The 204,742-nt window shown below is 70.8% G+C and carries 176 protein-coding genes, 1 tRNA gene and 8 pseudogenes; 68 read left to right on the plus strand and 117 right to left on the minus strand.

Annotated elements, in window-relative coordinates; translation table 11 throughout:
• Positions 1 to 160: 160 nt before the first annotated feature.
• Complete coding sequence (locus ABEA87_RS24480) at positions 161 to 1,129, minus strand: oxidoreductase (RefSeq protein WP_345633227.1); 969 nt, start codon at positions 1,127 to 1,129, stop codon at positions 161 to 163.
• A gap of 106 nt (positions 1,130 to 1,235) precedes the next feature.
• On the opposite strand from ABEA87_RS24480, the gene ABEA87_RS24485 reads away from it, so the two are divergent.
• Positions 1,236 to 1,835 carry a TetR/AcrR family transcriptional regulator gene (locus ABEA87_RS24485; protein WP_345633229.1) on the plus strand — a complete coding sequence of 200 codons (600 nt, stop codon included), beginning with the start codon at positions 1,236 to 1,238 and terminating at the stop codon, positions 1,833 to 1,835.
• Positions 1,836 to 1,854: 19 nt separating this feature from the next.
• Here ABEA87_RS24485 and ABEA87_RS24490 read toward each other — a convergent pair whose 3' ends face one another.
• Complete coding sequence (locus ABEA87_RS24490) at positions 1,855 to 2,517, minus strand: nucleoside/nucleotide kinase family protein (RefSeq protein WP_345633231.1); 663 nt, start codon at positions 2,515 to 2,517, stop codon at positions 1,855 to 1,857.
• 116 nt (positions 2,518 to 2,633) lie between these two features.
• Here ABEA87_RS24490 and ABEA87_RS24495 point away from each other — a divergent pair, with 116 nt between their 5' ends.
• On the plus strand, positions 2,634 to 2,840 hold the full coding sequence (locus ABEA87_RS24495) for a hypothetical protein (RefSeq protein ID WP_345633233.1): 207 nt from the start codon (positions 2,634 to 2,636) through the stop codon (positions 2,838 to 2,840).
• A gap of 63 nt (positions 2,841 to 2,903) precedes the next feature.
• Here the strand turns inward: ABEA87_RS24495 and ABEA87_RS24500 are convergent, their stop codons facing one another.
• Positions 2,904 to 5,933 (minus strand): P-loop NTPase fold protein, encoded by a 3,030-nt coding sequence (locus tag ABEA87_RS24500; RefSeq protein WP_345633235.1) that lies wholly within the window; start codon positions 5,931 to 5,933, stop codon positions 2,904 to 2,906.
• Positions 5,934 to 6,166: 233 nt separating this feature from the next.
• Here ABEA87_RS24500 and ABEA87_RS24505 point away from each other — a divergent pair, with 233 nt between their 5' ends.
• Positions 6,167 to 7,759, plus strand: coding sequence for an FAD-binding oxidoreductase (locus ABEA87_RS24505; protein ID WP_345633237.1), 1,593 nt, complete (start codon positions 6,167 to 6,169; stop codon positions 7,757 to 7,759).
• Between the two features lie 16 nt (positions 7,760 to 7,775).
• On the opposite strand, the gene ABEA87_RS24510 is transcribed toward ABEA87_RS24505, so the two are convergent.
• The 3 genes from ABEA87_RS24510 to ABEA87_RS24520 all read right to left on the minus strand — a co-directional run bounded on the left by ABEA87_RS24510 (position 7,776) and on the right by ABEA87_RS24520 (position 9,906).
• Complete coding sequence (locus tag ABEA87_RS24510) at positions 7,776 to 8,810, minus strand: aldose epimerase family protein (RefSeq protein WP_345633239.1); 1,035 nt, start codon at positions 8,808 to 8,810, stop codon at positions 7,776 to 7,778.
• A gap of 94 nt (positions 8,811 to 8,904) precedes the next feature.
• Positions 8,905 to 9,570 (minus strand): SMP-30/gluconolactonase/LRE family protein, encoded by a 666-nt coding sequence (locus ABEA87_RS24515; protein ID WP_345633240.1) that lies wholly within the window; start codon positions 9,568 to 9,570, stop codon positions 8,905 to 8,907.
• Between the two features lie 15 nt (positions 9,571 to 9,585).
• Entirely contained in the window at positions 9,586 to 9,906 is a 321-nt protein-coding gene (locus tag ABEA87_RS24520; RefSeq protein ID WP_345633242.1) for an SMP-30/gluconolactonase/LRE family protein, read from the minus strand.
• A gap of 349 nt (positions 9,907 to 10,255) precedes the next feature.
• On the opposite strand from ABEA87_RS24520, the gene ABEA87_RS24525 reads away from it, so the two are divergent.
• Positions 10,256 to 11,353: a hypothetical protein gene (locus tag ABEA87_RS24525; protein ID WP_345633243.1), complete on the plus strand. Its 1,098-nt coding sequence runs from the start codon at positions 10,256 to 10,258 to the stop codon at positions 11,351 to 11,353.
• 6 nt (positions 11,354 to 11,359) lie between these two features.
• On the opposite strand, the gene ABEA87_RS24530 is transcribed toward ABEA87_RS24525, so the two are convergent.
• A complete protein-coding gene (locus tag ABEA87_RS24530) occupies positions 11,360 to 12,532 on the minus strand; it encodes a low temperature requirement protein A (protein WP_345633245.1) in 1,173 nt (390 codons plus the stop codon).
• A 78-nt stretch (positions 12,533 to 12,610) separates the two neighbouring features.
• Positions 12,611 to 13,819: an FAD-dependent oxidoreductase gene (locus ABEA87_RS24535; RefSeq protein WP_345633247.1), complete on the minus strand. Its 1,209-nt coding sequence runs from the start codon at positions 13,817 to 13,819 to the stop codon at positions 12,611 to 12,613.
• Between the two features lie 1,422 nt (positions 13,820 to 15,241).
• Here ABEA87_RS24535 and ABEA87_RS24540 point away from each other — a divergent pair.
• Positions 15,242 to 16,246, plus strand: coding sequence for a phosphotransferase family protein (locus tag ABEA87_RS24540; RefSeq protein WP_345633249.1), 1,005 nt, complete (start codon positions 15,242 to 15,244; stop codon positions 16,244 to 16,246).
• 25 nt (positions 16,247 to 16,271) lie between these two features.
• On the opposite strand, the gene ABEA87_RS24545 is transcribed toward ABEA87_RS24540, so the two are convergent.
• Positions 16,272 to 16,784, minus strand: a complete 513-nt coding sequence (locus ABEA87_RS24545; protein WP_345633250.1) for a GNAT family N-acetyltransferase — start codon at positions 16,782 to 16,784, stop codon at positions 16,272 to 16,274.
• 193 nt (positions 16,785 to 16,977) lie between these two features.
• On the opposite strand from ABEA87_RS24545, the gene ABEA87_RS24550 reads away from it, so the two are divergent.
• Together ABEA87_RS24550 and ABEA87_RS24555 are read left to right on the plus strand one after the other, a co-directional pair.
• Positions 16,978 to 18,360 (plus strand): serine/threonine-protein kinase, encoded by a 1,383-nt coding sequence (locus ABEA87_RS24550; protein ID WP_345633251.1) that lies wholly within the window; start codon positions 16,978 to 16,980, stop codon positions 18,358 to 18,360.
• 248 nt (positions 18,361 to 18,608) lie between these two features.
• On the plus strand, positions 18,609 to 19,973 hold the full coding sequence (locus ABEA87_RS24555; protein ID WP_345633253.1) for a hypothetical protein: 1,365 nt from the start codon (positions 18,609 to 18,611) through the stop codon (positions 19,971 to 19,973).
• Positions 19,974 to 19,976: 3 nt separating this feature from the next.
• Here ABEA87_RS24555 and ABEA87_RS24560 read toward each other — a convergent pair whose 3' ends face one another.
• Entirely contained in the window at positions 19,977 to 20,642 is a 666-nt protein-coding gene (locus ABEA87_RS24560; RefSeq protein ID WP_345633256.1) for a response regulator transcription factor, read from the minus strand.
• Positions 20,639 to 21,751, minus strand: a complete 1,113-nt coding sequence (locus tag ABEA87_RS24565) for a sensor histidine kinase (protein ID WP_345633257.1) — start codon at positions 21,749 to 21,751, stop codon at positions 20,639 to 20,641. The genes ABEA87_RS24560 and ABEA87_RS24565 overlap by 4 nt, the downstream gene beginning before the upstream one ends.
• Positions 21,752 to 22,299: 548 nt before the next feature.
• Between ABEA87_RS24565 and ABEA87_RS24570 the strand changes: the two genes are divergently transcribed.
• The 4 genes from ABEA87_RS24570 (at position 22,300) to ABEA87_RS24585 (ending at position 25,341) form a co-directional block, all read left to right on the plus strand.
• Entirely contained in the window at positions 22,300 to 22,815 is a 516-nt protein-coding gene (locus ABEA87_RS24570; RefSeq protein WP_345633259.1) for a DUF1707 SHOCT-like domain-containing protein, read from the plus strand.
• Positions 22,812 to 23,576 (plus strand): SDR family NAD(P)-dependent oxidoreductase, encoded by a 765-nt coding sequence (locus ABEA87_RS24575; RefSeq protein WP_345633261.1) that lies wholly within the window; start codon positions 22,812 to 22,814, stop codon positions 23,574 to 23,576. The genes ABEA87_RS24570 and ABEA87_RS24575 overlap by 4 nt, the downstream gene beginning before the upstream one ends.
• 68 nt (positions 23,577 to 23,644) lie before the next feature.
• Positions 23,645 to 24,457, plus strand: coding sequence for a metal-dependent hydrolase (locus ABEA87_RS24580; protein ID WP_345633262.1), 813 nt, complete (start codon positions 23,645 to 23,647; stop codon positions 24,455 to 24,457).
• Entirely contained in the window at positions 24,454 to 25,341 is an 888-nt protein-coding gene (locus tag ABEA87_RS24585) for an amidohydrolase family protein (protein ID WP_345633264.1), read from the plus strand. Before ABEA87_RS24580 ends, ABEA87_RS24585 begins: the two co-directional genes overlap by 4 nt.
• Positions 25,342 to 25,429: 88 nt before the next feature.
• On the opposite strand, the gene ABEA87_RS24590 is transcribed toward ABEA87_RS24585, so the two are convergent.
• A complete protein-coding gene (locus ABEA87_RS24590; protein WP_345633265.1) occupies positions 25,430 to 26,065 on the minus strand; it encodes an SRPBCC family protein in 636 nt (211 codons plus the stop codon).
• 253 nt (positions 26,066 to 26,318) lie between these two features.
• On the opposite strand from ABEA87_RS24590, the gene ABEA87_RS24595 reads away from it, so the two are divergent.
• The gene (locus ABEA87_RS24595; protein WP_345633267.1) at positions 26,319 to 26,849 is read left to right on the plus strand and encodes an NUDIX domain-containing protein; all 531 of its coding nucleotides are present in this window, start codon (positions 26,319 to 26,321) and stop codon (positions 26,847 to 26,849) included.
• On the opposite strand, the gene ABEA87_RS24600 is transcribed toward ABEA87_RS24595, so the two are convergent.
• The 7 genes from ABEA87_RS24600 to ABEA87_RS24630 all read right to left on the minus strand — a co-directional run bounded on the left by ABEA87_RS24600 (position 26,831) and on the right by ABEA87_RS24630 (position 35,352).
• On the minus strand, positions 26,831 to 28,534 hold the full coding sequence (locus ABEA87_RS24600) for a bifunctional 3'-5' exonuclease/DNA polymerase (RefSeq protein ID WP_345633603.1): 1,704 nt from the start codon (positions 28,532 to 28,534) through the stop codon (positions 26,831 to 26,833). The genes ABEA87_RS24595 and ABEA87_RS24600 overlap by 19 nt on opposite strands.
• 184 nt (positions 28,535 to 28,718) lie before the next feature.
• Positions 28,719 to 29,666 (minus strand): carbohydrate ABC transporter permease, encoded by a 948-nt coding sequence (locus ABEA87_RS24605; RefSeq protein ID WP_345633268.1) that lies wholly within the window; start codon positions 29,664 to 29,666, stop codon positions 28,719 to 28,721.
• A gap of 12 nt (positions 29,667 to 29,678) precedes the next feature.
• On the minus strand, positions 29,679 to 30,593 hold the full coding sequence (locus ABEA87_RS24610) for a carbohydrate ABC transporter permease (RefSeq protein WP_345633270.1): 915 nt from the start codon (positions 30,591 to 30,593) through the stop codon (positions 29,679 to 29,681).
• A 16-nt stretch (positions 30,594 to 30,609) separates the two neighbouring features.
• Positions 30,610 to 32,064 carry an N-acetylglucosamine/diacetylchitobiose ABC transporter substrate-binding protein gene (gene ngcE / locus ABEA87_RS24615; RefSeq protein ID WP_345633272.1) on the minus strand — a complete coding sequence of 485 codons (1,455 nt, stop codon included), beginning with the start codon at positions 32,062 to 32,064 and terminating at the stop codon, positions 30,610 to 30,612.
• A gap of 22 nt (positions 32,065 to 32,086) precedes the next feature.
• Entirely contained in the window at positions 32,087 to 32,839 is a 753-nt protein-coding gene (locus ABEA87_RS24620; RefSeq protein WP_345633274.1) for an SIS domain-containing protein, read from the minus strand.
• A 31-nt stretch (positions 32,840 to 32,870) separates the two neighbouring features.
• Positions 32,871 to 33,821, minus strand: a complete 951-nt coding sequence (locus ABEA87_RS24625; protein ID WP_345633276.1) for a MurR/RpiR family transcriptional regulator — start codon at positions 33,819 to 33,821, stop codon at positions 32,871 to 32,873.
• Positions 33,822 to 34,044: 223 nt separating this feature from the next.
• Positions 34,045 to 35,352, minus strand: coding sequence for an aspartate aminotransferase family protein (locus ABEA87_RS24630; RefSeq protein ID WP_345633278.1), 1,308 nt, complete (start codon positions 35,350 to 35,352; stop codon positions 34,045 to 34,047).
• Positions 35,353 to 35,514: 162 nt separating this feature from the next.
• On the opposite strand from ABEA87_RS24630, the gene ABEA87_RS24635 reads away from it, so the two are divergent.
• Together ABEA87_RS24635 and ABEA87_RS24640 are read left to right on the plus strand one after the other, a co-directional pair.
• Positions 35,515 to 36,396: a helix-turn-helix domain-containing protein gene (locus ABEA87_RS24635; RefSeq protein ID WP_345633280.1), complete on the plus strand. Its 882-nt coding sequence runs from the start codon at positions 35,515 to 35,517 to the stop codon at positions 36,394 to 36,396.
• Between the two features lie 20 nt (positions 36,397 to 36,416).
• Positions 36,417 to 36,611 (plus strand): DUF397 domain-containing protein, encoded by a 195-nt coding sequence (locus ABEA87_RS24640; RefSeq protein WP_345633282.1) that lies wholly within the window; start codon positions 36,417 to 36,419, stop codon positions 36,609 to 36,611.
• A 155-nt stretch (positions 36,612 to 36,766) separates the two neighbouring features.
• Here the strand turns inward: ABEA87_RS24640 and ABEA87_RS24645 are convergent, their stop codons facing one another.
• The gene (locus ABEA87_RS24645) at positions 36,767 to 37,360 is read right to left on the minus strand and encodes a TetR/AcrR family transcriptional regulator (RefSeq protein ID WP_345633284.1); all 594 of its coding nucleotides are present in this window, start codon (positions 37,358 to 37,360) and stop codon (positions 36,767 to 36,769) included.
• An 89-nt stretch (positions 37,361 to 37,449) separates the two neighbouring features.
• Here ABEA87_RS24645 and ABEA87_RS24650 point away from each other — a divergent pair, with 89 nt between their 5' ends.
• Both ABEA87_RS24650 and ABEA87_RS24655 read left to right on the plus strand, forming a co-directional pair.
• Positions 37,450 to 38,154, plus strand: coding sequence for an SDR family oxidoreductase (locus ABEA87_RS24650; RefSeq protein ID WP_345633286.1), 705 nt, complete (start codon positions 37,450 to 37,452; stop codon positions 38,152 to 38,154).
• A 71-nt stretch (positions 38,155 to 38,225) separates the two neighbouring features.
• Entirely contained in the window at positions 38,226 to 38,507 is a 282-nt protein-coding gene (locus ABEA87_RS24655; protein ID WP_345633288.1) for a hypothetical protein, read from the plus strand.
• Between the two features lie 76 nt (positions 38,508 to 38,583).
• Here ABEA87_RS24655 and argG read toward each other — a convergent pair whose 3' ends face one another.
• From argG to ABEA87_RS24675, 4 genes are all read right to left on the minus strand, one after another.
• Positions 38,584 to 40,029 (minus strand): argininosuccinate synthase, encoded by a 1,446-nt coding sequence (gene argG / locus ABEA87_RS24660; RefSeq protein WP_345633290.1) that lies wholly within the window; start codon positions 40,027 to 40,029, stop codon positions 38,584 to 38,586.
• Between the two features lie 88 nt (positions 40,030 to 40,117).
• The gene (locus ABEA87_RS24665; RefSeq protein WP_345633292.1) at positions 40,118 to 40,954 is read right to left on the minus strand and encodes a TrmH family RNA methyltransferase; all 837 of its coding nucleotides are present in this window, start codon (positions 40,952 to 40,954) and stop codon (positions 40,118 to 40,120) included.
• Positions 40,955 to 41,157: 203 nt separating this feature from the next.
• Positions 41,158 to 42,276, minus strand: a complete 1,119-nt coding sequence (locus ABEA87_RS24670) for an SPFH domain-containing protein (RefSeq protein WP_345633293.1) — start codon at positions 42,274 to 42,276, stop codon at positions 41,158 to 41,160.
• Positions 42,277 to 42,278: 2 nt separating this feature from the next.
• Positions 42,279 to 42,704 (minus strand): NfeD family protein, encoded by a 426-nt coding sequence (locus ABEA87_RS24675; protein ID WP_345633295.1) that lies wholly within the window; start codon positions 42,702 to 42,704, stop codon positions 42,279 to 42,281.
• Between the two features lie 153 nt (positions 42,705 to 42,857).
• Here ABEA87_RS24675 and ABEA87_RS24680 point away from each other — a divergent pair, with 153 nt between their 5' ends.
• Complete coding sequence (locus ABEA87_RS24680; RefSeq protein ID WP_345633297.1) at positions 42,858 to 44,174, plus strand: serine hydrolase domain-containing protein; 1,317 nt, start codon at positions 42,858 to 42,860, stop codon at positions 44,172 to 44,174.
• A 109-nt stretch (positions 44,175 to 44,283) separates the two neighbouring features.
• Here ABEA87_RS24680 and ABEA87_RS24685 read toward each other — a convergent pair whose 3' ends face one another.
• Complete coding sequence (locus tag ABEA87_RS24685; protein ID WP_345633299.1) at positions 44,284 to 45,090, minus strand: DUF3097 domain-containing protein; 807 nt, start codon at positions 45,088 to 45,090, stop codon at positions 44,284 to 44,286.
• A 258-nt stretch (positions 45,091 to 45,348) separates the two neighbouring features.
• Here ABEA87_RS24685 and ABEA87_RS24690 point away from each other — a divergent pair, with 258 nt between their 5' ends.
• The gene (locus tag ABEA87_RS24690) at positions 45,349 to 46,134 is read left to right on the plus strand and encodes a hypothetical protein (RefSeq protein WP_345633301.1); all 786 of its coding nucleotides are present in this window, start codon (positions 45,349 to 45,351) and stop codon (positions 46,132 to 46,134) included.
• A 54-nt stretch (positions 46,135 to 46,188) separates the two neighbouring features.
• Here ABEA87_RS24690 and ABEA87_RS24695 read toward each other — a convergent pair whose 3' ends face one another.
• The 7 genes from ABEA87_RS24695 to ABEA87_RS24725 form a co-directional block, all read right to left on the minus strand.
• Entirely contained in the window at positions 46,189 to 46,968 is a 780-nt protein-coding gene (locus ABEA87_RS24695) for an HAD-IIA family hydrolase (RefSeq protein WP_345633302.1), read from the minus strand.
• A 77-nt stretch (positions 46,969 to 47,045) separates the two neighbouring features.
• A complete protein-coding gene (locus ABEA87_RS24700; protein WP_345633304.1) occupies positions 47,046 to 48,101 on the minus strand; it encodes a ferrochelatase in 1,056 nt (351 codons plus the stop codon).
• 63 nt (positions 48,102 to 48,164) lie between these two features.
• On the minus strand, positions 48,165 to 48,932 hold the full coding sequence (gene fabI / locus ABEA87_RS24705) for an enoyl-ACP reductase FabI (protein WP_345633305.1): 768 nt from the start codon (positions 48,930 to 48,932) through the stop codon (positions 48,165 to 48,167).
• A gap of 39 nt (positions 48,933 to 48,971) precedes the next feature.
• A complete protein-coding gene (locus tag ABEA87_RS24710) occupies positions 48,972 to 49,676 on the minus strand; it encodes a beta-ketoacyl-ACP reductase (RefSeq protein ID WP_345633306.1) in 705 nt (234 codons plus the stop codon).
• A gap of 505 nt (positions 49,677 to 50,181) precedes the next feature.
• The gene (locus ABEA87_RS24715) at positions 50,182 to 51,132 is read right to left on the minus strand and encodes a VWA domain-containing protein (protein WP_345633308.1); all 951 of its coding nucleotides are present in this window, start codon (positions 51,130 to 51,132) and stop codon (positions 50,182 to 50,184) included.
• Positions 51,129 to 52,085, minus strand: a complete 957-nt coding sequence (locus ABEA87_RS24720) for a DUF58 domain-containing protein (protein WP_425570949.1) — start codon at positions 52,083 to 52,085, stop codon at positions 51,129 to 51,131. Before ABEA87_RS24720 ends, ABEA87_RS24715 begins: the two co-directional genes overlap by 4 nt.
• Positions 52,086 to 52,155: 70 nt before the next feature.
• Positions 52,156 to 53,301, minus strand: coding sequence for an AAA family ATPase (locus tag ABEA87_RS24725; RefSeq protein WP_425570944.1), 1,146 nt, complete (start codon positions 53,299 to 53,301; stop codon positions 52,156 to 52,158).
• Between the two features lie 249 nt (positions 53,302 to 53,550).
• Between ABEA87_RS24725 and ABEA87_RS24730 the strand changes: the two genes are divergently transcribed.
• From ABEA87_RS24730 to ABEA87_RS24745, 4 genes are all read left to right on the plus strand, one after another.
• A complete protein-coding gene (locus ABEA87_RS24730; RefSeq protein ID WP_345633313.1) occupies positions 53,551 to 53,889 on the plus strand; it encodes a hypothetical protein in 339 nt (112 codons plus the stop codon).
• An 83-nt stretch (positions 53,890 to 53,972) separates the two neighbouring features.
• Positions 53,973 to 54,851: an NAD(P)-dependent oxidoreductase gene (locus ABEA87_RS24735; protein WP_345633315.1), complete on the plus strand. Its 879-nt coding sequence runs from the start codon at positions 53,973 to 53,975 to the stop codon at positions 54,849 to 54,851.
• A 56-nt stretch (positions 54,852 to 54,907) separates the two neighbouring features.
• On the plus strand, positions 54,908 to 55,288 hold the full coding sequence (locus tag ABEA87_RS24740; RefSeq protein WP_345633317.1) for a thioesterase family protein: 381 nt from the start codon (positions 54,908 to 54,910) through the stop codon (positions 55,286 to 55,288).
• On the plus strand, positions 55,288 to 56,112 hold the full coding sequence (locus tag ABEA87_RS24745) for an MBL fold metallo-hydrolase (RefSeq protein WP_345633319.1): 825 nt from the start codon (positions 55,288 to 55,290) through the stop codon (positions 56,110 to 56,112). Before ABEA87_RS24740 ends, ABEA87_RS24745 begins: the two co-directional genes overlap by 1 nt.
• Positions 56,113 to 56,205: 93 nt before the next feature.
• Here the strand turns inward: ABEA87_RS24745 and ABEA87_RS24750 are convergent, their stop codons facing one another.
• Together ABEA87_RS24750 and asnB are read right to left on the minus strand one after the other, a co-directional pair.
• Positions 56,206 to 57,885, minus strand: a complete 1,680-nt coding sequence (locus tag ABEA87_RS24750) for an alpha/beta fold hydrolase (RefSeq protein WP_345633321.1) — start codon at positions 57,883 to 57,885, stop codon at positions 56,206 to 56,208.
• Positions 57,886 to 57,985: 100 nt separating this feature from the next.
• Positions 57,986 to 59,947, minus strand: a complete 1,962-nt coding sequence (gene asnB, locus ABEA87_RS24755) for an asparagine synthase (glutamine-hydrolyzing) (protein WP_345633323.1) — start codon at positions 59,945 to 59,947, stop codon at positions 57,986 to 57,988.
• Between the two features lie 63 nt (positions 59,948 to 60,010).
• Between asnB and ABEA87_RS24760 the strand changes: the two genes are divergently transcribed.
• Complete coding sequence (locus ABEA87_RS24760; protein ID WP_345633325.1) at positions 60,011 to 61,444, plus strand: aminopeptidase P family protein; 1,434 nt, start codon at positions 60,011 to 60,013, stop codon at positions 61,442 to 61,444.
• Between the two features lie 155 nt (positions 61,445 to 61,599).
• Positions 61,600 to 62,190 carry a DUF7691 family protein gene (locus ABEA87_RS24765; protein ID WP_425570950.1) on the plus strand — a complete coding sequence of 197 codons (591 nt, stop codon included), beginning with the start codon at positions 61,600 to 61,602 and terminating at the stop codon, positions 62,188 to 62,190.
• 15 nt (positions 62,191 to 62,205) lie between these two features.
• Here the strand turns inward: ABEA87_RS24765 and ABEA87_RS24770 are convergent, their stop codons facing one another.
• Positions 62,206 to 63,438 (minus strand): right-handed parallel beta-helix repeat-containing protein, encoded by a 1,233-nt coding sequence (locus ABEA87_RS24770; protein WP_345633328.1) that lies wholly within the window; start codon positions 63,436 to 63,438, stop codon positions 62,206 to 62,208.
• Between the two features lie 238 nt (positions 63,439 to 63,676).
• On the opposite strand from ABEA87_RS24770, the gene ABEA87_RS24775 reads away from it, so the two are divergent.
• Entirely contained in the window at positions 63,677 to 64,036 is a 360-nt protein-coding gene (locus tag ABEA87_RS24775; protein WP_345633330.1) for a ribbon-helix-helix domain-containing protein, read from the plus strand.
• Between the two features lie 146 nt (positions 64,037 to 64,182).
• On the opposite strand, the gene ABEA87_RS24780 is transcribed toward ABEA87_RS24775, so the two are convergent.
• Entirely contained in the window at positions 64,183 to 64,728 is a 546-nt protein-coding gene (locus ABEA87_RS24780; RefSeq protein ID WP_345633332.1) for a hypothetical protein, read from the minus strand.
• Positions 64,729 to 64,913: 185 nt separating this feature from the next.
• Between ABEA87_RS24780 and acnA the strand changes: the two genes are divergently transcribed.
• Complete coding sequence (acnA, locus tag ABEA87_RS24785; protein ID WP_345633334.1) at positions 64,914 to 67,640, plus strand: aconitate hydratase AcnA; 2,727 nt, start codon at positions 64,914 to 64,916, stop codon at positions 67,638 to 67,640.
• A 325-nt stretch (positions 67,641 to 67,965) separates the two neighbouring features.
• Here acnA and ABEA87_RS24790 read toward each other — a convergent pair whose 3' ends face one another.
• A complete protein-coding gene (locus ABEA87_RS24790; protein WP_345633336.1) occupies positions 67,966 to 68,889 on the minus strand; it encodes a serine protein kinase RIO in 924 nt (307 codons plus the stop codon).
• A gap of 252 nt (positions 68,890 to 69,141) precedes the next feature.
• Between ABEA87_RS24790 and ABEA87_RS24795 the strand changes: the two genes are divergently transcribed.
• On the plus strand, positions 69,142 to 69,759 hold the full coding sequence (locus ABEA87_RS24795; RefSeq protein WP_345633338.1) for a TetR/AcrR family transcriptional regulator: 618 nt from the start codon (positions 69,142 to 69,144) through the stop codon (positions 69,757 to 69,759).
• A gap of 53 nt (positions 69,760 to 69,812) precedes the next feature.
• Here ABEA87_RS24795 and ABEA87_RS24800 read toward each other — a convergent pair whose 3' ends face one another.
• On the minus strand, positions 69,813 to 70,457 hold the full coding sequence (locus tag ABEA87_RS24800; RefSeq protein ID WP_345633340.1) for an HAD family hydrolase: 645 nt from the start codon (positions 70,455 to 70,457) through the stop codon (positions 69,813 to 69,815).
• 168 nt (positions 70,458 to 70,625) lie between these two features.
• Here ABEA87_RS24800 and ABEA87_RS24805 point away from each other — a divergent pair, with 168 nt between their 5' ends.
• The 3 genes from ABEA87_RS24805 (at position 70,626) to ABEA87_RS24815 (ending at position 72,696) form a co-directional block, all read left to right on the plus strand.
• The gene (locus ABEA87_RS24805; protein WP_345633341.1) at positions 70,626 to 71,198 is read left to right on the plus strand and encodes a GrpB family protein; all 573 of its coding nucleotides are present in this window, start codon (positions 70,626 to 70,628) and stop codon (positions 71,196 to 71,198) included.
• Between the two features lie 79 nt (positions 71,199 to 71,277).
• A complete protein-coding gene (locus ABEA87_RS24810; RefSeq protein ID WP_345633343.1) occupies positions 71,278 to 71,889 on the plus strand; it encodes a TetR/AcrR family transcriptional regulator in 612 nt (203 codons plus the stop codon).
• A 45-nt stretch (positions 71,890 to 71,934) separates the two neighbouring features.
• Positions 71,935 to 72,696 (plus strand): SDR family oxidoreductase, encoded by a 762-nt coding sequence (locus ABEA87_RS24815; RefSeq protein WP_345633345.1) that lies wholly within the window; start codon positions 71,935 to 71,937, stop codon positions 72,694 to 72,696.
• Between the two features lie 55 nt (positions 72,697 to 72,751).
• Here the strand turns inward: ABEA87_RS24815 and ABEA87_RS24820 are convergent, their stop codons facing one another.
• The 3 genes from ABEA87_RS24820 to ABEA87_RS24830 form a co-directional block, all read right to left on the minus strand.
• Positions 72,752 to 74,668: an ABC transporter ATP-binding protein gene (locus ABEA87_RS24820; protein WP_345633347.1), complete on the minus strand. Its 1,917-nt coding sequence runs from the start codon at positions 74,666 to 74,668 to the stop codon at positions 72,752 to 72,754.
• Positions 74,669 to 75,066: 398 nt separating this feature from the next.
• Entirely contained in the window at positions 75,067 to 75,825 is a 759-nt protein-coding gene (locus ABEA87_RS24825; RefSeq protein ID WP_425570951.1) for an enoyl-CoA hydratase/isomerase family protein, read from the minus strand.
• Between the two features lie 40 nt (positions 75,826 to 75,865).
• A complete protein-coding gene (locus ABEA87_RS24830; protein WP_203921847.1) occupies positions 75,866 to 76,093 on the minus strand; it encodes a helix-turn-helix domain-containing protein in 228 nt (75 codons plus the stop codon).
• A 267-nt stretch (positions 76,094 to 76,360) separates the two neighbouring features.
• On the opposite strand from ABEA87_RS24830, the gene ABEA87_RS24835 reads away from it, so the two are divergent.
• A complete protein-coding gene (locus tag ABEA87_RS24835) occupies positions 76,361 to 77,593 on the plus strand; it encodes a hypothetical protein (protein ID WP_345633351.1) in 1,233 nt (410 codons plus the stop codon).
• Between the two features lie 8 nt (positions 77,594 to 77,601).
• On the opposite strand, the gene ABEA87_RS24840 is transcribed toward ABEA87_RS24835, so the two are convergent.
• The 3 genes from ABEA87_RS24840 to yczE form a co-directional block, all read right to left on the minus strand.
• Positions 77,602 to 79,206 carry an ABC-F family ATP-binding cassette domain-containing protein gene (locus ABEA87_RS24840; RefSeq protein ID WP_345633352.1) on the minus strand — a complete coding sequence of 535 codons (1,605 nt, stop codon included), beginning with the start codon at positions 79,204 to 79,206 and terminating at the stop codon, positions 77,602 to 77,604.
• 160 nt (positions 79,207 to 79,366) lie between these two features.
• On the minus strand, positions 79,367 to 80,269 hold the full coding sequence (locus ABEA87_RS24845; RefSeq protein WP_345633354.1) for an LLM class flavin-dependent oxidoreductase: 903 nt from the start codon (positions 80,267 to 80,269) through the stop codon (positions 79,367 to 79,369).
• Positions 80,262 to 80,858: a membrane protein YczE gene (gene yczE, locus ABEA87_RS24850; protein ID WP_345633356.1), complete on the minus strand. Its 597-nt coding sequence runs from the start codon at positions 80,856 to 80,858 to the stop codon at positions 80,262 to 80,264. The genes ABEA87_RS24845 and yczE overlap by 8 nt, the downstream gene beginning before the upstream one ends.
• Positions 80,859 to 80,916: 58 nt before the next feature.
• Between yczE and ABEA87_RS24855 the strand changes: the two genes are divergently transcribed.
• Entirely contained in the window at positions 80,917 to 81,396 is a 480-nt protein-coding gene (locus ABEA87_RS24855; protein WP_345633358.1) for a MarR family winged helix-turn-helix transcriptional regulator, read from the plus strand.
• Positions 81,397 to 81,551: 155 nt separating this feature from the next.
• The gene (locus tag ABEA87_RS24860) at positions 81,552 to 82,109 is read left to right on the plus strand and encodes a DUF3761 domain-containing protein (RefSeq protein WP_345633360.1); all 558 of its coding nucleotides are present in this window, start codon (positions 81,552 to 81,554) and stop codon (positions 82,107 to 82,109) included.
• Here the strand turns inward: ABEA87_RS24860 and ABEA87_RS24865 are convergent.
• The 3 genes from ABEA87_RS24865 to ABEA87_RS24875 all read right to left on the minus strand — a co-directional run bounded on the left by ABEA87_RS24865 (position 82,090) and on the right by ABEA87_RS24875 (position 84,571).
• Positions 82,090 to 82,734 (minus strand): acVLRF1 family peptidyl-tRNA hydrolase, encoded by a 645-nt coding sequence (locus tag ABEA87_RS24865; RefSeq protein WP_345633361.1) that lies wholly within the window; start codon positions 82,732 to 82,734, stop codon positions 82,090 to 82,092. The genes ABEA87_RS24860 and ABEA87_RS24865 overlap by 20 nt on opposite strands.
• A gap of 20 nt (positions 82,735 to 82,754) precedes the next feature.
• A complete protein-coding gene (locus tag ABEA87_RS24870; protein ID WP_345633363.1) occupies positions 82,755 to 83,513 on the minus strand; it encodes an HAD family hydrolase in 759 nt (252 codons plus the stop codon).
• A gap of 71 nt (positions 83,514 to 83,584) precedes the next feature.
• Positions 83,585 to 84,571, minus strand: a complete 987-nt coding sequence (locus tag ABEA87_RS24875; RefSeq protein ID WP_345633365.1) for a TetR/AcrR family transcriptional regulator — start codon at positions 84,569 to 84,571, stop codon at positions 83,585 to 83,587.
• A 93-nt stretch (positions 84,572 to 84,664) separates the two neighbouring features.
• On the opposite strand from ABEA87_RS24875, the gene ABEA87_RS24880 reads away from it, so the two are divergent.
• A complete protein-coding gene (locus ABEA87_RS24880) occupies positions 84,665 to 86,560 on the plus strand; it encodes a right-handed parallel beta-helix repeat-containing protein (protein WP_345633367.1) in 1,896 nt (631 codons plus the stop codon).
• A gap of 15 nt (positions 86,561 to 86,575) precedes the next feature.
• Here ABEA87_RS24880 and ABEA87_RS24885 read toward each other — a convergent pair whose 3' ends face one another.
• The 9 genes from ABEA87_RS24885 to ABEA87_RS24925 form a co-directional block, all read right to left on the minus strand.
• A complete protein-coding gene (locus tag ABEA87_RS24885; protein WP_345633370.1) occupies positions 86,576 to 87,208 on the minus strand; it encodes a LysE family transporter in 633 nt (210 codons plus the stop codon).
• Between the two features lie 80 nt (positions 87,209 to 87,288).
• Positions 87,289 to 87,615, minus strand: a complete 327-nt coding sequence (locus ABEA87_RS24890) for a metal-sulfur cluster assembly factor (protein WP_345633372.1) — start codon at positions 87,613 to 87,615, stop codon at positions 87,289 to 87,291.
• Positions 87,612 to 88,142: a Fe-S cluster assembly sulfur transfer protein SufU gene (gene sufU, locus ABEA87_RS24895; protein ID WP_425570945.1), complete on the minus strand. Its 531-nt coding sequence runs from the start codon at positions 88,140 to 88,142 to the stop codon at positions 87,612 to 87,614. Before sufU ends, ABEA87_RS24890 begins: the two co-directional genes overlap by 4 nt.
• Positions 88,139 to 89,362: a cysteine desulfurase gene (locus ABEA87_RS24900; RefSeq protein ID WP_345633374.1), complete on the minus strand. Its 1,224-nt coding sequence runs from the start codon at positions 89,360 to 89,362 to the stop codon at positions 88,139 to 88,141. The genes sufU and ABEA87_RS24900 overlap by 4 nt, the downstream gene beginning before the upstream one ends.
• Before the next feature lie 21 nt (positions 89,363 to 89,383).
• Positions 89,384 to 90,145 carry a Fe-S cluster assembly ATPase SufC gene (gene sufC / locus ABEA87_RS24905; protein WP_345633377.1) on the minus strand — a complete coding sequence of 254 codons (762 nt, stop codon included), beginning with the start codon at positions 90,143 to 90,145 and terminating at the stop codon, positions 89,384 to 89,386.
• Entirely contained in the window at positions 90,142 to 90,468 is a 327-nt protein-coding gene (locus tag ABEA87_RS24910; RefSeq protein WP_345633380.1) for a non-heme iron oxygenase ferredoxin subunit, read from the minus strand. The genes sufC and ABEA87_RS24910 overlap by 4 nt, the downstream gene beginning before the upstream one ends.
• Complete coding sequence (gene sufD, locus ABEA87_RS24915; protein WP_425570946.1) at positions 90,465 to 91,649, minus strand: Fe-S cluster assembly protein SufD; 1,185 nt, start codon at positions 91,647 to 91,649, stop codon at positions 90,465 to 90,467. The genes ABEA87_RS24910 and sufD overlap by 4 nt, the downstream gene beginning before the upstream one ends.
• Positions 91,650 to 91,683: 34 nt before the next feature.
• A complete protein-coding gene (sufB, locus tag ABEA87_RS24920; protein ID WP_345633381.1) occupies positions 91,684 to 93,153 on the minus strand; it encodes a Fe-S cluster assembly protein SufB in 1,470 nt (489 codons plus the stop codon).
• Entirely contained in the window at positions 93,150 to 93,896 is a 747-nt protein-coding gene (locus ABEA87_RS24925) for a helix-turn-helix transcriptional regulator (RefSeq protein ID WP_425570947.1), read from the minus strand. The genes sufB and ABEA87_RS24925 overlap by 4 nt, the downstream gene beginning before the upstream one ends.
• A gap of 126 nt (positions 93,897 to 94,022) precedes the next feature.
• On the opposite strand from ABEA87_RS24925, the gene ABEA87_RS24930 reads away from it, so the two are divergent.
• Positions 94,023 to 94,940, plus strand: a complete 918-nt coding sequence (locus ABEA87_RS24930; protein ID WP_345633382.1) for a COX15/CtaA family protein — start codon at positions 94,023 to 94,025, stop codon at positions 94,938 to 94,940.
• Between the two features lie 103 nt (positions 94,941 to 95,043).
• On the opposite strand, the gene ABEA87_RS24935 is transcribed toward ABEA87_RS24930, so the two are convergent.
• From ABEA87_RS24935 to ABEA87_RS24945, 3 genes are all read right to left on the minus strand, one after another.
• The gene (locus ABEA87_RS24935) at positions 95,044 to 96,003 is read right to left on the minus strand and encodes an ATP-grasp domain-containing protein (protein ID WP_345633384.1); all 960 of its coding nucleotides are present in this window, start codon (positions 96,001 to 96,003) and stop codon (positions 95,044 to 95,046) included.
• Positions 96,000 to 96,326, minus strand: coding sequence for a hypothetical protein (locus ABEA87_RS24940; protein WP_345633385.1), 327 nt, complete (start codon positions 96,324 to 96,326; stop codon positions 96,000 to 96,002). The genes ABEA87_RS24935 and ABEA87_RS24940 overlap by 4 nt, the downstream gene beginning before the upstream one ends.
• Positions 96,327 to 96,566: 240 nt before the next feature.
• Positions 96,567 to 97,538 (minus strand): heme o synthase, encoded by a 972-nt coding sequence (locus ABEA87_RS24945; protein WP_345633387.1) that lies wholly within the window; start codon positions 97,536 to 97,538, stop codon positions 96,567 to 96,569.
• A 679-nt stretch (positions 97,539 to 98,217) separates the two neighbouring features.
• Here ABEA87_RS24945 and tkt point away from each other — a divergent pair.
• The 6 genes from tkt to pgl all read left to right on the plus strand — a co-directional run bounded on the left by tkt (position 98,218) and on the right by pgl (position 106,718).
• Positions 98,218 to 100,371 carry a transketolase gene (gene tkt, locus ABEA87_RS24950; protein WP_425570948.1) on the plus strand — a complete coding sequence of 718 codons (2,154 nt, stop codon included), beginning with the start codon at positions 98,218 to 98,220 and terminating at the stop codon, positions 100,369 to 100,371.
• A gap of 12 nt (positions 100,372 to 100,383) precedes the next feature.
• Positions 100,384 to 101,520: a transaldolase gene (gene tal / locus ABEA87_RS24955; protein ID WP_345633390.1), complete on the plus strand. Its 1,137-nt coding sequence runs from the start codon at positions 100,384 to 100,386 to the stop codon at positions 101,518 to 101,520.
• 76 nt (positions 101,521 to 101,596) lie between these two features.
• Positions 101,597 to 103,252 carry a glucose-6-phosphate isomerase gene (locus tag ABEA87_RS24960; RefSeq protein ID WP_345633392.1) on the plus strand — a complete coding sequence of 552 codons (1,656 nt, stop codon included), beginning with the start codon at positions 101,597 to 101,599 and terminating at the stop codon, positions 103,250 to 103,252.
• 64 nt (positions 103,253 to 103,316) lie between these two features.
• The gene (gene zwf / locus ABEA87_RS24965; RefSeq protein WP_345633394.1) at positions 103,317 to 104,837 is read left to right on the plus strand and encodes a glucose-6-phosphate dehydrogenase; all 1,521 of its coding nucleotides are present in this window, start codon (positions 103,317 to 103,319) and stop codon (positions 104,835 to 104,837) included.
• A 97-nt stretch (positions 104,838 to 104,934) separates the two neighbouring features.
• Positions 104,935 to 105,951, plus strand: a complete 1,017-nt coding sequence (locus tag ABEA87_RS24970) for a glucose-6-phosphate dehydrogenase assembly protein OpcA (RefSeq protein WP_345633395.1) — start codon at positions 104,935 to 104,937, stop codon at positions 105,949 to 105,951.
• Positions 105,948 to 106,718 (plus strand): 6-phosphogluconolactonase, encoded by a 771-nt coding sequence (pgl, locus tag ABEA87_RS24975; RefSeq protein WP_345633397.1) that lies wholly within the window; start codon positions 105,948 to 105,950, stop codon positions 106,716 to 106,718. Before ABEA87_RS24970 ends, pgl begins: the two co-directional genes overlap by 4 nt.
• Positions 106,719 to 106,893: 175 nt before the next feature.
• Here pgl and ABEA87_RS24980 read toward each other — a convergent pair whose 3' ends face one another.
• The 13 genes and pseudogenes from ABEA87_RS24980 to rsgA form a co-directional block, all read right to left on the minus strand.
• The gene (locus ABEA87_RS24980) at positions 106,894 to 107,646 is read right to left on the minus strand and encodes an arylamine N-acetyltransferase family protein (RefSeq protein ID WP_345633399.1); all 753 of its coding nucleotides are present in this window, start codon (positions 107,644 to 107,646) and stop codon (positions 106,894 to 106,896) included.
• Positions 107,647 to 107,716: 70 nt separating this feature from the next.
• On the minus strand, positions 107,717 to 108,061 hold the full coding sequence (locus tag ABEA87_RS24985; protein WP_345633400.1) for an RNA polymerase-binding protein RbpA: 345 nt from the start codon (positions 108,059 to 108,061) through the stop codon (positions 107,717 to 107,719).
• Positions 108,062 to 108,219: 158 nt separating this feature from the next.
• On the minus strand, positions 108,220 to 108,474 hold the full coding sequence (gene secG, locus ABEA87_RS24990; RefSeq protein WP_345633402.1) for a preprotein translocase subunit SecG: 255 nt from the start codon (positions 108,472 to 108,474) through the stop codon (positions 108,220 to 108,222).
• 95 nt (positions 108,475 to 108,569) lie between these two features.
• Positions 108,570 to 109,325: a triose-phosphate isomerase gene (gene tpiA, locus ABEA87_RS24995; RefSeq protein WP_345633609.1), complete on the minus strand. Its 756-nt coding sequence runs from the start codon at positions 109,323 to 109,325 to the stop codon at positions 108,570 to 108,572.
• Positions 109,326 to 109,357: 32 nt separating this feature from the next.
• Positions 109,358 to 110,545, minus strand: a complete 1,188-nt coding sequence (locus tag ABEA87_RS25000; RefSeq protein ID WP_345633404.1) for a phosphoglycerate kinase — start codon at positions 110,543 to 110,545, stop codon at positions 109,358 to 109,360.
• Entirely contained in the window at positions 110,542 to 111,546 is a 1,005-nt protein-coding gene (gene gap / locus ABEA87_RS25005; RefSeq protein ID WP_345633406.1) for a type I glyceraldehyde-3-phosphate dehydrogenase, read from the minus strand. Before gap ends, ABEA87_RS25000 begins: the two co-directional genes overlap by 4 nt.
• A 261-nt stretch (positions 111,547 to 111,807) precedes the next feature.
• Positions 111,808 to 112,788, minus strand: coding sequence for a DNA-binding protein WhiA (whiA, locus tag ABEA87_RS25010; RefSeq protein WP_345633408.1), 981 nt, complete (start codon positions 112,786 to 112,788; stop codon positions 111,808 to 111,810).
• Between the two features lie 34 nt (positions 112,789 to 112,822).
• Positions 112,823 to 113,749 carry a gluconeogenesis factor YvcK family protein gene (locus ABEA87_RS25015; RefSeq protein WP_345633409.1) on the minus strand — a complete coding sequence of 309 codons (927 nt, stop codon included), beginning with the start codon at positions 113,747 to 113,749 and terminating at the stop codon, positions 112,823 to 112,825.
• 58 nt (positions 113,750 to 113,807) lie between these two features.
• A complete protein-coding gene (gene rapZ / locus ABEA87_RS25020; RefSeq protein ID WP_345633410.1) occupies positions 113,808 to 114,692 on the minus strand; it encodes an RNase adapter RapZ in 885 nt (294 codons plus the stop codon).
• A gap of 350 nt (positions 114,693 to 115,042) precedes the next feature.
• Positions 115,043 to 116,929 (minus strand): annotated as a pseudogene (gene uvrC, locus ABEA87_RS25025) (excinuclease ABC subunit UvrC); the annotation flags it as partial.
• 209 nt (positions 116,930 to 117,138) lie between these two features.
• A complete protein-coding gene (locus ABEA87_RS25030; protein ID WP_345633412.1) occupies positions 117,139 to 117,624 on the minus strand; it encodes a Rieske (2Fe-2S) protein in 486 nt (161 codons plus the stop codon).
• Positions 117,625 to 118,052: 428 nt separating this feature from the next.
• A pseudogene (gene uvrA / locus ABEA87_RS25035) lies at positions 118,053 to 120,986 on the minus strand (excinuclease ABC subunit UvrA); the annotation flags it as partial.
• A 259-nt stretch (positions 120,987 to 121,245) separates the two neighbouring features.
• On the minus strand, positions 121,246 to 122,361 hold the full coding sequence (gene rsgA / locus ABEA87_RS25040) for a ribosome small subunit-dependent GTPase A (protein ID WP_345633414.1): 1,116 nt from the start codon (positions 122,359 to 122,361) through the stop codon (positions 121,246 to 121,248).
• 208 nt (positions 122,362 to 122,569) lie between these two features.
• Here rsgA and ABEA87_RS25045 point away from each other — a divergent pair, with 208 nt between their 5' ends.
• Both ABEA87_RS25045 and ABEA87_RS25050 read left to right on the plus strand, forming a co-directional pair.
• The gene (locus ABEA87_RS25045; RefSeq protein ID WP_345633416.1) at positions 122,570 to 123,265 is read left to right on the plus strand and encodes a maleylpyruvate isomerase family mycothiol-dependent enzyme; all 696 of its coding nucleotides are present in this window, start codon (positions 122,570 to 122,572) and stop codon (positions 123,263 to 123,265) included.
• A 4-nt stretch (positions 123,266 to 123,269) separates the two neighbouring features.
• Positions 123,270 to 123,920 carry an MBL fold metallo-hydrolase gene (locus ABEA87_RS25050; protein WP_345633418.1) on the plus strand — a complete coding sequence of 217 codons (651 nt, stop codon included), beginning with the start codon at positions 123,270 to 123,272 and terminating at the stop codon, positions 123,918 to 123,920.
• Between the two features lie 226 nt (positions 123,921 to 124,146).
• Here ABEA87_RS25050 and ABEA87_RS25055 read toward each other — a convergent pair whose 3' ends face one another.
• Positions 124,147 to 124,749, minus strand: a complete 603-nt coding sequence (locus tag ABEA87_RS25055) for a CGNR zinc finger domain-containing protein (protein WP_345633420.1) — start codon at positions 124,747 to 124,749, stop codon at positions 124,147 to 124,149.
• 353 nt (positions 124,750 to 125,102) lie between these two features.
• Here ABEA87_RS25055 and ABEA87_RS25060 point away from each other — a divergent pair, with 353 nt between their 5' ends.
• A complete protein-coding gene (locus tag ABEA87_RS25060) occupies positions 125,103 to 125,828 on the plus strand; it encodes an SDR family oxidoreductase (protein ID WP_345633421.1) in 726 nt (241 codons plus the stop codon).
• 155 nt (positions 125,829 to 125,983) lie between these two features.
• Here ABEA87_RS25060 and ABEA87_RS25065 read toward each other — a convergent pair whose 3' ends face one another.
• The 4 genes from ABEA87_RS25065 to ABEA87_RS25080 are packed head-to-tail and all read right to left on the minus strand — an operon-like array spanning position 125,984 to position 131,459.
• Positions 125,984 to 128,272: a beta-xylosidase/alpha-l-arabinosidase gene (locus ABEA87_RS25065; protein WP_345633422.1), complete on the minus strand. Its 2,289-nt coding sequence runs from the start codon at positions 128,270 to 128,272 to the stop codon at positions 125,984 to 125,986.
• 45 nt (positions 128,273 to 128,317) lie between these two features.
• A complete protein-coding gene (locus ABEA87_RS25070) occupies positions 128,318 to 129,181 on the minus strand; it encodes a carbohydrate ABC transporter permease (RefSeq protein ID WP_345633423.1) in 864 nt (287 codons plus the stop codon).
• Between the two features lie 2 nt (positions 129,182 to 129,183).
• On the minus strand, positions 129,184 to 130,185 hold the full coding sequence (locus tag ABEA87_RS25075) for a carbohydrate ABC transporter permease (RefSeq protein WP_345633424.1): 1,002 nt from the start codon (positions 130,183 to 130,185) through the stop codon (positions 129,184 to 129,186).
• Positions 130,182 to 131,459, minus strand: a complete 1,278-nt coding sequence (locus ABEA87_RS25080) for an extracellular solute-binding protein (RefSeq protein ID WP_345633429.1) — start codon at positions 131,457 to 131,459, stop codon at positions 130,182 to 130,184. Before ABEA87_RS25080 ends, ABEA87_RS25075 begins: the two co-directional genes overlap by 4 nt.
• Before the next feature lie 154 nt (positions 131,460 to 131,613).
• Between ABEA87_RS25080 and ABEA87_RS25085 the strand changes: the two genes are divergently transcribed.
• Entirely contained in the window at positions 131,614 to 132,615 is a 1,002-nt protein-coding gene (locus ABEA87_RS25085) for a LacI family DNA-binding transcriptional regulator (RefSeq protein WP_345633431.1), read from the plus strand.
• Between the two features lie 109 nt (positions 132,616 to 132,724).
• Positions 132,725 to 133,132, plus strand: a complete 408-nt coding sequence (locus ABEA87_RS25090; protein ID WP_345633432.1) for a DUF3224 domain-containing protein — start codon at positions 132,725 to 132,727, stop codon at positions 133,130 to 133,132.
• Positions 133,133 to 133,441: 309 nt separating this feature from the next.
• On the opposite strand, the gene ABEA87_RS25095 is transcribed toward ABEA87_RS25090, so the two are convergent.
• The 5 genes from ABEA87_RS25095 to ABEA87_RS25115 all read right to left on the minus strand — a co-directional run bounded on the left by ABEA87_RS25095 (position 133,442) and on the right by ABEA87_RS25115 (position 138,571).
• Positions 133,442 to 135,292 (minus strand): cytochrome c biogenesis protein CcdA, encoded by a 1,851-nt coding sequence (locus tag ABEA87_RS25095; RefSeq protein ID WP_345633433.1) that lies wholly within the window; start codon positions 135,290 to 135,292, stop codon positions 133,442 to 133,444.
• A gap of 211 nt (positions 135,293 to 135,503) precedes the next feature.
• Complete coding sequence (locus ABEA87_RS25100; RefSeq protein WP_345633435.1) at positions 135,504 to 135,923, minus strand: VOC family protein; 420 nt, start codon at positions 135,921 to 135,923, stop codon at positions 135,504 to 135,506.
• A 324-nt stretch (positions 135,924 to 136,247) separates the two neighbouring features.
• Positions 136,248 to 136,517 (minus strand): hypothetical protein, encoded by a 270-nt coding sequence (locus ABEA87_RS25105; protein WP_345633437.1) that lies wholly within the window; start codon positions 136,515 to 136,517, stop codon positions 136,248 to 136,250.
• Positions 136,518 to 136,719: 202 nt separating this feature from the next.
• Positions 136,720 to 137,769: an aldo/keto reductase gene (locus ABEA87_RS25110; protein ID WP_345633439.1), complete on the minus strand. Its 1,050-nt coding sequence runs from the start codon at positions 137,767 to 137,769 to the stop codon at positions 136,720 to 136,722.
• A 100-nt stretch (positions 137,770 to 137,869) separates the two neighbouring features.
• Positions 137,870 to 138,571, minus strand: a complete 702-nt coding sequence (locus ABEA87_RS25115; protein ID WP_345633441.1) for an LPXTG cell wall anchor domain-containing protein — start codon at positions 138,569 to 138,571, stop codon at positions 137,870 to 137,872.
• Between the two features lie 189 nt (positions 138,572 to 138,760).
• Here ABEA87_RS25115 and ABEA87_RS25120 point away from each other — a divergent pair, with 189 nt between their 5' ends.
• Positions 138,761 to 138,958, plus strand: a complete 198-nt coding sequence (locus tag ABEA87_RS25120) for a hypothetical protein (protein ID WP_345633443.1) — start codon at positions 138,761 to 138,763, stop codon at positions 138,956 to 138,958.
• A gap of 164 nt (positions 138,959 to 139,122) precedes the next feature.
• Here ABEA87_RS25120 and ABEA87_RS25125 read toward each other — a convergent pair whose 3' ends face one another.
• The 7 genes from ABEA87_RS25125 to ABEA87_RS25155 form a co-directional block, all read right to left on the minus strand.
• Positions 139,123 to 139,980: an FAD binding domain-containing protein gene (locus ABEA87_RS25125; RefSeq protein WP_345633445.1), complete on the minus strand. Its 858-nt coding sequence runs from the start codon at positions 139,978 to 139,980 to the stop codon at positions 139,123 to 139,125.
• Positions 139,977 to 142,361 carry a xanthine dehydrogenase family protein molybdopterin-binding subunit gene (locus ABEA87_RS25130; RefSeq protein ID WP_345633447.1) on the minus strand — a complete coding sequence of 795 codons (2,385 nt, stop codon included), beginning with the start codon at positions 142,359 to 142,361 and terminating at the stop codon, positions 139,977 to 139,979. The genes ABEA87_RS25125 and ABEA87_RS25130 overlap by 4 nt, the downstream gene beginning before the upstream one ends.
• On the minus strand, positions 142,358 to 142,906 hold the full coding sequence (locus tag ABEA87_RS25135) for a (2Fe-2S)-binding protein (protein WP_345633450.1): 549 nt from the start codon (positions 142,904 to 142,906) through the stop codon (positions 142,358 to 142,360). The genes ABEA87_RS25130 and ABEA87_RS25135 overlap by 4 nt, the downstream gene beginning before the upstream one ends.
• A 295-nt stretch (positions 142,907 to 143,201) precedes the next feature.
• Positions 143,202 to 144,311: a vWA domain-containing protein gene (locus tag ABEA87_RS25140; RefSeq protein ID WP_345633452.1), complete on the minus strand. Its 1,110-nt coding sequence runs from the start codon at positions 144,309 to 144,311 to the stop codon at positions 143,202 to 143,204.
• A gap of 3 nt (positions 144,312 to 144,314) precedes the next feature.
• Positions 144,315 to 145,223 (minus strand): AAA family ATPase, encoded by a 909-nt coding sequence (locus tag ABEA87_RS25145; protein WP_345633455.1) that lies wholly within the window; start codon positions 145,221 to 145,223, stop codon positions 144,315 to 144,317.
• 49 nt (positions 145,224 to 145,272) lie between these two features.
• On the minus strand, positions 145,273 to 146,967 hold the full coding sequence (locus tag ABEA87_RS25150; protein WP_345633457.1) for a DUF885 domain-containing protein: 1,695 nt from the start codon (positions 146,965 to 146,967) through the stop codon (positions 145,273 to 145,275).
• A 40-nt stretch (positions 146,968 to 147,007) separates the two neighbouring features.
• Positions 147,008 to 148,612: an FAD-dependent monooxygenase gene (locus ABEA87_RS25155; RefSeq protein ID WP_345633459.1), complete on the minus strand. Its 1,605-nt coding sequence runs from the start codon at positions 148,610 to 148,612 to the stop codon at positions 147,008 to 147,010.
• A gap of 99 nt (positions 148,613 to 148,711) precedes the next feature.
• On the opposite strand from ABEA87_RS25155, the gene ABEA87_RS25160 reads away from it, so the two are divergent.
• From ABEA87_RS25160 to ABEA87_RS25175, 4 genes are all read left to right on the plus strand, one after another.
• Complete coding sequence (locus tag ABEA87_RS25160) at positions 148,712 to 149,374, plus strand: TetR family transcriptional regulator (RefSeq protein ID WP_345633461.1); 663 nt, start codon at positions 148,712 to 148,714, stop codon at positions 149,372 to 149,374.
• A 65-nt stretch (positions 149,375 to 149,439) separates the two neighbouring features.
• Positions 149,440 to 150,048: a G/U mismatch-specific DNA glycosylase gene (gene mug, locus ABEA87_RS25165; protein ID WP_345633464.1), complete on the plus strand. Its 609-nt coding sequence runs from the start codon at positions 149,440 to 149,442 to the stop codon at positions 150,046 to 150,048.
• Between the two features lie 61 nt (positions 150,049 to 150,109).
• Entirely contained in the window at positions 150,110 to 150,433 is a 324-nt protein-coding gene (locus tag ABEA87_RS25170) for a hypothetical protein (RefSeq protein ID WP_345633466.1), read from the plus strand.
• 151 nt (positions 150,434 to 150,584) lie between these two features.
• Positions 150,585 to 153,359, plus strand: coding sequence for a putative bifunctional diguanylate cyclase/phosphodiesterase (locus ABEA87_RS25175; protein WP_345633468.1), 2,775 nt, complete (start codon positions 150,585 to 150,587; stop codon positions 153,357 to 153,359).
• A gap of 25 nt (positions 153,360 to 153,384) precedes the next feature.
• Here the strand turns inward: ABEA87_RS25175 and ABEA87_RS25180 are convergent, their stop codons facing one another.
• On the minus strand, positions 153,385 to 154,791 hold the full coding sequence (locus ABEA87_RS25180; RefSeq protein WP_345633471.1) for a VTT domain-containing protein: 1,407 nt from the start codon (positions 154,789 to 154,791) through the stop codon (positions 153,385 to 153,387).
• A 125-nt stretch (positions 154,792 to 154,916) separates the two neighbouring features.
• On the opposite strand from ABEA87_RS25180, the gene typA reads away from it, so the two are divergent.
• Entirely contained in the window at positions 154,917 to 156,782 is a 1,866-nt protein-coding gene (gene typA, locus ABEA87_RS25185) for a translational GTPase TypA (RefSeq protein WP_345633474.1), read from the plus strand.
• Positions 156,779 to 157,618 carry a serine hydrolase gene (locus ABEA87_RS25190; protein WP_345633477.1) on the plus strand — a complete coding sequence of 280 codons (840 nt, stop codon included), beginning with the start codon at positions 156,779 to 156,781 and terminating at the stop codon, positions 157,616 to 157,618. Before typA ends, ABEA87_RS25190 begins: the two co-directional genes overlap by 4 nt.
• 52 nt (positions 157,619 to 157,670) lie before the next feature.
• On the opposite strand, the gene ABEA87_RS25195 is transcribed toward ABEA87_RS25190, so the two are convergent.
• From ABEA87_RS25195 to ABEA87_RS25205, 3 genes are all read right to left on the minus strand, one after another.
• Positions 157,671 to 158,834, minus strand: a complete 1,164-nt coding sequence (locus tag ABEA87_RS25195) for a trans-sulfuration enzyme family protein (protein ID WP_345633480.1) — start codon at positions 158,832 to 158,834, stop codon at positions 157,671 to 157,673.
• 125 nt (positions 158,835 to 158,959) lie between these two features.
• Positions 158,960 to 159,754 carry a tyrosine-protein phosphatase gene (locus tag ABEA87_RS25200; protein WP_345633612.1) on the minus strand — a complete coding sequence of 265 codons (795 nt, stop codon included), beginning with the start codon at positions 159,752 to 159,754 and terminating at the stop codon, positions 158,960 to 158,962.
• A 137-nt stretch (positions 159,755 to 159,891) separates the two neighbouring features.
• The gene (locus tag ABEA87_RS25205) at positions 159,892 to 160,947 is read right to left on the minus strand and encodes a TerC family protein (RefSeq protein WP_345633483.1); all 1,056 of its coding nucleotides are present in this window, start codon (positions 160,945 to 160,947) and stop codon (positions 159,892 to 159,894) included.
• A gap of 303 nt (positions 160,948 to 161,250) precedes the next feature.
• Between ABEA87_RS25205 and ABEA87_RS25210 the strand changes: the two genes are divergently transcribed.
• A complete protein-coding gene (locus ABEA87_RS25210; protein ID WP_345633486.1) occupies positions 161,251 to 161,538 on the plus strand; it encodes an antibiotic biosynthesis monooxygenase family protein in 288 nt (95 codons plus the stop codon).
• A gap of 58 nt (positions 161,539 to 161,596) precedes the next feature.
• On the opposite strand, the gene uvrB is transcribed toward ABEA87_RS25210, so the two are convergent.
• The 3 genes and pseudogenes from uvrB to rpsA all read right to left on the minus strand — a co-directional run bounded on the left by uvrB (position 161,597) and on the right by rpsA (position 166,532).
• Positions 161,597 to 163,696 (minus strand): excinuclease ABC subunit UvrB, encoded by a 2,100-nt coding sequence (gene uvrB / locus ABEA87_RS25215; RefSeq protein ID WP_345633489.1) that lies wholly within the window; start codon positions 163,694 to 163,696, stop codon positions 161,597 to 161,599.
• Positions 163,697 to 164,228: 532 nt separating this feature from the next.
• Positions 164,229 to 164,816: pseudogene (gene coaE / locus ABEA87_RS25220) on the minus strand (dephospho-CoA kinase); the annotation flags it as partial.
• A gap of 231 nt (positions 164,817 to 165,047) precedes the next feature.
• Positions 165,048 to 166,532 (minus strand): 30S ribosomal protein S1, encoded by a 1,485-nt coding sequence (rpsA, locus tag ABEA87_RS25225; RefSeq protein WP_345633492.1) that lies wholly within the window; start codon positions 166,530 to 166,532, stop codon positions 165,048 to 165,050.
• A gap of 224 nt (positions 166,533 to 166,756) precedes the next feature.
• Between rpsA and ABEA87_RS25230 the strand changes: the two genes are divergently transcribed.
• A complete protein-coding gene (locus ABEA87_RS25230) occupies positions 166,757 to 167,563 on the plus strand; it encodes a class I SAM-dependent methyltransferase (RefSeq protein WP_345633495.1) in 807 nt (268 codons plus the stop codon).
• Positions 167,564 to 167,653: 90 nt separating this feature from the next.
• Here the strand turns inward: ABEA87_RS25230 and ABEA87_RS25235 are convergent, their stop codons facing one another.
• Positions 167,654 to 168,532: an SDR family oxidoreductase gene (locus tag ABEA87_RS25235; RefSeq protein WP_345633498.1), complete on the minus strand. Its 879-nt coding sequence runs from the start codon at positions 168,530 to 168,532 to the stop codon at positions 167,654 to 167,656.
• A gap of 113 nt (positions 168,533 to 168,645) precedes the next feature.
• Between ABEA87_RS25235 and ABEA87_RS25240 the strand changes: the two genes are divergently transcribed.
• On the plus strand, positions 168,646 to 169,038 hold the full coding sequence (locus tag ABEA87_RS25240) for a winged helix-turn-helix transcriptional regulator (protein WP_345633501.1): 393 nt from the start codon (positions 168,646 to 168,648) through the stop codon (positions 169,036 to 169,038).
• Positions 169,039 to 169,047: 9 nt separating this feature from the next.
• On the opposite strand, the gene ABEA87_RS25245 is transcribed toward ABEA87_RS25240, so the two are convergent.
• From ABEA87_RS25245 to ABEA87_RS25300, 12 genes are all read right to left on the minus strand, one after another.
• Positions 169,048 to 169,566: a peptide deformylase gene (locus tag ABEA87_RS25245; RefSeq protein WP_345633503.1), complete on the minus strand. Its 519-nt coding sequence runs from the start codon at positions 169,564 to 169,566 to the stop codon at positions 169,048 to 169,050.
• Positions 169,563 to 170,132 (minus strand): PadR family transcriptional regulator, encoded by a 570-nt coding sequence (locus ABEA87_RS25250; protein ID WP_345633506.1) that lies wholly within the window; start codon positions 170,130 to 170,132, stop codon positions 169,563 to 169,565. Before ABEA87_RS25250 ends, ABEA87_RS25245 begins: the two co-directional genes overlap by 4 nt.
• Positions 170,133 to 170,218: 86 nt before the next feature.
• Positions 170,219 to 172,906 (minus strand): DNA polymerase I, encoded by a 2,688-nt coding sequence (polA, locus tag ABEA87_RS25255; protein WP_345633509.1) that lies wholly within the window; start codon positions 172,904 to 172,906, stop codon positions 170,219 to 170,221.
• Positions 172,907 to 173,135: 229 nt separating this feature from the next.
• Positions 173,136 to 173,945: an amino acid ABC transporter ATP-binding protein gene (locus ABEA87_RS25260; RefSeq protein WP_345633512.1), complete on the minus strand. Its 810-nt coding sequence runs from the start codon at positions 173,943 to 173,945 to the stop codon at positions 173,136 to 173,138.
• Positions 173,942 to 174,964 (minus strand): amino acid ABC transporter permease, encoded by a 1,023-nt coding sequence (locus ABEA87_RS25265; protein WP_345633515.1) that lies wholly within the window; start codon positions 174,962 to 174,964, stop codon positions 173,942 to 173,944. The genes ABEA87_RS25260 and ABEA87_RS25265 overlap by 4 nt, the downstream gene beginning before the upstream one ends.
• Before the next feature lie 10 nt (positions 174,965 to 174,974).
• Entirely contained in the window at positions 174,975 to 175,880 is a 906-nt protein-coding gene (locus ABEA87_RS25270; protein WP_345633518.1) for an ABC transporter substrate-binding protein, read from the minus strand.
• Positions 175,881 to 175,926: 46 nt separating this feature from the next.
• Complete coding sequence (locus ABEA87_RS25275) at positions 175,927 to 176,637, minus strand: ABC transporter ATP-binding protein (RefSeq protein ID WP_345633521.1); 711 nt, start codon at positions 176,635 to 176,637, stop codon at positions 175,927 to 175,929.
• The gene (locus tag ABEA87_RS25280) at positions 176,627 to 177,517 is read right to left on the minus strand and encodes an ABC transporter ATP-binding protein (RefSeq protein ID WP_345633524.1); all 891 of its coding nucleotides are present in this window, start codon (positions 177,515 to 177,517) and stop codon (positions 176,627 to 176,629) included. The genes ABEA87_RS25275 and ABEA87_RS25280 overlap by 11 nt, the downstream gene beginning before the upstream one ends.
• Positions 177,518 to 177,545: 28 nt before the next feature.
• Positions 177,546 to 178,682, minus strand: a complete 1,137-nt coding sequence (locus ABEA87_RS25285) for a branched-chain amino acid ABC transporter permease (RefSeq protein WP_345633528.1) — start codon at positions 178,680 to 178,682, stop codon at positions 177,546 to 177,548.
• Positions 178,679 to 179,629: a branched-chain amino acid ABC transporter permease gene (locus tag ABEA87_RS25290; protein WP_345633536.1), complete on the minus strand. Its 951-nt coding sequence runs from the start codon at positions 179,627 to 179,629 to the stop codon at positions 178,679 to 178,681. Before ABEA87_RS25290 ends, ABEA87_RS25285 begins: the two co-directional genes overlap by 4 nt.
• Before the next feature lie 94 nt (positions 179,630 to 179,723).
• A complete protein-coding gene (locus tag ABEA87_RS25295) occupies positions 179,724 to 180,887 on the minus strand; it encodes a branched-chain amino acid ABC transporter substrate-binding protein (RefSeq protein ID WP_345633539.1) in 1,164 nt (387 codons plus the stop codon).
• 168 nt (positions 180,888 to 181,055) lie between these two features.
• Positions 181,056 to 181,682 (minus strand): ANTAR domain-containing response regulator, encoded by a 627-nt coding sequence (locus ABEA87_RS25300; protein ID WP_345633542.1) that lies wholly within the window; start codon positions 181,680 to 181,682, stop codon positions 181,056 to 181,058.
• 86 nt (positions 181,683 to 181,768) lie between these two features.
• Between ABEA87_RS25300 and ABEA87_RS25305 the strand changes: the two genes are divergently transcribed.
• Positions 181,769 to 181,841, plus strand: a tRNA-Leu gene (locus ABEA87_RS25305).
• Positions 181,842 to 182,590: 749 nt separating this feature from the next.
• Here the strand turns inward: ABEA87_RS25305 and ABEA87_RS25310 are convergent.
• Positions 182,591 to 182,982 (minus strand): annotated as a pseudogene (locus tag ABEA87_RS25310) (IS5 family transposase); the annotation flags it as partial.
• Positions 182,983 to 183,101: 119 nt separating this feature from the next.
• Complete coding sequence (locus tag ABEA87_RS25315; protein WP_345633545.1) at positions 183,102 to 184,796, minus strand: B12-binding domain-containing radical SAM protein; 1,695 nt, start codon at positions 184,794 to 184,796, stop codon at positions 183,102 to 183,104.
• A gap of 292 nt (positions 184,797 to 185,088) precedes the next feature.
• Between ABEA87_RS25315 and ABEA87_RS25320 the strand changes: the two genes are divergently transcribed.
• From ABEA87_RS25320 to ABEA87_RS25330, 3 genes are read left to right on the plus strand one after another with little or no spacing between them, the layout of a single operon-like run.
• Positions 185,089 to 186,456 (plus strand): cytochrome P450, encoded by a 1,368-nt coding sequence (locus ABEA87_RS25320; RefSeq protein ID WP_345633615.1) that lies wholly within the window; start codon positions 185,089 to 185,091, stop codon positions 186,454 to 186,456.
• Positions 186,453 to 187,283 (plus strand): class I SAM-dependent methyltransferase, encoded by an 831-nt coding sequence (locus tag ABEA87_RS25325; RefSeq protein ID WP_345633548.1) that lies wholly within the window; start codon positions 186,453 to 186,455, stop codon positions 187,281 to 187,283. Before ABEA87_RS25320 ends, ABEA87_RS25325 begins: the two co-directional genes overlap by 4 nt.
• Before the next feature lie 2 nt (positions 187,284 to 187,285).
• Complete coding sequence (locus ABEA87_RS25330; protein WP_345633551.1) at positions 187,286 to 187,483, plus strand: hypothetical protein; 198 nt, start codon at positions 187,286 to 187,288, stop codon at positions 187,481 to 187,483.
• Positions 187,484 to 188,273: 790 nt separating this feature from the next.
• Here ABEA87_RS25330 and ABEA87_RS25335 read toward each other — a convergent pair.
• Positions 188,274 to 191,225: an ATP-binding cassette domain-containing protein gene (locus ABEA87_RS25335; RefSeq protein ID WP_345633554.1), complete on the minus strand. Its 2,952-nt coding sequence runs from the start codon at positions 191,223 to 191,225 to the stop codon at positions 188,274 to 188,276.
• 101 nt (positions 191,226 to 191,326) lie between these two features.
• On the opposite strand from ABEA87_RS25335, the gene ABEA87_RS25340 reads away from it, so the two are divergent.
• Positions 191,327 to 191,491: a hypothetical protein gene (locus ABEA87_RS25340; RefSeq protein ID WP_345633557.1), complete on the plus strand. Its 165-nt coding sequence runs from the start codon at positions 191,327 to 191,329 to the stop codon at positions 191,489 to 191,491.
• On the opposite strand, the gene ABEA87_RS25345 is transcribed toward ABEA87_RS25340, so the two are convergent.
• The 4 genes from ABEA87_RS25345 to ABEA87_RS25360 all read right to left on the minus strand — a co-directional run bounded on the left by ABEA87_RS25345 (position 191,475) and on the right by ABEA87_RS25360 (position 198,466).
• Positions 191,475 to 193,748, minus strand: coding sequence for an NHLP family bacteriocin export ABC transporter peptidase/permease/ATPase subunit (locus ABEA87_RS25345; protein WP_345633559.1), 2,274 nt, complete (start codon positions 193,746 to 193,748; stop codon positions 191,475 to 191,477). The genes ABEA87_RS25340 and ABEA87_RS25345 overlap by 17 nt on opposite strands.
• A 223-nt stretch (positions 193,749 to 193,971) precedes the next feature.
• Complete coding sequence (locus ABEA87_RS25350) at positions 193,972 to 194,784, minus strand: HlyD family efflux transporter periplasmic adaptor subunit (RefSeq protein WP_345633562.1); 813 nt, start codon at positions 194,782 to 194,784, stop codon at positions 193,972 to 193,974.
• Positions 194,781 to 196,148, minus strand: a complete 1,368-nt coding sequence (locus tag ABEA87_RS25355) for a SagB family peptide dehydrogenase (RefSeq protein WP_345633565.1) — start codon at positions 196,146 to 196,148, stop codon at positions 194,781 to 194,783. Before ABEA87_RS25355 ends, ABEA87_RS25350 begins: the two co-directional genes overlap by 4 nt.
• Positions 196,149 to 196,189: 41 nt before the next feature.
• Complete coding sequence (locus ABEA87_RS25360) at positions 196,190 to 198,466, minus strand: TOMM precursor leader peptide-binding protein (RefSeq protein ID WP_345633568.1); 2,277 nt, start codon at positions 198,464 to 198,466, stop codon at positions 196,190 to 196,192.
• A gap of 760 nt (positions 198,467 to 199,226) precedes the next feature.
• Between ABEA87_RS25360 and ABEA87_RS25365 the strand changes: the two are divergent.
• The 7 genes and pseudogenes from ABEA87_RS25365 to ABEA87_RS25390 form a co-directional block, all read left to right on the plus strand.
• Positions 199,227 to 199,430 (plus strand): annotated as a pseudogene (locus ABEA87_RS25365) (transposase); the annotation flags it as partial.
• A pseudogene (locus tag ABEA87_RS42690) lies at positions 199,427 to 199,549 on the plus strand (integrase core domain-containing protein); the annotation flags it as partial. The pseudogenes ABEA87_RS25365 and ABEA87_RS42690, both read left to right, overlap by 4 nt.
• Before the next feature lie 637 nt (positions 199,550 to 200,186).
• Positions 200,187 to 200,435, plus strand: a pseudogene (locus ABEA87_RS25370) (IS30 family transposase); the annotation flags it as partial.
• 523 nt (positions 200,436 to 200,958) lie between these two features.
• A complete protein-coding gene (locus ABEA87_RS25375; RefSeq protein WP_345633574.1) occupies positions 200,959 to 201,333 on the plus strand; it encodes a hypothetical protein in 375 nt (124 codons plus the stop codon).
• A gap of 156 nt (positions 201,334 to 201,489) precedes the next feature.
• On the plus strand, positions 201,490 to 202,359 hold the full coding sequence (locus tag ABEA87_RS25380; RefSeq protein WP_345633576.1) for a Rieske 2Fe-2S domain-containing protein: 870 nt from the start codon (positions 201,490 to 201,492) through the stop codon (positions 202,357 to 202,359).
• A complete protein-coding gene (locus ABEA87_RS25385) occupies positions 202,356 to 203,147 on the plus strand; it encodes an alpha/beta fold hydrolase (protein WP_345633578.1) in 792 nt (263 codons plus the stop codon). The genes ABEA87_RS25380 and ABEA87_RS25385 overlap by 4 nt, the downstream gene beginning before the upstream one ends.
• Positions 203,148 to 203,293: 146 nt before the next feature.
• Positions 203,294 to 203,430: pseudogene (locus ABEA87_RS25390) on the plus strand (ISAzo13-like element transposase-related protein); the annotation flags it as partial.
• A 95-nt stretch (positions 203,431 to 203,525) separates the two neighbouring features.
• On the opposite strand, the gene ABEA87_RS25395 reads toward ABEA87_RS25390, so the two are convergent.
• Positions 203,526 to 204,742: radical SAM protein (locus ABEA87_RS25395; protein WP_345633581.1), on the minus strand; the 1,217-nt coding region annotated here is incomplete at its 5' end.

Genomic DNA, 204,742 nt, shown 5'->3' on the forward strand with positions numbered 1-204,742 from the left:
AGTTTGACGGTGTGGAAGCCCTGGAGGCTACGGGCTTGGCGGGTGCTGGCTGCGAGTACTGCCTGGGTGTCGGTCATGTGGACAATCGTCGTCGCGGACCCGGTACCGTCGGCAGTGTGAACGCCCCCGGTTAGCCCATGACATCTGTCATGCGGCGCGGCTACGAGCGGTTCTGGGGTGACAGTGACCTACCGACCGTGTAGGTGACGCCGGTGAGCCGTTCGGACTCCTGCCACAGGCGGTGTTGTGTCGTGGTGTCGTGGGAGCGCGCGGCGGATTCGACGCGGGTGGGGTACCCGGTGAATTGTGCTCGGCCGGGCGGGCCGTAGTAGTCGCCTCCGTGCGCGTCGGGGTCGACCGAGGCGCGCACCGCGGCCAGGGCACCCTTCTGCGGGCTCTGCATCAGCCACCAGGTCAGCATCGCCAGTTCGGGACGCATCCCGATTCGGACCCACACGGGCATCTCGCGGCCGAACTGGGTGCGGGCGTTGCCGGGATGGGCGGCCACCGCGATCGTCGGCGCACCGGCCGCGGCCAGTCGCCGTTGCAGCTCGTAGGTGAACATGAGGTTGGCGAGCTTGGACTGGAAGTACGCGTGCTGATAGCGGTACCCGCGCGCGAAGTGCAGGTCGTCGAGGTTGATGGTGCCCCGCCGGTGTCCGATGCTGCTGACCGTGACGATCCGGGACCCCGGTACGGTCAGCAGGCGATCCAGGATCAGTCCGGTGAACGCGAACGGGCCCAGGTGGTTGGTGGCGACGGTCGACTCGAAACCGTCCTCGGTGAGCGCGTAGCGGGGCCTCACCCCGCCGGCGTTGTTGATGAGCAGGTCGAGGCGGGGGTGGTCGGCCCGCAGTCGGTCGGCGGCGTGCCGGATCGAGGCCAGTGACCCCAGGTCCAGCCGCAGCGTGCGTACCGTCGCGTTGGGCACCGAGGCGGTGATGCGCGCCGCGGCGTGCGCCGCGTTGTCCGCGTTGCGGCAGGCCAGCACGACGGTGGCGCCGTGCTCGGCGAGCAGCTTGGCCGTCTCGAAGCCGAGCCCCCTGTTCGCGCCGGTGATCACGGCCGTGCGCCCTCGTTGGTCGGGTATGTCGGCGGGCGTCCAGCGCTGCCTGGAGTTCAGGGCCATCGGGCATCTCCCAGCTACCGGGTAGAATCGGGACAGCCGTCCCGGTTCTTGGAATATACGGGATGGCCGTCCCGTTTGTCGACGGCGAAAGGAAGAGTGACCGGGCGTGGCGAACAAGCCGACGGCGACCGATGCCCACCAGGAACCCGGCAGGCCGCTGCGCGCCGACGCCCAACGCAACCGGGCCCGGGTACTCCAGGTGGCATCCGAGGTCTTCGCGACCGAGGGGCTGTCCGTGCCGGTACACGAGATCGCCCGCCGCGCCGGCGTGGGTACCGGCACCGTCAGCCGCCACTTCCCGACGAAGGAGGACCTGTTCGCGGCGGTCCTGCTGGGCTGGATGGTGCGACTCACCGACCAGGCTGACGCGCTCGCGGAGACCCACGATGCCGAAACAGCCTTCTTCGCCTTCTTCGCCTCGGTGGTACACGAGGGCGCCACGCACCGAGGGCTGGCCGAGGCCCTGGCCGGCGCCGGCTACGACGTGGAGACCGCCGCCGTCCGCGCCGGCTGCGACGTGTCGGGCCGGCTGCGCACCATGCTCGCGTCCGCCCAGCGGGCCGGAGCGGTACGGGCCGACATCACCTACCCGGACGTGAAGGCACTGATGGCCGGCTGCCTGTCGCGCGACGGCGACGCCCCCGGGCCAGCGCTGGACCGGCTCATCACGGTCGTGTGCGAGGGGCTTCGCGCCCGGCCGGAATGAGCGGCGACCCGGCCCGCCGTCAAAGCGGGACGGGCCGGGTCAGCACCGCGTCCGCGTACCGCTTGGTGGTCTCGATGAGCGCCGCGTTCACCTCGTCGCTGCGGTGCACCCAGTCCTGGGCCGCCGCCACGGCCAGCCCCCGGGACCGCTGCCGGCGCAGCAGCGCGTCCACCCGCACCGGCGTGGCCGCGTCCAGGTACAGCACCAGGTCCAGCAGCTTGCGCACCGAGGTCCACGGCACCTCGGGCAGCAGCAGGTAGTTGCCCTCCACCACGATGATCCGGGTCGCGGCCGGCACCGGGATGGCCCCGCCGATCGACTCGTGCAGCACCCGGCTGTACTCCGGCGCGTAGACCACCTCGCCGTCGGCCGGGCTGCGTAGCCGCGCCAGCAGCGCGGCGAAGCCCCAGCCGTCGAACGTCTCCGGCGCGCCCTTGCGGTCGGTCAGGCCGAGCCGGGACAGCTGCGCGTTGGCCAGGTGAAAACCGTCCATCGGCACGGCCACCGCGGCGTCCGGCCCGAACTCGTGCTCCAGCGCCGAGGCCAGCGTGGCGGCCAGCGTCGACTTGCCGGCGGCCGGGGGCCCGGCGATGCCGACCAGGATCCTGTCGTCGCCGGACGCCAGCAGCGGTTCGATCGCCGCGCGGGCGCCGGCCAGGACGGCGGGATGGGAGTTGACCACGATCTGTACCCTCGCACAGCCGGCCGGTTTTGGGTCCCTTTCCATTGCCCCACAAACCTGGCGTACCCTACCCGCGACCCGCCGACCCGCGGGTCTGTCGACGGAAGGAATCCCTCGTGCAGGAGATCGAGAACAAGTTCGACAAGGCCTACCACGGCAAGAGCGTGCAGGAGCTGGCCGACGCGCCGGTGGCCTCGCTGGCCGGCGTCTCCGAGAGCGCCGCGGAGCTGATCAAGCAGGCCCTGGGCATCAAGACGATCCGTCAGCTCGGCACCAACCAGTACTTCCTGGCCGCGCAGGCCATCGCCCACCTGGCGGAGTAGTCCGCGCCGCCGCCGGGGTCACCGCGCCCCGGCGGCGGGCCCGGTCCGACGCCGCACCGGGGCTCACAGATAGCCGGCGGCCACGTTGCCGATCGACGGGGCGCAGGTCAGCAGGTGACACAGGTCCTCCGAGGCCAGCAGGTTGGTCCGCAACCGTTCGGGCAGCTGCGCGTCGGTCAGCACCGTTTCCAGCGCCTTGCGGCGGTCGGCCCAGGCCGCGTCCTCGGGCAGCTCCGCGATCGGCGCCTCCAGCAGCGACAGCACCGTGTCGCGCTCGGTGGCGCCGACCTGCCGGCCCAACGCCGAGCGCAGGTGGGGCCATCGCACGGCCAGCACGGCCAGCTTGGCGACCTCGGCGAGGGTGTCGGGTACCGGCAGTCCAGCCGCCTCACGCTCCTGCCGGATCACGGCGTAGAACCGGAACACGTTGACGAACCGCTTGATCTCCCGAGGATTCCTGGCCAGTCGGCCGGCGACCGCGGCGACGACGGCCTGCACCTCGGGGTTGTCCGGGCGCAACCGGCGGCGTAGCTCCCGGCGCAGGGCCACCCTCGTCTCCGCGTCGAACCCGGTCGCCGGCACGCTCGCACCGCCCACCCGCTGCTGCGCGGAGGCGGCGGCCTCGGAGAGGTTCTCGATCGACGGGCGCTGCTCGCGGATGGCCGCCTCGATCCGGCGCACCCGATCCTCGTCCGGGTCGGCGTCCCCATCCCGCCCCGCTGCCGCCGGAACAGGGCCGCCCACCAGTGAGGTACCGAGAAACCGGCCCGCCTGGTCGGAGCGCAGCGCCGGCAGGCTGATCGGCAGCTGGACGATCTTGTCCAGGAACCGCCACCCGAGGGTGTGCGCCTCGCCCCAGTAGTCGTCACCGGTCAGCGTGTCGACCAGCGGCTGGTAGGCCACCTCTATGTGCGCGGCGACCATCTCCGGCTCCATCGCCACGATGAACACGCAGTTGGGGAACTGCCCGGCCAGGAACAGGTTGATGGCCTCGATGACCTGGGCGACCGTGCCGGGCGAACAGCGGTCCAGGTCGTCGACGAACACGACGAGCGGCCGGTCCTCGGTGGCCACGAGATCCAGCACGCGCCGCATGTCGGTCTGCACCAGGTACAGGAAGCCGAGCCGCCCCTCGTAGCCCGGGTCGCCGACCAGGCGGGTGAACGCCGCCCCGGCGCCCTGCTGCCCGGCCAGCCGCTGCCAGTCGCGCAGGTAGTCGGGCGGACGGACCAGCGTGCTGAGCGTGCCGGCCACGTGTTCACGCCAGAACCCGACCGTGCGCCAGACGCCGGCCAGCACGGTACCCACCGTGCCGGCCGCCAGCAGCCCCCGGCCCGCCGCGTTCAGCGCCCCGGCGACCTCCGGCAGGAGCGATCGGCACAGCAGCGCCACGACCGCCACCACCGCCGCCACGCAGAAGCCGGCCACCAGCGGCAGCAGCCGCTCGAACAATGCCCGGTGTACCCGGCGGCGCAGCGCGTCGCCGTCCAGGCGCCGCACGTTGAGTTCGAGCCAGAAGGCCTCCCGGTCGGCGGGCCCCATCCGCTGCGTGACCTGCGCGATGATCTCGTGCGCCAGGCCGGCCCAGATCTGCTCGCCGCTCTGGTACATCCACGGGTTAAACCACACGGTCGGGCGCCAGTCGGCCAACCCCGACGCGTCGATGCGCAGCGCGTCCAGGTCCGCCTCGGCGCCCGGCGAGGATGGATCCGGCGCCTGCGCCCGCCGGGCCCGGTCGTTGAGCTTGCGCAGCAGCGCGCGGTTGGTGACCACGGGCGGCTGCTCGCCGCCAGCGGCAGACGATCGCCGGGAACGTCCCGCCAGTACCCGCCGGGCCGCGGCGGTCAACCGCACCCGCTGGCGATGCGCGCCGGGCGCCGACGCGGTGCCGGCCTTCGGCGGATCGAGGCGGTCCTGGATCATCCGCATCAGCGAGGTCTTGCCCGCGCCCCATGGCGCCTTGACGCCGATGGTCAGTGGCGGCCTGGTGTCCTCGTGCTGGATGAACTCGGCGATGGCCGTCGCGTACGGCGCGTAGTCCAGTTCATCCTCGGTCGTCCAGTAGTCGCTGCTGACGATCGGCTCTGCCGGGTAGCCCGCCTCGGCCTCTGGCGCAGGCTCGGTCCGGGTCGGCTCGGGCGCGGGATTGCGGGCCAGGACCCCGGCCGCCGCGCTGGACACCGCCTGGCTGCCGTCGGCGGCCAGCGTCGCCAGCGCGTGCCGCGCGGCCGGCACCGACACCGCGCCTCGGCGGGGACCGGTCGAACGCAGCACGTCCTCCAACTGGGAGACGACACCCATCCGCTCTTCGACGACGGGGCTGCGCATCGCCTCCAGCAGCGCCAACGGCAGGAACGAAGCGCCATCCTCGGCGCCGGCGCCGGGCGTCATCACCGGGTTGCGGGCGATGACGACGCTGCCCCCGAGCGTGCTCCGATAGGTTGGATCCTGGCTCGGGCGCGAGGTCCCAGGGTTCGCCCTCAGCTGGTCGCGCAGGTATTCGTACAGTTCTCTGTCGGTCACCTCGCCGTCCCCGTCGAGGTCGGCCGCTCCGCTGTCCAGGCCGCGAACCAGGGTCTGGGTGAGAAACGACTCCGCACCGTTCCCGGCCGCGATGACCACCCGGTCGAGGCCCTCGAAGCGGTCGCCGGGGGCCGCCGTTCGAACGGCCACCGCGTCGGGCGACGCCGCGCGGAAAAGGCAGTCGACAATCAGCACCGTGGCCCGCGAACGGCTGCGCATCACCTGTTCGTTGATGTACTCGACCGAGATCGCGGTACCGGGCAGATCCCGTAGTTCGGTGTTCCTCGCGGCGAGATAGTCCCGCCCGAACGCGTCGGCGAGGCCATGACAGATGACATAGAGCAGCAGCAGGTCGTCGCGGCCGCGATCGGCGAAGAACCGTTCGATCTGGCGATGCAGTTCTTCCCTGGTCCGCTCGGCCATGACCGCGACATCGAAACCGCCGATCATCGGATCGCCGAGCGCCCGGGCAAGGGCCTCGGCGTCGCCCAGCGCGCCGGGCAGGTCCGGCAGGTCGGAATCCGGGTAGTGGCCGTTCACGATGACCAACGCGCTGCGCACCTGTGCCATCCCGGTGCCCCTTCCGTCGTCCGCACCCGACAAGCTACCGACGGGACGCGGCGAACCGGATCAGCACATCGGGTTACGCCGATGACGGGTCGGTGGGCCGATCGCCCCCGCCGGTCTCCCCCGGGGGAGTGAGGAACGCTCACGAACCGCCGACGGCGCCCCGCCCGATGGCACCGTCAGAGGTGAGCCCGAGTCCGTTGACGAGGGAATCGCGACGGCGACAGGGGCAATCGATGGTCGACAGACGGGATACGCTGCGCCTCGCCGCGGCGGCCGGCCTCGGGTCGGCGGCCGGCCTGGTAGGCCCGCGGGCCGCCTCCGCGTCGACCGACCCGCGCCACGCCGGAGTACGCCACGCCGACTGGTCGGCGCTGCGGCGCGCCCTGTCACCCGGAGCGACCCTGTACCTGCCCGGACAGGCCAGCTACGAGGCGCTGGCCATCCCGTTCAACCATCGGTACGCCGACGTGCGCCCGGCCGGCATCCTGCTGCCCGACACCGCCCGGGACGTGGCCGCGGCGATCCGGTGGGCCCGCGCGCACGGCGTGCCGCTGGTTCCCCGCTCCAGCCTGGGGCACAACTACGCCGGCTACAGCACGACCAGCGGGCTGCTGCTGATCCTGAGCAGGATGCGCGGCATCACCCCGCACCAGGCGTCCGAGCCGGGCCCGACCGAGCGGTACGGGCCGATCGAGGTGACCCGCAACGCCGGGCTGGTCACCGTCGGGGCCGGGGTGATCAACGCCGACATGGTGCCGCTGCTGGCCGACGACGGGATCCTGGTACCCGGAGGCCGCTGCCCCACCGTCGGCCTGGCCGGGCTGGTGCTCGGCGGCGGGATGGGCTTCAGCGACAAGATGTTCGGCCTGACCTGCGACAACCTGGTCTCCACCACGGTCGCGCTGGCCGACGGCGAGCTGGTCACCTGCGATGAGCGGCACGACGCCGACCTGTTCTGGGCGCTGCGTGGCGGCGCGGGCAACAACTTCGGCGTGAACACCTCGTTCACCTTCCGGTACGAGCGGCTGCGCGGCCAGGTCGCGTTCTGGCAGTTCAGTTGGAGCCTGCACAGCGTGGTGCCGGCCCTGGTGGCGCTGCAGGAGGTCGCCGCGGCGCAGCTAGCCAATCCGCGCTTCGACTGCCGGTACGGCCTGGGTACCGACGGGCAGACCCGCGCGCAGATCCAGTCCCGCATCCGCGTCGACGCGCTCGGCGGGTTCTACGGCTCGGCTGAGGAGTTGACCCGCATCGTCGCGCCCGTACTGGACATCGGCACCCCGGACGAGCGGCGGGCCAACCGCGACAGCATCCGGCAGGTCACCCCCTCGCAGGCCGCCGCGCTGCTGGCCGCCACCACGCCGACGCAGCAGTTCGCCGAGAAATCGGCGGTGCTGACCCGGCCACTGAGCACCGCGCAACTACAGGCGGCCGTGTGCGGCTTGCAGGACTGGCCGGGCAGCCGCAATCCGCAGGGCGCCGGGTTCGCCCTGTTCGGCGAGGGTGGCCTGGTCAACCAGGTGCCGCCGGACGCGACCGCGTTCGTGCACCGCGACGGGCTGTTCATCCAGGCGCTGGAGACGACCTGGGCCGACGACGATCCGCCCGAGACGGGCCGGGCTGGGCTCGCCTGGCTGGACGGGTTCTACGACGCGATCTTCGCGGCCGGGCGGCCCCGGGGCGCGTACCAGAACTTCCCGGACCCGACCCTGGTCGACTGGCGGCGTTCCTACTACGGCGACAACTACCGGCGCCTGGTGGGCGTCAAGCACGCCTACGACCCGACCGGCTTCTTCTCCTACCCGCAGGGCATCGGGCAGCGCTCCTGAGTCCCGGGGCGGTGCCCTACTCCACCCCGAAGGTGTACACCGTGGTGCTGCGGAACTCCTGCCCCGGGCGCAGCACGGTGGACGGGAAGCTGGGCTGGTTGGGCGAGTCCGGGAAGTGCTGCGTCTCCAGCGCCAGCCCGTCACCCTGCCGGTAGGCCCGCCCGGCCGGCCCGACCAGGGCGCCGTCGAGGAAGTTGCCGGTGTAGAACTGCATGCCCGGCTCGGTGGTCTGCACCGACAGCGTGCGCCCGGAGACCGGCTCGACCACCCGTGCCGCCACCTGCGCGCCGCGCAGCACGTAATTGTGGTCGTACCCGTGTCCGCGTACCAGCTGCGGGAAGTCGTCCCGGATCCGGGCGCGCACCTCGGTCGGGGTGGTGAAGTCCAGCGGGGTACCGGCGACCGGCTCGATCACGCCGGTGGGGATCAGATCCGGCCCGACCGGGGTGTACCCGTCGGCGTTGATCTGCACCACGTGCCCGTACACGTCGCCGCTGCCCTCGCCGGCCAGATTGAAGTAGCTGTGGTTGGTCAGGTTCAGCACGGTCGGCGCGTCGCAGGTCGCCGCGTAGTCGATGCGCAGGTCGCCCCGCTCGCCCAGGGTGTAGCTGACGCTGACCGCCAGCGTGCCGGGGAAGCCCTGGTCGCCGTCGGGGCTGGTGTGGTGCAGCCGGATCGCGGCGTCGCCCGTCTCCTCGACCTTCCACACCTGCTTGTCCAGGCCGATGCCGCCGCCGTGCAGCGCGTTGGGCCCGTCGTTGAGCGGGATGTGGTACGAGCGCCCGTCCAACGTGAACCGGCCCCCGGCGATCCGGTTGGCGTACCGGCCGGTGATGCAGCCGAAGTACGGGCTGCGGTGCACGTAGTCGTCGAGGGTGGGCAGGCCCAGCACCACGTTGGCCGTGCGCCCGGCGCGGTCGGGCGCCTCGATGGCGCACAGCGCGCCGCCGTAGCTGAGCACCTGTATCCGGATCGGGCCCGCCGCTAGCGTGTAGCGGTCAACCTCCTCGCCGTCGGGCGTGGTTCCGAAGCGCTCGGCGGACACCGGCATGTGGGGGCTCCTTCGCGTCATGAGGTGCCAGCGCAGCCTATCGGAGAAATCTTTCGTCATGGCGACTGTCTGTGCGATCGGTGGGAGGAGGCTTTCAGTTCGCTGGTAGCGCCACCGAGGCCACCGAGCCCTCCACCAGGCTGCCCAGATACAGCATCCCGCCGTGCTCGCGTACCCCGGTGACCATCCGGTATCCGTGCTGGCCCTGCAGGTCGTGGACCACCCGCCCATCGGCGTCCACGGCCATCACCCAGGTGGTGTGCCGGGGCGGGGGTTGCAGCTTGTTGGGCATCGCCCAGATTGCCCGCATTACTCGCGGGTTGTGGGCGTGGCCCCAGTCCATCAGCCGGTTGCGCGGGCTCGGGATGGCGATCCAGAGCCGGCCGTCCGACCCGGTGGAGAGATTGTCCGGAAAGCCGGGAAGGTTGGTGATCAGCGGTTCGCGCCGCCCGGCCTTCGGACCCGTCAGCCACAGCCGGGTGACCTGGTAGGAGCCGGTCTCCGCGACCGCCACGAACGACTCGTCGGCCGACAGCGCCACCCCGTTGGCGAACTGCAGGTCGGCGGCGAGCACCTCGACCCGCCCGGCGGGATCCCAGCGCAGCAGCCGCCCGGTGCCCGAGTGCTCCATGAGGTCCGCCCGCCAGTGGTCGAGGGTGAAGCGGCGCGACGAGTCGCTGAAGTACACGCTGCCGTCGCAGGCCACCGCCGCGTTGTCGCACAGCAGCATCGGCTCCCCGCCGACCCGGTCGACCAGCACGGTGACCGTCCCCTGTCACGGATCCACCCGCAGCAGGCCCCGGTACGCGTCGCAGACCACCAGGTCACCGGCCGGGTCGATCTCGATGCCCAGCGGCCGCCCGCCGGTATCGGCGACCACCCGGGCCTGCCCGTCGGGCGACAGGCACAGCAGCCGCCCGTCGCGCACCCCGGTGTACACGTTGCCCTCGGCGTCCACGGCGATGTCCTCGGGTCCCCGCCCATCGATCGGGCGAAGCCGCGGCGACGGCATCGGGGGCTGGCTCTCGCTTCGCCGGGCCCGCGCGGGCGCGCTGGGCGCCCGCCAGACCACCGGTTCGATCCTCGGACGCGCCACGGCGCCTCCCTCCGTCGACCCGCCACCCATCGACGGGCATGCCCATCGGCGCGACGGGGACATCGACGCGCACCGCCGCGACCGTCCGTGCCTCGCATCGTGCCGGGACCCCCACGAAGCCGCAACCGCCGCGCCGGGCACCCCCGCCCGCACCGCTTCCTGGCCGAGCCCCCTTCCGGGCGCGCCGACCCGCCGGGCGGCCCAACTCCGAAGCGGGCCGGCAGCGCTACCGGAAGCCGCGTCCGAAACGCCCCGGATGCCGCCCCACCTGCCCGGCGACCGCGCCCCGACCGGCGCAAATGCGTACCTCGGGCGACGTGCCGGGCGGGGCGTACCGCAGGATGAGCACATGCGGGTGGGGTTCGGAGTGGTGGGCGGGCTGCTGCTGCTCGTCACCCTGGGCAGCATCCTGCGCAACATGGTGGTGCCGCGCGGGCTGGGTTCGCTGCTGACCAAGATGGTCTGGCGGGTGCTGCGCAGAGTCCTGCTGGCGGTGTCCCGGCCGTTCGACAGCTACGAGGCCCGCGACCGGCTGCTCGCCTGGCTCGCCCCGCTGGTGCTGGTCGGCGTGCTCGGGTCCTGGCTGCTGTCGATCTTCTGCGCGTACGGGCTGATGATGCACGCGGTCTCCGATCTGAACTGGCCGTCGTCGTTCCGCGAGGCCGGCTCCAGCCTGTTCACCCTGGGCTTCGCCTCCGGCGCGCGCTCGCAGCTCAACGCGCTGGACTTCCTGGCGGCCGCGACCGGCCCGGTGATCATCGCCCTACAGATCGCCTACCTGCCCACGCTCTACGACGCCTACAACCGGCGCGAGACCGAGGTGACCCTGCTGCAGGCCCGGGCCGCCGAACCTGCCTGGGGCCCGGAGCTGCTGGCCCGCCAGGCGCTGGTCGGCACCCTCGACGAGCTGCGCGGGCTGTACGAGAACTGGGAGCGGCTGGCCGCCGACATCGGCGAGAGCCACGCCAACTACCCGGTACTACTGGCCTTCCGCTCCCCCCGCCCGTACCGCAGCTGGATCATCGCCATGCTCACGGTGATGGACGCGGCCGCCATGCACATGGCGCTGGCCCCGACCACCGCGTCGATGCCGCCGGCCCGGCTGATGCTGCGCTCCAGCTTCACCGCGCTGCGCGACATCGCCCGGGTCGTCGGCGTGCGCTTCGACCCCGACCCGCATCCGGACACCCCGCTCCGGTTGACCTTCGAGGAGTTCGCCGACGCGGTGCGCCACGTCGAGGACGCCGGGCTGCGCTCGGAGCGCACCGTCGAGGATGCCTGGGCGCACTTTCGCGGTTGGCGGGTCAACTACGAACAGGTCACCTACGAGCTGGCCCGGCTGGTGGACGCGGTGCCGGCGCTGTGGAGCGGCGACCGGTCCTGGCCCACCCGGCCGATGCCCCCGGCGCGTCCCAAGGACCGCCGGCCGGGAGCCCCGGCGGAGTGAGTCCGGTCAACCGTTACCGGACCTTCGGTCATTGCGGCGCATGACGGCGTACCGGGCGGCCACGATCGCGCCCAGCACGAGATCGGTGGCCAGCACCGAGCCCGGCGGGGGCAGCCGCAGCAGCGCGGGGACCAGCGCGATCAACACCGCCAGCCCGATCAGCCCCGACCACGGCGGGCGGCGGTCGATCACGAACGCGATCAGGTTCCGGGCGACCAGGAACAGCCCGCCGCCGCCGATGGTGACCGCCACCAGGCTCGGGGCGGCCCGCCCGTACGGGTGCTCGATGGCAAGCGCGTCGCCGACCGCGGTGGCCACGACGCTGGCCATCAGGCCCAGGTGCAGGAACGCGACGTCCATCGCCAACCGGCCCGGCGCCTCGGCCGCATCGATCTTCTCGCCCAGCCGGCCCTCCCGCGGGATGAAGTAGACGATGGCCAGCAACGCCGCGTTGACGAACGCCAGGACGAAGGCCGCCGACCGGGCCGGGTCGAATCCGGAGTTGCTGTAGGCCGTTCCCACATTGATGATCAGCTCACCCAGCGTGACGATGAAGACCTGCTGGTACCGCTCGGCGAGGTGCTCGCCGATCACCCGCAGCTCCTCCCAGGTCGAACGGCCCAGCACCGGCACCGGCCAGCGCAGCCGGGTGAAGGCGTAGTCCGCGAACACCGCCAGCGCCCACAGCGGCAGCCGCACCTCGGATATCAGGGCACCCACAATCCAGGGGAATCCGGTGAAGAAGAACGCCGCGACAATGCGCGCCGAGCGCCACATTCGGGGATGGCCGCGCAGCACGAAGACGAAGGCGAACCCGCGACCGACGTGCACGGCCAGGTACGCCACCGCGAACACCAGCGCGTGCCCGTCGAAGGCCTGCGGCACGGAGGCCGCCATGAGCAGACCGCCGAACATCACGGCCACCAGAAACTCCCGGGTGACCCGGTCTCCGGTGTCGAACCAGTTCGCCGACCAGGCGGTGGTGACCCAGACCGCCCACAGGGCAGCCAGCAGCACCAGCATGCGCGCGGCGCCGATCAGGCTCAGGTCCGAAAGCAGCAGCCGCGACAGCCGCATGAGCGCGAAGATGAACGCCAGGTCGAAGAACAGTTCCAGATATGACGCCCTGCGCGGGTCCGTGGCCCGGCGCAGGAAGTGCAGCGCCCTGCTCTGCGTCATACCTCCGGCCGTGCCCCGGCACGCCGTGATCACTCCCGCCGCTACCCGCGCGCGGCCGGGCGCCCCGGCGTGTCGGGCTCAGGCGTTGATCTCGACCCGCACGAGGTCGCCGCGCCGTTGCAGGTACGAGCGGACCGCGATGAGCGCGGCGATGCCGTCGCCGACCGCCGAGCCCAGCTGCTTGGTGGCACCCGCCCGCACGTCCCCGGCGCAGAACACCCCCGGCAGCGAGGTGGCGAACGCGTCGTCGGTGACGATGAAGCCCCACCGGTCGCGCCGCAGCGTGTCGCCCAGCCAGTCGGTGTTCGGGTCCAGGCCGATGAACACGAACGCCGCCTGCGGAGTGAAGCGCAGCTCCCCGCCGGACACCCGGTCGCGGGCCAGCACCTCGGTCAGCCGGCCGCCCTCGCCGGACAACGACACGATGTCGGTGTTGGTCTGCACCGTGAACCTCGGATCCTTGTTGATCTTATCCCGGACCAGTGCCGAGGCGGTCACCTCGCCGCGGGTCACCACCCGGATCCGCTCGGCGTACTGGACCAGGTGCAGCGACTCCTCCAGCGCGGAGTTGCCGCCCCCGATGACCATGAGCTCCTCGGCTCCCCGGTAGAACGGCCCGTCGCAGATCGCGCAGAAGTGCACCCCGGCGCCGATCAGGTCCTCCTCGCCCGGCACGCCCAGCCGCCGGTACGTCGAGCCGGTCGCGATCAGCACCGCCGGGGCGCACACCTCCTGGCCCGTGCTCAGCCGCACGCACAGGCAGTCGCCGTCGGCCTGCACCTCGGTGGCCCGCACCGCCGACAGCAGTTCGACGCCGTACCCTCGGGCCTGCGCGATGAACCGGTCGGCCAGCTCGCCGCCGCCGATCCCGTCCGGGAAGCCCGGGTAGTTTTCGATCCGCTCGGTCACCCCGGCCTGCCCACCCAGGCCGGCCTTCTCCACCACCAGCGCGTCGAGTCCCTCCCGGGCGGCGTAGATGGCCGCCGCCAGCCCGGCCGGCCCGCCGCCGACGATCACCACGTCGTAGGAGTCCCGCTCGGCGGCCACGTTCAGGCCCAGCCGGCCGGCCAGCTCGTCGTCGCCCGGGTCGACCAGGTGCGTACCGTCGGGAAACACGACGGTCGGGATGGTCCGCCCGCCGTTCTGCACCCGCTCGACGTAGGCCAGCCCCTCCGGATCCTTGTCGATGTCCACGAACTCGTACGCGACCCGGTGCTCGGTGAAGAACTTCTTGGCCCGCCGGCAGTCGGGACACCACGGAGCCCCGTAGACCTTGATGTCAGTCACGCTCTTAGCGTCACACAATTCCGGCCGCGAGAGGCGCAGCCGGAGCCGGTTCGTAGCGAAGGCGAGCACCCAGGCGTTCGCCTGGCCGGGGTGGGTGGCGCGACCCCCACCCACCCCGGGTCCTTGGGGCGGTGCGGGCGGGTCGAGCCGGCTGAGGGTTTCGGTCCGTCCCGCCCGCGACGCCGGCCGTCATGCTGCGTTGGCGTCGCCGGCCGGCGTCCGCCGGCCTCAGCCGGCCGGAATGGGCAAACCGAACTCCGCGCCGGCCGCCGCGTGGTCGGGCCGCGCCCACCGCCGGTGGAACGCGCCGCGGCCGACCGGCCCGGCGTGCGTGCCGAGCCCGTCGCGGGCCTCGCGGGTGGGCCCGACGGCCAATGCGGCCGTCGCGGTGGCCCGAACGGATGCCGGGACGCGGCCAGCGGGCCGCGCATCGGCCGGTCGGCCGGCGTACGCCAGGGCGGGACCCAGCCGCCCGGCGCCGGGCAGGGTGGGATGCCACCGGTCGACGCGCCCTACCGGGCCGCAAGCGACCGGGCCGGCCGCCAACGGTCCGCGAGCCGCCGGGCCGCAAGCGATCGGACCGCAAGCGATCGGACCGCAAGCGATCGGGCGGGATCCGGCCGGCAGGCCGATCGCGCGCCGGGGGCGCCTGCGGCCGGGCACGCGCGTGCTGGCCGGTCTGACTTCGGGCGGTCTCATGCCGACGGGCTCCTTCGGCGATGCGGGTCTACCGGGGTCGCTGCTGTACAGGAGTCGCTGATGGATCGGGGGGCGCTGGTGAACCGGGCCGGCTCGACGTGCGTGCGCACATCGACGCTCGGGCGGGTCCGCGCCGGGGGGGTGTGCGGGTGCTCGACACGAACCACAGGCCTTGCCGTCACTCAACCTTCGCGTCGTCGTCCCTGATCGGGTGCCCTCGACGGCGGTACTACGAGAACTGGCTCCCCATGAGTCGCTGACATCGTGGCATGGAAACGCTCCCAAGACAACCCATCCGCGTCGCGACCGGCCCGGGGGCTCAATCTTGTCGGGGGGCTTTTACAAACTCGAAACGAGTACTACAGTCCACAACCAACATCGATGGAAGCGCTCCCATCGATGCAGGTCGAATCCGGCTGGTGTACCAGCTCAGGCTGGCTCACCGTGTCCGGTGGCGACCCGGCGGTTAGCGGCGGGCCAGCCCGGACGCCGCCGCTAACCGATCCCCCGAGCCGCTCCTTGGAGCGGTACCCGAAGGAGGTGGTCACCGGAACCACTGCGAGGCCCCGGCTCCCAAGCCGTGACACCGCCAAGACGCCAGCAAGCACTGCGGCGGATGTCATCGACAGCCGTGGGGGTGGGGATTGCCCTCCCCGCCCCCAACGGTACGCCAGCGGTACCGTCTGATCAGTCCCCTGAGTCGTTTGATCGGAATTCTGATCGATGGTTTACAGCCGAACGAAAGTCCCGGTAAGCGATGCCGACCTGGCCACCATGGTCCGGCGCGGCTTCGGCGCGCACACCGCCATCACCGAGTGCGCCGAGCTGCCCGACGGCTGCTACAACGCCGCCTACCGGCTGCGATTGGACTCCGGCGCGCGACTGGTCCTCAAGGTCGCCCCGCCGCCGCGGTTCGAGCTGCTGACCCACGAGGTCGACCTGATGCGCACCGAGGTGCATTTCTACGAGCGGGCCGCCGCGGCCGGCGTGCCGGTGCCCGCGGTCGCCTACGCCGACCTGACCCGCACCGCGTTCGAGCGCGACTACGTCTTCCTGGAATTGCTCACCACCACCGACCTGCGTCAGGCCCGCGGCCAGATGTCCACAGTGGACGCGGCAGCGGTGGATCACGAACTCGGCGCGGCGGTGGCCCGGCTGCACACCGTCACCGGCGACGCGTACGGCTACCCGTTGCGCGACTCCGCCACCTGGCGGCCGAGCTGGCGCGAGGCGTTCGGGTCGATGGTCGACGACATCCTCGCCGACGCCACCCGGTTGGGCACCGAACTGCCCGAGCCGCCCGACGCGATCGCCCGTCGGCTGGAACGCCACGCCGACGCCCTCGACGCCGTGCGGCGCCCCGCCCTGGTGCACTTCGACCTGTGGGACGGCAACGTCTTCGCCCGCCCCACCGGGCACGGCTGGCGGCTGTCCGGCCTGATCGACGGCGAGCGGGCGATGTACGCCGACCCGTACGCCGAGTTCGTCTCCCTCGCGCTGTTCCGCGACCCGCAGGAGTTGCCCGAGTTGCTGGACGGGTACGCGTCGGTGACCGGCGAGCCGGTCGAGTTCACCGAGGAGGTGCGCACCCGGCTCGCGCTCTACACCTGCTACCTGTACCTGGTGATGGTGACCGAGGGGCCCACCCGCGAGTACGAGCCGTCGTTCTACGAGCCGATGCGCAAGCAGAGCCTCGACCTGCTCGCCAACCAGTTGGCCGGCCTGTGAGCCCGGTGCCCGCCCCGCCCGCCGGTCAGCGGTCCAGGTCGGCGCGCACCACGGCGTACACCACACCGTCGCGCCACTGGCCGTCGCGGAAGCCGTAGCCGCGCAGCACACCCTCGCGGGTGAACCCGGCGCGCTCCAGGCTGCGCTGCTCGGCCAGGTTGTCGACCTCGGTGATCGCCTCCACCCGGTTGACCGGGGTGTGCGCGAACAGGTACTCGACGAGCAGTCGCTGCGCCCGCACCCCGTGGCCGTGGCCCCGGGCCTCCGGCGCCAGGGCGATGCCGATGTTCCAGTAGTGGCAGCCCGGTGTGGTCTTGACCCGGTGCCAGCCGACCATGCCGAGCGCCTGCTCGCCGAGGGCGGCGATCAGGATCGATTCGTCCTCGCCCAGCATGCCGTTCTCGGCGAACTTGCGGCGCAGACGCTGCGGATCGCGCCAGCCGTACCAGAGGAAACCCCCGTCGGGCCTCGACAGGAGGCGGTCCAGCAGCGGCAGATCGTCCTCCGTCACGGGACGCAGCGTGACATCGTCGGTCATCGACCAGACGTTACCGGCGGGCGCGCGATCCGTGGGTCCCCCACTGGTCTGGGTCGCCGCGCGACGCCAGTCGCCGAGCCAGACCGGTCGAGGCGGACGCCACGGTCGGTGGCAACGTGAACACGGGTGGTGTGGCACCCGGCGGCAAGCGGGAGGCTGGCGGGGCGCGCCGGCCTGCCGCAGACTCATCGATATGTGGTCGTTGGCTGCCGGTACCCCGCTGGCCGGGCGGTACATGCTCATCGAGCGGCTCGGCGCCGGGGGTATGTCGGTCGTGTGGCGTGGGGTCGACACCGTGCTGGCCCGGCCGGTCGCGGTCAAGGTGCTGGCCGGGCCGCTGGCCGCCGACCCGGCGTTTCGCCAGGTCATCGAGCGGGAGGCGCGAGCCGCCGCCCGGCTGACCCACCCGCATCTCACCCACGTGTACGACTACGGCGAGGCGGTACTGCCCGACGGGCACCCGGTGCCCTACGTGGTGATGGAGCTGCTGGCCGGCCGGCCGCTGGCCGATCGCCTGCGCGAGGGGCCGCTGCCCTGGCCCGACGCGGTGCGGCTGTGCGCCCAGGTCGCCGACGGGCTGGCCGCCGCGCACCGGCGCGGAATCGTGCACCGCGACATCGCCCCGGCCAACGTGATGCTCACCGGCACCGGCGCCAAGCTGCTCGACTTCGGCATCGCCACCCCGGCCGGCACGCGCGGCGAGGTCGAGGACGGCAGCCTGCTGGGTACGCCGGCCTACGTGGCACCCGAACGCCTCGATGACGCCCCGGCCGCCCCCGCCGTGGACGTGTACGGGCTGGGTGCGTTGCTGTACGAATCGCTGGCCGGCTTCCCGCCGCTGGACGCCGGTACCTGGGCCGCGCTGGCCCAGGCGCACCGTCGGGGCGTACGCGCCGCGCCCCTGCGCGTGGCCGGGCTGCCCGCCGCGGTGGAGCGGCTGTGCCACCGGTGCCTGGACCCGGATCCCGCGACCCGGCCGAGCAGCGCCGAGGTGGCCCGCACGCTGCGCGCCGCCCTGCCCGTGGGCCCCGCCGAGGTGCTGTTCACGCCCATCCCCACCCTGGCACCCGGGCCGGCGCGGGTCGGGTCACGCCGGCTGGCCCGCCCTGCCCTGGTGGCGCTGGTCGCGGTGGCGCTGGCCGGCGCCCTGGCCACGTTCGCCACCATGCACGCCCGATCGCAGCCGCTGGGTGCCCCGGCGACGCGGCCGACCGCCAGCGCCTCGGCGTCGGCCCCCGGGCCGTTGGCCGCGCCCGCGCCGTGGGTGGCCCCGGCCTCGCCCGCCCCGCCCGGCACGATCACCACTCCGGCGCCGCCCGCGGTCGTGGTGCAGGATCTGCTCGACGAGATCGAGGCAGGCCGGCGCACCGGCACGATCCGCGACGATGTGGTGATCGACCTGGACAATATCCTGCACAATCTGCAACACCAGCTGGCCGGCGGCTCACCGGTCGATCTCGACGCCCAGGTCGACTTCATCCGCACGAAGATCTCCACCCGGCTCGATGAGGGCGGCATGGACTACGCCACCGCCAGCCAACTTCTGTCCACTGTGGATGGGATGACGAGCCCCTGACCGGGCCCGGCCGGGCGGGTCGGGCGGGCGTGACGCTCATCTCAGGGCGGGCCGGGACTCCCCCGACGTAGCCTCGCTCGCAGTCGACGCGCGCCGGGGGCGGGGGACCCCGCCCGCGGGGGCCCGGGCGACCCGGGTAACCAATTCTGGGCCCTACAGCGATCATTAGAGAGGCCGCCGCTTCCCGGTTGCGGGATCGCTGCGTAAAGTCTGCGGGCGACGCGTCGCCGTGGGAGGAGTCTGTGTCCGTGCAGCAGGAGAGGGCCGAGAATCAGCCGCCGTTCGGCGGGCTGCCAGCCGGGCACTCCGAAGCAACCCAGCCGATCGCCCCGCCGGTGCCGGCCGCCGGCGTGTCACCGGCCGCGCCGTTCGGCGGTGCCCCGGCGGGTACGCCGTTCGGCGGCCCGGCCGCCGGCGCCCCCTTCCCCGGCTTCCACCCCACCGGCTCCGCCTTCCCCGGCACCCAGTCGACGGGCACCCCGTTCGGCGGGGCCCAGGCCGACGCGCCGTTCGGCGTCGGTCCGTCGACGGGCGCGCCGTTCGGCGGCGCCCAGCCCGCCGCAGCGGCCCTGCCCGGCGCCCCGGGCGGCGGCAGCCAGCCCGGCCAGCCTGACAACGCGCGGCCGGGCAATGCCCAGCCCGGCAACGCTCGGCCCGGCAGCGCCCAACCCGGCAACGGCCAGCCCGCCGGCACGTTCCCGCCCGTGCCGGGGTGGCCCAGCGCCTCGGCGCCGTCGAGCCCCGGCGTACCGCCCGGCGGCATGTCCGGCGGAGCGCCGAACCCCCCGCACATCCCCGGGCAAAGGCCGGCAAACCCGGACCATCCGGCCGGGCGCGAGCAGCCGCCCGCGGACTACGGCCGCGAGCACTTCACCGGGCCGCTACGCAGCTCCCGGGCGGCCCAGCACCGGGCCGGTGACGAGCAGAAGAGCGACCCGGACCGCACCGTCGGCCTGCCACGCCCGGCCGATCCCGGCCACCCCGCCAACGCGGAGACCATGATCCTTCCCGCCTTCGTCACCGGCAGGAAGGAACCGGAGCCGGAGCCGGCACCCAAGCCCGCCGAGCCGGCGCGCAACCAGAACGACGGCTCCCTGCCGGCCAGCGAGAAGGGCATGCTGCTGTTCGTCGCGGCGCTGCTGGGCCTGGGCGGGATAGCGGTGGTGATCATGCTCGGCGTCGGCGGCCTGGACAAGCACCGGGCCCCCGCGCCCCCCGCGGTTCACTCGACCGGCACCCCGGCGGGCGGCGCGCCCGCCGCCCCGGGGTCCAGCCCGTCCTCGGCCGGCACGCCGCCGGCGTCCCCGGCGTCGATCCCGACCTCGGCCGTGCCACCCACCGTGGCGAAGACCACCGCCAAGCGGATCGCCCCGAGCCCCACCCCGACCCTGCTGGGCCAGGCGCAGCCGCTGGCCTACTGCATAGCCAAGGACCGCGGGCTGGACAAGGCGCCCAACGGGGACAGCCCCACGTGGACCTGCACCACCAGCCACCGCGGCAAGGGCATCCCGTTCACCCCCGCCCAGGTGTGCGACTGGCAGTACGGCACCTCCTCGTACGCCGTGGTCGGCTCGCTGGCCGACCCGTCGACCTGGAACTGCTACAAGCAGTAGGCGCTAACCCAGCCAGCCGGGGCGCACCAGCCCGGCCTCGTAGGCGAAGACCACCAGCTGCGCCCGGTCCCGCGCGCCCAGCTTGACCATCGCCCGGCTCACGTGGGTCTTGGCCGTCGCCGGACTGACCACCAGTCGCTCGGCGATCTCCTCGTTGGACAGCCCCTCGCCGACCAGCGCCATGACCTCCCGCTCCCGGTCGGTGAGCCCGACCAGTTCCTTGGGCGCCCGGGGGGCCCGGGCCCGGGACGCGAACTCGCCGATCAGGCGCCGGGTCACCCCCGGGGACAGCAGGGCGTCGCCCCCGGCCACCGCCCGCACCCCGCGCAGCAGTTCGACCGGTTCGGTGTCCTTGACCAGGAAGCCGCTGGCGCCCACCCGCAGCGCCTCGAACACGTACTCATCGAGGTCGAACGTGGTCAGGATGACCACGCGTACGCAGGTCAGCGCCTGATCGGCGGCGATGCGCCGGGTCGCCTCCAGCCCGTCCAGGCCGGGCATCCGGATGTCCATCAGCAACACATCCGGCCGGTGCTGGGTGGCCAGCCGCACCGCCTGCGCGCCGTCGCCCGCCTCGCCGACCACCTCGATGTCGTCCTGCGCGTCCAGCAGCGCACGGAACCCGGCCCGTACCAGCGCCTGGTCGTCGGCCAGCAGCACCTTGATCATTCGCTCTCCCAGGGCAGGTGGGCCTCGACCCGGAAACCGCCGGACGGCCGCGCGACGGCACTCAACGTACCGCCCAGCGCGGTGGCCCTGGCCCGCATTCCGGCGATGCCGTTGCCGTCCTCGCCCGGTACCCCGCCGGCGCCGTCGTCGTCCACCCGGACGGTCAGCTCGTGCTCCCCGTACCCGATGGTGAGTACCGCCCTGGCCTGGGGCCCGGCGTGGCGACGGACGTTGGTCAGCGCCTCCTGCGCGATGCGGTACGCGGCCCGGTCCAGCTCGGCCGGCAGCGGCCGGGCGGCACCGGTGATGACCACCTCGGTGGTGGACCCCTCCACCAGCGAGGACAGGTTGTCCAGGCTGGGCGCGGGCGCGCGGGGTGCGGCCTCGTCCTCGGTACGCAGCACCCCGAGCACCGAGCGCACCTCGCGCAGGGCCTCGGCGCTGGCCTGCTTGATGGCCAGCAGCGCGGTGCGCGCCTGCTCCGGGCGCTCGTCCATCAGGTGCAGCCCGACGCCGGCCTGCACGTTGATCAGCGACAGGTGGTGGCCCAGCACGTCGTGCAGCTCCCGGGCGATGCGCAGCCGCTCCTCGCTGGCCTGGCGGCGCTGCTGCTCGGCGCGGGCACGGGCCTGCTCCGCCCGGGCGCGGGCAATCTCGGCGAACCGGATGGAACGGACCCGGATCCCCTCGGCGATCACGAACGCGAAGACCAGCCAGGCGGCCAGGCCCAGCGCCCCGCCCCAGCTCGAGGTGCGCACCGGTACCCCGCCGATGGTGTGGACCAGCTGACCGGTGGTGACGTAGATCAGGTACCCGGCCGCGCACAACACCTGGGCGGCCAGCCGGTGCCCGGCCCGTACGGCGCCCAGGAGGGCCGCCAGCGGGGCCAGGAACGCCGGCCCGAACGGGTACCCGAGCAGGTAGTAGGCGACGGTGACGGCCAGCACCACGGCCAGGGTGGCGACCCGCCAGCGCCGCCGCAGCGCCAGCGCGGCCGGGCCGATCAGCAGCAGCAGGTATCCGACATGGTTCAGCGGCCGCGGTTCCGTCCCGGGGTGATAGTGCGTGGCCGCTGTGGAGCCGACCAGTTGGATGACGGCGACGAACACCGCCAGCCGGACGCCGGAGCCCGGCCTGCTTCTCCCCCACGGCCCCTCCCCGCGCCCGGGCGCCCAAGGCGGGCCCTCGACCGGCGAGGCATCCCGCGGCGACCGGCCACGGCGACCAGGCCTGCCCGGGCCGCCAACGCCGTCAGGACCACCAGGGCCACCAAGGCCACCAGGACCACCAAGACCACCAGGACCGCCAAGACCGCCAGGGCCGCCAAGACCACGGCGCGCGCCCCACCGGGCACGGCGGCCGCCCCGCACGCCGGCCTCCGCCGGCGAGGCCGCGGGCTCGCGCCGCGGCACCGGGGGCGGGTCGGTCAGGCTGTCCACATGGCAACGGTAGGCCAAGGCGGGGCTACTCGGCGTCGTCGGTGCGTCGTCGGTGCGGAGGCGGCTCGCTACGCCCGGCGGAGTACCCGGGCCACCCGCGTACGCCCGGCGGGGCATCCCCGATGCCGCCGCCGCACCGACGACGCGGACCCCGTGCGCGGCGCAGGCTGAAACGGTGACCGGGCCGAGTCGTCCGGTACCGACCAAGGAGGATCGTCATGTCCACGCAGTCCGAAGACCCGGCACGGGTACGGACCTCCGACGCCGAGCGCGAACAGGTCGCCACCGTCCTGCGTGCCGCCGTCAGCGAGGGCCGGCTGCGCCTCGAGGAGGGCGACGAGCGGCTCGCCCGGGCCTACCAGGCCACCTACCGCGACGAACTCGACCCGCTGACCGCGGACCTGCCCGGCGGCGGCTGGGACGCGCTGCACCGCACCCCGGAGGCGCTGGCCGCCATCCGGCGCCGTATCCGCCTGCACGGCGTCGGCGTGCTGGTGGTCGCGGCCGTACTCGTCGGCCTGTGGGTGGTGTCCGGGGCGCACTTCTTCTGGCCGCTGTTCCCGGTGGCCTTCCTGACCTTCAGCTTCCTGCGCCACCGCCGGTTCGCCCGGTACGCGCGCTCCGGCTGGGGCCGGGGTCCGTGGGGTGGGCCGGGGCGTGGCCCCTGGGACGGGCCGTGGGGGCACGGTCCCTGGGGCGCGCAGGCCGGCCGCGGCCCGTGGGGCGGGCGGTGAGCCCGGTCTTCGCCGACCTCGCGGGCAGGGTGGCGGTGGTGACCGGTGGCTCCGGCAGCATCGGCGCCGCCACCTGCCGGCTGCTGGCCGCGCAGAAAATGCGCCTGGCCGTGGTGGGCCGCGACGAGGTCGCCCTGCGGCGGGTCCGCGAGCAGGTACGCGAGGACGGCGTCGAGGCGATCGCGATCGCCGCCGACTGCACCGATCCGGCCGCCATCGCGTGGCTGCGCGGCCGGGTGGCCAGCGAACTGGGCCCCGTCGACGCGCTGGTCGCCTTCGCCGGCGGCAACGGCGCGCCGCACGCCAGCGTCGAGCTGCCGGTCGAGCAGTGGCGCCGCACCATCGAGGGCAACCTGACCGCCACGTTCCTGACCGTCCAGGCGTTCCTGCCCGGGATGGTCGCGCGGGGCCGGGGCTCGGTGGTCACCATGTCCTCGTCGGCCGGGCGGGCGCCGGCGCGGGCCAACGTGGCGTACGCGGTGGCGAAGGCGGGTGTGGTGATGCTCACCCGGCATCTGGCCGCCGAGTTGGCTCCGGCGGGGGTACGGGTCAACTGCCTGGCACCCTCGGCGGTACACAACGCGAAGCTGGACCGGCAGCTGAGCCCTGATCAACTGCGTACGCTCGGTCGTTCGTTCCCGCTCGGGCGCATCGGCGAGCCGTCCGACATCGCCGCGGCAACCGCCTATCTCGCCTCCGACGCGTCCTCCTGGATCACCGGGGTCACCCTCGACGTGTCGGGCGGAAAGGTCATTCCGTAGCGACACGTGCACAGCGGACACTTCGCAGATCCGCGTTTCGGACCGGAACAACAGGCACACTGCCCCCCATGATGGGCCCCTCTCACGCTCTGTCAGGCGCGGCCGCCTGGCTCGCCGGTTCCTTCGCGCTGGCGCACTTCGGGCATTACCACCAGACGCCGGTCGAACTCGCCGTCGGCACCGTGATGTGTGCCGGCGGCGCGCTCATCCCCGACTTCGACCTGTCTGGACGGGTCACGACGAACCAGGGCGGCGCCACCGTGGCGCACACGTTCGGCGTGTTCTCGCTGTTCATCGCCGAGTGCGTGGAGAAGCTGTCGCTGGGCATCTACGACATCACCAGAATGCGCAGGGATCCACGCCTGCACAACGGCCACCGCACGTTCACCCACACGCTGCCGTTCAACATCGGGCTGGGCATCGGGGTCTTCGAACTGTGCCTGCACTTCGGCAAGTGGGCCGTGCTCTCGGTGCTGTTCCTCACCTTCGCCATGGCGCTGCGCGGGCTGTTCGAGAAGTGGGCGCACCGCGCCGGCTGGCTCATCGTCACGCTGACCGCCGTGGTCGGCACCGTTCTTACCTACACCCGGCTGCACGGCGACCGCGGGTACCCGATGCTGGGCATCGCTCTGGGCGCAGGCGGCATCGTGCATCTGCTCGGCGACATGCTCACCAGCCACGGCTGCCCGATCGGGTGGCCGATTCCCTTGGGCCGCCACCGGATGTGGAAGTGCATAGGGGTGCCCAACGCGATCGCCACCGAGGTCGGCGGGAAGGTGGAGACCATCTTCTGGCGCGGCCTGTTCGCCGTGGTCGCCGTGCTCGCCGCGGTGGGGCTGCTCGTCCCGCAGATTCTCGACAGGTACAGCATGAAGCTGTGAACGACGCCGACGTGCCCGCCTTCTGGCGGGCGCTGGGCCTGCCCGGCCTGGCCGACGTGCATGTGCACTTCATGCCGCCCCGGATGCTGCGCCGGGTCTGGGCGCACTTCGCCGAGGGCGGCCCGCTGCTGGGCCGGCCCTGGCCGGTGCGCTACCCGTGGCCCGACGAGCGGCGGGTCGCGCACCTGGACGCGCTCGGGGTGCGGCACTTCTCCGCGCTGGCCTACGCGCACCGCCCGGCCATGGCCGCCGACCTCAACGCCTGGACGCTCGACTTCGCCGAGAAGACCCCCGGCTGCCTGCCCAGCGCCACCTTCTACCCGGAGCCGGGGGTGGCCGACTACGTCGCACACGCCCTGGAGCGGGGAGCCCGGATCTTCAAGGTGCACCTGCAGGTCGGTGGGTTCGACCCCAACGACCCGCTGCTGGACCCGGTGTGGGGGCTGCTGGCCGACGCCGGGGCGGCGGTGCTCGCGCACGCCGGCTCCGGCCCGGTCGCCAACGGATACACCGGCCCGGGGCCGTTCGGCGCGACGCTGTCCCGGTACCCGGGGCTGACCGCGATCATCGCGCACCTGGGCGCGCCCGAGTACGCCGGCTTCCTCGACCTGGCCGACCGGTACCCCCGGGTGTACCTGGACACCACCATGGCGTTCACCGACTTCTTCGAGGGGCTGGCCCCCGTACCGCCCCTAGTGCTGCCCCGGATCCGGGAGTTGGGGGACTCCGGCCGGTTGTTGTTGGGGAGCGACTTCCCTAACATCCCCTATCCGTACGCCCATCAGCTCGAGGTGCTGGCCCGGCTGGGATGGGGAGACGACTGGCTGCGGGCGGTGTGCTGGCACAACCTGACGCGCCTGCTCCACCTCTGGGAAACCCGTTAGTCATCCACCGTTCGTCCACAGCGATCGGCCGGTTTTCCCCAGGCGTTATCCACAGGCTGAGGAAATTTCTCGTCCGCGAGCGGCCCGATCAGCCGAAGGCGACCATCATCGCCAGGGTGAGTAGGCCGCCGAGCGCGAACGCGCACGCGTAGGGCACGAGATCCCGTACCCGCCGCGGCCCGCGCGCCGCGCCACCGCCAACGGCCGGCCACGCGGCCACCGGCGCGCCGAGCGGCCCGGCGGTGATCTGCCCGGCGCCGAACTGCCCGGCGACCTCGCCCCGTATCGCCCGGGCGGTCAGCGCCTCGGCGAACTGGGACAGCACCTCGGCACCGGCGGCCTGGACCAGCCGCCGATTGGTCCGCACCAGGCGGCCGGTCACCGCCAGCTCGGCGGACACCTCCACCCGGGTGGTGCGGTGCGAGGTCTCGCGCAGAGTGGCGGTGGCCGTGGCGGCGGCGGTGCCCCCACCGTGCACGTCCTGCCCGGCCGCCTCCACCATCAGGCGCCGTGCGGACGGGTCCTTGACGATGTACCGGCCGCTGCCCTGGTAACACAAAGTAAACGGGCCGATCCTGACCCGCAGGGTCCCGGCGAACCGGTCCTCGACGCCGGGACTGATCGCCGCGCCCGCCAGCAGTGGCGGCCCGGCCTCGGCATCCAGCAGCGCGGCCCAGGCCCGACCGGCCGGTACCGGGACCACGAAGGTGTGATCAAGACGCATCGACGCGCGCCTCCGCCCGGCTGTCGGGCCCCCACCGCGCCGGCCCGGCGGGGCGAGCGGGGAACGGGGCGAAGCATCCGGTACACCGCATGCGCGACTCCCCCCACTCCCACCTGACCAGGACTTTCGCGTTGAGTGTCCGAGTCGATGCGATCAGCTAACCCCTCCGTGGCCGGCCGCCGCAAGGGGTCGCCAGCCGTAAATTCACTCACGCCGGTGCCGATCGCGCAGAGTAATCGCTTAGCGTGCAGGCATGCAGTCTCCGCATAGTTGGCAGCGCACCAACCTGATCCAGCACTCGCACTGCTCCTACTGCGGCACCGCGTACTCCCCCGGGGCCGGCTGGCCACGGGTGTGCCCCAACTGCGGCGAGACCACCTGGCTCAACCCGCTGCCGGTGGCGGTGATCATGCTGCCGGTACGCACCGGGCCGGACGTGGTGGGCCTGGTCGTCGTGCGGCGCGACATCGAACCGGCGCGCGGGCAGCTCGCCCTGCCCGGCGGCTTCATCGAGGTCGGCGAGTCCTGGCAGGAGGCGGCCGTGCGGGAGCTGCGCGAGGAGACCGGACTGTCCGGCGATGCCGGGCACGTCCAGCTCGTCGACACGGTCAGCACCGGTGGCACGATCAACGTCTTCGGCCGGCTGCCCATCCGGGACGCGGCCGAGCTGCCGCCCTCGGCGCCGACCGAGGAGGCGTCGGAGTGGCTGGTCATCACCGACGCGCAGGCGCTGGCCTTCCCCAGCCACACCGAGGCGGTGGCCCGCTACTTCGCCTCGGCGTAGCAGTCGACCACCGACACGTCGAGCGGGAACCGCACCGGCGTGTCGCCGAACAGCAACCGCCGGGTGCGCTCGCAGGCGGCCTGCACCGCCGCCACCACCATCGGCGCGTCGGCCACCGGGCAGTGCACGACCACCTCGTCGTGCTGGAAGAAGACCAGTTCGGCGGCGCTGCCCGACAGCGACCCGCGCAGCAGGGCCAGCAGCGCCAGCGCCCACTCCGCGGCGGTGGCCTGGATGACGAAGTTGCGGGTGAACCGGCCCCGGGCCCGGGCCGCCGCGCCGCTGACCGGCCCGTCCGGGGGCGCTTCGCCGCGCGGACCCTCGGGGTCGGCCGCGTCGGGGTCGCCCCACGCGTTGGCACCCACCGACGGGGGCGGGCAGGTGCGCCCGAGCCAGGAGCGCACCAGGCCGCCGGTCTCGCCGACCCGGGCCGCGTCCTCCACATAGGACAGGGCGGTCGGGTAGGACCCGCGCAGGGCGGCCAGCGCCGGCGCCGCCTGCCCACCGGTCTGCCCGTACATCGCGCCCAGCAGCGCCACCTTGGCCCGGGCCCGGTCGCCGCCGAACGCCTCGGTGGCCAGCGCCGCGTACATGTCGCCGGCACCGGCCGCCCGCGCCATCCGCGCATCGCTGGAGACGGCCGCCAGGATCCTGGGCTCCAACTGGCCCGCGTCGGCGACCACGAACGTCCAGCCGGGGTCGGCCTGAACCGCCCGGCGGACCACCTTGGGGATCTGCAGCGCTCCCCCGCCCCGGGTGGCCCACCGGCCGGACACCACGCCGCCGGGCACGTACTCCGGCCGGAACCGGCCCTCCCGCACCCACTGCTGGCACCACGACCAGCCGTGCGCCGTCCAGATCCGGTACAGCTCCTTGAACTCCAGCAGCAGCGGCACCGCTGGGTGGTCCACCCCGCGCAGCACCCAGGCCCTGGTCGACGGCAGCCTGATCCCCTCGCGGGCGAACGCGCGCAGCACCTCGGCCGGCGATTCGGGGTGCAGGCGCTGGTCGCCGAACGCCTCGTTGATGCGCGCGGCCAGCTCGGCCAGCCGCCGGGGCGGGCCGCCCACCGGGGACGGCTCGCCGAGCAGATCGATCAGCAGGTCACGGTGCACGTCGACGCGCCAGGGCAGGCCGTCGTGGCCCATCTCGGCGGCGATCACCGCGCCGGCGGACTCCGCCGCGACCAGCAGGCGCAGCCGGCGCCCGGCGTCGGGAACCGCGGGCGCGTCCCGCCCGGCGGCGGCCAGCCGGGCCTGCTGATCCCGGTATACCTCGACGAGCGCGGACATCGGGTCGAACCCGCCGGCCGCCGGCGGTGGCCAGGACGCCTCGAACAGGGTGCCCTGCCCGTCGCCCGGCGGGGTGGCCGCCCTCGGTGGCGGGTCGGGCGGCACCGGTGCGCCGGTCAGCCGGGCCCAGCCCGCGGCCAGCGCCTTCGGCTGGCCCCAACGCCCCGCGTGGCCGAGCAGCAGCGCCTCGGTCAGCTCGAGGTCGTGGCAGCGGGCCACCCGGACCCCGGCGCGCAGCAGCCGCGGGTAGCACTCCGCGGTCGATGCCCACAGCAGCCGCGCCTCGGGCGCCTCGCGCACGGCGGCGGCCAGGTCGGGGCTCCACCGCGCCGGGCCCAGGGGCTGCCCGGCGTCGTCCAGCGGGCGCAGCCAGGCCGCACCGGCGGGTCCGATCGGCGCCGACCGGTCGGGCCCGGCGGGGCCCGGCCCCGCCGGGGAGCCCGCCCCATCGGCCGGCGGCGGGTGGGACGGGCCCGGCCCGCCGGGCAGGGCCCCCCGTGGCCCACCCACACCGGCCTCGTCCGGCACGACCGCGATCAACACACCCGCATTCTGCGCCGCGGGTATGACATCGCGGCTACTTGACCGCCCCGGCGGTCAGGCCGGACTGGATCTGTCGTTGGAATATGCCGTACACCACGATCATCGGCAGGATCGCCAGCACCAGGGCGGCGAACAGCGCCGGCCAGTCCGACTGGTACCCCGCCTGGGTTGAAATGTCCGCGATGCCCTGGGTGAGTACCCATTTACTCTTGTCCGACGAGCCGCTCATCAGCACGACCGGGATGTTGTACTGGCTCCACTGCCCGAGGATGTTGAAGATGCCGATGCTCACCAGGCCGGGCTTGGCCATCGGGAGCATCACCCGGAAGAACAGCCGGCTGTGCGAGGCCCCGTCGATCATGGCGGCCTCGGCGACCGAGGTCGGCAGGGTCCGGAAGAACGCGGACAGGAAGAACACCGTGAACGGCAACGAGTACGCGATGTAGACCAGCACCAGCCCGCCGCGGGTGTTGGTGGTGATGAACTGGCCGATCACCGGCACTTCGCCCATGTTGCGCACCACGAAGAACAGCGGGCTCAGCGCCAGGAACACCGGGAAGGCCAACCCGGCCAGGAACACGTAGTAGATGATCCGGTTGCCCACGAACTTGTACCGAGCCAGCACGTACGCGGCCATCGCGCCGAACAGCATGGTGCCGAACGTGCTGAGCGCGACCACGACGACGCTGTTGAAGAAATACGTGCCCAGGTGCGCCTTGGTCCAGGCCCGGGCGTAGTTGCCCAGGCGCAGGTGGGCCGGCAGCGCCCAGGCGCTACCGAAGATCTCAGTGTTGGACTTGAACGAGGCGAGCAGCGTCCAAACCATCGGCCCGAGTACCAGGATGGCCCAGACCGCCAGGGCGATGTGACCGAGCACGGTCAGCACGCTGACCTCGGACCTGCGCTTCTTCGATTCCGGGCGGGAGGCCGCCGGCTCGGCGGCGGATGCCGGGGCGTTGACGTCCCGCGTATTGATTGTCATGGTCTGCCGCTCTCAGTACTCGATGCTCTCGCGCCGGGACAGGCGCAGGGTCAGCACGGCGAAGGTGAGCGTCAGGAAGAAGAGCACGACGCCCATCGCCGACGCGTATCCGAAGCGTGAATAGACAAACGCGTCGCGGTAGATCTCGTTGGCCAGCACCGTGGTGGCCCCGTCGGGGCCACCGTTGTCCACGGTGAGGATGTTGACCAGAGCGAACGCGTCGAAGGCCGCGATGCCCAGGTACACCCAGGCCACCTGGATCGTGTCGAACAGCAGCGGCAGGGTCACCCTGAAGAACAGGACGAGCCGGCTCGCACCGTCGATCTCGGCGGCCTCGTAGATGTCGCTGGGGATCGAGGCCATGCCCGCCGAGAACAGCACCACATAGAAGCCGACCGACTGCCAGACCAGCACCCCGATGATGGTCCACATGGCGACGGTCGTGTTGGTCAGGAACCCGATGTCGCCGAACCCGATGGCGTGCACTATCGAGTTGATCGCCCCGGCGTTGTCCGGCCGCAGGATCTCCTGGAACAGCACCGCGATGATGGCCAGCGACAGGACCTGGGGGAGGAAGAACACCACCCGGTAGAACTTCGACCCCCAGACCCCCTTCGTGGAGCCGGCAGAGGATCGCCCGCCCCCGACGTTGAGCATGAACGACAGGAACAGCGCGATCGCGATGGTGAACAGCGGCAGGGCAAGCAACAACATGATGTTGTGCTCCAGTGCCTTCCAGAACACCTCGTCGTGGAACAGCTTCGTGAAGTTGGCGAAGCCGATGAAGTTGAGCTTCGCCGAGATGCCGTGCCAGTCGGTGAAGGCGTAGTAGAAGGCCTGCACGTACGGGTTGATGACGTAGACCGCGTACAGCGCCACGGGGACCACGAGGAACCCGATGACGAATGGGTACTTGCCGTGCCGCATGACCGCTACTCTCCGCTCAGCGCTTGAACTTCGTGATGGACGAGTCCTTCTTGATGGCGTCGGCCTTGGCCTGCATCCGCTGGCAGAAGTGGTCCGCGGTGCCGCCCTGGAAGAACAGCTCGTTGGTGGCCGCGCGGCACTCGGTGTCGAGGTCCTTGTACCACTGGTCGAAGCGGAAGTAGAACGCGGTCTTGGCCTTGCTCAGCGCGTCGCTGGAGCTGGACAGGCCCGGCGAGAGCTGCATGCCGTCGGAGGCGTGGTTGACCGAGGTCAGCGAGCCGGTCGCCGTGGTGAAGTCCTTCGCGCCCTCCTTGGACAGCATCCGGCGCAGGTATTCCATGCCGCCCTTGGGGTTCTTGCCCTTGGCCGCCACGATGAAGCCCTCACCGGCCACCGCCATCAGCGAGGAGACGTCCAGCTTGTCCGAGGTGGTCACGCTGGGGATCGGCATCACCGCGTAGTTGAAGCTGGCCGGGGTGCTGTCCTTCATCTCGTTTTCCAGCCAGTTGCCGGAGGGGTAGACGGCCAGCTGGTCCTGGTCCTGCTTGAGCTGCACCTGGGTGTGGATCAGGCCCAGGTAGGACTTGTCGGAGAAGGTCTTGCCGACCTCCGCCCACGCCGCGGCGGCCTGCTTGACCGCGTCGTTGGTCCACGCGCCGTCCTCAAGGTTGTCGATGTTCTTGAGGATGTCCGCGCCACCGATCTTCGCCGCGCTGGTCAGCAGGGCGTAGTACTGGTAGTAGGCGGCGTTGGCACCGGCGTAGCCGTACGGGGTGATGCCGGCGGCCTTGATCTTGGTCATCAGCGCGGTGAAGTCCGCCCACGTGGTGGGGACGGTCCAGCCCTTGCTCTGGAACAGTTTTGCGTTGTACCAGAGGCCGAACACGGTGAACACGTAGTTCAGCACGTACGGCTTGTCGTTGTACGTGCCGACGTCGACGGTGCCATCGACCAGGGTGTCGCGCACCTTGGTGTTCGGGTCGTCCACCGACGGCGCGTCGAGCAGGGTGGTCAGGTCCTGCAGCTGGTCGTCGCCGACCAGGGCGCCGAAGTCCATGAACTTGGTACCCGAGTTGTCCACCACGTCCGGCGGGTTGCCGCCGGTGAAGCGCGGCTGCAGCGTGCCCTGGATGTCCTGGGTGCTGGACTCGGTGACCTTGGCCTTCGGGAACGCCTTCTCGTACAGCGGCACGTGGTACTTGGTGGCGTAGGTGTCGCCGTAGCCGCCGGAGAAGATGACGACCTCCAGCGCGGCGCTCGGGTCGACACCGAGCGGGTTGTCGGCGCTCTTGGCGCCGCCGGTGCTCTGGTCCTGCGGGGTCGAACCGCCACCGGTCGCGCAGGCCTGAAGCAGACCCACCGCCGGTACTGCCAGCAGGCCGAGCGCACTGGCCCGCTTCAGCACCGTCCGGCGGTTCAGTTCGGGCGTGGCGGTGTGCGCGGTGCCCGGGTTCTCTGGGGAAAGGGACATCCGTGTCTCCTTGGAATTCGGGTCAGGCCGTGCGCCGGATGCGACCGGCGTACCGCGACTCGAGGGTGAGGTTGTGCTCGTCCCCTCCGGGGACATTCGCGGACAGGTAGATCGGGGGTACCTCGCCCGCAGCCTGGAGCTGTCGGACCACCTCGACGCTCACCAGCTGCCCCAGCAGGGCCGAGGTGATCGAGGAGATGGCACCGACCGTGCCGCCACCGGGTAGGGGCAGCAGTGCGTCGCCGTACGGCGCGCCGTTGTCCAGCACGACGTCGGCGATCTCGGCCAGCCGGAGCCCGGACGGGTGTCGTGGCGTCACCCGTGCGGTGTGCTCGGCCGAGGTGATGGCGATGAGCAGGTGAGAATTCCGCTTGACCAGCAGCGCGAACTCGACGATGCAGCCGTTGATGCCCGAGTTCGACGCCACCACGAACACGTCCCGCGGCTGCGGGGCGGCCAGTTCGTACAGCCGCTGCGCGAGCGCCGGATCGCGTTCGAGCTTCTCGTCGTGCAGCACCTCCCGTGGCGCGTCGCCGAACAGCACGACGTCGCGCAACGAAATCTTGTTGGTGGGTACCAGCCCACCGGCCCGGCCACACAGCTCCATGGCCAGCGCCTCGGAGTGCCCGGTACCGAAGGCCTGCAGCACCCCGCCGGCGCGCAGCGCCGAGGCGATCAGCTCGGCCGCCCGGGACACCTCGCCTCCGTTGCCGACCACCACCCGATCGATGGCCTGTTTGGCGGCGGTGACGTATGCCTGCGCGTTCACGCTCATGACCGTCCCTCCACAGTGGACCCTGAATGCCTCATGCGCCCTCCCCCTTCGCCGCCCAGTGCCCGGCCACCGCCCGCGCGGTGGCCTGGAATGCCGCGTGGGACCGGTCGTGGGTCCGCTGCGCGACGGCGATGTAGAGCAAGTCGAGCACCACCAGCTGCGGGTGCCGCCCGGACAGCGCGTCGGGCCGGAACGTGGTCGCCTGCATGGCGTGCAGCAGCACGATGTCGGCGACGTCGGCCAGCGGCGAGTGCGGGAATCCGGTCAGCGCGACGGTGGTGGCGCCGTGGCTACCGGCCTCGGCGAGCACCTCGATGGTCTCCCGGGTCTGCCCGCTGTGCGACACGGCGATCGCCACGTCGCCGGCCGACAGCAGCGCCGCGCTGGCCAACCCGTTGTGCAGGTCGGTCCACGACCAGGTGGCCAGCCCGATGCGGTGCAGGCACAGCTGCATCTCGGCGCCGACCAGTCCGCTGCCACCGATGCCGTACAGGTCGATGCGGCTGGAGGCGGCCAGCGCGTCGGCGGCCCGCTCGATGGCCCGCAGGTCCAGCAGGGCCGAGGTATCGGCCAGCGCCCGGGTGTCCGCCGCGATGATCTGCTGCAACACGCGGTCCAGCGGGTCGTTCGGCTGGATCTCCCGGCCGATGTCCACGCTCCAGCCGGCCGAGCGCGCGGCGCGCCCGGTCTCGCTGGCGATGTCCAGCCGCAGATCGGCGTAGCCCTCGAAGCCCAACGCGCGGCAGAAGCGGGTCACCGTGGCCGGCGAGGTGCCGCTGCGCTCGGCCAACTCGACGATGGTCGCCCGGGCGGCGCTGGTCGGATCGGACAGCACCTGTTCGGCGACGCGCCGCAGGGCGCCGGTGAACTCCGGCAGCCGAGCCCGGACCCGCACGAGAACGCCATCGGTGACCGGCAGGGGCGGCGCGTCATGCGAGTCGACCACCGCGGTGCCCGCGACGGTGGTCTCCTGCTCGGTCATCCGCGTCGCCTTTCATCAAGGAGTGTTTACTGATAGTGGTAAAATTTCTTACTGAGGGGCTCTCCTTGTCAAGAAGATGGGCGAAGTTTTCAAAGTTGTTACCTTGCGCAGATCGGCGCACAACGCGAACGGCACCGTCGAAGGCCAGCTCAGAAGGGGTGAGCCGAAAACCTTGCGGCGGTGCCGTCATCGAACGGCGGCGACGCACCGGCGCGCGGCCGGATCAGGCCGGGGCGCCCTCTCGATCGACCGCGGCGATCGCGGTGGTAAGAATTTCCAATCCCTCGCGGGCCTCCTCGGCGCTCAGCGTCAGCGGCGGTCCGATGCGCAGCGCGTTGCCGTACAACCCGCCCTTGCCCACCAACAGGCCGCCGCGCCGGCACTCCTCGAACACGCGAGTGGTCGCGTAACCATTGGGCTCGGTACCGCCGGGCTGCACGAACTCCACGGCCAGCATCAGCCCGCGCCCGCGCACGTCACCCACGATCGGGTACCGTCGCACCGCCTCGTCCAGCCCGTCGCGCAGCAGCCGACCCACCTCGCGGGCGTTGGCCTGCAGATCGTGCGCGAGCAGGTAGTCCAACACCGCGTTGCCACCGGCGGTGGACAGCGGGTTGCCGCCGAAGGTGGAGAACGAGATGCCCTGCACCGACTCGACGATCTCCGCCCGGCCCACGACGCCGGCCAGGGCCAGCCCGTTGCCGATACCCTTGGCGAAGGTGAGCAGGTCCGGCACGATGCCGTGCGCCTGGTACCCCCAGAAGTGCTCGCCGGTGCGGCCCCAACCGGTCTGCACCTCGTCGGAGATGAACAGCACGCCGTACTCGTCGAGCACCTTGCGGTACGCCGAGAACAGCCCGTCCGGGCCGTGCACGAAGCCGCCGACGCCCTGCATCGGCTCGGCGATCAAAGCCGCCACCGTGCCGCTGGTGGTGGTCGCCACCACCTCGCGCAGGTCGGCCGCCGCCGCCTCGATGTGCCGTTCGTCGTCCAGGCCGGCCAGCAGCCCGCGCAGCCGGTCGCCGGAGTGCAGGTAGCTCACGTTCAGCGGGGACAGCCCCGAGGCCGACCAGCCCCGGTTGCCGGTGATGCCCATCGTCGCGTACGTGCGGCCGTGGTAGCTGTTGCGGATGGCGAGGATCTGGTTGGATCGCCGATAGTTGGTGGCGAACATGAGCGCGGCCTCGTTGGCCTCGCTGCCGGAGGTCGTGAAGAACACGCGCGGATCCGGGATGCCCGACAGCCGGGCGATCTTCTCGGCCAGCTCGACCTGGGCGCGGATGAGGTAGAGCGTGGAGGTGTGCACCACGCCGGTGCGCAGTTGGCGCTCGATCGCCTCGCGTACTTCGGGGATGTCGTACCCGAGCATGTTCGTCAGCACGCCGCCGAAAAAGTCCAGGTAGCTGCGTCCCTGTGCGTCGGTGACCCGCCGTCCGGACCCCGACACGATCTCGAGCGGCTCGTCGTAGTAGAGCGGCAGCCACGAGGGCAGCACTGACCTGTGCCTGGCCAACAGATCGTCAGGTGTCATGCTCGCACGCTTCCACCGTCGCGGTGCGCCCACAAGTGGCACGGCGACCGGTGCCGGCGACGACGGGACGGCGTTCGATTCGTGGGATCGGTCGCGACCTGGACAAACCCGCCGGGGCGCCAGCCTTGCTTGCTCACCGCGACGCCGAGCACACTGTCCGCCATGGTGATTGGCAGTCCCACCGTACGACGACGGCGCCTCGGCCTGATCCTGCGCGGCTTGCGCGAACGCCAGGGGCTCACCGGCGAGCAGGTAGGCGCCGCGGTGGAGCGCTCGGGCTCATGGGTCAGCCGCGTGGAGACCGGCCGGGTCGGTCTACGCAGCCGCGACCTGACCGACCTGCTGAATCTGTTCGGGGTCGACGACGGCATGGTGCGCGCCGAACTGGCCGCGCTGGCCAGGGAGGGCAAGCAGCGCGGCTGGTGGAGCAAGTACGCCGACTCGCTGTCCGGCCCGTACGCGACCTACATCGGGTTCGAGGCCGAGGCGGCCCGGCTACAGGTGTACGAGACGCTGACCGTGCATGGCCTGCTGCAGACCGAGCAGTACGCGCGGGCGCTGTTTCGGGCCGCGCTGCCGAAGCTGGACGCGGAGGCCGTGGACCGCCGGGTCAGCGTGCGGCTGGCCCGCCAGCGATCGCTGCTCACGCCCGACCCCGGGGCCGCGGCGCCGGCCGCCGGCCCGCTGGAGCTCTGGGCAATCTTCGACGAGTCGGTGCTGCATCGGCACATCGGCGGCCAGGACGTGCTGCGTGGCCAGCTCGAGCACCTGTACGGGGTGTCCGAGCTGCCCAACGTGACGGTGCAGATCCTGCCGTTCACCGCGGGAGCGCACCCGGGCATGCTCGGCTCGTTCACGGTGATCAAATTCGCCGCCGAAAGCGACCCGGACGTGGTGTACGTCGAGGGCATCACGGGCGACATTTTCGCGGAATCTGAGGACGCACGGTGGTACAACGTGGTATTTGAACATTTATTAGCCAATGCACTCAGTCCTCCCGCGTCACGCGAGCGCATCGCTCGGGCGATCAAGGAGCTGAGCTGAACGCCTGAGGAGGTGGCGCGGTGTCCGTTCTGGACGCGCGCTGGCGCAAGAGCAGCCACAGCAGCACCAATGGTTCGTGTGTGGAGGTCCGCAGGACCGCCGGCGCGGTGGAGGTCCGCGATACGAAGGATCGCAGTGGTCCGGTGCTGTCCTTCGACCAGTACTCCTGGCACAGGTTCATCGACGCGGTACGAGCCGGCAACTTCGACGACTGACGGCCGCGTTCGCGCATTTCGCATCACCCGGCCCGCTCCCTTGCTGGAGCGGGCCGGTCCGCGCGGTGGGCCCGCGCGCCCCGTCCTGGTCGACGGCTCAGGGGGCACCGCTGCGGCCTGTGCTCGCCCCCGCCACAAACCGGCTCCGGCTGCGCTCAGGGGGTAGCCAGGTCGATCAACGCGGCGGCCGCCGCCCGGGCGTACTCGGCCGGTTCGGTGGAGTTCAGCGCGGCGCCCTGGGCCGAGGCGCCGTCGTAGAGCACCGCCAGTTGGTGCCCGAGCTTGCCGGGATCGCGCGCACCCGCCTCGGTCGCCAGCGCGATCAGGGCGTCGATGAACGTCTGCTTCTGTGCGGTGCACACCGCCCGGGCGGGATGCTCGGTGTCGGCAAGCTCGGTGGCGGCGTTGACAAACGGGCACCCCCGCGGGGCGCCGACATCGAAGATGCCCAGCAGCCGGTCCCGGACCGGGCGCCCGCTGTCCCGCAGCGGCTCGGCCAGGCCCGGAAGCCGCTGCTCGCCGACCCGCCCCAGGTACTCGACGATGATCTCGTCCTTGCTGGCGAAGTGCTGGTAGAGCGTGCGCTTGGACACGTGCGCCACCTCGGCGAGCTGCTCGATGCCGGTGGCCGCGATGCCCTGCTCGTAGAACAGGTCGGTGGCCGCGCGCAGGATCCGCTCGCGGGCGCCGCGCCCGCCCTTCGTCTCGCCCCTGACCTGCTCGTCGGCCCGGGTCGTCTTCGTCGTCACACCCACCATGGTACCGATCAGTTTACATTTCGCCAGCGCCCCGCTAACCTCGAAGTACACCGAACGGTTTACTTTACGAGGAGATCATCATGCGCATCGAAGGCTCGGTTGCCCTGGTCACCGGCGCGAACCGTGGGCTCGGCCGCGTTTTCGCCCAGGCCCTGCTCGACCGGGGCGCCAGCACCGTCTACGCCGGCGCCCGTGACCCCGGCAAGGTGACGGCCGCCGCCGGCATCACGCCGGTCAAGCTGGACATCACGAACCCCGATGAGGTGGCCGAGGTCGCGCAGCGGTACCCGGACGTGACGCTGGTGATCAACAATGCCGGCGTCTCACGCGGCGGCGCGCTGCTGAACGGCTCGCTGGACGGCATCCGTGCCGACCTCGAGACGAATTTCTTCGGCACCCTGAACGTCAGCCGTGCCTTCGCCCCGATCCTGGGCGCCAACGGCGGCGGGGCGATCGTGAACATCCTGTCCGTGCTGTCGTTCGTGAGCCTGCCCGATTCGGGCTCGTACAGCGCCTCGAAGTCCGCGCAGTGGTCGCTGACCAACGCGCTGCGGTTGCAGCTGCGGGGCCAGGCCACCCAGGTGCTCGGCGTACACATGGGCTACACCGACACCGACATGGCAGCCCACATCACCGGGCCGAAGAACCGGCCGGAGGGCGTCGTCGCCCAGGCGCTCGACGCCCTCGCCGAGGGCCGGGACGAGGTGCTTGCCGACGAGCTGACCCGCGCGGTCAAGGGCGGGCTGGGCGGCGATCTGCGGGACCTCTACGCGGCGCTGGCCTGACCGCCGGATCCGCGTGGGGACCGCCCGGGCGGGCAGCGCCGGGCGGCTTCCACGCGGTAGGTTGGCCAGCCATGACCGAGCCAGTCAGCTACTCGATCTCGGTGCGCCTGCGCCGGGTCACCGCCGAAGAGGGCTACGTCAGCGTGCCGGTGACCGACGCGGTGATGAGCCCGGAACCCGACCAGGACGGCAACCTCCACCTCGACCCCGAGAAGCTGTGGGCCGAGGCGATCCGGCTGGGATCGCGGCTGGACACCTGGCGGATCGAGGAGCGCGACGTCACGCCCCACCCGATCCAGAAGGCGCCCGAGGGAGTCTTCGAATCAGGCACCGACGCGTCCACCGCGAGCTAGCGGGAGGCGGGCAGACGCGCTGCGCAATGGCCCGGCGCCTCCCTCGGGGGACGCCGGGCCGGCACTTCGGTCCCGGTCAGTCGATGCCCTCCTCGATCGCGACGTGATCGAGGAGTTCGGCGTCTGCCGGCAGGTCGCGGGAGGCGATCGCCTCGGCCCCGCCCTCGGGCATCGCGCCGATCAGTCCGGTCGAGGCCGCCTGCGCGGCACCGATCAGCATCGGCTGCGGGTTGCCGATCATGCCGAGCCGGGCGTACTGCTCGAGCTTGGCGCGGGAGTCGGCGATGTCCAGATTGCGCATGGTCAGCTGACCGATGCGGTCGACCGGCCCGAAGGCTGAGTCCTCGGTCCGCTCCATCGACAGCTTGTTCGGGTGGTAGCTGAACGCCGGCCCGGAGGTGTTCAGGATGGAGTAGTCCTCACCGCGCCGCAGCCGCAGCGTCACCTCGCCGGTGACGGCCATCCCCACCCAGCGCTGCAACGACTCGCGCAGCATCAGCGCCTGCGGGTCCAGCCAACGGCCCTCGTACAGCAGCCGGCCCAGCCGACGGCCCTCGTTGTGGTAGCTGGCCAGGGTGTCCTCGTTGTGGATGGCATTGACCAGCCGCTCGTAGGCCGCGTGCAGCAGCGCCATGCCCGGTGCCTCGTAGATGCCCCGGCTCTTGGCCTCGATGACCCGGTTTTCGATCTGGTCGGACATGCCCAGCCCGTGCCGGCCGCCGATGGAGTTGGCCTCCAGTACCAGGTCGACGGCGGAGCCAAACTCCTTGCCGTTGATCGCCACCGGCCGCCCCTGCTCGAAGGCGATCGTGACGTCCTCGGTGGGCACCTCGACCGCGGGGTCCCAGAACCGCACACCCATGATCGGTTCGACCAGCTCGATGCCCGCGTCCAGGTGCTCGAGCGCCTTGGCCTCGTGCGTGGCGCCCCAGATGTTCGCGTCCGTGGAGTAGGCCTTCTCCGAGCTGTGCCGGTAGGGCAGGCCGTGCTCCAGCAGCCACTCGGACATCTCCTTGCGCCCGCCCAGCTCGCTGACGAAGTCGGCGTCCAACCACGGCTTGTAGATGCGCAGCTGAGGGTTGGCGAGCAGGCCGAAGCGGTAGAACCGCTCGATGTCGTTGCCCTTGAAGGTGGACCCGTCTCCCCAGATCTGCACCTGGTCCTCGAGCATCGCGCGCACCAGCAGGGTGCCGGTGACGGCCCGCCCGAGCGGGGTGGTGTTGAAGTAGGCGCGGCCACCGGAGCGGATGTGGAACGCCCCGCAGGCCAGGGCCGCCAGCCCCTCCTCCACCAGGGCCGCCCGGCAGTCGACCAGTCGGGTGATTTCGGCCCCGTAGGCCGAGGCACGGCCGGGTACGGAGGCGATGTCGGGTTCGTCGTACTGGCCGATGTCGGCCGTGTACGTGCAGGGAATCGCACCCTTGTCGCGCATCCACGCGACAGCTACCGAGGTATCGAGGCCCCCAGAGAAGGCGATACCGACACGTTCACCGACAGGCAGGGAGGTGAGCACCTTGGACACGAGTAGGAGTATATGCGCACCACTGCATGATCATGCAAACCGGCTCCCGGACGGCCCGCGGCGGCCGGGCTGGCGGCGGCCGGCGGACCTACGCCTCCCGGGTCAGCTCCCAGAAGGCGACCGCCGCGGCGGCGGCCACGTTGAGCGAGTCCACGCCCCGGTGCATCGGAATGGCCACCCGCTGGTCGCTGGCGGCCATGGCCGGCTGGGACAGCCCCGCCCCCTCGGCGCCCAGCAGCAGCGCCGGCCGGCCCCGGTACGCCTCGGGCAGCAGCTGGATGGGCAACGCGTCGGCGGCCGGCGTCAGCGCGAGCACCGAATACCCCGCCCGGCGCACCGCGTCCAGCGCGTCCGGCCACGGCTCGAGCCGGGCGTACGGGATGGCGAACACCTCGCCCATGCTGACGCGCACGGATCTGCGGTAGAGGGGATCGGCGCACGAGGGCGACAGCAGCACCGCGTCCATGCCCAGCGCCGCCGCGCCCCGGAAGATGGCGCCCACGTTGGTGTGGTTGTTCACGTCTTCGAGGATCACCACCCGGCGCGCGGCCGACAGCACCGCCTCGGCCGAGGCCGGCGGCTTGCGATGGAACGAGGCCAGCACCCCACGGTGCACGTGGAAGCCGGTGGCCTTCTTCAGCACGTCCTGGGTGCCAGCGTAGAACGGCGCCTGATCACCGGCCGGCTCGCCGACGGCCGCGTCGTCGATGACAGCGCCGATCTCGTCGACCCGCTTGGCGTCGACCAGCACCGAACGCAGCCGGTACCCGGCGCGCAGCGCCCGCCGCAGCACCAGCTCGCCCTCAGCGATGAACAGCCCGTTGGGCGGCTCCCACCGGGTACGCAGCTCGACGTCGGTGAGCGCCCGGTAGTCCGCGATGCGCTCGTCCTCGGGATCGGTGATCGTGGTGACGGTCGGTGACACGTCGCCATTCTGACCCGCCGCCGGGCCGGCCCGCCGCGCGGGCCCGAGCGCACCGCACGGGCCCGAGCACACCGCACACCGCGCGGGCCTGAGCACACCGCCCACCGCGGGCGGCGCACACCGCGCGAGCCGGTGCACGCGTGGCCGCCGAAAACGGAGGCCGGGCTGCCCGCGAACGGACAGCCCGGCCGGTGGCGTGCGGATCAGGCGGACTCGCGCTGCTGCGGCGGCTCGCCGAGCAGGTCCGCGGCGTGCACCTCGGGCGCACCGGAGTCCAGCGCCTCGCGCGCGGTCAGGTGCGCAGGCGCGGGCAGCCCGCGTACCGCCTCCTGCTCGGTCTCGGCCGCGACGGCCTGCGCCTCGGCCAGCGCCTGGTCAAGCACCGACGGGTCGGCCTCGGGCAGGCTCGCCTCGGTGGTGGTCGGCCCGCCGGTGTCCTGGACCAGGCCCCCCAGGGCGCCGCCGATGCCCTCCAACGCCTTGGTCAGCTCGGCCGGCACGATCCACACCTTGTTCGACTGCCCGGCCGCGATCTGGGGCAGCGCCTGCAGGTACTGGTAGGCGAGCACCTTGGAGTCCGGGTTGGCGCTGTGCACCGCGTTGAACACGGTCTGGATCGCCTTGGCCTGGCCCTCGGCCTGGAGGATGCGGGCCTCCCGCTCACCCTGTGCCCGCAGCACCGCGGCCTGCCGGTCGCCATCGGCGGTGAGGATCTGCGATTGCTTGATGCCCTCGGCATTGAGAATCGCGGCGCGGCGGTCCCGCTCGGCGCGCATCTGCTTCTCCATCGAGTCCCGGATCGACGCCGGCGGCTCGATGGCCTTGATCTCGACCCGGGTCACCTTGATGCCCCACCGGCCGGTGGTCTCGTCCAGCACGCTGGACAGGTGCTGGTTGATCTCGTCACGGCTGGTCAGGGCCTTCTCCAGGTCCATCGAGCCGATCACGTTACGCAGCGTGGTGACGGTCAGCTGCTCGATCGCCTGGAGAAAGCTGGCGATCTCGTAGGTGGCCCGGACCGGGTCGACCACCCGGTAGTAGAGCACGGTGTCGATGGACACGACCAGGTTGTCCGAGGTGATCACCGGCTGCGGGGGGAAGCTCTGTACGGCCTCCCGCATGTCCACCTTCGAACGAACGCTGTCCAAGAACGGCATCAGCAGGTTCATCCCGGGCTTGAGGGTGCGGTGGTACTTGCCCAGCCGCTCCACGATGTCCATCCGCTGCTGAGGAACGATCCGCACCGAACGTACGACGGTCAGCACGACCCACAGCACGACCAGCGCGGCAACGATGATGAGAACGGCTTCGAGAGCGCCCATCACTACTCCCTCCAGACAAGGGCGGTAGCGCCCTTGATCTCTATGACCCGCACCCGCTCACCCTTTTCGATCACTTGGGTGGCATCGTACGGACGAGCACTCCACATCTCCCCCTCGATCTTGATCAATCCGTGATCAAGATCGACGCGCTCCAGTACCAGGCCCAGCGCGCCCTCGATGGCGGCCAGACCCATGGGCGCCCCTGGCGCGTCGGTCTGCAGGTGTCTACGGATGGCGGGACGCGCCAGTGCCAGCGCGGCCGCCGAAACCACCGAGAACACCAGGACCTGCAGATACCACGGCAGACCCAGCGCGGCGCCGGCCGCGGCGGCGAACGCCCCGGCCGCGAGCATGACTAGCACGAAGGTGGTGGTGAAGACCTCAGCGATCGCCAGCGCCACCCCTACAACGAGCCACAACCAGGCCACGCTCCGATCGTGGCACGCGGATGCACTAATGGCGATTGTCCGTGTCCCGCGGGCGGCGGCGGGGTACGGCGGGATAGGGTTTCGGCCGACCTCGACGAAGATCGACCAGCCTCGTACGGCCTCGGCGCTCGCGAGGCACGGTAAAGGAGGACCATGCTGCCCGAAACCGCGCGCCGGGTCGACGAGATCGTCGCGTCGGCGCAGGCCAACGGCCGAGTCCCCTCCCTCATCGCCGGAGTGGTACGCGACGGGACCCTCACGCACGTGTCCGGCGCCGGCGAGCTACCCAGGCCGGAACCGGACACCCAGTACCGGATCGGTTCGATCAGCAAGACCCTCACCGCCACGCTGGTACTGCAACTGCGCGACGAGGGCCGGCTGGACCTCGACGACCCGCTGCACCGGCACCTGCCCGGCACCCCGCTGGGCGACGTGCGCCTGCGCGACCTGCTGGCGCACGTCGGCGGGGTACAGCGCGAACCGGACGGGCAGTGGTGGGAGCGCTCGGCCGGGATGGACACCGACGACCTGCTGGCCGGGCTCAACGCCGGCAAGGTCGCGTACCCGCCGCACGACCGGTACCACTACTCCAACCTCGTCTACGGCGTGCTGGGCGCGCTCATCGAGCGGGTCGCCGGCCAGCCCTGGCACGCCCAGCTCGCCAAGCGGCTGCTGGAGCCGCTGGAGCTGGGCCGCACCACCTACCACGCCACCGAACCGTTCGCCCGCGGGTACGTGGTGCACCCGTGGCACGGCACCCTGCGCGAGGAGCCCCGCCACGACGCGGGCGCCATGGCGCCGGCCGGCCAGCTGTGGTCCACGGTGCGGGACCTGGCCCGGTGGGCGGCGTTCCTGGCCGACCCGGTGCCCTCGGTGCTGGACCCGGCCACCCTGGCGCAGATGTGCACCCCGGTGGTGATCAGCGACGTGGACGCCTGGACCAGCGGGCACGGGCTGGGCGTGCAGCTGTGGCGGCGGGGTGAGCGGGTGTACGTCGGGCACACCGGCTCGATGCCCGGGTACCTGGCCGTCCTGGCGGTGCACCGGCCCAGCCGCACCGGGGTGGTCGCGTTCGCCAACGCGTACACGCTGCGCCACGGCGGCATCAGCGGGCTCGGCCTGGACCTGCTCGACGCGGTGCTGGACCGGGAGCCGGCCCGCATCGCGCCGTGGCGGCCGGGCGCCGCCCCGCCGCCGGAGGTCGAGGTGCTGACCGGGCGGTGGTGGTGGATGGGCACCGAGTACGAATCCGCCTGGGACGCCGCCGGCCGGGCGCTGGTGATCTCCTCGCTGGACCGGCCGGGTGCCACGCCGTGGCGCTTCACCCAGGACGGCGTCGACCGGTGGCGCTGCCGGTCGGGCAGCAACGACGGCGAGATCATGATGGTGCGCCGCAGCGGTACCGGGGCGGTGACCGCCCTGGACATCGCCACCTTCGTGTTCACCCGGGACCCGTGGTCGGCGCCGTAGGGCCCGCCCCCGGTACCGGCGACCGGTCTGGGCCGTCGCGTGGGGTCAGCCGCGCCGGACCAGACCGGTCGGGCAGTCCCTCCCCGGCCCGCTGTGGCTACCGCGCCGGCTACTTCGCCGGCTCCGTGACGAAGTCGATCAGCCGCTCGATCGAGTTGATCAGTGGCGTCTCCACGTCGTGGTACCCGCGCACGCTGGCCAGGATCCGCCGCCACAGCTCGGCCGGCTCGGCCACGCCCAGGGCGGCGCAGACGCCCTCCTTCCACGGCCGCCCCGGCGGCACCACCGGCCACGCCCGGATGCCCAGCCGCTCGGGCTTGACCGCCTGCCAGATGTCGACGTACGGGTGGCCGGTCACCAGCACGTGCGGCGAGGTGACCGAGGCGACGATCCGGCTCTCCTTGGAGCCGGCGACCAGGTGGTCGACCAGCACCCCGAGCCGCCGGGCCGGCCCGGGCCCGAAGTCGCGTACCGCCGCGGCCAGCTCGTCCACGCCGGACAGCGGCTCCACGACCACGCCCTCGACGCGCAGGTCGTCGCCCCAGATCCGCTCCACCAGCGCGGCGTCGTGGATGCCCTCCACCCAGATCCGGCTGGCCCGCGCGACCCGGGCCGCCGCCCCCTGTACCGCTATCGAGCCGCTCGCGGTGACGCGGCGCTGCGCGGGTACCGGCGCGGCCGCCGGGCGCCGCAGCGTCACCACCGCCCCGTCCAGCAGGAACGCGGCCGGCAGCAACGGAAAGTTGCGCCGCTTGCCGAACCGGTCCTCCAGCACCACCGCGCCGGACTCGAATCCGACCACCGCGCCGCAGAACCCCGATTCGGCGTCCTCCACCACGAGATCCGGTTCGGCGTCCACCTCCGGGACCACCCGCCTGCGCCGCCAGTCGCCCTTGAGAACGTCCTGTCCATACATGGGCCCGACGGTATCGGGCGGCCCCACCAACGCGGACGACGCCGCGCCGCGACCGCGCGAGGGCGCCGCCGGCCTCCCGGCCGGGCACGGCACCACAGCCGCTCGCCCGGTCGGGCACGGCACCACAGCCGCCCGCCCGGCCGGGAGCGAGGGCGGCCGTTCGCGTCGCGGGCGGATCGCCGCCGCGGCTGGATCTCGCCGGCACCCGGCCCCGCCACGGCGAGACATCAGCCCGGCACGGCACGTACCCTTGCCTGCATGTCCCCCGCAGCCAATGCGGCGACGCTGACCGTGCGCCGCTCCACCCGCTTCGTCACCTGGGTCCGCTCCTGGCGCGCAGGACTGTCGCCGTACGACGAAGTGGCCGGTGAGATCGCCGGTGACGAGGAGCATCTCGTCGCCGACGCGCCGGACACCTGGACGGATGTGCCGCTGCCGAACGTGCTGAGCCTGTTCGCCAAGCTGAGCCCCGACGACATCCGGCTGGTTCTGCCGGTCGCCGGCGACCCGCGCGGGCTGCCCGGCCCGGGCCCGTTCACCGGGGCCGCCCTGCTGGCCGAGGAGGGCGTGATCGCCGGGCGGTACGGGCTGGTCCCGCAGGTTCAGCGGCACACGTCCGGCTCCGGGGACACCTTCGAGACCGTGCTGTGGCGGATGTTCCCGCTGGAGCAGGTGCCCGCCGCCGGCCACGAGCCCGGCCCCGCCGAGGCCGAGGGAGACCTGACCACCGCGATCGTCGAGGCCACCGGGCAGCTGACCCGGCTGGACGTGGCCCAGTGGCGGCCCGAGCTGGCCGGCGCCCTGGCCGCGCTGCGCCGCCCGGACTTCGCCGGCGACCTGCCGCCGGGCTACGACGCCCGCTGCCGGCGGCTCTACGCCCGCGCCAGCGTGCTGGACCAGGTGCTCGCGCTGGCCGGTCAGGCCGCACCGGGTGGCGCGGTGACCGGGTATGAGGCGATCCGGCGCGACGAGGCGCTGCGCCCGCTGATGACGGCCTGCCGCCGCGCGCTGGTGGCCGCCTGCAACGCCCGCCTGGCCCCCTGAGGCCGGGCGGACCCGCTCACCCCGGCCCGACCGGGCGGCCGGGCGGGTGCGTTCTCAGATCTCGTCCATGAGGTTGGCCACCGAGTCGACCACCCGGGACGGCCGGTACGGGAAGCGGTCGATCTCGTGACGGGTGCTGATGCCGGTCAGCACCAGGATCGTCTCCAGCCCGGCCTCCAGACCGCACAGGACGTCGGTGTCCATCCGGTCGCCGATCATCGCGGTGGTCTCCGAGTGCGCCCCGATCGTGTTCAGCGCCGAGCGCATCATCATCGGGTTGGGCTTGCCCACGAAGTATGGGTCGACGTTGGTGGCCTTCGAGATCAGCGCCGCCACCGAACCCACCGCCGGCAGGACGCCCTCGTTGGACGGGCCGGTCGCGTCGGGGTTGGTGCAGATGAACCGGGCTCCGGCGAGGATCAGCCGGATCGCGGTGGTGATCGCGGTGAAGCTGTACGTGCGGGTCTCGCCGAGCACGACGTAGTCGGGCTCGATGTTGCTCAGCACGTACCCGGCGCCGTGCAGGGCGGTGGTCAGCCCGGCCTCGCCGATGACGTACGCGGTGCCGTTGGGCCGCTGGTCGCTCAGGAACTGCGCGGTGGCCAGCGCCGAGGTCCAGATCGCCGACTCGGGCACGTCGAAGCCCATCCGGCTCAGCCGGGCCTGCAGATCCCGCGGGGTGTAGATCGAGTTGTTGGTGAGGATCAGGAACGACTTGCCGGAGGACCGCAACCGGTTGATGAACTCGGGGGCGCCGGGGACGGGCTGGCCCTCGTGGACGAGCACCCCGTCCATGTCGGTCAGCCAGGACTCCACGGGCTTACGCTCGGTCATGCGGCCACCCGCGTCGGGTGAGAGCGGGACGTTGCCATCGGGGGACCGCTTCCTACTGTCGTCATGACGAAATCATCTCAGCCGTTGGTTACCGGCCCGGGTCGGCGGGCCGCACAACAGCCGGCCTCACAGTAGTCCCAGGTCGGAAGCCTCCCCAGCGCCTCGCGCGGGTGGCCGGGCTCGGTGCGCTCCAGCACCAACGCTCGGATCATCTCCACGAACCGCGGGTCGGTACCGGGGGTGGCGGCCCGCACGTAGTCCAGCCCGAGCGCCTTGGCGGTCTGTGCCGCCTCGGTGTCCAGGTCCCACACCACCTCCAGGTGGTCGGAGATGAACCCGATCGGGCTGACCACCACGCCGGTGGTGCCCCCGGCCGCCAGCGCGGTGAGGTGCTCGTTGATGTCCGGGCCGAGCCATGGCACCTGAGGGGGGCCGGAACGGCTCTGCCACACCAGGTCCCATTCGAGGTCACCGGCGACCAGCCCGGCCACCTCGCGCAGTTGCGCCTCGTACCGCCGGCCGGTCGCGGTGCCGGTCAACGCCGCCATGGTGACCGCGCCCGCCGATTCCGCCATGGACACCGGAATCGAGTGCGCGGTGAACACCAGCCGGGTGCGCCCGTTCTCCCGCTCCGGCAGGGTGGCCAGGGCCGCCCGTACCGCGTCGGCGTGCGGCGCCACGTGCCCGGGGTGATCATGATAGTGGCGGATCTTGTCGATCACCGGCGCGCCGTCGCCGACCTCCGCCCGGGCCCGGTCGATGTCGTCCTGGTACTGCCGGCAGGAGGAGTACGAGCCGTACGGGCTGGTGACGAACGCCAGCGACCGGCGCACCCCGTCATCGCGCATCTGCCGCACGGTGTCGGTCAGGAACGGGTGCCAGTTCCGGTTGCCCCAGTAGATCGGCAGGTCCGGCCCGTCAACGGCGAAGCGCTCCCGGATGGCGGCCAGCAGCTCGCGGCACTGTTCGTTGATCGGCGACACGCCGCCGAAGTGCCGGTAGTGCTCCGCGACGTCGGCCAGCCGCTCCTCCGGTACGCCCCGGCCCCGGGTCACGTTACGCAGGAACGGCAGGACGTCGTCGGGCCCCTCCGGGCCGCCGAACGACACGAGTAGAAAGGCGTCGTACTCCACTCGCCCATCTCACCAGGTCGCCCGGTCGGCCCCCGCCGCGGGTGCGGCCGGGCATGCGCCCGGTCACGCCCCCAGCGCGTGATACCCGCCGTCGACGTGCACGACCTCGCCGGTGGTGGCCGGGAACCAGTCGGACAACAGGGCCGCTACCGCCCGCGCGGCCGGCTCCTGGTCGGTCAGGCTCCAGCCCAGCGGCGCCCGGGCCGTCCAGCTCTCCTCGAACTGCTCGAAGCCGGGGATCGACCTGGCCGCCATGGTGCGCAGCGGGCCGGCCGAGACCAGGTTGGACCGGATTCCCTGGTGGCCCAGGTGCAGCGCCAGGTACCGGTTGACCGACTCCAGGCTGGCCTTCGCCACGCCCATCCAGTCGTAGACCGGCCACGCCTTGGTGGCGTCGAAGGTCAGCCCCACCAGTGAGCTGCCCGACTTCATCAGCGGCATGCAGGCCATGGCCAGCGCCTTGTACGAGTACGCCGAGACCTGGATGGCGTTGGACACGTCCTCCCACGGAGCGTCCAGGAACCCGCCGCCCAGGCAGCTCTGCGGCGCGAACGCGATCGAGTGCACCACGCCGTCGAGTCCGTCCACGGTGGACTGAACCTTGCCCGCCAGCCCGGCCAGGTGCCCCGCGTTGGTCACGTCCAGCTCGATCACGGGCGCCTCGGCCGGCAGCCGCTTGGCTATCCGCTCGACCAGGGACAGCCGGCCGAAACCGGTGAGCACCACCGTCGCGCCCTGCTCCTGGGCGATCTTGGCGACCGAGAACGCGATCGACTGGTCCGTGATGACCCCGGTGACCAGCAGCCGCTTGCCCGCCAGCAGTCCAGACACGCTTTGCCTCCCTGACCTATGACTCGAGTGGCCGATGACTCAGTGGCCCATGCCGACGCCGCCGTCGACCGGGATGACCGCGCCGCTGACATAACCGGCCGAGTCGCCGGCCAGCCAGGTGACCGCGCCGGCGATCTCATCCGGCTGCGCGAAGCGGCCCGCCGGGATCTGACCCAGGTACCGCTTCTTGACATCCTCGGGAAGATTGTCGGTCATGTCCGTCTCAACGAAGCCGGGGGCGACAACGTTCGCGGTGATGTTGCGGCTGCCCAGTTCGCGGGTGATGGACCGGGCCATCCCGACCAGGCCGGCCTTGCTGGCCGCGTAGTTGACCTGGCCGGCGCCGCCGAGGTGGCCGACCACCGAAGAGATGAAGATGAGCCGCCCCCACCGGGCGCGCAGCATCTTGGTACTGGCGCGCTTCGCGCACCGCCACGCGCCGGCCAGGTTGGTGTCGATGACCTTGTTGAACTGCTCCTCAGACATCCGCATGAGCAGCGTGTCCTCGGTCACCCCGGCATTGGCCACCAGCACCTCCACCGGCCCCAGCTCACCCTCGATCGTGGTGAACGCGGCATCGACCTCGGCGGAATCGGTGATGTCGCACCGCACGCCGAACAGTCCGTCCGGCGCGCCGCTGCCCCGGTGGGTCACGGCGACCCGGTCGCCCTGCTTGGCGAATGCCTGCGCGATGGCCAGGCCGATGCCCCGGTTACCCCCGGTGACCAGCACGGTACGTGCCACGAGGTCTCCTTGCGTGCGGTGGATGATGTGCGAGATGTGCGAGATGACGCAACCAGAGCGTAGGCGCTGGCCGGGTCCGGGGGAAATCCACCCTCCGGCACGACGCCCGTCATTTGCGCTATGATGTCTGCCGGCAATTGAGAGACCCACGACCACAGGAGGTGATCGCTGTGCGAGATAGCGATCCTCCGAGTCGTGGTCCACTCCTCCGTCAGGCATCCTGACGCTCGCGCGTGTGCCCTTCCGGCCGCGCCGCTGACCACGACTCGACACGCGCTTTCCCCGCGTCACTCCTCAAGTCCGGGAGCCGTCGATGAGCCGTTACGCCGTACCGCTGACCTTTGCCCTGGTCACCATCTGGGTGGGTGTCGTCTTCATGCTGGTCAAGAACGCCAGCGGCAGGTGAGCCCGATCACGACCGGCGGCGCAACCGTGCGCCGCCCCGGCCGCGCGCCGATCAGGCCGACCCTGGCGCCCCGCCCGCCCCGCCGACACTGGCCGCCGCTCAGGGCAGCCGGGAGGTCCACAGCAGGCTCATCCCGGCCGCCGCGAAGGCGAACAGCAGCCCCACGCCCACGTACCACTGGGTGATCTCCCGCGGCACCGTCTTGAACCCGATCGAGCTGCCCATGTCCTGGTAGACCTGCTTGAGCTGGGACAGGCTGGCCGCCTCGTAGTAGTGCCCGTGCGTGGTCTGCGCCAGCTGCTGCAGCGACGGGCGGTCCACCGGTACCCGCTGGGTCTGGCCCTGGATCTGCACGGTGCCCTCGTCGGTGCCGAACGCGATGGTGGACACCGGCACATTGGCCGCCTTCGCCGCGTTGGCCGCGTCCTCGATCGGCCGGCCCGCGGTGCGGTACCCGTCGGAGAGCAGCACGATGCGGGCGGGGGGCGGCCCGGACGCGCCGTCGGCCGGCACCGACGCGATGGCCGACAGGCTGGTGAACACCGCCTCACCGGTGGCCGTGGCCTCGTTGAGCTGGAGCCCGTCGATGGCCTGGTCCACCGCCGCCTTGTCCTTGGCGGGCGAAACCAGCACGTTGGCCGTCTTCGCGAACGAGACCAGCCCGATGTTGTACGAGTCGGGCAGCTCCTTGACGAACTGCTTCGCCGCCACCTTGGCCGCCTCGATCCGGGTCGGCGCCACGTCGCTGGACTGCATCGACAGCGACACGTCGATCGCGACGATGACGGTGGCCCGCTCCAGCGGCTGCTTGGCGTCCGTGGCCGGCCGCGCCATCGCGCAGCCGAGGGTCACCAGCATCAGCAGGAACGCGCCGGCCGCAAGGTGCCGGCGGTACCCCAGGCCGCGCGGAGCCAGCTTCTCCAGCAACGACACGTTGGTGAACCGCACGGCGTAGGAGCGCCGACGCAGCTGGCGCAGCACGTAGATCCCGGCCAGCGCCAGCACCGGGATCAGGGCCAGCAGCCAGAGCGGGTCGAGGAAGCGAATCATCGGGTGGTCCCCCTGGTGCGCGCGTGTCTTTGCGCCGCGACAAACCGAACGATATCCAGTAGCCAGTCACGGTCCGTACGCAGCCGCAGGTGCGCGGCGCCGGCGGCCCGTAGCGCGGAGGTGATCTCGGCGCGCTGGGCGGCGGCCGCCGCCGCGTAGCGGGCCCGCAACTGCGCGTCACCGGTGTGCACCTCGTGCAACCGGCCGGTCTCCGGGTCGACGAACTCCATCACCCCGGCGTCGGACAGCTCCAGCTCGCGCGGGTCGACGATCTCGATGGCCAGCACGTCGTGGCGGACCCCGAGCTTGCGCATGGGCCGGGCCCACTGGCCGGGCGCCACCATGAAGTCGGAGATCACCACCGTCAGGCCGCGCCGGCGGGGCGGCCGGTTCAGCGAGTCGATCAGGCCGCCCAGGTCGGTACGCCCGGGGCGCACCGGCGTGTGCGCGAGGGCCCGCAGCAGCCCCTGGGCGTCCTTGCGCCCCGCCTTGGCGGGCATCCGGGTGATCTGCTCGCCCGTGCCGATCACCGCGCCGATCCGGTTGCCGCCGCGCACCGTGAGGTGGCTGACCGCGGCCGCGGCGGCGACCGCGAGGTCGCGCTTGAGGCAGGCGGCGGTGCCGAAGTCGAGGCTCGCCGACAGGTCGACCGCCAGCCAGGTCTCCAGCTCCCGGTCGGCGTCGGTCTGTCGCACGTGCGGGATGGTGGTACGCGCGGTGACCGGCCAGTCCATCCGGCGCACGTCGTCGCCGGGCAGGTACTCCCGCGACTCGCCCACCTCGGTGCCGGGACCGGGCAGCAGCCCCAGGTAGTCGCCCTGCAGTAGCCCGTCCAGCTTCCGGGTGACCAGCAGCTGCAGCTTGCTCAGCGCGGGCTCGGCCCGGTTGGCCGAAAGCGGCAGTTCGCCGTGCCCCGAACTGGGGCTGGGGGTACCCGTCGCGTCAGCCGCCAGGTCACCCCGCGGATCCCTGCGTAACCTGCGCAGCAGGCCGAGCATGTCCCGACTCACGCCGGCACCACCGTCATACCGGTCGCCCTGAGGTCGGCCAGGCGGCGGCCTGCGCGGCCGCCGGAGTCTGCGGGTACCCGTGGTGGTTGCCGCCAGGTGCGCCGCCCGCCGGCGTCGCGTTCTGCCGGGGCGCCACCGTGGGCAACGGGACGGCGGACAGGATCCGGTCGATGATCTGGTCGGCCGGGATGTCGTCGGCCAGCGCGTCGTAGGACAGCACGAGCCGGTGGCGCAGGATGTCCGGCGCGATGTCCTGCAGGTCCTGGGGCAGCGCGTAGTCCCGCCCACGCAGCAGGGCCAGCGCCCGGGTGGAGCGCACGATGCCCAGCGACGCGCGGGGACTGGCGCCGTACTGGATGAGCGGGGCGACATCGGGCATGCCGTGCTCGGCCGGTGCCCGGGTGGCCAGCACCAGCCGGACCGCGTAGTCCACCAGCGCGTTGTGCACGAACACCTCGTCCGCCTTGCTCTGCAGCTTCACGAGGTCGTCGGTGTTGAACACCGGTACCGGCTCGGGCGGCGCCACGCCCATCCGATAGACGATCTCCCGCTCCTCCGCGTCGGTCGGGTACCCCACCTGGATCTTCATGAGGAACCGGTCGCGCTGCGCCTCGGGCAGCGGGTACACGCCCTCCTGCTCGATCGGGTTCTGAGTGGCCATGACCAGGAACGGCAGGGGCACCTCGTGGGTCTGACCGCCGACCGACACCTGCTGCTCGGCCATCACCTCCAGCAGTGCGGACTGCACCTTGGCCGGCGCGCGGTTGATCTCGTCGGCCAGCAGGAAGTTGACGAAGACCGGGCCCAACTCGACGTCGAACTTCTCGCTGGATGCCCGGTAGATCCGGGTGCCGACGATGTCGGCCGGGACGAGGTCCGGCGTGAACTGGATGCGGGCGAACGAGCCGCCGACCACGTGGGCCAGGGTCTCCACCGCCAGCGTCTTGGCGACCCCCGGCACCCCCTCGAGCAGGCAGTGCCCGCGGGCGAGCAGCGCGACGAACATCCGCTCGATCATCCGGTCCTGACCCACGATCACGCGCTTGACCTCGAACAGCGCGCGCTCAAGCAGACCCGCGTCCTGAGCCGGGGTGCTGCTCGGTGCTGAGGTCGGCGTGGACGGGGGCGGGGTCGGTTGGGCCACCGGTCCTCCAGGCATTTCAAACGAGTATGACCAACCTAGCTTGGCACGCGGCGCCCAGCACGCGCGCACGGACCGGGACTGCTCGATCAAAATACCCGCTCGCTCCTCCCCGACGCATCCGATGATCAGGATCGGTGTTCCGCTCCGGGAAAACGCCCGATTCGGCACACGCAACGGGTAGACACCAGGGGCGTGTTCGGCGGTACGATTCACCCGTCGCCGGGCGGCTTCCCCCGTGGCCGCCCGGCGCTCAATCATTACGGAGTGAGTGACATCCTCCTCTGTTCCGCCAAGGGTTGCCGCGCGTCCGCCGAGTGGGCGCTGCGCTGGAACAATCCGAAGCTGCACCCGCCCGAGCGGCGCAAGACCTGGCTCGCCTGCGCCCAGCACCGCGACAGCCTCGGCGACTTCCTGTCCGCCCGCGGCTTCCTCCGCGAGGTGACGCCCGTCGACCCGGACGCGCCACCCGGCGACCAGCCAACCGAACCCGCCAACCAGCCGCCGCAGCCCGCCGACCAGCCGACCGCCGGGCAGCCGCCCCGGCCCATCGGGCAGCCGCCCGCGTCCGCCGATCCGGAGGCCGGATCCGGCGCGGCCGGGTAGCCGGCGTCGAGCGCGTCACGTCGGGGTTTTCGGCCGGCGTGTCCGGGTACGAAACCGCGACCCCGACGAGAGGATCACCGGCCATGCAGAACAACACCACGACACCGGCCCGGGTCACCATCCTCGGCACCGGGCACATGGGCGGCGCGATCGCGGCGAACCTCGCCGAACACGGCTACGAGGTGCGCGCCTGGAACCGCACCGCGGCGCACGCCGAGGGGCTTGCCGCGCAGGGCGTCCAGGTCGTCACCGACGCCGCCGACGCCGTCAAGGGCGCGGACCTGGTGCTGACCATGCTCACCGACGGTGACGCGACCGAGAATGTGATCGACACCGCGCGGCCGGCGGCCGGCACCACCTGGGTACAGATGGGCACGATCGGCGTGCGGGCCACCGAGAAGCTGATCGAGCTGGCGGCGGCGCGGGGGCTCGACCTGGTCGACGCGCCGGTGCTGGGCACCGACGTGCCGGCCCGCCAGGGCAAGCTGCTGATCCTGGCCTCCGGGGCGGACCAGCTGCGCGACCGGGTACAGCCGCTGTTCGACACCCTCGGCACCCGGACCCTCTGGCTCGGCGCCGCCGGCCGGGGCAGCGCCGTCAAGCTGGCCCTCAACACCTGGCTGGCCGTGATCGCGGAGGGCATCGCCGAAACCCTGGCGCTGGGCGACTGCCTGGGCATCGAGCCGGCCACGATCCTCGACGCGATGGAGGGCACGGCGGTGGCCGCGCCGTGGGCGCTGACCAAGGGGCGCAACCTGCTGGCGGGCCAACTCGAGGCCGGCTTCCCGCTCAAGCACGCCACCAAGGACATCGCCCTGGTGGTCGAGGCGGCCCGCGAGCGCGGCGTGGACCTGCCGGTCGCCGAGGCGGTCACGCCGGTGTGGCAGGCGCTGGTACAGGCCGGGTCGGGCGACCGTGACGTGGCCGCCGCCGGCGCCCGCTACCCGTTGGCGCCCCGCTGAACACGCCGTCGCCCGGCACCGCCGCCCACCGGCGCGCGGATACGTAGGCTTCGGTCATGGACTTGCGCCCCGGACTCGCCACGCGGGTACAGCTCACCGTCACCGACGCCGACACCGCGCAGTCGCTCGGCTCCGGGGACGTGCCCGTGCTGGGCACGCCCCGGGCGCTGGCTCTGGCCGAGGCGGCCACGGTCGCGCTGACCGCCGGGCGGCTGCCCGCCGGGGCCACCACGGTGGGCGTACGGGTCGAGCTGGAGCATCTGGCCGCCACGCCGGTCGGCGGCCTCGTGGTGGCCGAGGCCGTGATCTCCGAGGTGGACGGCCGGCGGCTGAGTTTCGTGGTCACCCTGCGACAGGGCGAGCAGGTGGCCGCGCGGATCCAGGTGGAGCGGGTGATCGTGGACCGCGAGACCTTCGTGGCGAAGGCGTACTCGTAATGGCGGGTCTCGCCGAAGTCGCCCCCGGCGTGTACGTGCACCGCCACCCCGTGCTCGACGTCAACGCGACGCTGATCGTCGGCGAGGACCGGGCGCTGCTGGTCGATACCCTGTCCGGCCCGGCCCAGGGCGCCGCGCTGGCGGAGGAGGTCCGCCGGGTGACCCCGGCGCCGTTGGCTTTGGTCAACACCCACCACCACTTCGACCACTGCTTCGGCAACGCCGCCTTCGGCGAGGCCGGGGGCGCGATCTGGGCGCACCGGGACGCCGTCGCCCAGCTGCGCGACCACGGGCCGCGCTGGCAGCACACCTGGTACGAGCAGTGGCTGCCGACCGAGCCGGAGCTCGCCGAGGACCTGGGCCGCGCGGTCATCGCCGTACCGAACCGGGTGGTGCACCGGGCGGCCACCCTGGACGTGGGCGGCCGGCGGGTGGAGCTGCGCCACCTCGGGCGCGGGCACACCGAGGGCGACCTGGTCGTGCTGGTGGCGGATGCCGGCGTCGTGCTGGCCGGCGACCTCGTCGAACAGGGTGCCCCGCCCGACTTCGGCGACTCGTATCCGCTGGAGTGGCCCGAGACCGTCGCCGCCCTGCTGAACCTGATCTCGACCGACGCGGTGGTGGTGCCCGGCCACGGCGCACCGGTCGACCGCGGATTCGTCGAACACCAGCACGGGCAGCTCAGCGAGTTGGACTGGTTGATCCGCTACGGGCACCGCGACCGGGCGACCGAACAGGCCGTCGCGGCCAGGTCCCCGTTCGGCCCGGACGCCTCCCTGGTGGCGGTGCGCCGGGGCTTCGCCGAGCTGACCGGCGGCGTCTGAGCCCTCCCCCGCCCGTCACTTCGGCCCTCCCCGCCGCCCCTCCCCCACCGCCGCTCCCCCGCGCTCCGCGCCGCCGCGCCCTGCCCACGAGGGTCACCCCAGCGGGCACGCGTTGACCGGGAAGCTGTGGTCGGACCTGCCCGCGACCCCCCGCCAGGCCGGGTTCCACGGCACCCGTAGCGCGGGCGCCTGCCAGGCGGCTCCCGCCCACTGCAGGGCCGCGTAGTCCCATTCCCGGTGCTGCCGCACCTGGCCGGAGTTGATGAATTCGGCCAGCCGCCGCCGGTCACCCGGCCCGTCGATCAGCAGGCCGTGCACGGCCGCCACCTCCACCACCGGGACGCGCGGACGCAGGTCGGGCGAGACCGTGATCGCGTCCCCGGTGGACAGGAACGCGACGGTCCGTACCCCCCGCTCCGGGCACAGGATCCGGTTGCCCCGGAACAGTGGCGCGTCGTCCATCAGCGACCGGACGAACGGCTCGTCGGCGCTGTTGGGCAGGCCGTCGGCCAGGCTGAGCAGCCCGAAGAGGCCGCGCAGCTCCCACCCGGTGGCCACGCCCCACCCCGTGTCGGCCCCGCGCGGCGGATAGTAGACGCGCCCGGCCCGCACCGGCGGGCTGAGCAGCGCCACCCGATCGACCGCCGGGTGCGGCATGGTCCGCAGGTAGACCTGCGCGATGAACGCGCCCTCGCTCAGGGCCACCAGCGCCACCGGCCGCCCGGTGGCGCGGTGCACCCGGTCGACCTGGTCGGCCAGCATCCGCGCGCCGGCCGGCAGCGATCGGTGGGTGTCGATCGCCAGGTAGGGACGGGGACGCCCGGCGCCGTCCGAGCCCCGGTAGGAGAAGCGCACGATGGGCAGGGCGCGCCCGCTGGGCTCGCCGCCGTACTGGGAGTCGTAGCCGGCCAGGAAGATCACCGGATGGCCGGCGTCGAGGTCCTCCAGCCGCAGGATCGGGTCCGGCTCCGTGCGCTCCTGCCGGTGCACGTCCATCACGGACACCCAGCCGAGGCCGGCCGTGAGGGCGACCACGACCGCGATCACGCCCGGCGTGACCGGTACCCGCCGCCACCGGACCGGCCGGTGCGCCACCGCCACCCGTACGGCAAAGCGCCACAGGACCCCGTTGACCCCGCCGACGAGCACCGCGATCGGCACCGTCACCGAGGGCGGGGACCACCACAGCAGCGCGCTGCCGGCCGTGAGCGTCACGACGTTGACGAACGACAGCGCGACGGCGCCGGCCGGCGGGAAGCCCCGCCACCAGCCCGGCACGATCCCACCCCGCTGCAGGAACGGCGCCATGATCAGCAGCGGTACCAGCTCGCCGGCCAGGTACCAGGAGACCGACACCTCCGAGGCGACGATGCCCAGCGCGGCCCACGGGGACAGCAGCGCCCCGAGCAGGGCGGCGAACCCGAGATTGCGCAGGACCAGCCGGCCCAGCGGTGGGCGCGCCACCCCGGGCGGCCAGGCCAGCGCGGTCTGGCCGGCACCCAGCAGCCCGCGGAACGCGATGGCGGCCAGCGATTCGAGCACGAACCCGGCCCACGACCGGTGATAGACCAGCACCCAGAGCAGATCATGGAAGGTCCCGTACGGCCAGACCGCGCTGACGTGCGGGGCCAGGCTGATCGTGGTGGTGAAGCCGCCGGCGCGCACCAGGCCGGCCTCGACCCCGGCCGGTACCGCGGAGAGGATGATCAGCAGCGCCAGGCGCGCCGGCCCGGAGCGCGCGCGCTCCCGCCAGCCCCCGGTGACCCGATCCATCCCCGCAGCCGGTACCCGCCGGTCACGCGGGTAATCGATGAGGCCGCCGGTCGGAGCCCGCCGGACGCGCTGGGCGCACCGGCCGGGCCCAGCGGGGCGCTCAGCGCACCATCGAGCCGACCACCGGCTTGGTCAGCAGCGCGGACTGGGCGCGGGTGATCCCCGGGTTCAGCGAGCGCTCCACGAAGATCGCGTGCCACACGCAGAACACCAGCACCGTCCAGACCTTGCGGGAGTAGTCCGCCTCGCCGCGCTTGTGCGCCTGCAGCAGGTTGCGGGCGTAGTTCAGGTCGAGTAGGTCACCGGCGCCGGAGCGGTCGAAGATGTGATGCGCCCAGTCGTACATCTCGCCGGCCAGCCACACCCGGGTCGGGGTGGGGAAGCCCAGCTTCTTGCGGTTGACGATGGCCGGCGGAACCACGTCGCGCAGTGCCTGGCGCATCGCGAACTTGGTGTCCGTGGAGTGCGGCGGCAGCTTCAGGTCGACCGGGATCGACGCGGCCACGTCGAAGACCGGCCGGTCCAGGAACGGCACCCGCACCTCCAGCGAGTGCGCCATGGACATCCGGTCCGCCTTGACCAGGATGTCGCCGCGCAGCCAGGTGTACAGGTCGACGTACTGCATCTTGGTCACGTCGTCCAGGCCGGCGGCGGCCGCCTCGGCGTAGACCGGCCCGGTGATGTCGGTGTAGCGCACCCGGTCGTCGTAGCGGCGCAGCAGTTCGCGCTTCTCCGCCTCGGTGAACATCCGGGCGTTGCCGTAGTAGCGCTCCTCGATCGGGGTGGTGCCCCGCTCCAGGAAGCTCTTGCCCTTGACCCCCTGGGGCATCACCTGGGCGACCTTGCGCAGCCCCTTCTGTACCGGGTTGGGCAGTCCGTTGATGGTCGACAGCGACAGCGGCTCGCGGTAGATGGTGTACCCGCCGAAGAACTCGTCGGCACCCTCGCCGGACAGCACCACGGTCACGTACTCGGACGCCTTCTTCGCCACGAAGTACAGCGGCACCAGGGCCGGGTCGGCCACCGGATCGTCCAGGTGCCAGACGATCTTCGGCAGCGCCTCCATCATGTCCTGCGGCCCGATCTTGGTCGGGATGGTGGTCACGCCGAGGTGGCGGGCGGAGTCCTGGGCCACTTCGATCTCGGAGTATCCGGGCACGTCATACCCGACGGTGAAGGTCAGGATGTTCGGATTGAACTCGCGGGCCAGCGCCACCACGGCGGTGGAGTCGATGCCGCTGGACAGGAACGCGCCGACCGGCACGTCCGAGCGCATGTGCATCCGGACGCTCTCGCGCAGGGTCTCGCGGATGCGCCGGTACAGCGACTCCGGATCGTTGGTCGGGGTGGGCCGGAACTGGGGCTGGTAGTAGCGGCGGGTGGCGAAGGGGCCACCGGCCCGGTACGTGAAGCACTCGCCGGAGCCGACCCGGCCGATACCCCGGTGCAGGGTGCCCGGCTCCGGCACGTACTGCAGCGTCAGGTAGTGCGACAGGTTGGCGGTGTCCACCGCGCCGTGGCCGTCGACGTTGCCGTAGAAGTCCTGGGGCAGGAACGGCAGCAGCGCCTTCTTCTCGCTGGCCAGGAAGAGCCCGTCGCCGGTGACCAAGTGGAACAGCGGCTTGATGCCGTACGGGTCGCGGGCGCCGAAGACCAGCTTCTGGAAGGTATCGACGATCACGAAGGCGAACATCCCGCGCAGCCGGTTGACGACCGCCTCGCCCCAGTAGTGGAACCCGGCGACGATCACCTCGCCGTCGCCCCCGGTGTCGAACCGGGCGCCGTAGTCCCGGATCAGCTCGTCGCGCAGCTCGATGTAGTTGTAGATCTCGCCGTTGAAGGTGAGCAGGTACCTGCCCCCCTCGTAGGGCAGCGGCTCGTGGCTGCCGGCCACATCGATGATGGACAGCCGCTTGTGGGCGAAGATCACATCCGAGCCGACCACCTCGACGCCGGTCTCGTCCGGGCCACGGTGATGCAGGCTCTCCAGAGCCCTGGCCACCGCGTCCCGGTAGGCCGGCGCGTTGCCGCGGGAGCTGATGAACGTCAGGAGTCCGCACATGGCGGTCATCCTTTCATGGTCGGCTCGTGGCCCTGGCCCGACTGGCACGATAGGTTCTTGAGCATGAGTGACAAGGTCTCCGGCAGCCAGACTCATGACCCCGATTTCCCGGAAAAGTTCCTGGCCTTCATGCGGAGCGGCTGGCGCGACACCCCGCTCGACGTGGCGCCCGGCCCCGAGGCCGCGAACTACGCCAGGCGACGATCCGCGCTGTCCGAGGCCTTTCCCGGCGAGACGCTGATCATACCGACCGGTCGGGAAAAGGTACGCGCGAACGACACTTCCTACCCGTTTCGGCCGGGTAGCGACTTCGTGTACCTCACGGGCGAGCACGACCCGGACGCGGTGCTCGTCCTGCGCCCCGACGGGACGGCGACACTCTACGTTCGGCCCCGCTCACCCCGCGACACCGACGAGTTCTTTCGCGACCGCGCCTACGGCGAGCTGTGGATCGGCCGCCGGCACACGCTGACCGAGAAGGCCGCCGAGCTGGGCATCGAGACCGCTCACCTCAACGACCTGCCGACCGTGCTCGACGACTGCGCCCCGGGCCGCACCCGGGTGCTGCGCGGCTTCGACCCGGCCGTGGACGCGGCGGTGCGCGGCAACCCCCGCCGCGACGCCGAGCTGGCCACGGCGCTGTCGGAGCTGAAGCTGGTCAAGGACGACTGGGAGATCGCCCAGCTGCGGGACGCCATCGACGCCACCGTGCGCGGCTTCGAGGACGTCGCCCGGGTGCTGCCCGCCGACCGGCCGGTCTCCGAGCGCCTGCTCGACGGGGTCTTCGGGCTGCGCGCGCGCCACGACGGCAACCAGGTCGGGTACGGCTCGATCGTGGGCAACGGCGCGCACGGCGCGATCCTGCACTGGGTACGCAACAACGGGCAGACCCGCCCGGGCGACCTGCTGCTGATGGACATGGGCGTGGAGAACCGGGCGCTGTACACGGCCGACGTCACCCGCACGGTTCCGGTGTCGGGCACGTTCAGCCCGGTCCAGCGCCAGATCTACGACCTGGTGTACGCCTCCCAGCAGGCCGGCATCGACGCGATCAAGCCGGGCGTCGGCTTCGACGAAATCCACCAGACCTGCATGCGCGTGCTGGCCGGTGGACTGTTCGACCTCGGCCTGCTGCCGGTCGGCGTGGACGAGGCGATGAGCAAGGAGTCGACGCTGTACCGGCGCTGGAGCCTGCACGGCTTCGGCCACATGCTCGGCCTGGACGTGCACGACTGTGCGAACGCGCGTCGCGAGCGGTACCGGGAGGGCACCATCGGCGAGGGGTATGTGCTGACCGTGGAGCCCGGCCTGTACTTCCAGCCGGACGACGAGCTGGTCCCCGAGGAGCTGCGCGGCATCGGCATCCGCATCGAGGACGACGTGCTGGTGACCTCGGCCGGCGCCCAGGTGCTCTCCGCCGGGCTGCCGCGCACCGCCGACGACGTCGAGTCCTGGCTCGCCGCGCAGCGTGAGGCCGGCCCCCGCCTGCCCGGCTGAGCAGGCCCGGCCACCGCATACACGCTGCCACCACACGCACCCGGCCACCACACGCACCCGAGACGCGCACGTTCGACCGCCCCGGGGCCGCCGACACTCGGATCGGCCCCGGCCGGCGGGCCCGGACCGGAGCCGCTTAGGTTCTCCCGGTGGCCATGATGGAGATCTACGCCCTCGACCTCGACGAACTCACGGCAGTAGTCGGCTCCGGTGATCGAACCCTGCTGCGCACGATCAGTGTGGAGTTGGAGGGCCACCTCGCGGTCGCCGACGAGGAGTTCGGCGACCGGATCGCCGAGGGCGCGCCGACCCGGCTGGACGCGATCCGCGCGGTGATCGACGGTGGGCCCTTCGACGACCGGTACGGCTACCAGTACGGATACGCCTACCACAACCTCTGCGTGTACCACGGGCTGCGCCAGAACAACCTCAACTTCGCCCCGTTCCGTCACGACTGGCTCGAGACGGTCGACGAGGGGCTGCGCCGGCTCGGGCTCACCGCCGTCACGGTGAGCACCTTCCGGCACAACCGGCCGCCGTCGCCGCTGCCGTACACGACCGAGCCGACGTACGGCGAGTGGTCTCCGGCGCAGTGCCGCGAGGCGTTCGACCAGTGGCGGGCGAGCACGATCGAGCAGCGGGCGGCGCTCGGGTACGACCTGCGGGAGGCGGTCGAGTCCTGCGCCGAGTGGCTGCGCGCCGCCACGTCGGGCAACGGCCTGGGCATCGCCGCCTTCAGCTTCTGACGCCCACGGCGGGAGTCAGCCGAAACAGCGGGGCGCCGCGGCCGGGCTGCCGGCACAGTTGGTGGGCCGGTTGCCGGTGATGGTCGACCGGACATCCACCGCCACGTTGGGGACGTCGGTGAAGATCCCGCCGGGCGCCACCGCCGAACTGTTGTCGCTGACCCGGGTGTTCGCCAGCGCCAGCGTGCCACCCTCATTGACCAGGCCGCCGCCGACACCGGAGGCATGGTTGCCAGTCACCTCGGTGTCGCGCAGGTTGACCGTGGCGTGGTCGTCGATGAGCCCGCCGGCCGGGCCGCCGCTGGTGTTGTCGGCGATGGAGCTGCCGATGATGGTGATCGTCGCCGCGGGGCCGATGTTCAGGCCGCCGCCGGCCAGCATGTTCACCCCGTCGCTGACGTTGTGGCTGATCGTGCTGTCGCTGATCGAGGCGGTGGCGCGGATGCCGAGCGCGATGCCGCCACCGACGCCGACGGCATGGTTGCCCGTGACGGTGGTGTGCTCGACGACCATGCGGGCGAAGTTCTCGATCCCTCCCCCGCCGTCGGAGGAGTTGCCGGTGACGGTCGAGTCGCTGATGCGCAGGCTGCCCCCGTTCTGGATGGCGCCGCCGAAGAAGTCGGAACGGTTGCCGGCGAGCGTGCTGCGGTTGAGCTCGGCGGTTCCGCCCCGGCGGATCACGATCGCGCCGCCGTCGCGCGCGGGGAAGGCCAGGCCATTGGTGAGCGTGACGTCGTTGAGGGTCAGGTCGCCACCCAACGAGACGTCGAAGAACCGGAACGGGTCCGCCCCGGCCGCCCGCGTGATCGTGGCGCCGTTGCCGTTGACGACGATCCGCTGCGCGATCGGCGGCAGCCCGTTCCCGCCCTGGTTGGCCGTCAGCGTGTACGTGCACCCGCTGGCCAGCGACAGCGTGTCGCCCTGGCGCCCGTTGGCCAGCGTGATCGCCCGGATCAGCGCGTCCGGGTCGCAGGCCACCGGCGTACCGGTGCCCGGACCGCCGGTGGCTCCGCTGCCCGTGGCGCCGCTGCCCGTGGCGCCCGTGCTCGCGCCGTCCGGGCCGCTCGCGGCGGCCAGTGCCGCCGGGCTCGGCTCGGGCGCACCGGCCAGGCGATCCAGGGCGGCCAACCCGCCGACGCCGGCGACCAGGCTCCCGGCCATCAGACCCCGGACCAGCGCCCACCCGACCGGGTGGCGCCGCCGCGCTCCGGGCCAGCCGCCCAAGCCGCGCCTCTCATCCTGGGACATCGGTGTCTCCGTCCTCGTCGATCAAAGTCCGGCCGGTACCGCCGGCCAGGCTGGCCGGTGCACCACCGGTTCCCTTGCTCGACGGTAGGGGTGGAAGCGGCACAAGTAGCGTGAAACACGAATAATTCGTGCATCAGGCGTAATCACGGTGAATCGTGATCCCGGGTCGGGTACCGGACCTGACATTGGCACGTCGGCACCGCGATAGTGGACGCTATCGCACGCTATCGTCGTGCCCATGGCGTCTGAGAACGGGCCCGCCGAGAAGCTGGCCGCGCTGCTGGAAACGCTCAGTCCCGCCGACCGCCAGGAGATCTCGGCCTGGCTGCTCGGTCGGGTCGTGCGCAGGAGCTGGGCACTGGGGCCCGCACTGCACCGCGACCTGCTCGATCACCGCGACCTCGCCACCGGGCTGATCACCGGGGAGGGCAATCAACTGGTGAACATCCGGCTGCCCACCGAGCAGCACGAGCGGCTGCGCGGCTGGTGCAACGAGCACAGCTTCAGCATGGCGGCGGTGATCCGGGGCCTGGTCGAACGGTTCCTGGAGGAGCAGCAGCGCGCCGCGGCCGCCGAACCGCCGACCCGCCAAAGCTGACCCGTCGCCCGACCCCACTGCTTCGACCTGCCGAGCCCCGGCGCGCCGAGCCGGACCCGCTCGCCGCGGGTAGCGCAGCGGGCGCCGGGCGGATGGCCCGACGCCCGCGGGGGTGCCTCACCCTCGGATGGAGTTCGCGATTCTGATCAGCGGGCCGCGACCTGCCAAGCCGGCCCGCCGGGCAGCTCCCAGCGCAGCGCCAGCCGGTCGCCGACCGCCACCGCGCGCCACTTGTCGTCCAGTGCGTCCAGCAGCACCAGGCAGCGGCGCAGCGTCGCCGCCTGGTACGGACAGGGGGCGGAGCGCAGGCTCCCCCACGCCTCCAGCACCTGCCGGTAGACGATGGCCGCCTTCACCTCGTGCTCCACCCCGTCGTGCACCACGCCGGAGAGCACCTCGGCGAGGCTGAGTTCGGCCGCGTACGCCTTGATAACCGCCCGTGAACGCACCTTCGCGTCGTAGCGCGGCCGGCCGCTGACCACGGCCATGTTGGCGAACATCGCTCCAGCCGCGATGCTGCCGAAGACGCCGTGGCCGAGGCGAAATTCCCGCTCGGCGACAAAATGCACCAGATCGTGAGGAACTCGCCAGGTCTGGTCGAGACCCGGCAGGCGGACGGTGAGCCCGTCATCGCGACGCATGAGCACCGCGTAGCCACCAGAACCGTCGGTACGGTGGAAATGAACCTGCATGCGCTCAGTCTGCGCTCGGCGTGCAATGGATCGAATCGAGTTATCGCAACCTGACACCTGGCAGAAGGAGTACGGTCTTGCGACCCTAGCAAGACGGACGTACGGTTTCTTTGGACCCCGACGCGCCACCGGAAGCGTGTTGCGGGAGACTGCTCCACAGCGACGACTTGTTAAGGAGTTTCGACGTGGCGAGCCTCGACACCTTCGGTGCGAAGAGCCAGCTACGCGTCGGCGACGCGAGCTACGAGATCTACCGGATCGGCCAGGTGCCCGGTCACGACCGGCTGCCCTACAGCTTGAAGATCCTCCTGGAGAACCTGCTGCGCACGGAGGACGGCGCGAACATCACCGCCGACCACATCCGGGCGCTGGGCGGCTGGGATCCGTCCGCCAACCCCGACGTGGAGATCCAGTTCACCCCGGCACGGGTGCTGATGCAGGACTTCACTGGCGTACCGTGCGTCGTCGACCTGGCCACCATGCGTGAGGCGGTGCGGGAGCTGGGCGGCGACGCCACCAAGGTGAACCCGCTGGCCCCCGCCGAGCTGGTCATCGACCACTCCGTGATCGCCGACGTGTTCGGCCGGCCCGACGCCTTCGAGCGCAACGTCGAGTTCGAGTACGGCCGCAACAAGGAGCGCTACCAGTTCCTGCGCTGGGGCCAGACCGCGTTCAACGAGTTCAAGGTCGTGCCGCCCGGTACCGGCATCGTGCACCAGGTCAACATCGAGCACCTGGCCCGGGTGGTCTTCGATCGCGACGGGGTGGCCTACCCCGACACGGTCGTGGGCACCGACTCGCACACCACGATGGTCAACGGCCTGGGCGTGCTGGGCTGGGGCGTGGGCGGCATCGAGGCCGAGGCGGCCATGCTCGGCCAGCCGGTCTCCATGCTCATCCCCCGGGTGGTCGGCTTCAAGCTCAACGGCCAGCTGCCCGAGGGCGCGACGGCCACCGACCTGGTGCTGACCATCACGCAGCTGCTGCGCAAGCACGGCGTGGTCGGCAAGTTCGTCGAGTTCTACGGCTCCGGGGTGGGCGCCGTGCCGCTGGCCAACCGGGCCACCATCGGCAACATGAGCCCCGAGTTCGGCTCCACCTGCGCCATCTTCCCGATCGACGACGAGACCGTCCGGTACCTGCGGCTGACCGGCCGCTCCGCCGAGCAGACCGCGCTGGTCGAGGCGTACGCCAAGGAGCAGGGCCTGTGGCACGACCCGGCGCGTGAGCCGGAGTACTCGGAGCGCCTGGAGCTGGACCTGTCCACGGTGGTGCCCAGCATCGCCGGGCCCAAGCGGCCGCAGGACCGCATCGCGCTGACCGACTCGAAGAGCGCCTTCCGCGCCGCGCTGCCGGACTACGTCGCCGAGGACGGGGTGGACGAGGAGAGCCGGGAGAGCTTCCCCGCCTCCGACTCCCCGGCGTCCAACGGTGGCGGCGACGGCCACCGGGCGCACGACGTGACCCCGGTGACGCTGGCCGACGGCACCACGGTCGAGCTGGACCACGGCGCGGTGGTGATCGCGTCGATCACGTCCTGCACCAACACCTCCAACCCGCAGGTCATGATCGGCGCCGCGCTGCTGGCCCGCAACGCGGTGGACAAGGGCCTGTCCCGCAAGCCGTGGGTCAAGACCACCCTGGCGCCGGGCTCCAAGGTGGTCATGGACTACTACGAGAAGGCCGGCCTGGTGCCGTACCTGGAGAAGCTGGGTTTCAACCTGGTCGGGTACGGCTGCACCACCTGCATCGGCAACTCCGGTCCGCTGCCGGAGGAGATCTCGGCGGCAGTCAACGCCGAGGACCTCACCGTGGTCAGCGTGCTGTCCGGCAACCGCAACTTCGAGGGCCGGATCAACCCGGACGTGAAGATGAACTACCTGGCGTCCCCGCCGCTGGTCGTCGCGTACGCCATCGCCGGCACCATGGACCTGGACCTCACCCGGGAGCCGCTGGGCACCGACACCGACGGCAAGCCGGTGTACCTGGCCGACATCTGGCCCTCGCCGCGCGAGGTGCAGGACGTCATCGACGTGGCCGTGTCGGCGGACATGTTCACCAAGGACTACGCCGACGTGTTCGCCGGCGACGAGCGGTGGCGCTCGCTGCCCACGCCCACCGGGGACACCTTCGCCTGGGAGACCGAGTCGACCTACGTGCGTAAGCCCCCGTACTTCGAGGGCATGGCCGCGTCGCCGGCCCCGGTGGAGGACATCGACGGGGCACGGGTGCTGGCGCTGCTGGGCGACTCGGTGACCACCGACCACATCTCGCCGGCCGGCTCCATCAAGGCCGACTCGCCGGCCGGGCGGTACCTGGCCGAGCACGGCGTGGACAAGAAGGACTTCAACTCCTACGGTTCCCGCCGCGGCAACCACGAGGTGATGATCCGGGGCACCTTCGCCAACATCCGGCTGCGCAACCAGCTGGTACGGGGCGTCGAGGGCGGGTTCACGGTCAACCAGCTGACCGGCGAGCAGACCACCATCTTCGAGGCGGCCGAGGCGTACGGGCAGGCGGGCGTGCCGCTGGTCGTGCTGGCCGGCAAGGAGTACGGCACCGGCTCCTCGCGTGACTGGGCGGCCAAGGGCACCATGCTGCTGGGCGTCCGGGCGGTCATCGCGGAGAGCTACGAGCGCATCCACCGGTCGAACCTGATCGGCATGGGCGTGCTGCCCCTGCAGTTCCCGGCCGGCCAGTCGGCCGCGTCGCTGGGCCTGACCGGTAACGAGACGTTCACCATCACCGGCATCGAGACCATCAACGACGGTGCGGCCCCGCGCAAGGTACACGTGATCGCCGACGGCATCGAGTTCGACGCCGACGTGCGCATCGACACCCCCGGCGAGGCGGACTACTACCGGCACGGCGGCATCCTGCAGTTCGTGCTGCGCCGGATGCTCAACTCCTGAGCGTTCGCTCCCGCTATCTAACGGGGCCGGCCCGGTCGTCCATAATGGACGGCCGGGCCGGCCCCTTTGCTGGGAACGTCAGCTCGCCCGAGGGTAGCGGGGCCGGGGCGGCATCGCCTCCGCCGTGGTGGACGCGACCGCACCCCAGACATCCCGGCAGGCGTACGACTGGCTCACGTGCACCCACCGTCCGTCCGGATCCCGCGTCACGGGCGCGGAACAGTGCACACACGACCGAACGGCCCTATCCCTCACGCGGAAACATCGGCGGGACCGCGGCTGGCGTTACACCCCGCCGGTGGGCTGGGGTAACGCCGTTTCAGTTTCAGCGCATGCCCGCCTCGCGCAACAGCTCCCGGGTCAGCTCGTCCCCGTCGACGCCGGGCAGACCCCGCGCGGTGAACCAGGCGGCTACGTTGCGCACATCCCGCGCCAGGTACTCCGGCCCGCGCGGGTTGCCCACCACGTCGACGACCTGCGGCAGATCGATGAGTACGAGCTGCCCGTCGTGGACCAGGATGTTGTACGGGGAGAGGTCGCCGTGCGCCAACCCGCACCGGGCCAGCACGGTCAGCCCGTCGACGGCCTGGCGCCACAGATCGGCCAGCTCGTCCCCGTCCGGGCGTACCTGGGCCAGCCGGGGTGCCGCCTCACCGTCGGGGGTGCCGAGAAACTCCAGCAGCAACTCGGTGCCCAGAATCTGCACCGGGTACGGGACGATCCGCACGCCGAACTGGTGCCCGACCTCCCAGAGGCGGCACAGCGCCGCGAACTCGGCCGCCGCCCACTGGCCCGCGATCGCCTCGCGCCCGAACCCGGTGCGCTTGGCCATCGCCCGGTTGACCCGGGACTCCCGGACCCGCCGACCCTCCAGGTAGCCGGCGTCCCGATGGAACATCCGGTGCTCGGAGGCCCGGTACCGCTTCGCCGCCAGCAGGCATTCCCGGTCGGTACCGGGTACCGCCCGCCGGACCAGATCGACGTCGGCCTCCTTGCCGGTCTTGACCACGCCGAGCTCGTAGTCGACCGCGGCCAGCTCGGTGACCAGCCAGTCCGGGTAGGGCTGCGGGCCGCGCTCACCCGCCTGGGACTGGTCCCAGGTCGACCAGCGGTCGCCGGTCTCGGGAAGTTCCTCGGGATCGATCGTCTCGGGTGCCCGGCGAGGGGGGCGCCTCAGAGTCCGCGGTTCGTCGTCGTCGAACCCGCGACGCCGGCCGCGGCCGGCGCGCACATCATCGTCATCGCGCAACGCAAGGTGTCCTTATCGGAAGTCGGAAGGGAGAGAAGCGGATTCGGGCACGCGACAGGGACAGTCATGGCCATGGGCTTTTCGCCTCCCTCCGACTCGACCGGGACAACCTCGACCGGGCAGGGGCCCGGCGTTTCTCGCAGACTGCCGCCCACCCCTCCGGGGCGCAACCGAATTAACTTCCCGGGGCCGGCGAAGTAATCTAACCCGGTCAAGAATTCAACCGAGTTTCATCGAGGGTATGATGGCGGGGTGAGCAATCCGACGGGGCTCAGGGAGCGCAAGAAGGCGCGTACCCGCGACGCCATCTCCGAGGCGGCGATCAGCCTGTTCCTCGCGCACGGCTTCGACGGGGTCTCGGTCGCCGACATCGCCGCCGCCGCCGAGATCTCCAAGCCGACCCTGTTCCGCTACTTCCCCGCCAAGGAAGATCTGGTGCTCCACCGGATCGCCGACCACGCTGGCGAGTCGGCGCGCGTCGTCCGGGAGCGGCCCGACGGCACCTCGCCGCTCAACGCGCTGCACGCGCACCAGCGGGACGGGCTCGACCGCAGGGACCCCGTCACCGGCCTCAACGACCACCCTCAGGTGCTGGCCTTCTACCGGCTGATGATCACCACTCCCAGCCTGGTGGCCCGCATGGCCCAGTACCAGTTCGACAACGAGAACGCGCTGACCGAGGCCCTGGGCGGCGACACGCCCGCCCGGCTGCGCGCGGCCGGATTCCTCGCGAGCCATCGGGTGCTCGCCGAGACCAACTGGCGCAAGCTCACCGCGGGGCGCGGCGCCGACGAGGTATACCCGGAGGCCCTCGCGGATGTCGACCTCGCCTTCGAACTGCTGCGCCACGGCTCCGGCGATCCGGCGTAGCCGCCGCCTCCGTCACCCGCGGGACGGCGGGCCGTTCGGGTCAGCCGTTCGGGTCAGCCGCTCAGGACGGCGGCCAGGGCGGCGATGGGCCCGTCGGCGGTGTAGGTCGGCGCGTACCGCTGCTCGGTCCACCGCCGACCCCGGTGCAGCCAGACGCTGCGCAGCCCCAGCCCGTTCGCCCCGCCGATGTCGGCCTCTGGGCTGTCCCCGATCATCCACGCGCCCGCCAGGCGCATCCGGGCCCGCCCCGCCCCGATCGCGAAGATGCGCGGATTGGGCTTGCTGACTCCGGCCTCCTCCGAGATCACCCAATCGGCGAGGTACTGGTCCAGACCGGTACGCCGGATCTTCGCCTCCTGCTGGCGCTCCGCGCCGTTGGTCACCACCACCGGTACCCAACCGGCGTCACCGGCTATCTTCAGCGCGCAGGCCACCATGGGGTCCAGCCGGGTATTGGCCACTATGCCGTCGTGTAGCGCCTCAACGATGTCGATCGCGGAAATCCTCAACCCGTACCGGTCGCGCAGCGCCTCCGCCACATCCCAACGGTCGGTCAGCCCGTCCGCGTCCACATCGAGCAGCCAGTCGATGTCCTCGGCCGGCGCTCCGACCTCTCGGAGAAAGTCCTCGCCCCAGGCGCGAAACGGACCGGCGCGGTCGAGCAGAGTGTTGTCGAGGTCGAGGAGCAACAGCGGCACGCCGGCACCATACGGGACAATGTCGCCGGCGAACACCCCCGAAGCACATTCGAAGGGAATTCCATAATTGACAACCCTCGGTGTCCCGGAAAACTGTCACACTCCGCGTGCCGACTGCCGCTTTCCGACCCCGACCACCCGGATACGGGCGCGGCGTAGCCTTCCCCGGTGACCTCACCGACCCTGTACATCGCGGCGTACGACCCGGCCTGGCGGAACCGAGGCGCGTTGCTGTGCGCCGAACTGCGGGAGGCGCTGGGTCCGCTCGCGCTGCGGGTGGAGCACATCGGCAGCACGGCGGTACCCGGCATGGCCGCCAAGCCGGTCTTCGACCTGCAGGTGAGCGTGCGGGATCTCGCCGAGGCCACCGAGGCGTTCGACGCTCCACTGCGCGAATTCGGGCTCGCCCGCCGGCCGTGGGAGCAGGACCACGTCCCGGCGGGCGGCGACGACGATCCGGCCAGGTGGGCCAAGCGGCTGTGGGGCACCGCGCAGCCGGGCGGCGAACGGATCAATCTGCACTGCCGTGTCGCCGGCTCCCCCAATGAGCGGCTGGCGCTGCTGTTCCGTGACTGGATGCGGGCCCACCCGCTCGCGGTGGCCGGGTACGCCAGCTTCAAGCGGGCGCTCGCAACGATCACCAACGACCTCGACGTCTACAGCGATATCAAGGACCCGGTCGTGGACGTGGTCATCGTTGCCGCCGAGGATTGGGCGCGGGCCATCGGGTGGACACCCTGAGGCGGGCACGCTCGCGACACGCATAGCAAGCCGTACGTACGGATTGCATTAGCCGGGTACCACCTGTCACGATCGAACCGTGCCCAGGATCAGCCAGGATCAGCTTGAAGCCCGTCGCCGCGAGATCCTCGCGGGTGCCCGTGCCAGCTTCGCACGGTTTGGATACGAGGGCGCCACGGTCCGCCGGATCGAGGAGCAGACCGGCCTGTCCCGCGGTGCCATCTTCCACCATTTCCGGGACAAGGACTCGCTGTTCCTCTCGGTGGCCGAGGACGACGCGGCCGACATGGTCGCCACGGTCGCCGAGCACGGCCTCGTCCAGGTCATGCGCGACCTGCGCGACCGGGCCGACTCCTCGGACCTGCCCGGCTGGCTGGGCACCCAGCTGGAGGTGTCCCGCCGGCTGCGCACCGACCCGGACTTCGCCAAGCGCTGGGCCGCCCGGTCGCAGGCGATCGGCGACGCGACCCGGGAGCGGCTGCGCCGCCAGCGCGACGCGGGCGTGCTGCGCGACGACGTGGAGATCGAGACGCTGGCCCAGTTCCTCGAACTGGCGTATGACGGCCTGGTGCTGCACCTGGCGATGGGCCGGCCGGCCGACGATTTCGGGCCGGTGCTGGACCTCGTCGAGGAGGCCGTGCGCCGCCAGCGCGCCGACCGCCGGGCCGCCGGCCGGCGCCGGCCGGTCTAGCTGGTAGCGTCCCGCGACCGCTGTCCGGCCGGCAGTATAGGCAGCATGGATCTGGGACTGGACAAGCGCGTCTACATCGTCACCGGAGGCTCCCGAGGCCTCGGCTTCGCCGCGGCGCAGTGCCTGGTGGCCGACGGCGCCCAGGTCGTGATCAGCGCGCGGGATCCCGACCGGCTCGACGATGCGGTACAGCGGCTGGGCGGTCCCCGGCGGGCGGCGGGGCTGGCCGTCGATCTGGGCGATCCGGCGGCAGCCACCCGACTCGTCGACCGGGCGGTCGACGCGTTCGGCGGCCTGGACGGCGCCCTGGTCTCGGTGGGCGGCCCGATGCGCGGCAGCACCATACAGATCAGCGACGATCAGTGGCGTGCCGCCTTCGACACCGTGTTCCTGGGGACGGTGCGGCTGGCCCGTACCGTGGCCGAGCGGCTGCCGGCCGGCGGCGCGATCGCCTTCGTGCTGGCCAGTTCGGCGCGCACCCCGCTACCCGGGGTCGGGCTGTCCAACGGGCTGCGGCCGGGGTTGGCCGCGGTGGCCAAGGAGATGGCCGACGAGTACGGGCCGCGCGGCATCCGGGTGGTCAGCCTGCTGCCGTACCGGATCGAGACCGAGCGCAACCGGGAGCTGTGGGCCGCGACCGGCGACCTCGAGGCGGCGCGGCGGCAGACCGAGGCCAGCATTCCGCTGGGCCGCGTCGGCCAGCCCGACGAGTTCGGACGGGTGGCCGCCTTCCTGCTCTCCCCCGCGGCCGGCTACCTGACCGGCCTGTCGGTGCCCATCGACGGCGGGGCGCTGCGCACGCCGTAGCGCTGGCGCGGCGCCACTCCCCCGGGCCGCCCCGCCGTGCCGTCGGCTTGGCGGGTCAACCCACCGGCTCGGGATCGGTGGCCGCGAACGACGCCGACGAGCCGGCCGCGGCGAACTGGGTGTGATACAGCTCGGCGTAGAGCCCGCCAGCAGCGACCAGCTGCTCGTGGGTGCCCCGCTCGACCACCCGGCCCCCGTCGAGTACCAGGATCTGGTCGGCGTCCCGCACGGTCGACAGCCGGTGCGCGATGACCAGCGCCGTGCGCCCGGCCAGGGCCACCGACAGCGCGCGCTGCACGGCCGCCTCGGACTCGGAGTCCAGGTGCGCGGTCGCCTCGTCGAGGATCACGATGCTCGGCGCCTTGAGCAGCAGCCGGGCGATCGCGATGCGTTGCTTCTCCCCGCCGGAGAACCGGTACCCGCGCTCACCGACCACAGTGGACAGTTGATCGGGTAGGGACCGGACCAGATCGGCGACCTGGGCCCCGGACAACGCCGCCCACAGCTGTTCGTCGGTCGCCTCCGGCCTGGCGTAGCGCAGATTCTCCGCGATGGTCTCGTGGAACAGGTGCGCGTCCTGGGTGACCACGCCGATGGTGTCATGCAACGACGTGCTCGTCGCGTCGCGCACATCCACCCCGCCGACCAGCACGGCCCCGTCGGTCACGTCGTAGACGCGGGGCACCAGCATGGCGGTGGTCGACTTGCCGGCGCCCGAGGGGCCGACCAGGGCCACCATCTGCCCGGGCTCCACGGTGAACGACACCCCGCGCAGCACCGGTTCGGTGACCGTGCGGTCCAGGGTCGCCACGTCCTCCAGCGAGGCGAGCGAGACCTCGGCCGCGCTCGGGTACCGGAAGAACACGTCCCGGAACTCCACCCGGCCCGAGCCCGCCGGCACATCCCGCGCATCCGGCCGATCGTCGATGGCCGGCGCCAGGTCGAGGATCTCGAACACCCGCTCGAAGGAGACCAGTGCGCTCATCACATCGATGCGCACATTGGACAGTGAGGTCAGCGGACCGTACAGCCGGGTCAGCAGCAGCGCGAGCGTGACCACCGTACCGGCGGAGATCCGGCCGTTGACCGCGAGCCAGCCGCCCAGCCCGTAGGTCAGCGCCTGAGCGAGCGCGGCGACCAGCAGCATCGCGACGAAGAAGACGCGGCCGTACATGGCCTGCTGGATGCCGATGTCGCGGACCCGCTCGGCCCGGCCGGCGAACCGGCGTGCCTCGGCCTCGGGCCGGCCGAACAGCTTGACCAGCAGCGCGCCGGCCACGCCGAACCGCTCGGTGATCGTGGCGTTCATCTGAGCGTTGAGCTGGTAGAACTCTCGGGTGATCGCGGCCAGCCGCCGACCGACGCGCCGGGCCGGCAGGATGAAGACCGGCAGCATGACCAACGAAATCAGGGTCACCTGCCAGGACAGCGAGAACATCACGGCCGCGGTGAGCACCAACTGGATCACGTTGCTGACCACACCGGACAGCGTCGAGGTGAACGCCTGCTGCGCGCCCAGCACGTCGTTGTTGAGCCGGCTGACCAGCGCGCCGGTCTGGGTCCGGGTGAAGAACTGCAGCGGCATCCGCTGGACGTGCTCGAAGACCCGGGTGCGCAGGGTCAGAATCATCCCCTCGCCGATGCGCGCCGAATACCACCGGTTGACCAGCGAGAGCACGGAGTCGGCGATGGCCAGCGCGGCGATGAACACGGCGATGCGGATCACCGCGACGGAGGCGCCCGGCCCGCCCCGGGTGATCGTGTTGACCACGCCGCCGGCAAGCACCGGAGTGGCCACCCCGATGACCGCGTCAAGGATCACCACTAGCAAGAAGATGAGGATGTCTCGGCGATATGGCCCGGCGAACGTGAGGATCCGTCGGGCGGTGCCCCGATCGACTTTGCGATGCTTCAGCTCATCTTCGCGGCCTATCGAGCGCAGCATGCTCCAGCCGCTCATCGGAGCGCCCATGGGTCACCTCCCACCGCTGCCCAGTCTGCACCACGCCTGTGACAACTCCCGGCAAGCGAAGGGGTCTTCCCGATCGATCCCACCGCGACCGCCCCCGCCGAATACCGGGCTTGGCCGCCGAATATCGCACCGCCGGCATCCGCGCCGGCCGAAAAAGGACCGCGCGGGAAGGCACGCGGAAAATGAGCCGCGCCCGCGTATTGCAGCCGGCCGCATTCGAGCCGCCGAGCGATCGGGCCGGCGAGCATCGGAGCAGCGAGCGATCGGAGCAGCGAGCGAGCAGACCGGCGGGCGACCAGACCGGCGGGCGATCGGGGCGGCGGGCGCGCTGGGCCCGACCGGGTCACCAGCTTGGCGGCCGGCGGGCCAACGCGACGTCCCGCGCCCGATCGGCCGCGCTATTCGCCCTGGCCGGCGAGGTCGCGGATCCGGCGCACCTGGGCCTCCCGTTCGGCGGCCTCCTGCGCCGGGTAGTCCCGCTCGCCGGCGCCGGACAGCAGCGCCTTGATCTCCACTACCGCGTCCCGGTTCGCCGACAGCACGGCTGCGGCCAGGTCGTCGACCGCCCGGTCCAGCTCGTCACCGGGTACCACCACGTTGGCCAGGCCGATCCGGTACGCCTCCGGGGCGTCGACCCGCCGGCCGGTCACGCAGATTTCCAGTGCCCGGCCGTACCCGACCAGATCCACCAGCCGCTTGGTGCCCGTGAGGTCGGGCACCAGGCCGAGTGTCACCTCGGCCATGGTGAACTTCGCGTCGTCGGTGACCACGCGCAGATCGCACGCGAGCGCCAGCTGGAAGCCGGCGCCGATCGCATGTCCCTGTACTGCGGCAATACTGACCAGATCTGGTCGGCGCAGCCACGAGAACGCCTCCTGGAAGAAGGCTATCCGATTGGCGACCTCGTCATCAGAATACGAAGTCATTTCAGCAAATGTGCGTTTGACGACCGATAGATCGATGCCCGAGGAGAAGGCACGACCTTGGGCACGCACCACCACGACCCGCACATCACCGGGCAACTGGCGACCGAATTCGCGCAGCGCGGTCCACATCTGCGGGGTCTGAGCATTGAGTACCTCGGGCCGGCACAACGTGATGGTCGCAACCGGCCCTTGGCGGTCGAACAGCACGTCGGGAGCCGCTGGAGTAGTCACGGCTCGACCCGACGCAGTGGAATACGTGCTGGTGGGCGGCTCACGCCTTCTTGCGCCGACGGGCGCCACCGCGCTGACGCAGCTGCACACCGGATTCGGTGAGCACACGGTGGACGAAACCGTAGGAACGGCCGGTAGAAGATGCGAGCGCCCGAATACTTTCGCCGGAGGTGTAGCGCTTGACGAGGTCCTTGGCCAGCGTCTGACGCTCGGCCCCGACGATCCGGCGACCTTTTTCGGCGCTGGTGGTGGTGCCGGTGGCTGCCATGTTGATTCCTCACGTCGTCTATTGAGCGGAGTTGGCGGTCCCACCTATTAGACCGCCTGCGTCGATCATGCGCTAGATATCATCACGAAGCCAACCGACACGCACAAGTGTGTCAGGTACCCGATAGCGTGTTGCCCGGTGATGGACAGAGCTGCGAGAACGCCCCCACGAATTGCGCGCGCGAATTCGACGCGCGTCGTTTCTGTCGCCAGGCGACAGTGGAGGGATCTGCTGTGGTGGCTGACGCTCATCGGGTTCGGGTTGGCAGTGACCGCCTGGGCCGTACACAGCGGCGCACGGCTGGGTACCGCGAGCGCTCCTTTCCTTGGCCGGTACCGCTTTCAGCTCGCCCCGTCCAGCGTGCTCGCTCCGGCGGTCGCGGTAGCGGTGCTCTCGCTGCAGGCCGGCGGTTGGTTTGAGCGGGCCCGGTGGGGGTTGGTATCAGCCACCGGCTACCTGGCCGGTCTGGCCTGGGCGCTGGGACTCGTGCTGGTCGACGGCGAGGCGGGGCTGACCCGCCCGCTGCGCGACCCGGACAATTTCCTATCCGAGATCGGCGCTGTCCGCAACGCCCCTTTGCACTATTTACAGCACTTTACGCAAAATACCGCCATCCACTCGGTCGCCGCTCGAGGGCACCCGCCCGGCCCGGTACTGCTGCTGTGGGCGCTGGATCGGGCCGGCCTGCACAGCGTTCTTGGGCTGGCCCTGCTGATCACCGCGGTCGGCACGTTGACCGTACCGCTGGTGCTCTCGGCGGTCCGCGGAGTCTGCGGGGAGACCCAGGCCCGCCGGTACGCCACGGTGCTGATCCTCGCGCCGTACGCGATCTGGGTGGCGGTCAGCACCGACGTGTTCACCGCGGCGCTCGGCGCGGCCATGGTCGCCGCCGGGGTACGCGCCAGCGACCGGCGCCGCACCGGGCCGCCGGCCGGCGCGTGGGCGCTGGTCTCCGGCGCCCTGCTCGGCCTCGCCTCACTGTTCTCGTACTCCGCGCCGTGGCTGGGCCTGTCCGTGGTCTGCCTGTACTTCGCCCGGCGCCGCCCGTTCCTGAACATCGGTACCGGGCTGGGCGCGCTGCTGCCCGTACTCGTGGCGGACCGGCTGGGCTTCCCCTGGCTGGCCGGGCTGGCCGTGGCGCGGGCCGACTACGCGTCCCGGATCGAGCCGTTCCGCCCGGTGCTCTGGTGGAGCGTCATCAGCATGGTGGCCCTGCTCCTGGCGTGCGGGCCGGCGCTGGTGGCGAGCATGCGCAAGATGCGCAACACCCCGGGCTGGCCGTTCCTGGTCGGCGCCGGGTGCGCCGTCGCCTTCTCGGTGCTGGCCGGCCTGGCCCGGGGCGGGGTCGAGCACGCCTGGCTCGCGTTCTTCCCCTGGCTCACGGTCGCCGCGGTGGCCCCGCGGCGGCAGGCGGGCCCGGACCTGCCGGCACCGGTCATCCTGGCCGCCTCGGGGGCGGTCGCCGCGATGGTGATCGAGGCGGTCCTGGCGACCCTGTGAGCCGGCGCTCAGGCCAGCTCGACCAGCTCCAGCAGGTCGTCGCTCCACGCGTCCTCGACGCCGTCGGGCAGCAGGATCGCCCGGTCCGGCTTGAGCGCCTGTACCGCGCCCGGGTCGTGGGTCACCAGCACGATGGCGCCCGGGTACCGGGCGATGGCGTCCAGCACCTGCTCCCGGCTGACCGGGTCCAGGTTGTTGGTCGGCTCGTCGAGCAGCAGCACGTTGGCGCCGGAGCAGACCAGCGTGGCCAGCGCCAGCCGGGTCTTCTCCCCGCCGGAGAGCACCCCGGCCGGCTTGTTCACGTCATCGCCGGTGAACAGGAACGCGCCCAGGATCTTGCGCAGCTCGGTGTCGTTCTGGTCGGGCGCCGCCGAGCGCATGTGCTCCAAGATCGTCCGGTCGACGTCGAGCGTCTCGTGCTCCTGGGCGTAATACCCGATCCGCAGCCCGTGGCCGGGCACCACCTCGCCGCTGTCCGGCGTCAGCAGGCCGCCGAGCATCCGCAGCAGGGTGGTCTTGCCGGCGCCGTTGAGCCCGAGAATGGCCACTCTCGAGCCCCGGTCAACCGCGAGGCTGACATCGAGGAAGATCTCCAGCGAGCCGTACGTCTTGGACAGCCCGTGCGCGGTCAACGGGGTCTTACCGCAGGCCACCGGGGTCGGGAAGCGCACCTTGGCCACCTTGTCGTGGGCGCGCTCCTCCTCCAGCCCCTCCAGCAGCTTGTTGGCCCGCCGGGCCATGTTCTGGGCGGCCACCGTCTTGGTCGCCTTGGCCCGCATCTTGTCGGCCTGCGCCATGAGCGCACCGGCCTTCTTCTCCGCGTTGGCCCGCTCCCGGTGCCGGCGCCGCTCGTCGGTCTCCCGCTGCTGCAGGTACGTCTTCCAGCCGACGTTGTAGACGTCCACCACCGAACGGTTGGCGTCCAGGTACCAGACCTTGTTGACCACCGCGTCGAGCAGGTTCACGTCGTGGGAGATCACGATCAGGCCACCCTTGTGGCTGGCGAGGAAGCCGCGCAGCCAGGTGATCGAGTCCGCGTCGAGGTGGTTGGTGGGCTCGTCGAGCAGCAGGATGCCGCCGTTGGCCTCGCCCGCCTCGGCGAACAGGATCCGGGCCAGCTCGATGCGGCGGCGCTGGCCGCCGGACAGGGTGCCCAGCGTCTGCGCGAGAACCCGGTCGGGCAGCCCGAGGTTGGCACAGATGCGCGCCGCGTCCGCCTCGGCCGCGTACCCGCCGAGCCCGGCGAACTGGTCCTCCAGCACCCCGTACCGCCGCACGGCCCGGTCGCTGGGGTCCTCCGCGAGTTGGACCTCCAGCTTCTTCATCTCGGCCAGGATGGTGTCCAGCCCCCGGGCGGACAGCACCCGGTCGCGGGCGGTGACGTCAAGATCGCCGGTGCGGGGGTCCTGCGGCAGGTAGCCGAGCGGCCCGCGCCGCTCGACCTGCCCGGCGAACGGCAGTCCCTCGCCGGCCAGCACCTTGAGGCTGGTGGTCTTGCCGGCCCCGTTGCGACCAACCAGGCCGATGCGGTCGCCCGGCTGCACCCGCAGCGTCGTCTCGGACAGCAGGATGCGGGCGCCGGCGCGCAGTTCCAGGCCGGTGGCTGTGATCATCGGATCGGCTCGCTCTCGTGTGGGTTCGGACTGATCAGGACAGACGCATGCACCGGCCGGGATGCCCGGTCGGTGCGGGTCTGGTCAGTCTTCGCAGAGCAGCACGTGTGCCAGTGTAGCCCGTCCGCGGCGACGCCCACCACGGGGACGACCGGCAAGATCAATCCACCCCGCCCCGGGCCGGGCGGCCCGCGACCGCCTGGCGTACCAGCGGGATCACCTCGTGGGCGATCCGGTCCACCTGCTCGTCCCGGTCCGGGCCGGCCGGCTGGAAGTTGAAGCCGGTGAAGCCCAGCTCGACGAATTCGACCAACCGCTCGGCCAGCCGCTCCGCCGATCCGGACAGCAGGGACGGGTCTGTCGACGCCCGCCCGTCCACCCGGATGCCCAGGTTGTACACGCAGGTGAGCGCGTCCGCCGGGCGTCCGGTCTGGGCCGCCGCGGCCAGGATCCGCTCCCGCATGGCCGGAATCCGCTCAGGTGCGGCGGACCCCAGCGACGGGATCCAGCCGTCGGCGGCCGCGCCGGTCAGCGACAGCGCCCGGTTACCGTAGGTGCCCAGCCAGACCGGGATCGGGCGCGGCGGCTTGGGCTCCAGGTCCGCCTCGCGCACCCGGTAGCGCCGCCCGTCGAGGCTGAACCGCGGGGTGGACCAGAGCCCGTGCGCGATCTGGATCGTCTCGGACAGCCCGTCCACCTTCTCCCGCGGAGTCGGCACGTCCAGCCCGAACGCCCGGAACTCCTCGTCGGAATAGCCCCCGCCGAGGCCGAGGATGAGCCGGCCACCGGAGAGCCGGTCCAGCGTCTCGGCCATCTTGGCGACCATCGCCGGCGCCCGGTACGGCACCCCGAGCACCCGGGTGGCGATCCGGATCCGGCTGGTGCGCGCGGCCACCCAGGACAGCATGGTCCAGGTCTCGTTCGTGGGCTGGTCGCCGCACGGGTGATCGGACGTGGACACGAAGTCGTAGCCGAGCCCCTCGGCGCGCAGCGCCGAGGCCACCGGGTCGTACCCGGGCGAGACCGCGGCGGGCAGGTCCAGCCCGAACAACAGGTCAGCCATTGAAGGACACCTTCCGGTCGATGATGTGAAAGCGGCGAATGAAGAACTGGGCCAGCGGCCCGATGCTCAGCGCGTACACGACGGTGCCCACCCCGACCGTTCCGCCCAGTAGCCAGCCCACGGCCAGGACGGACAGCTCGATGCCCATGCGGGCCCAGCGGATCTGCAGTCCCCGCGCGGCCAGGCCGGTCATCAGCCCGTCGCGTGGGCCGGGCCCCAGCCCCGCGCCGATGTACAGCCCGGTGGCGGCGCCGTTGGCGACGATGCCGAGTACGAGGAGGGCGAGGCGCACCCCGAGCGGGTGGGGATCGGGAACGACGGCCAGCGCGGCCTGGGCGGTCAGCCCCACCACCACGACGTTGCTGACCGTGCCCAGGCCGGGGCGCTGCCGCAGCGGCAGCCACGCCAGCAGCACCAGGGCGCCCACCGCGATGACTATCCAGCCCAGGCCGATACCGGTCCGCCGGGCCAGCCCCTGGTGCAGCACGTCCCACGGGTCCAGACCCAGGTCGGCGCGGACCATCAACGCCACGCTCACGCCGAACAAGATCAGGCCGAGGTACAGGGCGAACAGGCGTCTTGTTGACATGTCAAACAACGTAGCTCGGATCGAGTTGACATGTCAACAAAGGTGCTACGCTGGTCCCGTGACGAGGTGGCTGGACGACGCGCAGATGCGCGCCTGGCTGGGGTACCGGCGGATGCGGCTCCTGCTGGACCTGCAGGTCTCGCGCGATCTCGCGGAGTCCTCGGGGCTCTCGGACGCCGACTACGACGTGCTGTCCAACCTGTCCGACACCGACGGGCACCGGCTGCGGCTGACCGAGCTGTCCGCGCACATGCGCTGGTCCAGGAGCCGGCTGTCACACCACCTCACCCGGATGCAGCAGCGCGGACTGATCACCCGCGAGGAGTGCCCGTCGGACGGGCGCGGCGCCGTCATCCTGCTCACCGACGCCGGCTGGGAAGCGATCCGCGCCGCGGCCGGCCACCACGTCGAGTCGGTGCGCCGGCACTTCATCGACCGGCTCACCGATGAACAGATCCGGGTGCTCGGAGACATCGCCGACGCGGTCGTCCCGCACCTCGACGACGTGCCATCCAGGCCGGCAGCGGACAGGCGGTAGCCGTACGGGCGAAGCGGGCCCACCCATCGTCGCCCGGGAGGGCACCCACGGCGTGCGATGCCGACTTACCGGACATCCCGGCGGATCATTTTGCCGCGGGCATCCGTACCCGCGCCTGATTTGCCGGTTACGCGCGGTAACTACGATCGGTAGCCATGTCGATCACGTTGCGGATATCCGCCGTCGCGACCGGTGCCGTCGCAGCCGTCCTGCTCGCCGCCGGCTGCGGCCCCGCCGCCACCCCGCCCGCTGGCGTACCGAGCGCCGCCGTAACGAACGCCACCGCGGCGCCGCCCGTACCGAGCGCGGCCGCGCCGACTGCCACGGCGGCCGCCGCCTCGGTGGCACCCGCGCCCGCGACGACCGCGGCCGCACCCGCCAAGGACACCGCGGCCCCGGCCCGGGTCGCCCCGACCCGGGCAGCGCCGGCCGCACCCGCCGGCGGGGACAAGCAAGGCGGCGGGGACAAGCAGGCCAGCGGGGACAAGCAGGGCGGCGGGGACAAGCAGGGCGGCGACTCCGGAAGCTGCTCCGCCGACGAGTACCGCAACAGCTCAGGCGACTGTGTGGAGCGGCCGGCCCAGGCGCCCGCAGCGCCGGCCGGGGCGAGCGCTCAGTGCCAGGACGGCACCTACAGCTTCAGCGAGCACCGGCGCGGCACCTGCTCCGGCCACGGCGGCGTCAAGCAGTGGCTCAGGGATCTACCAGCCTGATCCGCACCGCGCGGGCCTGGCGCACCGCCGCCTCCAGCACGGCCAGCTTGGGCTCCGGTACGTCGAGGAACCGCTCGGCGCGCAGCGCCGCCACCGGCCCCAGCCGCGGATCGGCCAGCACCGCGTCCACCGCCCGCCGGTCACCCCCGGTCACGACCGCAACCAGCTCGCCCGCCCGGGGAAGCAGCAGCCGCGCCACCAGGTCGGAGGCGTCCCCGGCGGCGGCGCGCGCCTGGTTCTCCCGCCGCCGGGCGAACCGCTGCTGCGACCAGCCACCGGCCGCCGTGCGGCCCTGCACGTAGCGACTGTCTACCTTGGACACCGCCAGCTCGTCGCCCTCGGCCACGCCGACCGCCACCGCGCCCCGCCGGGCCAGCAGCAGCCCGAGCGGGCCGGCCACCCGCACCGCGGCCAGGAACCCGTCCACCCCGGTGAAGGCCGGCGCGCCGGGCGACGCATGACACTCGGCGCTCGCCCCGTCCTCGGCACGCAGGTCCAGCACCCCCTGCGCGCCGACCACCGTCCAATCGCCGTGGCGCTGCGCGAACCCGGACAGCCAGCGGGGCATCCGGTCGGGATCCACCTCGACCCACCGCCCGCCACCCGCCGCCGGCCTGCTGCCCATCCGAGGAACAGTACCGGCGCTCAGCAGGCGGCGAGCAGAGCGTGCAGCGCTACCGGGTCGGCCACCTCGAAGTCCGGCTCGACCGGGGTGGCCGGCTCGTACAGGGTGCGATCGGACTGCATCAACACGGCGATGCCCACACCCGCCCGGCGGCCACACCGCACGTCCCGGGACCGGGTGTCGCCGACGAACCAGGCCTCGTCGGGGCTCACCGACAGAGCCCTGGTCGTCCGCAGAATCAGCTCCGGATTGGGTTTACGCACCCCCGCCTCGTCGCTGTACAGCTGCACGGCGAAGCGATCGGCGAGCCCGGCGCGCTCCAGGAAATCGCGGTGCACGCTGCCGTAGATGGTGTTGCTGACCACCGCGAGCAGGATGCCCCGCCCCGCCGCCTCGTCCAGCAACTCGGCCATGCCCTCCCGGACCCGCCACTCGTGGCGTACCTCGCCGAGCCGGTAGGTCAGCGTGGTGGCGTGGGCGAGGACGATCTCGCGGGCGGCCGGGGACCAGTCCGCCGCGACGAAATCCGCCCAGAGCTGTTCGTGGCGCAGCTCCGTTGGGGCGAACGACCGGGACACGCCGTCGCCCCAGTACCCGTAGGAGTTGAGCCCGGCGGAGAGGTCGGCCTCGATGGCCGCCACCTCCGGCGGCCGGGCGTCGCTCGCCGCGAGCAGCGTGTATACCGTCTCGGCCAGCTCGCGTGCCCAGGTCTTGCGGCGGACGTCGTGGACGATGACGCCACCGAAGTCGAGCAGCAGTGCGCGGGGAGCGGTCGGCATCCCCCGACGGTAACCCGGCCCGGCGCGCTGGGGAGGCGTTGGGGGGTGCTCGGCCGCGCTCCCCTGTGGGCTCAGCTGGCGCCCGATCCGTCGTCGGGGCGCCGCGCGGGGTCGGACGGGGCGGGCGGGCCGGACGGGCGGCGCTGGCGGTAGGCCCGCTGGCGGCACGCGCGCGAGCAGTAGTCCCGGGGCCGACCCCGGACGGCCGGGTCCAGCGGGGTGCCGCAGACCGGGCAGTCCCGCCCGGAGCCCCGGGTCAGGTTTTCGTCACGATTTTCGTCACGCCCCTCGCCGCCCCGGGCCCGCACGAGTTGCTCGACCCCGTCCAGGGTGCGCGCGAGACCGAAGTCGAACGGGTCCTCGAATTCAGCGAAGCCACCGGCCCTCCAGAGCCGCCCCACCGCCGGGTACGGCAGCAGCCGCCCGAACAGCTCGTCCTGGCCGTGCCACCACTGCTCCTGCGAGACGCCGGAGTCCCGCTGCTCTCGCAGTATCTCCTCGGCCTGCCGCGCGGCGGTCTCCACGAACCCGGTCACCAGCGAGACCACGGCGACCACCTGGCGAGCCGGAAGCCCGGTGCGCTCGACGATGCCCAGCGCGCGGTCGTACGCCGCGGCGGCGTTCGGGCCGGGCAACCGCCGGCTCCGGGCGGTATGCACGAGCCACAGATGCCTCAGGTGCAGGGCCCAGTCCTCCCGCGCCCAGCACTCCAGGTCCGCCCGCCAGCCACCGCCCGTGCCGGGCGCGCCCGCGCCGTCGGTGTCGCCGTCGGTGTCGCCCGGCGGCGCGGCGGCCAGTTCGCCGAAGACCGCGTCCCGCATCAGCTCGACGAGCTCCGCCCGGCCCGGTACGTGCCGGTACAGCGACATGGTCGTGAAGCCCAGCCGGTCGGCGACGCGACGCATGGACAGCGCACCGAGCCCGTCCGCGTCGGCCAGTTCGACGGCGGTGGCGACGATCCGGTCCAGGCTCAGCCGCGACCTGCCATGGCCGCCCCCGCCATCGCCGGCCCCACCGCCCCACAGCAGCTCGATGGCCGGGGCGTCCCGTCCCGCCACGCTCACCCCTCCGCGCTTGACATCCGCTCGACACGAATGTTTATCGTATAAACACATCGTATACGCAATAAGCCACAGCGGGAAGGTCGGCCCATGCCCGAGAATCAGTTGTACGTCGCGCCCTGGGGCCGGGACTCCTGGCCCGGTACGCCGCAGCGGCCGCTCGCCAGCCTGCCGGCGGCCCAGCGCGCGGTCCGGGCCCGCACCGCCACCATGACGGCCGACCTCGTGGTCAACCTGCGCGCCGGCACGTACCGGCTGACCGAGCCGTTCACGCTGGACGGCGAGGCCGGCGACTCGGGCGGCAACGGGTACCGGGTGATCTACCAGTCCTTCGGCCACGGCACCGCACGGCCGGAGGAGGCGGTGCTCAGTGGTGGCCGGCCGGTCACCGGATGGCGGCCGGTACCCGGGGGCCGCGCCTGGCGGGCCGACGTCGGCGACCTGCCCACCCGCCAGCTGTACGTGAACGGGCGCCGGGCGCCGCGCGCCACCGTCCGCCCGGGCCTACCGGGAAACGTGACGAAAACCGAGACCGGTTTCGTCACAGACAGCACGCTCCCGCAGACCTGGCGCGACCCGGCGAGCATCGAACTCGTCTTCCAGGGAGTCAATCCGTGGTCGGAGGCGCGCCTCGGGGTGGCCGCGATCTCCGGCGACGAGCGGTCCACCACCATCACCATGGCCCAGCCCGGATTCGGCCGGTCCGGCGAGCTGTACGCCGCGCGGCTGGACGGCAGGCCGTCCGATCAGTGGGGCATCCTGGCCGCGCCCACCTCGGCGGAGAACAGCGTGAGCTTCCTGACCGAGCCGGGCACGTTCGCCCTCGAACGGCTGGATGCGCAGCGTCGCGGAGGCGACCGCGCCGCCGGCCAGCACGTCCTGTACTACCTGCCGCTGCCCGACGAGGATCCGGCCACGGCCGAGTTCGTCGTGCCGGTGCTGGAGCGGCTGGTCGTGGGGCGGGGTACCGGGTCGCGACCGCTGCACGACGTGACCCTGCGGGGGCTGACCCTCTGCCACGCCGGCTGGACCGAGCCGAGCGGAGCCGGTGGCTTCCTCCACTACCACGGCAACGCATACCACGACGGTGGGCCGCTCGCGCTGGTCGACCTCGCCGAGGGTCTGGCCCAGCTCGCGGTCCCGGAGAGCCCGGCCCAGGTGCCGGCCGCCGTCGCATTCACGCACACGCAGCGGATCACCTTGCGGGACAACCGGTTCACTCGGCTGGGCGCGGGCGCGGTGGCCTTCCGGGGAGCGCAGCCGGAGCCAAGTTCCGGCGCCGGCGAGCACCCTCCACGCGGTCAAGCCGGGCCGAGCGAGGACAACGCGGTGCTCGGCAACGTCATCGACGATGTCTCCGGCGGCGGGGTGGCGATCGACTCCGGAACCCGTACCCGCGTGGAACGCAACCTGATCCACGATGTCGGGCGGGAGTACCACGGCTGCCCCGCCGTGTGGGTGGCGGAGTCGCGCGAGGTGACCGTGGCGCACAACGAGATCCACGACGTGCCGTACAGCGGCATCATCGTGATGGGCGGCGACCGGGCCGGCCGGGTGCAGGTGGTGGAAAACCTCGTGTACCGCACGATGACGGTGCTCGCCGACGGCGGGGGCATCTACCTCGCCGGGCCGCAGGGTGCCTCGTACGCCAGCGGCACTCTGGTACGCGGCAACGTCATCCGCGACACCATCACCCCGTACAACTTCGGGCTCTACACCGACTTCGGGTCGGCGTGGGTGACGGTGCAGGGCAACGCCGTGTACCGCGCCGACACCCCGGCCGTGCTGCGGGTCACGCCGCCGCTGGACAATGTCGCGTTCCTCGGCAATTTCTGGGACGACGAGCCGGTCGGCCACGACACCCCGCCGCCCGGAGTCACCCTCGCCGGCAACACGGTGCTGCCCCGGGACGGCTTCGAGCAGGCGCTGGCCGCCGACCCGGCCGGCGCGGACATCCTTGCCGGGGCGGGGCGGCGCGCCGGCTGATCGGTACCGGCCGGATCAGCCGGTCACGGCCAGGCGCACCGCGAGTACCACCATCACCGCGCTGGACACCAGCGCCGTGGCCAGCCTGCCGCGCGCGCCGGCCAGCGCCCGGCCCAGCACCGATCCCCCGGCCGCCACCAGCAGTTGCCAGCTCGCCGAGGCGGCGAACGCGGCCGCCACGAACAGCACGCCGGCCGGCACCGAGCGGTCGCCGCTGACGGCCTGCCGGCCCAGCACCAGCGCGCTGAAGTAGACCACGGTGGTCGGGTTGAGCAGGGTGAGGCCGAGCAGTCCGGCGTAGGCGCGCCCCGGGGTGGACAGGGCGATCCGGGCCGGTCGCGCGGCGAGCGCGTCCCGGTGCGTGCGCCAGGCCGACCAGGCGGTGCGGGCCGCCAGCCCGACAAGTACGACCAGGGCGGTCCACCGCAGCGGCGCGGCGGCCGGCCGGATCAGCCCGGCGATGGCGGTGCCGCAGGCGACGGCCAGCAGGGCATACAGCCCGTCGGCGGTGGCCACGCCCAGCCCGGCGCCCGCGCCGACGGCCAGCGAGGTGCGCGCGGCCAGTCCCATGATGAGTACCCCGATGGCGCCCACCGGAATGGCCACGCCATACCCGGCCAGCAGCCCGGAGAGCAACGCGTCGGTCACGCCGAGATGGTGGCAAGCGAAACCGCCCGTCCGCCACCGAATTTAGTGGCGGACGGGCGGTTCGTCGTGACTCGGGCGCCTCAGACGTTGAAGCCGAGGGCGCGCAACTGCTCCCGACCGTCGTCGGTGATCTTGTCGGGACCCCACGGCGGCAGCCACACCCAGTTGATCCGGATGTCGCTGACCAGGCCGCCGCCCGGACCGGTGCACAGCGCCTGCCGCGCCTGGTCCTCGATGACGTCGGTCAGCGGGCACGCCGCCGAGGTGAGGGTCATGTCGACGGTCGCGACATTCTCCTCGTCGATGTGGATGCCGTACACCAGGCCGAGATCGACCACGTTGATGCCCAGCTCCGGGTCCACGACGTCCTTGAGCGCCTCTTCGATGTCGGGCACCGCAGTGGTCATCCTTCGCTCCCTAAATTCGCCGCCGCCGTCACTGTTCCACTGGAACCCGGCCGCTTGACCGCGGCGCCTCCTTCGTCGGCACCGCTGGCGGCCGCGCGAGCGGCGGCATCCTTGAACGCCATCCACGGTAGCAACGCGCACTTGACCCGGGCCGGGTACTTCGCGACGCCTGCGAACGCGACCGCGTCCTCCAGTAACTCTTCGTCCGGTTCGGCCTGGCCCTTGGAGCTCATCAGCGTGACGAACGCCTCCTGGCGCCGCAGCGCCTCGTCCAGCCGCCGGCCGTGGACCAGGTCGTAGAGCACACTGGCCGCCGCCTGGCTGATCGAGCAGCCCATCCCGTCGTACGACACGTCCTGCACCGCGCCGTCGTGCATGTGGACCCGCAGGGTCACCTCGTCGCCGCAGGTCGGGTTCACGTGGTGCGCCTCGGCCTCGTAGGGCTCGCGCAGGCCACGCCCGTGCGGGTGCTTGTAGTGATCCAGGATGATCTCCTGGTAGAGCTGGTCGAGCTGGGGCTGCGTCATGAGAACACCTTCCGCACCTGGTTCAGGCCTCGCACCAGGGCATCGATCTCTTCCGTGGTGGTGTAGAGGTAGAACGAGGCCCGGGTCATCGCCGGGACGCCGAAGCGCACGCAGGTCGGCCGGGCGCAGTGGTGACCCACCCGCACCTGCACACCGACGGTGTCGAGCACCTGACCCACGTCGTGCGGATGCACGCCGGCCAGGTCGAAGGAGATCGTTCCGCCGCGCCCGACCGGTACCGTCGGCCCGAAGATCCGCAGGCCCTCCACTGTGGACAGAGCGTCCAGGGCGTAGGTCGTGATCTTCCGATCGTGCTCGGCGATCGCCGGCATGCCGATCGCGGTGAGGTAGTCCACCGCCGCGCCGAGCCCGATCGCCTGCGCGATCGGCGGGGTACCCGCCTCGAACCGCGCCGGGGGGGCCATGAACGTGGTCTTCTCCATGGTGACGGTCTCGATCATCGACCCGCCGGCGAGGAACGGCGGCAGGTCGGCGAGGAGTTCGGAGCGGCCCCACAGCACGCCGATCCCCGTCGGGCCCAGCATCTTGTGCCCGGTGAAGGCGATCAGGTCCACGTCCAGCGCGGCCACGTTCACCGGCAGGTGCGGGACCGACTGGGAGCAGTCGAGCATGACCAGCGCGCCAACCTCGTGCGCCCGCCGGGTGATCTCTTCGGTCGGGTTGATCGTGCCGAGCGTGTTGGACATGTGCACCACGCTGACCAGCTTGGTGCGCTCGTTGACCAGAGTGTCCAGTGTGGACAGATCCAGCCGGCCCTCGTCGGTGACCCCGAACCAGCGCAGCGTCGCGCCCGTGCGCTCGCACAACAGCTGCCACGGCACGATGTTGGAGTGGTGCTCCATCTCGGAGATCACGATCTCGTCGCCCGGGCCCAGCCGCGCCCCGTACGAGTACGCCACCAGGTTGATCGCCTCGGTCGAGTTCTTCGTGAACACGATCTCGTCGGGCGAACCGGCGCCGATGAACGTCGCTACCTTCGCCCGTGCGCCCTCGTACGCCTCGGTCGACTCGGTGCCCAGGGTGTGCACCGAGCGGGCCACGTTGGCGTTGTGCCGCGAGTAGTGCTCGTCGAGCACGTCGAGCACCTGGCGCGGCTTCTGCGACGTGTTGGCGCTGTCCAGGTACGCCAACGGGTACCCGTTGACCTCCCGATCCAGGATCGGGAAGTCCTGGCGGATCTTCTCTACGTCGAAACTCATGATGAGGCTCCCGTTCCGCGCCTAGGCCGCCGCGCTGACGAAGCGCTCGTACCCCTCGGCCTCCAGCCGCTCGGCGAGCTCGGGCCCGCCCTCCTCGACGATCCGGCCGGCGACGAACACGTGCACGTGGTCCGGCTTCACGTAGCGCAGGATCCGGGTGTAGTGGGTGATCAGCAGCAGGCCGGTGTCGCCGGTCTCGCGCACCCGGTTGACTCCCTCGCTGACCACCCGCAGCGCGTCGATGTCCAGGCCCGAGTCGGTCTCGTCGAGGATGGCCACCTTGGGCTTGAGCAGTTCCAGCTGGACGATCTCGTGCCGCTTCTTCTCACCGCCGGAGAAGCCCTCGTTGACGTTGCGCTGGGCGAAGGCCGCGTCCATGCCGAGGCGGTCCATCGACTCCTTGAGTTCGCGGCCCCAGGTGCGCAGCTTCGGCGCCTCACCGTCGACCGCGGTCTTCGCGCTGCGCAGGAAGTTGGCCACCGAGACGCCGGGCACCTCGACCGGGTACTGCATGGCCAGGAACAGGCCGGCGCGGGCCCGCTCGTCCACGGTCATGGCCAGCACGTCCTGCCCGTCCAACAGCACGCTGCCGCCGGTGATCTGGTACTTCGGGTGGCCGGCGATGGAGTACGCCAGGGTGGACTTGCCGGAGCCGTTGGGGCCCATGATGGCGTGCGTCTCACCCGCCCGTACCGTCAGGTCGACGCCGGCCAGGATCGGCTTGAGCTGCCCCTCGGGCAGCTTCACCGACACCTGCAGGTCACGGATTTCAAGGACACTCACGGGGTAACTCCATTGCTTGGTTCCAACGTGACGAAGACAGAGCCGTCGCGGATCTCGACGGGATAGACGGGCACCGGTTCGGTGGCCGGCAGGCCGGTCGGCTCCCCGGTGCGCAGGTCGAACCGCGACCCATGCAGCCAGCACTCCAGCGTGCAGCCCTCGATCTCACCCTCGGACAGCGGCACCGCGGCGTGCGTGCACTCGTCGTAGACCGCGTACACCTCGCCGTCGTCGGTGCGCACCACGGCGACCGGGATGCCCTCCAGCTCGACGCCGATCGCGCTGCCGGGCTTGAGGTCCTCCAGCTCACAAACCTTGATCACGCCGATGCCTCCTGCAGCCGGGCCTCGATGTCGGCGCTCAACCGCTCGCGCAGCCCCTCAACAGGGATCTTGTTCAGCAGCTCGGCGAAGAAGCCACGGACCACCAGCCGGCGGGCCTCGGTCTCCGGGATGCCCCGGGCCATCAGGTAGAACAGCTGCTCGTCGTCGAACCGGCCGGTCGCGCTGGCGTGCCCGGCGCCGACCACCTCACCGGTCTCGATCTCCAGGTTGGGTACCGAGTCGGCCCGCGCGCCGTCGGACAGCACCAGGTTCCGGTTGACCTCGTACGTGTCGGTGCCGGTGGCCTCGGCACGGATCAGCACGTCGCCGACCCACACCGTGTGCGACTCGGCGCCCTGCAGCGCCCCCCGGTAGTTCACGTTGCTGCGGCAGTCCGGCACCGCGTGGTCGACCAGCAGCCGGTGCTCGAAGTGCTGCCCCGCGTCGGCGAAGTACAGCCCGTACAGCTCGGCCTCGCCGCCCCGGTCGGCGTAGTCCACGCTGGCGTACTGGCGGACCAGGTCGCCGCCCAGCGACACCTGCACGTGTACCAGCTTGGCGTCGCGGCCCAGCCGGAAGCGCAGGTGCTGCGCGTGTACCGCGTCGGAGTCCCAGTCGGCCACGGTGACCAGGGTCAGCCGGGCACCCGCGCCCACCGATACCTCGACGTTGTCGGCCAGCGTGCCGTGGCCCTCGTACCGCAGCACGAGCGTCGCCTCGGCCAGCTCGCCGACCTCGACGAAGGTGTGGCCGAACGCGGCGAGTTCGACCGGTCCGCCGGACACCTCGATGACGGCCGGTTCGGCGGGCGTGGCCCGGGCGGCGACGCTGATCAACGTGGCACTGTCGAACGAGCCGTACGCCAGCGCGCTGATCCGGTCGAACGGGGTCAGCACGCTGCCGACGCGCGGGTCGTCCCGGCCGATCCCGCTGACCGTGACGCCGGCCGGCAGCGGTCCGTCGCTGAACGCCGGCCAGTGCGCGGCATCCTCTTCGACGTCGCTGACCTTCATCCGGTCCAGGCCACGCAGCCGCTTGAGCGGGGTGAACCGCCACTCCTCCTCACGCCCGGTCAGCGTGGGGAAGTCGGCCACGTCGAACGAGCGCAGCGCCTGAGACTTGGTCTTGGGCGGAGGCGCGGCTATTGAGGCGGGCGCAGTCATGTCCTTCGGGTTCTCCATCGTGGGTTGCTCGACTCGGGGCGGTGGCGGCCGGTCAGCCGACCGCCCCCTCCATCTGAAGCTCGATCAGGCGGTTGAGCTCCAGCGCGTACTCCATCGGAAGCTCCTTGGCGATCGGCTCGATGAACCCGCGCACGATCATCGCCATCGCCTCGTCCTCGGTCAGGCCGCGGCTCATCAGGTAGAACAGCTGGTCCTCGCTGACCTTCGAGACCGTCGCCTCGTGCCCCATCGCCACGTCGTCCTCGCGGATGTCGACGTAGGGGTAGGTGTCGGACCGGGAGATCGTGTCCACCAGCAGCGCGTCGCACTTGACCGTCGAGCGGCTGTGGTGCGAGCCCTCCAGCACCTGGACCAGGCCGCGGTAGCTGGTGCGGCCGCCGGCGCGGGCGATCGACTTGCTGATGATGGTCGAGGAGGTGTTCGGCGCGGCGTGCACCATCTTGGCGCCCGCGTCCTGGTGCTGGCCCTCGCCGGCCATGGCCACCGACAGCACCTCGCCCTTGGCGTGCTCGCCGACCATGTAGACCGCCGGGTACTTCATGGTGACCTTGGAGCCGATGTTGCCGTCGATCCACTCCATGGTGCCGCCCTCGTGGCAGACGGCGCGCTTGGTGACCAGGTTGTACACGTTGTTCGACCAGTTCTGGATCGTCGTGTACCGGCAGCGGGCGTTCTTCTTGACGATGATCTCGACGACCGCGCTGTGCAGCGAGTCGGAGGAGTAGATCGGAGCGGTGCAGCCCTCGACGTAGTGCACGTAGGCGCCCTCGTCGACGATGATCAGCGTCCGCTCGAACTGGCCCATGTTCTCCGTGTTGATCCGGAAGTAGGCCTGCAGCGGGATCTCCACATGCACACCCTTCGGCACGTAGATGAACGAGCCGCCGGACCAGACCGAGGTGTTGAGCGCGGCGAACTTGTTGTCGCCGACCGGGATCACCGTGCCGAAGTACTCCTTGAAGATGTCCTCGTACTCACGCAGGCCGGTGTCGGTGTCCACGAAGATGACGCCCTGCGCCTCCAGATCCTCCTGGATCTTGTGGTACACGACCTCGGACTCGTACTGCGCGGCCACGCCGGCGACCAGCCGCTGCTTCTCGGCCTCCGGGATGCCCAGCCGGTCGTACGTGCTCTTGATGTCGTCCGGCAGGTCGTCCCAGCTTGCCGCCTGCTTCTCGGTGGAGCGGACGAAGTACTTGATGTTGTTGAAGTTGATGTCGGTGAGGTCGGCGCCCCAGGACGGCATCGGCTTGCGCTCGAACAGCCGCAGCCCCTTCAGGCGCAGGTCGAGCATCCAGGCCGGCTCGTTCTTCTTCCCCGAGATGTCCCGAACCACCGCCTCGTTCAGACCACGTTGCGCGGCCGCGCCGGCCACGTCGGAGTCGGCCCAGCCGTAGCCGTACCGGCCGAGCTCCGCCAGCTGCTGCTCCTGGGTAGCCACCCCGCCAGCAGCGCCGGAAGAGGAGGCGCCGCCGTCGAGCGGCTGGTTGATCGCGGTCATGGCATCGTCCTCACAGAGTCGTTCTTATTGATCACGGCGCGCCGCGGGTCCGGGATGTGCGTGGTGCACACTCCGTCGCCGTGTGCGATCGTTGCCAGTCGCTGTACATGCGTGCCCACGAGCTGCGATATGACCCGGGTCTCCGCCTCGCACAACTGCGGAAACTCGGCGGCGACATGCGCCACCGGGCAGTGGTGCTGGCAGAGCTGGCCGCCGGAGGCGATCGCCGTCGCCGAGGCAGCGTAGCCCTCGGCGGTGAGCACGCAGGCGAGCGCCTCCGCCCTGGCCATGGGGTCGTCGCCGGCGTCGGCCATCGCCGCGCGGCACCGCGCTTCCAGCGCGGCGACCCGCTCCGCGGCGAACTCCCCGACCGCCTCCTCGCCGCCCTGGGCGGCGATCCAGCGCAGTGCGGCCGCGGCCAGGTCGTCGTAGGTGTGCCGGCCCTGGCGCCGCCGGGCATCGTCGGTGAGCAGGAAGGTCTTGGCCGGCCGGCCACGGCCGCGCTGGCTCTGCGCGGGCTGCTCCCGGAAGATCACGCCGCCTTCGGCGATCAGGGCGTCGAGGTGCCGGCGGATGGCCGCGGGGCTGAGCCCCAGCGCCTGGCCGAGCTCCCCGGCGGTGGCGGACCCGCGCTCCAGCAGGAGCTGGATCACCCGGTCCCGGGTGCGGCGATCGGCGCCGGCGGCCTGGCCGTCGGTGGCGCCGAGGGACGGCACGTCCCTGATCTTCGCCGCGTTTTTCACAACACCAGTGTGACGTATTTCGAATGAGCTGTGCAAACCGGCCCCCCGGTGATCCACACCACCGGGCGCCCGGGCGCGGCCGGTGATTTGGCTGCTTCTAGTCTGGACAGCGTGTTGAGGAGCCCGGTGACCCTGCGTTGGGTGGCGCTGGCGTCGCTCGTCGTCAACGTCGTGCTGGTGTTCACCGGAGGCGCCGTCCGCCTCACCGGCTCCGGCCTGGGCTGTCCGACCTGGCCGAAATGTACGAATTCATCGTATGTCACCACCTCGGCCATGGGGTACCACGGCGTCATCGAGTTCAGTAACCGGATCTTCGGCGTGCTGGTCGGCATCCTGGTCGTCGTCGCGGTGCTGCTGGCCCTGCTCCAGCCGGTCCGCGACCGGCGGCAGATCGGCTGGTCGGTGGCCATGCTCATGACCATCCCGGCCCAGGCCGTGGTCGGCGGCATCACCGTGCTGACCAAGCTGAACCCCTGGGTGGTGGCCTGCCACTTCCTGTTCTCAATGGTGATCATCGTGGTCGCGTACCGGATGTGGCTGGCCACCCGGGAGCCGGGCGGGCCGGTGCGGTGGCTGATCTCGGCCCCGGTACGGGCGCTCAACTGGCTGCTGCTGGTGGTCACCGCCGTGGTACTGGCCGCCGGCACCGTGGTCACCGGCAGCGGCCCGCACGCGGGCGACGCCACGGCGCACCGCACCGGCCTGGACCCGGGCATGGTCGCGCAGCTGCACGCCGACCTGGTGATGCTGCTGATCGGGCTCTCGGTGGCCTGGTGCTTCGCGCTGTGGGCGATCGGCGCGCCCCGGCAGACCCGGCGGGCCGGGGTGGTACTGGTCGGCGTCGAGCTGGCCCAGGGCGTGATCGGCTTCGTCCAGTACTTCACCCACCTGCCGTCGCTGCTCGTGGCCGTGCACCTGATCGGCGCGTGCGCGGTCTGGCTGGCCGCCCTGCGCACGCAGTCCGCCGGCCGGGTACGCGAACCGGAGGCCGCCGCCGAGGCCGTGCCCGCGCCGACGCTTCCGGCCGCCGCGAGCGCCCGCTGAGCCAGCCGCCCGCTGAGCCAGCCGCCCGCTGAGCCAGTGCCCCGCTGAGCCAGCGACGAGTGGGTCCCGGCGGCCAGGCCGCCGGAACCCCGTCGGCGTCGAGTCAGCCGTTCGCACCGGCCAGCCGGGCCGCTATCGCCTCGGCGAACCGTCCCGCCGCACCGGGCTCGTGCGTGAGGAACAGTGACGGCTCGGTCAGCTCCAACTCGATGAGCACCGGCGTGCCGTCCGGGTCCGGAATCAGGTCGACCCTGGCGTAGAGCAGGCCGTCCGGGCCGGCACCCAGCACCGCGGAGGCGGCCTCCAGAACCCGCGTCGCCACGGCCAGTTCGCCGTCGCTGGGCCGCCGGGGGTCGATCAGCTCGGGCCGGTACAGCCCCTCCATGCCCCGGTACGGGCCGTCGAGCATCGGGCCCTTGCGGATGGCGTGGCTGAACCGCCCGCCGAAGAACATCAGGGCCGTCTCACCGTGCCGGTCCACCGCCCCCAGGTACGGCTGGACCATCACCGTCTGGCCGGCGGCGTGCAGCCGCTCGACGTGCCGCTCGGCGAGCTCGCGCTGGCCGGGGTCGGACAGGTCGTAGCGCCCCGTCTCGTAGCTGCCGGCGCTGATCGCCGGCTTGACGACGTACTCGCCCTCGGCCCCGAGGCCGGCGACTGGCGCCGGTGAGGCGTCTCGCGCCGGTGATTCGTCGGGCGCCAGCCAGCGGGTCGGTACCACCGACACGCCCGCCTCGGCGAGCCCGGCGAGGTAGCGCTTGTCGGTGTTGCGGCGCACGACCGTGGCCGGGTTGGCCAGCCGGGGCACGGTGTCCGCCCAGGCCACGAACTCGTCCCGCCGGCCGGAGTAGTCCCACGGCGAGCGCAGCACGGCCAGGTCGAAGGCGTCCCAGTCGACGGCCGGGTCGTCCCAGACCGCGGGCACCACGGTGATGCCGCGGCGGGCCAGCGGCTCGATGACCAGGCGGTCGTCCGGGTCGAGGTCGGGCAGGTCCGCGCAGGTAATGAAGGCGACCCGGGGAGCATCTCCCCGGGCCGCACTGGAAATGGATCTTCTATTCACCGGGCGAGCGTACGACGCCCCATCGACCGCCAGAGGTCGTTGCTGGGCCGCATCTGCTCGATCAGCTCCCGCTCCCACTCGTTCTCCACCTCGACACCCGCCGTCACACACGCCCTGCGGGCCACGTCGGTGCTGCTGGCGAACTGGTCATCCCAGGTGCCGTCCTCCCCCACGAGGACGATCCGGGCGCCACGCCGGCCGACGTACTCGATGACCGCCTTCGCGCCGCCGTGTCCCTCGGCGAACGACTTGATCCCGGCGATGAGATTGTCTGCCGGGGCGATCTGATCGGTAGTCAGCGTCGTATCGGAACCTTCTGCCATGACCGCAGGGTAAGCAGATTCGCGAGGTCAGCGCCGTGCTACCAATCACCCGATGTGATCACGGTTACCCGCTGGTCACGTGACGGACACCTGCGTTCTGCGCCTATTTTTCCGTCATTTCCCGCGAGATCACGCGGAGAATTCCGGCATTTCGACAACCCTTGCGAATTGGCAACAGTATGGCCACGGAATGCGGCAATAAAGCAACCAATGCGGACAGTTGCCGCTTGCCAGGGATCGCTACTGAATGAGCGCGTCCACCGCTACCGCGACGAACACCAGGGTCAGGTACGTCGTGGACCAGTGGAACAGCCGCATCGGCTTGACCGGCTGCCCCCGCCAGGCCCGGCGGGCCAGCCCGTGCGCCTCGAAGACGAACAGCGCGCCGACCACGGTGGCGGTCACCCCGTACAGCGGGGTCATGCCCAGCGGCCAGACGGCGAGCGAGGTGAGCAGGGTCAGCCAGGCGAACACCACGGTCTCCGTGCCGACCCGGCGCATCGAGGCCACCACCGGCAGCATCGGGATGCCGGCGCGCTGGTAGTCGTCGCGGAACTTGATGGCCAGCGCGTAGAAGTGCGGCATCTGCCAGAAGAACACCACGCCGAACAGCAGCCAGGCGCGCAGCGGCAGGGTGCCGGTGACCGCCGCCCAGCCGATGAGCACCGGCAGGGCGCCGCAGATCCCGCCCCAGAAGGTGCTCTGCGAGGTGCTGCGCTTGAGCCACTTGGTGTAGATCAGGTCGTAGTAGACGATCGCGGTCGCGGTCAGCGCGGTGGCCAGAACGTTGGTGAACGCGGCCATCAGCGCGATCGACACGACCCCGAGTACCAGCCCGAACACCAGCGCGTTGCGCGGCGAGACCGTGTGGGCGGGCAACGGCCGGCGCGACGTCCGCTTCATGACCTGGTCGATGTCCCGGTCGATGTAGCAGTTGAGGGCGTTGGCCGCGCCAGCGGCCAACGCGCCGCCGACCAGCACGACCAGCGTCAGCCAGAGGGGGGACACCCGGTTCCGGGCCAGGAACATCGCCGGCACGGTGGTGATCAGCAGCAGCTCGACGATCCGCGGCTTGGTCAACGCTAGGTACGAGCCGACCACGGCACGCAGGCCCGATCGCTGAGGGGCCGCGACCAGCTCCGCTACCGGAATGGGCTGGGCCGTCAGCGGCACCGAGGCTGTGGGCGTCTCGCGCTCCGCGATCGTGGTCATGCCACCTCTTCTAGCCTCGGTCGGCGATGTTCGGATCGGTAGACAGAGTACGCGTCCGGCCGGCGTGACCTGCAGGCGGCCGGCCGGATTGCCCCATCTGGCGTCACCAGCGGCAACCGGATGCTCACCGCCGGAATCCGGGGCGCGCCAAAGGGTTCGACCAACCTCGCGGCCGGACCGCCGGGCCGCCCGCCCGGTCACCGGTAACGGCGCGCCCGGTCGGTCGCGAAATGCCCGGCCGGGCGAGGGCCACGCCGGACGGGGGCCACGCCGGACGAGGGCCGTGCCGCGCCGGGTCCTGGACGGACGATCAATGTGGACGGGCAGTCAATGTGGACGGGCAGTCAATGTGGACGGGCGATCCCCTCGACGGGTCGTCACCCGCGTATCGACCGGCCATTCCGATCGGCCGACGCGGTGTGACGGATGAGACGTGCGTGGCGCCGGACACATCGCCCGAACCCGCTTTCCGATCCACGACGATGCCCTTAAATGGCCCTTCACGGGGAAATGTGGGAAAAGGCAACCAACGGAAGATGAACTTTGCCGCGCCGACCACCGTGCCACCGGCCCGCTGCATCATTCTGGGACGGCCGGAAGCGGCCGGCGATCTCCGCCCGGGCAGCGGCGGAGGGGGAGATGGCGCGCCGCGCCTTCGCCCTGGTGGGTAGGGTCGGCAATGACAGCTCTAGAGCGACACTTTATTGGGGGAACGGCCGCCGTGACCGACAGTAAACTCGACTGGTCTGACCTCGACCGCCGCGCGGTCGACACCGTCCGGGCGCTTGCCATGGATGCCGTGGAGCAGGCCGGCAACGGCCATCCCGGCACCGCCATGAGCCTGGCCCCCGCGGCCTACCTGCTGTTCCAGAAGATCATGCGACATGATCCGACCGATCCGCAGTGGCCCGGTCGGGACCGGTTCGTGCTGTCCGCCGGGCACAGCAGCCTCACCCTGTACATTCAGCTGTACCTGGCAGGCTACGGGCTCGCGATCGAGGATCTGAAGTCGCTGCGGCAGTGGGGGTCGCTGACCCCCGGCCACCCCGAGCACGGACACACCGCCGGTGTGGAGACCACCACCGGCCCGCTCGGCCAGGGCCTGGGCAACGCGGTCGGGATGGCCATGGCCGCCCGCCGGGAGCACGGCCTGTTCGCCCCCGACGAGGGTCCGCGGGACAGCCCGTTCGACCACTTCGTCTACGTCATCTGCTCCGACGGTGACATCGAAGAGGGCATCAGCCACGAGGTGAGCGCGCTGGCCGCCCACCAGAAGCTGGGCAACCTGGTCGTCATCTACGACGACAACGACATCTCGATCGAAGACGACACCAACGTGGCCAAGTCCGAGGACGTGGCCGCCCGGTACGAGGCGTACGGCTTCCACGTCCAGCACGTCGACTTCCGCACCGCGGACGGGTACCACGAGGACTTCGAGGCGCTGTACAACGCCATCGTCGCCGCGAAGGCGGAGACCGACCGGCCGTCGTTCATCAACCTGCGCACCATCATCGGCTGGCCCGCGCCGAACAAGCAGAACACCGGCAAGGCGCACGGCTCCGCGCTGGGCTCCGACGAGGTGGCCGCCACCAAGACGGTCATGGGCATGGACCCGGGCAAGACCTTCCAGGTCGACGAGGACGTGCTCGCGCACACCCGCGAGGCGGTCGCCCGCGGCGCGCAGTGGCGCGAGGAGTGGCAGGGCCGGTTCGACACCTGGGCGCAGACCAACCCGGCCGGCAAGGAGCTGTTCGACCGGCTGGCGGCCCGCTCGCTCCCGGCGGGCTGGACCGACGCGCTGCCCGTGTTCCCGGCCAGCGAGAAGGGCATGGCCACCCGCAAGGCCTCCGGCGAGGTGCTGACCGCCCTGGCGCCGGTGCTGCCGGAGCTGTGGGGCGGCTCGGCCGACCTGGCGGAGAGCAACAACACCACCATGGAGGGTGAGCCGTCGTTCCTCCCTCCGGAGCACGGGACCAAGGCGTTCCCGGGCGGCTGGTACGGGCGGACCCTGCACTTCGGCATCCGCGAGCACGGCATGGGCTCGATCCTCAACGGCATCGTGCTGCACGGAGGTACCCGCCCCTACGGCGGCACCTTCCTGGTCTTCAGCGACTACATGCGCCCGGCGGTCCGGCTGGCCGCGCTGATGAAGCTGCCGGTCGTCTACGTCTGGACGCACGACTCCATCGGCCTGGGCGAGGACGGCCCCACCCACCAGCCGATCGAGCACCTCACCGCGCTGCGCGCGATCCCGGGGCTGGACGTGGTGCGCCCGGCCGACGCCAACGAGACCGCCTGGGCCTGGCGGATGGCGCTGGAGCACACCGACCGGCCGACCGCGTTCGCGCTGACCCGGCAGAACCTGCCCACGCTGGACCGCACCAAGCTGGCCGGGGCCGACGGCGTGGCGCACGGCGGTTACATCCTGGCGGAGGCGGGTAACGGGCAACCAGAGGTGATCCTCATTGCCACCGGTTCGGAGGTTTCCCTGGCGCTGACGGCGCGGGACCGGCTGGAGGAGGCCGGCACCCCGACGCGGGTGGTCTCCATGCCCTGCCGGGAGTGGTTCGACGACCAGGACGCGGCGTACCGCGAGCAGGTGCTGCCGACGGGCGTCAAGGCCCGGGTGAGCGTGGAGGCCGGGATCGCGATGTCCTGGCGGGACCTGGTGGGCGATTGCGGCGAGTGCGTCTCGATCGAGCACTACGGTGCCAGCGCGCCCTACCAGGTGCTGTTCGAGCAGTTCGGATTCACGGCCGACCGGGTGGTAGCGGCGGCTCGCGCCGCGCTGTCTCGGGTCGGTTCACTCAAGGGTTCCACCACGGGTAACTGAGGGAGAAACACGATGACTGACCGGCTTGCCGAGCTTTCCGCCGCGGGTGTGGCGGTGTGGCTTGACGACATTTCCCGGCAGCGGCTGAGCAGCGGCGGCCTGGACGCCCTGCGCCGCCAGCAGCACGTGGTGGGCGTGACGAGTAACCCGACCATCTTCGCCAAGGCGCTGGCCGAGGCCGCCGACTACGCGGAGCAGGTCAAGGACCTGGCCCTGCGGGGAGTTACCGTCGAGGAAGCTACCCGGATGATCACCACTCGCGACGTCCGCTGGGCGTGCGACGTGATGCGCCCGGCGTTCGACGCCTCGCACGGCGTGGACGGGCGGGTCTCGATCGAGGTCGACCCCCGGCTCGCCCACGAGACGGCCAAGACGGTCGCCGAGGCCAAGCAGCTGTGGTGGCTCATTGACCGGCCCAACCTGTACATCAAGATCCCGGCCACCGAGGCCGGGCTGCCGGCGATCACCGCGACGCTGGCCGAGGGGATCAGCGTGAACGTCACGCTGATCTTCGCGCTGGAGCGCTACGACCAGGTCATGGATGCCTTCCTGGCCGGCCTGGAGCAGGCCAAGGCCAACGGCCACGACCTGTCCAAGATCGGCTCGGTGGCCAGCTTCTTCGTCTCCCGGGTGGACACCGAGGTAGACAAGCGGCTGGACAAGATCGGCACGCCGGAGGCGCAGGCGCTGCACGGCAAGGCCGCGATCGCCAACGCGCAGCTGGCCTACCAGCACTACGAGAAGGTGTTCGGCGGCGAGCGGTGGCAGGCGCTGGCCGGCGCCGGGGCGCAGCCGCAGCGGCCGCTGTGGGCCTCGACGTCCACGAAGAACCCGGAGTACCGCGACGTCATGTACGTCGAGCAGCTGATCGCCCCCGGCATCGTGAACACCATGCCGGAGTCGACCATCCACGCGTTCGCCGACCACGGCGAGGTGCCCGGCGACACCGTGACCGGCTCGTACGCGCAGGCCCAGCAGGTGCTCAACGACCTGGCGGCCATCGGCGTCGAGTACAAGGACGTGGTGGACGCGCTGGAGCGCGACGGCGTGGAGAAGTTCGAGCAGAGCTGGAACGAACTGCTCGCCTCGATGACCGAGCAGCTGAAGAGCACCAACGGCGGTTCGGCCCGTCCGGAGGACGCGCGATGAGCGAGCGTAGCGAGCGAATCACGCAGCACAGTCCGGTCGTGCCTCATCGCGCCGCCGAGCGGAGCGAGGTGGCGCGATGACCGACGCATCCAACCAGGGCGGGCTGCTCGACGGGGTCGAGGCCGCGGCCGGGATCTCGGTATCCGGCGCCGCCTCGGTGCCGGGAGCGGCCGACGACCGGGCCCAGCTGGTCCAGGCCGGAGTGCCGGGCCTGCTGGCGGCCAAGGACCCCACGCTGTGGGGCCCGGACGCCGAGTCCGAGGCGAAGATCCGGCTGGGCTGGGTGGACACCTTCCGGCGCAGCCGGGACCTGCTGCCCGAGCTGGCCCAGCTGCGCGAGGAGCTGGCCGACCTGACCCACGTGGTACTGGCCGGGATGGGCGGGTCGTCGCTGGCGCCCGAGGTCATCGCGCAGACCCTGGGTCGGCCGCTGACCGTGCTGGACACCACCGATCCGGGTCAGGTGCGCGCCGCGCTCGGCGACCGCCTGGCCCAGACCCTGATCGTCATCTCCAGCAAGTCCGGCGGGACCGTCGAGACCGACAGTCACCGGCGCGCGTACTGGCAGGCGTTCAAGGACTCCGGGCTGGACGAGGCCGAGATCGGGCGGCACTTCGTGATCGTCACCGACCCGGGCTCGCCGCTGGAGACCGTCGCCACCGAGATGGGGGCCGCGCTGCTGCTGGCCGACCCCGACGTCGGTGGCCGGTACTCGGCGCTGACCGCGTTCGGGCTGGTGCCCACCGCGCTGGCCGGGGTGGACGTCGCCGAGCTGCTCGACCAGGCCGAGGCGCTGCTTCCCGCGCTGGGCCAGGACTCGGACAACCCCGGGTTGGCGCTGGGCGTTGCGCTGGGTGCCGCGGCGAAGAACGACGGTCGGGACAAGGTGGCCCTGATCGACGACGGCACCGGCATCCAGGGGCTGGGCGACTGGGCGGAGCAGCTGCTCGCCGAGTCGACCGGCAAGCTGGGCACCGGCATCCTGCCGGTGGTGGTCGAGTCCCCGGACGCCCCCGGCGCCTCGGGCGAGGACGTGCTGAGCGTCTGCCTGGGCGGCGCGCTGGCGCCCGGCACGGTGCCCGGTGGCGGCATCCAGCCGCACGCCGCGGTCAACGGCCCGCTCGGCGCGCAGTTCCTCACCTGGGAGTACGCGACCGCGATCGCCGGACGGATCATCGGTATCAACCCGTTCGACCAGCCCAACGTCACCGAGTCCAAGGACAACACGAAGCACATCCTGGAAAGCGGCCTGCCCGACGAGGGGCCGTCGGTGACCGACGGCGCGATCCAGATCTTCGGTGACGTGGCGACCACCGTGACCGAGGCCCTGCGCGACCTGGTCAACGGCATCGACACCGCCGGGTACCTGGCCGTCATGGCCTACCTGGACCGGCATGTCGACGCCGACGCCGCGAAGCTGCGGGCGCTGCTGGCCCGGGCCGGCCAGGAACGGCCGGTCACCTTCGGGTGGGGGCCCCGGTTCCTGCACTCGACCGGCCAGTACCACAAGGGCGGCCCGCAGGTCGGCTCTTACCTTCAGATCACCGGCGTGGTCAACGAGGACCTGCCCGTACCCGGCCAGCCCTACACCTTCGGCACGCTGCAGGCCGCCCAGGCCGCCGGCGACCGGAAGGCGCTGGCCGACCGGGGTCGTCCGGTGCTCCACCTGCACCTGATCGATCGCGCGGCCGGCATCGCCCAGTTGCTGGCCGCCGCGAAGGATTTGAAGTGAGAATGCGAAGCCAGCAGACCATGACCGCGATTGCGCGGCGACCGATGACCGTACAGGAGCGGCCGTGACTGCCAATCCGTTGCGGGATGCCCAGGACCGGCGGCTGCCGAGGATCCCGGAGCCGTGTGCTCTGGTGATCTTCGGCGTCACCGGGGACCTGGCCCGCAAGAAGTTGATCCCCGCGGTGTACGACCTGGCCAACCGCGGCATGCTGCCCTCCGGCTTCGTGGTCCTGGGGTTCGCCCGCCGCGACTGGGGCGACGGCGACTTCGAGGCCCTGGCCCGCAAGGCCGCCCAGGATCACGCCCGCACCCCGTGGCGGGAGGAGGTCTGGTCGCGGCTGGCCGGCAACATCAAGTTCGTTCCGGGCTCGTTCGACGACGACGAGGCCTTCGACACCCTGGCGCGTACCCTCGATGAGCTGCGCGACAGTCACGGCATCCACGGCAACGCCGCGTTCTATCTGTCGATCCCGCCGACCGCGTTCCCCATCGTGCTCAAGCAGATGGGGCGCACCCGGATGGCCGACAACGAGGCGGCCGGCGGCTGGCGGCGCGTGGTGGTGGAGAAGCCGTTCGGCACCGACCTGCAGTCGGCCAAGCAGCTCAACGAGCTGGTCGACGAGGTCTACACCGCCGACGACGTGTTCCGTATCGACCACTACCTGGGCAAGGAGACGGTCCAGAACATCCTGGCGCTGCGCTTCGCCAACGCCCTGTTCGAGCCGACCTGGAACTCCAAGTACGTGGACTCGGTGCAGATCACCATGGCCGAGGACGTGGGCATCGGCAGCCGGGCGGGGTTCTACGACGCCACCGGTACCGCCCGCGACGTGCTGCAGAACCACCTGCTGCAGTTGCTGGCCATGGTTGCCATGGAGGAGCCGACCAGCTTCGACGCGGCCGAGATCCGCACCGAGAAGCTGAAGGTGCTGCGGGCCATCTCGTTGCCCAAGGACATCAACGCCGACACCGTGCGCGGCCAGTACCTGTCCGGCTGGGTGGCCGGCGAGCGGGCCGTGAGCTACCGCGAGGAGCAGGGCGTCCCGCAGGACTCCACCACGGAGACGTACGTGGCGGTCAAGCTGGGCATCCAGAACCGTCGCTGGGCCGGCGTGCCGTTCTACATCCGGGCCGGCAAGCGGCTGCCCCGGCGGGTCACCGAGATCGCCGTGCTGTTCAAGCAGGCCCCGCACCTGCCGTTCCACCCCGCCGACGTGGAGATGCTCGGCAACAACCAGTTGGTCATCCGGGTGCAGCCGGACGAGGGCGTGACGCTCAAGTTCGGTTCGAAGGTGCCGGGTACGGCCATGGAGGTCCGCGACATCACCATGGACTTCCAGTACGGCGAGGCGTTCACCGACTCCTCCCCCGAGGCGTACGAGCGGCTCATCCTCGACGTGCTGATCGGCGACCGCACCCTGTTCCCGGACGCCGCCGAGGTGGAGGCCAGCTGGCGGGTGGTCGACCCGCTGGAGGCGGCGTGGACCGGCACCAAGCCGGAGACCTACCGGGCCGGTGAGTGGGGCCCGAGGTTGGCAGACGACCTGCTGGCACGGGACGGTCGGCAATGGCGGCGAGCGTGAGCGGGTGGCGGCGGGCCACCGGGCACCAGGGGCCCGGGGCTCACGCCGCCGGTGAGCGCGGCACAGCGACGTCGGGGGCAGTGAAGTGGAGAGCAGCGTGATCGGTCTGTGGGACACCACCGGCAATGAGGTGGTCAAGGCGCTGGCCGCGGAGCGGCGCAGCGCTGGCGGCGTGACCAGCGGGCTGGCCCTGACCCTGGTCGCCGTGGTGGACGAGAAGCGGGTACGGGAGGCCGAGGCGGCATCGACCATCGCCGCCGCGGCCCACCCGTGCCGGCTGCTGATCGTGGTACGCAGCGACGTGACCCGCGACGTCAACCGGCTGGACGCCGAGATCGTGGTCGGCGGCCGGCTCGGCCCGTGCGAGGCCGTGGTGATGCGCATGTACGGCCGGCTCGCGCTGCACGCCGAGTCGGTGGTGATGCCGCTGCTGGCCCCGGACGTACCGGTGGTCACCTGGTGGCACGACCAGCCGCCGGAGCGCATCGCGCACGACTTCCTCGGCGTGGTGGGCGACCGGCGGGTCACCGACGCCGCCCAGGCCGTCGACCCGGTCGCCGCGCTGCGGCAGCGGGCGGTCGACTACGCCCCCGGCGACACCGACCTGGCGTGGACCCGCATCACCCCGTGGCGCACGCTCGTGGCCAGCGCGTTCGACACGGTCGACGCCCGGGTCACGGAGGCCACCGTGGTGGCGCCGCAGCACGACCCGACCGGCGCGCTGATGTGCGGCTGGCTGGCCGCGCGGCTGCGCATCCGGCCGACGCTGGAACCGACCGACCAGTACCCGCGGATGCGCGCCGTGGAGCTGAAGTGCGCCAACGGTGACACGCTGCGACTGACCCGGGAGGACAACACGGCGATCTTCAGCCGTACCGGGCAGGTCGACCGCCAGCTGCCGCTGGTGCGCCGCCCGCTCGGCGACGAGCTGGCCGAGGAACTGCGCCGGCTGGACGCCGACCAGATCTACTCCGAGGCGCTGTCCGCCCTGTCCGGCATCCCGGACCTCGACCGGCGCAGCCCGCACCGGCAGCACATCTGGCGCGACCCGGCCCTGGTTGGGCGGCAGAGCGCGGCGTCGGCGTCTCCCGAACCCGCGGGGACGCCTTCGTGAGCGAGGCCAGCGTCATCGTCCACGCCGACCCCGAGTTGCTGGCCCCCGCCGTCGCGGCGCGGCTGGTGATCCGCCTCATCGACGCCCAGGCGACCCGTGGGGTCGCCTCGGTCGTGCTGACCGGTGGCCGGATCGCCTCCGCCGTGTATTCGGCGGTGGCCACCAGCCCGGGACGCGACGCGGTGGACTGGTCGCGGGTGGACTTCTGGTGGGGTGACGAGCGGTTCCTGCCCGCCGGGGACCCGCAGCGCAACGACACCCAGGCGCGGGCGGCCCTGCTCGACTCGCTGCCGCTGGACCCGGAGCGGGTCCACGCCATGCCGGCCTCCGACGGGCCGGACGGCGACGATCCCGAGGCCGCGGCCGCCCGGTACGCGCGGGTGCTGCACGAGGTCGCGCGGCCCGGCAGCGAGGCGCTGCCGCGCTTCGACGTGCTCATGCTGGGGGTCGGCGAGGAGGGGCACGTCGCCTCGGTGTTCCCCGAGAGCCCCGCGGCCCGCGAGACCCGGCCGGTGACGGCGGTGTTGGGCAGCCCCAAGCCGCCGCCGACCCGGATCAGCCTGACCCTTCCGGCCATCAACACGGCCGAAGAGGTGTGGTTGGTGGCCACCGGAGCGGACAAGGCCGGCGCGGTCGGAATGGCGCTGTCGGAGTCCGGACCGGCGCGGGTACCGGCGGGCGGGGTACGCGGCGTCGGCCGCACGCTCTGGCTGCTCGACGGTGCCGCGGCCGCCCAGGTGCCGCAGCGGATGCGCAGTCCGCGCTGACGGCTTCCACGGCGCTGCCGGGCTGATCGCCACTGAACGACTCAGCCCGGCTGCGCCGGCAGCCGTACTTGCTGCCGGCGCGGCCGGGAGTGATTGCCACTCAATGATTCAGCCCGGCAGCGCCGGCAGCCGTACTTGCTGCCGGCGCGGCCGGGAGTGATTGCCACTCAATGACTCAGCCCGGCAGCGCCGGCAGCCGGTCCAGCTCGATGCCGAAGTACGTCCGGTAGGCGTCGCGAATCTCGGCGTCAGTCGAGAGCCTTCGCTCGTCACGCACGCCGCCGGTGGTGGTGATCAGCCGGTTCCCGGACAGCGTGACGCGCCCCGCCGGGGTCGGCAGCGAGCACGTCACGGACCTGGTGAAGTGCGAGTCCGGCGAGGTCTGCTGCCACCAGCAGGTCGGTACGAAGTCGGTCAGCGCGTAGGCCCGGGTGTCGAGCCGGTACTGGGGGACGCCGTTCATCGACACGTCGATGCCGTCCGGCCCCGACACCACCCGGAACACGCCCTCGGGGTCGTACTGCTCGGCGTCGGTGTCGAGGCGCAGCGGCTCCGCGGAGAACCGCCCGAAGCCGACGTCGACCAGCCACGGCCCATCCGCCTCGACGCGCAGCGCCAGATGGTCCAGGGGCGGTCCGTAGCCCCCGTCGCCGTGGGTCCGGGCGGACAGCAACTCGACGCGGTAGCCGAGGGCGCTGAGCCCAGCGGCGAACAGGCCGTTGAGTTCGTAGCAGAAGCCGCCCCGGCGCCGGTTCACTACCTTGTCGAACAGCGCATCCTCGCTGAGCACGACCGGCTCGCCGAGATGGATGGAGAGATTCTCGAACGGTACGGCGGCCAGATGAGCCCGTTGCAGCGCCCGCAGCGTGGCTGGGTCCGGGGTGGAGAACTCGGCCCCGATCCTCGCCAGATACCGCTTCGTGTCCACGTCGTCCCTCCGTCGCCTCGCCCCGATCCAGTCGGAGCCCCGATCCGGTCGGATCGGCGGCCGGGAGGGGCTACTCCTCGCCCCGACGCTGGCGCAGGTTGCGCAGCGCCTCCGCGAGGATCGCGGCGCCCTCGGCCTCGGTGCGCCGCTCCTTCACGTAGGCCAGGTGGCTCTTGTAGGGCTCGGCGCGCGGGGCGCCCGGCGGGTGCAGCCGATCCTGGCCGGCCGGCTGCCCGCAGCGCGGGCACTCCCAGGTTGGCGGGGCGGTCACCTCGGCGGCGAACAGGGGCGCGACACGATGCCCGTTCGCACACCAGTAGCTGACCGTCCGGCTGGGGGCCGGCTCACAGCGTTCATCGGCACGAATCGGTCCGGAACCGACCCGTATGCCCCGGATAGCGTTGCCACTTGCCACGACTGTCGGCTCCTCGTCGTTCTCGGCGCAACGTGCTTTGGCTGCAGCTGATGGTGGGCCGAACGTGGTGGTCAACCCGGTTGATCAACTGGCCGCTCTCAGCACCACCCGGCATCCGGGTCGCGCACCGTGCCCGAGTGTAGGACGAAAAGTGCTGATCAGGAACCGTTCATTGCGATTCGGAGCCAGAGGCCAATCCCGACAATGCAGGCGAACCAGATAATCCCGACGAGAATGGTGTAACGGTCGAGGTTCTTCTCGGCGACCGAGGAACCGGCCAGACTCGAGGAGACGCCACCCCCGAACATGCTCGACAGGCCACCGCCCTTACCGCGGTGCAGCAGGATCAGCAAAGTGAGCAGCACGCTGGTGATCACGAGAATAGCGATCAGCGTATACGCGAACCACGTCATGGCGGTGCTCAGTCCTCTCGGGGAGGCTGCCGGCTCTCGGCAACCCCACAACAATAGCGGGCTCCGGCTCGCGGCCGGAGCCCGCTATCGACTGTTCAGTTTTCGTTGTACCGGACGATCCTGACGAATTCCTCGGCGTCCAGGCTCGCCCCGCCGATCAGTGCGCCGTCGACGTCGGGCCCCGCCATGATCGCGGCGATATTCGACGACTTCACCGAGCCGCCGTACAACAGCCGGATCCGCTCGGCGGTCGGGCCCCCGAAGTTCTCGGCGATGCGCTGGCGGACACCGCCGACGACCTCCTGGGCGTCATCGGGCGTAGCGGTCTTGCCGGTACCGATCGCCCAGATCGGCTCGTACGCGATCACAATCTTCTCGATCTGCTCGGCGCTCAGCCCGATCAGGGCCGCGTCGAGCTGGTCGATGCAGTGGCGCATGTGGCCGCCGGCCTCGCGGACGTCGAGCCCCTCGCCCACGCACAGGATGGGCACGATGTCGTGCGCCAGGGCCGCCTTGACCTTCGCCGCCACCAGGGCATCGTCCTCGTGGTGGTACGCCCGGCGCTCCGAGTGCCCCACCACCACGTACTGGCAGCCGAGCTTGGCGAGCATCGGGCCGGACACGTCCCCGGTATACGCCCCGCTGGGGAACGGCGACAGGTCCTGCGCGCCGTAGCCGAGCAGCAGCTTGTCCCCGTCGATCAGCGTCTGCACACTGCGCAGGTCGATGAACGGCGGCAGCACCACCACCTCGACCTCGCTGAGCAGCTTCTCCGGCAGGCTGAACGCCAGCTTCTGGGTCAGCGCGATGGCCTCGAGGTGGTTGAGGTTCATCTTCCAGTTGCCGGCCATCAGCGGCCGCCGTGCCTGCTTGGCGGCCACCCTCAGCCCTCCAATGCGGCGACGCCGGGAAGGCTCTTGCCCTCCAGGTACTCCAGGGACGCACCGCCACCCGTCGAGATGTGGGTGAATCCGTCCTCGGGCAGCCCGAGGCTGCGCACCGCGGCGGCCGAGTCGCCGCCACCGACCACGGTGAAGCCGTCCACCTTGGTGATCGCCTCGGCCACCCCGCGGGTACCCGCGGCGAACGGCGCCAGCTCGAACACGCCCATCGGCCCGTTCCAGAACACCGTCCGGGCACCGGCGATCGCCTCAGCGAACGCGGTCACGCTGTCCGGGCCGATGTCCAGGCCCAGCCACCCGTCCGGAATGGCGCTGTCCTCGACCGTGCGCACCTGCGCGTCGGCGGCGAACCGGTCGGCGGCCACGATGTCCGTGGGCAGCTTGATCTTCCCGGCGAACCGCTCCAGCAGATCCCGGCAGGTCTGCACCATGTCGTCCTCGAGCAGCGACTTGCCCACCTCGTAGCCCAGGGCCTTGAGGAAGGTGAAGCACATGCCGCCGCCGATGAGCAGCTCGTCGACCTTGGGCGCGAGCGCCTCAATGACGGCCAGCTTGTCGGAGACCTTGCTGCCGCCCAGCACCACGACGTAGGGCCGCTGCGGCTCGCCGGTCAGCTTGCCGAGCACCTCCAGCTCCCGCAGCACCAGGCCGCCCGCGTAGTGCCGCAGCAGCTTCGCCACGTCGTACACGCTGGCGTGCTTGCGGTGCACCGCGCCGAACGCGTCGTCGACGTACACCTCGCCGAACGCGGCCAGCTCCCGCGCGAAGGCGGTCCGCTCGGCCTCGTCCTTGCTGGTCTCCCCCGGGTTGAACCGCAGGTTCTCCAGCAGCGCGAGCTGGCCGTCGGCCAGGCCCGCCACGATGCCCTTGGCCGAGGGGCCCACGGTGTCGTCGGCGAAGGCGACCTCGCCGCCGATCAGCTCACCCAGCCGCCGGGCCACCGGGGCCAGGCTGTACTTGGGCTCCGGCGCGCCCTTGGGACGCCCCAGGTGGGACATGACGGTGACCCGGGCGCCGGCGCCGAGCAGCGCGGAAAGCGTCGGCAGCACGGCCCGGATCCGGCCGTCGTCGGTGATCCGGTCCCCGTCGAGGGGGACGTTCAGGTCGGCGCGCACCAGGACGCGCCGGCCCGAAACTCCCTCGCTCAGCAGAGCGTCGAGCGTGTTCACAGGCTCGAACCCACCAGCGCGACCAGGTCGACCAGCCGGTTGGAGTAGCCCCACTCGTTGTCGTACCAGCCGACGACCTTGACCTGGTTGCCGATCACCTTGGTCAGGCCGGAGTCGAAGATGCACGACGCCGGGTCGGTGACGATGTCGCTGGACACGATCGGGTCCTCGGTGTAGACGAGGATGCCCTTGAGCGCGCCCTCGGCGGCGGCCCGCATGGTCGCGTTGACCTCCTCGACGCTGGTCTCCCGGCCGGCCGTGAAGGTCAGGTCGGTCGCCGAACCGGTCGGCACCGGCACCCGCAGCGCGTACCCGTCGAGCTTGCCCTTGAGGTCCGGCAGCACCAGGCCGATCGCCTTGGCGGCACCGGTCGAGGTCGGCACGATGTTCAGCGCGGCGGCGCGGGCGCGGCGCAGGTCCTTGTGCGGCCCGTCCTGCAGGTTCTGGTCCTGCGTGTACGCGTGGATCGTGGTCATCAGGCCACGCTCGATGGTGAAGGTGTCGTGGAGCACCTTGGCCATCGGGGCCAGGCAGTTGGTGGTGCACGACGCGTTGGAGATGACCGTGTGCTTGGCCGGGTCGTAGCTGCCCTCGTTGACGCCCATCACGATGGTGACGTCCTCGTTCTTGGCCGGCGCGGAGATGATCACCTTCTTGGCGCCGTTGGCCACGTGCACCTTGGCCTTCTCGGCGTCGGTGAACAGGCCGGTCGACTCGACCACGATGTCCGCGCCCAGGTCGCCCCAGGGCAGCTTGCCCGGGTCGCGCTCGGCGAGCGCCTTGAACGTGTGCCCACCGACAGTGATCTCGTCGGCGCTGGCCTTGACCTCGTGGCCCAGCCGACCAAGGATGCTGTCGTACTTCAGCAGGTGCGCGAGGGTCGCATTGTCGGTGAGGTCGTTGACACCCACCAGCTCAATGTCGGCGCCCCGCTGCAGGGCTGCCCGGAAGAAGTTACGGCCGATACGGCCAAAGCCGTTGATGCCAACCCGGATGGTCACAGGACACATCTCCTTGCCGCAGTTGTTATGGTTGGTCCGCCTTCGCGCACCCGGCGACGCTGCCGGTCCTGCCCTCGGTACGGCGCGTCGGCTCCGTCGCCGAACAAGGACGACCATACCGAATTAGCGGTGCTGGTCCGTATCCGGGGAGCGCGGCGAGGCCGGCTCGTCGCGCGGGAGAACACCCCCTGACGCCCCCGCTGGCCAGCCCTTTCTCGGAAGGTTCCCGGGCAGGCGTCGCGGGGAGCGTGGGGCGAGGGATCAGCTGGCGAGCATCTCCGGCGTGACCGCGGCCTCGGTGTCCGGTACGCCCAGATCACGGGCCCGCTTGTCGGCCAGGGCCAGCAGCCGCCGGATCCGCCCGGCGATGGCGTCCTTGGTCAGCGGCGGATCGGCCAGCGCGCCCAACTCTTCCAGCGACGCCTGGCGGTGCTCCAACCGCAGCCTGCCGGCGCTGGTCAGATGGTTGGGCGCGTCCTCGGCGAGGATCTCCAGCGCCCGGGTGACCCGGGCCGCCGCGGCCACCGCCGCGCGCGCCGAACGCCGCAGGTTCGCGTCGTCGAAGTTCGCCAGCCGGTTGGCGGTCGCCCGCACCTCGCGGCGTACCCGCCGCTCCTCCCACGCCAGCACGCTGGCGTGCGCACCGATCCGGGTCAGCATCTGGGCGATCGCGTCGCCGTCCTTGACCACTACCCGGTCGACCCCGCGCACCTCGCGGGGCTTGGCCGCGATGCCGAGGCGGCGGGCCGCGCCGACCAGCGCCAGCGCCGACTCCGGCCCCGGGCAGGTGATCTCCAGCGCGCACGACCGGCCCGGTTCGGTCAGCGATCCGTGCGCCATGAACGCACCGCGCCAGGCCGCCGCCGCGCAGCACACGTTGGCCGACACGACATGGGGCGGCAGGCCGCGCACCGGTCGGCCGCGCACGTCCAGCAGCCCGGTCTGGCGGGCCAGGGCCTCGCCGTCCTTGACCACCCGCACGATGTAGTGGCTGCCCTTGCGCAGGCCACCCGACGCGAGCACGTGAATCTCGCTCGGGTACCCGTACACCTCGGCGATCTCCCGCCGCAGCCGGCGGGCCACCGCGCCGGTGTCCAGCTCAGCCTCGACCACCACCCGCCCGGAGACGATGTGCAACCCACCCGCGAACCGCAGCAGGGCGGCCATCTCGGCCCGCCGGCAGCACGGCTTGGGAACGTCCACCCGGCTGAGTTCGTCCTTGACCGCAGCCGTCATCGCCATCGTCTGGTCACCTCACGCCCACCCCAACTTTGTTTCACCTTGCGGTCCCCAACACTGGTGACAGGGCCACCGCGAGCGCGGACGGATCATGTCGCGGGCACCCGGAATCGACCGCTACCGGAGCCAGGACAAGGCGCGCACCCAGCGATTCTGCCGCACGCTGCACTGGTTCGGGGTCACCTACAGCTTTCCCATCCGCAAGAACTACATCTGCCGTCAGGCCCGGCAGGTAACGGGTCAACGCGTGGAGATGGTCGGGTACCGGCAGGCTGGCGGTCTCCTTTTCCGCGGCGAGGTTGAGCGTCACGACCCGGCGGGCCGGGCTGGCCAGGATCGCCGCCGCCAGCTCGGGTACCAGCAGGTGCGGGATCACCGAGGTGTACCAGGATCCGGGGCCGAAGATCAGCCAGTCGGCGGCCTCGACCGCGCGCACCGCCTCGGCGCATGCCGGTGGCGAGGGAGGCAGGATCCTGACCACCTCAACGTGACCCGGTGTAATCGCCACCTCATGCTGCCCGCGCACCGACTCGACCACGCCGGACGCGTGGCGCACCTCGGCCTCGATCTCCACCGGTACCCGCGACATGGGCAGCACCCGGCCGGCCGAGTGCAGCAGGGCTGCGGCGTGGTCCAATGCCGCCACGGCGTCCCCGTGCAGCTCCATCAGCCCGCACAGCACCAGATTCCCGACCGTGTGCCCACCCAGCGGATCGGCTCCGTCGAACCGGTACTGGAACAGGTCGGCGGTGCCCGCCGACAGCGGATCGGAGCCGGCCAGCGCGGCGAGGGCCTGACGCAGGTCGCCCGGCGGCAGCACGCCCCGATCGGCGCGCAGCCGCCCGCTGGAGCCACCGTCGTCACCGACCGTGACCACCGCGGTGATTTCCAGGTCCGGTACGCGGCGCAGCGCGCGCAGTGAGACGGACAGCCCGTGACCGCCGCCGAAGGCCACCACCCTCATCGGCGCCCACATCCCGCCGCCCGGCGCCACCGGGCCGCGTCGCGGATCGCGGCCGCGCTCATTCCCGACCCAGATCCCGGTGGTGCGCGTTGGCCACCACCCGCAACTCGCGCAGCCGGCGGGCCAGCTCCTCGGCGATGGCCACGCTGCGGTGCTTACCGCCGGTGCAGCCGACCGCGACGGCCAGGTATCGCTTGCCCTCACGTTCGAAGCCGGGCGCGGTGGCATTGATCAGTCGCGCGTACGTCTCGACGAAGGTGACCGCACCGCGCTGGCCCAGCACGTACCGGCTGACCTCGGGCTCCTGCCCGGTGTGATCGCGCAGCTCCGGCACCCAGTAGGGGTTGGGGAGGAAGCGGGCGTCGAGCACGAAGTCGGCGTCGGGCGGCAGGCCGTACTTGAAGCCGAAGGACAGCACGGTGACCCGCAGCCGCCGGGCGTCCTCGCCGCCGAACAGCTCCTCCACCCGGCTGCGTAGCTGGTTGACGTTCAGGTGGCTGGTGTCGATGAGCACGTCGGCCGCCTCGCGCGCCTCGCGCAGCAGCTCCCGCTCCGCCGCGATGCCGTCGGCCAGCCGGCCGTCGCCCTGCAGCGGGTGCGAGCGCCGGACATTCTCGAAACGACGGATGAGCACCTCGTCGTCGGCGTCCACGAACACCACCCGAGGGCTGTAGCCGCGCTCCTTGAGCGCCTGGACGGCCCCGCCCAGATCCGTGGAGAACGCCCTGCTGCGCACGTCGAGGACCATCGCCGTCTGCCGAGCGGTGCCACCGGCCCGGTGGGCGAGCTCGGCCATGTCGAGCATCAGCGCCTGCGGCAGGTTGTCGACCACGTAGTAACCGACGTTCTCCAGGGCGCGGGCCACGGTGCTTCGCCCGCCGCCGGACACGCCGGTAACGATCACCAGGTCGGTATCGGAGCGCGGCTGCTCCTCCTCGATCACGCTTCCCCCCTCGCGTGGCGCGCCAACCACGGGTCGGGCGTGACGGCGCTGGCGTTCCAAATCCTAGGCGAACTGCCCAACTAGGCTTCTTCGCCCCTGCTCGGGGCCTCGATGACCTCGCCTGCCACATGATCATCGCTGCCCGGCGCGGGCCCGCCGCCCGCCGGGCCGCCCGCGATCGCCACCGCGCCGGCGCCTGGCGCCGCGTCCGCCGCAGTGCCGGCGTCCGGCGCCGCATCCACCGCCACGTCACCCTGCGGCCCCGCATCCGCGACCGCGTCGGCGTCCGACGCCGCATCCACCGCCCCGTCGGCGTTTGGCACCGCGTCCGGCGCCGTTTCATCGCCGCGCAGCGCGGCCACGATCGCGGCTGCGGTGCGCGGACCGATGCCGGGCACCGTGGCGATCTCGTCCGGGCCGGCCGCGGCCAGCCGCCGCAGCGAACCGAAGCGGGCCAGCAGCGCCTTGCGCCGGGTGTCGCCCAGGCCCGGGATGGAGTCCAGCTGCGACGCGGTCATGCGCTTCGACCGCCGCTGCCGGTGGAAGGTGATCGCGAAGCGGTGCGCCTCGTCGCGGACGCGCTGCAGCAGGTACAGGCCCTCGGAGGCGCGCGGCAGGATCAGCGGGAAGTCCTCGCCGGGCAGCCACACCTCCTCCAGCCGCTTGGCCAGCCCGCACAGCGTGATGTCGGTGATGCCGAACTCGGCGAGCACCTCGGCGGCCGCGTTGACCTGGGGGGCGCCGCCGTCGACCACCAGCAACTGGGGCGGGTAGGCGAACTTGCGCGGCTTGCCGGTCTCCGGGTCGACGCCGGGGCGGTCCGGGTCGCCGTCCCCGGCCGTCACCGCCTCCACGTACCGCGCGAACCGCCGGCGCAGCACCTCCGACAGCGCCGAGAGGTCGTCCGTGGCGCCGCGCACCGCGAACCGCCGGTACTCGGCCTTGCGGGGCAGCCCGTCCTCGAAGACGACCATGCTGGCGACCACGTCGGTGCCCTGGATCTGGGACACGTCGTAGCACTCCACCCGCAGCGGCGCCTGCTCCATGCCCAGCGCCTCGGCGATCTCCTCCAGTGCCTTGCTCCGGGTGGTGAGGTCGCCGGCCCGGCGCAGCTTGTGCTGCGCCAACGACTGGGCGGCGTTGCGCGCCACGGTCTCCAGCAGGGTGCGCTTGTCGCCGCGCTGCGGCACCCGCAGCTGCACCCGGCTGCCCCGGTGCTCCGACAGCCACTCGGTCAGCGCCTCGGCGTCCGGCGGCAGGGCCGGCACCAGCAGTTCCCGGGGCACGTCGGCCTCGCCGGTCTCGGCGCCGTAGACCTGGCTGCAGAAGTGGTGCACCAGGTCGCCGGTGTCCAGCTCCTCGGTCTTCTCCACCACCCAGCCGCGCTGCCCGCGCACCCGCCCGCCGCGCACGTGGAAGACCTGCACCGCGGCCTCGAGCGGGTCCTCGGCGAAGGCCACCACGTCGGCGTCGGTGCCGTCACCGAACACCACCGCCTGCTTCTCCATCGCCCGGCGCAGCGCGGTGAGGTCGTCCCGCAGCCGGGCGGCCTTCTCGAACTCCAGCGCGTCGGAGGCGGCGTGCATCTCCCGCTGCAGCCGGCGCTCCATGGTGTCGGTGCGCCCGGCCATGAAGTCGCAGAACTCGTCGACGATCCGCCGGTGCTCGTCCGCGTCGACCTGCCCGACGCAGGGCGCCGAGCACTTGCCGATATAGCCGAGCAGGCAGGGCCGGCCGATCTGCCCGGAGCGCTTGAACACCCCGGCCGAGCAGGTGCGCGCGGGGAACACCCGCAGCAGCAGGTCGAGGGTCTCCCGGATGGCCCAGGCGTGGGAATACGGCCCGAAGTAGCGCACACCCTTGCGCTTGGCGCCGCGCATCACCTGCAGGCGCGGGAACTCCTCGTTGAGGGTGACCGCCAGGAACGGGTACGACTTGTCGTCGCGGTATTTGACGTTGAAGCGGGGGTCGTACTCCTTGATCCAGGTGTACTCCTGCTGCAGCGCCTCGACCTCGGTGCCCACCGTGATCCAGTCGACCCGGGCGGCGGTGGTGACCATCTGCTGGGTACGCGGGTGCAGCGTCCAGGGGTCGGCGAAGTAGGAGTTGAGCCGGCTGCGCAGGCTCTTGGCCTTACCGACATAGATCACCCGGTCGGTGGGGTCGTAGAACCGGTACACACCGGGCGCATCGGGGATCGTTCCGGGCGCCGGGCGATACGTGGTCGGATCGGGCACGCAGCAAGCCTAGTCCGGTGGTCTGACATTACCGCTGGAACCATCGCGGGCAGCCGGACGACGGGTCCGGATCGTCGCTCGACGCCAGACGCGCCGAGCCAGACTGACCGGCGGCGCCATGCGGATTGCGGAGGGGTGGCCACATCGGCCTTTGGATCGGTCGGACCGGCCGCACCGCCGGCCCGACCCGCATAGCGTGAACCCGCCGATCAGCTCACGGTCAGGGTGTCGCCGGTTACGGTGACCGTCTTGCTGGCCAGCGGCCTCGGCGCCGGGCCGGCCTTGACCGAGCCGTCGGTGATCGAATACTGGCTGCCATGGCACGGACAGTCGATGGTGCCGTTCTGGACCTTGGAGACCTGGCACCCCTGGTGCGTACAGGTGGCGCTGAAGGCCTTGAAGTTGCCGGCCGTCGGCTGGGTGACCACGATGTTCTGACCCGGGAAGACCATGCCGCCGCCGGACGGGATCTCGGAGACCTTGATGGCGGGGCCGTCGGAGCCGCCGCTGGAGGAGTCGCCCCCGTCCGCCGGGCCCGCACCCGCGTCGTTGTTGGAGTTGCCGGCCGGGTTGCCCGCGCCCGTCGCCGCGCCGGAGCTTCCGCATGCGGCCAGTGCCACGACCGCACCGGCCGCGCCGACGCCGGCAAGCATCAGCTTGCGGCGCGGTAGATCCACGCTATCCGTATCGTTCATTGCCTCTCCTACAAACCGACGTGGTCAACCCTCTGCACTGGTTGACACGCCAGTTTGCCCCACATGGTTCAGCTACGGGGCGAAGTGGCCCTTCTTCTTGAGGCGGAACTCACGCTCGGCTTCGGGGCAACGCTACCCTGGCCGGCGCTCTTGGTCGATGGCTTGGCGGCGGCCTGACCGCTCTTGGCCTGGGTGGACTTCGCGGCCGAGGCACGGGCCGTCCCGTTCTTGGCCGTAGCGCCGGCGGGGGTCGGGGTGCCCTTGGCGGTCGGGCTCTTGGCCGCCGGGCTCTTCGCCGTCGCCGGACTCTTCGCCGCCGAACTCTTCGCCGACGGGCTCTTGGCCGCGGCGCTCTTCGGGGCCGGGGCGCCGTTCTTGCCGGCGGTCCCGTCCTTGCCGGCCGGACCGGTGCCGTTCTTGCCGGCCGGAGCGCGGGTCGCGGTCGGGAGGCTCTTGGCGGTCGCGCCGTTCGCCTTGCTGGCCCGCTCCAACGCCTCGTCGGAACCGTTCGGCTCGCCGGTCAGGCCCAGTGTGTGGCGCAGGAACTGCCCGGTGTGGCTCTCCGGCGTCTCCGCCAACTCCTCGGGGCTGCCCACGGCGACCACCACGCCGCCGCGGTGGCCACCCTCCGGGCCCATGTCGATCAGCCAGTCGGCAGTCTTGATCACGTCGAGGTTGTGCTCGATCACGATCACCGTGTTGCCCTTGTCGACCAGGCCCTCCAGCACCATGAGCAGCTTCCGGATGTCCTCGAAGTGCAGGCCGGTGGTCGGCTCGTCCAGCACGTACACCGTGCGGCCGGTCGAGCGCTTCTGCAGCTCGCTGGCCAGCTTGACCCGCTGCGCCTCGCCGCCGGACAGGGTGGGCGCGGGCTGGCCCAGCCGCACGTACCCGAGGCCGACGTCGACCAGCGTCTTGAGGTGCCGGTGGATCGCCGGAATCGCCTCGAAGAAGCCGGCCGCCTCCTCGATCGGCATGTCCAGCACCTCGGCGATGGTCCGGCCCTTGTAGTGCACCTCCAGGGTCTCCCGGTTGTACCGGGCCCCCTTGCACTCGTCACACGGGACGTACACGTCGGGCAGGAAGTTCATCTCGATCTTCTTGGTGCCGTCGCCCGCGCACTCCTCGCACCGGCCGCCCTTGACGTTGAACGAGAACCGCCCCGGCCCGTACCCGCGCACCTTCGCCTCGGTGGTCTCGGCGAACAGCTTGCGAACGTTGTCGAACACACCCGTGTAGGTCGCGGGGTTCGAGCGTGGCGTGCGCCCGATCGGCGACTGGTCGACGCCGACCACCTTGTCCACGTGGTGCATGCCGGTGATCCGGGTGTGCCGGCCCGGTACCAGCTTGGCGCCGTTGATCTGGTTGGCCAGCACCGCGTACAGGATGTCGTTGACCAGCGTCGACTTGCCCGAGCCGGACACACCGGTGACCGCGATGAACTGCCCCAGCGGGAAGGTGACGGTCAGGTTGCGCAGGTTGTGCTCGCGGGCACCGTGCACCACCAGCTGGCGGTCCAGGGTCTGGGGGCGGCGCACCGCCGGGACCGGGATGGAGCGCCGGCCGGACAGGTATGCCCCGGTCATCGAGCGCTCGTTGGTCAGCAGCTTGTCGAACGGACCGGCGTGCACGATGTGCCCGCCGTGCTCACCCGCGCCCGGCCCGATGTCCACGATCCAGTCGGCCGTGCGGATGGTGTCCTCGTCGTGCTCGACGACGATCAGCGTGTTGCCCAGGTTCTTCAGGCGCACCAGCGTCTCAATCAGCCGGTGGTTGTCCCGCTGGTGCAGCCCGATGCTCGGCTCGTCCAGCACATACAGCACGCCAACCAGGCCGGAACCGATCTGGGTGGCCAGCCGGATGCGCTGCGCCTCGCCGCCGGACAGCGTGCCGGCGGCCCGGTCCAGCGACAGGTAGTCCAGCCCCACGTCGAGCATGAAGTGCAGCCGCGCGTTGATCTCCTTGAGCACCCGCTCGGCGATCAGTTTCTGCCGGTCGGTCAGCTCCAACTCGGAGAGTATCTGGGCGCACTCACCGATGGACAGCCCGCAGACCTCGGCGATGTTGCGCCCGTCGATGGTGACGGCCAGGATCTCCGGCTTGAGCCGGGTGCCGCCGCAGGTGGGGCACGGGATGTCGCGCATGTACCCCTCGTACTTGTCGCGCGACCACTCCGACTCGGTATCCGCGTGCCGGCGCTCGATCCACTGCATCACGCCCTCGAAGCCGGTGTAGTACGACCGCTCCCGGCCGAACTTGTTCCGGTACCGGACGTGGACCTGGTCATCGGCGCCGTACAGGATGGTCTTCTGGGCCCGGGTGGACAGCGCCCGCCACGGGGTGTCCAGGTTGAAGCCCTCCTCCTTGCCCAGCGCTTCGAGCAGCCGGAGGAAGTAGTCCAGGGTGTGCCCGCCCGACCAGGGCTGGATGGCGCCCTCGCGCAGCGACCGCTCCGGGTCCGGGATGATCAGCTCGGGGTCGACCTCCTTCTTGGTCCCCAGGCCGGTGCATTCCGGGCAGGCGCCGTAGGGCGCGTTGAAGGAGAAGGCCCGAGGCTCCAGGTCCTCGATCGCCAACGGGTGGTCGTTCGGGCAGGCCAGGTGCTCGGAGTAGCGGCGCTCGCGGTGCGGGTCGTCCTCGGGCAGGTCGACGAAGTCGAGCACCACCAGCCCACCGGCCAGCCCCAGGGCCGACTCGATCGAGTCGGTCAGCCGCTGCTTGGCGTTCGCCTTGACGGTGAGCCGGTCGACCACCACCTCGATGGTGTGCTTTTCCTGCTTCTTCAGCTTCGGCGGCTCGGTCAGGGGGTGCACCACGCCGTCGATGCGGGCCCGCGCGTACCCCTTGGACTGCAACTCACCGAAGAGGTCCAGATATTCACCCTTACGGCCGCGCACCACCGGGGCGAGCACCTGGAACCGGGTGCCCTCCGGCATGGCCAGCACCCGGTCGACGATCTGCTGCGGGGTCTGCCGGGAGATCGGTTCGCCGCAGACCGGGCAGTGCGGCTGGCCCACCCGGGCGAACAGGAGCCGGAGGTAGTCGTAGACCTCGGTGATCGTGCCCACGGTCGAGCGCGGGTTGCGGGAGGTCGACTTCTGGTCGATCGACACCGCCGGGGACAGCCCCTCGATGAAGTCGACGTCCGGCTTGTCCATCTGGCCGAGGAACTGGCGCGCGTACGACGAGAGCGACTCGACATAGCGGCGCTGGCCCTCGGCGAAGATCGTGTCGAAGGCGAGGCTGGACTTACCGGAGCCGGATAGGCCGGTGAAAACGATCATCGCGTCGCGAGGAAGGTCGAGGTTCACGTCACGCAGGTTGTGTTCCCGCGCACCACGGATGATCAGTCGGTCGGCCACGGCCCGCCCACTCCAGAGTTTTGTCCCGTTATGTCCTGGCACGAGGATGCCGCCGCAACCATAGCTACGCCGTATGACATTTTTCGTCGACCACGACAGCAGGAGCCAACTCTCCCGCGCCGGCGACTATTCCGGCACCCGCCCCGCTGGTCGCTTCGGCATCCAGCCCGCTGATCGCACGACGGTCTCATCACGACGAGCTGACCGTCACGACAAGCGCCTCGCTCGAACAGCTGTTCGGCGACGAACATATCACGCGTCAGCCGGGCAAGTGCCCAACCCGGCCAGCCGCGCGTCCCTGCCGTTGCCGGCGCCGCCACTCGGCCCCGGACTCGACGGCCAGCCGGGCGTCACGCCGGCGCGACTGCCCGTCCAGCTCCCGGCGCAGCCTGCGCCAGCTGTCCAGGCGCCGCGCGGTCAGCTCGCCGGTGGCCAGCGCCTCGCGCACCGCGCACCCGGGCTCCAGATCATGATCACAGTCGGCGAACCGGCACCCCTCGGCAAGCCGGTCGATCTCGGCGAAGACCTGTCTGAGCCCGGGTTCGGAGTCGAACAGTCCGACCGCCCGCACGCCCGGGGTGTCCAGCACCGCACCGCCGCCGGGCAGCGGAACCAGCACCCGGTACGTGGTGGTGTGCCGCCCCCGCCCGTCCGAGCGGCGGATCGACCGGGTACCCATCACCGGCGCCCCGGCCAGCGCGTTGACCAGCGTCGATTTGCCCGATCCCGACGGGCCGAGCAGCCCGAGGGTGCGCCCCGCGGCCACCAGCGGGCGGAGCCGGTCCAGGCCCGTACCCCGTTGGGCACTGACCGTGATCACCTCCACTCCACCGGTCGCCTCGGCGACCTGCCGCGCCACCGGCTCCGGGCGGGCCAGCAGGTCGGCCTTTGTGAGCAGTACCAGCGGCCGGGCGCCAGACGAGATCGCCAGGGCGAGCAGCCGTTCGATCTGGGCCAGGTCGGGCGCCGGCGCCATCGGCTCCACGACCGCGGCCACGTCGAGATTCGCCGCCAGCACCTGGCCCCGCGAGTCCCGGCCGGCGGTGGCCCGCAGGATGCGGGTACGCCGGGGCAACACGGCCTCGATCGTGGTGCGCCGGTCGGGCCAGGTCCGCACCGCCAACCAGTCTCCGGCGCACGGCAGCCAGACCGGATCCCGGGCGCACCGGGCCAGCCAATCGCCGCCCAGGCTGGCCCGGTCGGCCCCGTCCGCGGTGAAGATGGTGCACACGCCGCGATCCACCCGGGCGACCCGGGCCGGTCGGTACCCGGACAGAGCGGCACCCGACCTCCTCGGCGGCGCCCCGTGGGTCAGCTCGGCGTACGCGGAGGCGAAATCGGCGTCCCAACCGAGGGACGCGAGGTCGAACGTCATGAGTCCCTACTTCGCGGAGAACGGGGATGAGGCGGGCAGCGCGCGACTTCGGGGCACCGGGCCCACCTCCTCTCGCCATGCCGCTGACCGCGCGGACGCGATGCGCGAGCGCCGGATCCGCGGCGCTGGCCGGTTCCGGCACGCATCGGTATCGACGGTACGGCGGGCGCTCGCGCGAGGGAAACGCATTAACGGTACGGTCGGTGGCGTGACAGCGGATCCGCTCGCACTCATCCCCGACCTCGACCGGGCCACCCAACGGGTCATCGCCACCGCCGACGCGCTGAAGGACCCGGCCGCACCGTCTCTGCTACCCGGCTGGTCCCAGGGCCACGTGCTGACCCACCTCGCCCGCAACGCCGACAGCATGGTCAACCTGCTGACCTGGGCGCGCACCGGCGTCGTTACGCCGCAGTACCCGAGCTGGGAGGTGCGGGAGTCGGACATCGAGGCGGGCGCGGGACGTCCGCTCGCGGACCAGATCGCGGACCTGCGCGACAGCTCCGCCCGATTCGCCGAGGCCGCCTCGGCGCTGCCCGCCGAGGCCTGGTCGGCGGAGCTGTCCGTGCGGACCGGCCCGATCCCGGCCGCGCTGGTGCCCTGGCGGCGGCTGCGCGAGGTCGAGATCCACCACGCGGACCTGGGCGCCGACTACGCGCCGCGGGACTGGCCGGAGGCCTTCGCGCACCGACTGCTGCACGAGGTGGCGACCGGCCGCGAGGGCATCTCCTGCACCCTGCGCGCGGCGTCGCTCGGCCACCCGGTGGTCGTCGGTACCGGCGGCCCGCCGACCATCAACGGACCGGCGTACGCCCTGGCCGCCTGGCTCACCGGCCGCTCCACGGGCGACGGACTCGTCGTCGAACCGATCGGGCCACTTCCCGCTCTCCCGGATTGGATCTGAGAATATGGCTTACACCGGCGACGTCGCACCGGGCTCGGCTCCGCAGGTTCGAGAGCTTCCCAACCTGGTGATCACCAAGGTCTCCGTCGGCCCGATGGACAACAACGCCTACCTGCTGCGCTGTGTGAGCACGGGCGACCAGGTGCTGATCGACGCCGCCAACGAGCCGGAGCGGCTGCTGTCCCTGACCGGTACGGCCGGCCTGTCCACCGTGGTCACGACCCACCGGCACGCCGACCACTGGCAGGGGCTGTCCGAGGTGGTCGGCGCGACGGGTGCCCGGTCGCTGGCGCACCGGGTGGACGCCGGTGAGCTGCCGGTCGCCTCGGAGCCGGTCGAGGACGGCGACGCCATCCCGGTCGGCGACTGCGCGTTGGAGGTCATCCACCTGGTCGGGCACACGCCGGGCTCGATCGCGCTGCTGTACCGCGACCCGTCCGGCATCCCGCACCTGTTCACCGGGGACTCGCTGTTCCCCGGCGGGCCTGGCCGGACGACGAGCCCGACCGATTTCAACTCGCTGATGGACGACCTGGAAACGAAGGTGTTCGGGCAGCTGCCGGACGAGACCTGGTTCTACCCGGGTCACGGCAAGGACAGCACGCTGGGTACCGAGCGGGCGGCCGTCCCGGAGTGGCGGGCCCGCGGCTGGTAGCTCGTGATGTCGTGGGACAGGCGTGAGCCGGACGGGCCGGCCACACACTGCTCCACGTCGACAAGGACTTCGACGTCATCACGGGCGTCACCGGACAGCCGACGGAGCGGCTCCGCACCTGACCGAACCACCAGCCTCACCCGCACCGCGCGGGCGGTCAGTAGTTCCGGTACCACCGCCGGCGAAGGAAGCGGTCGCGTCACGGGTGAGTCGGCGAACCGACCCCCTACACCGCCCGCGTGGCAGCGACCTCGGTGGCGCAGCTCTTCTTCTGCCGGTCACGGTAGGCGTGCGAGGCGGCCTGCTGGCTGCACCGCATGCTGCAGTAACGGCCCGAGGAGTTGCGGGTGCGGTCGTAGAAGCCCTGGTAGCAGGAGGAGGAACTGCACATCCTCAGCCGGGGCCACAGGTCGCGGGTGGTGAGGTCGACGGCCGCCGCGAGCAGTGTCTCGAAGACGCCGACGATTCCGGTGTGCGAGGGCTGGAAGGTACAGCCGCCGGCCTCGATGACCGGGGTCAGCGGGTAGCGCTGACCGTAGGCCCGTAGCAACTGCTCCGCTCCGCCGAGGAGCTCGGCCCCCTGTACGCAGCCGACGTGCTCGCGGAAGACGATCGTGTAGGCGCCACGGAGTTCGCGGATGGCCGCGGCGTCCGCGTCGGTGATGACCGCCTCGCCGTCGTACAGGTTCTGTGACGTGAGCCACTCCACCAGGGCCGCCCGGTCGTCGAGCAGGTCCCGGGCGCGCTTCGGCCCGGGCTGCGTGTTGACGAACTCCAGCAGCAGGTTGGCCGAGGCGAACGGCGGGGTGGCCGTGGGAGTTTCGGTCATGACCCTCCTTATGTCACTGCTAATGGTACGACGGCTAGGGCTGGCGGTTGGATCCGTCTTGGATCAACGAGCATGACATAAGCTAACGGCATAAGGATGTGACGTTGGCTTCGTCGATCCAGCTTGACGCCAAGGTTCGCGAGGTGCAAACCTGGGATGCACGCGTCGCCGGCACCCAGGTTCCAACACCCGTGTCGACCGTCACAGAGATAAGCAAAAGCCGTTCGTGTATTCAGGTTGAGAGGCCCGTGCCAGACGCCGCACGGTCTCCCCGGGCGCTGCCTGGAAATCCTCATCGGGGGTTCCCCGGCTCTCACCGTCACGGCCGGACTTCACAAGCCTTGGAGTAGCACATGTCCTCGAAGATCGTCCTCATCACCGGAGCGAGCAGCGGGATCGGTGCCGCCACCGCTCGCCGACTCGCCGCCGACGGGCACCACGTGGTGCTCGGCGCCCGCCGCGTGGACCGCCTCGAAGCCCTCACCCGGGAGCTGCGCGAGGCCGGCCACAACGCCGAGCACGCGGCGCTGGACGTCACTGACCCCGAGAGTGTCAAGGCTTTCGTCGAGGGCGCCCACACCCGGCACGGCCGAATCGATGTCCTGATCAACAACGCCGGCATCATGCCGTTGTCGCGCCTTGATGACACCCGGGTCGACGACTGGAACCAGATGATCGACGTCAACATCAAGGGGGCCCTCAACAGCATCGCGGCGGCCCTGCCGCTGATGAAGGCCCAGGGACACGGTCACTTCGTCAGCGTGTCCTCCGCCCTGGCCCACTACGTCGCCCCCGCCACGTCCGTCTACAGCGCCACCAAGTACGCGGTGCGCGCGATCTTCGACGGCCTGCGCAAGGAAGACGACCAGATCAGGGTGACCGAGATCAGCCCGTCCTTCACCGAGTCCGAGCTGCTCCAGGGCGGCGACCCCGCCACCATGGCGTGGGTGCAGTCGATGGCCGAGCGCTTCAACCTCCCCGCGTCCACCGTCGCGGGTGCCATCGCCTACGCGATCGACCAGCCGGCCGACGTCGACGTCAGCGAAATCGTCATCCGCTCGCGGGCCGAACTCGCCTAGTGATAGCGGAACGCGGGACGTCTCGGTGATCGCCTCTTCGTGACACGGGATCGCCGGGCGCGGCGGCGCCCGGCGATCCCGCCCTCGTCAGTTGACGCGATGGCTCTCGCGCGGCGCGGCGCCCCGCTCCGGACCCGGCTCCCCCGCCCCCGTCCTCATGCCAACGGCGGCAGCTCCGTCCGGGTCCATCGCGGGCAGTCCACGGTGATCGGCCAGATCGGCCCCACCAGCACCGTCCGCGCCTGGGCCTCGCGCCGCGCGCTGGTGCCGACCCACAGCTCGACCTCGCCGGGCTCGACCACCCGTGTGTACGTGCGGTCGCTGAACGCGAGCCGCGCCGTCGGGACAGTGAACCGTACGGTCACCGATCGGCCCGGCGCCAGGTGCACCCGCCGGTAACCGAGCAACTGCGCCACGGGCCGCGTCACGGACCCCACAAGGTCGTGGCCGTAGAGCTGTACCACGTCGTCGCCCGCCACGGATCCCGTGTTCGTCACCCGCACGGAGACGGTCAGCTCACCATCCGTCGGTACCTCCTCGGGCACGGTCAGGTCGCCGTAGTCGAAGGTCGTGTACGACAGCCCGAACCCGAACGGGGCCGCCGGCGTGGTGGCGAGGCTCGTCACCTCGTCGCCCTCGCCCAGGGCCACGTGCAGGTACGAGTACGGCTGCGCCCCGGCCGCGCGCGGGAGGCTGACCGGTAGCCGCCCCGAGGGGTTGATCCGGCCGGAGAGGACACCCGCGACCGCGCCGGCCCCCTCCTCGCCGGGGAAGAACGCCTGGACGACCGCCGCGCACCGCCGCATGGCCCAACCCACCGCGTACGGGCGGCCGGTGATCAGCACCAGCACGGTCGGCGTACCGGTAGCGAGCACGGCCTCGACGAGGTCGCGCTGGACCCCTGGCAGTTCGAGGTCGTCGCGGTCACAGCCCTCGCCGACCGTGCCGCGCCCGAACAGTCCGGCCTGGTCGCCCATGACGAGCACGGCGACCTCGGCCTCCGTGGCGGCGGCCACCGCCGCGTCGAACCCGGAGCGGTCGGCGTCGTCGACGCCGCACCCGGCGCTGAACGAAACCGCGCCGAGCTCGGCGCGCAGGGCGCCGAGCACCGTCGGTACGGCGATACCCGCGTCGACCCCGGGATGCTGCGCCAGCACGTGGTTGAGGAACGAGTAGCAGCCGAAAAGCGCCGCCGGCCGGTCGGCGTTCGGGCCGATGACCGCGATCCGCCGCGCCGCCGCCAAGGGCAGCACGCCATCGTTGCGCAGCAGCACGACCGACTCCTCGGCGAGCCTGCGCGCGATGGCACGGTGCTCGGGAGAGTCGAGGTCCACCCCGCCGGGCGGCTCCTCGGCGAAGGTCGCGTCGAGCAGCCCCAGCTCGAGTTTCTGGCGCAGGACCCGCAGCACGGCCCGATCGACGAGCGCCTCGTCGACACGTCCCGCGCGGACCGCCTCGGCCAGTGGCGCCAGGTACGCGTCCCCGGTGGGCAGTTCGATGTCCACCCCGGCGGTCAGCGCCTGGACGGCGGCGTCGCCCAGGTCGGCCGCGACGTGGTGCAGCTGGTGCAGGAACGCCACGCTGAAGTAGTCGCCGACGACCGGGCCCTCGAAGCCCCACAGGTCGCGCAGCACGCCGGTGAGCAGGCCGCGATCCGCGGCGACGGGCACGCCGTCGATCTCGGCGTACGAGTGCATCACCGAGCGCGCCCCGCCGTCCAGGATCGCCAGCTCGAACGGGACCAGCAGCACGTCGGCGACCTCGCGGGCGCCGGCACTCACGGGGGCGAAGTTGCGCCCGGCACGGGAGGCCGAGTAGCCGACGAAATGCTTGAGCGTGGCGTGCACTCCCTGCGACTGCAGGCCCCGTACGTAGCCGGTGCCGATCGTGCCGACGAGGTACGGGTCCTCGGCGATGCACTCCTCGACCCGTCCCCATCGGGGGTCACGGACGACGTCGAGTACGGGCGCCAGTCCCTGGTGGACACCCAGTGCCCGCATCGACTCCCCGATCCCGGCGGCCATCCGCTCCACCAGTTCGGGGTCGAAGGTGGCGCCCCACGCGAGCGGGGTGGGGAAGGTGGCCGCCTTCCACGCCGACAGGCCGGTGAGGCACTCCTCGTGCACGATCGCGGGGATGCCGAGCCTCGTGCCGGTGACCAACCCGCGCTGGAACTCCCAGAGCCAGCGGGCCCGCTCGGCGGCCTCGATCGGGCGCGTGCCGTACACGCGGGTGAGGTGCCCGAGCCCGTGGCGGGTGAACTGTGCCAGGTTGGTGGGGGCGCCGAACTCACCCTGCAGCGGCGCGACCGCCTCACCATCCTCCTTCTCCCAGAACCCGACGATCTGCGCCAGCTTCTCTTCCAGGGTCATCTGGCCCAGCAGCTCGAGGATGCGCTCCCGCCGTTCCGTACTGACGCCTGCCAAGGTCGGAACCTCGGTCATGTTGTGCTTCTCCCCAGCCCTTGTTGGTATCGGATCCCCGCGGCACTATCCCTTGACCGCGCCCTGCAGGCCCCCGACTATCTGCCGCTCGGCGAAACTGAAGAAGAGCAGGGCAGGCATCATGGCCAACGACGTGAACGCCAGGACGCCGGCGGTGTCCTGACTGTGCTCGGCGGAGAAGTTCTGCACGCCCAGCGGCAGGGTCTGCATGCTGTCGTCCTGGAGAACGAGCAGCGGCAGCAGGAACGAGTTCCAGCTCGCCACGAACGCGAGCACGGCCACGGTGACCAGCGCGGGCCGGGACAGCGGCAGCAGGATGCGCCAGAAGAAGCCGAGCTTGTCCGAGCCGTCGATCAACGCGGCGTCCTCCAGCTCGGCCGGGAAGGCGGCGAGGAAGGGGCGCAGGATCACGATGGTGATCGGCAGCTGGAAGGCGACCTGCGGGATGATCACACCGAAGTACGTGTTGGCCAGGGACAGGTCGCGCAGCAGCAGGTAGAGCGGCAGGATCGCGGCCGCCGCCGGGAAGAGCAGCCCGAGCGTGAAGTAGGTGTACAGCCCCTCGCGGCCACGGAACTGATAGCGGGCGAGCACGAAGGCGGCGCAGACCCCGAACACCATCACGCCGAGCGTGGTGACGACGGCGATGAGTAGGCTGTTGAGCAGCTCGTGCCAGAACGTGGGCTGGGTCAGCACGTTGGCGTAGGTCCCCCAGACCCACGGGTGGGGCAGCCCGGCGGGGTGCGCGGCGATCTGGCCGGTCGTGCGGAATCCGCCGAGGACGACGTAGACCACCGGAGCGATCGAGACGGCGGCGACCGCGAGCGCCAGCACGTACGTGAGCGGGTTGCTCCATTTCTTCGGTCGCCGGTTGCGGCCAAGGCTCGGCAGCGTGGCGGTCGCGGCCATGTTCACCTCACCCTTCGGGTCTGGGCGCCTTCGATGTCACGGCGCAGGACGAAGCGCTGGAACAGCAGCGCGGCGAGGAACGAAATGACGAACAGGATCACGGCCACCGCGTTGCCGTAGCCCCACTCGCGTTCGTTGAAGCCGTGATCGACCATGTAGGTGGCCATCGAGTTGGAGGCACCGAGCGAGCGAACCGCCGGCGTCGAGGCGACCCAGAGCACGTCGAACAGCTGCAGCGAACCGATTATCGACAGGAACATCCAGATCCGGATGGTGGATCCGAGCAGCGGGATCGTGATGTGCCGCTGGATCTGCCACCAGCTCGCGCCGTCGATCGCGGCGGCCTCGGTCAGCTCGGTCGGGATGTTGGCCATGCCGGCGAGGAAGAGGATGAGGGCGAAGCCGGTGTACTTCCAGGTCAGGATGAACAGCATCGTCCAGAGGACGATGTGCAGGTTGGCCAGCCAACCCGTGATCAGGCTGCCCAGTCCCAGGCTGGTCAGGAGGGTGTCCACGGTGCCGCCGCGCAGCAGGATGAGCTGCCACATGATGCCGACCGTGACCTCGGCCAGCACGTACGGGACGAAGACCAGCAGCCGGAACACGGCGCGCCCGCGGAAGCGCCGATTGAGTAGCAGCGCCATGGCCAGCGCCAGCGGCCCCTGGATCACCAACGAGCCGCCGATGATGATGGCGTTGTTGCGCAGCGCGTCGAGGAAGATGGGGTCGCGGAACGCCCCGAAGGGACCGAAGTAGTTGTCCAGCCCGCGGAACTCGGTCGGCCAGCCGTACCCGCTCCACTTGTAGAGGCTGTAGTAGACGGCGAAGCCGATCGGTGCCAGCACGAACACCGTGAAGACGATGAACGCCGGCCCGGTGAGCCCGATGATCTCGTACCACTTGCGGCGGGTACGGGCCGCACGACTGGGTCCGGTGGGCCGGAGCCTCGCCGGGCGCGCGTCCGCGCGTCCGGCGAGGCTCACAGACGGTTCGGTGGCGGTCACCGCGCCGAGGCCTTCTTCAACGCCTCGACAACACCCTGGGGCGTGCCCTTGTGCGCGAAGATGGCGACGATCGCGTCATTCATCGCGGTACCTTCGTTGGAGCCGAAGGCGGTGTCGAGCCACAGCTGCACCGAGGGTGCCTGCTGGGTGGCCTTCGCGATGATCTGGAGCACCGGGTCGGCCAGGCCGGTCTCGGCACCCTTGACGGTGGGGATCCCGGCGCCGGTCGGGGCGAAGCCCTTCTGCACCTCGGGGCTCACGATGTACTTGAGGAACTCCACGCACTCCGGCGGAGCCTTCTTCGAGCACGAGAAGCCGTCACCGCCACCCATCTGGGTGCCCTGGTCGCCCTGTGCTCCGGGTACCGACGGGAACGGGAACCAGCCGAGGAAGGTGGGCTCCTTCTGGTCTGGGGTCAGGGTCTGCATGACCCCGCCGTCCCAGGCGCCCATGAGCTCCATCGCGGCCTTACCGTTGGCGACCAGACCGGCCGAACTCGTCGCGCCGACCTGGCCGGAGGTGGCGAGGAAGTTCGGCTGGAACGGGTTGGTGCCGACAAAGCTCTGCACGTCCTGACCGGCCTTGGCGAAGCAGGGGTCGTCGAAGCTCTGCTTGGTGGACGCGTTGGCCAGCGTGGCGGCGGAGCACTCACGCACGGCGAAGTTGTACCACCAGTGCGCGGCGGGCCACTTGTCACCGGCGCCGACCGCGATCGGGGTGATGTTCTTGGCCTTGAGCTGGGCAACATCGCTGGTCAGCTCGTCCAGGGTGGTGGGCGGAGAGCTGATGCCGGCCTGGGTGAACAGGTCCTTGTTGTACCAGATCCCCTCGATGCCGAAGTCCCACGGCAGACCGTACTGCTTGCCGTCGACGGCCCAGATCTTGGACACCGGGCCCATGCTGGCGACCTCGGTCTTGGTGTCGGCCGTGAGGTCCTTGAGGTAGTCGGACTTCACCTGGTCGGCCATCTCGCCACCGCCCCAGGCCTCGAACAGGTCCGGCGGATTGCCGCTGAGCAGCGCGGCGGGGATCCGGTTGTGCTGGAGATCATTGGTCTCGATCGCCGAGATCTTGATCGTGACGGACGGGTGGAGGGCGTGGAAATCGTTCGCGACCTTCTGCCAGTAATCCCGCAGCGGGCCCGGTTGGTTCGCGTTATGCCACCAGGTAAGAGTCACCGGGTGCTTGTACAGGTCCCCCGTCGACTGGCTGCTGCTGTCGTCGCCGCTGGAACATCCGCTCGCGACAAGGGCGACCGTCGCAACCAGCGCCAAGATAGCGCCTGACCGGCGCCTCATGATCATAGGGTCTCCTAAGGTTGTCGCTGACTCGATCGACTGTGGCGAGTGTTACAGCGTGCAAACCTGATGTCAATCGATGTCGATAACGTTTGCGAAACGTGGCCGCAAGCCCTCTATCATCCCTTGCGTGGAGATCCCGCAACGCGTGAAGATGTCTGACGTCGCCCGCACGGCAGGCGTCTCGGTGGCGACCGTATCGAAAGTAGTCAATGGACGCTGGGGGGTCGCACAGTCCACTGTGGACCGCGTACAGCGGGTCATCGAGCAGCTCGGCTACGAGGCTAGCCTCGGCGCACAGAGCCTGCGTAGCCAGCGCACCAACGTGCTGGGCATCCTGGTCGCCGAGTTCGAGCCGTTCTCCACCGAACTGCTCAAGGGAGCGTCCGCCGAGGTGGAGCGGACCGACTACGAGCTGCTCGCGTACGCGGCCGGTGCGCGCGGGTCCAAGGTCGGCTGGGAGCGACGATCGCTCGCCCGCCTGTCCGGCACGCTCATCGACGGCGCCATCCTCGTCACCCCGACGGTGGTGGAGGCCAAGCAGGGCGTCCACGTGGTCGCGATCGACCCGCACACCGGGCCGTCGGGGATGCCGACCGTCGACTCCGACAACTTCGCCGGCGCCATGCTGGCGACCAATCATCTGCTGGGGCTCGGCCACCGGCGCATCGGGTTCATCGGCGGACGGCCCGACCTCGAGTCGGCCCGGTTGCGCGAGGCCGGCTTCCGCAAGGCGATGGCGCAGGCGCGAGTCGGCGTGGACGAGGCGCTGGTCCGCGTCGGCGGCTACCGGACCGAGTCCGCCGAGGGTCCGGCGCGCGAGCTGCTCAGCCGGGCCGAACGCCCCACCGCCGTGTTCGCCGCGAACGACCTCTCCGCGATCGCCACCGTGATGGCCGCGCGTGGCCTCGGCCTGACCGTCCCGGACGACCTGTCGGTCATCGGCTTCGACAACGTACCCGAGTCCGCGCTGAGCAGACCGCCGCTGACGACGATCAAGCAGCCGCTGCAGCAGATGGGCGCCGAGGCGCTGCGCCTGCTCGTTGATCTGATCGCCGGCGTCGAACGCGACACGCACGTGCGGCTGCCCACCGAGTTGGTCGTGCGCGACTCCTGCACCCCGCCGCGCTGAGCCCGCCGCCGTGCCGGGTCCGCCGCCGGGCCCGGTCCGGCCAGGACCCATTCGGCGGGTCGGAGCCGACAGCTCGGGCCGGCGGCCGGCGGCGGCATACGATCCGGGCATGCGTGCGTCAGGAACGTTCAAGGTGGCCGGCTTCACCCCGGCGCCGGTGGCCGGCCCGGCGATCGAGACGGCGCTGCCGGTCGGGGTCGCCACCATGGACAAGCTGTACGAGGGTGAGGTGGCGGGTCGCTCGGCCACCCTGTTCACCGCCGCGTTCGATCAGGCCACCAGCACCGGCACCTACGTCGCGATGGAGTCCTTCGAGGGGGAGCTGAACGGCCGCGTGGGCGCCTTCAACTTCGCGCACTCGGCGACCACCATGGGCGCGGGCGGCCAGGACGAATTCTTCATCATCGTTCCGCGCAGCGGAACGGGTGCGCTGGCCGGGATCGGTGGGACGGGCGGCATCGCCGTCGACGCGGACGGTACGCACCGGATCTGGTTCGACTACGACCTGCGGCGATAGCGCGCGTCGGGTCAGGCCAGCCGCCCGACGGCCGGCGGCTCCCCGCGCAGGTAGCCGGCCAGCGCCTCGCCCAGCCGTCGGCTGGCGGCCCGGGAATAGTCGCTGGTCAGCGCGGCCGGGTGAGCGGTCGCGACCGTGCGGGGGTGGGTGATTTCACCAGCCAGGCTCCCGGACGCATCGCCGCGAGCACGGCGCCGTCGATCCGGCTCACCCGCGCCGAGTCATCGGCAGCGGGATCCGCGATCCGGGACGGACCCCACGCCAGCCGCCCGGTGAGTCCGGGTTCGGTGCCCGACGGGGCGCCCGGGGTCAGCCGAAGGTGAAGGAGTACGCGCTCAGGCCCGGCGACAGGGTCACCCGCAGGATGCCTTGTTCCTGGCTCGTGCGGCTGAGCACCGTATAGATGTTCGGCGCGCCCGAAACCTGGTACGTGGTGGTCTTCCCATCGACCGTGGCGGTGATCGTGCCGGTACCGCCGACGTCCAGGTAGATGTCGTCGGCCAGGTAGTTGAGCGTGATGCCGGCGTTGGCCTGGGCGGTCAGCGACTCGTCGCTGGCCGACCAGGTGCCGGTGAGGGCGAACTCGTCGGCGGGTACCGAGGAGGGGTACTTGTAGGTGGCCGTACCGGGCTGCAACGGCGTGTCGCCCCCGTACGTCTGTGCGCGCGCCAACCCGAGGTACGTCTCCGGGGTCTGGCTCGCGTTGGTCGGCGTGGTGTCGGCGACGTTGGTGGCCGCGGGCAGGCTGACGTTCGGGTTGGCGGCCTGCAGCAGCTGCCGGATCAGGGACTCCGTGCCGCCGTAGTCGCCCTCGCCGATCGAGACGTTACGCACCGTGCCGGTCGAGTCGATGAGGTAGTCGGCCGGCCACGACTCGTTGTTGTAGTTGGTCCAGGTCGTGTAGTTGTTGTCCAGCGCGACCGGGTACTTGATGTGCAGCCGGTTGGCGCCGGCCTCGACGTTGCTGGCCACGTGCTCGAAGGCGTACTCCGGGGTGTGCACCCCGATCACCTCGAAGCCGTCGGCCTGGTACGCCGAGTACCACGCGGTGACATGGGTGATGGCGCGCTGGCAGTTGATGCAGGAGTACGCCCAGAAGTCGACCAGCACGACCTTGCCCTTGAGCGAGCTGAGGCTAATCGGTGCTCCCCCAGGCGTGTTCAGCCACTGGGTGATGCCCGAGATCGCCGGCGCCGCGCCGCAGTTCTCCAGGGTCGCACCGGCGCCCGCCTCCGCCGCCCCCGCGCACGCGGCCAGCGAGCCGCCGGCGCTGCCTCCGAGGGCCTTCGCGAGGCTGCCCCCGGCAGCGTGCGCCGCCGCGTTCAGGCCGGTGGTGTAGTCCGGGATCGTGCGCTGGATGGCGTCGGTGATGTTGAACGTGAGCGCCACGGCCAGCCCGATCACCACCACACCGGCGGCGATGCGGATGCGGCGCTGCCGGCGGCGGAAGGCCCGCAGGCGCTCGGCGAGCCTGCGCCCGGCCAACGCGAAGAACAGCAGCGGAACGGCGTTGCCGGCGGCGTACGCCAGGGTCAGCACGACTGTGCCGCCGCCGATCTTGCCGGTGGCCCCGGCGACCGCGATGGCCGCGAGGACGGGCCCGGCGCACGGGACGTAGACGGCGCCGAGCGCGAGCCCGAGCACGAAACCCCCGCGCTCCCCGCTCACCCCGCGCTGCGGGATCCGCGAGAACGGCAACTCCAGCAGCGCCTGCACCCGCGGCACCATCATGCCGAGGCCGAGCAGCACCAGCACCGCCAGGCCGACCCAGCGGATGATGTCCTGCGGCACCGGAAGCGCGCGCAACACCAGCGATCCCAGCAGCGTGAAGACGCTGAAGCTCAGCGTGAGCCCGGCCACGACCAGGTACGGCCGCCGGCCCGCGCGCCGCTCGCGCTCCCGCTGCTGCGCCGCGAGGCGCTTGCCGACCCGGGGCGCAGCCTTCCCGGCGCCCGGCCTGCCGCTTCCCGACTTGCCATTCGCCGGACTGTCGTCGCCCGCCGCACCCGGTGCGGTGCGAGCGCTCTGCACGCCGCCGGACAGGAAGATCACCGGGAGGACGGGCAGGATGCAGGGCGAGATGCCGGTGATCAGGCCGCCGACGAGACCGATCAGGACGAGCGTGAGCACGGGATCCTCCGGTACCTGGACGGCCTGCATCGCGATCCGGTCACGACGCCATCCGCGATGCTGGCAGGCGCCGACCCCCGGCGCACAGGCCGGGGGCCGGTGCGCATCCGCCGGCCGGCCGCCACGAACCTGCCGACAGACATGGCTCCATGATGCTCAGGCCGGACGACGGCGACCAGGACACCCCGGTACCAAGTCCTTACAGCCCTCTTACGCGGACGGACCCGGCCCCGGGCGGCGATCAGGACTCACCGATGTCCGAACCCGGCCAGTTGAACGAGCCGCCCTGGTACTCGGTGCCGTCCTCCACGATACAAAACGGATTGCCCCACGGGTCCCGGGCGAAGAAGGAGCGCTCGCCCCAGGGCTGCACCTCGATCTCGCCGCGCACCGGATCGAGCGCGGCGGACAGCGCCACGGCGCGGGAGCGGACGTCGTCCAGCGGTTCGCCGGTGGAGAAGTAAACGTGACCCGGATTCGGGCCGGTCCAATCGGGGTCGCCGTCGGCGATGGGGTCCCAGCAGGCGACCAGCACGCCCTCGCAGTCGAAGTAGTGCCGGCCGGCGGTGACCCGCTCGCCGTCCTGGCCCAGCAGCGTGGCGTAGAAATGCGCGGCGGCATCGATGTCCCCGACCGGCAGGATCACTCGAAACACACGCATGGAAGCATCGTATGCGGACAAACCGGGCCGGCGGGCCAGGTCCCGGGCGCGGGGCCGGGCGAAACCGCACCCACGATGGCCGGCGCCCGCGCAGCCACGCCCCCGAACGGGCCGCCCCCGAACGGGCCGCCCGCGGAGGGGCCGCCGCGGACGGGCCCGCCCGCGGCGGGCGGCGATCCGGGATGAAGCGGAGGCCCCGCACCGGACGGAGGCCCACGATCCGGGCCGGCCGGCACTCGAAACGTGCCCGGGTATGGCGGCGCCGGTGGCACCCGCCGTACCCGGATTGGTCGCCGAGCTGGTGATTCGGGTGGTTCGGGTAGCTCAGGTGGTGATCTTGCCGGTGCCGGCACCGGTGGTCACGATGGACTTCACCGAGGCGGCCGGGTCGACGGTGTAGGCGTACGGGATGCTGGCCACCGATCCGCCGGTCGGGATCGGACCCGAGATGACCTGGTGGGTACGGCGTGGGGTGACCCGGCCGGCGACGGCGGGCGGATCCGTTGAGTTCGCTGCCGGAGGCGGCGTCGCGCGCCGCGGCCAGGAGTTGCCGCCCGATCTGCGGCCCGGGATCGCCGCGGGCCAGCCAGCCAACTCCGGCGCCCGGAGCGGCTCAGCCGCCACCGGCGTTCGGAGCGGCCCCGTCACCACCGGCGGCCGGAACGGTCCCGGCGCGGCCGGGCGATCTCGTGGTCAGACCATTCTTTGAATATATGGTCTGAACGGGATCAGGCGTTACCCAAACGGGCGCCGGGCACCCCAACAGGAATGCCCGGCGCCAGCGGGTCGTCGATCGTTACAGGTACTGCCCGAGCAGCGTCAGGTCGGCCGGGGACAGCCGGTCCCGGGCCGTCTTCGCCTGGTGCCAGTAGGGGTACAGCAGCGGGATGGCGCTGACATCGTCCAGCCGCTTGCGCTCCTCCGCGTCCAGGACCAGGTCGGCCGCGGCGAGGTTGTCGGCGAGTTGTTCGCCGGTGCGGGCGCCGATGACGAGCGAGGTCACCGCCGGCCGGCCGAGCACGTAGGCCAGCGCCACCTGGGCGGCCGAGACGCCGTGCGCCTGACCGATCTCGATGAGCGCGTCCACGGTGTCGTAGAGCTTCTCCCGGTCGTACACCGGCGGCTCGCCCCACTCGGTCAGCTGCCGGGAACCCGCCGACGGCTGCTGGTCGCGCCGGTACCGGCCGGACAGCAGGCCGCCCGCGAGCGGGCTCCAGACGAGTACGCCGAGCCCCTGGTCGACGGCGGCGGGGATCAGCTCGTACTCGGCGTCACGGGCCTGCAGCGAGTAGTAGATCTGCTGGCTGACGAACCGGGGCAGGCCGTGGCGCTCCGCGGTGCCGAGCGCCTTCATCAGCTGCCAACCGGCATAGTTCGACGCGCCCACATAGCGCACCTTGCCGGAGCGCACCAGCAGGTCCAGTGCCTCCAGCGTCTCCTCCAGCGGGGTCACGCCGTCCCACTCGTGCACCTGGTAAAGGTCGATGTGGTCGGTGCCCAGCCGGCGCAGGCTGGCCTCGCAGCCCGAGACGATGTGGTGGCGGGACAGCCCGGCGTCGTTCGGGCCGGAGCCCATCGACATGCGCACCTTGGTGGCCAGCAGGACCTTGTCCCGGCGGCCACGCAGCACCTCCCCCACGATCTGCTCGGACAGCCCGCCCGAGTAGACGTCGGCGGTGTCTATCAGGTTCACCCCGGCCGCCAGGCACATGTCCAGCTGCCGGCGAGCCTCGTCCACATCGGTATTACCGACGTTGGCGAAGTTCCCGGTACCGCCGAACGTCATCGTGCCCATAGTCAACACGGATACCTGCAGGCCGGATCGGCCCAGTGCGCGATACTCCATGCGCGCCAGCTTAGGCGCTGTTCCGCCGATCGCCCGGCGGCCGTTGGCCGCACCGGTGGCCGCCGTAGCGCCGCGCACCGAGCGTCCCGGCGGAGACGACTCAGAGTTCGCCGATGCCCGGCCGTCGCCGACGCCGCACCACCAACGCCCCACCGCCGAGCAGCCCGACGGCGCACAGCGACACCAGTAGCCAGGCGAGCCACCCGCTCCCGGTACCCGTGTTGGAGGCCAGCACGACCGGCGGCCCACCGACCGACGCCGAGGCGGCGGCGACGGCGCTCAGGGGCTTGCCCGACGGCGACGCGAATCCCGGCGCGGAGGTTGCCGGCGCGGAGGTTGCCGGCGTCGCGGTCGCGGTGACCGCTCGGGCCGGAGTGGACTTCGCGGTGACCGTTCGGGCCGCCACGGGCTTCGTCGTGGTGGTCCGGGCCTCCGGCGTGGCCGCCCGGGTCGCCTTGACCGTCGGGGCGCCGGTGGTGGCCGCGGCCGCGACGATGGTGTACGTGGTGCTCAGGCTGGGCGAGCCCGCCGCGTTCGCCGTGGCCCGGACCACGTGCTTGCCTGGCGTGCGGTCCTTCGCCGGCGGCAGGCCGTAGAAGCGGCCCCGGCAGCCGTAGTTCTCGTTGTCCGCGCTCACGGTGGCCAGCGGGCTGGAGTCGAAGAAGAAGCTGACCTGCCCGCGGGACAGGTCGGAGTTCATGGTCGGTTTCTGCCAGTGGAGTTCAATGTCGAAGTTCTCGCTCGGGGTGCCACTCGTCGCCCCATAGATCTGAGCGTCGGCCGGCAGGGTGGGAGGCGGCATCCGGCAACCCCGGTCAGTTCGGGCATGCCGGACGGCGCGCACCCATCCAAGTCAGGCAGATACCGGTCGCCTGCGACGCGACCGGTCGGGGCGCCCGCGACGGGCGGATTAGCCGGACGGCCCGGCGGGTACCTACCGATTCGTTAGTCACCGAACGATTCCCCGGCGCTTCGACCAGGAGGTGCAACGATGCGTATCTCAGGCGTCGTCATCGTCATATGGCTCATCATTGGGGCGGTCGCCGCCGGTCAACGCGGCTATTTCGGAGATTCCAAAACGAACTGCGCCAAGGCCGGCAACACCGTACTGACCATCATCTCCGGGCCGCTGAACTACATCGGCGTCAACCCCAAGGTAAATTGCCACACCCCGCAACCCTCGAAGTAACCGCAACGCGCCTCGAAGTGACCGCACACGCCGACCTGGCCGACATCGTCGCCGCGCCGAACCTCATCGGCGCGGCGACGACCGCAATCGCGCCGCAGACCGCTCCGGTCCGGGCCCGCGAACCCGGACCGGAGCCACCCGCCGAAGGGCCGAGACCTTTCACGTCACCCGATACCGGCCGCGGCCGACACCGCCCTACCGGTCAGCACGGTGGCCAGGTGCGAGCGGTACGCCGCCGAGGCGGTCAGATCGCTGGTCGGCCGGGTACCCTCGCCCGCCGACCCGGCCGCCGACCCGACGGCGTCCGCTGTGGCCGGAGCACCGGTCAGCGCCAGTTCCACGGCCCGGGCCCGTACCGGCACCGGACCCATGTTCGTCAACGCCACCCGGGCCTCGACGATGGTCCCGTTCTCCCGGCGCACCGCGGCCGCCACGCCCACCAGCGCCCACGCCTGGGCCATCCGCTGGAACTTCTCGTAATGGCTACCCCAGCCCTCGTGCGCCGGGAAGCGCACGCCGACCAGTACGTCGGCCGGCCCCAACGCCGTGGTCAGGTAGTCGACGAAGAAGTCGGCGGCCGGCACGTCGCGCCGCCCTTCCGGCCCGACGATCCGCATCGTTGCGTCCAGCGCGACCGCGACCGCCGGCAGGTCGCCGGCCGGATCGGCGTGCGCCAGCGAGCCGCCGATCGTGCCCAGGTGCCGCACCTGCCGGTCGGCGACCGTCGCGGTGGCCCGTGCCAGCAGCGGCACGTACCGGCGGACCAGCGGACTGGCCAGCACGTCGGCGTGCGGCGTCATCGCACCGATCAGCAGGTCGTCACCGTCCTGGCGGATGCCGCGCAGCTGGGTGATGCCGCCGAGGTCGATGAGCGCACCCGGCGTGGACAGCCGCAGCCGCAGCATTGGAATCAGGCTTTGGCCGCCGGCCAGCACCTTGCCGTCTTCTCCGGCTTCCGACAGCGCACGCACCGCCTCGTCGACGGTGGATGGACGCTGGTAGTCGAAGGGCACGGGGATCACGACCGGCCACCGCCATTCTGGATCGCCTGCCAGACGCGCTCCGGCGTGCAGGGCATGGGTACGTCGTCGACTCCGTAGGGACGCAGCGCGTCAACCACGGCGTTGACCACCGCCGGCGTCGAGGCGATGGTGCCGGCCTCGCCGATTCCCTTGGTGCCCAACGGATGGTCCGGCGCCGGGGTCTCCGTGCGATCGGAGACGATGTCGGGCAGGTCCGCCGCGCTGGGCGGGGTGTAGTCGACGAACGTGCCGGTCAGCAGGTTGCCGTCGGCGTCGTACACGGCCTCCTCGAACAGCGCCTGGGCCACCCCCTGCGCCACGCCACCGTGTACCTGCCCCTCCACGATCATCGGGTTGACCACCCGGCCGACGTCGTCGACGGCCACGTACGAGCGGATCGACACCCGGCCGGTCTGCGTGTCCACCTCGACGGCGCACAGGTGAGTGCCGTGCGGGAAGGAGAAGTTGACCGGGTCGTACACGTCGTCCGCGTCCAGCGTGGGCTCGACACCGTCGGGCAGGTCGTGCGCGGCGAACACGGCCAGCGCGCAGTCGGCCAGCGACTTGCCCCCGTCGGGCGTGCCCCGCACCCGGAAGGCACCGCCGCTGAACTCCACATCGGACACATCGCACTCCAGCAGGTGCGCGGCGACCGGCTTGGCCTTGTCGACGACCTTCTTGCACGCGTTGACGAGAGCGAAGCCGCCGACCGCCAGGGAACGGGAGCCGTAGGTGTCCATCCCCTTGTACGCGCTGCGCGTGTCGCCGTGCAGCACCTCGACGTCCTCGAACGCCACCCCGAGCTGGTCGGCCACGATCTGGCTCCAGGCGGTCTCGTGCCCCTGCCCGTGCGGGGAGCTGCCGGTGACCACCTCGATCTTGCCGGTCGGCAGCACCCGGATGCTCGCGCTCTCCCAGCCTCCGGCGCCGTACCGCAGGCTGCCCAGTACCCGCGACGGCGCCAGCCCGCACATCTCCGTGTACGTCGAGATCCCGATGCCCAGCTGTACCGGGTCGCCCGAGGCGCGTCGCCGCTCCTGCTCCCGGCGCAGGCCGTCGTAGTCGAACAGGTCCCGCGCCTTCTGGGTGGCCGCCTCGTAATCGCCGGAGTCGTAGGTCAGCCCGCAGACCGTGGTGAACGGGAACTCCTCATGGGTTATCCAGTTGCGCCGCCGCACCTCCAGGGGGTCCAGACCCACCTCGACGGCCAACTCGTCCATGATGCGCTCGATCGCGTACGTCGCCTCGGGCCGGCCCGCTCCCCGGTACGCGTCGGTCAGCGTGGTGTTGGTGAACACTCCCTGGCACTCGAAGCGGTACGCCGGGAACTTGTAGATGGCGTTGTACATGAAGGCGCCCAGCAGCGGCACGCCCGGCCCGACCAGGCCCAGGTAGGCGCCGAGGTTCGCGGTCAGTCGCACGCGCAGCCCCAGCACCGTGCCGTCCCGGCGGGCGGACAGTTCGAGGTCCTGGATGACGTCGCGCCCGTGGTGGGCCGACATCAGGCTCTCCGACCGCGTCTCGGTGTATTTCACCGGCCGGCCCACCCGGCGCGCCGCGAGGACCGCGATCATCTCCTCGGCCGTCATCTGCAGCTTGCCGCCGAACCCACCGCCCACGTCGGGGGCGATGACCCTGATGCGGTGCTCCGGTGTGCCGGTGACGACGGCCAGCAGGAAGCGCAGCACGTGCGGGATCTGGGTGGCCGACCAGAGCGTGAGCTGATCCGCCGAGGCGTCCACCACCACGCTGCGCGGCTCCATAAACGCCGGGATCAGCCGCTGCTGCCGGTACCGGCGGCGGATGACCACCTCGGCGCCGGCGGCGGCCTCGTCCACCGCCCCGCCCGTGCCGGCCTGCGCCGAGTCGAAGACCCACGTGTACGCCTTGTTCGTGGTCTGGTCGGTGTGCACCAGCGGGGAGCCCTCGGCCAGCGCCACCTCCATGTCCAGCACCACCGGCAGCGGCTCGTAGTCGACCTCGATCGCGGCCAGCGCGTCCACCGCGCTGGCCCGGTCGCGGGCCACCACCACCGCGACCGCCTCGCCGGTGTGGCGCACCTCGTCGACGGCCAGCGGCGGGTGCACGGGCATGACCAGGTCCTCGGTGACCGGCCAGGCGCAGGGCAGCCCGCCCTGCGTGTCGGCCACGTCCCGGCCGGAGAACGCCGCGACCACGTTGGGTTCCCGCAGAGCCGGCGAGGTGTCCAGGTGGGTGATCCGGGCGTGCGCCAGCGGGCTGCGCAGGATCGCCAGGTGGAGCATGCCGGGCAGCGTGATGTTCTCCGTCCACATGGTCTGCCCGGTGATCAGCCGCGCGTCCTCCTTGCGCCGGCGGGCCGAGCCGACCTCCGGGGCCGGTCGTGGGGCGGTGACGGTCATACCGTCACCTCCCGCTGCTCCGGCGCGGCCTGCGCCGGCACCTCGGACGGCGCCTCGGCGTCGGGCGCCCCGGCCGCGTCCCGCATGGCCGTCGCGGCGTCACGCACGGCGCGGACGATGTTCTGGTACCCGGTGCACCGGCACAGGTTGCCCTCCAGCCCCTCGCGGACCTCGGTGTCGGTGGGGTCCGGGTTGTCGGCCAGCAGGGAGACCGCAGCCATGATCATTCCGGGGGTACAAAAGCCACACTGCAGCGCGTGGCGCTCGTGGAACGCGCGCTGGACCGGGTGCAGCGCACCGCCCGGCTCAGCCAGCCCCTCGATGGTGGTGACCGCCTTGCCATCGGCCTGGACGGCCAGCATGGAACAACTCTTCACCGAAACGCCGTCGAGCAGCACGGTGCATGCGCCGCAGTTACTGGTGTCGCAGCCCACCACCGTGCCGACCTTGCCGATCCGGTCGCGCAGGTGCTGGACGAGTAGGGTGCGCGGTTCGACGTCGTCGTCATAGCGCACGCCGTCGACGTGAAGTTGGATCCGGGTCATAAACCCTCCCGGGCGGGGACGGGATCCGGGCGGTCGCACCGGATCGTGGGCACGCGTGCCCGTCGGCCCGGCGCCGGCGGCTGTCCGGCCGCGCCCGGGTCACCGCGGCGCGCTGGACATTAGCCAATATCTTCTTTCACGTTCCCGCAAGAGGCCGCCCGGCCAGGCCAATCGGCACCGGGATCGACGCCGGTCAGCAGTTGCGACACCATGACGCGTTCCCACCTGGTGGATGCGAGGCCTCGCCGCCCCTGCGCCCGCGCCCCGGATCAGCGACCCGGCGGCGGATTCATGGTCACCGCTTCGGTGCGGCGATAACCCGGACCAATTCCCGCAGCGAGGCGAGGCTGTGCCCGGCGACGAAGTCGTCCAGGTACGGCAGGGCCGCCGCCATCCCGCCGGCCACCGGCTCGTACCCGGGCTTGCCCCGGTGCGGGTTGACCCACACCAGCCGGTACGCCAGCCGGGACAGCCGGGCCACCTGGGCGGCCAGCGCCGCCGGGTCACCCCGCTCCCAGCCGTCGCTGCCGAGCACCACCACCGCCCCGCGCGCCGTGCCCCGCTGCCCCCAGCGGTCCAGGAACGCCCGCAGCGAGTCGGCCAGCCGGGTGCCGCCGCGCCAGTCGGGGATGGCGTTGCCGGCGGCGGCCAGGGCCGCGTCCGGATCCCGGTGCCGCAGCGCCCGGGTCACCCGGGTCAGCCGGGTGCCGATGGTGAACACCTCGGTCTGCGTGGGGCGCCGGCGCACCGCCGCGTGCCCGAAGCGCAGCAACGCGTCGGCGTACTGCGCCATCGAACCGGACACGTCCAGCAGCAGCACCAGCCGGCGCGGGCGCGCTCGCCGCTTCCGCCGGGCCAGCCGGGCCGCCTCGCCGCCGTGCCGCAGCAGGTACCGCACCGTGCGCGCCCGGTCGATCCGGCCGCCACCGGCCGGGCGGTACCGGCGGCTGGGGCGCACGGCGGTACCCGGTGCCAGCAGCGCCAGCAGCCGGCGCACCTCGGCGCGCTCGGCGGCCGAGAGCGTGGCCACGTCCCGGTGGCGCAGCACCTCCTCGGTGCTCGCGGACAGCGCCACGACGCTGTCCGGCTCCGCCCCGTCCCCGGTGCCCGTGCCGCCGCCGAGGGTCAGTGACGGACGCAGGCGAGCGCCAGCGGCGCCTCCCCGGGGCGAGGGCACCCGGCCGCCGAAGTACGCGTCGAACGCGGCGTCGTACACCGGCAGGTCGTCCGGCTGGGCGCACAGCATCAGCCGGCCCGCCCAGTACGCGGCGGACGGGCGCGCGACGCCGAGCACGTCCACGGCCGCCAGCATCGCCTGTACCCGCTCGAAGCTCGCCTCGATCCCGGCCCGGCGCAGCACACGGGCGAAGCCGACCAGCACCCCGGTGACGTCGTGCCCCGGCACCGCTCAGGCACCGACCAGCGCGGCGAGGCCGGCGGCGCGCACCCGGTCGGCGTCCTCGCGGTATTTCAACACGGCGCCGAGGGTGGCCGCCGCGACCTCCGGGTCCAGTCCGGTGGCGCCCAGCGCCGCGACCGCGCCCGCCCAGTCCAGTGACTCGGCCACGCCCGGCGGCTTGATGAGGTCGAGCTCGCGCAGCCGGGCCGCGGCCCGCGCCACGTCGACGGCCAGCCGCTCGGTGATCTCGGGCAGCCGGACGCGCAGGATCTCCACCTCGCGCTCGAAGCCGGGGTGTTCGACCCAGTGGTACAGGCACCGGCGCTTGAGCGCGTCGTGCACCTCGCGGGTGCGGTTACTGGTCAGCACCGTCAGCGGCGGCTGGGGCGCGGCGACGCGGCCCAGCTCCGGGATGGTGATCGCGGCGTCGGCGAGCACCTCCAGCAGGAACGCCTCGAACTCGTCGTCCGCGCGGTCGATCTCGTCGACCAGCAGCACGCACGGGCTGTGTTCCAGGGCCTGCAGCAGCGGGCGGGCGATGAGGAATCGGCGGTCGTACAGGCTGGCCTCCAGCTCGGTGCCGTCGGGCGGCACGCCGGCCGCCGAGGCCGCCGCCTCCACCGCGCGCAGGTGCAGCAGCTGGCGCGGGAAATCCCAGTCGTAGAGCGCCTGCGAGGCGTCCAGGCCCTCATAGCACTGCAGCCGCACGAAGCGCGCCCCGGTCGCCGCCGCCAGCGCCTGCGCGAAGGCCGTCTTGCCCACGCCCGCGTCGCCCTCCAGGAACAGCGGCCGCCCCAGCCGCAGCGCCAGGTATCCGGCGGTGACCAGCCCCTCGTCGGCCAGGTAACCCTGACCGGCCAGGGCCGCTGCCAGCTGCTCGACGGTCGCGGGCGGGGTGGCCCCGCTGGCAGAGGTCATTCCCTCACTATGCCGCCGCCCACCGCGACCCGCCATCCCCGCCGGCGGCTCAGGCCACCGAACGCACCCAGCGGGCGACCACCTCGTCCAGCACGCTCAGCGGTAGCGGGCCGCCGCCGAGCACCACGTCGTGGAACTGCCGGATGTCGAAGCGCTCCCCGAGCGACCGGGTCGCCTCGGCCCGGATCCGCTGGATCTCCAGCCGGCCCACCATGTACGACAGCGCCTGGCCCGGCGCCGAGATGTACCGGTCCACCTCGGTCGCGATCTCCAGCAGCGCCATCGGAGTGTTGGCCGTCAGGTAGTCGATCGCCTGCTGGCGCGACCAGCCCTTGAAGTGCAGGCCGGTGTCCACCACCAGCCGACCCGCGCGCATCGAGTCCAGGGTCAGCATGCCCAGCCGGTCGACGTCCCCGGAGTACAGCCCCATCTCGTCGGCCAGCCGCTCGCAGTACAGGCCCCACCCCTCGGTGTACGCGGTGACACTCGCGCACTGGCGCAGCAACGGCAGATCGCGCCGCTCCATCAGGACCGCCCGCTGGAAGTGGTGCCCCGGCACCGCCTCGTGGAACGCGCTGGCCTCGGACGTCTGCCGGCCGCGCTCGTGCGCCCGGTAGGTGTTGGCGTAATACACGCCGGGGCGGGTGCCGTCCAGCGACGGCGCCATGTAGTACGCCGGCGGGGCGGCGGGCGCGTCCGCCGCCGGTACCGGTTCCACCCGGCACCGGCCGGCCGGCAGCCGCCCGAACCAGGCACCCGCCGCGGCCTCCGCCCGTTCGATCGCGGCCCGGGCGGCGTCCAGCAGCTCGTCGGCGTCCCGCCAGCGCAGCGCCGGATCGCCGCGCAGGCGCTCGAAGATGGTCGCCAGGTCGGTGGTGCCGAACACCCGCGACCCAACCTCGGCGTACTCCTCGGCCAGCCCGGCGATCAGGTCCAGCCCGGTGCGGTGCAGTTCCTCCGGCGAGCGCCCGGTGCTGGTGTGCGCCCGCGACAGGGCCGCGTACATCTGCTCGCCCCCGGGCAGCCAGCGCAGCCCCGAACGGTCCTCCGGCCGGCCGACCTCGCTGAACTCGGTCGCCAGCGCGTCCCGGTACGCGGCGAACGCCGGCCGCACCACCTCGGCCAACAGCCGCTCCCGCTCCGGCCCGAACGACGGGTAATCGACCGGCGCCTGCGGGCGCAGCAACGGGTCGGCGGCCGGATCGGCCAGGTACCGGTCGAGGTGCGCGATCGCGCCGCGGACCAGGTGCGCCACCGGCGAGCGGCCAGCGGCCAGCCCCTCGCGGTGGCGGCGCAGCACCCCGCTCAGGTAGTCGGGCACCGCACGCAGGCGGGTCAGGAACGCCTCGGCCCGCTCCTTGTCCGGCAAGGTGATCATCGGCAGGAAGGACAGCAGGCTGGCCGCCGGTGCCGAGAAGTGGCCGCTGATCGCGTACTCGGTGGTATGCGCGTCGACCGAGTCGATCAGGGCCCTGGCCTGCTGGGCGACCACCGCCAGCGTCACCGCGTCATCGTCGTCCACAGTGGACCCGGTGAGCCGGTCGGCGCGCTCCCCCAGCCCGAGCATCCGCTCCCGCAGCTCCTGCTCGGCCCGCTCGGACGGGTCGCCCAGCAGTTCGTCGTACCCGGGCAGCCCGAGCAGCGAGGCGCTCAGCGGGCTCGCCTCGAACATCGCCGTGGTCATCTCGTTGGCCAGCCCGGCGGCCGAGTCTCCCGCCGGGTTCGCCGCCATCGCGCTCGTCATGCGAGCGAGCCTAGTCGGGGTGGACCCGCTCCCCGTGCGTTCAGGGGGTGACCCGCACGCGGTTGGCCGGCCCCAGCCAGTCGTGCAGCGCCTCCGGCAGGCCGGCCGGGCCCGCCTCCGGCGAGGCCCAGGCGACGTAGCCGTCCGGCCGGATGAGCAGCCCCGCGACGCCGTCGACGGGCCCGGAGTGGTCCCCGGCGCACACCACCCGTACCCGGTCGGTGTGACCGCCCGCCGCCGCGCGGGTCTCCGGCGAGTCCGCGAGGTCCAGCAGCACGGCCCGGCCCTCGCGCAGCGCGGCCGCGACGGCGGCCCGACCCGCCGGCTCCAGCGGCAGCGGCGGCGTGAACCGGCCGACCAGCGGATGCGCCGTCGGCGACCGGTCCGGGTCGTCGCGCGGGACCGGACCCGCCGAGCCGGACCGGCCGGAGCATCCGTAGTCGATGTCGGTGTTGTTGACCAGTGCCATCAGGTGCCGCTTGGTCGCCGGATCGGCGAGCAGTTCGCCCAGGACCAGTCGTAGCGCGTCGACCTGCGGCCCCGGCCGCATCAGCGCCACCTGCGCCCGGGTGTTGCGCAGGACCCGCGCGCCGACCGGATGGCGCTCCGCGGTGTACGTGTCGAGCAACCCCTCCGGCGCCAGGCCGCGCACCACCAGGCCGAGCTTCCAGCCGAGGTTCACCGCGTCCTGCATGCCGAGGTTGAGCCCCTGCCCGCCGATCGGAGAGTGCACGTGCGCCGCGTCACCGGCCAGCAGCACCCGCCCGCGCCGGTAGGTCGCCGCCTGACGGGTGTTGTCGCTGTACCGGATGCCGGCCCCGAGCCTGGCGACGGTCGCCGGCACCCCGCTGGCGCGGCGAATGCTCGCCTCCAACTCCTTGACGGTCACCGGCGCGTCGCGCTCGTCCGGCCCGCCGTCGAACTCGATGGTGGCGACCTCGCCGGCGACGAGGGACAGGTTGACCAGGCCGCCGGGGCCGCGGGTGACGGACCGCACGGCGTCCGGGTCGGCGAGTTCGGCCACCGCGGTGCGTCCGGTCATCGTCGCGGCGGTACCAGGGAAGTCGATCCCGGCCCGCTTGCGCACGACGCTGCGACCGCCGTCGCAGCCGACCAGGTAGGCGCCCCGCACCGAGCGGCCATCGGCCAGCACGGCGACCACGGCCGATCCCTCGTCGATCACGTCGACGACCGGGCAGCCGGGCCAGATCCGCACGCCCAGCTCGCGCGCCCAGCTCAGCAACACCTGCTCCAGCAGGTGCTGCTTGAGCAGGAACAGCTCCGGGATGCCGCTGCGTTCGCCGGCCTCCTCGACCAGCGGCAGCCCGGCGAAGTGCCCCTTGGCCCGGCCATCCCGCAGCATCCGGACCAGCGGAGCGATCTCGTCGGTGGCGTCGCCCGACCGACGGTCCGCCGCCCGCCGCGCGAACATCCCCCACTGCGCCTCGGCCAGCGGTCCGGTCAGCCCGCGCAGCTCCAGCGTCTGGACGCTGCGCCCGTTGATGCCGCGCATGCCGAGACTGCGGGTCTGCCGCCCGGCATCGTCCGCGGCCTCCAGCACCAGGGGGTCGGCGCCGGCCAGCCGCAGCTCGGCGGCCAGCAGCAGGCCGGTGGGGCCGCCGCCCACGACGACTACATCGTTCATCGGTCCGATCTCCTTACTTACGCCGTACGCTTACGCCGTAAGTGAAAACCATACGGTGTAAGTTGTCAACGGCGATGACGAGCGAGGGAGGCGCGACGAATGGTCCGGCGTGAACCGCTGAACCGGGAGAAGGTGCTGACCGCGGCGCTGGCGCTGGCCGGCGAGGAGGGCCTGGAGGGGCTGTCGATGCGGCGGCTCGCGAAGGCTCTCGGCGTCGAGGCGATGTCGCTCTACAACCACGTCGCGAACAAGAGCGACATCCTCGACGGCATCGCCAACCGGGTCCTCGCCGAGGTCCGGCCCGCCGATCCCGCGCTGCCCTGGGCCGAGCGGATCCGGGTCACGGCGCTGGGCATGTACCAGGCGCTGCGGCGCCATCCGGTGGTACCGCTGTCACTCGCGACGGATCAGGCGAACCCGGCGACAACCCAGGCGCTGCGGCCGCTGGACGACCTCGTCGGGGCGCTCTACGAGGCGGGCTTCGACGACGCCGGGGTACGACAGGCACTGGGCGGGGTGAGCGGCCTGGTCTTCGGCTCGATCCTGCTGTCGACCGCCGGCTTCGCCCGCCCGCCGGCGCCGGGGGACGTCGAGCACCACGAACAGTGGGATGAGTACGCCCGCCGGATCGACCCGGACGAACTGCCGCACTTCAACCGGCTGGTGACCGGCAATCGCGACGCCGACCCGGAGGAGGACTTCGTCCGGGCGCTGGACATTCTGATCGCCGGCCTGATCGCCTCGACGCCGTCCCGCACCTAGGCCGCGCCCGTCGGGGCTCAACCACGGGCGGTAAGCCATGCCGGCGTCGGCTATCGTGGCCGCGAATGCACACGCCGACCCCCACCGACCCCCGCCGGCAGGCCCGACCCGGATCGCCACGCCCCACCGCCGCCGACCTGGCCGCCGCGGCGGGCCGCACGCTGCCCGACGTGATAGCGCCCGGCCTCGCCGTCCTGTTCTGCGGCATCAATCCCGGCCTGCTCTCCGCCGCCGTCGGGCACCACTTCGCCAGGCCCGGCAACCGCTTCTGGCCAACCCTGCACCGCAGTGGGTTCACCGACCGTCAACTGCTCCCGCAGGAGCAGTCCGACCTGCTGGACCTGGGACTGGGCGTGACGAACGTGGCCGCGCGGGCGACCGCCCGGGCCGACGAGCTGAACACCGCCGAGCTGATCGAGGGTGCCGGCATTCTGCGCCGCAAGGTCGCCCGGTACCGGCCCCGATGGGTGGCCGTGCTGGGCATCGGGGCCTACCGTACGGCCTTCGGCGCGGCGGACGCCGTGATCGGCGCGCAGGACAACCCGCTGGCCGGGGCTCGGGTCTGGGTGCTTCCCAACCCGAGCGGGCTCAACGCGCACTACCCGCCGCCCCGGCTCGCGGCCGAGTTCGCGGCGCTGCGCGAGGCTGCGTTCGACCCGGCAGATCGATCTTGAGAGCCACCGGGGCGCGGGATGCCAGCATGAGCGAGCCGCAGATGTGGAGGACTCAACCGTCATGACGAAAAAGAGGACCAGCCTGGCCGGGGTGCCGGCGGCGCGGAATCTGGGCGGAGCGTTCGAGGAATCCGAGGTGGTACGGGAGCGCCGGCCGGCCAAGATGGTCACCGCTCTGCGCCTGGACCTGGACATTCAGGCCGAGTTGGAGGTCGCCGCGAGCGCCCGCGGCATCGGCTCCTCCACCCTGATGCGGCAGATCATCGAGGAGTGGGTCGCCGCGCACCGTGGCACGCCCGCCCCCGACCAGCTGAATGAGCTGGTGCGCCACCTCGACGCGGCTCGCCGGGCCGCCGCGTCGCTGACGCACGACCGCGCCGCCTGACCGGCCCCGTCGGGGACAGCGGCGGTCGAGCGAGGCGCCCGGGCAAGATGAGCGATGCTCGTGGTACCCGTAACCGGGCCGGATCGCCGTCGTTCTCGCAGATAGATGGGAACTTCCCCATCGACCCCTCGAGTAAAGGATCAACCGACGCATGTCTGTTGAGCCTGCCGCGCCCCCACGGCCCCACTCCGCGCACGTCTCCTGGGCGCTGATCCCGATCACACCGGCGGTGAGCTGCGCACTGCTGACCGTCGGTGGCACCGGGCTGCTGCCCCGGCTCGTCGCGCTGGCCGCCGCGGTCGCCGCCTCCACCGCCGTACACGCCGGCCTGCTGGTGCGGCTCGCCCTGTCCGCCCACCTGCGCCGGCGCACCGCGCGGCTCTGCCGGCGCGCCGGGCTGCTGGGCCTGAGCCTGCTGGTCACCGGCGCGACCGTGGTCGGCACCGCCGTGACCGGGTCGGATTCGGTGTCGCACGGTGCCCTGCACGATCCGTTCGCGGCCCGGCTCGGCGCGGTCGGCCTGCTGCTGGCCACCCTGCTGTTCCTGCTCGGGCTGATCCTGCCTCCCGGGTCGACGGCCGACCCGGTGGACCGGCTGCACCAGGCCCTGGATGGCCTGGCCATCGTCGCCTGCCTGGTCTACGCCGCCTGGCTGATGGTGATCCGGCCGGCCGGCGGCACCCACGCGCTCGCGGCGGGCGTGGCGCTGTTCGGCTGCGCGGCACTGGCCATCGCGACGGTCGCCGGGCTGCGCTCGGTGCGCCACCGGCCGGCCGCCCTGGCCTGCTGCGCCGGGGCCGCGCTGGCCATCACCGGCCTGGGCACCACCGTGGCCCTCTTCGCCGGTGCCGCGCCGGCCGCCTGGCTGCCGGTGGCCGCGCTGGCGCTGGTGTTCGGGCCGGTGCTGTGCTGGGCCGGAGCGCTGGCAGCCGCACCCGAGGCGGACACCGACACGGACTCCAACGCCGCGGCGGCACCGGCCGGGCACACCACCGACCCCGGGTTCGCCGGCTACCCGATCCTGGCGGTACCGGTGGGCACCGCGCTGGCCGCGACCGCGTACCGGCTGGCCGGCGCCCGGCCGTTCGACCCGGCATCGGTGGCGCTGGGCCTCGGCGTGCTGGCCGCCCTGGCGGTACGGGAGTGCTTCACGCTGCTCGACTTCCGCCGGTACGCCCGCCTGATCGCGGCGCGGGAGGCCCGGTTCCGGTCGCTGGTCACCGGCTCGACCGACATCACCGTGGTGCTCGACGCCGACCTGGTGGTGACCTGGCAGTCGCCGGCCTCGGCGCACCAGTTCGGGCTGCGCGACCAGGACGTGCTGGACCACCCGTTCATGGCGCTGGTGCACCCCGAGGACGCGGCGGCGGTACGGAAACGGCTGATCTCGATGCACGGCGCCCAGCCCGGCGGCACCGCCGCGCCGGTCCTGCTGTCGGCGCGGCTGCGCGACGGCGACGGCCACTGGCGCGAGACCGAGTCCACGGTCAGCGACCAGCGCGCGGTGCCGGAGGTCGGGGCGCTGGTGGTGCACGTGCGCGACGTCGGGACGCGCCGGGAGGTGGAGCGCGCGCGGCGGCGTAAGGCCCTCATCGATCAGCTGACCGGGCTGGCCAACCGTCGCCAACTGCTGGACACGCTCACCGCGATGCGCGCGGTACCCGGACAGCCCGGCGCACTGCTGATGATCGCGTTGAACGCGCCCACCGATCGGACCGGCAAGGCCAACACCGGCGATGCCAACACCAGCAGTGCCAGCAACGGCGGTGCCAGCAACGGCGGGGGTCGGCGCGAGGTCGCCGACGAGGTGCTCATCGAGGCCGCCCGGCGCCTGCGCGGCACGATCGCCGCGTCCGACCGGCCGGCCCGGCTATCCGGCACCGAGTTCGCGGTCGCCACGGCAGAGGGCGCGGTCCGGGCGTACGCGCTGGCCAACCGGGTGCTGTCCGAGCTCAACCGGCCCTACCAGGTCGCCGGGGCCACCGTGTGCCTGACCGGCGTCGTCGGCCTGGCCGAGTTGGCCGCCGCGGACGGCGCCGCCGACGCGCTCAACCGCGCCGGGCTGGCCGTGCGGCGGGCCGGGCAGCTGCGCGGCGGCGACCGCGTCGAGTGGTACGACGAGGCGCTGGAGGCCGCCCTGCTGCGCCGGTTGACGCTGGAGCAGGAGCTGCCCGGCGCGCTCGCCCGGGGCGAACTGGACCTGGTCTTCCAGCCCATCCTCGACCTGGTCGAGGACGTACCGGTGGGCGCCGAGGCGCTGCTGCGCTGGCGGCACCCGAAGCGGGGTACCGTGCCGGCCGCCGATTTCGTGTCGGTGGCCGAGGACCTGGGCCTGATCGACGAGATCGGCGAGTGGGTGCTGCACCACGCCTGCCGGCAACTGGCCGGCTGGCTGCACGACGGGCTGGACCTGTGGTTGTCGGTCAACCTGGCCGCCCCCCAACTCGCCGCGCCCAACCTGGTCGCCCGGGTCGGCAGGGTGCTGGACAACCACCACATCCCGGCCGAGCGGCTGGTCCTGGAGATCACCGAGCAGGGGCTGGGCCCGGACCGGCAGGGCGCCGTGGCGCAGCTGACCGGGCTGCGGTCGCTCGGCGTGCGCACCGCCCTGGCGAGCTTCGGCACCGGACCGGCCCCCCTCGCGTCCGTGCGCCGGCTGCCGGTCGACGTGCTCAAGGTGGATCAGGCGTTGTTCACCGGCACCATCGCGCACACCGGCCCGGCCACCCCGATGATCGACGTGGTCGTGGGGCTGGGCCGCCGGCTCGGCCTGGAGATCGTCGCCGAGCGGCTGGAGGACGAGGCCCACCTCGACCTGGTACGGGCCGGCGGGTGCCGGTACGGGCAGGGGTTCCTGCTGGGCCGCCCGGAGCCGGCCGAGCACTTCGAGGCGTACCTGGAGACCCACCGCTCCCCGACCGCCTAGCGGCGGTCTCAGCGGGTAGCGCGGTTCAGCGGTTGGCACCCACCGGCGCGGGCCCGGACGTTCCTGGGGTGCCCGGTGTGTCCACCGTCCCGGCGCGCACCCGGTCCCGGGTATGCCAGGCGATCACGAACACCATCAGCCACAGCCCGCCCAGCAGCGTCGAGGCGATGACCTCGCTGGGCCAACTCCAGCCGACATAGACGCGGGCCGCGCCGACCACGAACACCAGCCCGGCCGCGGCCGTCCAGGCCGGTACCGCGATCCGCCAGCCGAAACGCCGGGACAGCAGCCATGCCAGCATGCCCAGGCTGGCGGCGACCACCGCCGTCTGGTTGGGGAAGAAGCCCGGCCTGGGGGTGGCCTGCGGCGCCCGCTCCCAATCGGCGGCCAGCGAGATGATCACCAGCGGGAGGAACGCACCCCCGGTGCCCAGCACCCCGACCAGGTCCACCCGCCACACCCGCGAGCGCCAGTTCAGCGCCACGGCGAGCACGCCCACCAGGACCACCAGGAAGGTCCCGCGCAGCGTCAGCAGGGTGTCGGTGGCCACGCTCACCGCCGCGTGCGTGCGCCGGGACGACACCCAGTGGGTGATGAACGGGTCCGCCAGCAGCAGCCCGCTGTTGCGCACCAGGTGGTCGACCGCCCAGGTCAGCGCGTACCCGACGCCGAGCAGAGCGAGCCCGCCGCCGAGCACGTTGACGGCGACCGCGCCGCCCACCCCGATCCGCTCGGTGAGCCAGCCGAATGCGGCCCGGTAGGCCCGGTCCACGAACCGCAGCGGCGGCCAGGCGGCCAGCCGCTTACCCAGGTCGGCCATGGGATCCGGGTGGCGGCCCAGGTAGCGGCCGATGAGCACGATCGCCACGATCACCACCACGAGGGTGAGCAGGGCGCTGGTGGCTTGCCCGAACAGTTCGGTGGCGGTGGCGTACGAGCGGCCGGCCAGGTACCCCACGACCACGGTGCCGCCGGCCACACACGCCACACCCACCGCGTTCCAGGGCAGAAAGGAGCTGTACCGCATGCCGGACATGCCGGCCAGACGGGGCACCAGGGTACGGGCGAAGGCGATGAACCGGGCCATCAGCACCGCCCGGCCGCCATGCTTGAGCAGCAGTGCGTCCGCCTTCATCCAGCGGTGCTCGCCGACCCGCTGCCCCAGCCGGGTGTGGCGCAGCCGAGGCCCGACCCGTCGCCCCTCGAAATAGCCGACGCTGTCGCCGATCAGGCCACCGGCGATCATCAACGGCACGGCGATCCCGAGGTGCAAAGTACCCCGATAGCACAGAAACCCGACGACAAGCAGGGTGATCTCGCCGGGCGCGACCAATCCGAGTATTGTTGCGGTCTCGCTGCCAACGATCACGGCGGCGAGGAGATAGATCAACGCCGGTGGCCAATCGGCCAGGGCGCTCAATAGCTGACTCACGCCGCTCCCCGTAACATGCTCCGATCTTGCCAGCCCGCAGTGCGAGCTAAAGTGGCATATCGGACGGTCCCCCGAAGTTGGGGGGCAATCTCAGGGATCGCCCCGACACCCCGGACAATGGAAGCATGCAAACCCGCGCTGACCTTCGTAATGTGGCCATCATCGCCCACGTAGACCACGGCAAGACGACTCTGGTCGACGCCATGCTCCGCCAGTCGGGCGCCTGGCACGCCCGCGCCGAGATGGCTGAGCGGGTGATGGACTCCATGGACCTCGAGCGGGAAAAGGGCATCACCATCCTGGCCAAGAACACGGCGGTGCACTACCGCGGCCAGGACGGCGAGCAGGTCACCATCAACATCATCGATACCCCCGGCCACGCCGACTTCGGCGGCGAGGTCGAGCGCGGACTGACCATGGTCGACGGCGTGCTGCTGCTGGTCGACGCGAGCGAAGGCCCGCTGCCGCAGACCCGGTTCGTGCTGCGCAAGGCGCTGCAGGCCCGGCTGCCGATCGTCCTGGTCATCAACAAGGTGGACCGCCCCGACGCCCGGATCAAGGAGGTCGTGGACGACACCTACGAGCTGTTCCTCGACCTGGACGCCGACGAGGCCCAGATCGACTTCCCGATCGTGTACGCGTGCGCCCGCGACGGGCTCGCCTCGCTCAGCCAGCCGGCGGACGGCTCGGTACCCGACTCGGACTCGCTGCAGCCGCTGTTCAAGACGCTGCTGGAGACCATCCCCGCGCCCTCCTACGAGCCCGACGCGCCGCTGCAGGCGCACGTGACCAACCTGGACGCGTCCCCGTTCCTCGGCCGCCTCGCGCTGTGCCGGATCCGCGAGGGCAACATCCGCAAGGGCCAGACCGTCGCCTGGTGCCGGATCGACGGGACCGTCGAGAAGGTACGCATCTCCGAGCTGCTGATGACCGACGGCCTGGAGCGCAAGCCGGCCGAGCAGGCCGGCGCGGGCGACATCATCGCGGTGGCCGGCATCCCGGAGATCATGATCGGCGAAACCCTCGCCGACGTCGACAACCCGGTGCCGCTGCCGCTGATCCGGGTGGACGAACCGGCCATCTCCATGACGATCGGCACCAACACCTCGCCGCTGGCCGGCCGGGTCAAGGGGGCCAAGGTGACCGCCCGGCTCGTGAAGGACCGGCTGGACCGGGAGCTGGTCGGCAACGTCTCGCTGCGGGTGCTGCCCACCTCGCGGCCGGACGCCTGGGAGGTCCAGGGCCGCGGCGAGCTGGCGCTTGCCATCCTGGTCGAGCAGATGCGCCGCGAGGGGTACGAGCTGACCGTCGGCAAGCCGCAGGTGGTGACCAAGGAGATCGACGGCAAGACCTGCGAGCCGGTGGAGCGGCTGACCATCGACGCCCCCGAGGACTATCTGGGGGCGATCACCCAGCTGCTGGCCACCCGCAAGGGCCGGATGGAGCAGTTGGTCAACCACGGCACCGGCTGGATCCGGATGGAGTGGCTGGTCCCGGCGCGCGGCCTGATCGGTTTCCGCACCGAGTTCCTGACCGACACCCGGGGCACCGGCATCCTGCACCACCTGTTCGACAGCTACGAGCCGTGGTTCGGTGAGCTGCGCACCCGGGCCACCGGGTCGCTGGTGGCCGACCGGGCCGGCGCCGCCACCTCGTACTCGATGTTCAACCTGCAGGAGCGCGGGTCGATGTTCGTGGAGCCGGCCACCGAGGTGTACGAGGGCATGATCATCGGGGAGAATTCGCGCTCCGACGACATGGACGTCAACATCACCAAGGAGAAGAAGCTCACCAACATGCGCTCGTCCACCGGCGAGGAGTTGGAGCGGCTGGTGCCGCCCCGCAAGCTGTCGCTGGAGCAGGCCCTGGAGTTCTGCCGCGAGGACGAGTGCGTCGAGGTGACCCCCGCCGCCGTCCGCATCCGCAAGGTGGTACTCGACTCGGCCGAGCGCGGCCGGCTGGCCAGGCGCCGGGGCCCGAGCCCCGCGTGATCGACGGCCTCGACGACGTACCGGGGACCGTGTCGGTCTGGTGCGCGCCGCTGGGTTCGGCGGCTCCCCGGTACGAGAGGCTGCCCGACGAGCGGCACTACGCCGCGAGCACGATGAAGGTCGCCGTGCTCGCGGCGCTGCACCGGGCGCACGAGGCCGGCCGGCTGGACCTCGACGCGCCGGTACCGGTGCGCAACCGGTTCGTCTCGGCGCTGGCCGGGGCACCCGAGTTCAGCCTGGGCGGCCCGCGCGACGACAACGACGACGCGGTTTGGGACCGGCTGGGCGGCGAGGCCAGCCTGGCCTGGCTGGCCGAACGGATGATCGTGCGGTCCAGCAACCTCGCCGCCAACCTGGTGCTGGCCCACGCCGGCTCGGACGAGGTGGCGCGGGTCTGGCGGCTGGCCGGCGCCACGCACAGCGCCACCCCGCGCGGCATCGAGGACTACGCCGCCCGGGACGCCGGCATCGACAACCTGGTCACCGCGGCCGACCTGGGCCGGCTGCTGGACGCGCTGGCCACCGGCGCCCTGGCCGGCCCGGACGGTACGGCACGGATGCTGGCCACCCTGTTCGCGCAGGAGCACCGGGAGGACCTGGCCGCCGGGCTGCCGACCGGCACCCGGGTGGCGCACAAGAACGGCTGGGTACACGCGGTGCGGCACGCGGCCGGGGTGGTGTACCCGGACGACGCCGACCCGTACACGATCGTGGTCTGCACGACCACGACGCTGGCCGGGCGCAAGGAACCCGACGGCCGGGACGCCGCGTGCGACCTGATCGCGCGCATCGCCCGGGCGAGCTGGGACGCCCGCGTGCCCCGACCGGTCGGCTGACCGGCGCTGCGACCGGCCCGGCCCGGCGCGACGAACAGGACCAGGCCGGCCGTCAGGCCAGCGCCTGCTCCAGGTCGGCCACCAGGTCGTCGGGGTGCTCGATGCCCACGGAGATGCGGATGCTGCCCGTGCCGATGCCGACGGCGCGCAGTTCGTCCCCGTCGAGCTGCCGGTGTGAGGTACTCGCCGGATGCAGGATCAGGGTTTCCGTCCCGCCCAGCGACGGCGCGAGACGGATCAGCCGTACCCTGCCCAACAGCGCCAACCCGGCCTCGAACCCGCCGGCCAGGTCGAAGCTGAACGTCGCCCCGAACCCGGAGAGGAACTTCGCGCCGATCGCGTGGCTCGGATGGTCGGCCAGGCCGCTCCAGTGCACCGCGCTGACCGCCGGGTGCGCGGCGAGCCGGCCCGCGACCACGGCCGCGTTGGCCTCGTGCGCCCGCATCCGCAGCGGCAGGGTGTGCAGGCCACGGATGGTCAGCCAGGCGGCGAACGGATCGGCGGCGGCGCCGAACTCGACCGCGTGCCCCCACAGTTCGCGGTGGTGGGCCTCCTCGGCAAAGACCGCCACGCCGCCGGTGACGTCGGTGTGGCCGCCGAGGTACTTGGTCGCGGAGTGCACGACGATGTCGGCCCCGTGCGCGATCGGCTGGCAGTGCACCGGCGAGGCGAACGTGTTGTCCACAATGGTCAGCAGGCCCGCCTCGCGGGCGACCGCCGAGAGCGCCGGCAGATCGCTGATGTGGCCGGTCGGGTTCGAGATCGTCTCCAGGTAGAGCAGCCTGGTATTCGGCCGGATCGCCGAACGCAGCTCGCCCGCGTCGTGACCGTCGATGTAGGTCGTCTCGATGCCGTACCGCTCGGCGAGATCCCGGAGCACCGTGTAGGTGCCGCCGTAGAGCGAACGCTGCGCGACGACGTGGTCGCCGGTGCGCAGGAGCCCGTGCAGCAGCATGTTGATGGCGCCCATGCCGGAGGAGGTGGCGAGCGCGGCGGCACCACCCTCCAGGTCGGCGACTGCCTGTTCGAGGGCGCGCACGGTGGGGTTGCCGAACCGGCCGTAGACGTAGGCGCCGTCGGGCCGGGTCATGCTGTCCGCGAGCACGTGCGGGTCGTCGAAGGCGAACGACGAGGTCTGGTACAGCGGCACGGACAGCGGGGTGCTGCCGGCGACGGGAGGGGCGGTGATGTGGACCGCGCGGGTGTCCGGATGCATGGCTCCGATATTCGGCAGCCGCCCGGGTGCGGTCCATAGCCAATGCGGGCACATTGGTTTTGCCGATGAAACGAATGGCGGCCCGCTGCCCGCGGTGCCTCTGCCCGCGCGGCTTTCTGCCCGAGCTAGCGCGCCGGGCCCAGCAGCCGGCCTCGCAGCCGCGCGAGCGCCATCTCGTCCAGGCCAAGCCCGACCCGCAGGTACGCGTCCATCGAGCCGTACTCGCGGTCGGCCTCGGCGAACGCCTCGTCCAGGTACTCCGGGGCGGCCACGAAGACCGGCCGCACCAGCTCCGGGTCCACCCCGCGCCGGGAGGCCATGGCGGCGAGGATCGCCTCGTTACCGGCGGCCGAGACCTCGTTGGTCAGCAGGTAGTCGGCGCGGATGGTGTCCCGGTCGGCGCCGAGCGCGGACAGCAGGATCGCGCTCAGCCAGCCGGTGCGGTCCTTACCGGCGCTGCAGTGGTACAGCATCGGGCCGGTGGCGTCGGTGATGCGCTGCATCGCGGTGGCGAACCCGGCCCGGGCGGCCGGTGACGACACGAACCACCGGTAGATCGACAGCATGGCGCCGGGGGTGCCCTCGGTGCCGAGGTCGACGAAGGCGCTCAGGTCGTGGCCGAGCAGTACGGCCGAGACGTAGGTGAAGACCGGGTGCGCCGGATCAAAGATCGGAATGTGTGCGACCTGCGGGCCGGCCGGGAGCCGGTCGGGCGGCGCCACGTCGATCTCGCTGCCGTGGCGCAGATCGAGCAGATCGGTCAGCCCGCACCGGCCGAGCCGGGTCACGTCCTGGTCGGTGAGCCGGCCCAGCGCGGGCGCCCGGTACAGCAGGCCCTCGCGGACCGTACCGCCGCCCGCCGGCAGGCCGCCCATGTCACGGACGTTGGGCGCGCCCGCCAACCCCAGAGATCGCCGCACCTCGGTCACCGGGCCAGTCTGCCCTACCCGCCCACGATCGCCCGACCGGGTCGCCACCCGGTACCCGACCGGGTCAGGCCCTCCGCCACGCGCCTCGCGCGCCGCGTCTCCCCGGCGTGGAGCCGCTTTCCCGGCGGTCAGCGGCCACCGGCGTCGCTGCCGGCACCGGCCGGATCGGCGCTCGGCCCGGGGATCCGGGGGGCCTGCTCCGGATTCCCGGCAGCCGCATCACGGCTCGACTTGATCAGGCTGGCCACCGTGGCCACCAACAGCGCGCCCGCGATCACCGTGAGGGACAGCCAGATCGGAATGTGCGGCGCCCACGGAATCGGCTTCCCGCCGTTGAGGAACGGCAGCTTGTTGGTGTGCAGCGCGTCCAGGATCAGCTTCACGCCGATGAAGCCCAGGACCGCGGCCAGCCCGGTGGACAGGAACACGAGCCGGTCCAGCAGGTTGCCCAGCAGGAAGTACAGCTGCCGCAGCCCCATCAGGGCGAACACGTTGGCGGTGAAGACCAGGTACGCCTGCTTGGTCAGGCCGAAGATGGCGGGGATCGAGTCCAGCGCGAAGATCAGATCGGTGGTACCCAGCGCGACCATCACGATCAGCATCGGCGTGAAGGTCAGTCGGCCGGCGCGCCGCACGAGAATCCGCGCCTCGTGGTATTCGCGGGACACCGGGATCACTCGCCGGGTCCAGCGCAGCAGCGGGTTCTCCTTGAACTCCGGCTCCTCGCCCGATCCTTGCCGCGCGAGGTTGATCGCCGTGTAGAGCAGGAAGAGGCCGAACAGGTAGAAGACCCATTCGAACCGGTCCAGGGCCGCCGCGCCCACCGCGATGAACAACCCCCGCAGGATCAGCGCGAACCCGATGCCCACCAGCAGCGCCTTCTGTTGATAGGCCCGTGGCGTGCGGAATCTCGTCATGATCACGACGAAGACGAACAGATTGTCGACGGACAGGCTGTACTCGGTGAGCCATCCGGCGAAGAACTCGCCCCCGTACCGGCCGCCGTATCCGAGCGATATGCCGATGCCGAACACCACCGCTAGCCCGACGTAGCACGCCACCCAGAGCAACGACTCGCGGATGGACGGCGTGTGCGGCCGCCGGCCGATGATCAGCAGATCCACCGCGAGCATGGCGATCAGGCCGACCAGGCTGACGATCCACATCAGGAGCGACACGTGCACAGCAAAAACCTCCGAAACCACGTAAGTGACTCCAGAGGTCTCCTCCGCCGCCGGCCCGGTCCTTCCGGCGACCCGGTGGCTGACGACACCGGGTGGCTAGGCCACCGTGCTGACGACGCCGTCACATAGGGAGTACTCCCCTCCTGCTGTTCCTATTGTCCCTGATAACCCGGCCGGCGCGCGAGTGGGGGCGCGTGCCGATCCCAGGACATGGCATAGTCCCTGGTCGGGCGGCCCGTCGGGCGCTACCCGGCGAAGCCGCCGGTGTGCTCCCCGGCCGGCGGGTATGGCAGGCTACCCCGCATGGTGCTCGAAGTTGCTCTCATCGACGTGATCCCCGGCCGCGAGGACGAATTCGCCGCCGCCTACGGCAAGGCTCGCGAGATCCTCGCCGATGTGGAGGGTTGCCGTTCGATCCGGATGACTCGCGGCGTGGAGAGCCCGTCGCGGTTCGTGCTCCTGGTCGAGTGGGACTCGCTCGACGCGCACCTGGACAACTTCCGGGCCACCGAGCGCTTCACCACCTGGCGCGGGCTGATCGGCCCGTACTTCGACGGGGCGCCCCGGGTCGAGCACTTCGAGGACCTTTAGCCCTCGGGGCGGCGCCACTGACGGCCAGCGCCGTCGGGCGCCGCCCGGTCTGGTCCGGCTACCGCACGCCGGCGACGTCCATCCCGCGCAGTTCCTTCTTGAGCTCCCCGATCTCGTCCCGGATCCGGGCCGCCAGCTCGAACTGCAGCTCGCGGGCTGCGGCGAGCATCTGCTCGTTGAGGTCCTGAATGAGCTGGGCCAGGTCGGCGCGGGCCATCCCCTCGCGGGACGGCGTGCTCGCCCGGCCCCGGCTGCGGGTCTCGGGGACTGGCGCCTTGCCCCGCGATATCTGGCGCCCGGCACCGCCGACCATGGCATCGTTCTCCTCGGCATCGCGGTAGATGTCGTCGAGGATGTCGTGGATCTTCTTGCGCAGCGGCTGCGGATCGATGCCCCTGGCCTTGTTGTACGCGGTCTGCTTGTCGCGCCGGCGGTTGGTCTCATCGATCGCCTTGGCCATCGAGGGCGTCATCTTGTCCGCATACATGTGGACCTGGCCCGACACGTTACGGGCGGCCCGACCGATGGTCTGCACCAGCGACGTCCCGCTGCGCAGGAAACCCTCCTTGTCCGCGTCGAGGATCGCCACCAGGCTCACCTCGGGCAGGTCGAGGCCCTCCCGGAGCAGGTTGATGCCGACCAGCACGTCAAAGTCACCCTTGCGCAACTCTCGCAGCAATTCGACCCGGCGCAGGGTGTCCACCTCGGAGTGCAGGTACCGCACGCGGATGCCGTGCTCCAGCAGGTAGTCGGTGAGGTCCTCGGCCATCTTCTTGGTCAGCGTGGTGACCAGCACGCGCTCGTCCCGCTCGGTGCGCAGCCGGATCTCGTGCATCAGGTCGTCGATCTGGCCCTTGGTGGGCTTGACCACCACCTCCGGGTCGACCAGGCCGGTCGGCCGGATGACCTGCTCGACCACCTCGCCCTGCGAGTGCTGCAGCTCCCACGGGCCGGGGGTCGCCGACAGGTAGACCATCTGGCCCACCCGCTCCAGGAACTCGTCGAACCGCAGCGGCCGGTTGTCCTGCGCGGAGGGCAGCCGGAACCCGTGGTCCACCAGCATCCGCTTGCGCGACGCGTCGCCCTCATACATGCCGCCGATCTGCGGCACGGTGTTGTGCGACTCGTCGATCACGGTCATGAAGTCGTCCGGGAAGTAGTCGAGCAGGCAGTGTGGCGGGTCGCCGGGCTGCCGGTCGTCGATGTGCATCGAGTAGTTCTCGATGCCGGAGCAGAACCCGACCTGCCGCATCATCTCGATGTCGTATGTGGTGCGCATCCGCAGCCGCTGGGCCTCCAGCAGCTTGCCCTGCGTCTCGAACTCGGCCAGCCGGGCCTCCAGCTCCGCCTCGATCCCGCGGATCGCCCGCTCCATCCGCTCCGGACCCGCCGCGTAGTGGCTGGCCGGGAAGATCAACATCTCGTCGACCTCGCGCACGACATCGCCGGTCAACGGGTGCAGGTAATAGAGCTTCTCGATCTCGTCGCCGAAGAACTCGATGCGCAGCGCGAGCTCCTCGTAGGCGGGGATGATCTCCAGGGTGTCGCCGCGCACCCGGAACGTGCCGCGCTGGAAGGCGAGGTCGTTGCGCGTGTACTGGATGTCGACGAGGCGGCGCAGCAGGTGGTCGCGCTCGAACTCGTCGCCGACGCTCACCTTGACCGCCTGCGCCAGGTATTCGTGCGGCGTGCCCAGGCCGTAGATGGCCGACACGGTGGCCACCACGATGACGTCCCGCCGGGTCAGCAACGACATGGTGGCCGAGTGACGCAGCCGCTCGACCTCCTCATTGATCGAGGAGTCCTTCTCGATGTAGGTGTCGGTCTGCGGGATGTATGCCTCGGGCTGGTAGTAGTCGTAGTAACTGACGAAATATTCCACCGCGTTGCGCGGCAACAGCTCCCGGAACTCCTTGGCCAGCTGGGCGGCGAGCGTCTTGTTGGGGGCGAGCACCAGGGTCGGCCGCTGCATCCGCTCGATCAGCCAGGCCGTGGTCGCGCTCTTACCGGTGCCGGTCGCGCCGAGCAGCACCACGTGCCGGTCGCCGCGCCGCACCCGGCGCTCAAGTTCATCGATCGCTGCCGGTTGGTCGCCAGAGGGTTGGTACTCGCTGATCACCTCAAGGCGATTGTCGAGACGCGGGATGTCCAGGGCCATGAAAACAACGGTACGCCGGGGGTCTGACAGTTCCGCGCCACCGGCCGGAGCCCGGCCGATCGAGGTGGGCGGGGTGGGCCGGCACCGAACCGGACACCGGCGACGGTATGTGCACGATCGGATTCAACATTGCGATTGTGTGGCTGAGATCACCGCGATACCGTCAATACGTGGGCCGCTCGCGGCGGCCGACCGAAGCGACGACCGGACCTCCACACCGGCCGGTCGCGCTCGGCGCATGGGTCTGCAGCCCCGGCCACGCCGGTGAGCGCACCCGTCGCGGTCGCGCAGACGCGCAGACCGGCCGCCGCGAGCTGCCTTATCTGTTGCCCGGCATCGATCTCCCCCGATTGAGGAGCCGCCGCGCGGTCCAGCCGCCGCTCCGGCCGGGACCCTACGCAGTCGCTCGGATGCCTTGAGTCGCAGGTAGACCACGACCAGGTCGGATCGGGCCAACCGCGTGTGCGGGGCTAGACCGGGACCAGCCGCGCGAGCGGTCCAGATCGGACGCAGCCGCACGAGCGGTTCAGATCGGACGCAGCCGCCTGCGCCACATCGCGTCGACCTGAGTGCGCAACTCCTCCAGCGTGCCGTCGTTGGTCAGCACCACGTCGGCGACGGCGCGGCGCTGCTCGTCGGTGGCCTGCGCGGCGATCCGCGCCCGGGCCTCGGACTCGCTCATGCCCCGCACGTCCATCAGCCGCCGCAGCCGGGTGGACTCGTCGGCCTGCACCACGACCACCAGGTCGAAGCCCTTGCCCTGCCCGGTCTCCACCAGCAGCGGCACGTCGTTGACCACGATCGACCCCGACGGCGCCTCGGCCACCAGTTCGGCGGTCCGGGCCCGTACCCGCGGATGGATGATCGACTCCAGTCGGCGCCGGGCCTCGTCGTCGCCGAACACCCGCCGACCCAGCGCTGGGCGGTCGAGCGCGCCGTCCGGACCGAGCACCTCGGGCCCGAACACGCTCACCACCTCGGCCAGCCCGTCGGTGCCGGGCGCAACCACCTCGCGGGCGAGCTGGTCGGCGTCGATCACCCTCGCGCCCAGCTCGGCCAGGCGCCTGGCCACCTCGCTCTTGCCTGCCCCGATGCCACCGGTCAGTCCGACCTTCACGATCATGAGCCTACCGGGTTGGGCCGCGACCCACCGGCGCCCGGCCGGTGGTCGGCGTCTCCGGACGGGCGCCGTCGAATCCTCACCCCGCCGAGCGCCCCCGGACCCGCCGCCCCCGCCCGCCGGCGGCCGCAGGGTGCGAGCAGCGAAAACGGCGGGAGCAGCGAAAACGGCGCGGCCCCGGTCCGGAACGTTCCGGACCGGGGCCGCGTCGCGTGACGCTGACCGGATGGCTCAGCTCTTGCCGCCCGCGAGCTTCTCCCGCAGCGCGGCGAGAGCCTCGTCGGTGGCAAGGGTGCCGGCCGGCTCCTCGGCCGCCTTCGCGGGAGCCGGGGTGGCGGAGCTGACCGAACCGCCGCCCTGCACCGGCTCGGCCGCGGCGTCCGCCGCACGGGCCGTCTGCACCTGCTTGGTGTGGGCCTCCCAGCGCACGCGGGCCTCGGCGTACTGCCGCTCCCACTCCTCGCGCTGCTTCTCGAAGCCCTCGAGCCACTCCCCGGTCTCCGGGTCGAAGCCGTCCGGGTAGATGTAGTTGCCCTCGTTGTCGTAGGTCGCCGACATGCCGTAGAGGGTCGGGTCGAAGTGCTCCTCGCCCTCGACGAAGCCCTCGTTGGCCTGCTTGAGCGACAGCGAGATCCGCCGGCGCTCCAGGTCGATGTCGATGACCTTGACCATGACGTCCGAGCCGACCTGCACGACCTGCTCCGGGATCTCCACGTGGCGCTCGGCCAGCTCGGAGATGTGCACCAGGCCCTCGATGCCGTCGTCCACGCGGACGAAGGCGCCGAACGGCACGAGCTTGGTGACCTTACCCGGAACGATCTGCTGGATCGCGTGCGTCCGAGCGAACTGGCGCCACGGGTCCTCCTGGGTCGCCTTCAGCGACAGGGACACCCGCTCGCGGTCCAGGTCGACGTCGAGCACCTCGACCTCGACCTCCTGGCCCACCTCGACGACCTCGGACGGGTGGTCGATGTGCTTCCAGGACAGCTCGGAGACGTGCACCAGGCCGTCGACGCCACCGAGGTCCACGAAGGCACCGAAGTTGACGATCGACGAGACCACGCCCTTGCGGACCTGGCCCTTCTGCAGCTTGTTGAGGAACTCGGTGCGCACCTCGGACTGGGTCTGCTCGAGGTAGGCGCGGCGGGACAGAACCACGTTGTTACGGTTCTTGTCCAGCTCAATGATCTTCGCCTCGAGCTCCCGGCCGACGTACGGCTGGAGGTCACGGACGCGACGCATCTCGACCAGCGAGGCGGGCAGGAAGCCGCGCAGACCGATGTCGAGGATCAGGCCGCCCTTGACCACCTCGATGACCGAGCCGCGGACGACGCCGTCGTCCTCCTTGATCTTCTCGATGGTGCCCCACGCACGCTCGTACTGCGCGCGCTTCTTCGAGAGGATCAGGCGGCCTTCCTTGTCCTCCTTCTGGAGGACGAGTGCCTCGATGTGGTCATTGATCGAAACAACCTCGGCCGGATCAACGTCGTGCTTGATCGACAACTCACGAGAGGGGATCACGCCCTCGGTCTTGTAGCCGATGTCGAGCAGGACCTCGTCCCGGTCGACCTTGACGACGGTGCCCTCCACGATGTCACCGTCGTTGAAGTACTTGATGGTCTCGTCGATCGCTGCGAGGAAGGCTTCCTCGGAGTTGAAGTCGTCGACGGCGACCTTGTTGCTGGCGCTCGAGGTGGCCTCGATGCTGCTCGTCATGTGGGTTGTTGCTCCGGTCGGATTATGTCGGGCGAACCTGGTGCGTCGCGGGCTCGCCGCGGGCGCGTCCCGAACGAAATCCCCAGAAGATCGTTGGTAGCGTGCCGGCGGCCGCGGACCTGCTCCCTACCGAGATACGCGCCCACGAGTGCATTGACTAGCTTACCGTGCGCATCCGCACAGCGTGCAAGCCCTCTGGCGCGCCGACGCGTACTGTATTCGGGATGAGTTGCGAGCCCGGGGTGGCCCGGCGAGCCGTATCTCCCGAGGAGAGCCGCCGGGCGAGCCGCTCCTGGTGGGACCGGGACGCGGATGACTATCAGGCCGAACATGGCACATTTCTCGGCGACGTCGACTTCCGGTGGTGCCCGGAGGGCCTGCGCGAGGCCGAGGCCGGCCTGCTCGGCCCGGTGGCGGGCCGGCGGGTGCTCGAGGTCGGCTGCGGCGCGGCGGCCGCCTCCCGGTGGCTGGCCACGCAGCATGCCGAGGTGGTGGCGCTGGACCTGTCCGGAGGCATGCTCCGGCACGCGCGTGAGGCCGCCGATCGCAGCGGGGTGCACGTCCCGCTGCTCCAGGCCGACGCGACCGCGCTGCCGCTGGCCGACGCGTCGTTCGACATCGCCTGTACGGCGTTCGGCGCGGTGCCGTTCGTGGCCGACTCCGCCGCGGTGATGCGGGAGGTGTACCGGGTGCTGCGCCCCGGCGGACGCTGGATCTTCGCGGTGACCCATCCGATCCGCTGGATCTTTCTGGACGATCCGGGCGAGAACGGCCTGGTGGCGACCCACTCGTACTTCGACCGCCGGCCGTACGTCGAGTCCGACGAGTCGGGCCGGACCACGTACGTGGAGCAGCACCGCACGCTCGGCGACCGGATCCGTGAGCTGGTCGCCGCCGGGTTCACGCTGGAGGATCTGATCGAACCCGAGTGGCCGCCGGGGCACGAGGAAATCTGGGGCCAGTGGAGCCCGCTGCGCGGCCGGATCTTCCCGGGTACCGCGATCTTCGTGGCCGCCCGGCCCCGATCCTGACCTCGATCCCGGACCGGCGACCCCACTGCCCGCGGGGTCGCCGGCGCACGGCGCTTGTTTGCCGTTCTGAGCGGTCAGGTCCCAGGCCGGTCAGGCGTTCAGCTGCGCCAGCGCCGTCGCGATCGACTCGGCGATCGGAGTGGTCGAGCGGCCGATGAGCCGCGACAGGTCACCCGGGCCGCCGGCCAGCGCGCCCCGGCTGATCGCGGCGTCGACGTCCACCAGGATGTCGGCGAGCGCCCCGGGCACGCCCGCGCTGGTCATCAGGGCCTTGTGCGCCTCGGGCGACAGGGACTCGTGCACGACCTTCCGGCCGGACTGCCGGGACACCTCCTCGGCGAACTCCTCGAAGGTCCACTCAGCGTCGCCGCCCAGTTCGTACGCCTTGTTGAGGTGCCCGTGGTGGTTGAGCACGACCGCGGCGGCCGCGGCGTAGTCCGTGCGCGGGGCGGTCGCCAGCCGGGCCCCGGGCACGACGCTGTTGGAGATCGCGCCGCGCTCCAGGATGCCGGCGAGGTCGCCGGTGAACATCGACGCGTCCGAGTACCAGTTGTTGCGCAGGAAGGTGTACGAGAGACCGGAGTTGAGGATGAGCTGCTCGGTCTCGCGGTGCTCGCCGGCGAGCAGGAAGTCGGCCTTCGGCCCGCCGAACACGCCGGTGTAGGCCAGCTGGGCCACGCCCGCCGCCCGGGCAGCGTCGATCACCGCGCGGTGCTGGGGCATGCGGCTGCCCACGTCGGTACCGGAGATCAACAGCACCCGGTCCTCGGGCCGCAGCAGCCCCTCGAACATCTCGGGCCGGTCGTAGTCGGCGATGTGCAGCCGCAGGCCCCGGGCTGCGAGGTCGGCGGCCCGCTCCTTGCTGCGCGCAACGGCCGTGATCCCATCCGCGGAAACCCCGGCGTCCAGCAGGTCGGCGATGATCATGCGGCCGAGCTGCCCGGTTGCCCCGGTGATGACGATGCTCATACGAGGTGCTTCTTCCCGTTGTGTGTCATAAGGTGCGACCCCTACGGTCGGACCTTACCCTAGAAGCGGTACAGGATGTTCCGAAAGTACCCACTTTGAAGTAAGGTACTGGTGTGGACGTAAGGGAGCTCGACTCGCCGCCGGACGTCAACCGTGCGGATTGCCCATCCCGGCTGGTTCTTGAACATGTGACCAGCCGTTGGGGCGTGCTTGTTTTGGCCGCGCTGCTGGAACACGCGTACCGGTTCAGCGAGCTGCGCCGGCGCGTCGGCGGGGTGAGCGAGAAGATGCTCGCGCAGACCCTGCAGACCCTGGAGCGCGACGGCTTCATCCACCGCGACGCCAAGCCGGTCATCCCGCCGCGCGTCGACTATTCGCTCACGCCCCTGGGCCGCGAGGCCGCCGAGCAGGTGTGGGCGCTGACCCGGTGGGTGGAGGGCACGCTCGACGCGGTCTTCGACGCGCGCGCCGCCTATGACGGGGCGCGCGAGGCCCAGCGGGTCTAGGCCCCTCGGCTAGCGGCGCACGCGCAGTTCGGTCTCCCGGCCGCCGGCTTGGCCGCCCCGCAGCTGCCGGATGGCGTCGCGGCGGGCCGCGCCGGTGAGCCGATCAAGGTACAGGACGCCCTGCAGGTGGTCGGTCTCGTGCTGCAGGCAGCGCGCCAGCTCCCCCGAGCCTGCGACCTCCACCGGATCGCCACGCAGGTCCACCCCGGCCACCAGCGCGTACGCCGCGCGGGGCGTCTGCGCCGCGACACCCGGAACAGACAGGCAGCCCTCGGGGCCGTCGTAGGTGCCGGACAGCTCGACGACGCGCGGGTTGACAACGTAGCCGAGCTGGTCATCCACGTTGTACGAGAAGACGGCCAGGCCGACCCCGATCTGCGGCGCGGCCAGCCCGGCCCGGCCCGGCACCCGCACGGTGTCCATGAGGTCGTCGACGAGCCCGGCCAGCGAATCGTCGAACCGGGTGACCAGGTCGCAGGCGGTGCGCAGCACCGGGTCGCCGATCAGGCGCAGCGGGCGGACTGTCACTGGTCGCCGCCGGGGCGGTGAGCGCTGACCGTCTGCAGCTTGCCGACCTGGTCGAGCAGTTGATCATGCCAGGCCAGCTCGGCCTGGACCCGCAGCCGGGCGTGCTCGACGATCAGGTCGTCGGCGACCGTCTGATCCGGCCAGGCGCGCTCGCGGCGATGGTCGAGCCCCGTCGCCTGGGCCTCCAGCAGGCGCCGACGATCCTCGATGAACCCGCGCAGCGTGTCCTCGTCCAGCTCGTCACTCATGGCCAGGGCGAGGTCGACCGGGTCGGGGCGCAGCCCGACCTCGGCGAACGCCTCGGTGCGCAGGGTGCGCAGCTCCCGCCGGCCCTCGTCGGTGATCGCGTAGACCGTGCGCGCGGGCAACTGGCCCTGCTGCTCGGTGCGCACCGGCTCGATCAGCCCTTCGGCCTCGAGCCGGTGCAGCGCGCCGTAGAGCGAACCCGGGCGGACCTCGGACCACAGCTCGGCGCGGTCCAGCCGGGCATCGCGGCGGATCTGGTGCCCGTACATCGGGCCGCGACGGGCGAGCGCACCGAGGACGAACAGTCGGGTGGGGTTCACCCGGTAACTACAACACGAGTACTCAAATTTGACAACCCGGCCGCGCCGAGGCCCGCGGGACGGTCATGATCCCGCGGGCGGATCGATCAGTGATCGGCGGCGTCCCAGTCCCGGCCGGCGCCGATCGAGACCTCCAGCGGCACATCCAACGGGTACGCGCTGCCCATCTGCTCCCGGACCAGCGCCTCCAGCGCCTCCCGCTCCCCCGGCGCGACCTGGAAGACCAGCTCGTCGTGGACCTGGAGCAGCATCCGCGAGGACAGGCCAGAGTCGCGCAGGGCGGCGTCCACCCGCAGCATCGCCACCTTGATGAGGTCGGCGGCCGAGCCCTGGATCGGCGCGTTGAGCGCCATCCGCTCGGCCATCTCGCGACGCTGGCGGTTGTCGCTGTTGAGGTCGGGCAGGTACCGCCGGCGCCCCAGCACGGTTTCCGTGTACCCGTCGCGCCGGGCCTGATCGACGACCGCGCGCAGGTAGTCGCGGACCCCGCCGAACCGGCCGAAGTAGTCGTCCATGAGCACGCTGGCCTCGGCCGGCGTGATGCCCAGCTGCTGGGCCAGCCCGTAGGAGGACAGACCGTACGCCAGGCCGTAGTTCATCGCCTTGATGCGCCGGCGCTGCTCGTGGCTGACGTCGCCCGGCTCGACCGCGAACACCGACGACGCGGTGGCCGCGTGGAAGTCGAAGCCGGACCGGAACGCCTCGATCAGCGCCGCGTCCTTGGACAGGTGCGCCATGATCCGCATCTCGATCTGGCTGTAGTCCGCGGTCAACAGCGTGTCGAAGCCGGCACCGACCACGAACGCGCGGCGGATGCGGCGACCCTCGGCCGTGCGGATCGGGATGTTCTGCAGGTTGGGGTCGGTGCTGGACAGCCGGCCGGTGGCGGCCACGGTCTGATTGAAGGTGGTGTGGATGCGCGCGTCGTCGCTGACCGACTTGAGCAGGCCGTCCACCGTGGACTTCAGCTTGGCCACGTCGCGGTGGCGCAGCAGGTGCTCCAGCAGCGGGTGCTCGGTCTGGGCATAGAGCCAGGCCAGGGCGTCGGCATCGGTCGTGTACCCAGTCTTGATCTTCTTGGTCTTGGGCAGCGACAGCTCGGTGAACAGGATCTCCTGGAGCTGCTTGGGCGAGCCCAGGTTGAACTCCCGGCCGATCACGCCGTATGCCGCCTGGGCGGCCGCCTTGACCTCGCCGGCGAAGTGCGCCTCCAGCTCGGAGAGGTATTGCGTGTCGGCGGCGATGCCGATGCGCTCCATGCCGGCCAGCACGTAGGCCAGCGGCTGCTCGACGTCGCGCAGCAGCCCGACCGCCTCGCCGCCGTCGCGGCTCAGCTCCTCCCCGATCGCCTCGGAGAGGTCGAGGGTCGCCCTGGCGCGCAGCATGAGGTTGCGCTCGACCTCGTCGTCCTCGCCCATGCCGTCGAGGGTCAGCTGGCCGTTCTCGGACTCCTCGATCCGCAGCTCACGCTGGAGGTAGCGCAGCGCGAGGTCGGTCAGATCGTACGAGCGCTGGTCGGGTCGGGCCAGGTAGGCGGCCAGGGCGGTGTCGGTGGCCAGGCCCCGCAGGCTCCAGCCCCGCTCGGCGAACGCGAGCATGGCCGGCTTGGCGTCGTGCAGCACCTTCGACCGGTCCGGGTCGTCCAGCCAGGCCACCACGGCGGCGTCGTCGTCGGCGTCCAGCGCGGACGGGTCGAACCAGACCGCCGGGCCCTCGGCCGCGGCGACCGCCAGGCCGGTGAGGCTGCCGGTGCCGCGACCGAAGCCGCCCGACACCGCGACTCCGGCCGGCGCGCCGGCCGGGGCGTGCTCGGCCAGCCAGGCGGCAATGCCGCCGCCGCGCAGCACCGTGCCGTCGAGCTCGAAGCCGGACTCGGCCTCCGGCTCCACGGCCTCCAGGTATTGGTATAGGCGATCCCTGAGGATGCGGAACTCGAGCGCGTCGAAGACCTGGTGGACCGCCTCGCGGTCCCAACCCGGCCAGTGCAGGTCGGTCGGCGCCAGCGGCAGTTCCAGGTCGGAGACCAGGCAGTTGAGCTGGTAGTTGCGCAGGACGCCGGCCAGATGCTCGCGCAGGCTGTCGCCGGCCTTGCCCTTGATCTGATCGACGTGCTCGACCACGCCGTCCAGGTTGCCGAATTGAGTGATCCACTTCGCCGCGGTCTTCGGCCCGACGCCCGGCACCCCGGGCAGGTTGTCGCTGCTCTCCCCGACCAGCGCCGCGAGGTCCCGGTAGCCGTCCGGCCCCACCCCGTAGCGCGCGGCGACCGCGTCGGCGTTCATCCGGTCCATCTCGGACACGCCGCGCTTGAGGTAGAGCACCGTCACACCGTCGCGGATGAGCTGGAACGCGTCCCGGTCGCCGGTCACGATGCTGACCTGCATGCCCTGCTCGTGGCCCTGGGCGGCGAGGGTGGCGATCACGTCGTCGGCCTCGTAGCCGGGCTTCTCCACGGTCGGGATCCGCAGCGAGTCGAGCACCTCGTGGATGAGGCTCACCTGGCCGGCGAAGTCCGCCGGGGACTCCGAGCGGGTCGCCTTGTATTCCGGGTAGACATCGGTGCGGAAGGAATGCCGGGACACGTCGAAGGCGACCGCGATGTGGGTCGGCTTCTCGTCGCGCAGCATGTTGATCAGCATCGAGGTGAACCCGAAGACGGCGTTGGTCGCCTGCCCGGTAGTGGTGGAGAAGTTCTCCACGGGCAGCGCGAAGAATGCTCGATAGGCGAGGGAATGTCCGTCGAGCAGGAGAAGGCGGGGCGTTGCGGCACTCACCCGGGCGAGCCTAGTCGCACCCACCGACAAGACGCTCGACGACGCCCACCAAGCGGACCGATCGCCGCGAGCCGGGACCGGACCGGTCGGATCGCGCCAGACCCCAAGCTGGGGCCGAAACGGGACGATAATGGCGAGAACGGGCACGGGCAACGGGCCACGTGCCAGAAGGCCCGGTCTGGACCGGATCGGACGGGCAACCGCGCCCGATCCGGCCAGGACGGGCGCGCTACAGCACCTTCGCCAGGAAGGCCTTGGTGCGCTCCTGCTTCGGGGCGGTGAGCACCTCGCGCGGGTGGCCGGACTCGACCACCACGCCGCCGTCCATGAAGATCAGCGAATCCCCGACCTCCCGGGCGAACCCGATCTCGTGGGTAACGACGATCATGGTCATGCCGTCCCGAGCGAGGTCCTTCATCACGTCCAGCACCTCGCCCACCAGCTCGGGGTCCAGCGCGCTGGTCGGCTCGTCGAACAACATCAACTTCGGCTGCATCGCCAGCGCCCGGGCGATGGCCACCCGCTGCTGCTGGCCGCCGGACAACTGCGCCGGGTAGCTGTCCACCTTGTCGCCCAGGCCGACCCGCTCCAGCAGGGCCACCGCCCGCTCGCGGGCCCGCGCCTTGGGCTCCCGCTTGACCCGGCAGGGCGCCTCCATCACGTTGCCCATCGCGGTCATGTGCGGGAACAGGTTGAACCGCTGGAACACCATGCCGATCGCGCGGCGCTGCTCGGCGACCTCCTTCTCCCGCAGCTCGTGCAGCTTGTCGCCGCGCTGGCGGTACCCGATCAGGTCGCCGTTCACGAAGATGCGGCCGGCGTTGATCTTCTCGAGGTGGTTGACGCACCGCAGGAAGGTGGACTTGCCAGATCCGGACGGCCCGATCACCACGCTCACTTCGCCGGCGCGTACCAGCAGGTCGATGCCCTTGAGCACCTCCAGGTGGCCGAACGACTTGTGCACGTTCTCGGCCCGTACCATCTCGGCTCGCTCGCCGGTGGTCGCCGCACCGGCCTCGACGGTGGCGTCGGCGCTCATGACATCCCCTTGCCTTCGCCGCTGGGCAGGACGATCCGTCCACTCTGCTCGGTGGCGACGTCGCGCAGCCGCTGCCGGGCCCGCCCGCTCGTCCCGTACCCCCGACCGAAGTGTCGCTCGACGAAGTACTGGCCGATCATCAGCACGCTGCACAGGATCAGGTACCACAGGCAGGCCCCGACCAGGACGGGCAGCACCACGAAGGTGCGCGTGCTGACCGCGTTCATCTGGAAGAACAGCTCACTGGTGACCGGGACGTACGCGACGAGCGAGGTGTCCTTGATCATCGCTATGGTCTCGTTGCCGGTGGGCGGCACGATCACCCGCATCGCCTGCGGCAGCACGATGCGGCGCAGCACCTGGCCGCGGGACATGCCGAGGGCCGAGGCCGCCTCCGACTGGCCGGAGTCGATCGACTGGATGCCGGCCCGGACGATCTCGGCCATGTACGCGGCCTCGGACAGCCCCAGCGCGAGCATGCCGGCGACGAAGCCGGTGAGCAGGTCGGTGGCCTTGATGCTGTAGAACTGCCCGGAGAAGTCGTTCATCCCGAACAGCTCGCCGATCTGGTGGCCGAACGGCAGGCCGAAGCCGATCCTCGACCACAGCACGCCGAGGTTGCCGAACAGGATGGCCAGCACCAGCCGGGGGATCGCCCGGAACACCCAGGTGTAGATCCAGGCCGTCCAGGCGAGCACCGGGTTGGGCGACAGCCGCATGATGGCCACCACCACGCCCAGCACCACACCGATCACCATCGAGGTGACCGTGAGCAGGACGGTGCCGCGCAGACCGTCGAGCACCGGCGTGATGAACATGACGCCGCGCTGGCCGGGGCTGATGCTGCTGAAGATGAACGACCACTTGAAGTGGTCATTGGTCAGGATCAGGTGCAGGAACATCGCGGCGAGCACGACGATCACCGCCATGGTCACCCAGCGCGCTGGGTGCCGCACGGGTACGGCCTTGATGGGCTCAGGCCGTACCCGCTCGGGCTGTTGTTGGATCTGAGTTGTCATGGATGGAGATTCAGGAGGAGGCCGCCGGGTCGACCGCCGGCGCAGTGATGGATCCGCCGTCGACTCCCCACTTGGCGAGGATCGTCTTGTAGGTACCGTCGGTGATCAGCGACTGCACCGCACTGGCCAGCGCATCGCCGAAGTCCTTCTGGTCCTTGGGAAGCACGTAGCCGTACGGCGCCGAGTCGTAGATCTGGCCGACCAGGGCCAGCTGGCCGCTGGTCTGCTTGACCGCGTACGCGCAGACCGGCGAGTCGGCCAGCATCGCGTCGTCCTTGCCCGAGACCACCGCGTTGGTCGCGATGCCCTGGTCCTGGTACTGGTCGATGGTGATGGCGGGCTTGCCGCCATCGGTGCACGCCTTGCCCCGCTTGGTGACGTCATCGACCTGCACGGTGCCGGTCTGCACCGCGATCTTCTTGCCGCAGGCGTTGTCCGGGTCCACCGTCGCTCCGGCCTTGGCCGCCCACTGGGTGCCCGCGGAGAAGTAGGAGACCATGGTCACCTGCTGTTCCCGCTCCGAGTTGATGGTGAACGAGGACACCCCGATGTTGTACTTGCCGGAGCTGACCCCGGGAATGATGTCGTCGAACTTCGACGACTGCCACTCCGTCTTCAGCCCGAGCTTGCCCGCCACCGCGTTGAACAGGTCGACGTCGAAACCCTGCACGGTCTTGCCATCGTTGTCCAGGAACTCGCTCGGCGCGTAGGTCGAGTCGGTACCAATGATGATCTTACCGGCCGATTTGATCGACGCCGGCACCTTCGCCGCCAGCGCCGAGTCGACTGCGGTCGAGGGCGCCGCGCCGGTCGAGCTGGACCCACTGTTACCGCCACAACCGGCCATGGCCAGGGCCAGCACCGCAGTGCCGACCAGGCCGACGACCGCACTGCGGCGGGAGGCACCCAACAACATTTCTAAAACCCCTCACTAGGACGGGTGGCCCGAGCGGCGCCGCCGCTCACGCCACCCCCAGATATGCGTCCTTCACGGCGGAATCGTGGAGCAATTCCTCCCCGGTGCCCGTCTTGACGATGCGACCGGTCTCCAACACGTACGCGCGGTGCGCCCGGGACAACGCCTGCTGCGCGTTCTGCTCCACCAGCAGGATGGTGGTGCCCTGCTGATTGATCTCCGTGATGATCGTGAAGATCTGCTGGATGAGCATGGGCGCCAGGCCCATCGAGGGCTCATCGAGCAGGAGCAGCTTGGGCCGGCTCATCAGTGCCCGGCCGACCGCGAGCATCTGCTGCTCACCGCCGGACAGCGTGCCGCCGGCCTGCCGGCGCCGCTCCTCCAGCCTCGGGAACAGCTCGAAGACCCGCTTGAGGTCGGCCTGGATGCCGGCCGAGTCCCGCCGGGTGTACGCGCCCATCTCCAGGTTCTCCATGACGGTCATCCCGGGGAAGATGCCCCGGCCCTCGGGAGCCTGGCTGATGCCGCGGATCACCCGCGTGTCGGCACGCAGGTTGGTGATGTCCTGACCCGCGAAGCGGATCCGACCGGACGCGACCGGGCGCAGCCCGGACACGGCCCGCATGGTGGTGGACTTGCCGGCGCCGTTGGCGCCGATGAGCGCCACGACCTCCCCCTCCTCCACCTGCAGGCTGATCCCGTGTAGGGCCTGGATGCGGCCGTACAGCAGGGTGATGTTGTCGATCTCAAGCAGCATCGGCCGGCACTCCCAGGTACGCCGCGATCACCTTCGGGTCGTCCCGCACCTCGGCGGGCGAACCGTCAGCGATCTTCTTCCCGAACTCCAGCACCACCAGCCGGTCGCACACACCCATGACCAGCCGCATGTCGTGCTCGATGAGCAGCACGGTGATGCCCTGGTCCCGGATGGCCCTGATCAGCCCGAGCAGCTCTTCCTTCTCCGTCGGGTTGAACCCGGCGGCCGGCTCGTCCAGGCAGAGCAGGGTGGGGTTGGTGGCCAGCGCGCGGGCGATCTCCAGCCGGCGTTGCTCGCCGTAGGACAGGTTGCGCGACACGTCACCGGCGCGCCTGTCGATGCCGACGAAGCGCAGCAGCTCCATCGACCGGTCCCGACCGGTGTGCTCCTCGCGCCAGTGCCGGGGCAGCCGGAACAGGGCACTGACCACGCTGGTCTTGTGGTGGGCGTCGACGCCCACCATCACGTTCTCCATCGCGGTCATCTCGGGGAACAGCCGGATGTTCTGGAAGGTGCGCGCGATCCCCATCCGGGTGATCTCGTGCTTCTTCCGTCCCGTGATCACCTTGCCCTCGAACCGGATCTGCCCGCTGGTGGGCCGGTAGACGCCGGTCATCGCGTTGAAGCAGGTGGTCTTGCCGGCACCGTTCGGGCCGATCAGGCCGAAGATCTCGCCCTTGCGCAGGGCGAAGCTGACCTGGTCGAGGGCGAGCACCCCGCCGAAGCGCAGGGACACATCGTCGACCTCCAGCAGCGTCCCCGCCGAGCTCGGGGGCACCGGCGCCGCCGGGCCCTCGGGCGCGGTCGCCACCGGCCGATCCACCGGCTGCCGGGCGGCGTCGTCCTGCCACTCCGGCGACTCGCTGTGCGGCTCGCTCATCTCTGCGCCCCTGTCACGATCGCTGGACTCATTGAGGCGCGACCTCCTTGGCCCGGTCCTTGAGCTCCATGCTCCGGCGGCGGCTGGGGATCAGCCCCTGCGGCCGGAAGATCATGATAATGATGATCGCCAAGCCGAACAGCAGGAACCTGAACTGGTACAGGTCGGTGTGGAAGATCGGGTCGTTGATCCCCCGCAGCCGGTCCGGAATGTAGGAGATCAGCGCGCCGCCCAGGATCGCACCCGGGATGTTGCCCGAGCCGCCCATCACGACGCCGCCCAGGACGAGGATGGAGAACTGGAGCACGAAGGTGGCGGAGTTGACGAACCCCTGCTCACCGGCGAACATCACGCCGCCGAGCCCACCGACCGCCGCGCCGATGGCGAACGCCCAGAGCTTGTACTTGATGGTGCGGACGCCCATCAGCTCGGCCGCCTCCTCGTCCTCCCGGATCGCCAACCACGACCGGCCGACCCGGCTTCGGTCGAGGTTGCGCAGCGCCAGGACGGCGATGATGACGACGGTGAGGCCCAGCCAGAAGTACGGGGTGGCGTCGACCACCCCGAAGATCGGGCTACCGTCCGAGTGGCTGCCCGGCGGGTGAGGGACGTCGGTGAAGCCCCGGTTGCCGCGCAGGAAGTTCGCGCTGTCCGCGGTGATACGGATGATCTCGGCGAAGCCCAGGGTCACGATGGCCAGATAGTCACCGCGTAGTCGCAGCGTCGGCCAGCCCAGGATCAGACCGCTGACCATCGCCACCGCGATGGCGATCGGCACCGCGGCCAACCACGGCCACCCGGTGTGCAGCACGCTGTCCGAGGAGCACAGCAGCGCCACGGTGTACGTGCCGACCGCGAAGAAGCCGACATAACCCAGGTCGAGCATGCCCGCGAAGCCGACCACGACGTTGAGGCCGACCGCCAGCAGCACGTAGTACGACATGTTGAACAGGGCGCTGGGCCAGTCGATGCCCTGGGTGATGATCTGCGGACCGATCACCGGTACATCGCCAAGGTACGGCAGTAGGTACCCGCAGGCCAGGACGGCCAGGATGATGACCAGCCGGGCCGGCCAGGGCAGTTGGGAGAACCAGCCGCGCAGCTGGAACGAGCGCGCCTTGCGGGGCGGCGTCTCGACCGGTGTTGGCTCTTGCAGGGTGGTCATGCTCGCGCCCTCCCCAACGATTCGCCCAGCAGACCGGTCGGCCGGAACATCAGGATCACGATGAGCAGCACGAACGACACCACCTGATGCCATTCGGTGCCGAACAGGCCCGCGCCCCAGTTCTCGGCCACGCCCAGCACGAGGCCGCCGAGCAGGGCGCCGCGCAGGTTCCCGATGCCGCCGAGCACCGCGGCGGTGAACGCCGAGATGCCCAGGTTGAAGCCGGCGTCGTAGCGGGTGTCACCGATCTTCAGCACGTACATCACCGCGGCGATGCCGGCCATCAGGCCGCCGAGCAGGAAGACCAGGGAGATGACCCGGTTCTTGTTGACGCCCATGAGCGCCGCGCCGTCCGGGTTCTGAGCCACCGCGCGCACACCCCTGCCGAGCCGCGTGCGATTGATGAACACGTCCAACACGGCCATCATGACCAGCGCCAGCAGGATGATGAGCAGTTGCAGGTTGGTGATGGTCGTGTTGCCTATGTGGACCACCGTGGCCGGCTTGATCAGCGGCGGGACCCCGCGCAGGTTGCGGTGGGTGGCCACGCCGACCGCCTCCGAGATGACGGTGGAGGCGCCGATGGCGGTGATGAGGAAGGCCAGCGGTGGGGCGTTACGCCGCCGCAGTGGCCGGTACGCGACGAACTCGATGACGACGGCCGTGACGCCGGACATGATGATCGCGGCGATCAGGCCGAGGACCAGGTAGCCCAGGACGCTGCCCAGGCCCGGTGTCGCCGAGTTCTGGTTCAGACCGAAAAAGCCCCAGGTGATCAGGGTGGCGTACGTGCCCATCATGAAGACTTCGGAGTGGGCGAAGTTGATGAGGCGCAGCACGCCGTAGACCAGCGTGTACCCGAGGGCGAAGAGCGCATAGATGGCGCCCTGCGCCAGCCCGGTGATGGTGAGCGGTCCGAGATTGTGGATCAGACCCGAAAAGTTCACGCGCGGCTCCCGCTGCGGAAAGGGTGGTGCGGCCGGAAGAATTCTTCCGGCCGCATTGGTCCACCTAAAGGAAAAGCTGTTGCCGGGCTAACTGTCAGGAGGAAGGAACCTCTTGATCCGGCTGCGGGACACCGTTGGCGTCGACCTTGAAGGCCCAAATCTTGAGCAGGCTCGGGTCAAGCTCGCCGGTGCTGGTGAACTTGTAGGAGTTGGCCACGCCCTGGTAGTTGACGGTGCTCAGGTACGTGTTCATCTTGGCCGTGGTGGTGTTGCCGGCGTCGATGCCCTGGAGGAACATGTTCGCCGCGTCGTACGCCACGTCGCTGTAGGTACCGGCGTCAACGCCCCACTTGGCCTTGTACTGGCTGACGAAGTCGCCGCTGGCCTTGGTGGCCGGCTGCGCGGGCAGGGTCACGACGCTGCCCGCCGCGGCGGCGTTGCCGGCCGCCTTCGCGTAGCCGGGGTCGTTGACACCGTCGCCACCGAGCTGGGTGCCCTTCCAGCCAGCCTGGGTCAGCTGCTTACGCAGCAGGCCCGAGTTGGTGTAGTAGCCGCCGTAGAAGAACGCGGTCGCGCCGCTGGAGACGATCTTCTGCACGGTCGCCGAGAAGTCGGTCTGCTGGCCGTCGGCCCCGGTCTTGTCGGTGCCCACCACCGAACTGCCCAGCTTGGCCTTGACCTGGTCGGCCAGGCCGGCGCCGTACGCCGACTGGTCGTCGGCCACGAACACCTTCTGCGCCTTCAGCACGTTCGTGATGTAGTTGGCCACCGCCGGGCCCTGAGCCTGGTCGTTGGCGACCGCGCGGTGGAAGACCTTCCAGCCCTTGGTGGCCAGCGTCGGGTTCGTCGCCGACGGGGTGATCAGCGGGATGGCCGCCTGGTCGAAGATGGGGTCCGCGGCAGCGGACTCACCGGAGAAGGCCGGGCCCACGATGCCGAGGATCTTCTTGTTGGTCACCAGGTTCCGCGCGACACCGGGGGCGAGCTGCTCGCTGCCCTGCGAGTCGAACTTGTCAATCTTGATGCAGTTGGCGCCGTTCTTCTGGTTGTACTGGTCGATGGCCAGCTCCGCGCCCTGCTCGATGTTCACGCCGAGGTTGGCCTCCGAGCCGGTGAGCGCGCCGAAGAACGCGATATCGTGGCCGCACTTGCCGCTCGACGAACTGCTGGTCTTGCTGGTGCTGTTGCACGCCGCCGCGCCGGCGACGAGCGCCAGTACGGCCACGCCTCCCAGCGCACGTACAAGTCCCTGCCTCAAGGCTTCGAACCCTCCTCCGTCCAAGGACTCCACGCGCCACGGGGCGCGTCGCCCGAACGTGGTGCGCGAAGCCAGATCGCTGTGCCGATCTGGGGCGGGACGTTATCCCACTTCGCAAACCACCGTAAGGTTCTTTGGCAGCAGTTGACCTAACCGTTACTGACGGTGTCAAGCCGGGGATTGACCTGCAACATTGTCGTTACCAGGCGACTCGGCGATGATCCGGTCCGCGACCTCACGCATCGTCATCCGGTGGTCCATCGCGGTGCGCTGGATCCACTTGAATGCCTGCGGCTCATTCATTCCGTACTGCGCCATCAGCGCGCCCTTCGCGCGCTCGACAGACTTGCGGGTCTCGAGCCGCTCGTTCAGCGAGGCGATCTCAGATTCAAGGACGGCCATCTCCGCGAACCGGGACAGGGCGATCTCGATGGCGGGCACCAGGTCGCTCTTCTGGAACGGCTTGACCAGGTACGCCATGGCGCCGGCGGCGCGGGCCCGGTCGACCAGTTCGCGCTGGCTGAAGGCGGTAAGGATGATCACGGGGGCGATCTTGGCGCCGGCGATCTTCTCGGCGGCGGCCAGCCCGTCCATGATCGGCATCTTGATGTCGAGGATCACAAGGTCGGGCTTGAGCTCCTCGGCGAGCCGGACCGCGGTCTCCCCGTCACCCGCCTCGCCGACGACGTCGTAGGACTCCTCGGCGAGCATCTCGGCGAGGTCAAGCCGGATCAGCGCCTCGTCCTCGGCGATGAGTACCCGTCGGCGTGGACCGCCGTCCTGCGTCCCGGTCAACTGCTCCTACCCCCACCGTTCGATCTCAACACGCCGACTGCGGATACCGTCGGCACTAGCGTAGTGGGTAGGCTAGACCGGCTCGCGCCCCTGTAGACCAACGGCAGAGTCAGTGGACTCAAAATCCATACAGTGTGGGTTCGAATCCCACCGGGGGCACGCCACAGATCCTCAACGGCGCAGCGCGATCGGATGGTCACCCGACGTATTCGGCGGGTGCCAGCTGGCCCTGGCGGGACGCGCCGAAGGCTTGAACCGGAAGCGCGGGTTCGAGCCCTGCCGGGGGCACACCAAGGACCCGCAAAATCGCAGCGTGGTCGGTAGGCAACTGACCGTAACTGCGACCTACCCGCTCAAGTGATCTCCGTCGTGGTGGCACCGGCTCCGGCCGATGCGACCACGGCTGCCAGCCAACCGGGGCAGCCCGACTGCAGACGCTTCGAACACCCGTTGCGGCGCGGATCTTCCGAGCACCGCAGGTGCGCTTTCGCGGACCCAAAGATCTTGTCTACAGCCTGCGCCCATCGGGCAGCCGTGGCACGTGCCTGGACGTCTCTTGCAGGCATCGCCGCCGACGCCATTCCCTAGTTTGCCGTGCCCGAAGCCATTTCACGCCGAGATCGAGCCGTGGGCTGTCGGGCCTGGCGGGCATGAGCTGGCTCATGGACGATGCTCTGGTGGTTCTGGGTCAGGAGTTCGAGGCCCGCGAGGGCAGCTTCCAGCATTGGCCGCGCCCAGAGCTTGTGTGGGACCGAGATGCGTTCACTCGGTTGGAACGCGCGATGCGGGCGGTTTGCGAGCGCGCGCAGGACGACGACACGCTGGAGCGATGGATGGCCGAGGAGTTCCACTACGTTCCCCGGTTCGTGCGGGACTGGACCACGCACCCCAACTTTCCACGGCCAGGCGCCGCCTGGCGGTTCGCTTTGCAGGTCTCCACGAGTGCGGACGCCGGCCGCGTGCTGGTGCGCCCGAACGATCGTGGAGTCCACGCTCACGTCCCATGCGATCAGCCCGTCGGCGTCCGCGCGGACTTGCAACCCGAGCACTACCGTGCGCCAGACTCCGGCTCGCTGCCACCGCCGGAACAAGCCGTAGACCGTCTGCCATGGCCCGTACAGTGCGGGAACGTCCCGCCACGGCGCACCGACCCGGACCCGCCACCGAATCCCGTCAATCAGCTGTCGTTTCGTCCACTTAGCCGGCCGGCCTGACTTTTTTCCCCTGGGCAGCAACGGTTCCAGTACCGCCACTGCGCGTCGGTCAGGTCGAACCGCCTCGTCACCAGTGTGGTGGCCACGAGGTCTCCGGGTACAGGTTCTTCTTGGTCGATGAACCTCTACCGGAGACCTCGCTGTCTATCTATCCACGACACGCCGTGATCTCACGAAGCCGCAGCTCCTCACTCTGAAACACGCGCTAGCCCGCGACTGCGGTTCGGTGCTGCAGGCCGAGTCGCTGGCAGAAGTCTTGCAGCCGGGGCTCGCCGTCGCCGTGTACGGCGGTCGCCAGGCCCGAGTAGAAGTCGGCCAGGCCGTCGGGACCCAGGCGCTGGAACAGACTGAGCACGTCGTCGAGGGTGCGCGGATAGAAAAGCTCCTCGGACACCGCCGCGATCTTGCGAGTGTAAATGTCCTCGACCACCAGGCTGACGTTATCCATAGCCGCTTGAAGGTCCATTCCGCGGTGCTCCCAGTACATGCCCCACGGAACCGTCACCGACTCACGGAATGTGCAGTGTCTCCACATGGTCACCTTGCGCGACGACGGCTTCTCGACATCGATCTCGAAGCGCTCGATGCGATCGGGCATCATGATCGGCACCCGGGTATCCTCGCTCACATCGGGGAACCAGGGGTGAATGGACACCAGCGTGGGGGGCGAGTCCCGCAGGAACTGCCGCGTTTGGGCGAACATCTCCGGAGTCTCGCCGGGGAACCCGGAAATGAAGAGACCGAAGGTGAGAATTCCGACTTTTCGAGCGTTCGCGACGGCGCGCGCGTTGTGCTCTACGGAACACTTCTTGTTCATGAACTGCAGGACTTCGTCCGAGCCAGACTCGAGGCCCACGTAGACGTACTCGCAGCCGCCTTCGCGCATGCGTTCCGCGAACTCCTGCTTCGCCAGGTCGTTGGCGCGCGCGTAGCATCCCCAGCGCAATTTATTGTTCAGACCCGATTCGATCATCAGGTCACAGACCTCGAGCAGACGCCTGGGCGGCACCGTGAACAGCGAGTCGAGACACATGATGTCCGTGACGCCCATGGTCTCGTGCATCATCTGCCAATCCTCGAAGATCCGTTGCGCGCTCTTGTACCGGAACTTCTTGTTGCCCATCAAGAACGGATAATCACAGAACTCGCAGCGATATGGACACCCGCGGACACTCTCGTAGAGCACGCGTCCGCCCCCCATGTCCGACATGTTCGTGAAGTCGGGCAAGGGAAGCTCGTCGAGGTTGAGAAGGCCTGTGATTTCCGGGGTACGGCACAAGTCGCCATCGGCACGCCAGGTGAGTCCGGGCACTGTCTGCAGGTCGATGTCTTGCCCCTGGGCGTGTTGCAGCAGAAGCCGGAACCGGCCTTCGGCCTCGGTGCGCAACAGGTAGTCGAAACGCGCGCTCTCAAGGGCGCCGTGGTTGACCTTGGAGGCGCCCGGGCCGCCGACGAACATCTTGGCGGAAGCCGGGACACGCAGCGCCTGCAGCACCGCCAACAGGTACGTCGACGGCACGTAGGTGGTGCTGAAGGCGACGAGATTGTAGTCGTCGTAGAGCTTCGGATCGGTTAGCTGCCAACGGGAGTCCAGAATCTCCTCGAGCGCGACGACGTCCGAATCGATACCAAGGTCGGCAGCTTCGTTCTGCAGGATCAGCTCGGCCAGACCTGTGACCTTGTCCTGGGAGGCGCGGTGCTGGTGGATCGGGGTGCCCTTGAAGGGGAAATAGGGTTCGGCGAGATCGAGCCAGAAGTTGTCTGCTGGGTCTGAGCTGTTGATGCCCCCACCCTGCGAGTCCAATTTGCGCAGGAGGTTCCGCAGAAGGAGGTCGTGTTCAGCCTGAACGCTCTTGTACGGCGCGACCGTTCCCCCGATGATCAAGAGCTTGTCGTTCACATTGAGGCCCTTCACATCCTGGCTGTCGGTTCACGGCCTGGCCGTCGGTCACGATGAGGAGCAGCAACAGCAGTCGGTGCAGCTGCGGCAGTAGCGTGTGCACCACGACCCTCCGCCGTTCCCGTCACCGTATCCAGACCTCACGGCACGCCAGCGGGGACGTAATCGCGGTGCGCGCCTACGTAGGACAAACGGAATCCCACAAAACCGAGATGCGTAATGCACCATTGCAGTTTGTTGTGTCTTGCCCGAACCTTATTCGCCAACCTATCGTGACGATCGATTGGAAGGGGTGCCGCGGCGTGATTTCGAATTTCAGGGGTTACCTGTGTTGAGTGACGCGGCTTGGCCACCCGGGCCGCCCGACCCGATCGATCACATCGCCATGCGTCGCGATCCGCTGAGCTTCGTAACATCACTATCGCCGGAGTACGGCGACATCACCTCGCACGTTGTCGCCGGGGAACGCATGGTCATGCTCCACCACCCCGATCACGTCGGCCACGTGCTCCGCGACCGTGCCGCTTCCTACACCAAGGAGGGCACGGTGGACGTCAAGATGCTGCGACCCCTGCTCGGCAACGGTTTGCTCACCAGTTCCGGGGAGGCGTGGGCATGGCAGCGCAAGGCATACGCGCCGGCGTTCCGGCCCGCACGCGTTACGGCGTACGACGCCGCGGTGACGGCCGCGACGTCAGAGGTGCTGCTGCCCCGTTTCCACGCTGCGGCCCGGGACGAGCAAACCGTCCGCGTGGATCACCTCCTCACCTCGCTCACGCTCTCGGTGCTGTTGCGCGTCGTCCAGGGCGCCGACATAGGGGACGTCGGCGCGGGGTTCGGCCGCGCTGTCGACGACGTCAACGAGTTCATGAGTCTCATGGACCCGATGGCCGATGGTGTGGAGGCTGCGCGGCGACGCTGGATCGCGTTCCAGAAGGCACGGGCGCTGCTGCGGATGGTGGCGACGAGCCTGATCGCCACTCGCCGCGGCCGCACCACCTCCGAGGACGACCTGCTCGCCCGCGTCCTGATCGACCAACACATCGGCAGCGACGAGGAGCTTCGCGATCAGGTGCTCACACTCGTCATGGCGGGCCACGAGACCACCGCGAAATCACTCACGTGGGCGCTTTACCTGCTCAATCGGCACCCCGTCGAGCGGGCGAGACTCGAAGAAGAGGTCGACAGTGTGCTCGAGGGACGCACACCCACAGCGGCCGACGTGTTGAGTCTCGCCCGGTGCCAGCACGTCGTCGAAGAAGCGATGCGCCTCTATCCCCCGGTGTGGACTATGACGCGCCGAGCCACGGACGAGGACGAGATCGCGGGTTTCCGCATACCTTCCGGCACGTTCGTCTCCTTCAGCCAATGGGAGATCCACCGCGACCCACGCTGGCACGACGAACCGACAGACTTCGTCCCCGATCGATTCGAGGACGGGCGGCGATCGGCGATGCACCCGTTTGCGTACTTCCCTTTCGGTGGGGGACAGCGCATCTGCATCGGGCAGCACCTTGCCCTGATGGAGGCGACCCTCGTGCTCGCGATGACCGTGCAGCGGTTCCGGGTCGCGGTCGCCACCGACGCAGTGATCGAGCCGGAGGCGCTCGTCACACTTCGACCCGTCAACGGCCTGCCGTGCACGGTGAGCGAGCGATGACCTCCGGCTCCTACGATCCCCATTGCACGGTCGGCACCGGCATCGATGATGAGGTGACCAGACTCGAAGCACAGGCCGCCCTCACGGCTGAGGCCGAGTTCGCGGTCATGGAGCGGATCGGGTTGCCCGGGCGGTTGCTGGTCGAGATCGGGAGTGGCTCCGGTGCATTCCTCACTCGGCTCGCCGACCGCTTTCCTGAACACGACGTGCAAGGTGTCGAGATTCGACCCGACCTCCTCGACCACGCTCGTGAACGGGGATGTCGTGTCCTGCAGGGCGACGCCTACGCACTCCCGCTGCCAGCCGATAGTTGCGGCACCGTGGTCCTACGTTTCGTCCTCCAGCACTTGGCCGACCCCCGGGCCGCCGTCCGCGAGGCCGCTCGGGTGCTGCAGCCGGGCGGCCGGCTCATCGTGATCGACGTCGACGGCGGTATGTGGGGTTGCGTCACTCCCACCTTCCCGGAGTTCATGGACATCTACACCAGGTTCGCGGCCGTGCAGGCCCAAGACGGTGGCGATCGCTTGGTCGGGCGCAAGGCATCGGGGTGGCTCCGCGATTCGGGCCTGACCCAGGTGCGTACCGAGGTATATAGCGTCACCAACGAGAACCGGCCCATCGATGACTTCGAGATCCACGTCGGGCCGTCTCGTCTGGCACCGCTGCTGGCACGCAACGAACTTGGGATCCGCGGTCTCGCGCGGGCCACGCAGGCGTGGGAACGACTGCGCTCGGATCCGGCGGCTTGGATCATGTTGCTCGGCATCATCGCAACCGGAGTGACGCCGATCGGGACGGCATCGCGAGACACGTGGGAAGGGGATTGATCATGCGCACATCGAAGAAGCGGTTCTTCCAGACCTTCTTCGCGATCCACTGCTATATGTGGGCCGTTGTCGCAACGGTAGGCATCCTCGATGCGATGCGGACAGCACCCGTTGACAGCAGCAGGATCGCACTGTGCCTGGTTGTCATCGTCATCGGCATCGCCCTCGGAACCCTGCTCATCCGTCGGCCACGCCTCTGACACGATTCAGCCCGGGAACAGCCCCGAGAGGGCGCGGCGAGGTTGAGGGCGGGGTTGACGGCGGGGTGGGCGTCTTCGCCGGACGTGACGTCCGTAGCCCGGTGCCGGGACTCCACGGCCCGGTGTTCCTCGATGGTCGGGGCGAGGCGGGCCGGCGGCGGCTGGTGCTTGTCTGGGTGTATAGGTAGTGGGCGGTCTCGCTCTTCTTCCAGTACCAGCGGCCCGGAACGCGGATGCGGCGCCGGGTGTAGCGGACGAGCTGGGCGACCTGCCGGGCGTCGGGGAGTCGATCCCGTCGTCGTGGTGACCGATCGCGGTCACCCGGCGGGAACGTGGTGTCGCTGACCGAGCGGCGGCTGGCGCAACTTGGGCTCGGTTCGGCGGCTGCCGCGGACCGTGTCTCGTCGAGCCGGAGCCCGGGGACGGCCGTCTTGTCTGTCGCTGAGGTGCTGCGGCTGAACAACGCGAAGTAGGCGAACCGGACCCCCGGAGTATCCGGTTTCGGTTGGGACTCGGCGATGTGGGCCACGTCAACCGATCCGTGCCCGCTGGGCGCTGGTGCGGTCGCGGATGGTTCGGGCATCTCGACCGTCGTGCAGGCGCCGGCCAGAACCGCGACCAACACGCCCGTCAGCAGTCTGGACCCGCGGTGGCGCAGCCCTCGGGGCTTGCGGGGACCGGTCACGTCCGCGACCACGTCGGCGACGATCACCCCGATCCGACACTGTTCGTTCTGGTCAACCACCATCGTCGACTGTGCACTCGCCGTGCCGAGGGACAGGCGATCGCATCACGCCAGCTGACGGCGTGCCAGCATCGCGAAGTGCCCTTCCTCGTCCGCGAGGAGCTCGCTGTAGGTGCCCTGCTGCACCACCTTGCCCCGGTCAAGCACTATGATCCTGTCGGCATCGGCGACGGTCGACAGCCTGTGTGCGATGATCAACCGGGTGGCGTTGAGCGTGCGCATGCTGTTCGCGACGATCTTCTGCGTCGGGTTGTCCAGTGCCGAGGTAGCCTCGTCGAAGCACACCATGCGCGGGCGGTTGACCAGGGATCGGGCGATCATGAGTCGTTGCCGCTGACCCCCGGAGAGGGCGCTGGCCCCTTCCGAGATCACCGTCGCCATACCCATGGGCATGTTCGTGATGTCCTCCTTGAGCCCGGCCATCTCCGCCGCATTCCATGCATCCTTGAGCGTCAGTCCGGACGTACCCAGGATGTTGGAGCGGATGGAGCCCGGCGTCAGGCCGCCGCCCTGGAGCACGACGCCACACTGGGAGCGCACTGCTCGCACGTCGAGTTCCGCGAGGTCGAGGCCGTCGAACGTGACCGCCCCTCTGAGCGGCTTCTCGAACCCGAGGATGAGCCTCAAGAGGGTCGACTTGCCGCTCCCTGATCCGCCGACGATGGCAACGAACTGGCCCGGATCGATGGTGAGCGACACGTTGTCGAGGATCAGTGGACCGTCTCCGTATCGGAAGGAAACCTCGCTCACGGTCACCTGCCCCGACAGCTCACCCGGGTCAACGGATCCCGCGTGCGTTTCGGCTGGCTCAGTCAGCACGGTCTCGACGTCACGGAGCATCGGCACTATGGGCACGGCGATCAGCGCAGTGGACGTCATCTGCATCACCGCTGCGATCAAGAGGTTCGTCGCGGTGAGGATCGTCAGGAACTCCGACGTGTCGATGTGACCCTTCCAAGGGCCGCCGACCAACCAGAAAAGGAGCGTGGTGCACGCCAGCGGATAGCCGACGTTGAAGGTCAACAACGCGTTCTGAGATGTCCGCAACTTCAGCTTGAGGCGAGTGTTGTCGACCTGCATTCCCGACCACAACCGGAGCAACCGATCCTCAGTCGCCGTGACCCGGATCTTGGGGACCGACGTCAGCAGTTGCAGCATCAGTGCGGAGCTGCGCTTCTCGCTCTCGTGAATTTCCGCCTGCACCTCGGAAGACCGGCGGCCGACCCGCCAGGTGACCGCAAATGCGAACACCACCAAAGCGAGCACGACGAGCGCCAATGGCGGGCTGTAGAAGCCAATCAGGATGAGGTTGAGTGATGCGCCAACCATGCTGATGAAAGCGACGGACAGGGCGCCGGCGAGCGCTTCTTGGCTGTAGTGCACCCCCAGGACACTTCTTGTGAGGGCACCCGCCTCGGTGTTGCGGAAGAAGCCGACGGGCAGGGCGAGCAGCTTTCCCCACACGGCGGTTTGCATGCGCCCCAAAACACGGCCGATGAGTTTAAGTACCGAAAGGTTGACGACGATGCCGAGGACCCCCATGACCACGGCCGCGACCATCACGGCGGCACTGCCGACCAGAATCATCTGGCCCTCGGCCATCGCCACGAAGCCACCGAGGACTTTTCCGGTCAATACCGGGACTGCCAAGCCGACGGCGCCGGAGAGGAGGACCAGGGCCAGGATCCGCGACATGTCTCCGCCGTGGCCGCTCAAACCGAAGCGGAACAGTTTCCCCGTCGTGGTGACGTCGTTGGATAGCACCGGATAGATCTGATAGCCGGTCTGGGCGATGCCCTTCGCGACCTTCTCATCGATCGGCACCGGACGTTCGGCACCGGTCGGGTCGACCAGGTAGTAGCGGTTGCCGGTACGCAAGGCCGCGGCAGGCTTGCGGTTCTTGCGCAGGAGGACGAACGGTCCACTGTCGGTCTTCCACCACCGGCCGGTGAGAAGCACCTCCCGCGAGTGCGCATGGTTGGCATGAAGAATCCGCGCCAACTGCCGCTCGGGCTTCCCGCCCCCTACACCGGTCAACGGAGCCTTGATCTCGAGTCCGATCTGCCGCCCCACAAGTCTCAACGCTCCGAGCATGGGATCGTCCTCGCGGACGTCGGACACCTGAACCAGGCCACGGTCGTCGAAGACTTGCTCAATCCGGTCGGCCACAGCCTCGATGTGAGCGTGGGCGGCTTCAGCACGACGCCGCAGCGCGCCGCGCTCCTCTTCCTCTGACTCGAGGATGCGCAGGTCGGCAGCCTCCATGAGACGCATCATGTGCGCCGACAGGGCGCCCCAGATTCCGCCGCCTACGAGCAGGTCGAGCGTGCTGACCGGTTCCAGCTCGCAGTCGGTCTCGACGACCAGCCAGTCGAGACGTCGCACGTACAGCAGGCTCCCAGGTCCATGGCTGCCAGAGATGTGCTCGCCGTACCTGACGTCGCCTTCTCGTACCCGCAGCCAGATCGCGTCACTGACCGGGCGAGCATCCTGCCCGGCCTTCAGCTGCACCGTCGCGTAGATCGGCTCGAACTCCCTCGGCGGCAGCGCAGAGCGCCAGGCGTCGGCGAGCGTCCCCAGCGTCCGGTCGAGGGCCGCCGCGAGCCCCTTGCTTGTGCGCGACTGACTGCGGTCGACCTGACCGTCGGCGCTCTCGAAGTCGACGGGCCGGATCATGGCCAGCCTGGTGTCCTCGCCGATCCTGGCAACCAACCGCGATCCCGACCGATCGGCGATCGAGGGAACCACCGAGCCCTTCTCGAGCCGGCAGACCTCGCGCCAGCGGCCGTGGGGCTGGCCAAGGCGGTTGAGACGCGCGGTGAACACATCGATGTAGCCGTTGAGAACGACGTACAGCACGTCGGACCCGTCGAAGACGATGGTCTGGCCGGCAACTCCGCCGACGGGCCGCCCGACCCGAGTGGCCCACTCGGAGACCTCGCCTGGCATCTTCCGGGGCTCGGCGCTCGTGGTGCTGATGGCACTACCTTCGTTCATCAGAGGTCCCCTTTCGGGAACGCTTTCGGTACTTGTCCCTTGAGGACTGACGTGAAACGGCGTCCCAGGAGGGCGGCCTTGATGGCACGACGCCCACAAGGGTGTCGTCCCGCGAGGACTGGTCCATCAGCACGGCGCCGTGCAACCGCTACCTGGAGATCCTCTGGCACTGCCTGACCAGGAACACCCCGTACGACGAAGTGATCCACGTCGCCAACCGCAACCGCGCCCTCGGCCGCTCCAACCAACTCAAACCCGCCGCCTGATCTTGTGGTTGACAAAGGGTGTCTCCTGCTCCGCTTGGTCGCTGATGCCGCTCCGGACCAGCCCGGGATAGACCTGGCCACGGCTCATCAATTCGTCGTGCGTGCCCCGCTCGACCACCTTGCCCTTGTCGATCACGATGATCTCGTCCGCGTCCCGGATCGTCGACAACCGGTGAGCGATGACCACCGCGCTGCATCCCCGCCGGCGCAGATTGTCGATGACCTTCCGTTCGGTCTCCGGATCGAGCGCACTGGTCGCCTCGTCCAGAACGAGCATGGTCGGCTGGGCGACGAGCGCGCGGGCGATCTCGAGACGCTGACGCTGGCCACCAGAGAGGTTGGCTCCGTCTTCTCCTAGATTGGCGTGGATGCCACCGGGGCGGCTGGTGACCGTCTCGAGCATCTCCGCATCATCGAGCGCAGCCAACACCAGTTCGTCAGGGATCGAGTCGTCCCACAGGGTCAGGTTGTCCTTCACACTCCCCGAGTACATGGTGACGTCCTGGTCGACGTATCCGACCGAGGCCGCGAGCACCGTCCTGGAGTGTTCCTGGCGGGGCCGCCCGTCCATCACGATGACACCTGCTGTCGGCTCGACCAGGCCCGCAATGACCCTGCCGATGGTCGACTTGCCGCTTCCGGAGGTGCCCACCAGCGCAAGCCGGCCGCCGGGTGCCAAAGTGAAGGTCACGTCGGAGATGACCGGCGGCTCGCCCGTGGAATAGCCGAAGCTGAGGTCTTTGACCACCAGTAAGCCGCTCAGGCGGGGGCGTTCCGCGTCGTCGCCGTTCTCCTGGACGACCGAGGGGTCGGCGGGATAGTCCTCGACGTCCTTCAGCCGGACCACCTCAGCGCCGAGCGTCTGTATGCGGCTGCTCAGATTGGTCAACTCGGAGATCGGTCGGTTGAGCCCCGCCAGCAGGCTCTGGAACGCGATGAGCGTCCCGACCGTTATCACGCCGTTGACGGCGCCCATGCCACCCAGCAAGAGGATGAAGGCGCTGTTGATGGTGGCGAGGAAGGGTGGCACAACCGCCAGCAGGGCGCTCGCCACTCCGATGCGCTGCTGCGCACCGAGCACCTTGGCATAGAAGCCGGCCCACCGCATGTGGGCAATGTCCTCCCCGGCAGTCGCCTTCACCGTCTCCATGGTCCGAAGCGTGTGGTAAGTGGTGCCCACCAGACCACCCATGTCGGCATTGACCGTGTCGTTGAGCGCACGACGGGCGGCGATCACGCGCTGCAGCAACACGACGTTGAGCATTGCCATACCGATGCCGACCGCACCGAGAAGCAGGGAGTAGCGCAGCAGAAACACTGCATAGAAGACGATCAAGAACATGTTGACAACGCTGACGACGAGATCCCGGGCCAAGACCTCGGCGACGCGCCCGTTGAAGCCTACGCGCTGTTCGAGCTCGGCTGCCTTGCGCTGCAGGAAGAAGCCCATCGGCAGGCGCAGTAGGTGGCGGATGAACTTCGCGGTCGACACCACCGACATCCATGCCTCGGTGCGCGCGAGGGCCTTGTATTGCACGTGGCTGATGAGCACCGACGATGCCACCGTGCACGCCATCACGCTCAACAGCGGCCAGAAGTACGACGGTGACGAACCCGAGAGGACCGAGTCATAGAACACCCGGTTGAAAGCAGGCCCGATGATGCCGGGGACAACGAGCAACAGACTCGCCAGGAGCATCAGGACGACTGCGTTGGCCGCGGAGACGCGCCGCGAGCGCAGTGCCGCGAACGTCGACGGGCCGGCGCCGCCCTGGCGGAAGTCCGGACCCGGCCGAACCATGATGACAACGCCGGTAAACCCGTCGTTGAACTCGTCCCAGGTCATCTTCTTCCGGCCGGCGGCGGGATCGTTGACGCGAACGACGGTCTTGCCCCAACGACGGGAGAAGCCTTCAATCACCATGAAGTGCTGGAACGCCCAGAAGATGATCGCTGGGGCCCGGAGGCGCTGGAGCTCGTCCAGGTCCATCTGATAGCCGACGGCTTCGAACCCGTGCTCGCGGGCAGCGGAGAGGAGATCCTTCGCGTTCGAGCCGTTGCGGGAGACCCTGCACTGGGAACGCAACTGCTCAAGGGGAACGTGCCGACCGTAGTGAGCCAGCAGGATTCCCAGTGCGGCTGCGCCACACTCCACCGACTCCATCTGGATACGGACCGGCGTCTTCCACGACTTGTGGCGCCGCCGGGCGGTCTCGGGCAGCAAATACATTGCTTGGCTGACTGCCTTCTCGCCCACGCTAGCCACCTTGGGGGTCTTGCTGCTGGCGTCGAGCCGCGGTTGCTGTCGTGGCAGCTGCTCTTGTTGCGGCTCCTGCACTGGCCGCCCGCCGCCGCCCGTCTCCGGGTCACCTTGCTGGCCCGGAGGGGATGGTGCCGGAGGGTCAGTCACTTTCCGGACAGCGCCCTCGGCCGGCGTGCGATCCCATCCTGGCTGCTTAGTGTTGTCGCGTTGGGCCACGTCAGCTCGTCCTCAGAATCACGTCGAAGGGTGTCCGATTTCCCAGATGGAACGAGGCTGCGACCTTCTGCTGAGGCGAGATCTGGAACGGCGGACCGTCGGCACTGGTCCACGCGAAGCCGCTCTTGGTCCGCCCATCCGTTTTCAGTTTGATCGTGACAGGCACCGTTGGCTGGCCCCGTGTCAGCTCATTGGCCGTGTACGGGCTGCCGACGATGCCAACCGCCATCGAAGGGTCGATCGGGAATCGACCCACCGCCAGGACCGTCCCCTTCAGCAGACCGAACCGAGGCTGCGGCACCCCCTCGACCGCCAGCAGTACGTCGATGCCCGGCCGTACCGATGTCGCCTGTGAGGTCGGAACGAATACCAGCGTGACGAGGTCGGAGGCCCCACTGCCCGCTTGAATGGTCGCCACCGTGTCACCCGGTGAGACGGTCTGTCCGACCGCGCCGGCCATGGTGAGAACCATTCCGTCGATTGGTGCAGTGACAGTCCGGCGCTTCTGGTCTTCGCCGGTTACGTCGAGGAGCGTGTCTCCGGCGCTCACCCGCTGACCGGGCTTCGCGGTCGCTATGGCGACTGTGCCGGCGTACGGCGTCGTGACAGCGCGATTGCCTTCCGCGCTCGTCAGGATTCCAGGCGCCGTCATTGTGATCGGCAGATTGCCGTTCACCGACCAGATCGCGGCGCCGAGGACCACCGAGAGGATGACGAACAGAGCCGTCCATCCTCGCGTGTCCACTAGCATGATCGGGCGGTCGAGCTCGTCCGGCTCTCGCATCTTTTGCAGTGCCCGACCACGGAACTTCATCCCGCACCCTCTTCGTCCACGTCCTCAGGCAACCTGCTGCCGAGGGTCATCTCACCGACAGGTGCCAGCTCACCAAGACCGCGGCCCGTTGCAGCCGCGAATGCCGAACCGTCGCCGGCTCCCACGGCGCAGGTAGCCAACCCCATGGCTTCGGCAGCGAGGTAAACGGCGTGCATGAGCACACCCGTGTGCTTCGCCATCAGCGCGTAACCGATCGATTCGTACTTGGTAAGGAGACGCGCGGGCCGCGCCGCGAACTGCAACAACACCTGCGGCGGCTTTGTCTGCAAGGTGGCGCTGGTGGCGAACCCCACGAGCCGCTCCAAGTCCCGGCCGACGCCCGCAATCTGAACGAGCCGATGCTCGTGCCCGTCGTACCACCACAGACCCGGATCGAGCCCGTCGCAATGTTGACTCGCTACGAACACCTCGACCTCGTGGAGAGCTCCCCCCGCGGGCACCGGACGATCAACCGCTTCTGCACCCTCGCCCCTCAGGACGCCGCGTACCCGCGCCACCCGATAAAGCAACTCGCTCAACTGGTCAAGGGTGATAGGGCGATCGCCGTCATGCTCCCGGCGGGACCGGCGGGCCTCGCTGACTGTGGTGAGCGAAGGATCCGTCCGAGCGAGCAGATCCAGGTCGGGCGTTGGCAGGTCAACAACCGTCGTGGCCCCCGGCTCCCAGCGCGCGGGCGGCACCGGCACGATCTTCGCCCCGCGGTAGGTTCCCGCGAACCCCGACACCGTGTCGGGGAGGCGCGAATGCAGATAGGCGGCCCACTCGGCGACGCTCCACAGCATCTCATCGGCCACTGGAGGCTTCTCGCGCAACGCGCCAGCCGCGGCCAGGATCCGCGCGAACTCGGGCCACCATGGCGCCGTCGGCACCTGGCGCGCCGCGGCCTCGGCCCAAGCCGCCGCCGCGCCCGGACTGAGGTACACCTGGCACCAGGCATCCGGTGCCTGCAGCACCAGCCGGTTGTCCTCGATCCGCACGGTGGCCGCACGGTTGGGCGTCCAGGCCGTCAGATCACGCGTCCGGGGAGGAAGCGCGACCGGGCCACGCGTGAGCGGAACAAGCTCCGCAAGGGGCTCGCTCGCATTGCCTGGGAGCCGATAGAGCATGGCACCGACCGCGTCCAGTTTGCGCAGCAGCATCGACCAGGGCAGCGCCGACCCGAGGTCCCGCGTCACCCCGCTCCGGGCCGCGGCTCCTTCTACATCAGCACCCTGCGCAAGCTCCGTCAGAGCCTGGAGAATGAGGTCCGACTTGACGGTCAAGTCGAACGTGCGTCCGCGCAGGTGCAGGCGCGGTCGCGGTTCCAGGACCAGCTCCGCCTGGGGCGCGAGCACCTGCTGCACCGCGATTCGCTGGGTTCTAGTGTCCGACCGTGTGGTTGTCATCAGAAGAAGACGTTCCGGGGATTCAGCTCCGACTCGGCGGTCGGGCTGCCACGGCGCCCCATCTGAACGGGGACGTCGTACAGCCGGCCCGGCCCGGTGCGTCGCCAGAAGTGGCGCATTCCCGGCGCCATCACCTTGACGACGGAGAGCTCTATCTCGGGACGCGTCAGGTCCGCGACGATGACCTCGAGACCGACCCGCGCGGCAGCTTCTACACAACTCTGCACGCATGCGCCGAGATCTCGGCTCACGTCTCCCTCACCTTCTGGTATCAGCCTGAGTGGCTGAGCCGGATCGGGCAGCAGCCACGGGTTGTCGGCCAGCTTCGCTTCCTTGCACCAGGAAATCAGGGCGGGATCGTCGTGCCAGTAGAGCGTGTTGCCGTCGGCGTCTCGCCGCCGCACGGTGGGCAGGAACTGGTTGACCTCGGTCAGCGCCCGGGACAGTGCCGTCCGCGCGTCCGGGTGCGCTCCAAACCCAACCATGATGTCTTCGACGTCGTGGTCGCGGGACGTGCACGCCGCGAACGCCGGGATGCCGAGATCCGAGGTGATGTCGAGGACCCAGAGCTTTCGGTCCAGACTGGCGTAGAAGTTCTCGAGGGTGGCGACGTAAGGGTCGTCGATGGAGTCGAGAGCGACGCCCGGGACAGTGAGCCGGTTGTACCACCAGATCGCCACCGAGTCACGTTCGACGAGCTCGCACAGGCCCTGGAGGATCGCCTCCTCACGGACGTTGCCGCTAGCGCTGCCGTTGGAATCGCCCAGACAGAAGAAGTGCTCGCGCAGATCAGGATGGCCGTACCAGACGTACGCCGCCGGCACCGCTCGCGGGCGATTCTCGGTCAGCGACCAACCGTCGTACCAGGAAATCTCACGCGAGCGGTCGAAGCGTTCGGGTACCACGTGCAGCCGATGACCGACCGAGTCGCTGTTCCACTCGTCGCGCCCTTCGTACTGCGCGTCGGAGTAGAGAGTCAGGGTGTCGGGGTCGACCGCGACGGCCGAATCGAGGTCGTTGTACGCCGCCCGGTAGACATCCTCGTCACCGCGCCATACGGCTGAGTAGCGCTCGATCGCTTCGCAGATCGCGCTGACCTGCGCCTGGATCGACGTGCGGCCCTTGCCGCCGCTCTGCGAGCGGAGGTTGCGGCGCAAGTTGGCGACGCTGTCCTGCCCGATCGCGAAGTTGTGGCCGGCGGCGTAGCTGTAGGTGAGGCCGTCCTCGTTGCCCCCGTCCAAGGGGATCACGCCGGTGACAGCACCTATCAGCGGCGAGATGTGCTTCTGCAATCGGTCGAAGGTCTCCTGGGCTGTGCAGACCCGGATTCCACCGTCGGTCGTCTTCGTGGCCTGGCCACGGCTCAGCACGATCTTGCGGTCGGCCGGGCTCGCGACACTCGGGTCTCCGCACGCTGGGCACTGAGGTTGTCGCACCAATACGTGGTCGCCCTGACTGCCGTGGCGGACACTGTTGGTCCGCAGCACGCCGGTCAACTCACTACGCCCCATAACGAGGCGCGTCAACACGGCCGGGGCAAGCAGCCCGATGAGAAGGTGATGACCGCTCGCGTGCTCGGACTGAAGAAAAAGACGCGACGGCTTGTGCTGACGGCCGTAGACGAATCGCTCGGCCTGCCGGTTCCCCTCAAGTCGCTGCGCGAGGCATCGCCAGCAACCGGTTTCGCCGGGCTCGAACTCGGGCCCGACCCAGGTGGCGGTGCCGGTCGGCTTCGCCAGCATCCAGGACTGCGACCTGGCGAGCATCGTTGCGTTGAGTGCATCGAGGTCTTCGTTGAGATAGTCGTCGACCAGAACGACGACCAGGTCCCAGGAACCGGACGCCAGCGCGTCGCCGGCCACTTCCTCGACGTTCCGCAGGCCGGTATCTCGCAGTCCCGCGGCCGCGGTGCCTGTCGTGGTGCCGAGCGGCGTCACCGCGACCCGACTCTGATTCAGCACGCGCTCCACGTGCTGCGTCGGCAGTCCGAGCGCGTCGACCCACTCCGTCAGCGGCTCTGGCAGCCCGCTTGCGCCCTCCGTGATGTAACCTGCGGCCTCGAATCGATGGAGCTGGGTGAGCACTGCCAGCGGTTGAATTCGACCGGCCAGGTCGGCGATGAGTTGCTGGACATCCCGGGTGCCGTCAAGGAGTTCGACCAGCGGCCCGACGTTCTCGCCTTCGAGCACGAAGGCTTCCATGTCACCGAGGAGGAACACCCGCCCCCCAACGGCCTCGGCGCGGAGATGACTGCGTAGCCTTGGCTGCTTGATCATCCGTTTCCCCACTGATCATTCAACCTCGTGACGGCAACCTCTCGATGGCAGGGGAGAGGCGATAGCAGTCGAGAGGTTGTTCGACTGCCCGGGGCAGAGTGTCTCCAGTTCCGCGGCAGCGGCGCAAGACTTCATGATGCGTATGCGTGGTGGCGCCCCGCTCGGTACGTATGCGCGATTGTCAGGCGTGGTCATTGGGAAGCAATGGTCGATGCTTGCGACGCGGCGCTGGTGACAGGTGCCGGTCGCCGACCGGCGTCGCGAACGCGGCCACGCCCGGGACGAGAGGCGCGCCCCGAAGGTCACCTCGCTGGCCGCCTGGCAGGCCGACGGCGCCGAGCTGAGCGACCTGATCAGGGGGCACCGGGCGATCGAGGACCGCCTCCACTACGTAGGGGACGTAAACAACCCGCATGGTGGCCCTCATCCAGAGGTCATAACCGCCGATACCGCGCCTCGGTCCGACTCCACGCCGACCCTGCACACCCACCGACCCGGCTCCTCGGCCCGCTCCCCGAACCGGACGTGCGAGTCTCCCCGCATCGCGGCTCTCCAGTGCTACTGCGTGTTCGGCTGCGGGTGGGTGCTGCCGTGGCAGCGGGCGCAGACGATCGCGGTCTTCCGTCGGCTGTCCCGTATGGCAGCGAAAAGGTTGAAGAACAAGCTGAGTGGGTGTTTTGAGGGGCCTCATGGTGATGGTGTGGCGTCGTGACGGTGATAGTCGGCTCGGGCAGGGTGTCGCGTGTCTTCGCGTCGCGGCTACCCGTCTGATCTGAGCGACGCCCGCCGGGACCTGGTCAAGGACCTGCTGCCGGAGCCGAGCGCGGATGGGCGGCCGGAGAACCATCCGCGGCGCGAGATTGTCAACGCGATCCTCTACCTGGTTCGCTCGGACTGCCCGAGGCGGTACTTGCCCGCGGATCTACCGCTACAGCAGACGGTGTACTGGTACTTCGCACGGTGGGAGTAAGCCGGTGTCACGGAGAAGCTGCTCTCCGCGCTGCGGGTCAAGGCACCGCGCAAGCTTCCATCAACGCCTGGGTGCACGCCTACAACCACGCCCGCCCACACCAGGCGCTGGCGATGGCCACGCCGGCGAGCCTGTTTCCAGCCCCGCCACCACGACCCCCAGGCGCTCACGGTAACCACCGGGGCCGAACCCGCGCCGCAACCGGTGCCCGCAGCGCCCGGGGCGCCGCTGCTGGTACCCGCCGGGGTACGGCTGCGCGGCGCCACCCCGGCCGGGCCGCCACCGGCCACGGGCGTGCCGCGCAACCGTCCGCTGCCCGGTGGCACGGTGGTCGAGGTCGACCGCACCGTCGACGCCAGCGGCGTCATCGGCCTCAGCGGTCACGACCTGGCCGTGGGCGCGCACCTGGCCGGGCAACGCGTCGTGGCCCGCCTGGACGGGCACCTCGTCCACGTCATCCCCGACGGCGTGCTGGCCAAGACCCTGCCCTCACCCATCCCCGTCCAGCAACGCGGCTGCGATCGCGCCAGGTTGGGCAAGGCCGTCTCGACGGTGTCTCGGGAGGTGGCCGCCAATGGCCGACGGCAGGATTATCGTGCCTGGCGGGCGGACCAGCGCGCTCGTGCGCAGGCTCGGCGGCCGAAGCCGTTCAAGCTGTCCGGTGGCCGGTTGGCGGGCCAGGTGACCGAATGGTTGAAGCAATGGTGGTCGCCGCAGGAGATCGCGCACCGGCCGCTGCACCTGCCAGACGGTCGGGACGCGGTCGGCGTCGAGCGGACGTTACGCGACGCTATCGGAACACTGCCGGGCGAGCTGCGCCGCAGCCCCACCTGGGATCAAGGCAAGGAAATGGCTCACCACGCTCGCTTCACCGTTTCCGCCGGCGTCCAGGTCTACTTCTGCGATCCCCACAAGCCATGGCAGCGCGGCTCAAACGAGAACACCAACGGCTTGCTGCGCCAGAACATGCCCAAGGGAACGGACTTGTGCGTGCACACCGCGGTCATCAAGTGTCCGGCGAACTGGGCGTCAGAAACCGACGGTCCTTTCTCGCCGGGTTCGCGCTGCGGCGAACCTGCAGCGGGATTTGAGCAGCCGATTGTTCAGTGGGGTGTTTGACCTGGCTTCCGTTCGGCCCTTCAGCTTGCCGCTCGATCGGGAAGGAGAATCTTTTGATCGCGGGTGCTGGTGCGCCCAGGCCGGTTCAGCTTCTTGGGTACGACCCACCCGGCATACGGCGGCGCTGCCGCGCCGGCGTTCTTGTGGCGCTCCCCGCTCGCCTGGTTCTGTCGCAGAACCTCCACTGCCTGGCACCTCCCTGCGTGTCGAGGAGATGCCCTTACGCACTCTGGCCACAGGGCTGAGAACGGTACGTACCACGTTTGCCTCCTGGGTTACGCCCCGTTGCCGTGCCTCGAGGTCTGGATCCCGTGAGCTGCACCACGCAAAGTGATAGCTGTCCACGAGGCACGTGGCGGGCGTCGGCAGTGAACCGACTGCAGGATCCAAGAAGGGATGCAGCATGGCTTTGTCCGAACAGGATCGCGCCGACTTCGTCGGTGGTTACACGCGGGCTGTCATCAATGCGTGGTCGAATGATGAGTTCAGCGCGCTGCTTGAGTCAGACCCGAAGGCGGCGCTCACCGAGGCCGGCATCGCCATCCCCGACGGCGCCACGGTGCGGGTGGATCGCCGAGACCCGGAACCGGAGCGGGGGGGTGACTCCAGCCTCGAACAGCAGGTGGAGCTCTACGAAGCCGGCCAGACCAGCGGGACGTACGTGTTCCTGATTCCGTCGACCCCCCAGGTCAATACGGAGGAGCTGAGCGAGGAGGAGCTCGCGGGTGTGTCGGGCGGCGACTCCTGCTGCTGCTGCCCTTGTTGCTGCTGCACCTGAGCAACGGTATCGACGAATGGGCGGCGAACACTGCAAGGTGCTCGCCGCCCATTCGTGATTCTTGGCCACGATGCCGAGCAGGTGGTCTTAGCGCTCGGTCCGCGGCGTCGTCATCAGTGGCCGCCGGTCGCGGTGGCTGTCCTCTGAAGGAGTCGTATGGCCGCCATTCACGCGGGATGGTACCTCGCCGCGTACGACAACGAGGTATCGGAAGGTGTTGCCCCACTTGAGCTCGGCGGGCGACGTCTGATGACCGTGCGCGAGGCCGATCGGGTGAGAGTGTTCGACGCCGACTGCCCGCACCGTGGCGCTCACCTGGGCTACGGCGGAACGATCGACGGTGATTGCGTCGAGTGTCCGTTCCACGGCCGGCGCATCGCGCTCGGCGACAAGAACAAGCGGTATGCCGTTGCCGAGCATCGCGCGCACCTCCTCAGCGGCATGCTGTTCGTCCGGCTCAGGAGCGATCACGACGCCGATCTCGGCTTCGAGGCAACCATTCTCCGGTACGCCAAAGAACGCACCTTCGTGCCGATGGTCAATGCGCACCTGCCCACCTCCACCCGGATGATCATGGAGAATGGGTTCGACTCGGAACACTTCACCGCGCTGCACAGGATGCCCGGATTCAGTCGGTTCACAGCGGCGGCGTCGGAAACGGGAGAGATCGCCGTTACCGCTAAGTTCGGTTCCAAGACCGCTGGTGAGTTCTACCTGCGTGCCTTCTCGCCGACGTTGGTCGTGACCGAACTGCGGTCGCCGGAGCGCACACAGGTGATCATCACGGGGACCGTTCCCGAGGACGGCGGCTGCGTGATGCGAATCGGGTTCGCCGTGCCTCCCGAGGACGAAGCGCTCATCCCGGAGTGGAAGCGGATGACCCACATCGGGTTCGAGCAGGACCGGCTGGTATGGGACCACATCGACGAGTCCGCCCCGCCGGATCTCTCCAAGGCCGACTCCTTGATCCAGGAGTTCTGGGAGTTCTGCGAGAAGTTCCCGACGATCGACGGTGGCCGCAGGTGACACTGCCCGCTCTAGCGATCACCAAGCAGGCCGCGCTCGTTGGTGACGCGCCGACCGTCGTGTGGGTGCACGGTTACACGATGTCGGCGGAGGCGTGGCTTCCGTTGTGGCAGCGGATGCCGGGGTTCGCACACGTCGGCGTCGACCTGCCCGGTCACGGCGCCACCGCGCCCTGGCCGCCAACCGCGACTCTGGGCGACGTGGGATCGGCCGTTGCCGAAGTGATGCGTGAGCACGCCGCCACCCGGCTGGTGGGGTTGTCGTTCGGCAGTGCGGTCGCCCTCGAGGCCACGCTGCGCGGTGGCCCGGTCGATCGTCTGGTGATGGCTGCACCGACGATCAACGAGAAGGTCCGCGACGACCCGCACGCCCGCGACCGGGTCATGGAGCTGGCGCGGGGGCGGCGGGCCGGGTTGACGAGTAAACGGCTGGCGAGCATCTGGATGGCGTCGCCCCCGGACATCTTCAAGGGTCTTTCGCGTCATCCTGAAGCATGGCGTCATCTGGCCGACGTGATCGGCAAACACACCTTCGACGAGTACCTCAACGGTTCCATGATGGGGATCCTCGAGTCCGAGCAGGACGACGCCATGCTGCGCCAGGTAGGCGCGCGGACCGCGGTAATCGTCGGCACCGACGACATGCCGCGCTTCATCCGGAACGCCGAGCGACTCCGGGTCGCGATTGCCGACTGCGCGGTGCACACCCTGCCCGGTGTCGGTCACATCCCGCTGTTCGAGCAGCCGGTCGACTCGGTCAAGATCATGTCGGACTTCCTGTCGTCCTGAAGCGCCGGCCGGGGACGCCTTGAATCGCTGCGGCAGTTTCCGGGAGCGGTCAGGGCGCGTCGATCAGTCGATGAATCATTGGATCTTGCTAGTGACGTAGCGGTGGACGACCTGACCCGCAACACCGGGCGGGCTGAGCCACCGGCGGGATCGACCACGACACCGCCGCGTTCGCAGTGGAGACGCTGCGTCGCTGGTGGCTCGCCCGAGGCTGGCACGACTACCCCGACACGCGTGTGTCCTGCTGGTCACCGCGGACGCCGGCGGGTCAGACAGCTATCGGCCCTGCGCTTTGCGCAGACACCTCAACGGCACGACCATCGCACGGCACGAGCGTGTGGGTCGCCGGCCGCGTGCGGTGCCGCGGTCGCCGCCTGGTCACCGTGGCGCCGTGGCGCCGTGGAGAAGGACTACCTCGGCCTCCCACAGCAGTCGGCTGTAGCCGTGGATCAGCTTGAGGTCGAGCATGCTCAGCCATAGTCCGGCCCGCTGGCGCGGTGATACGAAGCGACCCTGCACCGCATCGGCGTCGGGATCGAATCCCCAGTCCGGTACGTCTCCGCCCTCGACGAGCACTGCCAGAGCGCGGGGATGGACGGCGAAGAAGCCGGACAGCGTCTTGCCCACGAGTGAGGAGCGCCAGACGCCGCCGGCCGCAAGGTCCAACGTCCTGACACCGGCGAGCAGCTCCATCCCGGGGCGACCGGCGAGGCCGAAGCGCTCGATCAGCGCCTTGCTCACCCACTTGAGGATCTCGCGGTGAGTGGTGGCGTCCTGGAGCACCAGGCGCAGCATCGTCTGGTAGTACATCTCCTCGCGCAGGACGTGCGGCCCGAGGATCGAGAGAAGAAGCTCTTCGTCGAACTTGCTGGGATCGGCCAGTGCGACGGCGTAGTTGTGCTGCACTTCGGTCAGGCCAGGGCAGGGGACCTCACCGGCGTCGATCAGGTCGATGATGGCGTCGACCAGGTCGACGATGCGGACGCCGCCGACGTGGGAGAGATAGCGCAGGGTGCACCGCATGCTCGCTTTCGCGAACACACCGGTCGCAGCAGCGTGCATATTGCCGCGTCGCCACTCCGCTTCAGTCAGGTCGGGGTGTCCGAGCACGACGTCGGCGACGAGGTCAGGATTGCTGACGTCGCCTGGCCGACGCTCGACGATGAGAGGGTATTGGGCGCCGAAGGTGTCGGAGGCGTACTCGGTGTTGTTGAGCAGCAGCAACGGCCACACCACCGGGCAACCACCCGCCTGCAGCACACGTTCGATGCCGGCCAGATGCGTCTCGAGGCTCTCCCCGGGCAGACCCCAGATCAGGTCCGTGTAGGTGGGGATGCCACGACTCCGGAACTCGGTCAGTAAGGTGTCGTAGCGATCCGACTTGATGTTGCCCCGTTTGGCGAGTTCGAGGGTGCGCGTGTGGAAGGACTGGGCTGACAGAGTCACCGCGGGCAGCATGCCGCGGTTATGCAGGATCTCGGCGATCTCGACCACTTTGGAGTTGCTGTTCTTGGCCCAGTTGGTCATGAACACAATGCGCTTGTCGTACTTGGCGCACAGGTCGACGAAGATCTGAACGATCTCAATGTCCCGGC

The sequence above is a fragment of the Rugosimonospora acidiphila genome, assembly GCF_039543385.1.
Classification (GTDB): domain Bacteria; phylum Actinomycetota; class Actinomycetes; order Mycobacteriales; family Micromonosporaceae; genus Rugosimonospora; species Rugosimonospora acidiphila.

What these genes read in the sequence shown, in the direction of transcription:
- ABEA87_RS24480 (WP_345633227.1), bottom strand. Translation starts at nt 1,129, where the DNA reads ATGGCCCTGAACTCCAGGCAGCGCTGGACGCCCGCCGACATACCCGAC.
- ABEA87_RS24500 (WP_345633235.1), bottom strand. Translation starts at nt 5,933, where the DNA reads ATGGCACAGGTGCGCAGCGCGTTGGTCATCGTGAACGGCCACTACCCG.
- ABEA87_RS24505 (WP_345633237.1), top strand. Translation starts at nt 6,167, where the DNA reads ATGGTCGACAGACGGGATACGCTGCGCCTCGCCGCGGCGGCCGGCCTC.
- ABEA87_RS24510 (WP_345633239.1), bottom strand. Translation starts at nt 8,810, where the DNA reads ATGCCGGTGTCCGCCGAGCGCTTCGGAACCACGCCCGACGGCGAGGAG.
- ABEA87_RS24525 (WP_345633243.1), top strand. Translation starts at nt 10,256, where the DNA reads ATGCGGGTGGGGTTCGGAGTGGTGGGCGGGCTGCTGCTGCTCGTCACC.
- ABEA87_RS24530 (WP_345633245.1), bottom strand. Translation starts at nt 12,532, where the DNA reads ATGACGCAGAGCAGGGCGCTGCACTTCCTGCGCCGGGCCACGGACCCG.
- ABEA87_RS24540 (WP_345633249.1), top strand. Translation starts at nt 15,242, where the DNA reads ATGGTTTACAGCCGAACGAAAGTCCCGGTAAGCGATGCCGACCTGGCC.
- ABEA87_RS24545 (WP_345633250.1), bottom strand. Translation starts at nt 16,784, where the DNA reads ATGACCGACGATGTCACGCTGCGTCCCGTGACGGAGGACGATCTGCCG.
- ABEA87_RS24550 (WP_345633251.1), top strand. Translation starts at nt 16,978, where the DNA reads ATGTGGTCGTTGGCTGCCGGTACCCCGCTGGCCGGGCGGTACATGCTC.
- ABEA87_RS24560 (WP_345633256.1), bottom strand. Translation starts at nt 20,642, where the DNA reads ATGATCAAGGTGCTGCTGGCCGACGACCAGGCGCTGGTACGGGCCGGG.
- ABEA87_RS24570 (WP_345633259.1), top strand. Translation starts at nt 22,300, where the DNA reads ATGTCCACGCAGTCCGAAGACCCGGCACGGGTACGGACCTCCGACGCC.
- ABEA87_RS24580 (WP_345633262.1), top strand. Translation starts at nt 23,645, where the DNA reads ATGATGGGCCCCTCTCACGCTCTGTCAGGCGCGGCCGCCTGGCTCGCC.
- ABEA87_RS24590 (WP_345633265.1), bottom strand. Translation starts at nt 26,065, where the DNA reads ATGCGTCTTGATCACACCTTCGTGGTCCCGGTACCGGCCGGTCGGGCC.
- ABEA87_RS24595 (WP_345633267.1), top strand. Translation starts at nt 26,319, where the DNA reads ATGCAGTCTCCGCATAGTTGGCAGCGCACCAACCTGATCCAGCACTCG.
- ABEA87_RS24605 (WP_345633268.1), bottom strand. Translation starts at nt 29,666, where the DNA reads ATGACAATCAATACGCGGGACGTCAACGCCCCGGCATCCGCCGCCGAG.
- ABEA87_RS24610 (WP_345633270.1), bottom strand. Translation starts at nt 30,593, where the DNA reads ATGCGGCACGGCAAGTACCCATTCGTCATCGGGTTCCTCGTGGTCCCC.
- ngcE (WP_345633272.1), bottom strand. Translation starts at nt 32,064, where the DNA reads ATGTCCCTTTCCCCAGAGAACCCGGGCACCGCGCACACCGCCACGCCC.
- ABEA87_RS24620 (WP_345633274.1), bottom strand. Translation starts at nt 32,839, where the DNA reads ATGAGCGTGAACGCGCAGGCATACGTCACCGCCGCCAAACAGGCCATC.
- ABEA87_RS24625 (WP_345633276.1), bottom strand. Translation starts at nt 33,821, where the DNA reads ATGACCGAGCAGGAGACCACCGTCGCGGGCACCGCGGTGGTCGACTCG.
- ABEA87_RS24630 (WP_345633278.1), bottom strand. Translation starts at nt 35,352, where the DNA reads ATGACACCTGACGATCTGTTGGCCAGGCACAGGTCAGTGCTGCCCTCG.
- ABEA87_RS24635 (WP_345633280.1), top strand. Translation starts at nt 35,515, where the DNA reads ATGGTGATTGGCAGTCCCACCGTACGACGACGGCGCCTCGGCCTGATC.
- ABEA87_RS24650 (WP_345633286.1), top strand. Translation starts at nt 37,450, where the DNA reads ATGCGCATCGAAGGCTCGGTTGCCCTGGTCACCGGCGCGAACCGTGGG.
- ABEA87_RS24655 (WP_345633288.1), top strand. Translation starts at nt 38,226, where the DNA reads ATGACCGAGCCAGTCAGCTACTCGATCTCGGTGCGCCTGCGCCGGGTC.
- ABEA87_RS24670 (WP_345633293.1), bottom strand. Translation starts at nt 42,276, where the DNA reads ATGGGCGCTCTCGAAGCCGTTCTCATCATCGTTGCCGCGCTGGTCGTG.
- ABEA87_RS24680 (WP_345633297.1), top strand. Translation starts at nt 42,858, where the DNA reads ATGCTGCCCGAAACCGCGCGCCGGGTCGACGAGATCGTCGCGTCGGCG.
- ABEA87_RS24685 (WP_345633299.1), bottom strand. Translation starts at nt 45,090, where the DNA reads ATGTATGGACAGGACGTTCTCAAGGGCGACTGGCGGCGCAGGCGGGTG.
- ABEA87_RS24690 (WP_345633301.1), top strand. Translation starts at nt 45,349, where the DNA reads ATGTCCCCCGCAGCCAATGCGGCGACGCTGACCGTGCGCCGCTCCACC.
- ABEA87_RS24695 (WP_345633302.1), bottom strand. Translation starts at nt 46,968, where the DNA reads ATGACCGAGCGTAAGCCCGTGGAGTCCTGGCTGACCGACATGGACGGG.
- ABEA87_RS24715 (WP_345633308.1), bottom strand. Translation starts at nt 51,132, where the DNA reads ATGATTCGCTTCCTCGACCCGCTCTGGCTGCTGGCCCTGATCCCGGTG.
- ABEA87_RS24725 (WP_425570944.1), bottom strand. Translation starts at nt 53,301, where the DNA reads ATGCCTGGAGGACCGGTGGCCCAACCGACCCCGCCCCCGTCCACGCCG.
- ABEA87_RS24735 (WP_345633315.1), top strand. Translation starts at nt 53,973, where the DNA reads ATGCAGAACAACACCACGACACCGGCCCGGGTCACCATCCTCGGCACC.
- ABEA87_RS24740 (WP_345633317.1), top strand. Translation starts at nt 54,908, where the DNA reads ATGGACTTGCGCCCCGGACTCGCCACGCGGGTACAGCTCACCGTCACC.
- ABEA87_RS24745 (WP_345633319.1), top strand. Translation starts at nt 55,288, where the DNA reads ATGGCGGGTCTCGCCGAAGTCGCCCCCGGCGTGTACGTGCACCGCCAC.
- ABEA87_RS24750 (WP_345633321.1), bottom strand. Translation starts at nt 57,885, where the DNA reads ATGGATCGGGTCACCGGGGGCTGGCGGGAGCGCGCGCGCTCCGGGCCG.
- asnB (WP_345633323.1), bottom strand. Translation starts at nt 59,947, where the DNA reads ATGTGCGGACTCCTGACGTTCATCAGCTCCCGCGGCAACGCGCCGGCC.
- ABEA87_RS24760 (WP_345633325.1), top strand. Translation starts at nt 60,011, where the DNA reads ATGAGTGACAAGGTCTCCGGCAGCCAGACTCATGACCCCGATTTCCCG.
- ABEA87_RS24765 (WP_425570950.1), top strand. Translation starts at nt 61,600, where the DNA reads ATGATGGAGATCTACGCCCTCGACCTCGACGAACTCACGGCAGTAGTC.
- ABEA87_RS24770 (WP_345633328.1), bottom strand. Translation starts at nt 63,438, where the DNA reads ATGTCCCAGGATGAGAGGCGCGGCTTGGGCGGCTGGCCCGGAGCGCGG.
- ABEA87_RS24775 (WP_345633330.1), top strand. Translation starts at nt 63,677, where the DNA reads ATGGCGTCTGAGAACGGGCCCGCCGAGAAGCTGGCCGCGCTGCTGGAA.
- ABEA87_RS24780 (WP_345633332.1), bottom strand. Translation starts at nt 64,728, where the DNA reads ATGCAGGTTCATTTCCACCGTACCGACGGTTCTGGTGGCTACGCGGTG.
- ABEA87_RS24815 (WP_345633345.1), top strand. Translation starts at nt 71,935, where the DNA reads ATGGATCTGGGACTGGACAAGCGCGTCTACATCGTCACCGGAGGCTCC.
- ABEA87_RS24820 (WP_345633347.1), bottom strand. Translation starts at nt 74,668, where the DNA reads ATGGGCGCTCCGATGAGCGGCTGGAGCATGCTGCGCTCGATAGGCCGC.
- ABEA87_RS24830 (WP_203921847.1), bottom strand. Translation starts at nt 76,093, where the DNA reads ATGGCAGCCACCGGCACCACCACCAGCGCCGAAAAAGGTCGCCGGATC.
- ABEA87_RS24840 (WP_345633352.1), bottom strand. Translation starts at nt 79,206, where the DNA reads ATGATCACAGCCACCGGCCTGGAACTGCGCGCCGGCGCCCGCATCCTG.
- ABEA87_RS24845 (WP_345633354.1), bottom strand. Translation starts at nt 80,269, where the DNA reads ATGGCTGACCTGTTGTTCGGGCTGGACCTGCCCGCCGCGGTCTCGCCC.
- yczE (WP_345633356.1), bottom strand. Translation starts at nt 80,858, where the DNA reads ATGTCAACAAGACGCCTGTTCGCCCTGTACCTCGGCCTGATCTTGTTC.
- ABEA87_RS24860 (WP_345633360.1), top strand. Translation starts at nt 81,552, where the DNA reads ATGTCGATCACGTTGCGGATATCCGCCGTCGCGACCGGTGCCGTCGCA.
- ABEA87_RS24865 (WP_345633361.1), bottom strand. Translation starts at nt 82,734, where the DNA reads ATGGGCAGCAGGCCGGCGGCGGGTGGCGGGCGGTGGGTCGAGGTGGAT.
- ABEA87_RS24870 (WP_345633363.1), bottom strand. Translation starts at nt 83,513, where the DNA reads ATGCCGACCGCTCCCCGCGCACTGCTGCTCGACTTCGGTGGCGTCATC.
- ABEA87_RS24880 (WP_345633367.1), top strand. Translation starts at nt 84,665, where the DNA reads ATGCCCGAGAATCAGTTGTACGTCGCGCCCTGGGGCCGGGACTCCTGG.
- ABEA87_RS24890 (WP_345633372.1), bottom strand. Translation starts at nt 87,615, where the DNA reads ATGACCACTGCGGTGCCCGACATCGAAGAGGCGCTCAAGGACGTCGTG.
- sufU (WP_425570945.1), bottom strand. Translation starts at nt 88,142, where the DNA reads ATGACGCAGCCCCAGCTCGACCAGCTCTACCAGGAGATCATCCTGGAT.
- ABEA87_RS24900 (WP_345633374.1), bottom strand. Translation starts at nt 89,362, where the DNA reads ATGAGTTTCGACGTAGAGAAGATCCGCCAGGACTTCCCGATCCTGGAT.
- sufD (WP_425570946.1), bottom strand. Translation starts at nt 91,649, where the DNA reads ATGGAGAACCCGAAGGACATGACTGCGCCCGCCTCAATAGCCGCGCCT.
- sufB (WP_345633381.1), bottom strand. Translation starts at nt 93,153, where the DNA reads ATGACCGCGATCAACCAGCCGCTCGACGGCGGCGCCTCCTCTTCCGGC.
- ABEA87_RS24940 (WP_345633385.1), bottom strand. Translation starts at nt 96,326, where the DNA reads ATGGCAGAAGGTTCCGATACGACGCTGACTACCGATCAGATCGCCCCG.
- ABEA87_RS24945 (WP_345633387.1), bottom strand. Translation starts at nt 97,538, where the DNA reads ATGACCACGATCGCGGAGCGCGAGACGCCCACAGCCTCGGTGCCGCTG.
- tkt (WP_425570948.1), top strand. Translation starts at nt 98,218, where the DNA reads ATGACAGCTCTAGAGCGACACTTTATTGGGGGAACGGCCGCCGTGACC.
- tal (WP_345633390.1), top strand. Translation starts at nt 100,384, where the DNA reads ATGACTGACCGGCTTGCCGAGCTTTCCGCCGCGGGTGTGGCGGTGTGG.
- ABEA87_RS24960 (WP_345633392.1), top strand. Translation starts at nt 101,597, where the DNA reads ATGACCGACGCATCCAACCAGGGCGGGCTGCTCGACGGGGTCGAGGCC.
- secG (WP_345633402.1), bottom strand. Translation starts at nt 108,474, where the DNA reads ATGACGTGGTTCGCGTATACGCTGATCGCTATTCTCGTGATCACCAGC.
- tpiA (WP_345633609.1), bottom strand. Translation starts at nt 109,325, where the DNA reads ATGGCCGGCAACTGGAAGATGAACCTCAACCACCTCGAGGCCATCGCG.
- whiA (WP_345633408.1), bottom strand. Translation starts at nt 112,788, where the DNA reads ATGGCGATGACGGCTGCGGTCAAGGACGAACTCAGCCGGGTGGACGTT.
- ABEA87_RS25015 (WP_345633409.1), bottom strand. Translation starts at nt 113,749, where the DNA reads ATGAGGGTGGTGGCCTTCGGCGGCGGTCACGGGCTGTCCGTCTCACTG.
- ABEA87_RS25030 (WP_345633412.1), bottom strand. Translation starts at nt 117,624, where the DNA reads ATGAACGATACGGATAGCGTGGATCTACCGCGCCGCAAGCTGATGCTT.
- rsgA (WP_345633414.1), bottom strand. Translation starts at nt 122,361, where the DNA reads ATGACGTTCGACCTCGCGTCCCTCGGTTGGGACGCCGATTTCGCCTCC.
- ABEA87_RS25050 (WP_345633418.1), top strand. Translation starts at nt 123,270, where the DNA reads ATGGCTTACACCGGCGACGTCGCACCGGGCTCGGCTCCGCAGGTTCGA.
- ABEA87_RS25055 (WP_345633420.1), bottom strand. Translation starts at nt 124,749, where the DNA reads ATGACCGAAACTCCCACGGCCACCCCGCCGTTCGCCTCGGCCAACCTG.
- ABEA87_RS25060 (WP_345633421.1), top strand. Translation starts at nt 125,103, where the DNA reads ATGTCCTCGAAGATCGTCCTCATCACCGGAGCGAGCAGCGGGATCGGT.
- ABEA87_RS25065 (WP_345633422.1), bottom strand. Translation starts at nt 128,272, where the DNA reads ATGACCGAGGTTCCGACCTTGGCAGGCGTCAGTACGGAACGGCGGGAG.
- ABEA87_RS25070 (WP_345633423.1), bottom strand. Translation starts at nt 129,181, where the DNA reads ATGGCCGCGACCGCCACGCTGCCGAGCCTTGGCCGCAACCGGCGACCG.
- ABEA87_RS25090 (WP_345633432.1), top strand. Translation starts at nt 132,725, where the DNA reads ATGCGTGCGTCAGGAACGTTCAAGGTGGCCGGCTTCACCCCGGCGCCG.
- ABEA87_RS25095 (WP_345633433.1), bottom strand. Translation starts at nt 135,292, where the DNA reads ATGCAGGCCGTCCAGGTACCGGAGGATCCCGTGCTCACGCTCGTCCTG.
- ABEA87_RS25100 (WP_345633435.1), bottom strand. Translation starts at nt 135,923, where the DNA reads ATGCGTGTGTTTCGAGTGATCCTGCCGGTCGGGGACATCGATGCCGCC.
- ABEA87_RS25110 (WP_345633439.1), bottom strand. Translation starts at nt 137,769, where the DNA reads ATGGAGTATCGCGCACTGGGCCGATCCGGCCTGCAGGTATCCGTGTTG.
- ABEA87_RS25115 (WP_345633441.1), bottom strand. Translation starts at nt 138,571, where the DNA reads ATGCCGCCTCCCACCCTGCCGGCCGACGCTCAGATCTATGGGGCGACG.
- ABEA87_RS25120 (WP_345633443.1), top strand. Translation starts at nt 138,761, where the DNA reads ATGCGTATCTCAGGCGTCGTCATCGTCATATGGCTCATCATTGGGGCG.
- ABEA87_RS25130 (WP_345633447.1), bottom strand. Translation starts at nt 142,361, where the DNA reads ATGACCGTCACCGCCCCACGACCGGCCCCGGAGGTCGGCTCGGCCCGC.
- ABEA87_RS25135 (WP_345633450.1), bottom strand. Translation starts at nt 142,906, where the DNA reads ATGACCCGGATCCAACTTCACGTCGACGGCGTGCGCTATGACGACGAC.
- ABEA87_RS25145 (WP_345633455.1), bottom strand. Translation starts at nt 145,223, where the DNA reads ATGACCTCTGCCAGCGGGGCCACCCCGCCCGCGACCGTCGAGCAGCTG.
- ABEA87_RS25150 (WP_345633457.1), bottom strand. Translation starts at nt 146,967, where the DNA reads ATGACGAGCGCGATGGCGGCGAACCCGGCGGGAGACTCGGCCGCCGGG.
- ABEA87_RS25155 (WP_345633459.1), bottom strand. Translation starts at nt 148,612, where the DNA reads ATGAACGATGTAGTCGTCGTGGGCGGCGGCCCCACCGGCCTGCTGCTG.
- ABEA87_RS25160 (WP_345633461.1), top strand. Translation starts at nt 148,712, where the DNA reads ATGGTCCGGCGTGAACCGCTGAACCGGGAGAAGGTGCTGACCGCGGCG.
- mug (WP_345633464.1), top strand. Translation starts at nt 149,440, where the DNA reads ATGCACACGCCGACCCCCACCGACCCCCGCCGGCAGGCCCGACCCGGA.
- ABEA87_RS25170 (WP_345633466.1), top strand. Translation starts at nt 150,110, where the DNA reads ATGACGAAAAAGAGGACCAGCCTGGCCGGGGTGCCGGCGGCGCGGAAT.
- ABEA87_RS25175 (WP_345633468.1), top strand. Translation starts at nt 150,585, where the DNA reads ATGTCTGTTGAGCCTGCCGCGCCCCCACGGCCCCACTCCGCGCACGTC.
- typA (WP_345633474.1), top strand. Translation starts at nt 154,917, where the DNA reads ATGCAAACCCGCGCTGACCTTCGTAATGTGGCCATCATCGCCCACGTA.
- ABEA87_RS25195 (WP_345633480.1), bottom strand. Translation starts at nt 158,834, where the DNA reads ATGCATCCGGACACCCGCGCGGTCCACATCACCGCCCCTCCCGTCGCC.
- ABEA87_RS25210 (WP_345633486.1), top strand. Translation starts at nt 161,251, where the DNA reads ATGGTGCTCGAAGTTGCTCTCATCGACGTGATCCCCGGCCGCGAGGAC.
- uvrB (WP_345633489.1), bottom strand. Translation starts at nt 163,696, where the DNA reads ATGGCCCTGGACATCCCGCGTCTCGACAATCGCCTTGAGGTGATCAGC.
- rpsA (WP_345633492.1), bottom strand. Translation starts at nt 166,532, where the DNA reads ATGACGAGCAGCATCGAGGCCACCTCGAGCGCCAGCAACAAGGTCGCC.
- ABEA87_RS25230 (WP_345633495.1), top strand. Translation starts at nt 166,757, where the DNA reads ATGAGTTGCGAGCCCGGGGTGGCCCGGCGAGCCGTATCTCCCGAGGAG.
- ABEA87_RS25235 (WP_345633498.1), bottom strand. Translation starts at nt 168,532, where the DNA reads ATGAGCATCGTCATCACCGGGGCAACCGGGCAGCTCGGCCGCATGATC.
- ABEA87_RS25260 (WP_345633512.1), bottom strand. Translation starts at nt 173,945, where the DNA reads ATGAGCGCCGACGCCACCGTCGAGGCCGGTGCGGCGACCACCGGCGAG.
- ABEA87_RS25265 (WP_345633515.1), bottom strand. Translation starts at nt 174,964, where the DNA reads ATGACAACTCAGATCCAACAACAGCCCGAGCGGGTACGGCCTGAGCCC.
- ABEA87_RS25270 (WP_345633518.1), bottom strand. Translation starts at nt 175,880, where the DNA reads ATGTTGTTGGGTGCCTCCCGCCGCAGTGCGGTCGTCGGCCTGGTCGGC.
- ABEA87_RS25275 (WP_345633521.1), bottom strand. Translation starts at nt 176,637, where the DNA reads ATGCTGCTTGAGATCGACAACATCACCCTGCTGTACGGCCGCATCCAG.
- ABEA87_RS25280 (WP_345633524.1), bottom strand. Translation starts at nt 177,517, where the DNA reads ATGAGCGAGCCGCACAGCGAGTCGCCGGAGTGGCAGGACGACGCCGCC.
- ABEA87_RS25285 (WP_345633528.1), bottom strand. Translation starts at nt 178,682, where the DNA reads ATGACCACCCTGCAAGAGCCAACACCGGTCGAGACGCCGCCCCGCAAG.
- ABEA87_RS25325 (WP_345633548.1), top strand. Translation starts at nt 186,453, where the DNA reads ATGACCTCCGGCTCCTACGATCCCCATTGCACGGTCGGCACCGGCATC.
- ABEA87_RS25330 (WP_345633551.1), top strand. Translation starts at nt 187,286, where the DNA reads ATGCGCACATCGAAGAAGCGGTTCTTCCAGACCTTCTTCGCGATCCAC.
- ABEA87_RS25335 (WP_345633554.1), bottom strand. Translation starts at nt 191,225, where the DNA reads ATGAACGAAGGTAGTGCCATCAGCACCACGAGCGCCGAGCCCCGGAAG.
- ABEA87_RS25350 (WP_345633562.1), bottom strand. Translation starts at nt 194,784, where the DNA reads ATGAAGTTCCGTGGTCGGGCACTGCAAAAGATGCGAGAGCCGGACGAG.
- ABEA87_RS25360 (WP_345633568.1), bottom strand. Translation starts at nt 198,466, where the DNA reads ATGATCAAGCAGCCAAGGCTACGCAGTCATCTCCGCGCCGAGGCCGTT.
- ABEA87_RS25375 (WP_345633574.1), top strand. Translation starts at nt 200,959, where the DNA reads ATGGCTTTGTCCGAACAGGATCGCGCCGACTTCGTCGGTGGTTACACG.
- ABEA87_RS25380 (WP_345633576.1), top strand. Translation starts at nt 201,490, where the DNA reads ATGGCCGCCATTCACGCGGGATGGTACCTCGCCGCGTACGACAACGAG.